The 223137-nt window shown below is 68.7% G+C and carries 214 protein-coding genes, 7 tRNA genes, 1 pseudogene and 2 riboswitches (2 of these 224 cut by a window edge); of the genes and pseudogenes, 127 read left to right on the forward strand and 95 right to left on the reverse strand.

The features are described from left to right. On the reverse strand, window positions 1–671 hold the 5' portion of the coding sequence (locus QTI17_RS04835) for an MFS transporter (protein WP_286531527.1). It extends 637 nt beyond the left edge of the window; 671 of the gene's 1308 nt are visible here — the first part of the coding sequence; the start codon lies at window positions 669–671; its stop codon lies off the left edge, out of view. Window positions 672–966: 295 nt separating this feature from the next. Here QTI17_RS04835 and QTI17_RS04840 point away from each other — a divergent pair, with 295 nt between their 5' ends. The 17 genes from QTI17_RS04840 to QTI17_RS04920 all read left to right on the forward strand — a co-directional run bounded on the left by QTI17_RS04840 (window position 967) and on the right by QTI17_RS04920 (window position 18110). Beyond that, entirely contained in the window at window positions 967–1950 is a 984-nt protein-coding gene (locus tag QTI17_RS04840) for a Bug family tripartite tricarboxylate transporter substrate binding protein (protein ID WP_286532141.1), read from the forward strand. A gap of 162 nt (window positions 1951–2112) precedes the next feature. After that, window positions 2113–2928, forward strand: a complete 816-nt coding sequence (locus tag QTI17_RS04845; RefSeq protein ID WP_286531529.1) for an SDR family oxidoreductase — start codon at window positions 2113–2115, stop codon at window positions 2926–2928. A 25-nt stretch (window positions 2929–2953) separates the two neighbouring features. Then, window positions 2954–3499, forward strand: a complete 546-nt coding sequence (locus QTI17_RS04850) for a cupin domain-containing protein (protein ID WP_286522628.1) — start codon at window positions 2954–2956, stop codon at window positions 3497–3499. 23 nt (window positions 3500–3522) lie between these two features. Beyond that, window positions 3523–4392: an alpha/beta fold hydrolase gene (locus QTI17_RS04855; protein ID WP_286531531.1), complete on the forward strand. Its 870-nt coding sequence runs from the start codon at window positions 3523–3525 to the stop codon at window positions 4390–4392. A 28-nt stretch (window positions 4393–4420) separates the two neighbouring features. Next, the gene (locus QTI17_RS04860) at window positions 4421–5269 is read left to right on the forward strand and encodes an IclR family transcriptional regulator (protein ID WP_286522624.1); all 849 of its coding nucleotides are present in this window, start codon (window positions 4421–4423) and stop codon (window positions 5267–5269) included. Between the two features lie 10 nt (window positions 5270–5279). Next, on the forward strand, window positions 5280–6119 hold the full coding sequence (locus tag QTI17_RS04865) for an SDR family oxidoreductase (RefSeq protein ID WP_286531532.1): 840 nt from the start codon (window positions 5280–5282) through the stop codon (window positions 6117–6119). After that, window positions 6112–7809, forward strand: a complete 1698-nt coding sequence (locus QTI17_RS04870) for a thiamine pyrophosphate-binding protein (protein WP_286531533.1) — start codon at window positions 6112–6114, stop codon at window positions 7807–7809. Before QTI17_RS04865 ends, QTI17_RS04870 begins: the two co-directional genes overlap by 8 nt. 14 nt (window positions 7810–7823) lie before the next feature. Next, window positions 7824–8633, forward strand: a complete 810-nt coding sequence (locus tag QTI17_RS04875) for an aspartate dehydrogenase (RefSeq protein WP_286531534.1) — start codon at window positions 7824–7826, stop codon at window positions 8631–8633. Window positions 8634–8647: 14 nt separating this feature from the next. Then, window positions 8648–10123, forward strand: coding sequence for an aldehyde dehydrogenase (locus tag QTI17_RS04880; RefSeq protein WP_286531535.1), 1476 nt, complete (start codon window positions 8648–8650; stop codon window positions 10121–10123). A gap of 13 nt (window positions 10124–10136) precedes the next feature. Beyond that, window positions 10137–11108, forward strand: coding sequence for a VOC family protein (locus QTI17_RS04885; RefSeq protein WP_286531536.1), 972 nt, complete (start codon window positions 10137–10139; stop codon window positions 11106–11108). Between the two features lie 11 nt (window positions 11109–11119). Beyond that, on the forward strand, window positions 11120–12115 hold the full coding sequence (locus tag QTI17_RS04890; protein ID WP_286531537.1) for a Bug family tripartite tricarboxylate transporter substrate binding protein: 996 nt from the start codon (window positions 11120–11122) through the stop codon (window positions 12113–12115). Between the two features lie 21 nt (window positions 12116–12136). After that, complete coding sequence (locus tag QTI17_RS04895; protein WP_286531538.1) at window positions 12137–13282, forward strand: FAD-dependent monooxygenase; 1146 nt, start codon at window positions 12137–12139, stop codon at window positions 13280–13282. Between the two features lie 57 nt (window positions 13283–13339). Then, on the forward strand, window positions 13340–13558 hold the full coding sequence (locus QTI17_RS04900) for a recombinase-like helix-turn-helix domain-containing protein (protein ID WP_286531539.1): 219 nt from the start codon (window positions 13340–13342) through the stop codon (window positions 13556–13558). Between the two features lie 41 nt (window positions 13559–13599). Next, on the forward strand, window positions 13600–14622 hold the full coding sequence (locus QTI17_RS04905; RefSeq protein WP_286522609.1) for a Rieske 2Fe-2S domain-containing protein: 1023 nt from the start codon (window positions 13600–13602) through the stop codon (window positions 14620–14622). Window positions 14623–14686: 64 nt separating this feature from the next. After that, window positions 14687–15655 (forward strand): PDR/VanB family oxidoreductase, encoded by a 969-nt coding sequence (locus QTI17_RS04910; protein ID WP_286531540.1) that lies wholly within the window; start codon window positions 14687–14689, stop codon window positions 15653–15655. 35 nt (window positions 15656–15690) lie between these two features. Next, window positions 15691–16797, forward strand: a complete 1107-nt coding sequence (locus tag QTI17_RS04915; protein WP_286531541.1) for a porin — start codon at window positions 15691–15693, stop codon at window positions 16795–16797. Window positions 16798–16820: 23 nt separating this feature from the next. Further along, the gene (locus tag QTI17_RS04920; RefSeq protein WP_286531542.1) at window positions 16821–18110 is read left to right on the forward strand and encodes an MFS transporter; all 1290 of its coding nucleotides are present in this window, start codon (window positions 16821–16823) and stop codon (window positions 18108–18110) included. A 290-nt stretch (window positions 18111–18400) separates the two neighbouring features. Here QTI17_RS04920 and QTI17_RS04925 read toward each other — a convergent pair whose 3' ends face one another. Then, window positions 18401–19168: a class II aldolase/adducin family protein gene (locus QTI17_RS04925; protein ID WP_286531543.1), complete on the reverse strand. Its 768-nt coding sequence runs from the start codon at window positions 19166–19168 to the stop codon at window positions 18401–18403. Window positions 19169–19195: 27 nt separating this feature from the next. After that, window positions 19196–19789, reverse strand: a complete 594-nt coding sequence (locus tag QTI17_RS04930; RefSeq protein WP_286531544.1) for an HD domain-containing protein — start codon at window positions 19787–19789, stop codon at window positions 19196–19198. 110 nt (window positions 19790–19899) lie between these two features. Here QTI17_RS04930 and QTI17_RS04935 point away from each other — a divergent pair, with 110 nt between their 5' ends. Beyond that, window positions 19900–20622, forward strand: coding sequence for a Crp/Fnr family transcriptional regulator (locus tag QTI17_RS04935; RefSeq protein WP_286531546.1), 723 nt, complete (start codon window positions 19900–19902; stop codon window positions 20620–20622). 20 nt (window positions 20623–20642) lie between these two features. Here QTI17_RS04935 and QTI17_RS04940 read toward each other — a convergent pair whose 3' ends face one another. Beyond that, complete coding sequence (locus QTI17_RS04940) at window positions 20643–21221, reverse strand: hypothetical protein (protein WP_286531547.1); 579 nt, start codon at window positions 21219–21221, stop codon at window positions 20643–20645. 4 nt (window positions 21222–21225) lie between these two features. Here QTI17_RS04940 and QTI17_RS04945 point away from each other — a divergent pair, with 4 nt between their 5' ends. Beyond that, window positions 21226–21465, forward strand: coding sequence for a hypothetical protein (locus tag QTI17_RS04945; RefSeq protein ID WP_286531548.1), 240 nt, complete (start codon window positions 21226–21228; stop codon window positions 21463–21465). On the opposite strand, the gene QTI17_RS04950 is transcribed toward QTI17_RS04945, so the two are convergent. Further along, window positions 21437–22612, reverse strand: a complete 1176-nt coding sequence (locus tag QTI17_RS04950; protein ID WP_478139678.1) for an ABC transporter substrate-binding protein — start codon at window positions 22610–22612, stop codon at window positions 21437–21439. The genes QTI17_RS04945 and QTI17_RS04950 overlap by 29 nt on opposite strands. Window positions 22613–22839: 227 nt before the next feature. Here QTI17_RS04950 and QTI17_RS04955 point away from each other — a divergent pair, with 227 nt between their 5' ends. Beyond that, window positions 22840–23277: a hypothetical protein gene (locus QTI17_RS04955; RefSeq protein WP_286531550.1), complete on the forward strand. Its 438-nt coding sequence runs from the start codon at window positions 22840–22842 to the stop codon at window positions 23275–23277. Between the two features lie 14 nt (window positions 23278–23291). On the opposite strand, the gene trmB is transcribed toward QTI17_RS04955, so the two are convergent. Genes trmB through QTI17_RS04975 form a run of 4 tightly spaced genes read right to left on the reverse strand, consistent with a single transcriptional unit; the run spans window position 23292 to window position 27038 of the window. After that, window positions 23292–24083, reverse strand: a complete 792-nt coding sequence (gene trmB / locus QTI17_RS04960; RefSeq protein ID WP_286531551.1) for a tRNA (guanosine(46)-N7)-methyltransferase TrmB — start codon at window positions 24081–24083, stop codon at window positions 23292–23294. Beyond that, entirely contained in the window at window positions 24041–24955 is a 915-nt protein-coding gene (gluQRS, locus tag QTI17_RS04965) for a tRNA glutamyl-Q(34) synthetase GluQRS (RefSeq protein WP_286531552.1), read from the reverse strand. Before gluQRS ends, trmB begins: the two co-directional genes overlap by 43 nt. A gap of 16 nt (window positions 24956–24971) precedes the next feature. After that, window positions 24972–26042, reverse strand: a complete 1071-nt coding sequence (locus QTI17_RS04970; RefSeq protein ID WP_286531553.1) for an NAD(P)/FAD-dependent oxidoreductase — start codon at window positions 26040–26042, stop codon at window positions 24972–24974. Window positions 26043–26084: 42 nt separating this feature from the next. Continuing rightward, window positions 26085–27038 (reverse strand): LysR family transcriptional regulator, encoded by a 954-nt coding sequence (locus QTI17_RS04975; protein ID WP_286531554.1) that lies wholly within the window; start codon window positions 27036–27038, stop codon window positions 26085–26087. A gap of 145 nt (window positions 27039–27183) precedes the next feature. Here QTI17_RS04975 and QTI17_RS04980 point away from each other — a divergent pair, with 145 nt between their 5' ends. The 4 genes from QTI17_RS04980 to QTI17_RS04995 all read left to right on the forward strand — a co-directional run bounded on the left by QTI17_RS04980 (window position 27184) and on the right by QTI17_RS04995 (window position 29929). Beyond that, a complete protein-coding gene (locus tag QTI17_RS04980; RefSeq protein WP_286531555.1) occupies window positions 27184–27885 on the forward strand; it encodes a pirin family protein in 702 nt (233 codons plus the stop codon). Window positions 27886–27921: 36 nt separating this feature from the next. After that, window positions 27922–28359 (forward strand): DoxX family protein, encoded by a 438-nt coding sequence (locus QTI17_RS04985; protein WP_286531556.1) that lies wholly within the window; start codon window positions 27922–27924, stop codon window positions 28357–28359. A gap of 75 nt (window positions 28360–28434) precedes the next feature. Beyond that, window positions 28435–28986 (forward strand): flavodoxin family protein, encoded by a 552-nt coding sequence (locus QTI17_RS04990; RefSeq protein ID WP_286531557.1) that lies wholly within the window; start codon window positions 28435–28437, stop codon window positions 28984–28986. Between the two features lie 28 nt (window positions 28987–29014). Further along, window positions 29015–29929, forward strand: coding sequence for a pirin family protein (locus QTI17_RS04995; protein ID WP_286531558.1), 915 nt, complete (start codon window positions 29015–29017; stop codon window positions 29927–29929). Between the two features lie 3 nt (window positions 29930–29932). On the opposite strand, the gene QTI17_RS05000 is transcribed toward QTI17_RS04995, so the two are convergent. Continuing rightward, complete coding sequence (locus QTI17_RS05000) at window positions 29933–30721, reverse strand: sulfurtransferase (protein ID WP_286531559.1); 789 nt, start codon at window positions 30719–30721, stop codon at window positions 29933–29935. A 62-nt stretch (window positions 30722–30783) separates the two neighbouring features. Between QTI17_RS05000 and dnaE the strand changes: the two genes are divergently transcribed. Next, window positions 30784–34284 (forward strand): DNA polymerase III subunit alpha, encoded by a 3501-nt coding sequence (gene dnaE, locus QTI17_RS05005; RefSeq protein ID WP_286531560.1) that lies wholly within the window; start codon window positions 30784–30786, stop codon window positions 34282–34284. Window positions 34285–34373: 89 nt separating this feature from the next. Here the strand turns inward: dnaE and tolA are convergent, their stop codons facing one another. The 19 genes from tolA to QTI17_RS05100 all read right to left on the reverse strand — a co-directional run bounded on the left by tolA (window position 34374) and on the right by QTI17_RS05100 (window position 50155). Continuing rightward, entirely contained in the window at window positions 34374–35342 is a 969-nt protein-coding gene (gene tolA, locus QTI17_RS05010; protein WP_286531561.1) for a cell envelope integrity protein TolA, read from the reverse strand. Beyond that, window positions 35343–35780, reverse strand: coding sequence for an ExbD/TolR family protein (locus tag QTI17_RS05015; protein ID WP_286522577.1), 438 nt, complete (start codon window positions 35778–35780; stop codon window positions 35343–35345). Between the two features lie 14 nt (window positions 35781–35794). Next, window positions 35795–36508 carry a protein TolQ gene (gene tolQ / locus QTI17_RS05020; protein WP_286522575.1) on the reverse strand — a complete coding sequence of 238 codons (714 nt, stop codon included), beginning with the start codon at window positions 36506–36508 and terminating at the stop codon, window positions 35795–35797. Next, a complete protein-coding gene (gene ybgC, locus QTI17_RS05025; RefSeq protein WP_286531562.1) occupies window positions 36505–36957 on the reverse strand; it encodes a tol-pal system-associated acyl-CoA thioesterase in 453 nt (150 codons plus the stop codon). The genes tolQ and ybgC overlap by 4 nt, the downstream gene beginning before the upstream one ends. 4 nt (window positions 36958–36961) lie before the next feature. Continuing rightward, window positions 36962–38161, reverse strand: coding sequence for a pyridoxal phosphate-dependent aminotransferase (locus QTI17_RS05030; RefSeq protein ID WP_286531563.1), 1200 nt, complete (start codon window positions 38159–38161; stop codon window positions 36962–36964). Continuing rightward, entirely contained in the window at window positions 38158–38691 is a 534-nt protein-coding gene (nusB, locus tag QTI17_RS05035; RefSeq protein WP_286531564.1) for a transcription antitermination factor NusB, read from the reverse strand. The genes QTI17_RS05030 and nusB overlap by 4 nt, the downstream gene beginning before the upstream one ends. Further along, window positions 38688–39152, reverse strand: a complete 465-nt coding sequence (gene ribH / locus QTI17_RS05040) for a 6,7-dimethyl-8-ribityllumazine synthase (protein ID WP_286504149.1) — start codon at window positions 39150–39152, stop codon at window positions 38688–38690. Before ribH ends, nusB begins: the two co-directional genes overlap by 4 nt. After that, window positions 39152–40312 (reverse strand): bifunctional 3,4-dihydroxy-2-butanone-4-phosphate synthase/GTP cyclohydrolase II, encoded by a 1161-nt coding sequence (gene ribBA / locus QTI17_RS05045; protein ID WP_286531565.1) that lies wholly within the window; start codon window positions 40310–40312, stop codon window positions 39152–39154. The genes ribH and ribBA overlap by 1 nt, the downstream gene beginning before the upstream one ends. Further along, the gene (locus QTI17_RS05050) at window positions 40309–40962 is read right to left on the reverse strand and encodes a riboflavin synthase (RefSeq protein ID WP_286531566.1); all 654 of its coding nucleotides are present in this window, start codon (window positions 40960–40962) and stop codon (window positions 40309–40311) included. The genes ribBA and QTI17_RS05050 overlap by 4 nt, the downstream gene beginning before the upstream one ends. 43 nt (window positions 40963–41005) lie before the next feature. Beyond that, window positions 41006–42151, reverse strand: a complete 1146-nt coding sequence (gene ribD, locus QTI17_RS05055; protein ID WP_503011020.1) for a bifunctional diaminohydroxyphosphoribosylaminopyrimidine deaminase/5-amino-6-(5-phosphoribosylamino)uracil reductase RibD — start codon at window positions 42149–42151, stop codon at window positions 41006–41008. A 17-nt stretch (window positions 42152–42168) separates the two neighbouring features. Beyond that, window positions 42169–42597, reverse strand: coding sequence for a type IV pilin protein (locus QTI17_RS05060; protein ID WP_286531567.1), 429 nt, complete (start codon window positions 42595–42597; stop codon window positions 42169–42171). Continuing rightward, on the reverse strand, window positions 42594–44759 hold the full coding sequence (locus tag QTI17_RS05065; RefSeq protein ID WP_286531568.1) for a pilus assembly protein: 2166 nt from the start codon (window positions 44757–44759) through the stop codon (window positions 42594–42596). The genes QTI17_RS05060 and QTI17_RS05065 overlap by 4 nt, the downstream gene beginning before the upstream one ends. 3 nt (window positions 44760–44762) lie before the next feature. Further along, on the reverse strand, window positions 44763–45368 hold the full coding sequence (locus tag QTI17_RS05070) for a pilus assembly PilX family protein (protein WP_286531569.1): 606 nt from the start codon (window positions 45366–45368) through the stop codon (window positions 44763–44765). Between the two features lie 9 nt (window positions 45369–45377). After that, complete coding sequence (locus QTI17_RS05075) at window positions 45378–46262, reverse strand: prepilin-type N-terminal cleavage/methylation domain-containing protein (protein ID WP_353506690.1); 885 nt, start codon at window positions 46260–46262, stop codon at window positions 45378–45380. Continuing rightward, the gene (locus QTI17_RS05080; protein ID WP_286531571.1) at window positions 46153–46707 is read right to left on the reverse strand and encodes a type IV pilus modification PilV family protein; all 555 of its coding nucleotides are present in this window, start codon (window positions 46705–46707) and stop codon (window positions 46153–46155) included. Before QTI17_RS05080 ends, QTI17_RS05075 begins: the two co-directional genes overlap by 110 nt. After that, window positions 46701–47258 carry a GspH/FimT family pseudopilin gene (locus tag QTI17_RS05085; RefSeq protein WP_286531572.1) on the reverse strand — a complete coding sequence of 186 codons (558 nt, stop codon included), beginning with the start codon at window positions 47256–47258 and terminating at the stop codon, window positions 46701–46703. The genes QTI17_RS05080 and QTI17_RS05085 overlap by 7 nt, the downstream gene beginning before the upstream one ends. A gap of 140 nt (window positions 47259–47398) precedes the next feature. Continuing rightward, window positions 47399–47842 carry a transcriptional regulator NrdR gene (gene nrdR / locus QTI17_RS05090; RefSeq protein WP_286531573.1) on the reverse strand — a complete coding sequence of 148 codons (444 nt, stop codon included), beginning with the start codon at window positions 47840–47842 and terminating at the stop codon, window positions 47399–47401. Window positions 47843–47857: 15 nt separating this feature from the next. Continuing rightward, window positions 47858–49102 carry a serine hydroxymethyltransferase gene (gene glyA / locus QTI17_RS05095; RefSeq protein ID WP_286531574.1) on the reverse strand — a complete coding sequence of 415 codons (1245 nt, stop codon included), beginning with the start codon at window positions 49100–49102 and terminating at the stop codon, window positions 47858–47860. Window positions 49103–49143: 41 nt separating this feature from the next. Continuing rightward, a riboswitch (ZMP/ZTP riboswitch) is annotated at window positions 49144–49271 on the reverse strand. A gap of 38 nt (window positions 49272–49309) precedes the next feature. After that, on the reverse strand, window positions 49310–50155 hold the full coding sequence (locus tag QTI17_RS05100) for a lytic transglycosylase domain-containing protein (RefSeq protein ID WP_286531575.1): 846 nt from the start codon (window positions 50153–50155) through the stop codon (window positions 49310–49312). 595 nt (window positions 50156–50750) lie between these two features. Between QTI17_RS05100 and QTI17_RS05105 the strand changes: the two genes are divergently transcribed. Together QTI17_RS05105 and QTI17_RS05110 are read left to right on the forward strand one after the other, a co-directional pair. Beyond that, window positions 50751–54566: a DUF748 domain-containing protein gene (locus QTI17_RS05105; RefSeq protein WP_286531576.1), complete on the forward strand. Its 3816-nt coding sequence runs from the start codon at window positions 50751–50753 to the stop codon at window positions 54564–54566. 90 nt (window positions 54567–54656) lie between these two features. Beyond that, window positions 54657–57467 carry a DUF349 domain-containing protein gene (locus QTI17_RS05110; protein WP_286531577.1) on the forward strand — a complete coding sequence of 937 codons (2811 nt, stop codon included), beginning with the start codon at window positions 54657–54659 and terminating at the stop codon, window positions 57465–57467. 40 nt (window positions 57468–57507) lie between these two features. On the opposite strand, the gene QTI17_RS05115 is transcribed toward QTI17_RS05110, so the two are convergent. From QTI17_RS05115 to QTI17_RS05135, 5 genes are read right to left on the reverse strand one after another with little or no spacing between them, the layout of a single operon-like run. Beyond that, a complete protein-coding gene (locus QTI17_RS05115; RefSeq protein ID WP_286531578.1) occupies window positions 57508–58302 on the reverse strand; it encodes a M90 family metallopeptidase in 795 nt (264 codons plus the stop codon). Further along, entirely contained in the window at window positions 58302–59060 is a 759-nt protein-coding gene (locus QTI17_RS05120) for a UDP-2,3-diacylglucosamine diphosphatase (RefSeq protein WP_286531579.1), read from the reverse strand. The genes QTI17_RS05115 and QTI17_RS05120 overlap by 1 nt, the downstream gene beginning before the upstream one ends. A gap of 16 nt (window positions 59061–59076) precedes the next feature. Beyond that, the gene (locus QTI17_RS05125; RefSeq protein ID WP_286367485.1) at window positions 59077–59586 is read right to left on the reverse strand and encodes a peptidylprolyl isomerase; all 510 of its coding nucleotides are present in this window, start codon (window positions 59584–59586) and stop codon (window positions 59077–59079) included. Window positions 59587–59602: 16 nt separating this feature from the next. Beyond that, window positions 59603–60187 (reverse strand): peptidylprolyl isomerase, encoded by a 585-nt coding sequence (locus tag QTI17_RS05130; RefSeq protein WP_478139687.1) that lies wholly within the window; start codon window positions 60185–60187, stop codon window positions 59603–59605. Between the two features lie 58 nt (window positions 60188–60245). Further along, complete coding sequence (locus tag QTI17_RS05135) at window positions 60246–60836, reverse strand: tetratricopeptide repeat protein (protein WP_286522539.1); 591 nt, start codon at window positions 60834–60836, stop codon at window positions 60246–60248. Between the two features lie 190 nt (window positions 60837–61026). Here QTI17_RS05135 and cysS point away from each other — a divergent pair, with 190 nt between their 5' ends. The 8 genes from cysS to QTI17_RS05175 all read left to right on the forward strand — a co-directional run bounded on the left by cysS (window position 61027) and on the right by QTI17_RS05175 (window position 67116). Next, window positions 61027–62403, forward strand: a complete 1377-nt coding sequence (gene cysS / locus QTI17_RS05140) for a cysteine--tRNA ligase (protein ID WP_286531581.1) — start codon at window positions 61027–61029, stop codon at window positions 62401–62403. A gap of 17 nt (window positions 62404–62420) precedes the next feature. Then, window positions 62421–63071: a DNA-3-methyladenine glycosylase family protein gene (locus tag QTI17_RS05145; RefSeq protein WP_286523179.1), complete on the forward strand. Its 651-nt coding sequence runs from the start codon at window positions 62421–62423 to the stop codon at window positions 63069–63071. 16 nt (window positions 63072–63087) lie between these two features. After that, window positions 63088–64068, forward strand: a complete 981-nt coding sequence (locus QTI17_RS05150; protein ID WP_286531582.1) for an acetyl-CoA carboxylase carboxyltransferase subunit alpha — start codon at window positions 63088–63090, stop codon at window positions 64066–64068. Window positions 64069–64117: 49 nt separating this feature from the next. After that, complete coding sequence (tilS, locus tag QTI17_RS05155; protein WP_286531583.1) at window positions 64118–65098, forward strand: tRNA lysidine(34) synthetase TilS; 981 nt, start codon at window positions 64118–64120, stop codon at window positions 65096–65098. Window positions 65099–65236: 138 nt separating this feature from the next. Then, complete coding sequence (locus tag QTI17_RS05160; protein WP_286531584.1) at window positions 65237–66505, forward strand: aspartate kinase; 1269 nt, start codon at window positions 65237–65239, stop codon at window positions 66503–66505. 22 nt (window positions 66506–66527) lie between these two features. Then, window positions 66528–66620 (forward strand) — tRNA-Ser (locus QTI17_RS05165). Window positions 66621–66692: 72 nt separating this feature from the next. After that, the gene (locus QTI17_RS05170) at window positions 66693–66917 is read left to right on the forward strand and encodes a hypothetical protein (protein ID WP_286531585.1); all 225 of its coding nucleotides are present in this window, start codon (window positions 66693–66695) and stop codon (window positions 66915–66917) included. A 31-nt stretch (window positions 66918–66948) separates the two neighbouring features. Next, the gene (locus QTI17_RS05175; protein WP_286531586.1) at window positions 66949–67116 is read left to right on the forward strand and encodes a hypothetical protein; all 168 of its coding nucleotides are present in this window, start codon (window positions 66949–66951) and stop codon (window positions 67114–67116) included. Here QTI17_RS05175 and QTI17_RS05180 read toward each other — a convergent pair whose 3' ends face one another. The 4 genes from QTI17_RS05180 to QTI17_RS05195 are packed head-to-tail and all read right to left on the reverse strand — an operon-like array spanning window position 67117 to window position 70454. Then, window positions 67117–67923 carry a PPK2 family polyphosphate kinase gene (locus QTI17_RS05180; RefSeq protein ID WP_286531587.1) on the reverse strand — a complete coding sequence of 269 codons (807 nt, stop codon included), beginning with the start codon at window positions 67921–67923 and terminating at the stop codon, window positions 67117–67119. A gap of 11 nt (window positions 67924–67934) precedes the next feature. Continuing rightward, window positions 67935–68363, reverse strand: coding sequence for an RNA-binding S4 domain-containing protein (locus QTI17_RS05185; protein WP_286522528.1), 429 nt, complete (start codon window positions 68361–68363; stop codon window positions 67935–67937). A 4-nt stretch (window positions 68364–68367) separates the two neighbouring features. Further along, window positions 68368–69783 (reverse strand): sensor histidine kinase, encoded by a 1416-nt coding sequence (locus QTI17_RS05190; RefSeq protein WP_286531588.1) that lies wholly within the window; start codon window positions 69781–69783, stop codon window positions 68368–68370. Further along, a complete protein-coding gene (locus QTI17_RS05195; RefSeq protein WP_286531589.1) occupies window positions 69780–70454 on the reverse strand; it encodes a response regulator transcription factor in 675 nt (224 codons plus the stop codon). Before QTI17_RS05195 ends, QTI17_RS05190 begins: the two co-directional genes overlap by 4 nt. 112 nt (window positions 70455–70566) lie before the next feature. Here QTI17_RS05195 and QTI17_RS05200 point away from each other — a divergent pair, with 112 nt between their 5' ends. The 3 genes from QTI17_RS05200 to QTI17_RS05210 all read left to right on the forward strand — a co-directional run bounded on the left by QTI17_RS05200 (window position 70567) and on the right by QTI17_RS05210 (window position 73748). Then, window positions 70567–71526, forward strand: a complete 960-nt coding sequence (locus QTI17_RS05200) for a Bug family tripartite tricarboxylate transporter substrate binding protein (RefSeq protein ID WP_286531590.1) — start codon at window positions 70567–70569, stop codon at window positions 71524–71526. Between the two features lie 78 nt (window positions 71527–71604). Further along, window positions 71605–72138, forward strand: coding sequence for a tripartite tricarboxylate transporter TctB family protein (locus QTI17_RS05205; RefSeq protein ID WP_286531591.1), 534 nt, complete (start codon window positions 71605–71607; stop codon window positions 72136–72138). 92 nt (window positions 72139–72230) lie between these two features. Next, window positions 72231–73748 carry a tripartite tricarboxylate transporter permease gene (locus QTI17_RS05210; protein ID WP_286531592.1) on the forward strand — a complete coding sequence of 506 codons (1518 nt, stop codon included), beginning with the start codon at window positions 72231–72233 and terminating at the stop codon, window positions 73746–73748. Window positions 73749–73764: 16 nt separating this feature from the next. Here the strand turns inward: QTI17_RS05210 and QTI17_RS05215 are convergent, their stop codons facing one another. After that, window positions 73765–74220: a hypothetical protein gene (locus tag QTI17_RS05215; RefSeq protein ID WP_286531593.1), complete on the reverse strand. Its 456-nt coding sequence runs from the start codon at window positions 74218–74220 to the stop codon at window positions 73765–73767. Between the two features lie 143 nt (window positions 74221–74363). Between QTI17_RS05215 and QTI17_RS05220 the strand changes: the two genes are divergently transcribed. Further along, on the forward strand, window positions 74364–75068 hold the full coding sequence (locus tag QTI17_RS05220) for a Crp/Fnr family transcriptional regulator (protein ID WP_286531594.1): 705 nt from the start codon (window positions 74364–74366) through the stop codon (window positions 75066–75068). A gap of 19 nt (window positions 75069–75087) precedes the next feature. Here QTI17_RS05220 and QTI17_RS05225 read toward each other — a convergent pair whose 3' ends face one another. The 8 genes from QTI17_RS05225 to QTI17_RS05260 all read right to left on the reverse strand — a co-directional run bounded on the left by QTI17_RS05225 (window position 75088) and on the right by QTI17_RS05260 (window position 85697). Continuing rightward, window positions 75088–75744: a trimeric intracellular cation channel family protein gene (locus QTI17_RS05225; RefSeq protein WP_286531595.1), complete on the reverse strand. Its 657-nt coding sequence runs from the start codon at window positions 75742–75744 to the stop codon at window positions 75088–75090. A 6-nt stretch (window positions 75745–75750) separates the two neighbouring features. Beyond that, on the reverse strand, window positions 75751–76635 hold the full coding sequence (locus QTI17_RS05230; RefSeq protein WP_286531596.1) for a copper chaperone PCu(A)C domain-containing protein: 885 nt from the start codon (window positions 76633–76635) through the stop codon (window positions 75751–75753). Window positions 76636–76708: 73 nt separating this feature from the next. Then, window positions 76709–79033: a TonB-dependent receptor gene (locus QTI17_RS05235; RefSeq protein WP_286531598.1), complete on the reverse strand. Its 2325-nt coding sequence runs from the start codon at window positions 79031–79033 to the stop codon at window positions 76709–76711. 97 nt (window positions 79034–79130) lie between these two features. Next, a complete protein-coding gene (locus QTI17_RS05240) occupies window positions 79131–79487 on the reverse strand; it encodes a DUF2946 family protein (protein ID WP_286531599.1) in 357 nt (118 codons plus the stop codon). Window positions 79488–79544: 57 nt separating this feature from the next. Then, window positions 79545–79898: a hypothetical protein gene (locus QTI17_RS05245; RefSeq protein ID WP_286531600.1), complete on the reverse strand. Its 354-nt coding sequence runs from the start codon at window positions 79896–79898 to the stop codon at window positions 79545–79547. A gap of 30 nt (window positions 79899–79928) precedes the next feature. Further along, window positions 79929–83036, reverse strand: a complete 3108-nt coding sequence (locus QTI17_RS05250; RefSeq protein ID WP_286531601.1) for an efflux RND transporter permease subunit — start codon at window positions 83034–83036, stop codon at window positions 79929–79931. A 13-nt stretch (window positions 83037–83049) separates the two neighbouring features. Next, on the reverse strand, window positions 83050–84210 hold the full coding sequence (locus QTI17_RS05255; RefSeq protein WP_286531602.1) for an efflux RND transporter periplasmic adaptor subunit: 1161 nt from the start codon (window positions 84208–84210) through the stop codon (window positions 83050–83052). After that, entirely contained in the window at window positions 84207–85697 is a 1491-nt protein-coding gene (locus tag QTI17_RS05260; protein ID WP_286531603.1) for an efflux transporter outer membrane subunit, read from the reverse strand. Before QTI17_RS05260 ends, QTI17_RS05255 begins: the two co-directional genes overlap by 4 nt. A 224-nt stretch (window positions 85698–85921) precedes the next feature. On the opposite strand from QTI17_RS05260, the gene QTI17_RS05265 reads away from it, so the two are divergent. The 8 genes from QTI17_RS05265 (at window position 85922) to QTI17_RS05300 (ending at window position 93919) form a co-directional block, all read left to right on the forward strand. Continuing rightward, entirely contained in the window at window positions 85922–87457 is a 1536-nt protein-coding gene (locus QTI17_RS05265) for a sigma-54 interaction domain-containing protein (protein WP_286531604.1), read from the forward strand. A 150-nt stretch (window positions 87458–87607) separates the two neighbouring features. Beyond that, complete coding sequence (locus QTI17_RS05270; protein ID WP_286504189.1) at window positions 87608–88798, forward strand: substrate-binding domain-containing protein; 1191 nt, start codon at window positions 87608–87610, stop codon at window positions 88796–88798. Window positions 88799–88936: 138 nt separating this feature from the next. Continuing rightward, the gene (locus QTI17_RS05275; RefSeq protein ID WP_286531605.1) at window positions 88937–89704 is read left to right on the forward strand and encodes an ABC transporter ATP-binding protein; all 768 of its coding nucleotides are present in this window, start codon (window positions 88937–88939) and stop codon (window positions 89702–89704) included. Further along, window positions 89701–90435, forward strand: coding sequence for an ABC transporter ATP-binding protein (locus QTI17_RS05280; protein ID WP_286531606.1), 735 nt, complete (start codon window positions 89701–89703; stop codon window positions 90433–90435). Before QTI17_RS05275 ends, QTI17_RS05280 begins: the two co-directional genes overlap by 4 nt. Then, entirely contained in the window at window positions 90432–91415 is a 984-nt protein-coding gene (locus QTI17_RS05285; RefSeq protein WP_286531607.1) for a branched-chain amino acid ABC transporter permease, read from the forward strand. Before QTI17_RS05280 ends, QTI17_RS05285 begins: the two co-directional genes overlap by 4 nt. Window positions 91416–91425: 10 nt before the next feature. Further along, on the forward strand, window positions 91426–92490 hold the full coding sequence (locus QTI17_RS05290) for a branched-chain amino acid ABC transporter permease (protein ID WP_286531608.1): 1065 nt from the start codon (window positions 91426–91428) through the stop codon (window positions 92488–92490). Further along, on the forward strand, window positions 92487–93362 hold the full coding sequence (locus tag QTI17_RS05295; RefSeq protein ID WP_286531609.1) for an alpha/beta fold hydrolase: 876 nt from the start codon (window positions 92487–92489) through the stop codon (window positions 93360–93362). Before QTI17_RS05290 ends, QTI17_RS05295 begins: the two co-directional genes overlap by 4 nt. Before the next feature lie 50 nt (window positions 93363–93412). Beyond that, window positions 93413–93919 (forward strand): DUF1993 domain-containing protein, encoded by a 507-nt coding sequence (locus tag QTI17_RS05300; protein ID WP_286531610.1) that lies wholly within the window; start codon window positions 93413–93415, stop codon window positions 93917–93919. Window positions 93920–93925: 6 nt separating this feature from the next. On the opposite strand, the gene QTI17_RS05305 is transcribed toward QTI17_RS05300, so the two are convergent. Further along, on the reverse strand, window positions 93926–94924 hold the full coding sequence (locus QTI17_RS05305; protein ID WP_286531611.1) for an AraC family transcriptional regulator: 999 nt from the start codon (window positions 94922–94924) through the stop codon (window positions 93926–93928). 74 nt (window positions 94925–94998) lie between these two features. On the opposite strand from QTI17_RS05305, the gene QTI17_RS05310 reads away from it, so the two are divergent. Beyond that, window positions 94999–95388: a nuclear transport factor 2 family protein gene (locus QTI17_RS05310; RefSeq protein ID WP_286531612.1), complete on the forward strand. Its 390-nt coding sequence runs from the start codon at window positions 94999–95001 to the stop codon at window positions 95386–95388. A 23-nt stretch (window positions 95389–95411) separates the two neighbouring features. On the opposite strand, the gene hemH is transcribed toward QTI17_RS05310, so the two are convergent. Next, window positions 95412–96440 (reverse strand): ferrochelatase, encoded by a 1029-nt coding sequence (gene hemH, locus QTI17_RS05315; protein ID WP_286531613.1) that lies wholly within the window; start codon window positions 96438–96440, stop codon window positions 95412–95414. A 15-nt stretch (window positions 96441–96455) separates the two neighbouring features. On the opposite strand from hemH, the gene QTI17_RS05320 reads away from it, so the two are divergent. Next, window positions 96456–97187 (forward strand): HAD family hydrolase, encoded by a 732-nt coding sequence (locus QTI17_RS05320; protein WP_286522490.1) that lies wholly within the window; start codon window positions 96456–96458, stop codon window positions 97185–97187. A 16-nt stretch (window positions 97188–97203) separates the two neighbouring features. On the opposite strand, the gene QTI17_RS05325 is transcribed toward QTI17_RS05320, so the two are convergent. The 4 genes from QTI17_RS05325 to QTI17_RS05340 form a co-directional block, all read right to left on the reverse strand. Next, window positions 97204–97737 carry a hypothetical protein gene (locus QTI17_RS05325; RefSeq protein ID WP_286531614.1) on the reverse strand — a complete coding sequence of 178 codons (534 nt, stop codon included), beginning with the start codon at window positions 97735–97737 and terminating at the stop codon, window positions 97204–97206. After that, complete coding sequence (locus tag QTI17_RS05330; RefSeq protein ID WP_503011021.1) at window positions 97737–98417, reverse strand: C39 family peptidase; 681 nt, start codon at window positions 98415–98417, stop codon at window positions 97737–97739. The genes QTI17_RS05325 and QTI17_RS05330 overlap by 1 nt, the downstream gene beginning before the upstream one ends. Before the next feature lie 13 nt (window positions 98418–98430). Then, window positions 98431–98802 carry a hypothetical protein gene (locus tag QTI17_RS05335; RefSeq protein WP_286531615.1) on the reverse strand — a complete coding sequence of 124 codons (372 nt, stop codon included), beginning with the start codon at window positions 98800–98802 and terminating at the stop codon, window positions 98431–98433. A 95-nt stretch (window positions 98803–98897) separates the two neighbouring features. Beyond that, window positions 98898–100292 carry a hypothetical protein gene (locus tag QTI17_RS05340; protein WP_286531616.1) on the reverse strand — a complete coding sequence of 465 codons (1395 nt, stop codon included), beginning with the start codon at window positions 100290–100292 and terminating at the stop codon, window positions 98898–98900. Window positions 100293–100859: 567 nt separating this feature from the next. On the opposite strand from QTI17_RS05340, the gene QTI17_RS05345 reads away from it, so the two are divergent. Next, window positions 100860–102179, forward strand: a complete 1320-nt coding sequence (locus QTI17_RS05345; protein ID WP_286531617.1) for a tol-pal system YbgF family protein — start codon at window positions 100860–100862, stop codon at window positions 102177–102179. A gap of 21 nt (window positions 102180–102200) precedes the next feature. Continuing rightward, window positions 102201–103706 (forward strand): sigma-54 interaction domain-containing protein, encoded by a 1506-nt coding sequence (locus tag QTI17_RS05350; RefSeq protein WP_286531618.1) that lies wholly within the window; start codon window positions 102201–102203, stop codon window positions 103704–103706. Window positions 103707–103712: 6 nt separating this feature from the next. Here the strand turns inward: QTI17_RS05350 and hpnE are convergent, their stop codons facing one another. The 3 genes from hpnE to hpnC are packed head-to-tail and all read right to left on the reverse strand — an operon-like array spanning window position 103713 to window position 106750. After that, the gene (gene hpnE / locus QTI17_RS05355) at window positions 103713–104999 is read right to left on the reverse strand and encodes a hydroxysqualene dehydroxylase HpnE (RefSeq protein ID WP_286531619.1); all 1287 of its coding nucleotides are present in this window, start codon (window positions 104997–104999) and stop codon (window positions 103713–103715) included. Between the two features lies 1 nt (window position 105000). Then, window positions 105001–105840 carry a presqualene diphosphate synthase HpnD gene (gene hpnD, locus QTI17_RS05360; RefSeq protein ID WP_286531620.1) on the reverse strand — a complete coding sequence of 280 codons (840 nt, stop codon included), beginning with the start codon at window positions 105838–105840 and terminating at the stop codon, window positions 105001–105003. 13 nt (window positions 105841–105853) lie between these two features. Next, the gene (gene hpnC / locus QTI17_RS05365) at window positions 105854–106750 is read right to left on the reverse strand and encodes a squalene synthase HpnC (protein WP_286531621.1); all 897 of its coding nucleotides are present in this window, start codon (window positions 106748–106750) and stop codon (window positions 105854–105856) included. A gap of 51 nt (window positions 106751–106801) precedes the next feature. Here hpnC and QTI17_RS05370 point away from each other — a divergent pair, with 51 nt between their 5' ends. From QTI17_RS05370 to QTI17_RS05420, 11 genes are all read left to right on the forward strand, one after another. Further along, the gene (locus tag QTI17_RS05370; protein WP_478139642.1) at window positions 106802–108715 is read left to right on the forward strand and encodes a potassium transporter Kup; all 1914 of its coding nucleotides are present in this window, start codon (window positions 106802–106804) and stop codon (window positions 108713–108715) included. A 47-nt stretch (window positions 108716–108762) separates the two neighbouring features. Next, complete coding sequence (gene relB / locus QTI17_RS05375) at window positions 108763–108990, forward strand: type II toxin-antitoxin system RelB family antitoxin (protein ID WP_286531622.1); 228 nt, start codon at window positions 108763–108765, stop codon at window positions 108988–108990. A gap of 224 nt (window positions 108991–109214) precedes the next feature. Continuing rightward, window positions 109215–110333 carry an efflux RND transporter periplasmic adaptor subunit gene (locus QTI17_RS05380; protein ID WP_286531623.1) on the forward strand — a complete coding sequence of 373 codons (1119 nt, stop codon included), beginning with the start codon at window positions 109215–109217 and terminating at the stop codon, window positions 110331–110333. A 10-nt stretch (window positions 110334–110343) separates the two neighbouring features. Next, a complete protein-coding gene (locus tag QTI17_RS05385) occupies window positions 110344–113511 on the forward strand; it encodes an efflux RND transporter permease subunit (RefSeq protein ID WP_286531624.1) in 3168 nt (1055 codons plus the stop codon). Window positions 113512–113628: 117 nt separating this feature from the next. Continuing rightward, window positions 113629–113715 (forward strand) — tRNA-Leu (locus QTI17_RS05390). 31 nt (window positions 113716–113746) lie between these two features. After that, entirely contained in the window at window positions 113747–115060 is a 1314-nt protein-coding gene (gene tig / locus QTI17_RS05395; protein ID WP_286531625.1) for a trigger factor, read from the forward strand. A gap of 91 nt (window positions 115061–115151) precedes the next feature. Next, window positions 115152–115760: an ATP-dependent Clp endopeptidase proteolytic subunit ClpP gene (clpP, locus tag QTI17_RS05400; protein ID WP_286504210.1), complete on the forward strand. Its 609-nt coding sequence runs from the start codon at window positions 115152–115154 to the stop codon at window positions 115758–115760. A gap of 141 nt (window positions 115761–115901) precedes the next feature. Beyond that, the gene (gene clpX, locus QTI17_RS05405) at window positions 115902–117167 is read left to right on the forward strand and encodes an ATP-dependent Clp protease ATP-binding subunit ClpX (protein WP_286531626.1); all 1266 of its coding nucleotides are present in this window, start codon (window positions 115902–115904) and stop codon (window positions 117165–117167) included. A 119-nt stretch (window positions 117168–117286) separates the two neighbouring features. Further along, window positions 117287–119728 carry an endopeptidase La gene (gene lon / locus QTI17_RS05410; RefSeq protein WP_286504212.1) on the forward strand — a complete coding sequence of 814 codons (2442 nt, stop codon included), beginning with the start codon at window positions 117287–117289 and terminating at the stop codon, window positions 119726–119728. A gap of 54 nt (window positions 119729–119782) precedes the next feature. After that, window positions 119783–119858, forward strand: a tRNA-Gly gene (locus QTI17_RS05415). Between the two features lie 228 nt (window positions 119859–120086). Next, window positions 120087–120815, forward strand: a complete 729-nt coding sequence (locus QTI17_RS05420; protein WP_286531627.1) for a Crp/Fnr family transcriptional regulator — start codon at window positions 120087–120089, stop codon at window positions 120813–120815. 42 nt (window positions 120816–120857) lie between these two features. Here the strand turns inward: QTI17_RS05420 and QTI17_RS05425 are convergent, their stop codons facing one another. Both QTI17_RS05425 and QTI17_RS05430 read right to left on the reverse strand, forming a co-directional pair. Further along, window positions 120858–122114 (reverse strand): MFS transporter, encoded by a 1257-nt coding sequence (locus QTI17_RS05425; protein ID WP_353506692.1) that lies wholly within the window; start codon window positions 122112–122114, stop codon window positions 120858–120860. A gap of 119 nt (window positions 122115–122233) precedes the next feature. Then, complete coding sequence (locus QTI17_RS05430; RefSeq protein WP_286531628.1) at window positions 122234–122530, reverse strand: hypothetical protein; 297 nt, start codon at window positions 122528–122530, stop codon at window positions 122234–122236. Between the two features lie 492 nt (window positions 122531–123022). Between QTI17_RS05430 and QTI17_RS05435 the strand changes: the two genes are divergently transcribed. The 4 genes from QTI17_RS05435 (at window position 123023) to QTI17_RS05450 (ending at window position 125313) form a co-directional block, all read left to right on the forward strand. Beyond that, window positions 123023–123096 (forward strand) — tRNA-Cys (locus QTI17_RS05435). 86 nt (window positions 123097–123182) lie between these two features. Continuing rightward, window positions 123183–123275, forward strand: a tRNA-Leu gene (locus tag QTI17_RS05440). Window positions 123276–123297: 22 nt separating this feature from the next. Further along, window positions 123298–123930 carry a DUF6806 family protein gene (locus tag QTI17_RS05445; RefSeq protein WP_286504213.1) on the forward strand — a complete coding sequence of 211 codons (633 nt, stop codon included), beginning with the start codon at window positions 123298–123300 and terminating at the stop codon, window positions 123928–123930. A gap of 84 nt (window positions 123931–124014) precedes the next feature. Then, entirely contained in the window at window positions 124015–125313 is a 1299-nt protein-coding gene (locus QTI17_RS05450) for an MFS transporter (RefSeq protein WP_286531629.1), read from the forward strand. 3 nt (window positions 125314–125316) lie between these two features. Here QTI17_RS05450 and QTI17_RS05455 read toward each other — a convergent pair whose 3' ends face one another. The 6 genes and pseudogenes from QTI17_RS05455 to proV all read right to left on the reverse strand — a co-directional run bounded on the left by QTI17_RS05455 (window position 125317) and on the right by proV (window position 131925). Further along, window positions 125317–126087, reverse strand: a complete 771-nt coding sequence (locus QTI17_RS05455; RefSeq protein ID WP_286531630.1) for a PA3715 family protein — start codon at window positions 126085–126087, stop codon at window positions 125317–125319. After that, a complete protein-coding gene (gene murI / locus QTI17_RS05460; RefSeq protein WP_286531631.1) occupies window positions 126087–126899 on the reverse strand; it encodes a glutamate racemase in 813 nt (270 codons plus the stop codon). The genes QTI17_RS05455 and murI overlap by 1 nt, the downstream gene beginning before the upstream one ends. After that, complete coding sequence (locus tag QTI17_RS05465) at window positions 126896–128446, reverse strand: fumarate hydratase (protein WP_286522458.1); 1551 nt, start codon at window positions 128444–128446, stop codon at window positions 126896–126898. Before QTI17_RS05465 ends, murI begins: the two co-directional genes overlap by 4 nt. Window positions 128447–128516: 70 nt before the next feature. Then, on the reverse strand, window positions 128517–129494 hold the full coding sequence (gene proX, locus QTI17_RS05470) for a glycine betaine/L-proline ABC transporter substrate-binding protein ProX (RefSeq protein WP_286532151.1): 978 nt from the start codon (window positions 129492–129494) through the stop codon (window positions 128517–128519). 57 nt (window positions 129495–129551) lie between these two features. After that, window positions 129552–130658 (reverse strand): annotated as a pseudogene (gene proW, locus QTI17_RS05475) (glycine betaine/L-proline ABC transporter permease ProW); the annotation flags it as partial. Between the two features lie 19 nt (window positions 130659–130677). Next, a complete protein-coding gene (proV, locus tag QTI17_RS05480) occupies window positions 130678–131925 on the reverse strand; it encodes a glycine betaine/L-proline ABC transporter ATP-binding protein ProV (RefSeq protein WP_286531632.1) in 1248 nt (415 codons plus the stop codon). Window positions 131926–132386: 461 nt separating this feature from the next. On the opposite strand from proV, the gene fumC reads away from it, so the two are divergent. Next, window positions 132387–133784, forward strand: a complete 1398-nt coding sequence (fumC, locus tag QTI17_RS05485) for a class II fumarate hydratase (RefSeq protein ID WP_286531633.1) — start codon at window positions 132387–132389, stop codon at window positions 133782–133784. Window positions 133785–133799: 15 nt separating this feature from the next. Here fumC and QTI17_RS05490 read toward each other — a convergent pair whose 3' ends face one another. Then, complete coding sequence (locus QTI17_RS05490; RefSeq protein ID WP_286531634.1) at window positions 133800–134414, reverse strand: YqhA family protein; 615 nt, start codon at window positions 134412–134414, stop codon at window positions 133800–133802. A gap of 165 nt (window positions 134415–134579) precedes the next feature. Here QTI17_RS05490 and acs point away from each other — a divergent pair, with 165 nt between their 5' ends. Together acs and QTI17_RS05500 are read left to right on the forward strand one after the other, a co-directional pair. After that, complete coding sequence (acs, locus tag QTI17_RS05495; RefSeq protein WP_286531635.1) at window positions 134580–136577, forward strand: acetate--CoA ligase; 1998 nt, start codon at window positions 134580–134582, stop codon at window positions 136575–136577. Between the two features lie 56 nt (window positions 136578–136633). Then, window positions 136634–137140, forward strand: a complete 507-nt coding sequence (locus QTI17_RS05500) for a LapA family protein (RefSeq protein ID WP_286531636.1) — start codon at window positions 136634–136636, stop codon at window positions 137138–137140. Window positions 137141–137158: 18 nt separating this feature from the next. On the opposite strand, the gene QTI17_RS05505 is transcribed toward QTI17_RS05500, so the two are convergent. Continuing rightward, the gene (locus QTI17_RS05505; RefSeq protein WP_286531638.1) at window positions 137159–137464 is read right to left on the reverse strand and encodes a c-type cytochrome; all 306 of its coding nucleotides are present in this window, start codon (window positions 137462–137464) and stop codon (window positions 137159–137161) included. A gap of 102 nt (window positions 137465–137566) precedes the next feature. Here QTI17_RS05505 and QTI17_RS05510 point away from each other — a divergent pair, with 102 nt between their 5' ends. Further along, entirely contained in the window at window positions 137567–137821 is a 255-nt protein-coding gene (locus QTI17_RS05510; RefSeq protein ID WP_286522445.1) for a TIGR04438 family Trp-rich protein, read from the forward strand. Window positions 137822–137949: 128 nt separating this feature from the next. Here the strand turns inward: QTI17_RS05510 and ilvD are convergent, their stop codons facing one another. Next, window positions 137950–139644 carry a dihydroxy-acid dehydratase gene (ilvD, locus tag QTI17_RS05515; RefSeq protein WP_286367550.1) on the reverse strand — a complete coding sequence of 565 codons (1695 nt, stop codon included), beginning with the start codon at window positions 139642–139644 and terminating at the stop codon, window positions 137950–137952. A 97-nt stretch (window positions 139645–139741) separates the two neighbouring features. Between ilvD and QTI17_RS05520 the strand changes: the two genes are divergently transcribed. Then, window positions 139742–140680: a LysR family transcriptional regulator gene (locus tag QTI17_RS05520; RefSeq protein ID WP_286531639.1), complete on the forward strand. Its 939-nt coding sequence runs from the start codon at window positions 139742–139744 to the stop codon at window positions 140678–140680. Between the two features lie 6 nt (window positions 140681–140686). Here QTI17_RS05520 and bfr read toward each other — a convergent pair whose 3' ends face one another. Continuing rightward, window positions 140687–141157, reverse strand: coding sequence for a bacterioferritin (bfr, locus tag QTI17_RS05525; RefSeq protein ID WP_286367552.1), 471 nt, complete (start codon window positions 141155–141157; stop codon window positions 140687–140689). Window positions 141158–141560: 403 nt separating this feature from the next. On the opposite strand from bfr, the gene lgt reads away from it, so the two are divergent. The 6 genes from lgt (at window position 141561) to QTI17_RS05555 (ending at window position 147993) form a co-directional block, all read left to right on the forward strand. Continuing rightward, window positions 141561–142388: a prolipoprotein diacylglyceryl transferase gene (gene lgt, locus QTI17_RS05530; RefSeq protein ID WP_286531640.1), complete on the forward strand. Its 828-nt coding sequence runs from the start codon at window positions 141561–141563 to the stop codon at window positions 142386–142388. 95 nt (window positions 142389–142483) lie between these two features. After that, a complete protein-coding gene (locus tag QTI17_RS05535; protein WP_286504229.1) occupies window positions 142484–143152 on the forward strand; it encodes a GntR family transcriptional regulator in 669 nt (222 codons plus the stop codon). Next, window positions 143149–144606 (forward strand): malonyl-CoA decarboxylase, encoded by a 1458-nt coding sequence (locus tag QTI17_RS05540; RefSeq protein ID WP_286531641.1) that lies wholly within the window; start codon window positions 143149–143151, stop codon window positions 144604–144606. The genes QTI17_RS05535 and QTI17_RS05540 overlap by 4 nt, the downstream gene beginning before the upstream one ends. A 78-nt stretch (window positions 144607–144684) precedes the next feature. Next, a complete protein-coding gene (locus QTI17_RS05545) occupies window positions 144685–145674 on the forward strand; it encodes a Bug family tripartite tricarboxylate transporter substrate binding protein (RefSeq protein WP_286531643.1) in 990 nt (329 codons plus the stop codon). Beyond that, window positions 145671–146447, forward strand: coding sequence for an enoyl-CoA hydratase/isomerase family protein (locus QTI17_RS05550; RefSeq protein ID WP_286531644.1), 777 nt, complete (start codon window positions 145671–145673; stop codon window positions 146445–146447). The genes QTI17_RS05545 and QTI17_RS05550 overlap by 4 nt, the downstream gene beginning before the upstream one ends. 7 nt (window positions 146448–146454) lie before the next feature. Continuing rightward, window positions 146455–147993, forward strand: coding sequence for a malonate--CoA ligase (locus tag QTI17_RS05555; RefSeq protein WP_286531645.1), 1539 nt, complete (start codon window positions 146455–146457; stop codon window positions 147991–147993). A 5-nt stretch (window positions 147994–147998) separates the two neighbouring features. On the opposite strand, the gene QTI17_RS05560 is transcribed toward QTI17_RS05555, so the two are convergent. From QTI17_RS05560 to QTI17_RS05575, 4 genes are all read right to left on the reverse strand, one after another. Further along, window positions 147999–148424, reverse strand: a complete 426-nt coding sequence (locus QTI17_RS05560; protein ID WP_286531646.1) for a universal stress protein — start codon at window positions 148422–148424, stop codon at window positions 147999–148001. Between the two features lie 41 nt (window positions 148425–148465). Then, entirely contained in the window at window positions 148466–148909 is a 444-nt protein-coding gene (locus QTI17_RS05565; RefSeq protein ID WP_286531648.1) for a universal stress protein, read from the reverse strand. A gap of 359 nt (window positions 148910–149268) precedes the next feature. Further along, entirely contained in the window at window positions 149269–149601 is a 333-nt protein-coding gene (locus QTI17_RS05570; protein ID WP_286531649.1) for a cell division protein ZapA, read from the reverse strand. Beyond that, the gene (locus tag QTI17_RS05575) at window positions 149601–149819 is read right to left on the reverse strand and encodes a DUF904 domain-containing protein (protein ID WP_286531650.1); all 219 of its coding nucleotides are present in this window, start codon (window positions 149817–149819) and stop codon (window positions 149601–149603) included. The genes QTI17_RS05570 and QTI17_RS05575 overlap by 1 nt, the downstream gene beginning before the upstream one ends. A gap of 68 nt (window positions 149820–149887) precedes the next feature. Next, window positions 149888–150125: riboswitch (cobalamin riboswitch) on the forward strand. Window positions 150126–150206: 81 nt separating this feature from the next. Here QTI17_RS05575 and QTI17_RS05580 point away from each other — a divergent pair. Genes QTI17_RS05580 through QTI17_RS05615 form a run of 8 tightly spaced genes read left to right on the forward strand, consistent with a single transcriptional unit; the run spans window position 150207 to window position 157817 of the window. Continuing rightward, the gene (locus QTI17_RS05580; RefSeq protein ID WP_286531651.1) at window positions 150207–152093 is read left to right on the forward strand and encodes a TonB-dependent receptor domain-containing protein; all 1887 of its coding nucleotides are present in this window, start codon (window positions 150207–150209) and stop codon (window positions 152091–152093) included. Continuing rightward, window positions 152075–152656: a bifunctional adenosylcobinamide kinase/adenosylcobinamide-phosphate guanylyltransferase gene (locus tag QTI17_RS05585; protein ID WP_286531652.1), complete on the forward strand. Its 582-nt coding sequence runs from the start codon at window positions 152075–152077 to the stop codon at window positions 152654–152656. The genes QTI17_RS05580 and QTI17_RS05585 overlap by 19 nt, the downstream gene beginning before the upstream one ends. Then, entirely contained in the window at window positions 152653–153513 is an 861-nt protein-coding gene (locus QTI17_RS05590; protein ID WP_286531653.1) for an ABC transporter substrate-binding protein, read from the forward strand. Before QTI17_RS05585 ends, QTI17_RS05590 begins: the two co-directional genes overlap by 4 nt. Then, window positions 153510–154514 carry a FecCD family ABC transporter permease gene (locus QTI17_RS05595; RefSeq protein WP_286531655.1) on the forward strand — a complete coding sequence of 335 codons (1005 nt, stop codon included), beginning with the start codon at window positions 153510–153512 and terminating at the stop codon, window positions 154512–154514. The genes QTI17_RS05590 and QTI17_RS05595 overlap by 4 nt, the downstream gene beginning before the upstream one ends. Next, complete coding sequence (locus QTI17_RS05600; protein ID WP_286531656.1) at window positions 154511–155287, forward strand: ABC transporter ATP-binding protein; 777 nt, start codon at window positions 154511–154513, stop codon at window positions 155285–155287. Before QTI17_RS05595 ends, QTI17_RS05600 begins: the two co-directional genes overlap by 4 nt. 12 nt (window positions 155288–155299) lie before the next feature. After that, a complete protein-coding gene (gene cobO, locus QTI17_RS05605) occupies window positions 155300–155869 on the forward strand; it encodes a cob(I)yrinic acid a,c-diamide adenosyltransferase (protein WP_286531657.1) in 570 nt (189 codons plus the stop codon). Continuing rightward, entirely contained in the window at window positions 155866–156816 is a 951-nt protein-coding gene (gene cbiB, locus QTI17_RS05610) for an adenosylcobinamide-phosphate synthase CbiB (RefSeq protein WP_286531658.1), read from the forward strand. Before cobO ends, cbiB begins: the two co-directional genes overlap by 4 nt. Next, window positions 156813–157817, forward strand: coding sequence for an aminotransferase class I/II-fold pyridoxal phosphate-dependent enzyme (locus QTI17_RS05615; protein ID WP_286531659.1), 1005 nt, complete (start codon window positions 156813–156815; stop codon window positions 157815–157817). Before cbiB ends, QTI17_RS05615 begins: the two co-directional genes overlap by 4 nt. Before the next feature lies 1 nt (window position 157818). On the opposite strand, the gene QTI17_RS05620 is transcribed toward QTI17_RS05615, so the two are convergent. Beyond that, complete coding sequence (locus QTI17_RS05620; RefSeq protein WP_286531661.1) at window positions 157819–158733, reverse strand: LysR family transcriptional regulator; 915 nt, start codon at window positions 158731–158733, stop codon at window positions 157819–157821. 165 nt (window positions 158734–158898) lie between these two features. On the opposite strand from QTI17_RS05620, the gene QTI17_RS05625 reads away from it, so the two are divergent. The 4 genes from QTI17_RS05625 (at window position 158899) to QTI17_RS05640 (ending at window position 166007) form a co-directional block, all read left to right on the forward strand. Further along, the gene (locus tag QTI17_RS05625) at window positions 158899–159762 is read left to right on the forward strand and encodes an alpha/beta hydrolase (protein ID WP_286531663.1); all 864 of its coding nucleotides are present in this window, start codon (window positions 158899–158901) and stop codon (window positions 159760–159762) included. 205 nt (window positions 159763–159967) lie between these two features. Continuing rightward, entirely contained in the window at window positions 159968–161212 is a 1245-nt protein-coding gene (locus QTI17_RS05630) for an efflux RND transporter periplasmic adaptor subunit (RefSeq protein ID WP_286531665.1), read from the forward strand. A 22-nt stretch (window positions 161213–161234) separates the two neighbouring features. Then, window positions 161235–164492, forward strand: coding sequence for an efflux RND transporter permease subunit (locus QTI17_RS05635; RefSeq protein WP_286531667.1), 3258 nt, complete (start codon window positions 161235–161237; stop codon window positions 164490–164492). Between the two features lie 30 nt (window positions 164493–164522). After that, the gene (locus QTI17_RS05640) at window positions 164523–166007 is read left to right on the forward strand and encodes an efflux transporter outer membrane subunit (RefSeq protein WP_286531669.1); all 1485 of its coding nucleotides are present in this window, start codon (window positions 164523–164525) and stop codon (window positions 166005–166007) included. Between the two features lie 22 nt (window positions 166008–166029). On the opposite strand, the gene QTI17_RS05645 is transcribed toward QTI17_RS05640, so the two are convergent. Then, a complete protein-coding gene (locus QTI17_RS05645; protein ID WP_286531671.1) occupies window positions 166030–166275 on the reverse strand; it encodes a hypothetical protein in 246 nt (81 codons plus the stop codon). Between the two features lie 125 nt (window positions 166276–166400). Here QTI17_RS05645 and QTI17_RS05650 point away from each other — a divergent pair, with 125 nt between their 5' ends. From QTI17_RS05650 to QTI17_RS05665, 4 genes are read left to right on the forward strand one after another with little or no spacing between them, the layout of a single operon-like run. Continuing rightward, window positions 166401–167873 carry a cobyric acid synthase gene (locus QTI17_RS05650; protein ID WP_286531672.1) on the forward strand — a complete coding sequence of 491 codons (1473 nt, stop codon included), beginning with the start codon at window positions 166401–166403 and terminating at the stop codon, window positions 167871–167873. Beyond that, window positions 167870–168916, forward strand: coding sequence for a nicotinate-nucleotide--dimethylbenzimidazole phosphoribosyltransferase (cobT, locus tag QTI17_RS05655; RefSeq protein WP_286531673.1), 1047 nt, complete (start codon window positions 167870–167872; stop codon window positions 168914–168916). Before QTI17_RS05650 ends, cobT begins: the two co-directional genes overlap by 4 nt. Next, a complete protein-coding gene (locus QTI17_RS05660; RefSeq protein ID WP_286531675.1) occupies window positions 168913–169710 on the forward strand; it encodes an adenosylcobinamide-GDP ribazoletransferase in 798 nt (265 codons plus the stop codon). The genes cobT and QTI17_RS05660 overlap by 4 nt, the downstream gene beginning before the upstream one ends. Next, a complete protein-coding gene (locus QTI17_RS05665; RefSeq protein WP_286531676.1) occupies window positions 169707–170258 on the forward strand; it encodes a histidine phosphatase family protein in 552 nt (183 codons plus the stop codon). The genes QTI17_RS05660 and QTI17_RS05665 overlap by 4 nt, the downstream gene beginning before the upstream one ends. A 31-nt stretch (window positions 170259–170289) precedes the next feature. Here the strand turns inward: QTI17_RS05665 and nth are convergent, their stop codons facing one another. Next, entirely contained in the window at window positions 170290–170928 is a 639-nt protein-coding gene (nth, locus tag QTI17_RS05670) for an endonuclease III (protein WP_286531677.1), read from the reverse strand. Between the two features lie 63 nt (window positions 170929–170991). On the opposite strand from nth, the gene QTI17_RS05675 reads away from it, so the two are divergent. Continuing rightward, on the forward strand, window positions 170992–172179 hold the full coding sequence (locus tag QTI17_RS05675) for an aminotransferase-like domain-containing protein (protein ID WP_286531678.1): 1188 nt from the start codon (window positions 170992–170994) through the stop codon (window positions 172177–172179). 74 nt (window positions 172180–172253) lie between these two features. On the opposite strand, the gene QTI17_RS05680 is transcribed toward QTI17_RS05675, so the two are convergent. The 10 genes from QTI17_RS05680 to mfd all read right to left on the reverse strand — a co-directional run bounded on the left by QTI17_RS05680 (window position 172254) and on the right by mfd (window position 182892). Further along, window positions 172254–172565 carry a HigA family addiction module antitoxin gene (locus QTI17_RS05680; protein ID WP_286531680.1) on the reverse strand — a complete coding sequence of 104 codons (312 nt, stop codon included), beginning with the start codon at window positions 172563–172565 and terminating at the stop codon, window positions 172254–172256. A gap of 63 nt (window positions 172566–172628) precedes the next feature. Continuing rightward, window positions 172629–172763, reverse strand: a complete 135-nt coding sequence (locus QTI17_RS05685) for a type II toxin-antitoxin system RelE/ParE family toxin (RefSeq protein ID WP_286531682.1) — start codon at window positions 172761–172763, stop codon at window positions 172629–172631. Window positions 172764–172806: 43 nt separating this feature from the next. Continuing rightward, window positions 172807–173553: a hypothetical protein gene (locus QTI17_RS05690; RefSeq protein ID WP_286531683.1), complete on the reverse strand. Its 747-nt coding sequence runs from the start codon at window positions 173551–173553 to the stop codon at window positions 172807–172809. After that, window positions 173553–175064 (reverse strand): alkaline phosphatase, encoded by a 1512-nt coding sequence (locus QTI17_RS05695; protein WP_286531684.1) that lies wholly within the window; start codon window positions 175062–175064, stop codon window positions 173553–173555. Before QTI17_RS05695 ends, QTI17_RS05690 begins: the two co-directional genes overlap by 1 nt. Window positions 175065–175095: 31 nt before the next feature. Next, a complete protein-coding gene (locus QTI17_RS05700; RefSeq protein WP_286531685.1) occupies window positions 175096–176586 on the reverse strand; it encodes an alkaline phosphatase in 1491 nt (496 codons plus the stop codon). A gap of 120 nt (window positions 176587–176706) precedes the next feature. Further along, on the reverse strand, window positions 176707–177948 hold the full coding sequence (locus tag QTI17_RS05705; RefSeq protein ID WP_286531687.1) for a cystathionine gamma-synthase family protein: 1242 nt from the start codon (window positions 177946–177948) through the stop codon (window positions 176707–176709). A gap of 5 nt (window positions 177949–177953) precedes the next feature. Continuing rightward, entirely contained in the window at window positions 177954–178667 is a 714-nt protein-coding gene (gene serB, locus QTI17_RS05710) for a phosphoserine phosphatase SerB (protein ID WP_286531688.1), read from the reverse strand. A 12-nt stretch (window positions 178668–178679) separates the two neighbouring features. Next, window positions 178680–179114 (reverse strand): type II toxin-antitoxin system VapC family toxin, encoded by a 435-nt coding sequence (locus QTI17_RS05715; protein ID WP_286531689.1) that lies wholly within the window; start codon window positions 179112–179114, stop codon window positions 178680–178682. After that, the gene (locus QTI17_RS05720) at window positions 179111–179380 is read right to left on the reverse strand and encodes an antitoxin (protein WP_286531690.1); all 270 of its coding nucleotides are present in this window, start codon (window positions 179378–179380) and stop codon (window positions 179111–179113) included. The genes QTI17_RS05715 and QTI17_RS05720 overlap by 4 nt, the downstream gene beginning before the upstream one ends. A gap of 14 nt (window positions 179381–179394) precedes the next feature. After that, window positions 179395–182892: a transcription-repair coupling factor gene (gene mfd / locus QTI17_RS05725; RefSeq protein ID WP_286531692.1), complete on the reverse strand. Its 3498-nt coding sequence runs from the start codon at window positions 182890–182892 to the stop codon at window positions 179395–179397. 105 nt (window positions 182893–182997) lie between these two features. On the opposite strand from mfd, the gene ispD reads away from it, so the two are divergent. The 3 genes from ispD to QTI17_RS05740 all read left to right on the forward strand — a co-directional run bounded on the left by ispD (window position 182998) and on the right by QTI17_RS05740 (window position 184960). Beyond that, complete coding sequence (gene ispD / locus QTI17_RS05730) at window positions 182998–183708, forward strand: 2-C-methyl-D-erythritol 4-phosphate cytidylyltransferase (protein WP_286531693.1); 711 nt, start codon at window positions 182998–183000, stop codon at window positions 183706–183708. Further along, window positions 183705–184211 (forward strand): 2-C-methyl-D-erythritol 2,4-cyclodiphosphate synthase, encoded by a 507-nt coding sequence (gene ispF / locus QTI17_RS05735; protein ID WP_286531694.1) that lies wholly within the window; start codon window positions 183705–183707, stop codon window positions 184209–184211. Before ispD ends, ispF begins: the two co-directional genes overlap by 4 nt. Before the next feature lie 89 nt (window positions 184212–184300). After that, a complete protein-coding gene (locus tag QTI17_RS05740; protein ID WP_286531695.1) occupies window positions 184301–184960 on the forward strand; it encodes a hemerythrin domain-containing protein in 660 nt (219 codons plus the stop codon). 18 nt (window positions 184961–184978) lie between these two features. On the opposite strand, the gene QTI17_RS05745 is transcribed toward QTI17_RS05740, so the two are convergent. Together QTI17_RS05745 and ompR are read right to left on the reverse strand one after the other, a co-directional pair. Further along, window positions 184979–186478: a sensor histidine kinase family protein gene (locus QTI17_RS05745; RefSeq protein ID WP_436411608.1), complete on the reverse strand. Its 1500-nt coding sequence runs from the start codon at window positions 186476–186478 to the stop codon at window positions 184979–184981. Between the two features lie 13 nt (window positions 186479–186491). Further along, entirely contained in the window at window positions 186492–187223 is a 732-nt protein-coding gene (gene ompR, locus QTI17_RS05750; protein ID WP_028250078.1) for an osmolarity response regulator transcription factor OmpR, read from the reverse strand. A gap of 172 nt (window positions 187224–187395) precedes the next feature. On the opposite strand from ompR, the gene QTI17_RS05755 reads away from it, so the two are divergent. Together QTI17_RS05755 and QTI17_RS05760 are read left to right on the forward strand one after the other, a co-directional pair. After that, window positions 187396–187692 carry a hypothetical protein gene (locus QTI17_RS05755; protein WP_286531696.1) on the forward strand — a complete coding sequence of 99 codons (297 nt, stop codon included), beginning with the start codon at window positions 187396–187398 and terminating at the stop codon, window positions 187690–187692. Window positions 187693–187755: 63 nt separating this feature from the next. Further along, complete coding sequence (locus QTI17_RS05760; protein ID WP_478139685.1) at window positions 187756–188445, forward strand: SIMPL domain-containing protein; 690 nt, start codon at window positions 187756–187758, stop codon at window positions 188443–188445. 17 nt (window positions 188446–188462) lie between these two features. On the opposite strand, the gene QTI17_RS05765 is transcribed toward QTI17_RS05760, so the two are convergent. Continuing rightward, the gene (locus QTI17_RS05765; RefSeq protein WP_286531697.1) at window positions 188463–189233 is read right to left on the reverse strand and encodes a 3-hydroxybutyrate dehydrogenase; all 771 of its coding nucleotides are present in this window, start codon (window positions 189231–189233) and stop codon (window positions 188463–188465) included. A gap of 252 nt (window positions 189234–189485) precedes the next feature. On the opposite strand from QTI17_RS05765, the gene QTI17_RS05770 reads away from it, so the two are divergent. Further along, window positions 189486–191627 (forward strand): RelA/SpoT family protein, encoded by a 2142-nt coding sequence (locus QTI17_RS05770; protein ID WP_286532153.1) that lies wholly within the window; start codon window positions 189486–189488, stop codon window positions 191625–191627. 50 nt (window positions 191628–191677) lie between these two features. After that, window positions 191678–191754 (forward strand) — tRNA-Val (locus tag QTI17_RS05775). A gap of 133 nt (window positions 191755–191887) precedes the next feature. Here the strand turns inward: QTI17_RS05775 and gdhA are convergent. Continuing rightward, window positions 191888–193231: an NADP-specific glutamate dehydrogenase gene (gdhA, locus tag QTI17_RS05780; RefSeq protein WP_286531698.1), complete on the reverse strand. Its 1344-nt coding sequence runs from the start codon at window positions 193229–193231 to the stop codon at window positions 191888–191890. Between the two features lie 230 nt (window positions 193232–193461). Here gdhA and QTI17_RS05785 point away from each other — a divergent pair, with 230 nt between their 5' ends. The 3 genes from QTI17_RS05785 (at window position 193462) to rimO (ending at window position 195934) form a co-directional block, all read left to right on the forward strand. Then, on the forward strand, window positions 193462–193830 hold the full coding sequence (locus QTI17_RS05785) for a hypothetical protein (protein WP_286522379.1): 369 nt from the start codon (window positions 193462–193464) through the stop codon (window positions 193828–193830). Window positions 193831–193954: 124 nt separating this feature from the next. Then, window positions 193955–194488 carry a polyhydroxyalkanoate synthesis repressor PhaR gene (phaR, locus tag QTI17_RS05790; protein WP_478139604.1) on the forward strand — a complete coding sequence of 178 codons (534 nt, stop codon included), beginning with the start codon at window positions 193955–193957 and terminating at the stop codon, window positions 194486–194488. 39 nt (window positions 194489–194527) lie between these two features. After that, window positions 194528–195934, forward strand: coding sequence for a 30S ribosomal protein S12 methylthiotransferase RimO (rimO, locus tag QTI17_RS05795; protein WP_286531699.1), 1407 nt, complete (start codon window positions 194528–194530; stop codon window positions 195932–195934). A 21-nt stretch (window positions 195935–195955) separates the two neighbouring features. Here the strand turns inward: rimO and QTI17_RS05800 are convergent, their stop codons facing one another. Beyond that, entirely contained in the window at window positions 195956–196294 is a 339-nt protein-coding gene (locus tag QTI17_RS05800) for a DUF1090 family protein (RefSeq protein WP_286531700.1), read from the reverse strand. 77 nt (window positions 196295–196371) lie between these two features. Beyond that, a complete protein-coding gene (locus QTI17_RS05805; protein ID WP_286531701.1) occupies window positions 196372–196623 on the reverse strand; it encodes a hypothetical protein in 252 nt (83 codons plus the stop codon). 73 nt (window positions 196624–196696) lie between these two features. Between QTI17_RS05805 and QTI17_RS05810 the strand changes: the two genes are divergently transcribed. From QTI17_RS05810 to QTI17_RS05820, 3 genes are read left to right on the forward strand one after another with little or no spacing between them, the layout of a single operon-like run. Continuing rightward, entirely contained in the window at window positions 196697–196915 is a 219-nt protein-coding gene (locus QTI17_RS05810) for a hypothetical protein (protein WP_286531702.1), read from the forward strand. A gap of 20 nt (window positions 196916–196935) precedes the next feature. Further along, complete coding sequence (locus QTI17_RS05815; RefSeq protein ID WP_286531703.1) at window positions 196936–197139, forward strand: hypothetical protein; 204 nt, start codon at window positions 196936–196938, stop codon at window positions 197137–197139. Window positions 197140–197175: 36 nt separating this feature from the next. Then, complete coding sequence (locus tag QTI17_RS05820) at window positions 197176–197934, forward strand: SOS response-associated peptidase (protein ID WP_286531704.1); 759 nt, start codon at window positions 197176–197178, stop codon at window positions 197932–197934. Window positions 197935–198487: 553 nt separating this feature from the next. On the opposite strand, the gene QTI17_RS05825 is transcribed toward QTI17_RS05820, so the two are convergent. Further along, window positions 198488–198572 (reverse strand) — tRNA-Leu (locus QTI17_RS05825). A gap of 90 nt (window positions 198573–198662) precedes the next feature. On the opposite strand from QTI17_RS05825, the gene rnr reads away from it, so the two are divergent. Both rnr and QTI17_RS05835 read left to right on the forward strand, forming a co-directional pair. Next, on the forward strand, window positions 198663–200948 hold the full coding sequence (gene rnr, locus QTI17_RS05830) for a ribonuclease R (RefSeq protein ID WP_286531705.1): 2286 nt from the start codon (window positions 198663–198665) through the stop codon (window positions 200946–200948). Between the two features lie 16 nt (window positions 200949–200964). Continuing rightward, window positions 200965–201726, forward strand: coding sequence for an SDR family oxidoreductase (locus QTI17_RS05835; RefSeq protein ID WP_286531708.1), 762 nt, complete (start codon window positions 200965–200967; stop codon window positions 201724–201726). On the opposite strand, the gene QTI17_RS05840 is transcribed toward QTI17_RS05835, so the two are convergent. The 3 genes from QTI17_RS05840 to QTI17_RS05850 all read right to left on the reverse strand — a co-directional run bounded on the left by QTI17_RS05840 (window position 201723) and on the right by QTI17_RS05850 (window position 205846). After that, window positions 201723–203195, reverse strand: coding sequence for an NAD(P)H-hydrate dehydratase (locus QTI17_RS05840; RefSeq protein WP_286531709.1), 1473 nt, complete (start codon window positions 203193–203195; stop codon window positions 201723–201725). The two genes, QTI17_RS05835 and QTI17_RS05840, sit on opposite strands and share 4 nt — an antisense overlap. An 8-nt stretch (window positions 203196–203203) precedes the next feature. Continuing rightward, window positions 203204–204460, reverse strand: a complete 1257-nt coding sequence (locus QTI17_RS05845; RefSeq protein WP_286531710.1) for a D-amino acid dehydrogenase — start codon at window positions 204458–204460, stop codon at window positions 203204–203206. Window positions 204461–204526: 66 nt separating this feature from the next. Continuing rightward, a complete protein-coding gene (locus QTI17_RS05850) occupies window positions 204527–205846 on the reverse strand; it encodes an amidase (protein WP_286531711.1) in 1320 nt (439 codons plus the stop codon). Window positions 205847–206061: 215 nt separating this feature from the next. On the opposite strand from QTI17_RS05850, the gene rpsB reads away from it, so the two are divergent. The 18 genes from rpsB to carB all read left to right on the forward strand — a co-directional run. Next, window positions 206062–206817 carry a 30S ribosomal protein S2 gene (gene rpsB, locus QTI17_RS05855; RefSeq protein WP_286522365.1) on the forward strand — a complete coding sequence of 252 codons (756 nt, stop codon included), beginning with the start codon at window positions 206062–206064 and terminating at the stop codon, window positions 206815–206817. A 110-nt stretch (window positions 206818–206927) separates the two neighbouring features. Continuing rightward, complete coding sequence (gene tsf / locus QTI17_RS05860) at window positions 206928–207851, forward strand: translation elongation factor Ts (protein WP_286522364.1); 924 nt, start codon at window positions 206928–206930, stop codon at window positions 207849–207851. A gap of 93 nt (window positions 207852–207944) precedes the next feature. Beyond that, complete coding sequence (gene pyrH / locus QTI17_RS05865) at window positions 207945–208667, forward strand: UMP kinase (RefSeq protein WP_286522363.1); 723 nt, start codon at window positions 207945–207947, stop codon at window positions 208665–208667. 13 nt (window positions 208668–208680) lie between these two features. After that, on the forward strand, window positions 208681–209247 hold the full coding sequence (frr, locus tag QTI17_RS05870) for a ribosome recycling factor (protein WP_286531712.1): 567 nt from the start codon (window positions 208681–208683) through the stop codon (window positions 209245–209247). 87 nt (window positions 209248–209334) lie between these two features. Beyond that, window positions 209335–210072 carry a polyprenyl diphosphate synthase gene (gene uppS / locus QTI17_RS05875; RefSeq protein WP_286531713.1) on the forward strand — a complete coding sequence of 246 codons (738 nt, stop codon included), beginning with the start codon at window positions 209335–209337 and terminating at the stop codon, window positions 210070–210072. Window positions 210073–210076: 4 nt separating this feature from the next. Further along, entirely contained in the window at window positions 210077–210922 is an 846-nt protein-coding gene (locus QTI17_RS05880; RefSeq protein ID WP_286522360.1) for a phosphatidate cytidylyltransferase, read from the forward strand. After that, the gene (gene ispC / locus QTI17_RS05885; protein WP_286531715.1) at window positions 210919–212106 is read left to right on the forward strand and encodes a 1-deoxy-D-xylulose-5-phosphate reductoisomerase; all 1188 of its coding nucleotides are present in this window, start codon (window positions 210919–210921) and stop codon (window positions 212104–212106) included. Before QTI17_RS05880 ends, ispC begins: the two co-directional genes overlap by 4 nt. 21 nt (window positions 212107–212127) lie before the next feature. Beyond that, on the forward strand, window positions 212128–213498 hold the full coding sequence (gene rseP / locus QTI17_RS05890; RefSeq protein WP_286531716.1) for an RIP metalloprotease RseP: 1371 nt from the start codon (window positions 212128–212130) through the stop codon (window positions 213496–213498). A gap of 40 nt (window positions 213499–213538) precedes the next feature. Next, window positions 213539–215950 carry an outer membrane protein assembly factor BamA gene (gene bamA / locus QTI17_RS05895; protein WP_286531717.1) on the forward strand — a complete coding sequence of 804 codons (2412 nt, stop codon included), beginning with the start codon at window positions 213539–213541 and terminating at the stop codon, window positions 215948–215950. Further along, entirely contained in the window at window positions 215950–216519 is a 570-nt protein-coding gene (locus tag QTI17_RS05900; RefSeq protein WP_286522356.1) for an OmpH/Skp family outer membrane protein, read from the forward strand. The genes bamA and QTI17_RS05900 overlap by 1 nt, the downstream gene beginning before the upstream one ends. A 15-nt stretch (window positions 216520–216534) precedes the next feature. Continuing rightward, a complete protein-coding gene (lpxD, locus tag QTI17_RS05905) occupies window positions 216535–217521 on the forward strand; it encodes a UDP-3-O-(3-hydroxymyristoyl)glucosamine N-acyltransferase (protein WP_286531718.1) in 987 nt (328 codons plus the stop codon). Further along, window positions 217518–217964: a 3-hydroxyacyl-ACP dehydratase FabZ gene (gene fabZ, locus QTI17_RS05910; RefSeq protein WP_286522354.1), complete on the forward strand. Its 447-nt coding sequence runs from the start codon at window positions 217518–217520 to the stop codon at window positions 217962–217964. Before lpxD ends, fabZ begins: the two co-directional genes overlap by 4 nt. Window positions 217965–217974: 10 nt before the next feature. Continuing rightward, window positions 217975–218763: an acyl-ACP--UDP-N-acetylglucosamine O-acyltransferase gene (gene lpxA, locus QTI17_RS05915; RefSeq protein WP_286531719.1), complete on the forward strand. Its 789-nt coding sequence runs from the start codon at window positions 217975–217977 to the stop codon at window positions 218761–218763. Between the two features lie 8 nt (window positions 218764–218771). Further along, window positions 218772–219920 (forward strand): lipid-A-disaccharide synthase, encoded by a 1149-nt coding sequence (gene lpxB / locus QTI17_RS05920; protein ID WP_286531720.1) that lies wholly within the window; start codon window positions 218772–218774, stop codon window positions 219918–219920. Next, a complete protein-coding gene (rnhB, locus tag QTI17_RS05925; protein WP_286531721.1) occupies window positions 219892–220560 on the forward strand; it encodes a ribonuclease HII in 669 nt (222 codons plus the stop codon). Before lpxB ends, rnhB begins: the two co-directional genes overlap by 29 nt. Further along, window positions 220557–221354, forward strand: coding sequence for a TrmH family RNA methyltransferase (locus QTI17_RS05930; protein WP_286531722.1), 798 nt, complete (start codon window positions 220557–220559; stop codon window positions 221352–221354). Before rnhB ends, QTI17_RS05930 begins: the two co-directional genes overlap by 4 nt. Window positions 221355–221472: 118 nt before the next feature. Then, window positions 221473–222657 (forward strand): glutamine-hydrolyzing carbamoyl-phosphate synthase small subunit, encoded by a 1185-nt coding sequence (gene carA, locus QTI17_RS05935; RefSeq protein WP_286531723.1) that lies wholly within the window; start codon window positions 221473–221475, stop codon window positions 222655–222657. Continuing rightward, a protein-coding gene (carB, locus tag QTI17_RS05940) for a carbamoyl-phosphate synthase large subunit (protein WP_286531724.1) crosses the window boundary here: on the forward strand, window positions 222650–223137 show its 5' end (the start). 2734 nt of this gene lie beyond the right edge of the window; the window shows 488 of its 3222 coding nt (coding positions 1–488); it begins with the start codon at window positions 222650–222652; its stop codon lies beyond the right edge, outside the window. Before carA ends, carB begins: the two co-directional genes overlap by 8 nt.

Here is a 223137-nt window from a genome sequence, read left to right on the forward strand (position 1 = left end):
TGGAAGGCCTCGGTCTCCTGGAGCGAGCGGCGCAGCACGAAGATGCACGGAATGATCATGCAGCCAACGAAGAAGGGGATCCGCCAGCCCCAATCGGCCAGCACGGTTGGCGACAGCATCTCGTTGAGCCCGAAGCCGAGCGCTGCGGCCAGCACGATCGCGACCTGCTGGCTGGCCGACTGCCACGCCGTGTAGAAGCCCTTGTGGCCAGGCGTCGCCATCTCCGACAGGTAGACCGAGACGCCACCGAGTTCGGCGCCGGCGGAGAAGCCCTGCAGCAGCCTGCCGATCAGCACCAGCACCGGCGCCACCACCCCGATGGTCGCGTAGCCCGGCACGAAGGCGATCAGCACCGTGCCGCTGGCCATGATCCCCAGCGTGACGATCAGGCCCTTGCGCCGGCCGACCTCGTCGATGTAGGCGCCCAGCACGATGGCGCCCAGCGGCCGCATCAGGAAGCCGGCGCCGAACACCGCGAAGGTCAGCATCAGCGAGGCGAAATCGCTGCTGGCAGGGAAGAAGGCTTTCGAGATGTAGGTGGCATAGAAGCCGAACAGGAAGAAGTCGAACTGCTCGAGGAAATTGCCGCTCGTGACGCGCAGCACGGCGCCGAGCTTGGAACTGCTGGCCGGCGGCGCCGAAGGGGCGTTGGCGAGGGTGGCGGTGCTCATGGGATGTCTCCTGCGGGTCTGCAGCGCGGTGGCCGCACGGTCCGTCCATCGTAGGAGGCCAAGCTGTCGATCAGCCGTCGGCGCGCTCGGGGTATGTCCCGCCCCATGAGGTCAGGTCGCGCTCAGCGCCGCCGAGGTAGCGCCGGAATCTGCCCAATGAAGCATAGGGTTTTTACCTATATTTCATCGGCGTCCCACGGACTATTCTTCGTCCATCGTTTCATTACTAAATCAGTGATTCATTAGTGAAACAGAGCGAGTTTTCCCCAACGCCAAGGAATCGCCTCCCATGATGATCAAGAACTCCCGCCGCCAGATGCTGTCTCTCGCGCTCTGCGCCGCCGCTGCCGGCGCCGCCGGTCCGGGCTGGGCCCAGGCGTGGCCGACCAAGCCGATCACGCTCGTCGTGGCCTATCCGGCCGGTGGCGACACCGATGCGCTGGCCCGGTTGTTCGCCGAGAAACTCTCGGCACGGGTCGGCCAGCCGGTGGTGGTGGACAACCGCCCCGGCGCCAGCGGCGTTATCGGCAGCAGCTTCGTTGCCAAGGCGCCCGCGGACGGCTACACGCTGCTGGTCGCGCCGAGCACCTTCTCGATCGCGCAGATCGTGCTCAAGACCGGCGCCGGCGCCGGCTACGACGTGGTGAACGGCTTCACGCCCATCATCCAGACCGCGATGATGCCGCTGTTCCTGGTCTCCGGGCCCGGCAGCGGCGCCAAGAACCTGAAGGACATGGTGGCCGCCGCCAAGCGCAGCCCCGACCTGTCCTATGCCAGTCCCGGCAGCGGCTCGCCGATGCACATCCTCGGCGAGATGTTCAACAAGTCTGCCGGCCTGAACATCAAGCACGTGCCGTACAAGGGCGTCGCGCCGGCGATCAACGACGTGCTCGGCGGCCACGTGCCGCTGACCGTGGTCACCTACGGCCCGATCGCGCCCTACCTGCCAAGCGGCAAGGTCACGCCGCTGGCGGTGGCCGACAAGGCCCGTTCGCCACTCGCGCCCAACGTGCCGACGCTGGCGGAGCTGGGCTACAAGGACATCGAGGTGATGGCCTGGAACGGCATCTTCGGTCCCAAGGGGCTGTCGCCCGAGATCGTGAAGACGCTCAACGGCCACTTCAACGAGATCCTCAAGATGCCCGACGTCGCCGCCAAGATGGCGGTGTTCGGCGCGCTGCCGCTGGGCGGCACGCCCGAGACCCTGGGCAAGACCAACGCCGCCGACTTCGAGCGCTTCGGCCGCGTGATCAAGGAACTCGGCATCCAGGCCGATTAGTCATGGACCACCCCCGAAGCGCCTGCGGCGCCTCCCCCTCCAGGGGGCGATACCAGCGGCCTGGCAAAGCCAGATCCACGGTATCCCTGGCTTCGGCAGGCGCCAGTTTCATGCATCGCGGGTCCCACGATGCGCGGTGAACCCACTGACAAAGAAGATCCCATGACCCAGCCCAGCGGCACCCCCGACCAGCAGAGCCTGCAAACCCTTCTTGCGGAACTGCCCGCCAACCTGCTGGCCGGCCGCAAGGTGCTGGTCACGGGCGCGGCACGCGGCCTCGGCCTGGCCTTCGCCAAGTGCATCGCCGCCGCCGGTGGCGCCGTCGTGATGGCCGACATCCTGTCCGACCTGGTGCAGACCGAGGCCGCGGCGCTGCGGGCGGCCGGCTCCACCGCCCACGGACTGGCGGTCGACCTGTCGGACCCGGCCTCGATCGACGCCTGCGCCGAAGCGGCCGTCGCCGCGCTCGGCGGCCTCGACGGCTTGGTCAACAACGCGGCCATCACCAACTCCGGCGGCCGCGATGCGCATGCGCTCGAGATCGACATGTGGGACCGCGTGATGGCGGTCAATGTGCGCGGCACCTGGCTGATGAGCCGCGCCTGCCAGCCGGCGTTGGCCGCGAGCGGCCGCGGCGCGATCGTCAACCTGGCGTCGGACACCGCGCTGTGGGGCGCACCCAACCTGCTGGCCTATGCGTCGAGCAAGGGCGCCGTGGTCTCGATGACGCGCTCGCTGGCGCGCGAGTGGGGCGGCGAAGGCATCACGGTCAACGCCGTGGCACCCGGCCTGACCCTGGTCGAGGCGACCGAATACGTGCCGATGGCACGCCACCAGAAATACCTCGAAGGCCGCGCGATCCCGCGCGAGCAGCAGGCCGCCGACGTCTGCGGCGCGATGCTCTTTGCCCTCTCGGGCCTGTCGCGCTTCGTGACCGGCCAGCTGCTCGCCGTCAACGGCGGCTTCGTGATGCACTGATTTTTTCGACCAAGGAGTAAACCCGATGAGCGATTTGTCCGAACAACAGAAGATCGACGGCGCCGCCGACACCCTGGCGCAGCCCGAAGGCAGCAGCCTCCAGCAATGGATGGAAACGCGCATCGCGCGCTATGCCACCCGCAAGTACGACTGGGACGCGCTCAAGTTCCAGGCCGACCTCGATCCCAAGTTCCGCCGCGCGCAGATGCGCTACGTGGGCACCGGCGGCACGGGCGTCGCCAAGGACGTGAACACCGTGCCCGCCGAGAACTTCACCTTCTCGACCATGGTGATCCCGGCCGGCCACGAAGGCCCGCCGCACCTGCACACCGACGTCGAAGAAGTGTTCTTTCTGATCCGCGGCAAGCTCAAGGTCGTCATCGAGAAGGACGGCGAGCGCTTCGAGACCATCATGACCGACCGCGACCTGATCTCGGTGCCGCCGGGCGTCTACCGCGAAGAAATCAACATCGGCGACGAAGACGCGCTGATGTGCGTGATGCTCGGCGCCAAGAAGCCGGTGACGCCGACCTACCCGGCGGACCATCCGCTGGCCAAGATCAAGCGCTGATCCCCGGCATCGAGCACCAGCCCATGAGCGCCGCCATGAACCCCGCCGCGACCCTGCCGCCCTCCGAAGTGGCGCGCCTCGAAGCGCGCTTCCCCGCGCGCGCCGTGACGCTGCGCGGCGGCGGCGTGATGTCGGTGCGCGAATGCGGCAGCGGACCGGCGCTGGTCTGCCTCCATGGCATCGGGTCGGGCGCCGCGTCCTGGCTCGACACGGCCTTGCTGCTGGCGCCGCAGGCGCGCGTGCTGGCCTGGGATGCCCCCGGCTACGGCGCGTCGACGCCGCTCGCGCCCGCGCAGCCCACGGCCGCCGACTATGCCGAGCGGCTGGGCGCGATGCTCGACGCCCTCGACATCGACCGCTGCACGCTGGTCGGCCATTCGCTCGGCGCGCTGACCGCGGCGTCGGCGGCGCGGCCGGGCTCGGCGCTGGCTGAGCGGATCGCCCGGCTGGTGCTGATCAGCCCGGCCGCCGGCTACGGCGCGCCCGAACGTGCCGAAGAGCGCCGCCGCGTCCACGCCCAGCGCATCGAGGCCTTGTCCGGGGCCGGCATCGCCGGCATGGCGGCACGCGCCGACACCCGGCTGCTGTCTGCGGGCGCCGGCGAACAGGCACGGCAATGGGTGCGCTGGAACATGTCGCGCCTGAACGACGGAGGCTATCGGCAGGCGATCGAACTGCTGTGCGGCGGCGATCTGCTGGCCGACCTGCCGCCGGCCATGCCGGTTCGGGTGGCGTGCGGCGCGCTCGACGTCGTCACGCCGCCGGCCGGTTGCGCCGAGGCGGCTCGCAAGTGCGGCGTCCCGCTCGAAACGATCGCCGACGCCGGGCATGCCAGCTACGTCGAGCGGCCGGAAGCCGTGGCGGCGCTGCTGCGCGACGTTCTTGCCGCCTGACCGATCCCCAATTCAACGAAGAGAGACCATGGCAACCAACGACATCGAATCGATCGAAGAGGGCGCGGACCGCTACAACGTGCCGGCGCTCGAGCGCGGCCTGCGCCTGCTGTGCGAGTTCAGCCGCGAGCACCGTTCGCTGTCGGCGCCCGAACTCGCGCGCCGCTTCGACCTGCCGCGCTCGACCGTGTTCCGGCTCCTGACCACGCTCGAGAACATGGGCTTCCTCGAGCGCGCCGAAGGCGGCCGCGACTACCGCCTCGGCCTCGCTGTGCTGCGGCTCGGCTTCGAGTACCTGGCCTCGCTCGAACTGACCCAGCTCGGCACACCGCTGCTGCAGCGCCTGTGCGACGAGCTGCGCACGCCCTGCAACCTGGTGGTGCGCGACGGCCGCTCGATCGTCTATGTCGCCAAGGTCGCGCCGCCCACGCCCTTCGCCAGCTCGGTGACGGTGGGCACGCGGCTGCCGGCGCACGCCACCGTGCTGGGCCGCATCCTGCTCGAGGACCTGACCCTGGTGCAGCTGCGCGCGCTCTACCCGGAAGACAAGCTCGAGGCTTTCTCGCCGCGCACCCCGGTCACGGTCGACCAGCTGTTCGACATGGTCCAGGCCGACCGCCAGCGCGGCTACGTGCTGGGCGAGGGCTTCTTCGAATCCAACATCTCGACCATCGCCGCACCGGTGCGCGACCACAGCGGCCACATCGTGGCGGCGCTGGGCGCGACCATCACCTCGGGCCATATCGACGAAAGCCGCATGGACGAGATGGTGCAGCGCGTGCGCCAGACCGCCGACGAAATCTCCGGCCTGCTGAACTACGCGCCGGCCGCCAAGGGCCAGGTGATCCCGCTGCGCGGCGGCGACCTCGCAGCCTGAGTTGCGCACCATGACGACACCCCAGCTTTCACCCAACCTCTTCGCTGCCGACGCGCTGGCCGGCCGCGTGGCCGTGGTCACGGGCGGTTCTTCCGGCATCGGCCTGGCGACCGTCGAGCTGCTGCTCGACAGCGGCGCCGCCGTGGCGCTGTGCGGCCGCGATGCCGAGCGCCTCGACCGCGCGGTGGCCGGCCTGCGCGCGACGCGCCCCGGGGCGCGCCTCTTCGCCCGCACCTGCGACGTGCTCGACGCGGCATCGGTGCAGCGTTTCGCCGCCGACAGCGAAGCCGCGCTGGGCCCGGCCTCGATGCTGGTCAACAACGCGGGGCAGGGCCGCGTCTCCACCTTCGCCGACACCGACGACAAGGCCTGGAGCGACGAGCTGCACCTGAAGTTCTTCTCGGTCATCCATCCGACCCGTGCCTTCCTGCCGCAGCTGGTGGCGCAGCGCGCCGCCCTGGGCGATGCCGCGATCGTCTGCGCCAACTCGCTGCTGGCGCGCCAGCCCGAGCCGCACATGGTCGCGACCTCGGCCGCGCGGGCCGGCCTGCTGAGCCTGGTGCGTTCGATGGCGACCGAGTTCGCGCCGCAGGGCGTGCGTGTCAACGGCATCCTGATCGGCCTGGTCGAGTCGGGCCAGTGGCGCCGGCGCTTCGAGGCCCGCGCGCAGACCGAACTCGACTGGGACGCCTGGAGCGGCCAGCTCGCCCGCGACAAGCACATCCCGCTGGGCCGCCTGGGGCTTCCGATCGAAGCCGCGCGCGCCATCCTCTTTCTCGCTTCACCGCTCGCGTCCTATACGACGGGCAGCCACATCGACATTTCCGGAGGCCATTCCCGCCATGCATAACCCCAACCCCACCGTCACGGCCGGCGCAGTCGTCGCCGCCTTCCTCGAGCAATGCGGCGTCAAGGCGGCATTCGGCGTCATCTCGATCCACAACATGCCGATCCTCGATGCCTTCGCGCAGCGGGGCGCGATCCGCTTCATCTCGGCCCGCGGCGAGGCCGGCGCGGGCAACATGGCCGACGCCTATGCACGCTCCACGGCCAGCCTGGGCGTGTGCATCACCAGCACCGGCCCGGCCGCCGGCAACATCGCCGGCAGCATGGTCGAGGCACTGACCGCCGGCGCTCCCGTGCTGCACATCACGGGCCAGATCGAGACCCCCTACATCGACAAGGGGATGTCGTACATCCACGAGGCGCCCGACCAGCTCACGATGCTCAAGGCGATCTCCAAGGCGGCCTTCCGCGTGCGCAGCGTCGACAACCTGCTGGGCACCCTGAAGCGCGCGGTGCAGGTCGCGCTGACCGCGCCCACCGGCCCGGTCAGCGTCGAGATCCCGATCGACATCCAGTCCGCGCTGGTCGCGATGCCGGCCGACCTGTCGCCGCTGCCGATCGAGGCCGCCGTGCCGTCGAAGGCCGGCCTCGACGCGCTGGCCGCGGACCTCGCCAAGGCCAGGCGTCCGCTGCTGTGGGTCGGCGGCGGTGCCCGCCACGCCCGCGCGGCCATCCAGCGCCTGCAGAAGCTCGGCTTCGGCGTGGTCACCACCACGCAGGGCCGCGGCACGGTGCCCGAGGACGATGCCGGCTCGCTCGGCGCCTACAACATCCAGAAGCCGGTCGAGGCCCTCTACCAGACCTGCGATGCGATGCTGGTGGTCGGCTCGCGCCTGCGCGGCAACGAGACGCTGAAGTACGAGCTGAAGCTGCCGCGCCCGCTCTACCGCATCGACGCCGATGCGGCCGCCGAAGGGCGCTGCTACGCCACCGATGCCTTTGTCTGCGGCGATTCCGCGCTGGCGCTCGAAGGCCTGGCCGACCGCCTCGAAGCGGCCAGGTACAAGGCCGACCCCCAGTTGCTGGTCGACCTGCGCACCGCCCACGACCAGGCGGTCGCGACCTTGCGCGACGGCCTCGGCCCGTATGCCGAGCTGGTGCGCCGGATCCAGTCGGTGGCCGGACGCAACTTCAACTGGGTGCGCGACGTGACCGTCTCCAACAGCACCTGGGGCAATCGCGAACTGCGCATCTTCGAACCCAGCGCCGGCGTGCACGCCACGGGCGGCGGCATCGGCCAGGGGATGCCGATGGCGATCGGCGCGGCGATCGGCGCGGCGGTGACCGGTTCGGGCCGCCGGACCTTCTGCCTGGCCGGCGACGGCGGCTTCATCCTGAACCTCGGCGAACTGGCCTGCATGGTGCAGGAGAAGGCGCCCATGGTGATCGTGCTCATGAACGACAAGAGCTACGGCGTCATCAAGAACATCCAGGACGCGCAGTACGGCGGCCGCCAGTGCTACGCCGAACTGCACACGCCCGACTACGACCTGCTGTGCAAGTCGATCGCGCTGCCGCACGCCCGCGTGCAGAAGCTGGACGACCTGCCGGCGCGGCTCGACCAGGCCCTGGCCGGCGACGGTCCCTTCCTGCTCGAGATCGACATGCTCTCCATCGGCGGCTTCAAGAGCACCTTCGCCGGTCCGCCGACCAACACGATCACGCAGATTCCTGCGCTCGGCACGGCCAAGTGAGCGGAGCCCTTCGCATGTCCACCCCCACGCGCATTGCGCTCATCGGCTGCGGTGCCATCGGCAGCGCGATGCTCGAGCTGCTCCAGGCCGATGCGGCACTGGAGATCCAGGCGATCGTCGTGCCGGCCGATGCCTTCGCAGCGGCCCAGGCCACGGCAGAGCGGCTCGCACCCGGCGCGCAGGTCGTGTCTTGCGTTCCGCCCGAAGGCATCGACCTGGTGGTCGAGGCCGCGGGCCATGCGGCGATCGAGGCCCACGTGCTGCCGGCCCTGCAGCGCGGCACGCCCTGCGTCGTCGCCTCGGTGGGCGCGCTCTCGGCCCCGGGCCTCGCCGAGAAGCTCGAAGCCGCCGCGCTCGCCGGCGGCACCCAGGTGCAGTTGATCGCCGGTGCGATCGGCGCCATCGACGCGCTGGCCGCGGCGCGTGTCGGCGGGCTCGACGAAGTCCGCTACATCGGCCGCAAGCCGCCGCAGGCCTGGAAGGGCACACCGGCCGAGCAGGGCCGCGATCTCGCATCGCTGGCGCGCGAGACCGTGATCTTCGAAGGCAGCGCGCGCGAAGCGGCCACGCTGTACCCCAAGAACGCCAACGTGGCGGCCACCGTGTCTCTCGCCGGCCTGGGCCTGGACCGCACGCTGGTGCGGCTGATCGCCGATCCGGCGGTGGCCGACAACGTCCACGTGGTCGAGGCCCGGGGCGCCTTCGGCAGCTTCGAACTCACGATGCGCAACAAGCCGCTGGCCGCCAACCCCAAGACCTCCGCGCTGACGGTCTACAGCGCCGTGCGGGCGCTGCGCAACCGCGTCGCGGCGCTGGCGATCTGAACCGAGGAACCCCGATGATTTCTTCCGAACTCCTTCCCCTCAATGTCGCGGGCGAGTGGCGCCTGGGCGGCGGCGACGTCTACGAGAGCCTGTACCCGGCCACCGGCGAGCCGATCGCGCGCCTCCGGGCCGCCAGCCTGGCCGACGTCGACGAGGCCATCGAACGCGCGCACCACGCCTTCCTCACCAGCGGCTGGGCCCAGATGCTGCCGCACCAGCGCGCGAGCGTGCTGCACCGCGTGGCGCAGCTGATCCGCGAGCAGTCCGAAGCCCTGGCCCAGAAGCAGCGTCTCGACAACGGCAAGCCGATCAGCGAGACCCGCAACCTGGTGGCCAGCGCCGCCGGCACCTTCCAGTTCTTCGCGGCCGCGCTCGAGACCCTCGAAGACACGATCACGCCCTCGCGCGGCCCCTTCGTGACGATGAGCGTGCACGAGCCGATGGGCGTTGTCGCGGCGATCACGCCGTGGAACTCGCCGATCGCGAGCGAAGCGCAAAAGCTGGCGCCGGCGCTGGCCGCGGGCAATGCGGTGGTGGTCAAGCCGGCCGAGGTCACGCCGCTGATGGCGCTCGAACTGGCGCGCATCTGCGAAGAAGCCGGCGTGCCCAAGGGCATCGTCAGCGTGCTTCCGGGCAAGGGCTCGTTGATCGGCGACGCCATCACCAAGCATCCGCTGGTCAAGCGCGTGTCCTTCACGGGCGGCACCACCACGGGCAAGCACATCGCCCACATCGCGGCCGACAAGATGATGCCGGTGTCGCTCGAACTCGGCGGCAAGTCGCCGACCATGGTGCTCGAAGACGCCGACCTCGACCACGCGGTCGCCGGCGTGCTCTACGGCATCTTCAGCTCCTCGGGCGAATCGTGCATCGCGGGCTCGCGCCTGTTCGTCGCCCGTTCGATCTACGACGAATTCCTGACCCGGCTGGCCGAAGGCGCCAACGCGCTGCGCGTCGGCGACCCGGCGGCCGAGAACACCCAGATGGGCCCGCTGATCACGGCGAAGCACCGCGAGGGCATCGAGCGCTACGTCGAGCTCGGCGTGTCCGAAGGCGGCCGCATCCGCACCGGCGGCGTGCGCCCCCACGGCAACGGCCTCGACCGCGGCTACTTCTACACGCCGACGATCCTCGAAGGCCTGACCAACAACGCCCGCATCAGCCAGGAGGAGATCTTCGGCCCGGTGCTGGTCGCGATGCCTTTCGACGACGAGGAACGACTGATCCAGCAGGCCAACGACAGCGTCTACGCGCTGGCAGCCGGCGTCTGGAGCCGCGACTTCAAGCGCGCCTGGCGCCTCGGCCGCGCGGTGCAGGCCGGCACGGTCTGGGTCAACACCTACAAGCAGTTCTCGGTCTCGACCCCGTTCGGCGGCTGGCGCGACAGCGGCCTGGGCCGCGAGAAGGGCCGCGAGGGCATCTTCCAGTACATGGAGCAGAAGAGCATGTACTGGGGCACCAACGAGCAGCCGCTGCCGTGGGCCAACTGAAAGGACAACGATCATGAGCGTACTGGGCATCGACCAGATCACCTATGCGGCCGACGACCTCGCGGTCTGCCGCACCTTCTTCCAGGATTGGGGCCTCGTGCTCAAGTCCGAGGCCACCGACCAGCTCGTCTTCGAATGCCTCAACGGCTGCAAGGTGGTGGTCGCGGCGTTGGACAAGCCGGGCCTGCCGGCCGGCATGGAAGAGGGCCCGACCCTGCGTGAAGTGGTGTGGGGCGTCGAGAGCGACGCCGACCTCGCGCGCTATGCCGCGGCGATCGCCAAGGACCCGGGCTTCGTCGACGGCGAGGCCGATGGTGCCCGCCGCATCGGCTGCATCGACCCGAACGGCCTGGCCGTGCGGCTGCAGGTCAGCCGCAAGCATGCGGTCGAGGTCGACTGCGGCGCGATGAACACCTGGAACGCCAAGCCGCGCATCAACCAGGCCGCGCCGGTGTATGACCACGCGACGCCGATCGAGGTCGGCCACGTCGTGTTCTTCGTCAGCGACGTCAAGGTCACCAGCGCCTTCTACAGCGACCGTTTCGGCTTCGTCGCGTCCGACAGCTACCCGAACCGCGGCGCCTTCATGCGCTGCGCGCCCGAGGGTGGCCACCACGACCTGTTCCTGCTGCAGCTGCCTTCGGGCAAGCGCGGACTGAACCACGTGGCCTTCACCGTGCGCGACATCCACGAGGTGTTCGGCGGCGGGCTGCATTTCTCGCGCAAGGGGTGGGAGACGCAGCTCGGCCCGGGCCGCCATCCGGTGTCCTCGGCCTACTTCTGGTACTTCAAGAACCCGGCCGGCGGCCTGATCGAGTACTACGCCGACGAAGACCAGCTGACCGCCGAGTGGCAGCCGCGCGAGTTCGAACCGGGTCCGACGGTGTTCGCCGAATGGGCGGTCGACGGCGGCCTCGACGGCCACACGCGCCGTCAAAAAAATGCCGAAGGACCGAAGGGCGCCTTCCTGACCGAAAAGAAATGATCGAAATGCCAATGACACGACGCATCCCCCTTTGTCGACTGCTCGGCGCCGCCGTGCTGGCGCTGGCGGCCACCACCGCCGTGCAGGCGCAGAGCGAGGCCCAGAAGCAGCTGGCGGGCGACCGCTTCACGATCGTCTCGCCGTTCCCGCCCGGCGGGCCGGTCGACACGCTGGCGCGGGTGCTTTCCGACGGCCTCGCCAAGCGCTACGGCCAGCCGGCCGTGGTCGAGAACCTCGCGGGCGCGGCCGGCAACATCGGCATCGACAAGGTCAAGCGCGCCAAGGGCGACGGCCACACGCTGCTGGTGGTGCCGGCCGGCAACCTGACGATCAACCCGACCCTGATGCCGAACTTCCCGTTCGACATCCAGAAGGACTTCGTGCCGGTCACCATGCTGGCGACCGCGCCCAACGTGCTGGTCGCGACGCCGGGCTCGGGCTTCAAGAACGCGAAGGAAGTCGTGGCCCAGGCCAAGGCCAAGCCCGGCACCCTGTCCTATGCATCGCCCGGCGTCGGCAGCGGCCTGCACCTGGCGGGCGAGCTGTTCAAGCAGCAGGCGGCGGTCGACCTGCTGCACGTGCCCTACAAGGGCACGGCGCCGGCGCTCAACGATGTGCTCGGCGGTGTGGTGCCGCTGATGTTCAGCAACCTGCCGGCGACGCTGCCCTTCATCAAGAGCGGCAAGCTGGTCGCGCTCGGCGTCACCGAAGCCAAGCGCAGTCCGGTCGCGCCCGAGATCCCGACCTTGGCGGAGCAGGGCATCCAGGGCGTCAACGTGACCTCCTGGTACGGCCTGCTTGCACCGGCCGGAACCTCGCCGGCCGTTGCCGAGCAACTCGCCAAGGACGCCGCCGAGATCCTCGCCGCGCCGGCCGTGCGCGAGCGCCTGATGGCGCAGGGCATGACCGATGCCTCGATGAAGCCGGCCGAGTTCGCCGCCGCGATCCGCGACGAAACCGCCGTGTGGGCCAAGATCATCAAGGCCCGCAACATCGTCGCCGAATAACAAGAACCCGAGGAGACACCCATGCAATGCAATGAATCCACCATCGGCATCGTCGGTGCCGGCATCGGCGGGCTGGTGGCCGGCATCGCGCTGCAGCGCGCCGGCCACGACGTGGTCGTGTTCGAGCAGGCGAAGCAGTTCGCCCGCGTCGGCGCCGACATCAACCTGACGCCCAATGCGGTGCGCGCCCTCGACGGCCTCGGCGTCGGCGAGGCAGCCCGCACGACCGCCGCCCGGCCCAGCCATCGCATCAGCCGCACCTACGACAGCGGCGAGGAAACCTCGCGCCTCGAGATGGCCGACTCGGCCGAAGCGAAGTACGGCGCGCCGCAGCTCACGATCCACCGCGCCGACCTGCTGGCCGCGCTGGCCGACATGTTCCCGGCCGAACGCGTGGCGCTCGGCAAGCGGGCGCAGTCGATCACGCCGGACGCCGAAGGCGTCGACCTGCGCTTCGAGGACGGCAGCAGCGCGCGCGTCGGCCTGCTGATCGGCGCCGATGGCATCCACTCGGCGGTGCGCACCGCGATGTTCGGCGCCGAGAGCCCGCGCTTCACGGGCATCGTGGCCTACCGCGCGGTGGTCCCGGCCGAGCGCGTCGCCAGCGTGCCGAACCTCGGCGCCTTCACCAAGTGGTGGGGGCCGAACCCGCAGAGCCAGATCGTCACCTTTCCGCTGAACCGCGGGCGCGACATCTTCATCTTCGCCACCACGCCGCAGGACACCTGGCATCTCGAATCGTGGACCGCGCCCGGCAGCGTCGACGAACTGCGCGAGCAGTACGTGGCCTACCACCCCGACGCCCGCGCGCTGCTCGATGCCTGCGACACGGTGCTCAAGACGGCGCTGTACGAGCGCGATCCGATGCCCGCCTGGGCCCAGGGCCGGATGGCGCTGCTGGGCGACGCCGCCCACCCGATGCTGCCCTTCATGGCGCAGGGCGCCGGCATGGCGATCGAGGATGCCGTGGTGCTGGCCCGCCATCTCGAGGGCGTGCCGATGAGCGACGCGGCGGCCGCGCTGAAATGCTATGAGCAGGCTCGCATCGAGCGCGCCAGCCAGGTGCAGCTCGGATCGCGTGGCAACAACTGGCTGCGCGAAGGCGGCAACGCCGACTGGGTCTACGGCTACGACGCCTGGGCGGTGCCCGTGGCGCTCGCGGCGTAGGCAGAGGCCTCCCACGGCCACCCCCCGACAACCTCTTTTTTTCCGATGGAGCGACCCATGACCGACCGTTATCTCGATCCCCACCAGGCGCGTCAGCGCACCCCTACCACCTACGAGGACCTGCTCGGCGACGCCATCGAGCGCGCCTTCGCAGCCGGCGTGCACGACCTCGCCGGGCTGGTCGAACGGCTCAACGACAGCGGTCTCGCGAGCCCCAGCGGCAAGGCCTGGACCGAGGCCATCTACCGCGAAGAGATGGCGACCCTCGGCGCCTGAGCCCCGGGCCGCCGATTTTTTCCCACAAGAGGAACCCCACCATGACCCCCTCCCGCGAAGACCCCGTCGACCAGTTGCTCGAGATCGGCCTGAAGGATCTCTGGTATCCGATCTGCCCCACCGGCTTCATCAAGGAATCGCCCGTGTCGCTGCGCCGCCTGGGCCGCAAGTTCGCCCTCTGGCGCGACCACGGCGGCAAGCTGCACGCGCTCGAAGACCGCTGCCCGCACCGCGGCGCGCCGCTGTCGCAGGGCGTGATCCTCGGCGACCGGCTTTCATGTCCGTACCATGGCGTCGAGGTCCGCTGCGACGGCGTCGCCGTGCGCGTGCCCGGCAGCCCCGGCTGCAAGCTCGAAGGCTCGCAGGCTACGCGCTTCTTCCACGTCGAGGAGCGCGCCGGTGCGGTCTGGCTCTACAACTCGAAGGAGTCGGTCGAGACGCCGCCGCCGCTGGTGCTGCCCGAGCAGTTGACCGACGACGAGCAGTACTCGAGCTTCCTCTGCTATGCCGAGTGGAAGGGCGACTACCGCTACGTGCTCGACAACGTCATGGACCCGATGCACGGCACCTTCCTGCACAAGCAGTCGCATTCGATGGCCGAGGGCGATTCGACCGCCAAGTTCGGAATCCGCGCGACCGACACCGGCTTCGTGTTCGAGAAGGAAGGCCAGCGCAACGTCAACTTCGACTGGACCGAGTGGGCCGACACCGGCATGCACTGGATGCGCCTGGAGATCCCCTACCCGAAGACCGGCGGCCCCGGCGGCAACTTCATCATCGTCGGCAGCTACACGCCGATCTCGCCGACGCTCTCGTGCGCCTTCCACTGGCGCGTGCGCAAGCTGGCCAAGGGCTGGGAGCGCGACACCTGGCGCTTCCTCTACAAGAACCGCCTCGAGGCGCGCCACTGGCACGTGCTCGAACAGGACCGCGTCCTGATCGAGAACATGGAGCCCGACGCCAACCAGCACGAACAGCTCTACCAGCACGACCTCGGCATCGTGCGCCTGCGCCGCCACCTGCGCGGCCTGGCCCAGCAGCAGCTCGAAGGCGCGAGCGCCTGATCAACGCGCGGGCCGCGTCACCGAGGCGCGCGGCCCACCGACCCACCCATCGTCGAGGTTTCCCATGTCTTCCCCCACGCTGAACGCCCTGGTTCACACGATGCGCTACGAAGCCGACGGCATCGTGAGCGTCGAGTTCCGCCCGGCTTCGCCCGAGGTGGATTTCCCCGCCTTCGAGGCCGGCTCCCACATCGACCTGCACTTGCCCAACGGGCTGGTGCGCAGCTATTCGCTGTGCAATCCGTCGACCGACCGCCAGCGCTACGTGGTCGGCGTGCTGAACGATCGCAAGAGCCGCGGCGGCTCGCGCTACGTGCACCAGCAGCTGCGCGTGGGCATGACACTCGCGATCTCGCATCCGCGCAACAACTTCAAGCTGGAAGAGGGCGCCGGGCGCTCGGTGCTGGTGGCGGGCGGCATCGGCGTGACGCCGATCTGGTGCATGCTGCAGCGGCTGGCCGCGATCGGCAAGCCGGCCGAGCTGATCTATTGCGCGCGCTCGCGCAAGGAATCGGCCTTCGGCGAGGCGATCGCCGCGCTGGCGGCCGAGAAGGCCATTCCGCTGACCTGGCACTTCGACGAAGAGAAGGGCGGCCCGCCCGACCTCGCCGCGCTGCTGGGCGGCAAGGGCGCCGACAGCCACTACTACTGCTGCGGCCCGACGCCGATGCTCGACAACTTCGAGAAGACCTGCGAGCAGCTCGGGCTCCCGAACGCCCACATCGAACGCTTCGCCGCCGTGCACGTCGAGGCGCCGAGCGCCACCCAGAGCTACGTGGTCGAGTGCGCGAAGAGCGGCAAGACGGTCGAGGTCCCGCCCGGCAAGTCGATCCTAGACAGCCTGATCGACGCCGGCCTCAACCCCGACCACAGCTGCAAGGAAGGCGTCTGCGGCGCCTGCGAGACCAAGGTGCTCGACGGCGAGGTCGACCACCACGACGGCATCCTGACCAAGCTCGAACGGGCGTCGAACAAGACCATGATGATCTGCGTCTCGGGCTGCAAGCGCGGCCCGCTGGTGCTCGACATCTAGGGCAAAGAAGAGTTCATCAACAGAGGGAGGAAGACATGAAGAGATTTTCGGTGGCCGCGGCCGCCTGCGCAGCCGCGTCCGGGGCCGGCGCGCAATCGAGCGTGACAGTGTTCGGCGTCGTCGACGCGGCACTCACCTACACCACCGGGTCGGGCCCGGTGTCGTCGAGCAAATGGCAGCTCACCAACAGCGCCAACACCTTCAGCCGGCTCGGCTTCCGGGGGACAGAAGACCTCGGCGGCGGTCTGGCGGCGAGCTTCTGGCTCGAGTCCGGCCTGCAGAACGACACCGGCACCAGCTTCGGCACCAACATCAACAACCAGCGCAACGGCAACGTCGGCGACGGCGGGTTGATCTATGGGCGCCGTTCGACCGTGAGCCTGTCGGGCCCCTTCGGCGAAGTGCGGCTGGGCCGCGACTACACGCCGACGTTCTGGAACACGGCGTTGTTCGACCCCTTCGGGACCGGCGGCGGCATCGGTGCCAACCAGATCTACTTCAGCAGCCTGGGCGGCCTGAGCGCACCCACCGGCACGCGGGCCTCGAACAGCGTCGGCTACTTCCTGCCGCCCACGCTCGGCGGCTTCTACGGACAGCTGATGGTGGCGCTGGGCGAGAACCCCTCGAACGCCGTGCTGCCCGGACCCGTGCCGCTGTCGATCGAGGACGACGGCGACTACACCGGGATGCGCGTCGGCTATCTCAACGGCCCGTTCAACGTGGCCCTCTCGACCGGACGCACAAAGTATGCGGTGGGCGACCTGAGGGTCACGAATCTCGGCGCTTCCTACACCTTCGCCTCCTTCATGGGCCTCAGGGTGATGGGCGAGTACTACACCGACTCGCTCGGCGAGGTCGACGGCAAGGGCGCACTGCTGGGCTTCAACCTGCCGGTCGGCACCGGCGAGATCAAGGCTTCGTATGCGTGGTACCGCCGGGAACCGGGCTTCGACCTGCCGCGGCCTACCGTGGGCAAGTTCGCACTCGGCTATGTCTACAACCTGTCCAAGCGCAGCGCGGTCTATGCGACCGCCGCCTGGCTGACCAACAGCGACGGCGCCGCGCAAGCCCTCGGTGGCGTCCTGACCTCTCCCGACCACGGCTCGCGTGGCACAGAGTTCGGATTGCGCCACGCCTTCTAGTCCCTTACTGCAGGAGCGTTGCCATGCATCCCAGAGCATTCCGCTGGTACGGCGTCATCACGCTGTTCGTGATCGTCGCCATCTCGTACATCGACCGGATCAACATCGCGGTGCTGATCACCGATGCCTCGTTCCTGCAGCACATCGGCATCGCGCCGTCGGACCGGGTCAGCCAGGGCTTGCTGGCGACGGCCTTCATGGTCGGCTACGGCGTCTCGGCCTTCGTGCTGACGCCCTTTTGCGCGGCCTTGTTCGGGGTCCGCAAGAGCCTGGTGATCGGCTTGATCGTGTGGGGCGTGGTCACCTTCATCACGCCCTGGTTCAACGGCTACGGCATGTTGCTGGCTTCGCGGATCCTGCTCGGGGTGTCCGAAGGGCCCTTGTTCTCGCTGGCCTCGTCCTACATCAAGGCGCATTTCGAGAACCACGAGAACGGCAAGCCGAACTCCTTCGTCAACATGGGCACCGGGCTCGGCCTGGCGCTCGGCTATCCGCTGATCGGCTTCCTGCTGGCGAGCTTCGACTGGCAGACTTCGTTCCATGTGCTCGGCGTGCTGAACATCGCGCTCGGCATTCCGCTGGTGGTGGCTTTCGTGAAGATGCCGAAGTCCTACGCCGGGATGGCGAAGCCCGAGTCCTTCGGCGATGCGATGCACAAGGTCGGCTACATCGTGAAAGGCGCGCTCCACACGCGCTACCTGGTGCTGGTCACGGTGCTGACCTCGGCCGCGCTGGCCTACCTCTGGGGTGCCAGCAACTGGCTGCCGGCCTATCTGAAGGAAGTGCGCGGCTTCTCGCTGCGCGAGATGGGCTGGCTCGCGTCCCTGCCGCAGTACGCCACCGTGCTCGCGGTGCTGCTGGGCGGCGTCCTGATCGACCGGATCGAGCGCCAGCGCGTGCCTTTCATCTTCATGGCGGCGAGCGCGGGCGTGGCGCTGTCGGTGCTGCTGGCGATCAACGTGCACGACCCCTATGCGGCGGCCTACTGCCTGATCGCGGCCAATTTCTGCTGGGGACTGCAGAGCCCGGCGATCCCGAGCACGGTGCAGTACTGCGCCCGGCCCGAGCACGTGGCCAGCGCCTTCGGCGTCGTCAACGGCACCGGCAGCCTGGTCGCGGGCTTCATGCCTGCACTGATGGGCGGCGTGATCAGCGCGGTGTCGGCCGGCCCCGGCGCATCAGGCGGTGCGGCCCACGGCTTCTTCGCCGGCTTCGCGCTGCTGATCGGGACCCAGGCGGTGGTGTTCGTCTGCGGCTTCGTGCTGTGGTGGCGCGAGCGTCCCTCGGGGATGCGCGGCGCGATTGCTGCCTGAGCTTCGGATTCGCCCGATCGGCCATCCGGGGCGGGTGCGGAGGGCAGTGGGTAGCCCCCTCCGCGAATGTCCCCCGCCTTCGGCTCCTCCTTTATTTCGCTGCGGGGGCTACCCACCGCCCTCCGCACAGGACAAGCCGTGTCGTGCGGCCGATCAACGACCGCCGTGACGGATCACGTCGATGGTGTGCTCTGCGCAGCGAAATAAAGGAGGAGGCCGAAGGCCGGGGGACATTCGCGGAGCAGAGTACGCCGTCGGCGGGAGCCCGCCCCGAACCAATCCGACAGCGATCAATCCTTGTAACTGCCGTCCACGCGGTCCAGCTTGCGGATCAGCGAGGGCCAGACAAAAGCCCCGCCCATGCCGCCCGTCTGCACCTTCATGGCATGGCCGACGCCCTCGACGATGCGCGGATCGACCTGCGTCAGTTCGCCGCCGCCGGCCTGCGCCGCGATCTGGATCTGGCAGGTGTTCTCGAAGGTGTACATGCTCAGGAAGGCGTCGGCCACGGTCTTGCCGACGGTCAGCAGGCCATGGTTGCGCAGCATCAGGAAGTTGGCGTTGCCCATGTCGGCCTGCAACCGCGGCTTCTCGTCGTCGCGGAAGGCGACGCCCTCGTAGTCGTGATAGGCCAGCGAGGCCAGCACGAAGGTCGACTGCTGGCTGATCGGCAGCACGCCGTTCTTCTGCGCGCTGACCGCGATGCCGGCGCGGGTGTGGGTGTGCAGCACGCATTGCACGTCTTCCCGCGCCGCATGCACCGCACTGTGGATCACGAAGCCGGCCGGGTTCACGGGGTAGGGCGAATCGATGACCTTGTTGCAGTCCTGGTCGACCTTGATCAGGCTGGACGCCGTGATCTCGTCGAACATCAGGCCGTAGGGGTTGATCAGGAAGTGGTGCTCGGGGCCCGGCACGCGGGCGCTGATGTGCGTGAAGACGAGGTCGCTCCAGCCGTACAGCGCGACCAGCCGGTAGCAGGCGGCGAGGTCGACGCGCAGCTGCCATTCTTCGGCGCTGACGAGCTTCTGGATTTCGGTCGGGGTGCTGGCGTTCATGGGGGTCTCCTGGGAAAAGGAAAAGGGTCAGGCGGCAGCGGCGGCGGGTTGCTGCGCGGCCTTGTAGATGCTCTGCTTCGGCTGGGCCATCAGGCGCCGAAGCATGGGCTCGAACTCGCTGATCGGCAAGGTCTCGGCCATCGGGTCGAAGGCCGGGTTGTCGTAGAGCTCGCAGAACTCGGCCGTGCGGTCGAAGCAGGGATGGCTGCGGAAGTTCTCGCGCAGGTCGCGGTCGAGTCCGATGTGATGGAAGAAGTAGTGGCCCTGGAAGATGCCGTGGTGCGCCACCATCCAGTGGTTCTCCTCGCTCACGAAGGGCTTCAGGATCGCCGCCGCGATGTCGGGGTGGTTCATGGTGCCGAGCGTGTCGCCGATGTCGTGCAGCAGGGCGCAGACCACGTACTCCTCGTCGCGGCCGTCGCGAAGCGCGCGGGTCGCCGTCTGCAGCGAATGGCTGTAGCGGTCGATCGGGAAACCGCCGTAGTCGCCCTTGAGGATCTGCAGGTGCTTGATCACGCGCGCCGGCAGGCCCTGCGCGAACTGCATGAATTCGCCGCCGATCAGTTGCCAGTCCTGCTGCGTGCTGTCTTGCATGCGGACGAAATTCGCTCTTGCATTCATCGTGTGTCTCCGTGGATTCGCGGCCCACTGTAGACCCCCACTTGACGTTCAACTGTCAAGAATTTGACAATGGAGCGCTCTGGTAAACCCCCGGACCCGATCCGAATTCCATGCCGCAGCCTCCCGGGCGCCCGCTGTCGGCCGCCCACCGTGCCTCGATGGAGGCCAACCCCTGGTTCGCCTCGATGCCTCGCGCGCAGCGTGAAGGCCTGCTGGCGGCGGCCGAACTGATCCACCTGCGCCGGGGCGCGATGGTGTTCCGCCAGGGCGATCCGGTGCATGCGGCCGGCGGCGGCTTCTACGGCCTGGCGGCCGGCATGATCAAGATCTCGACCCTGCGCCACGATGGCCGCGAAGCCATCCTGGCGGTGCTCGAGCCCGGCAACTGGTTCGGAGAGATCAGCCTGATCGACGGCTCGCCGCGCACCCACGATGCCACGGCGCTCAGCGCGCTCGACCTGCTGGTGGTGCCGCACCAGGCCTTCGCGCAGCAGATGCAGGGCGCCCCCTTCGGGCGGGCGATCGCAGCCCTGCTCGCGGCCCGCGTGCGGGGGCTGTACGGCCTGATGGAAGACGCCACGCTGCGCGGGCTGCGTGCCCGGGTGGCCCGCCGCCTGCTGGCGCTGGCCCGCGGCGATGCGACCCAGTCGCCCGAGCCGAGGGTTTCGGTGGCGCTGCCGCAGGAAGCGCTGGCGATGATGCTGGGCGTGACGCGCCAGACCCTGTCGAAGGAACTCAACGCGCTGGCGAGGGAAGGTGCGATCGGGCTGGGCTATGGCCGCATCGAGCTGCTGTCGCCCGCGGCGCTGCAGCGGATGGGCAACACGGGCTAGGGGGAACGCGCCCCGGCGCTTCAGAACACCGTCTTGTCGCCGAACGCGATCCGCCGGATCCAGGCCTTCTTGCCGGTGATCGTTCGCGAGTCGCCCAGGTTGAAGTCCACCGCGGGTGTCGGCGTGATGCCGCCGGCGGTCGGGTTGGGGAAGTTGTAGATGCCGGCCTTCGGATAGGCGGCGATCAGGGCATCGAGGCTCAGCGGTCCGCCGGTGGAATTGATCGCGGCGTTCAGCAGCACGGGCAGGCCGGTGGTTGGGAAGGGCTTGCTGCCGGACCGGGCCCACTTCACCTCGTCCGGCGCGGCGCCGTAGCTGGTGTAGCCATCGGCGTCGGTGGTCGAAGGCCCCATGTCGGTGGCTGTCGTGACCAGGTTCAGCCAGTCGTTGCCATCGCACTGCAGGCTCACCGTGTAGGTCACGTAGACGTCCTGGAGCAAGGTCGTGTCGCCGGTATTGAACTTCATCGCGAAGCGGATGCCTGGAAATTCAGACAGCTTGACCCCATGCAGCAGGTTGATGCCGTAGACGGACTTGTTGCCGGTGACCGCGTTGTTCTTGCTGGGCACGCTGGCCAGCCCGTGGGCGGTGGTCTGCATCTCGATGACCTTCAGGCCGTGGTCGTCGGCGATCGCGACCGAAGCCTGGTTGTCCGAGAAGTCGGTGGTGCAGGCCGGCAGCGTGGAGGCGCTCTGGGTGCAGTCGGTGTCCTTCCAGGTCTTGGGCGCGGGAACAGGCTCGGGGGCGGGTGCGGGCGCCGGCGCCGCTTCGATCGAGGAGAGCGCCGGGGCTGAACAACGGGCAGGCCACCCGCTCAGCGCAGGATCCGGCCTTCCTTGGTGATGCTGATCAGGTCGATGCTGCGCCCCGGGTCGCGCAGGCCCGGGCGCAGGTTGATGCGGAAGCCGCCGACGTCGTAGTCCGTCATGCCGGCCATCGCGCGCTGCAAGGTGGCGGGCGTGTAGGCCTTGCCGGCGCGGCGCACCGCCTCGGCCGCGGCCTTGGTGGCAATGAAACCCTCGAGGCCCTCGTACGAAGGCGCCTGGTCCGAGTTCTCGATCGCCGCCAGGTATTCCTTGACGATCGGGATCGCCGAGGGGCGCGGCGACGGCACGACCTGCGAAATCACGATGCCGCCGATGTCCTTGCCGAGTTCCGCATAGAGCGGATCGATGCCGACGATCGAGAACGCCGTGAAGCTGCCGGCGTAGCCGGTCTTTCGGAGCCGGCGGATGACGTCGGCCGTGGTGCTCGAGAGCGACACCAGCACGATGGCCTGCGGCGACTGCTTCTGGACTGCAGCCAGTGCCGATTCGAGCTTGTCGCTGCTGCCCGGCACCAGGGCGCTCGCCACCAGCGGCGCCAGCTTGAGATCGGTCATCGCCTGCTGCACGGCGGCCAGGCCGGCGCGGCCCATCGCGTCGTCGTCGCCGATCAGCGCGATGCGGGTCTGGCCGACCGTTTCGCACTGGCGCACGATCTTGAAGGCCTCGTCCGCCATGCTGGGCCGGACGTGGAACACGTTGGGATGCGCGGCGGCGCGCAGGTTGTCGGCCGCCGCGAAAGGCGCGAACAGGATGCTGCCCTGCTTCGCCGCGACCGCCGCGCCGGCGTCGCTGCTGGCGGTGCCGACGAAGCCGAACAGCATGTCGGCCTTGTGCGTATCGAGCAGCGTGCGCGCGTTGGCCGCGGCGCGGGTCGCGTCGTAGCCGTCGTCCAGCTGCACCAGCTTCAGCTGGATTCCGCTGGCGGCGCTGCTCTCGTTGAACTCGGTCGCGTAGAGCCGAGCGCCGGCTGCGAAGGCCAGTCCGATCTCGCTGGCTGCGCCGGTCAGGGGCACCGATTGGCCGAGGACGACGGTGCGCGCTGCTACAGCGGCAGGGCGCGGCGCAGTCTGGGCGTGGCTGGGGCCGGCCAGGCCGCCGAGGCCCGCGCCCAGCAGCAGCGCGGCGCCGGAGTTCGCCAGCCAGATCCTGCGATTCAGCATCATTGGAAGCCTTTCACTACATTTATTAAAAAATGTAGCAACTTTGGTGCCTCCAACGAAGGCATTAAGTCACGTGAGGTGGCCATGGAAACCCGACAGGCGGCTGGCGGCGCCAACGTCGTTTCCAAATTTGTTAACTTTTGTATTTGAGTTGTGGCTTTTTGCACAGGGGCCAAGGGGTGTCCGCTGGCAACATCCTGGCTGTGCCGGAATGGCTCCGGATGGATGAAATGAAGCAAACGTCAACTGAAATCGCACTGCTGGAAAGCGCGCTGCTGGCCATCGAGAAAGTGCTGGCCCACGCCGACAGCGAACTCCAGGGCACCCTCTACCTGGGGCCGACCGCCAACCTGCCGCTGGAAGCGCTGCGCGCCGCCTCGCAGACCGACGAGCAGCGCTTCCGCGCCAGTGCGGCCCAGACCGCGGCCAACATCTGCCTCAGCTCGGCCGCTGCCCTGGTCGATGTCAGCCAGGCGCTGCTGAACCGCCGCAGCGACCGCCCCGACCCGGAACTCGAGCGCGAGTGGCAGGCGCTCATCACGCACACCAAGATCGCAAGCCGCTCGGCCTATCGTGCCGCGCTCATCATGGCGGCGCAGAAGAACCTGCTGCAGGCGCAGGGCGTGGAGCCCACGCCGGCCGGCCAGCTGCCCAGCCTCGCGCACTGAAGGCCGAGCGCCGTTCAGCGGCGCTCGAACACGACGTCCCAGACGCCGTGGCCCAGCTTGAGGCCCCGGTTCTCGAACTTGGTCAGCGGCCGGTAGTCCGGCTTCGGCGCATAGCCGTCTGCGGTATTGCGCAGCAGCGGCTCGCCCGACAGCACCTCGAGCATCTGCTCGGCGTAGGGCTGCCAGTCCGTGGCGCAGTGCAGGTAGCCGCCGGGCGCCAGCCGATCGGCCAGCTTGCGCACGAAGGGCGGCTGGATCAGCCGGCGCTTGTTGTGCCGGGTCTTGTGCCAGGGGTCCGGAAAGAACACGTGCACGCCCGCCAGCGACGCCGGCGGCAGCATGTGGTCGAGCACGTCGACCGCGTCGTGGGCGCAGATGCGAATGTTCTGCAGCTGCTGTTCGCCGATGCGCTTGAGCAGCGCGCCGACACCGGGTTCATGCACCTCGCAGCAAAGGAAGTTCTTCTCGGGCATCAGGGCCGCGATGTGCGCCGTCGCCTCGCCCATGCCGAAGCCGATTTCGAGAACGGTCGGGGCCTGGCGGCCGAAAGCGGCCGCGAAGTCCAGCGCTTCGGCACGGTAGGGAAGCAGGAAGCGGGGCCCGAACTGCTCGTAGGCCCGGGCCTGGCCTTCGGTGGTGCGGCCGCCGCGCTTGACGAAGCTCTTCAGCCGGCGGTGCAGCGGATGCGCCTCGCCGGTGGGTTTGTCGCCCGCGGGCGCATCGGCCGGCGGGTCGGAGGGGAGGTCGGTGGGGGAACTGGGAGTCACGGCGGCGGATTGTAGAGACCGCGCCATTCGACTACCCATGAGGCGAGCGCTTCGGCCGGCGCGGCGGCGGCCGCCGGCCGCAGCCCGAGCACCTGTGCTGCGCTCTGCAGCGCCGCCAGCGCCTCTGCCGGCGTCGCCGTGGCGAGCGCCTGGGCGCCGTTCTGCTTGGACAGCTTGTTGCCGTCGGCGGCGAGCACCAGCGGCGTATGGAGGTAGCTCGGCGTCGGCAGTCCGAGGGCCTGCTGCAGCAGGATCTGGCGTGCCGTGTTGTCCGCCAGGTCTTCACCGCGCACCACGTCGGTCACGCCCTGGTCGGCGTCGTCGACCACCACCGCGAGCTGGTAGGCCCACGGCCCGTCGGCGCGCTTGAGAACGAAGTCGCCGACCTCCCGGCCGACCGCCTGTTGCCGGGCGCCGAGACGGCGGTCGTTCCATTGCAGCAGGCCGGCGCCTCGAGCGGCTTCGAACTTCGAGGTCGCGAAGCGCCAGGCCCGTGGCGGCTTGCCGTGCAGGCCGTCGCGGCAGGTCCCGGGGTAGACCCGTTCGCCATGGCGTGCATGCGCGATGCCGCGGGCGGCCAGTGCCTGCTCGATGTCCTTGCGTGAACAGCCGCAGGGGTAGGCCCATTGCGCGGCCACGAGGCGATCGAGCGCGTCCTGGTAGAGGCCCGTGCGGCGGGTCTGCCACTCGGGCGCTTCGTCCGGGAGCAGCCCGCAGGCGGCCAGCTGCGCGAGGATGCGCTGGTCCATGCCGGGCAGGCAGCGTTCTGTGTCGGCATCCTCGATGCGCACCAGCCAGCGTGCCTGCGGGCCGCGGGCCCGGACGTCGAGCCAGCTGGCCAGCGCCGCGACCAGCGAGCCGGCATGCAGCGGCCCGGTTGGCGAAGGCGCGAAACGGCCGATCCGGCGCATCGGTCCGGCGAGCGGATCAGGCCAGCTTGAGCGCCAGCGTCAGGCCGGAGAGGAAGGCGTCCTCGACCCGATGGCCGGTGCACCAGTCGCCGGCGATGCCGATGCGGGCCTTGGCGTCCCACAGGTGCGGCTTGCCCACCGGCACCTGGGTCTGTGCCTCGGGCCAGCAGCGGGCCTGCGCGTGCGAAGGCTCGGCGCGGATGCCGGTGATCTCGGCGAAGGCGCGCAGCAGTTTGGCCTCGACCCGCGCGGCGTCGTCGCGCAGGTGCTCCTGCGACCAGGCGGCGCTGGCCTGCAGGGTCCAGCGCTCGATCGGATCGCGCCCGGGCTTGGAAGATTCGCGCGCCAGCCAGGCCACGCGATGGTGGGTGCTGCGGGCGGCATTCCATTGCGGCCCCAGGTGCGACAGCGTCGGCTGGTTGGCCTGTGGAAAGGCGATCATCAGCGTCCAGCAGGGCGCGATGCGAACCGGCTCGATCCGGCGGCTGAGGTCGGCGGACAGTCCGCCGTCGCCCAGCAGCGCGCGGGCGCGCGCCGGCGGGACCGCCAGCAGCACCGCGTCGAACCCGGAATAGACATGCTGCGAGTCGTCGGCACCGGCCGTGCGCAGCTGCCAGCGCCGGCCGTCGAGGGCGTCGCGCTCGATCTGCGTCACGTGGGTGCCGGTCAGCAGCGCGTCGCCGAGGGGCTGGGCCCAATGCGCGACCAGCGCATCCATGCCGGGCTGGGCGACGAAATGCGGTTCGCGCGCCGGCAGGGCGGCCTCGGCGACCCGGCCGTGGGCGTCGAGCACGCGCACCAGGTTGGCGCTCCAGGGCTTGCAGATCTGGGGGGTGGTTTCCAGCACCCGTGCGAAGCGCGGATCGCGCACCGTGAAGTACTGGGCGCCGCTGTCGAAGCGGCCGAAGGGGGTGGACTCGCTGGCCATGCGGCCGCCGGCGGCGGCTTCGCGTTCGAACACCGTCACGCGGTGGCCGGCCTGCAGCAGCGTTCGGGCACAGGCCACGCCGGCGATGCCGGCGCCGATGACGGCGTAGTGGCGGGAGGCGGGGGATCGGTGGCGGTCGGCGTCGGGGCGCAGTGTCATGGCAGTCTCTCGGTTGTTGCCATGTGACTCTAACCGGGTTGGCTAGCGCCCACGGTGGCGTTCGAGCAAGGCGCGGCGCGTGCCTTCGTTGTCGAAGCGCTCCAGCCACCACTGCATCGCGCGGCCCGGGCTGCCGGCGCTGCGCACCCGCCAGGCGCAGTGCATGGTCGCGATCGGCAGCACCCGCTCGGTCTTGCGTTCGACCAGGTGGCCGGCCTCGATGTACGGGCGCGCCATCGGCTCCGGCAGGAAGCCGCCGCCCAGCCCGTGCAGCTGGGCCGCCAGCTTGGCCTGCATGGTCGGCACCGTGAGCACGTCCTGGCCGCCGACCAGGTTGACCGTCATGCTCGGCCCCGAGCGCGACGAATCGGCCGCGGCCACCGCGCGATGCTGGCGCAGCACGTCGTCGCTGAGCGGCTCCGGGAGCCGGGCCAGCGGATGGTGCGGCGCCACCGCATAGACGAAGAGCAGCTGGCCCAGCGGCCGGCTGCGGATCCCGGTGGCGGTGAAGGCCAGGCTGGCGGCATCGAGCACCGCGCCGACCGCCAGATCTGCCTCGCCGCTGGTCAGGGCCTCGATCGTGCCGAGCAGGGTTTCGTCGCGCAGCTTGAGCCGCGTCGGCGGCTCCAGGGCGTAGAAGGCGCTGACCAGGTCGAGCAGCGGGTCGCGCGCGATCACGCTGTCGACCGCGATCGTCAGCATCGGTTCCCAGCCGGTGGCGATGCGCTTGACCCGGTTGGCGACCGAATCGATCTCGCCCAGCAGGCGGGACGATTCGCGCAGCAGCTCGACGCCGGCCTCCGTCACTCGCGCCTGGCGTCCGCTGCGGTCGAACAGCAGCACGTCGAGCGCGTCCTCGATCAGCCGCACCCGGTAGCTCAGGGCGCTCGGCACCAGGTTCAGCGAGCGGGCGGCAGCGGCGAAGCTGCCGGTGCTGGCCACGGTCTGCAGCATGGCCAGGGCATCGGGCGTCAGCACGTCACGGGCAGTAGGCATGGGGCTCGATCATTCAAAAAAATTGAATGATGCCATCAAAGCCGAGCGCTTTCAGGGCCTGCCCCGGACCCTAAAGTTGAGGCATCCGCTGCGCACAGGGCGCGGCATTTCGGAAGGCCCTCCATGAGAGGGCAGGAGTTCGACGATGTTGCAGGTTCGCAAATCCCAGGAACGCGGTTATGCCGATCACGGCTGGCTGCGCTCCTTTCACAGCTTCTCTTTCGCAGGCTACTACGATCCGGCCCACATGGGCTTCGGCAATCTGCGCGTGATCAACGAGGACCGGGTCGCCGCCGGCGCCGGCTTCGGGACCCATGGCCACAAGGACATGGAGATCATCAGCTATGTCCTTTCCGGCGAGCTGGCGCACAAGGACAGCATGGGCAACGTGGAGTCGATCCCGCCCGGCGACGTCCAGCGCATGAGCGCGGGCCGCGGCGTGATGCACAGCGAGTTCAACCACAAGGCCGACGAGACCACGCACTTCCTGCAGATCTGGATCGAGCCGAACGTGCGCGGCATCGCGCCGGGCTACGAGCAGAAGACCTTCCCAGCCGAACAGAAGCGCGGCAGGCTGCGCCTGGTCGCGTCGCCCGACGGTGCCGACGGCTCGGTGCTGCTGCATGCCGACGCCCGCCTGTTCGCGGGCCTGCTCGACGGCGACGAACAAGCCAGCCTGGCGCTGGACCCGAAGCGCAAGAGCTACGTGCACCTGGTGCGCGGCGAACTCGAAGCGAATGGCACGAAGCTCGCTACCGGTGACGCTGCGCTGATCGAAGGCGAAAGCCGGCTGACGCTCGGTGCCGCCAAGGATGCCGAAGTGCTCGTATTCGATCTCGCAGCCTGAGATCCAACTTTTTTTCAACCTAGAGGAGTCCATCCCATGTCCACCACCACCGCCCCCTACGCCGCCGCGCCCAGCGCCGGCGCCTCGCAAGACGCGCTCGCGCTGCTCGGCCGCGTGCTGATCGCCTTGCTCTTCGTGCCGGCCGGCTTCGGCAAGATCGGCGGCTTCGCCGGCGTCGTCGGCTACATCGGCGCCGTCGGCCTGCCGATGCCGCAGCTCGGCGCTGTCATCGCGATCGCCGTGGAACTCGGTCTCGGCCTGCTGCTGCTGGTCGGCTACAAGACGCGCATCGTGTCGATCGTGCTGGCCGTGTTCACGGTCGCGACGGCGGTGTTCTTCCACAACTACTGGGCCATGCCCGCCGACAAGGCGTACGTGAACCAGCTGATGTTCTTCAAGAACATCGCCATCGCCGGTGGTCTGCTCGCGATCGCCGCCCTCGGCGCCGGTCGGTTCTCGATCGACCGGAAGTAGTCCTCGCCCCAGCCCGGCCGCGCCGGCCGGGCTATTGCGTACGATGCGCGATTGTTTTCTTCCAGGAAGTATTCGATGGCGGACATCGTCGTGGTTTTTCATTCGGGCTATGGCCATACGCAGCGCATCGCGCAGGCGGTGGCCGACGGCGCCGAGGCCCACCTGCTGGCGATCGACGCCGACGGCAATCTCCCGGCCCACGGCTGGGAGCTGCTGGCGGCGGCCGATGCGATCATCATGGGCGCGCCCACCTACATGGGCGGGCCGAGCTGGCAGTTCAAGAAGTTCGCCGACGCCTCCTCGAAGGTCTGGTACGTGCAGGGCTGGAAGAACAAGCTCTTCGCCGGCTTCAGCAACAGCGCCGCCATGAACGGCGACAAGGACGCCACGCTGACCTATCTCTGGCACCTGGCGATGCAGCACAGCGGGCTGTGGGTCAGCCTCGGGATCATGCCGAGCAACGACAAGGCGGCGACGCGCGACTCGCTCAACTACGTCGGCGGCTACAACGGCCTGCTGACGACATCACCCACCGACGCGAGCCCGGCCGAAATGGCCCGTGGCGACTTCGACACCGCACGCGCGTTTGGCGAGCGGGTCGCCGAGGTGGCAAGATCGCGGGCCTGACCCCGCAACCGCCCCACGGAGAACCCCGATGACCGCACCGCTTCTGCTTCAACCCCACGACAAGGACCTCGGCGGCGGCTTCAAGGTGCGGCGATTGCTGCCGGCGGCGAAGCAGCGCTCGGTCGGCCCGTTCGTCTTCTTCGACCATTTCGGGCCGGCCACCGAGACGCCCGGCTCCGAGCACGACGTGCGCCCGCATCCGCACATCGGCCTGGCGACCGTCACCTATCTCTTCGAGGGCGCGATGATGCACCGCGACAGCCTCGGCAGCGTGCAGGAGATCCGCCCCGGCGCGATCAACTGGATGACCGCCGGGCGCGGCATCGTGCACTCCGAGCGCAAGCCCGACACGCTGCGCGATGCCACGTACGTCAACCATGGCCTGCAGCTGTGGGTCGCCTTGCCCCAGGCCCACGAAGAAGTCGAGCCGAGCTTCGTCCACACGGCGGCGGCGGACATTCCGGCGCTGGAGGTGCAGGGTGTGCCGGTGCGGGTGCTGGTCGGCGAAGCGTTCGGCGTTCGTTCGCCGGTGGCGACGCTGTCGCAGACCGTCTACCTCGACGTGGCATTGCCGGCCGGCGGGCGATTCGAACTGCCGGCGCTGGCGCGCGAGCTCGCGGTCTATCCGGTCGATGGCGACATCACGCTCGACGGCGAGCCGGTGGCGCAGCACCAGATGGCGATGCTGGCCGAAGGCCAGGGCGGCGTGCTTGCCGCGCAGGGCGCGGTGCGGCTGGTGGTGATCGGCGGCGAGCCGCTCGACGGGCCGCGCTTCATCACCTGGAACTTCGTCTCGAGCCGGCGCGAGCGCATTCTCGAGGCCGGCGCCGACTGGGCCGCCCAGCGCATGGGCCAGGTGCCCGGCGAAACCGAATTCATCCCGCTGCCGGGGCATCCGTTCCAGGTGCAGCAGGCGGCGGATTCCGGCACGACGCCGGTCTGAGCCTCAGTTCTTTTTGAGCGCCAGGTCCGGGTCTTCCGAGGCCCGGGCGCTGGCGCGGTTCGAACGCGCGCTCAGGTCCGGCGCCAGCGATTCGCGGCCGTCGAACACGAAGCACTCGCCGTGGTAGTGCGCACCGCCGACCTGTTCGAAATACTTGAGGATGCCGCCTTCGAGCTGCAGCACATCGGCCAGGCCGGCCTCGCGCATCAGGATCGCGGCCTTCTCGCAGCGGATGCCCCCGGTGCAGAAGCTGACCACGGTCTTGCCGGCCAGGTCGCCGGCGTGCTGGCTCAGCGCCTTCGGGAATTCGGTGAATTTGCCGATCCGCCAGTCGATCGCGCCGTCGAAGGTGCCGTGGTCGACCTCGAAGGCATTGCGGGTGTCGAGCAGCGCGACCGGCTTGCCGGCGTCGTCGTGCCCCTGGTCGAGCCAGCGCTTGAGTGTCGGGGCGTCGACGCCCGGCGCCCGGCCTGCGGCCGGCTGGATCGCCGGATGGTCCATCCGGATGATCTCGCGCTTCAGCTTGACCAGCATGCGCCGGAACGGCTGCGCCTGCGACCAGCTCTCCTTGGCCTCGAGGTCGGCAAAACGAGGATCGGCGCGCAGTTCCGCGAGGAAGGTGTGGACCTTCTCTTTTTCCCCGGCGAGGAACAGGTTGATGCCTTCAGGCGCCAGCAGGATGGTGCCCTTGAGCGCCAGCGCATGGGTGCGGGCACGCAAGTGCTCGCGCAGATCGGCGCTGTCGGCGATGCCGACGAATTTGTAAGCGGCGATGTTCAGTATTTCTTGCACGGGGCGCGATTGTAGGGATGCCCGCATCACATCGTGGAGGCGGCGTTTTCTACAATGGCCGGATGTTCGTTCACCTGCGCCTGCACACCGAGTTTTCCGTCGTCGACGGCACCAACCGCATCGATGAAGTCGTCAAGGCCGCGGCCGCCGACGGCCAGCCTTCGCTGGCGATCACCGACCTCAACAACCTGTTCGGCGCCGTCAAGTTCTACAAGGAGGCGCGCGGCAAGGGCGTCAAGCCGGTGCTGGGCGCCGAAATCCATGTCGAAGGCCTGGGCGCCGAGCCGGGCGCGCTGACCCGCATCGTCCTTCTGGTGCAAAACAAGGAAGGCTACCTGCACCTGTCCGAGCTGCTGGCGCGCGCCTGGACCCAGAACGTGGGCCGCGGCCAGGCCCAGGCGGCCTGCAAGGTGGCCTGGCTCGAGGAACTGCAGGGCGGGCTGATCGCGCTGTCGGGCGCGCAGGCCGGACCGCTCGGCGCGGCGCTGCTGCAGGGCCACGAAGAGCGCGCCGCCGAGATCGCACTGCAGCTCGCCGGCCTGTTCCCGCACCGCTTCTACATCGAACTGCAGCGGGCCGGCCGGCCCGACGACGAGCCGCACGTGGTCGCCGCCGTCAAGCTCGCCGCGCGCCTCAGGCTGCCGGTGGTCGCGACCCATCCCGTGCAGTTCGCCACCGCCGACGACTACGAGGCGCACGAGGCACGGGTCTGCATCTCCGAGGGCGAGATCCTCGGCAACCCGCGCCGGGTGCGCAAGTTCACGCGCGAGCAGTATTTCAAGTCCTCGGCCGAGATGGCGGCGCTGTTCGCCGACGTGCCGAGCGCGTTGGCCAACACGGTCGAGATCGCCAAGCGCTGCAACCTCACGCTGGTTCTCGGCAAGCCGCAGCTGCCGAACTTCCCGACGCCCAATGGCATGCCGATCGAGGAGTACTTCCGCGTCGCCTCGTTCGAAGGGCTCGAAGAGCGCCTGGCGCACCTGTACCCCGACGCCGCCAAGCGCGATGCCGAGCGGCCGCGCTACGTCGAGCGGCTCGAGTTCGAGATCAACACGATCCTGAAGATGGGCTTTCCGGGCTACTTCCTGATCGTCGGCGACTTCATCAACTGGGCCAAGAAGAACGGCTGTCCGGTCGGTCCGGGCCGGGGCTCGGGCGCCGGCTCGCTGGTGGCCTACGCGCTCAAGATCACCGACCTCGACCCGCTCGAATACAAGCTGCTGTTCGAACGCTTCCTGAACCCCGAGCGGGTCTCGATGCCCGACTTCGACATCGACTTCTGCCAGGGCAACCGCGACCGCGTGATCGACTACGTCAAGGACAAGTACGGGCGCGACGCGGTGAGCCAGATCGCCACCTTCGGCACCATGGCCGCGCGGGCCGCGATCCGCGACGTCGGCCGGGTGCTCGACATGAGCTACATGTTCTGCGACGGCGTCAGCAAGCTGATCCCGAACAAGCCCGGCAAGCCGGTCACGATCCAGTACCCGCCCGCGGACCTGTCGGAAGCCGACCGGGAAAAGTACGCGATCGCTGCCGAGCCGCAGCTCGCCGCCCGCATCGAGAAGGAAGAAGAAGTCCGCATGCTGGTCGAGCTGGCGCAGAAGCTCGAAGGCATGACCCGCAACATCGGCATGCACGCGGGCGGCGTGCTGATCGCGCCGGGCAAGCTCACCGACTTCTGCCCGCTCTACCAGCAGCCGGGCAGCGATTCGGCCGTGAGCCAGTACGACAAGGACGACGTCGAGGCCGTGGGCCTGGTCAAGTTCGACTTCCTGGGCCTGGCCACGCTGACCATCCTGGAGATCGCCAAGGACTTCATCGTCGCGCGCCACAAGGGCCAGGAGAACTTCGCCTTCGAGAACATCCCGCTCAACGACGTGCCCACCTACAAGCTCTTTTCCGAGGGCAAGACCGAGGCCGTGTTCCAGTTCGAATCGCGCGGCATGCAGGGCATGCTGAAGGACGCGCGGCCGACCCGGCTCGAGGACCTGATCGCGCTGAACGCGCTCTACCGTCCGGGCCCGATGGACCTGATCCCCAGCTTCGTGGCGCGCAAGCACGGGCGCGAGCCGGTCGAGTATCCGCACCCGCTGGTGGCCGAGATGCTGTCCGAGACCTACGGGATCATGGTCTATCAAGAGCAGGTGATGCAGACGGCGCAGATCCTGGGCGGCTACTCGCTCGGCGGCGCCGACCTCTTGCGCCGCGCGATGGGCAAGAAGAAGGCCGAGGAAATGGCCGAGCACCGCGAGATCTTCCGCAAGGGCGCGGCCAAGAACGACATCGACCAGAAGAAGGCCGACGAGATCTTCGACCTGATGGAGAAGTTCGCGGGCTACGGCTTCAACAAGTCGCACGCGGCCGCCTACTCGCTGCTGGCGTACCACACGGGCTGGCTCAAGGTCCACTACACGGCCGAGTTCTTCTGCGCCAACATGACGGTGGAAATGGACGACACCGACAAGCTCAAGGTGCTGTTCGAGGACGCCCAAAAGAACTTCGGCATCAGCTTCGAGCCGCCGGACGTGAACCGCGGCAACTACCGCTTCGAGCCGGTGACCGACCGCGTGATCCGCTACGGACTGGGCGCGGTCAAGGGCACGGGCCAGCTCGCGGTCGAGGCCATCGTGAAGGCGCGCGAGGAGGGCGGCGCGTTCACGAGCCTGTTCGACTTCTGCGTGCGCGTCGACCGCCAGCGCATCAACAAGCGCACCGTCGAGGCCCTGATCAAGGCCGGCGCCTTCGACGCGATCCAGCAGAACCGGGCCTCGCTGATCGCCTCGGTCGATCGCGCCTTCGAATTCGCCAACGCGACCCAGGCCAACGTGGCGCAGGCCGACATCTTCGGCGACTGCGAGCACGGCTCGGCGGCCCAGGAGCCCGGCCTGGTCGACGCCACGCCCTGGGGCGTCAAGGAGCGGCTCACCTACGAGAAGACGGCCGTTGGCTTCTACCTGTCGGGCCACCTGTTCGACGAGGTCGAGCACGAGGTGCGGCGCTTCTGCAAGCGCGAGATCGACGAGCTTCTCGACAGCCGTGAGCCCCAGGTGATCGCCGGCATCGTGAGCGACTTCCGGGTCATCAACGGCCAGCGCGGCCGGCTCGCGATCTTCAAGCTCGACGACAAGTCGGGCGCGATCGACGGCACCGCCGACGAAGCGCTCTTCAATGCCAACCGCAACGTGCTCAAGGACGACGAGCTGGTGATCGTCAGCGGTCGCCTGCAGCCCGGCCGCGGCGGTTTCGAGGCCCGCTTCCAGGTCCAGCAGGTCTGGGACCTGGCCACGGCGCGCTGCCGCTTCGGCAAGTTCCTGCGCGTGGCGGTGAACGGCAAGGCGCCCGACATCGCGCGGCTGGTCAAGGACTTCCCGCCCCGCACCGAGCAGAGCGAACACGGCGAGCTGCGGCAGGGGCTGGGTGTGCGCCTGTCGATGGCGCGCGGCGGCGCGCAGGTCGAACTGCAGCTGGGCGAGCGGGCCAAGTTCTTCCCCACCGATGCGGCGTTGGCCAGCTGGACGGCGCAGGCCGATGCGGGCAAGGCGGCGGTGGTCTACGAGTAGACCTGCGCATGTTCAGGCTCGACCGTGCGCTGTTCCTGCTGCTCAACGCAGGTTGAGCGCAGGGCATAAGGCATAGAACTCGGGCCGGCTCAGCGCTTCGGCCGCAGCGTCACGATCAACCGCGCGGGCACGGTGCCGTCGATGTCGCGCGGCAGCTTCTCGGTTTTCTGCAAGGCGCGCAGGGCGGCGTCGTCCCAGTTCGGCAGGCCGCTGGTCTTGACCAGCTGCGGTGTGCCGACGATGGTGCCGTCGGGTGCCAGCCGGACGTCGAACTCGGCGCCCGGATTACCGCTCACCAGATCGGCGTCGGGGAACACGACGTTCGGCCGCACCGCGGCGGCGACCTTGCCGCCGTAGCTGCCCGACGGGCCCGACGACTTCGCGGCAGCGCCTTCTCCGCCCGAACCGGCCATCGCCTGCATCCGCTTGAGCGTGGCCGCCCGATCGGCGGCCGCCTGCGCAGTCTGCTTGGCCTCGGCTTCCTTTTTCTTCGCGGCTTCGGCCTGCTTGGCGGCCTCGGCCTCCTTGCGCTTCTGCTCGGCGAGCTTCTTCTGCTCTTCCTTCTTGCGCTCGGCCTCGTCCTCGGCGCGCTCGCGTGCCTCGGCCTCGCGCTTTTCCTGCGCCGCCTTCTTCTGGGCCTCGAGCTTCTTCTGCTGCTGGGCCTGCTGCTCGAGTTCGCGCTCCTTCTGCTCCTTCAGTTCCTTCTGCTTCTTCTCGCGTTCGAGGGCGATGTCGGGCGCCTTCGGCGCGGGCGTCGGCTCGGGCGGTCGAACCGCCTGGGGCGGTGGCGGCGGAGGAGGGGGCGGCGGTGGGGCCGGGGTCGGCGTCGGGGCCGGCGGCACCGGCACCGGTGCCACGGCGCGCGGCGCGGCCTGCTGCACCGTCGTCGACCACAGTTCGGCCTCGACGGCGTCGTTCTCGGCCTCGCGGCGCCAGTTCACGCCCCAGGTCAGGGCGGCGATCAGCAGCGCATGGGCGACCAGGGCCAGCGCCACCGCGCGCGGCGTGCCGCGCTGCGGCGGCGGCGCGAATTCGGGGCGGTCGGCGGCGAGCGACACTTACCTGGCGCCCGTGGTTTGGACCGACAGCCCGACCCGCTCGATGCCGCTGCGCTTGAGCTGGTTCATGGCCTTCACGACGGTCTCGTACTTGACGGTCTTGTCGGCGCTGATCACCACCGGCCGCTCGGCATCGCCGCCTTGGGCCTGCTTGGCGGCCGCGCCGATCTGCGTCATCGGGATCGAGCTGCCGCCGCTGCCGGTCGACGGGTCCTTCTTGATCTGCACCTCGTCGTCGCTCTTGATCACGATCTCGATCGGGCGGTCGGGTTGCTTGTTGGCCTTGTCGACGCTCGGCAGGTTGATCACGCTCGGCGTGATCAGCGGCGCCGTGACCATGAAGATGATCAGCAGCACCAGCATCACGTCGATGAACGGGACCATGTTGATCTCGTTGATCGTGCGGCGGCCGCGGCCGCGGGAGGACATGGCGGGCATGGTGCGGGCTCCGTTCAGCGGCCGGCCGGGGTCACCGACGCCGGATTCACGTGGGCCGTGAGGTTGCGCTGCAGGATGTTCGAGAACTCTTCGATGAAGGTCTCGAGCGCGATCGCGATCTTGTCGATCTCGCGGGCGAAGCGGTTGTAGGCGACCACGGCGGGAATCGCGGCGAACAGGCCGATCGCGGTGGCGACCAGCGCCTCGGCGATGCCGGGCGCAACGGTGGAAAGTGTCACCTGGGCCAGCGCGGCCAGGCCGGTGAAGGCATGCATGATCCCCCAGACCGTACCGAACAGGCCGACATAGGGCGAGACCGAACCGACCGTGGCCAGGAAGGACAGGTTCTGCTCGACCGCGTCGAGTTCGCGCTGGTAGCTGGCCCGCATGGCGCGGCGCGAGCCGTCGAGCAGGGTGCCGGTGTCGGACACGTGGCGTTCGCGCAGCTTTTGATATTCGCGCATGCCGGAGGCGAAGATGCGCTCCATCGGGCCGGCGAACTTGGCGTTCTGGGCCGCCGACGAGAACAGCTCGTTGAGGCTGGTGCCGGACCAGAAGTCGCGCTCGAAGTCTTCGTTGAGCGAGCGGGTGCGCTTGAGCGCGAAGTACTTGCGGAAGATCGCCGCCCAGCTGGCGACGGACACCACGATCAGCAGCAGCACCACGAGCTGCACCGGCAGGCTGGCGTGGAGCAGGAGGGAGAGTATCGACAGGTCTTGTTGATTCATGGCTTGAGAGGTTGAGACATGGAGCCGGCGAAGCGCTCGAGGGTTCCCGAAACTTGGCGCGGGATGCGTGCGGGTCGCAGGCTGGCCGCATCGACCCAGCCGATGCGGATCGTGCCTTCGCACAGCAGGGCCGGGCCCGATGCTGCGCTTTGCTCTGAATTTGATAGCACGCGCTGGGCGATTATCAGGGACGCCGAGCCGATCTGGCGCAGCTCGGCTGTAACCAGCAGTTCATCGTCGAGCCGGGCCGGGCGGTGGTACTTCAGCTGGGTTTCGCTGACCACGAAGATGCCGCCCGTGTCCTCGCGCAACTGGCGCTGGGCGATGCCCATGGAGCGCAGCCACTCGGTGCGGGCGCGCTCCATGAACTTCAGGTAGTTGGCATAGAACACGATGCCGCCGGCATCGGTGTCCTCCCAGTAGACGCGAATGGGCAGCGCAAAGCTCATTCGGTCAGGCGGCAACGGCGGCGCCGGCCCAGGCGCGCAGGCGGGCCACCGACTCCTCGAGGTGCGCCATCGAGCTGGCGGTCGAGAAGCGGATGAAGCGTCCGGTCTCGGCACTGCCGAAGTCGCGTCCGGGCGTGACCGCGACGTGGGCTTGCTTCATCGCCTCGAAGGCGAAATCCCAGCTGCCGTCGATGCCGAGCTTCTCGGCCAACGAGGAGCAGTCGGCCCAGGCGTAGAAGGCGCCGTCGGGCATCACCGGCACCTTGAGCCCCAGCGCATTCAGCTGCGGGATGAACCAGTCACGACGGGCCTTGAACTCGGCCCGGCGGCGCTCGTACTCGGCGATGCTGTCGGCCTCGAAGCAGGCCAGCGCCGCGTATTGCGACACCGTGCTGGCGCAGATGAACAGGTTTTGCGCCAGGCGTTCGACCGCCGGCACCAGGGCATCGGGCACCACCAGCCAGCCGAGCCGCCAGCCGGTCATGTTGAAGTACTTGCTGAAGCTGTTGATGCTGATGACCTGGTCGTCGATCGCCAGCGCGGTCTGTCCGAACTGGTCGTCGTACGACAGGCCGAGATAGATCTCGTCGATCAGCGTGATCCCGCCGCGCGCGCTCACGACCTCGTGGATGCGGCGCAGTTCGCCGGGCGCGATCGAGGTGCCGGTCGGGTTCGACGGCGAGGCCAGCAGCACGCCGCGGGTGCGCTCGGTCCAGGCCGCCTCGACCTTGGCGGCGCTGAGCTGGAAGCGCTCGGCCGCGGTGGTCGGCACCAGCACGGCGCGGCCGTCGGCCGCGGTCACGAAGTGGCGGTTGCAGGGATAGCTGGGGTCGGGCAGCAGCATCTCGTCGCCGGCCTCGATGAGTGCCAGGCAAGCCAGTTGCAGCGCGGCCGAGGCACCGGCCGTGATGACGATGCGGCGGGCCGGCACGTCGACCTTGAAGCGCTCGGCGTACCAGCCGCTGATGCGTTCGCGCAGGTGATCGAGGCCGGTGGCCTGGGTGTACTGCGTGGCGCCGGCACGCACGGCGCGAGAGGCGGCTTCCTGCACCAGCGGCGGCGCCGTGAAGTCGGGCTCGCCGATGTTCAGGAAGATCATCGGCCGGTCGGTGTGGGCGACTTCCCGCGCCAGCTTCGACGCCGCCTTCGCGACCTCCATGACGTAGAACGGCTCGATCCGTTCGGCCCGCTGCGAAATCCTCATGGCTTGGCCTTGCCGCTCAACCGGTCGGCCTCGACCTCGTCCGGGCGCAGCTTCGGTGCCAGGCCATTGAGCACCGCGTTGACGTACTTGTGGCCGTCGGTGCCGCCGAATTCCTTGGCCAGCTCGATGCACTCGTTGAGCACCACGCGCCAGGGCACGTCGAGGCAATGCTGGAACTCGTAGACGCCGATCCACATCACGCCATGCTCGATCGGCGAGATCTCCTCCAGCTTGCGGTCGAGCAAGGGCACGATCAGGGCGTCGAGCTCGTCGGCGTTTTCGATCGATCCATGCAGCAGCGCGTCGTAGTGCGCCGCGTCGGCCTTGTGGAAGCCGGCCAGGTCACGTGTGAACTGGTCGATGGAGGCGGCGTCGTTGCGCCCCACGAGGTGCTGGTAGAGGGCCTGCAAGGCGAACTCGCGGGCCCGGCTGCGGTTCGACTTGGCGGCGGCCTTGCGCGCCCCGGTGCTGGTGAGCCCGGTGCGGGTCTGGCGCGGCTTGCCGCTGGATGATTTGGTGTCTTCGGTCATGAAAGGGTGGCGAGCAGCTGCGCCATCTCGACCGCCACGCGTGCGGCGTCGCGGCCCTTGTCGGTCTGTCGCGCCACGGCTTGTTCGAGGTTCTCGGTGGTCAGGATCGCGTTGGCGATCGGGATTCGGTAGTCGAGCGCCAGCCGGCTCACGCTGGCGCCGGACTCGTTGGCCACCAGTTCGAAGTGGTAGGTCTCGCCGCGAATGATGCAGCCCAGCGCCACCAGGGCGTCGTAGCGCTCGCGCTCGGCCAGCGCCTGCAGCGCCACCGGGACTTCGAGCGCGCCAGGCACGCTCACGTGCTCGATGTCGTCGTCGGCGACGCCGAGCGCCGCGAGTTCATCGCGGCAGGCCTTGGCCAATGCGTCCGTGATGTCTTCGTTGAATCGCGCCTGCACGATCCCGATGCGGAGGCCCTTGCCGTCGAGCGCGACGTCGGCGCCCTTGTTCGCGTGTTGCATCAGTGTTCGTCTTTCGTGATGTAGCCGGCGATCTCTAGCCCATAGCCTGCGGCCATGCTCGGCATGCGGCGCGGCGTGCCGAGCAGGTTCATCTTGTGGACGCCGCACTCGCGCAGGATCTGGGCGCCGATGCCGTAGCTGCGCAGGTCCATGCGGCCGCGCTCGGGCGCCTGCGCCGGCCGCGCCGTGCCGTCGAACTGCGACAGCAGCTCGGCGCCGGTCTCGCCGCAGTTCAGCAGCACCGCCACGCCCTTGCCCTGGGCCGCGAGATGCGCCAGGCTGGCGTCGAGGCTCCAGGAATGCAGTGCGCGGTTGAGTTCGAGCGCATCGAGCACCGACAGCGGCTCGTGCACGCGCACGTCGACCGTGTCGCCGGCATCCCACTTGCCGCGCACCAGCGCCAGGTGCACGCCGTTGCTGGGCTTGTCCTTGAAGGCGTGGGCGGTGAACGGGCCCCAGGCGGTCTGGATCTCGCGGCAGCCGACCTTCTCGACCAGGGTCTCGGTGCGGCTGCGGTGCTCGATCAGGGCGGCGATGGTGCCGATCTTGATGTCGTGTTCGGCCGCGAACAGCTGCAGGTCGGGCAGGCGCGCCATCGTGCCGTCTTCGTTCATCACCTCGCAGATCACCGAGGCCGGCGAGCAGCCGGCCATGGCCGCCAGGTCGCAGCCGGCTTCGGTATGGCCGGCGCGCATCAGCACGCCGCCGTCGACCGCCTGTAGCGGGAAGATGTGGCCGGGCTGGACCAGGTCGGCGGCAACGGCGTTGGGTGCCACCGCGGCCTGAACGGTGCGCGAACGGTCGGCGGCCGAGATGCCGGTGGTGACGCCCTCGGCGGCCTCGATCGAGACCGTGAACGCTGTCGAGTGCTTGGCGCCGTTGCGCGCCACCATCGGCGGCAGCTGCAGCCGCTCGCACATTTCGCGCGAGAGAGTGAGGCAGATCAGGCCGCGCGCATGACGGGCCATGAAATTGATCGCCTCGGGCGTGACGTGGTCGGCGGCCAGCACGATGTCGCCTTCGTTCTCGCGGTCTTCCTCGTCGACCAGGATCACCATGCGGCCGGCGCGCAGCTCGGCCACGATGTCTTCGACCGGGGAGATCGGTGCGGGCGCACGGCCGCTGCGCGGGGCGCCGATCGGCGTGACGGATGCATTCATGGGAGCTTGTCTTGGGTGGGTGGTTGGATGGCGCCGGCCTGGAGCATGCGCTCCACGTAGCGGGCGACGGTGTCGATCTCGAGGTTGACCTGGCTGCCTGCCGTGAGGCCGCCGAGCGCGGTGTTCTCGACCGTGTGCGGGATCAGGTTGATGCTGACCTCGCTGCCGTCGGTGACGTCGTTCACGCTGTTGACGGTGAGGCTGACGCCGTTGATCGTGATCGAGCCCTTGTAGGCCAGGAAGCGGGCCAGCGCCGGCGGCGCCAGCACGCGCAGCTCCCAGCTTTCGCCGACGGGTTCGAAACGGCGCACCGTGCCGATGCCGTCGACATGGCCGGAAACGATGTGGCCGCCCAGCCGGTCGCTGGCACGCAGCGCCTTCTCGAGGTTGACCCGTGTCTGCGCTTCCGACAGGCCTGCGGTCTTGGCCAGCGATTCGGCCGAGATGTCGATGGTGAACAGCTTTTGCGCCGGGTCGAGGGTGGTGACGGTCATGCAGGCGCCGTTGAGCGCGATGCTGTCGCCGAGCCCCACGTCGTCAAGATAGCCGTCGGGCACCGCAATGCTGAGACGCTTGCCGTGGGAGGAAGAACTGCCGAGGTCGTGGACGGCGGCGATGCGCCCCACGCCGGTGATGATTCCGGTGAACATCGCCGCATTTTCGCAGAGATGCGGGGGCTGCCCGGCCCGCAGCCTAAAACTTGTCCCGGCCGGCGACGCGGGCGACGATCCGCAGGTCGGGCCCGATCGCCTCGAACGACCGGAATTCGAGCGCCAGGGCCTCGCCCAGCGCCGTCAGCGGGCCGCCCGCATGGGGCCGGCTGGCGATGCCCAGGCCGTCGCCGATGAACTTCGGCGCCAGGTACAGCAGGATCTCGTCGACCAGGCCTTCGCGCATCAGCGAACCGTTGAGCTTGTGGCCGGCCTCGACATGCAGTTCGTTGACTTCGCGCCGGGCCAGGTCGGCGAGCAGGGCGGCCAGGTCGACCTTGCCGTCCGCATTGGCCAGGCAACCGATGGTGGCGCCGCGGGCTTCGAGCGCCAGGGCCTTGGCCTCGTCGCGCGCGGCGGCGTAGATCCAGACCGGGCGCCCGACTTCGAACAGCCGGGCGTCGGGCGGGGTCTGCAGGCGGCTGTCGACGATCACCAGCGGCGGCTGGCGCACGGTCTCGACCAGCCGGACGTCGAGTCGCGGGTCGTCCTCGATCACGGTGCCGACGCCGGTCAGGATGGCGCCGGCGCGGGCGCGCCAGGCGTGGCCGTCGGCGCGGGCCCGCTCGCCCGTGATCCACTGGCTGGTGCCGTTCTCGAGCGCGGTCTTGCCGTCGATCGAGGCCGCGGCCTTGAGCCGGACCCAGGGGCTCTGGCGGACCATCCGGCTGAAGAAGCCGAGGTTGAGTTCGCGCGCCTCCATCGCCAGCGGCCCGACTTCGACCTCGACGCCGGCAGCGCGCAGGCGCTCGAAGCCCTGGCCAGCGACCAGCGGATTCGGGTCGGCGAGCGAGGCGACGACCTTGCCGATGCCGGCCTGCGCCAGCGCATCGCAGCAGGGGCCGGTGCGCCCGTGGTGGGCGCAGGGTTCGAGTGTGACGAACGCGGTCGCGCCGGCCGTCGAGGCGCCGCGCGCCGCGGCATCGCGCAGGGCCATCACTTCGGCGTGCGGGCCGCCGGTGCGCTGGGTGTGTCCGCTGCCGATCGTCCGGCCGTCGGGCGCGACGATGACGCAGCCGACCGCCGGATTCGGAGGCGCCGTGGTGCTGGCCGCACGGGCCAGCGACAGGGCCAGCCGCATCGCTTCGTCGGCGGTCAATGGCGAGCTCGGGGCAGGCGTCGGGGTCATGCGAAGGAGAGGTGTTTTCAGCGGTTCCAGCATTCCGCCTGGAGTTCGTCCGCAGCGCCGACGGCGGCGAGCCCGCGCACACCGGCATGGTCGAGTGTGTAGCCGCCGCACCGGTCGCCGGCTTGGGTGCCCAGGGGAAGTGCGGTCAAAGTGTAGCCGCTGCCCTGGGCGTCGGCGGGCTCGAAGACGATCCGGTAGTTGCCCGAAGGGACGGCCCGCAGGCCTTCGGGAAACTCCGCGGGGTCGCCTGGGTAGTGGCCGGTGGCGGTCGCGGCGCGCTCGAGCCAGTGTGCCGCCTGCAGCAGCCCGGCGCGGGCCTCCGCGCGCAGAGCGCGCTGCACATGGGCCTGGTAGCTGGGCAGTGCCAGCGCCGTCAGGATGGCGACCAGCGCCACCACCACCAGCAATTCGATCAGCGTGAAGCCGGGCTGGCAGCGGCGCGTCATTGCAGTTGCCGCCAACCCGGGCGAAGCAGGATGCTCCCCAGGCGCTGCATCGGCGGCGCCACCGGCTGGCCGGGCGCGGAGATCGATTTCTCGAGCCGGTCGCCCCGGATCCCGATGCCGAGGCCGGCTTCCAGCCGCGAAGGCTGGCCGCCGATGGCGGCCGGCAGGTGGGCGTAGAGCGTCGACCGGGGCGCCGAGCCGTTGAGGATGTCGAGCGTGGTGCGAAAGCGCCTGGCGGGCGTTGGCGGCAGGTCGAGGCGGCTGCCGGGCGCAGGCAGCTGGCTCCAGACATCGATCAGGTCGCCCTCGAACCAGCCCGGGTTCTGCAGCACGCGCTCGCCCGGCAGCGGCAGGTCGAGGAACCAGCCACGCCGCGCTTCGCTGCCGGCGTACGGCACCGGCTGCGATGACACGGTGCCGGCGCCGTGGGCGCCGTCCAGCTGCACGCTCTGGGCGACCAGGCCCGTGCGACCGTTGGCGACGGGCCCCCGGCCGGCGCCGAAGCGCGGTGTCGGCTCGCCGGCCGGGCCGGCCGTGCCCTGGCGCAGGATCGGCGTGTCGTCGTGGACCCCGTAGATCGTCTGTCCCTGGAGGCCCGGCCCGTCGGCGGGCGCGTTTCGACGGCCGGTGCCGAAGGCCACGATCAGACCGCCCTGCGGATGGGCCTTCCAGACCGGCGCTGCGGTGATCGGCTGGCGCATGGCTGCCGCGGACGCGTCGCGCGCCACGAACAGCGGAGCGCCGTCGAACGCGGTCTTCCAGCTTCCCGCGCTTGCCGCGCGGAGGTCGAACTTCCACAGGTTGCCGAGCAGGTCGCCCGCGTAGGCGACATCGGCCGTGCCGTTGCCATCGAGATCGATCAGCCGCGGCACGCCGAGCCCGTTGCCGGGGCCGGGGGCGGCAGTGATGCCGAGCAGTTCGCGCTTGCGGTCGAGGTACTGGACCAGCAGCACCGCGGTGCCGCTGGCGCTGCGCTCGCCATTGCCGATCACCAGCGCCCAGCGGCCGTCGTTCATCGGGGTGATCTGGCGGCTGATCGAAGGATCGCCGGCTTCGGTCGCTGGCTCGCCCATGATCTCGCCGATGTCGTCGTCCAGGCTCGCGGGCGCGCTGCGATCCAGCACGACCATGCGTTCGGCGCTGGCTCGATCGAACGCGGCCGGGTCGGTGACGTCGAGCACGAAGTAGCCCCTGCCGCCGGCGCCGAGGAAGCCGGCGAGGTAGCTTCGCCAGCCGCCGGGATCGCGCGTGCCCGGCGCGCCCAGATACAGGTCGCCGACCAGGGGCGAGCCGTCGACCAAAGGCGCCGGCCGCCAGTCCGGACGGGTGAGTCGGGCCAGCCGGGCGTGCAGGCCTTCGGGGACGTAGGCGATTCTTTCCTCGCCGGTGCTGGCGTCGAAGCCGTGCAGCATGCCGTCGCCGGCGCCCACGTAGAGCATCGGCGGGCGCGCGGCGAGGGCGCGGCGGAAGCCGGCGTGGTCTTCGGCCGAGTACGCCGCGGCCGGCGCCGGCTGGTGCCAGAGCCTGGAATTCACGATCTCGCCATGGCGGGAGGTGCGGCGCCGCAGCGGCCCGCCCGGATTGCCGCCTTGCTCCTTGGCGCGGTCGCCGCGCAGGTAGGCCAGGCGGTCCTTGGCGTTCGCCTCCGCAGCGGCACGGTCCGATGCGCCATCTTCTGGGTCCATGAGCGCCGACTGCTGCGCCGGGGACAGCGAAGTCCATTCCCAGGGAATGCCGACGGCGGGCGCGCCGCTGCCGGTGCTGCGGGCCGAAAGCACGACGCGGGCCGCCGGCCAGTCGTCGCCGTGGGCGTCCATGACGGAGGCGGTCGAGCGGGGCCGCGCGGGGCGGGCGGGCTCGGCTTCGGTGGCGACGGTCGCGGGCAGATCACCCCACAGTCCGCGCGCATCCGGTGTGGGTCTGCCGTGCCGGAGCGCGTAGCCGGTGACCGATCCGGTCCAGCCGGCGGTGTCGTAGCCGGCCGCGAACAGCGCAGCCGCATGGCGGTCCGAGCGCGCACTGGCGGCCAGCGAGCTCAGGTGCGCCGTGGTCCGCTGCGTTGGCGGCGAGCCCGGTGGCGCGTCGAGTACCTCTGCGGTCGCGGCGGCGGCCCCGATGGCCGTGGCGAGGGCCGAGGCCCGCTTCACAAGTACCCGTCTCATGGCTCAGGACCTCGTCTTCTTGCGCACCAGCGTGCTCTGGATCACGGCTTGCGTCGCTGGCTTGCGTCCCCTGCCCACCGCAGTGACCCGGTAGATGTACGGCTGGTCTGCATCGGGGGCCAGCCGCTCGGCCTCGCCGCCCGCCGTCGCCGCCGAGGTGTCGTAGTGCAGCAGTTCGACCCAGTACCAGCCCTGAGTCCGTGAAACCGCGACCTTCTTCATGGCCTCGAGCGCCGCCCGATCGCCCCAGAAGCGCGGCGGAATCCGGTCGGGGATGCAAAGGCCTGCGGCGCACGAAGGGGTGGACGTGCCGAGCCGGGCCTGCAGGGCGATCAGTTCGGCACGGCTTCGAGGGTAGGCGTGCCGGTCCTTCGAAGCCGCCGCGGGCAAGCTCGAATCCTCGCGCTGGATCTCGGATTCGGCCTCGCGAAGGAGCGCCTGCGCCCCCTCGAGCGCGCGCTGGTAGTCGCTCTCGTTGCCGGTCGCCGCCTCGTCCAGCAGCGCCGTGCGCGAGGCCGTGAGCACCAGCAGCGTGGCCAGCAGGGCCGTGACCATCACGACTGGCAGCGAGAAGCCGGCTTGCGATCGTGCGATGGGCGTGGCGATCATGCGTCGGCCCTACCGGGTCCGCAGGTGGAAGAGGTTGCGAAAGACCAGGTGCGTTCGGCCGCTGTGCGGTCTGTCGTCGCCGGCGCAGCCGCGGTAGGACCCGGTGGCCTCCGGGCCCTGCTCGTCGCCCGCCAAGTCGAGGCAGATCTCGATCGCCGTCACGGAGGGCCACAGATTCGCAGCCTGGACGGCGCTGGCGTCCATGTGCCGGATGCCGGCGCCGCTGTCGACCCGGTAGTCGACCTGGAAATCGGCGACGTTGCCGATCACGGGCTGCGAGGTCTTCATGCCGCGGCACATCAATTGTCCCTTGGCGTCGAGCGAAAAGGCGGCGCGGACCTGCTCCTGTTCCTGGTTGTCGACATTGGTCCCGTTGCAGTCGTATTGGGCCCAGTTCCTTGGCGAGCCGCTGCCCGCGGGCCAGCGGCCTCGCGCGTAGCCGATCGATACGCTGTCGGGCCGGCCACCCGCGCCTTCGGTGCCGGCGACGGAAGGCGCGGCTTCGTCAGGCCCCGCGGGCTCGGCTCCGAAGGTGTGAAGCCCAGTGGCTTCGTCGCGCCAGGGCTCCAGCGTGCTCGCCTGGCGCAAATGCTGGCCGATGACCTGCAGCGCATGCGAGCCCTGCTGCTGCAGCTGGCTCAGGTCGCCGATGCTGGCGGCCGCGCTGCGCGTCAGCAGCAGCGTGGAGAACGCCGTGGCGATCACGAGCAGGCCGACCGCCATGCCGGCCAGTAGTTCGACCAGGCTCAAGCCGCATTGCCGGCGGCGCGGGCCTGCATGGGGATCAGGGAGTGACATGGGCCAGATGACAAAGAAGCCCGGCGGGGCAGCGCACGCCCGCCACAAGGGGACCGACCTCGAACGGGGCGTCGAGCGCCGCTTCGGACCCCGCATGCGCGCTGGCGCGCCAAGCGACCATCACGCCCAGCGTCCGCGCCTGCATGGGCGGCGGATCGGCGGTCGTCTCGAACGCCATGCCGCGGCCCTGGGGCAGGGTGGCCGCAATGGCCTGTTTCCAGCTGAGGATGTCTCGGCGCGCGAGCGTGGCGGCGTCGCATGCGGTGTCGCGGCAGGCTGGCGACGGCGCCGGCAGTTCCCACTGGGTGGCCTCGGCGGGCAAGGGGCTCATTCCGACGGGGTGGGCGCGGATGCGCTCGCCCAGGTCCTCGATCAGGCGGATCGCCTGGGCGCGATGAGCGGTGGTTCGGGCATCGGCCAGGGCGCGAAGCTGCACGCCGAGCAGGCCGAAGGCGACTAAGGCCAGCAGGGTCAGCGAGACCAGCGATTCGAGCAGTGTGATGCCCTGCTGCAGGTGCGGGCGGCCGGCGCGGTTCAGCATCTGTCGGTACCGTGAAGGGTCTGCAGCCGGCCGGCGGAAGACATGCACATGACGCGCGCGGCCTTGTCGTCGCTGCTGCGCTCGGGCCTCAGCGTGAAGCGAAAGGCGCCCAGGTTGTGAAAGCGGCCCGAGCGGTTGAGGTTCAGGTAGGTCGAAGGGGCGGCCACGCTGACCGTCGCCTCGACGCCGCGGGGCGCCGGCCAGGCCTGGATCAAGGCCTCGCCGGGGTCGTGTCGCCCGTTGCCGTCGGTGTCGGCGAACAGCGTCCAGCCGCAGCTCCAGTCCTGCTCGCTCGCCGGTGTGCAGCCGCCGCCCGAAGCCCGCCGCAGCGTGACACCGCCGCCGCGCCGGATGGCCTCCGAGCGCGCCGTGTAGAGGGCGGCGCGCAGGCCTTCCTCGGCAGCCCGCAGGCGGTAGCGTTCGAGGGTCCGGCCGAAGGCCGGCATTGCGAGCCCGACCAGGATCGCGACGATCGCGAGCACCGCCAGCACTTCGACCAGCGTGAAGCCGGACATCGGTGCGAAACGGGACAGCGGGGCGGAGGTAGGCATGACGGCCCGGATGCTAGAAGCCAAAGCACCGTCCGTGGCGTCGAGGCGCCTGCCGGGCCGCTCCCACGCGCAAGCGGTCGCTGGCTGCGCCGCCGTGACGATTCAGGAGGAAGTTGCCGGCAAGCTGACCCGCCGCGAACTCAGATGTCCCTGAGCAACTGCCTGAACTCGTCCACGTCCTCGAAGCTGCGGTAGACCGAGGCGAAGCGCACGTAGGCCACCTTGTCGAGCCGCTTGAGCTCGCGCATGACCAGTTCGCCGACCTTGGTCGATTCGATCTCCCGCAAGCCGCTGGACAGCAGCTCTTGTTCGATGCGCAGCAGCGCGATGTCGATCTGTTCGATGCCGACCGGCCGCTTGCGCAGCGCCAGCATCATCGAGGCCCGCACCTTGGCGGTGTCGAAGTCGGCCCGGCTGCCGTCCTTCTTGACCACCACCGGAAAGTTGACGTCCGGCCGCTCGTAGGTGGTGAAGCGCTTGTCGCAGCCTCCGCACTGGCGCCGGCGGCGCACGAAGTCGCCGTCTTCCGAGACCCGGGTCTCCATGACCTGGGTCTCCAGATGACCGCAGAAGGGGCACTTCATGCGCTGTCGTGCCGGTTATTTGTAGACCGGGAAGCGGCTGGTGAGCGCGTGCACCTTGGCCCGCACCGCATCGATGTTCGCTGCGTCGCGCGGGTTCTCGAGCACGTCGGCGATCAGGTTGGCGGTGGCGCGCGCTTCCTCGTCCTTGAAGCCGCGGGTGGTCATCGCCGGCGTGCCGATGCGCACGCCGCTGGTGACCATCGGCTTTTCGGGGTCGTTCGGGATCGCGTTCTTGTTGATCGTCATGTGGGCCGCGCCCAGCACGGCTTCGGCTTCCTTGCCGGTGATGCCCTTGGCGCGCAGGTCGACCAGCATCACGTGGCTTTCGGTACGGCCGCTGACGATGCGCAGGCCGCGCTCGGTCAGCGTCTCGGCGACGATCCGTGCATTGGTCACGACTTGCTGCTGGTAGGCCTTGAACTCGGGCGACAGCGCTTCCTTGAAGGCCACCGCCTTGGCCGCGATCACGTGCATCAGCGGGCCCCCCTGCAGGCCGGGGAAGATGGCGCTGTTGATCGCCTTCTCGTGCTGCGACTTCATCAGGATGATGCCGCCGCGCGGGCCGCGCAGGCTCTTGTGGGTGGTCGAGGTGACGACGTCCGCGTGCGGCACCGGGTTCGGGTACACGCCTGCTGCCACCAGGCCGGCGTAGTGGGCGATGTCGACCATGAAGATGGCGCCGACATCCTTGGCGACCTTGGCGAAGCGCTCGAAGTCGATCCGCAGCGAATAGGCCGAGGCGCCGGCGATGATCAGCTTGGGCAGGTGCTCGTGCGCCTTGCGTTCCATGGCGTCGTAGTCGATGGCTTCGTCGGCGTTCAGGCCGTAGCTCACGACATTGAACCACTTGCCGCTCATGTTGAGGGGCATGCCGTGGGTCAGGTGGCCGCCTTCGGCCAGGCTCATGCCCATGATGGTGTCGCCGGGCTTCAGGAAGGCCAGCATCACGGCCTCGTTGGCCGAGGCGCCGCAATGCGGCTGCACGTTGGCGGCGTCGGCGCCGAAGATCTGCTTGATGCGGTCGATGGCCAGCTGCTCGGCCACGTCGACGTGCTCGCAGCCGCCGTAATAGCGCTTGCCCGGATAGCCCTCGGCGTACTTGTTGGTGAGCTGCGAGCCCTGGGCGGCCATGACGGCCGGCGAGGCGTAGTTTTCGCTCGCGATCAGCTCGATGTGGTGCTCCTGGCGGGCGTTCTCGGCCTGGATGGCAGCCCAGATTTCAGGATCGGTCTGTTCGACCAGGATGTTGCGGTGGTACATGGCAGTCCTTCAAGACGATGGTCCTTGTTCTTCAACCAAACAAGGGCTGCCCAGGCGAACGGCTGATCACCCGCAAACGAACCGCGGGCGGCACGCTTCCCAGTGGTAGTCCACGTCAGCGCAATGCACCTGAAAAGGGTTGCGCCTATCGCCAGTCGCGTGCCGGCCGAGTGTAGCCGACAGCGGGCGCCGGCGCGGCCCGAAGGGCTAGGAATCGCCGAGCAGGGCGACTTGCTGCGGATCGGGCTGGGCCGGCTTGGCCGCTGCCGGCGGCGCCACGACCTGGACGGGATTGGCGCGCGGCGCCGGCGTCGTCGTGGGCGGCGCGCGGCCGGCGACCACCTGGCGCAGCCGCTCGTGCTCGGCCAGCACCTTGCCGGCATAGCCGCCGTCCTCGGTCAGATTGGCGGCGCCGACGTAGTAGCGCAGGCCGCCCTCGAGGGAGCCGGCGCGGGCGATGCATTCCTGCAGCACCTTGACGCCGACGCGCATGTTGGTCACCGGGTCGAAGGCGGTAAGGGTTCCGCCGGCGCTTTCGTACTTCTCGCCGTGGACCCGGGTCATGACCTGCATCAGGCCCTGGGCGCCGACCTGGCTCTGGGCGAAGGGATTGAAGCTGGACTCGACCGCCATGATCGCCAGGATCAGGGTCGGGTCGAGCTTGGTTTTCTTGCCGAGGTCGAAAGCCTCGGCGACCAGCACGCTCAACGGCTCGGCCGCCACCCGGTACTTCTTGCTGAGCCAGTAGGCCACCGCGGCCTGCTGCTTGGGCAGTTCGTGAGGGCTGGCGGCGGTGGTCCGCTCGATCGCAGTGGGCTCCAGGTCGCTGACCTCGACGGCCTCGGGCACGGGCTTGCGCGATTGCAGCCAGCCCATCAGCTGCTCTTCGCCGGTCTGCCGCAGGTCCGGGCGGGCGGCCAGCGCCAGCACGGCGAACACGGTCGCCAGCCCGAGCAGGGCGAAGCTGTTGTGGGTGATCTCGAAGAAGCCGTCGACCACGTCGGACACGAAGGTCCGTAGCCCGCGGGCTGTGGCATCTAACGCCTGTTTCATCGCTCTTCCTTTCTGTGCGGCACCCGTTCGCAGCGCCACGGGGGCGGAGCAGAAAGGAAGCGGCGCTTGGATTGGTACGAATCAGGACCGCGCGAAAAATAGGGAGAGAGCGCGGCCGCCTGATCAAGCCGGCAGATGCCGGCAGCGGATTTGGGAGAGTCCGGCCACTCGGGGGCTCGGGAAAGATTGGCATTCTAGGGACCGCTAAATATCTGGTCAAGAATATAAGATAGGTCTGATATTCTAATTTCGATGTAAAGAAATGTATGAAATAGTGCACGAATCGGCTGCACGAGATCCATTGAAAACGCGATTTGCAATCCATCCGCATAGCGCATAGGCTCTACTTGCCTGAGCTATCAGGCGTCTACCAAGGTCCAGTGGCCCGACGAGCAAAATCCGACGGCCCAGCGGCTGAGGCCCAACGGTGGCAATCCCTTGCTGCCAGCATGACCGGAACGATTGAACTTCCGGTCGAGCGAAAAGATGGCATGGGCGTTTCGCCCGCCATCGAGCCCGGAGGCCTGACTTCGCGTCGAGCCGCCGGGCTTTCTCACTTTGGGGCCGCCATGGGTTTGGGGCACACTCCCCATCGATGAATGCTGCTTTGCTGAAACAGAACAAATGGGTGCGGCGCGGGCTCTGGACGCTGCTGATCCTGCTGGCGGTCTGGGTGATCGCATGGCTGGCGGTACCGCCGATCGTCAAGGGCCAGGTGCAGAAGATCGCCAGCGACAAGCTGGGCCGCCAGGTCACGGTGGGCAAGATCGAGTTCAAGCCCTGGACGCTCGAGCTCGCGGTGAACGACCTGCGCATCGCCACTGCCGACGGCAGCCAGCCGCAGGTCGCCGTCAAGCGCATCTATGTCGACGCCGAGCTGCAGTCCATCCTGCGCCTCGCACCGGTGATCGACGCGGTCCGGATCGAGGCGCCTGCGATCCAGCTCACGCACCTCGCCGATGGCCGCTACGACATCGACGACATCCTGGCCCGGCTGACTCCCGCGCCGGAGCCCCCCGATGCGCCCAAGAAGGACCCGCCGCGGTTCGCCGTCTACAACATTGCCATCACCGACGGCGCCGTCGACTTCAGCGACGAAACCGTCAAGCGCCGCCACGAGCTGCGCGAATTCGCACTCAGCGTGCCCTTTCTGAGCAACCTGGCCTCCAAGCGCGAGATCAAGACCGAGCCGAAGCTGGCCTTCGTCCTCAACGGCAGCAAGTTCGATTCGGCGGCCGAGTCGACGCCGTTCGCCGCCAACCGCAAGACCGACGCCCGCATCAACTTCCAGGGGCTCGACCTGGTGCCCTACCTGGGCTACATCCCGGGCGGGCTGCCGGCGGCGCTGAAGGCCGGCAAGCTGGATGCCGACCTGAAGATCGATTTCGAGCAGGCGGCGACGGCCGGGCTCAAGATCACCGGGAGCATCGCGGCCAACGGCATCAAGGTGGTGGACGCGAAGGGGCACGACCTGCTCGCCTTCGATGCGCTCAAGGTCGCGCTGGCCGACGTCCGTCCCCTGGAGCGCGTGATTCATCTGAGCGAAGTGGCGCTGGCCGGGCCCGATCTGGTCGTGGCCCGCGATGCCGCGGGGCGCCTCAATCTGCTGGCGACCGACCCGAGCACCGGCGCGGCCGACAAGCCGGCGGCCGCGCCGGCGCCGGCCGCCGACGGCGCGGCCCCGCCGGCCGAGCCGCAGCCCTGGCGGATCCAGGTCGACAAGGTGGCCCTGAGCGACGGCCAGATCGGCTGGCGCGACCAGACCACCCGGCCCGCAGCGGCGATCGACGTCAAGCAACTGGCGCTCGAGGTCCAGGCCGTGACCTGGCCGATGGAGAAGCCGGCCACCTTCAGCGGCTCGACTTCAGTGGGCGGCGCGCCCATCAAGTTCAGCGGCGAGGCGACCGACAAACGGGCCCGGGTCGCCACCGAGATCGACGCGCTGCCGCTGTCGCTGGCCGCGCCGTATCTGGCGCAGAGCCTCGAACCCTCGCTCGACGGCAAGCTGAGCGGCAAGGTCGATGTCGAGTGGACGCAGCCTGAGCTGAAGTTCAAGGCCCGCAGCGTGGTCGCCGACGGGCTGGCCCTGACGCAGGAAAAGACGGCGCTGGTCAGCGTCGGCCGCTTCGAACTGGTCGACGCCGAGGCCGACATGACGAAGCACACCCTGACCGTGGCTTCCTTCACCGCCTCGAATCCGAAGCTGCGGGTCGCGCGCGACAACGAGAAGCGCTGGATGTTCGAGCGCTGGCTGAAGGCGCCCGCCGACAGCAGCCAGGCCGGCACGGCCGACGCCAAGGTGGCGGCGCCCAAGGATCCGAAGGCGGCCGAGGGCGCGCCGGCGGGCGCCAACACCACGCCGTGGTCGCTCGCCATCGGCAAGCTGGCGATCGACAACGGCGCGCTGAGCTACGAGGACAACGCCGGAGCCACGCCGGTGGCCTTCGAGATCAGCGCCTTCACGCTGAACGCGCAGAAGCTGGCGCCGAACACGGCCACCGTGTCGCCGCTCAAGCTATCGGGCCGCATCGCTGCCGGGCGGGCCGAGGCGGGGCGCTTCGAGTACGACGGCAATCTGGTGCTGAAGCCGATCGCGGCCGAAGGCCGGCTGGTGGTGGGCTCGCTGCCGGCCCATGCCTTCAAGGCCTACTACGCGGACGCACTCAATATCGACATCCGCCGCGCCTTCGCCAGCTACCGCGGCACGGTCAAGGTCGCGACCCTGCCGGCGGGCCTGAGCGTCAACCTGGCCGGCGACACCGCGGTCGACGAATTTCGCGCCAACAGCGTCGTGCTGACGCAGGCGCCCGGCCTGTCGAGCAACCGGCAGCTGCTGAGCTGGAAGACGCTGGGCCTGCGTGGCCTGCAGGTGGCGATGGTGCCCGGCGCGCCGCTCAAGGTCGACGTCCGGGAGACCTCGCTGACCGATTTCTACGCCCGCGTGATCATCGACCCGACCGGCAAGCTCAACCTGCTGTACCTGGTCAAGCAGCCCGGCGAGCCGGCGGCCGGCGAGGCTCCGGCGGTCGAGGTCGAAAGCAAGCGCAGCCTGGGCGGCACCACCACGACCACTGCCCGGCCGCGCTCGGCAAGGCCCCGCGCGCCGGCGCCGCAGCAGGCGCCGCCGCAGGAGCTGGTGGTCGGCGGCGGCCCCGACACACCGGCCGCGGCACCGGTGGCGGCCGCGCCGGCGCCGGTCGACAACGCGATGGCGCCGGTGATCAATTTCGGCCCCATGAGCCTGGTCAACGGCAAGATCGACTTTTCCGACCTGTTCATCAAGCCCAACTACTCGGCCGACCTGACCGAGCTGACCGGCAAGCTGAGCGCGTTCTCGTCGAAGCCCCAGGGCGACAAGCCCGCGCTGGCCGACCTCGAACTGCGCGGCAAGGCACAGCAGACCGCCTCGCTGGAGATCACCGGCAAGCTCAATCCGCTGGTCAAGCCGCTCGAGCTCGACATCACGGCGCGGATGAAGGAGCTCGACCTGCCGCCGTTGTCGCCCTACACGATCCGCTTTGCCGGCCACGGCATCGAGCGCGGCAAGCTCAGCATGGATGTCAACTACAAGATCGCCCCCGACGGCACGTTGACCGCGAGCAACAAGCTGGTGCTGAACCAACTGCAGTTCGGCGAGCAGGTCGAGGGGGCCCCAGCCAGCCTGCCGGTGCGGCTGGCGGTGGCGCTGCTGGCCGACCGCAACGGGGTGATCGACATCGACCTGCCGCTGCGCGGATCGATCAACGACCCGCAGTTCAGCGTCGGCCCGCTGATCCTGAAGGCGATAGTGAACCTGCTCGCCAAGGCCGTCACCGCGCCCTTCGCGCTGCTGACCGGCGGCTTCGGCGGCGGCGGCGGGGACTCCAGCACGATCGCTTTCGCGCCCGGCAGCGCCGAGCTGTCCAAGGAGGCGAAGGAAAACCTCGACAAGGTGGCCAAGGCGCTGAACGACCGGCCGGGCTTGCAGATGACCGTGGTCGGCACCGCCAGCCTCGATAAGGAGCGCGACGCCTACCAGCGCCAGCGGCTGCGCGAGATGACGCAGGCCGAGAAGCGCCGAGTCGCGATCCGCGCCGGCAAGGACGCGGCCGAGGTGGCACCGGTCACCGACGCCGAATACCCGGAATTGCTGACCGCCGTCTACAAGCGGTCGGAGGTCACCAAGCCGCGCAACGTGGTCGGCCTGGCCAAGGACCTGCCGGTCAAGGACATGGAAGACCTGCTGCTGGCCAGCATTCCGGTCGACGAGGAGTCGATGCGGCAGCTGGCCGTGGCGCGGGGCGCCGCGGCCCGGGACTACCTGCTCGAGCAGAAGCTGCCGACCGAACGGCTGTTCCTCGGCGCGGTCCGCACCAAGGCCGAAGGAGCCGACTGGAAACCCGGCGCCGAACTGAAACTGGCGACCCGTTGACCCGCAGCACCGCAAGTCGGTGAAAATGGAGCCATGCGCCGGCCAAATGCCGGCGCCTCGCTTTTTCCTCAAGATAACGACATTCGCTCAGTGACTTCAACTTCCTCCAAGCCTCACGACCTCCAGTCCCTCGACACCTTGACCGGGGGTGCCTTCACCGCGCCGACCTCTGGCGAGCGCGCCCAGCGCATCCGGGATTGGCTCGCGGCCAACCCGACGCCCGAGCAGATGCAGGACGTCTTCAAGGAGCTGAGCGGGCGCGACAAGGGCGCCGCCCGGCTGCTGCGCGAAAAGCTCGACGAGCTCAAGCGCGCCAAGAGCCAGGAGGCGATCGCGGTCGAATGGGCCCACAAGGCCGAGGCCCTTCTGGCCCAGCCGAAGCTCAACATCGCCGATGCGCTGGCCTGGCAACGCGACGCCGCCAAGGCCGGCGCGCCGTTGTCGCGCGAGCCCCTGGCCGGTTTCAAGGCCCGGCTGGCCGAGCGCGTGAAGGGCATCGAGGACCTGCAGCACCGGGCCCAGGTCCATCGCGAGGCGGCGGTGCTGCTGGCGCAGCGCTTCGAGGTGCTCTCGACCAAGAGCTGGCGCGATGCCCAGGGCGTCGAAGAGGCCCTGCGGGCTGACGTGGCGCACTGGCAGCAGCAGGCAGCCGAAATCGTGGCCGACCCCAACTGGAGCAGCCTCGATGCCCGATTCGCGCCTCAGCTCGAGTCTTCCAAGGCGCAGCTGCTGGTGGTGTCCGACGCCTTCCACGGCGCCCTGACCCTGGCCGTTGCCGCCGCCGCGGACGCCGCGGCGCCGTTGCCGCCGGTGCCGGTCTGGGCCGACGAGCTGCGGGTGGCCCGTGGCGGCACGCCCGAGGCCGCGCCGGCGCCAGCCAAGCCCCCCGCGCCCAAGGTCGACCCCGAGAAACGCGCCGCCGCGCAGGATGCGGTCCAGGCCGCGCTCGCCAAGCTCGAACAGGAAACCGCCGAGGGCCACGGCAAGGCCAGCGCCGGGGCGGCGGCCGCGCTGCGTGCGGTGCTCAAGGACCAAGGCAAGCTGGTCGAGCCGCCGCTGGAGGCCCGCGTCCATGCGGCGCTGGTGGCCGCAGGCGAGCTCGAAGGCTGGCAGCGCTGGAGCGCCGACAAGGTGCGCGAAGACCTGGTCGCCAAGGCCGAAGGGCTGCTCAAGCGGCCCGAAGGCCAGGCGCTGGGCGGCCGCAAGATGCAGGAAACCCTGCGCGCACTGCGCGACCAATGGAAGCAGGCCGACCAGGGCGGCGTGCCCAACCATGCGCTCTGGAAGCGTTTCGACGAAGCCTGCAACGAAGCCCACAAGGTGGTCGAGGCCTGGCTCGAGAAGGTCCGTGCCGACGCCGCCGAGCATCGGGCGCTGCGCACCGCGCTGATCGAGGAAGTCAAGGCCTGGGCCGCTGAGCACGCCCAGGCGTCCGACCTGAAGGCGCACAACCGGGCCCTGCACCAGTTCGCCGATCGCTGGCGCGATGCCGGGCATGTCGGCGAAAAGGTGTTCGCCGAGCTGCAGGCCCAGTGGAACGAGGCCTTCGGTGCCGCCCGTGCGCCATTCGAATCGGCCCAGAAGGCCAGCGTCGAGCGTCGCCAGGCGATGATTGCCGAGGCGGCCGAACTCGGCGCGGCGCCGATGCTGCGCATCGACGCGGTCAAGGCGCTGCAGCAGCGCTGGCAGCATGAGGCGCAATCGGTGCCGCTCGAGCGCCGCCACGAACAAAAACTCTGGGACGCCTTCCGGGCCCCGATCGACGAAGCCTTCAACCGCAAGACGGCCGAGCGCGAGAAGGCTTCGGCCGCGATGAGCGAGCACGACCGCAACGTGCTGAATGCCTCCAAGGCGCTCGAGGCCGCCAACAGCACCGGCGATGCCCAGAAGATCCGCGCCGCGGTGGCGCAGCTCGAGGCCGCCCTGCGCGGAGAGGCGCCGCCGCCCGCGCCCGCGGCAGCGCCGGCCAGCGCGCCGAGCGATGGTCCCGCGGTCGGGGCGACCGAAGTGGTTGCCCCGGGGCAGGCGGCGGCCGAATTCGGCGAGAGCGCCGGCCAGGCGCCGGCGCCCGAGGATGCGGATGCGCTGCCGACGGCCGCGCCGGCCGACGCCCCCGCGGCGCCCGACCTGGTGGCGCCGGCCGATGGCGCCGACCCTTCGGCGCGTGCCGATGCCGAAGCCGCACCGGCGCCCGTGGCACCCCCGAAGCCGGCACCGAAGCCGGTGATCGCCGTGCGCGGCGACGACCGTCCCGGCAACAAGAAGGCCGAGGCCATGCCCGCCGGCCGCGGCGGCAAGTTCGGCGATCGCCGCGATGCGCGTGGCGGCCCGGGCGGCCGCACCGGCGATCGCCCGGCACGGCCGGGCGAGCGTGGCGCACCCGCCGGCGGCGGCCGCTTCGGTGATCGCCCGCCGCGCTTCGAAGACCGCGGTCCCCGCCTCGGCGACGCGGCTTTCCGGGCCCAGCGCGAAGCGCTCGAGCGGGCCGAATTCGCACTGCGCAAGCTGGCGTCGCAGGCCCATGGCGAAGCGCTCACGCAGGTGCTCGGCGCCTGGGAGAAGCGCGACGCCGCGCAGTTGCCCAGCGTCCAGGAGCTGGGCCGCGCGGTGACGCCGGCGGTGCGCAGCAGCTGGTCGCAGGCGATCGGCGCTGCGCCGTCGGCCCAGGCCGCCGACGCCGCCGAAGCGCTGCTGCGGCTCGAGATGGCGGCCGAAGTGCCGACGCCGGCCGAGCAGCTCGATGCCCGCCGGGCCCTTCAGCTCAAGCTGTTGACCCGGCGCGGCGACCCGACCCCGGAACAGACCTGGGGCCAGGACGCCGGCAAGGTGCTGGCTGCCAGCCACGACGCTGCTTCGGCGCGCCGGCTGCAGAACGCACTCAAGGCACTGCTGCGCAAGTAAGGGGTAAGGGCGGCGGCCGTCCCGCAAGGGGCGGTCGTGCTCAGCGGCTTGGCGGCGCCTTGAAGAAGGCGTCGAACAGCCCCACCAATCCGGCAAACTCGGCTTCCAGCGCCGAGCGGTTGACGAAATACGCCTCGCAGGCGACGGCGAAGAACTCGGCTGGCGACTGCGCGCCGTAGGGATCGAGCCAGGGCGCCTCGCCGCCGAAGCGCTCGGCCACGATCGCCTTCTCGCGCAGCGCCTCGTAGGCCGGCTGCAGGGTCGCGAACCAGGCGGCGCGGGCTTCACGCGCGCTGCGCGTGCCAAGAAAACCGGGCGGCAGCGGCGGGCAGCCGTCGGCTTCTCCGCTGCGCATGTCGATCTTGTGGGCAAATTCGTGGATCACCACGTTGTAGCCCTCGGCCCGCGTGACGCTGCTCGCGAGCACGTCCTGCCAGCTCAGCATCACCGGCCCGCGGTCCATGGCCTCGCCGGCCACGATCTCGTCGTACTGGTGGACCACGCCGCTGGCGTCGGTGGTCGTGCGGTGCGCCACCACTTCGGACGGGTGCACGACGATGCCGACGAAATCGTCGTACCAGGCCAGGCCGCCTTTCAGGTGCAGCACCGGCAGCACCGCCTGGGCGGCGATCGCCAGCGCCACCTCGTCGGTGATGACGAAGCCGTGCGCGCCATGGAACTCCTTGTTGCGCAGGAACGCTGCCGCCAGCGCGCGCAGCCGTTCGAGGTCGGCCGCCGGGCGTTCACCCAGGAAGCGATAGCGCGCCAGCGTGGCCTGCCAGAGGGCGTCGGGCAGGCCGGGAGGCGGGCGCAGCTTGCGCAGCCAGCCGAACATCAGCGCAGATCGACCCGCTGGACACCCGCGCTCGACAGGCACAGCAACTGGGCGCGCGGCGGATGCGCCGCCGCGTCCCAGTCGCTCAGCACGATGCGCCGCATGCCGTCGCCGAGGTCGTGGGCCGCCGGCCGGTGGGTGTGGCCGTGCACCAGCGTCCCGGCGCCGGCCTGCCGCAGCCAGTCGCGTGCGGCATCGGCGTCGACATCGGCCCAGACCATGTCGGGACTGCGCTTGCGGTCCTCGCTCTGGGCCCGGACCGAGCGCGCGAGCGTGCGCCGCTCCTCGAGCGGACGGGCCAGCAGCGCCTGCTGCCACTCGGGCGTGCGCACCTGGGCCCGAAAACGCAGGTAGTCGGTGTCTTCGAGGCACAGGGCGTCGCCATGGCTGAGCAGCCAGCGCTCGCCGTGCAGCACCAGCACCGTCGGGTCGGCGAGCAGCGTCATGCCGCAGCGCGCCGCAAACTCGGCGCCGACCAGGAAGTCGCGGTTGCCGTGCATGAAGAACAGCGGCAGGCGCGCGGACGCGGCCCGCAGCACCTCGGCGCACTGGGCTTCGAAGCCGGGCAGTGCGGCGGCGTCGTCGCCGACCCAGACCTCGAACAGGTCGCCGAGGATGAAGATCGCGTCGGCCGGCGTCGTCTCCAGGTAGCCCTGCCAGGCTGCGACGGTGGCAGGCTCCGACGGCTGCAGGTGCAGGTCGGAGATCAGGTCGACCGTGCGCCACGCGGGCGGCGCGACGATCTCGGGAAATGCCATGGGCGGCTCGTCAGGCTCAAGCCTTGACGACGGCCTTTTCGATCACCACGTCTTCGAGCGGCACGTCGTCGTGGAAGCCCTTGCGGCCGGTCTTGACGGCCTTGATGCCGTCGACCACTTCCTTGCCGCCGACCACCTTGCCGAACACCGCGTAGCCCCAGCCCTGGGCCGAGGGTGCGGTGTGGTTCAGGAAGCCGTTGTCGGCGACGTTGATGAAGAACTGCGCGGTGGCCGAGTGGGGCGCGTTGGTGCGCGCCATGGCGACCGTGTAGTTGTCGTTCTTGAGGCCGTTGTTGGCTTCGTTCTGGATCTCGGCGCCGGTCGGCTTCTGGCTCATGCCGGGCTCGAAGCCGCCGCCCTGCACCATGAAGCCGGGAATGACGCGGTGGAACACGGTGTTGTCGTAGTGGCCCTTGGTCACGTACTCGAGGAAGTTGGCGACGGTCTTGGGCGCCTTGGCCTCGTCGAGTTCGAGCGTGATGATGCCCTTGTCCTTGATGTGCAGTTCGACTTGGGGGTTGCTCATGGCTGTGGTCCTTTGCTTATTTCGCCAGGGTGGCGGACTGGATGGTGATGGTTTCGAGCGGCACGTCCTGCATGCCGCCCTTGTTGCCGGTGCGCGCGGCGCGGATCTTGTCGACCACCTCGGTGCCCGAGACCACCTTGCCGAACACCGCGTAGCCGTGGCCGTCGGGGTTGGGAGCGTCGAGCATGGTGTTGTCCTTCACGTTGATGAAGAACTGCGCGGTGGCCGAATTCGGATCGGAGGTGCGCGCCATGGCGATCGTGTATTTGTCGTTCTTGAGGCCGTTCCTGGCCTCGAGCGGGATCGGCGCGCGGGTCGGCTTCTGCTTCAGGTCGGGCGTGAAGCCGCCGCCCTGGATCATGAAGCCGTCGATGACGCGGTGGAACACCGTGCCGTCGTACTGCTTGTCCTTGACGTATTGCAGGAAGTTGTCGACCGTCTTGGGGGCCTTGTCGGGTGCCAGCTCGATCACGATGTCGCCGGCCGAGGTGGCGAGCTTGACGCGCGGGGCGCCCTGCGCCCAGCTGGACACGGCGGTCGTGGCGATGGCCAGCGTGGCGGCCAGGGCCAGGGCCCGGCGGCGCGAAAAGGCTTGAAGAATCACGGGTGGATCGCTTTCGAAGGAGTGCGCCGCGGCGCGTTCAGGAAAGAAGAAGGCTTCAGTTGCGCACCGGCTTGCGCACCGCCGGCGTGGCCGGCGGCAGGGTGTCGGGCGCCGGCGCGCCGAACATCTGGCGCACCAGGGCCAGCTTGGGCGGCGCGGTCGTGTTGCCGGCCTCCAGCTTGAGCGCCCGTCCATAGGACTGGGCCGCCAGCCGCGCATACACGTCGCCGAGGTTCTCGTGCGCTGTCGCGTAGTCGGGGTTGAGCTTGATCGCCATCTCGAGGGCGGCGCGCGCCTTGTCGAACTGGCTCTGGGCCGCATAGAGGGCGGCCAGGTTGTTGTAGGGCTCGGGCAGTTCGGGAAAGTCCTGCGTCAGCGCCGTGAAGACCACGATCGCGTCGGCCTGCTTGCCCTGCTCGGTCAGGATCACGCCGCGCAGGAAGCGCATCTGCGGGTCGCGGGGCTTGCCTGCGATGTAGGCGTCGGCCTTGGCCAGCGCCTGGTCGGCCTTGCCCTGGCGCAGCAGGGTGTTGACGTCGGAATAGTCGTCGGCGTGGGCGATGCCGACCGTCAGGGCGACCAGCAGCGCCGCGACGGCCTGGACGATGCGCAGACGGGAGGAGGGGGCGAAAGCGGCGTGCGGCATGGTGTCTCGAGAGTTGGAGGGAATGGGCCTCGTAAACACGCGGAAAACATCCGGCGGTGGCCGTTTATACTTGGAAGATTGTAGCCGAGGGGTCTTTTCCAACCGCTCGTCGCCACACCCCCGTCACCCCTGAAAAACCCCATCGTTCGCCCGTTCCCTGCACGTGCGCGAATCGACGTTTCCGAGCCTCATGAGTCTTCGCATCTACAACACGCTCTCGCGTGAACTGGAGGAATTTACGCCTCTGCAACCCGGCAGGGTGCGCATGTACGTCTGCGGCATGACGGTCTACGATTACTGCCATCTGGGCCATGCGCGCTCGATGATCGCCTTCGACGTGGTGCAGCGCTGGCTCCGGATTTCGGGGCTGGACGTGGACTACGTGCGCAACATCACCGACATCGACGACAAGATCATCCGCCGGGCGGTCGAGAACGGCGAGAGCATCCGGGCCCTGACCGACCGCATGATCGACGCCCTGCACGAGGACGCCGACGCGCTGGGCATCGAACGGCCTACACACGAGCCGCGGGCGACGGAGTTCATTCCGCAGATGCTGTCGATGATCTCCACGCTGGAGCACAAGGGCCTGGCGTATCGCTCGCCCAACGGCGACGTCAACTACGCGGTGCGCAAATTTCCAGGCTACGGCAAGCTGAGCGGCAAGACCCTCGACGAGCTCCATGCCGGCGAGCGCGTTGCGGTGCTCGACGGCAAGGACGATCCGCTCGACCCGGTGCTCTGGAAGAGCGCCAAGGCCAGCGAACCCGACGAGGTCAAGTGGGCAAGCGAATTCGGCCCCGGCCGGCCCGGCTGGCACATCGAGTGCTCGGCCATGGCCTGCCAGCTGCTGGGCGAGACGCTGGACATCCACGGCGGCGGCGCCGACCTGCAGTTCCCGCATCACGAGAACGAGATCGCCCAGAGCGAAGGCGCCACCGGCAAGCCGCTGGCACGCACCTGGATGCACAACGGCTTCATCAACATCGACGACGAGAAGATGTCCAAGAGCCTGGGCAACTTCTTCCTCATCCGCGACGTGCTGAAGAAGTTCGACGCCGAGACCATCCGTTTCTTCGTCGTCCGGGCCCACTACCGCAGCCCGCTCAACTACAGCGACGTGCACCTCAACGACGCCCGCAATTCGCTGCGCCGGCTCTACAACGCGCTGGCGCTGGTGCCGCCGGCGCCGGTCGCCATCGACTGGACCCAGGCCCATGCGGCGCGCTTCAAGGCCGCCCTGGACGAGGACTTCGGCACGCCCGAGGCCGTGGCGGTGCTGTTCGACCTCGCCGGTGAGGTCAACCGCACGCAGTCCGCCGAATCCGCCGGCCTGCTGAAGGCGCTGGCCGGCTGCCTGAACCTGCTGCAAGCCGACCCGCAAGCCTTCCTGCAGGCCGGCAGCACGCTCGACGACGCCACCATCCAGGGCCTGATCCTGCAGCGCGCGCAAGCCAAGGCGGCGAAAGATTTCGCCGAGGCCGACCGCATCCGCAACGAACTGCTGGCCCAGGGCATCGTGCTCAAGGACTCGGCGAGCGGCACCACCTGGACCTCGGCGCAGTGAGCGCCGCCGCCCGAACCATGGCTGCCGCCAAGGAGCCGATCGTCCAGGTCTTCACGCCCGATTACTGGGAAGAAGCCTGCAAGCACCTGGGCAAGAAGGACCGCGTCATGAAGCGGCTGATCCCGCGTTTCGGCGACGTCCGCCTGGAGTCGCGCGGCGATGCCTTCACGACGCTCGCCCGCAGCATCGTCGGCCAGCAGATCTCGGTGCCGGCGGCCCAGACGGTCTGGCGCCGCTTCGTCGAACTGCCGCGCAAGCTCACGCCGGCCAGCGTGCTGAAGCTCAAGGTCGACGACATGCGCGGCGCCGGGCTGTCGGCGCGCAAGGTCGAATACCTGGTCGACCTGGCGATCCATTTCGACTCGGGCGCGGTGCACGTCGACGCCTGGGAAAACATGTCCGACGAGATGATCATCGCGGAACTGGTTGCGATCCGCGGCATCTCACGCTGGACCGCCGAGATGTTCCTGATCTTCCACCTGATGCGGCCCAACGTGCTGCCGCTGGACGACCCCGGCCTTATCAGCGGCATCAGCCAGAATTACTTTTCGGGCGATCCGGTCAGCCGCAGCGATGCCCGCGAGGTCGCCGTGGCCTGGGCCCCGTATTGCAGCGTGGCGACTTGGTATATTTGGCGATCGCTCGACCCGCTACCGGTCGCAATTTGAAAAACAGGAGAAGACGTTGGCGAAACGAACCTTTCTCGACTTCGAGCAGCCCGTGGCCGAGCTCGAAAGCAAGATCGAAGAACTGCGTTATGTCCAGACCGAATCCGCGGTCGACATCTCGGAAGAAATCGATCAGCTGGGCAAGAAAAGCCTGCAGCTCACCAAGGATATCTACAGCGACCTGACGCCCTGGCAGATCACCAAGATCGCCCGCCATCCGGAACGCCCCTACACGCTCGACTACGTGAACGAGATCTTCACCGATTTCGTCGAACTGCACGGCGACCGGCATTTCTCGGACGACCTGTCGATCGTCGGTGGCCTGGCGCGCTTCAACGGCACGCCCTGCATGGTGCTGGGCCACCAGAAGGGCCGCGACACCCGCGAGCGCACGACGCGCAACTTCGGCATGAGCAAGCCCGAGGGCTATCGCAAGGCGCTGCGCCTCATGAAGACGGCCGAGAAGTTCAAGCTGCCGGTCTTCACCTTCGTCGACACGCCGGGCGCCTACCCGGGCATCGACGCCGAGGAGCGCGGCCAGTCCGAGGCCATCGGCCGCAACATCTTCGAGATGGCGCAGCTCGAGGTGCCGATCATCGTCACCATCATCGGCGAGGGCGGCTCCGGCGGCGCGCTGGCGATCTCGGTCGGCGACCAGCTGGTGATGCTGCAGTATTCGATCTATTCGGTGATCAGTCCCGAAGGCTGCGCCTCGATCCTCTGGAAGACCAGCGACAAGGCGCAGGAAGCGGCCGATGCGCTCGGCATCACCGCGCACCGGCTGAAGGCGCTCGGGCTGGTCGACAAGATCGTCAACGAGCCGGTCGGCGGCGCGCACCGCGACCATCGCCAGATGGCCGCCTTCCTCAAGCGGGCGCTCAACGATGCCTTCCGCCAGGTCGGCGACCTGTCGACCAAGGACCTGCTCAACCGCCGCTACGAGCGGCTCCAGAGCTACGGCCGCTTCGCCGATACCAAGGCCGACAGCAGCAAGTGAGGCGCTGAGCACCGGGCAGGCCCGGCGCTCCACCGCCCGCTCGGTTTCCATGGAAAATCCGGCCGCCCAAGCTCTCGCGTCCTGGGCGGCGGCGCCGTTGCCGCTGGCGATCGCCTACAGCGGCGGCGCCGATTCGACCGCGCTGCTGCACGCGGCCGCGGCCCGCTGGCCCGGGCAGGTGCATGCCCTGCACGTGCACCATGGCCTGCAGCAGGCGGCCGATGATTTCGAGGCGCACTGCGCCACTGCCTGCGCGACGCTGGGCGTTCCGCTCCATTCGGCGCGCATCGACGCCCGCCACGCACCCGGCGAGAGCCCGGAGGACGCGGCCCGCCGGGCCCGCTACGCCACGCTGGCGGCGTTGGCGCTGGCCCGGGGATTGCGCCACGTGGCGCTGGCCCAGCATGCGGACGACCAGGTCGAGACGATGCTGATCGCGCTCGGCCGCGGCGCCGGCCTCGACGGCCTGGCGGGCATGCCGCGCTGCATGGAGCGCCACGGCGTGAGCTTCCACCGGCCGCTGCTCGACCTGCCTGCCGACGCGCTGCGCGCCTGGCTCGCCGCCGGCGGCGTCGCCCATGTCGTCGACCCCACCAACGCCGACCTGCGCTACACCCGCAACCGGCTCCGGCAACTGGTGCTTCCGGCTCTGGAGGCCGCGCTGCCGCAGTTCCGCGAGACCTTCGCCCGCTCGGCGCGCAACGCGGCGCGGGGCTCGGCGCTGCTGGCCGAACTGGCGGCCCTGGACCTGGCGGAGGCCGGCGCGCCGCCGGCGCTGGCCGTCCTGCGGGCGCTGCCGCGGGAACGCCTGGCCAATGCGCTGCGCCACTGGCTGCGGCGCGACCACGGCGTGGTGCCGAGCGAGGCGCAGCTGGAGCAGCTGCAGGACCAGATCGCGGCCTGCAGCACGCGCGGGCACCAGATCCGCCTCAAGATCGCCTCCGGGCGGGTCGAGCGGGAGGGTGCTCTGCTGCATTGGTACAATGCTTCGCCCTTGTCGCAGTCCGCCGCCCCGGCGCGGAAGCGCTGAAGCTTCCGCAGGCGCGGAAGCGTTGAAGCGCTGAATCCGGTCCGGCGGGCGCATGAGTGCCTGCAGAGGCCAGCGCAGCCAGTCAGCCAGCGATGGCCGGCGATGCGGCATCCGAATCCTTCTCTTTGACTTTCACCCATGGCATTGATCGTTCATAAATACGGCGGCACGTCGATGGGCTCGACCGAGCGCATCCGGAATGTCGCCAAGCGCGTTGCCAAGTGGGCACGCGCCGGCCACCAGATGGTGGTGGTCCCGAGCGCCATGAGCGGCGAGACCAACCGCCTGCTCGGCCTCGCCAAGGAACTGGCGCCCGCCACCCCCGGTGCCGGCCACTACCGCGAACTCGACATGCTCGCCTCCACCGGCGAGCAGGCCTCGTCGGCGCTGCTGGCGATCGCGCTGCAGGCCGAGGGCCTGGAGGCCGTGAGCTACGCCGGCTGGCAGGTCCAGGTGAAGACCGACAGCGCCTACACCAAGGCGCGCATCGAGAGCATCGACGACGAGCGCGTGCGCGCTGACCTCGATGCCGGCCGCGTGGTCGTCATCACCGGCTTCCAGGGCGTCGACGAAGGCGGCAACATCACGACCCTCGGGCGCGGCGGCAGCGACACCTCGGCGGTGGCGATCGCCGCGGCGCTGAAGGCCCACGAGTGCCTGACCTTCACCGACGTCGACGGCGTCTACACCACCGACCCGCGGGTCGAACCCGACGCCCGCCGGCTCAAGACGGTGAGCTTCGAGGAGATGCTCGAGATGGCGAGCCTGGGCTCCAAGGTGCTGCAGATCCGCTCGGTCGAGTTTGCGGGCAAGTACAAGGTGCCGCTGCGCGTGCTGTCGAGCTTCACGCCCTGGGACATCGACATCGAGGAAGAAGCCAAGTCCGGCACCCTGATCACTTTCGAGGAAGACGAAAACATGGAAAAAGCCGTCGTATCCGGCATTGCCTTCAACCGCGACGAGGCGAAGATCTCGGTGCTCGGCGTGCCCGACAAGCCGGGCATCGCGTACCACATCTTGGGCGCGGTGGCCGACGCCAACATCGAAGTCGACGTCATCATCCAGAACCTGAGCAAGGACGGCCGCACCGACTTCAGCTTCACGGTGCACCGCAACGACTACGCTCGCGCGGTCGACCTGCTCAAGGACAAGGTGCTGCCGACCCTGGGCGCCGCCGACATCGTCGGCGACACCAAGATCTGCAAGGTCAGCATCGTCGGCATCGGCATGCGCAGCCACGTCGGCGTCGCGTCCAAGATGTTCCGCGTGCTGAGCGAAGAGGGCATCAACATCCAGATGATCTCGACCAGCGAGATCAAGACCTCGGTCGTGATCGACGAAAAATACATGGAATTGGCGGTCCGCGCGTTGCATAAAGCCTTCGATCTGGACCAACCGACGGCCTGAAGATGGCATAATCCAAGGCTCAGGAACTGTGACCGAGTGGCCGAAGGTGCTCCCCTGCTAAGGGAGTATGGGGTGTAGAGCCTCATCGAGGGTTCGAATCCCTCCGGTTCCGCCAAATTGATCTTCAATGATCTTTGAAAGCCCCGACGCTGATCCAGCGCCGGGGCTTTTTCATTGGAACAGGCGAATGCAGATTCAGTACAGAGGGCCTTTTGCCCTGAGGGGCTACGGCAAGGCGCTCGACGACGGGCGATTCGAGGCCGTCTTCGTGGTCACCGAGCCGACGGCGGCGGGCGAGATGGATTCGCATCTCGCGACCCACCTGTTCTTCGATACGGAGCCCGCAGCCGTCGCGGCTGCCGATGCCGCCGCTGCACAGTGGCTGGAGCGGCTCGTGACCGCCGCTGCCTGATTCCGCGCGCGGCGCGCGCTACCATTCCGCGATGCCTGAATTCACCCTGGAAGTCGCATCCGTCGTCGCCGTGACCTTCGCCGCCATCATGACCGTCGGCTTTGCCTGGCGCGAGCGCAAGTGGGGCCCGGCGCTGATGATGGTCGGCATCGTGGGCTTCCTGGCCATCATCGCCTACGGCATCGTGCCGAAGTTCTGACTACTCGACGACCAGCCCCTTCAGGGCCGGATCGGCGGGCGGCACGCGCAGCTTCATGTCCTTGAGCGTCTTCACCAGCAGCCCGGCGATCATCAGGTTGCGGTGATGCTTGCTGTCGGCCGGGACGACGTACCACGGCGCGTCGTCGGTCGACGTGGCGGTCAGCGCCTTCTCGTAGGCCGCCTGGTAGGCCTCCCACTTCTTGCGCACCGCCAGGTCGTCGAACGAGAACTTCCAGTGTTTGTCGGGATCGTCGACCCGCGCCTGCAGGCGCACGCGCTGCTCCTGATTGCTGATGTGGAGCATGCACTTGACGATGACGGTGCCGGTCTGGGTCAGGAGGCGCTCGAAGTCGTTGATCTGGTCATAGCGCTGCCGGGTCTGGCCCTTGTCGATCCAGCCTTCGACCACCGGCACCAGCACGTCTTCGTAGTGGCTGCGGTTCCAGACCGTGATCTCGCCGGTGCGCGGCACCACGGCATGGCAGCGCCACAGGAAGTCGCGCGCGCGCTCTTCCTCGGTCGGCGCCTTGAAGGCCGTCACCTTGACGCCCAGCGGCGAGGTGCGCGAAAACACCCAGCGGATGGTGCCGTCCTTGCCGCTGGTGTCCAGTCCCTGCAGCACCAGCAGCAGCTTGCGCCGGCCTTCGGCGTGCAGCAGGTTCTGCAGCCGGTCGAGCTCGATGGCCAGTGCGTCGAGCTGCTCGCGCTGGGCGTCGTCGCCGCCGGAAGAGAACGGCGTGGCGGCCGGATCGACGCCGGACAGCTTGAACTTGGAACCGACACGGAATTTCTTGAAACTGGCCATGGCGGGGTCTTTCAGGTCTCGTCGTCGGGATCGATGGAGGCGCTCCAGCGGCTGTCCCAGTCGGCGCGCCGGGCGCCGTCGAGGTCACGCCGGTCGCGCTTGGTGGGGCGGCCCTGCTCGATGCTCAACGCCGGTTCGCTGCCGAGCCGGCGCTGCTCGCGTGCCGCCGCCTGGGCCGCCAGGCTCTCGGGCGTTTCTTCGTAGAGCTGCTGGGCGACCGGGGCCGGGCCGCGCTGGCCGCTGATGCCGCGCACCCAGACCACCCGCGACAGGCTGCCGAGACGCAAGCTGACCGTGTCGCCCACCTTGACCTCGCGCGAGGCCTTGGCGACATCGCCGTTGACCTGCACGCGGTTCTTGCCGATCTCGTCGGCGGCCAGCGAGCGCGTCTTGAAGAAGCGCGCCGCCCAGAGCCATTTGTCGATTCGAAGTCGGTCCATGAGTTCAGCGATTGTCGCGCGCCAGCGGGATTCGCACGACAGCGTCCAGCCCGACGGTGCGGCCGCCGGCCTCGCGGTTGTCCAGCGCGATGCTGCCGCCCAGGGCCAGCACGATCTCGCGGCAGATCGCCAGCCCCAGGCCGGAGCCGCTGCCCACGTCGCCGGCCGCGAACGGCGCGAACAGCCGCTGGCGCAGCTCGTCGGAGATGCCGCGGCCCTGGTCGCTGACCTGCAGCAGCGCCAGCTCGCCTTCGGCATGCACCCGCACCGTCAGCGCCGCGGCGCGCGGGCTGTGCTTGATGGCGTTGTGCAGCAGGTTGCGCGTGAGCTCCTGCAGCATCCAGAGATGGGCGCGCACCGGCACCGGCGCCGGATCCGTCGAGAGCTCGAAGTCGAGCGCCTTGTCGGCGACCAGCGGCGACAGGTCGAGCGCCACCGCGCGCACCGCGTCGGCCAGGTCCAGCATGACCGACTCGGGCTGCTGGCGCAGCTGCTCGACCTTCGCCAGCGACAGCATCTGGTTGGCGAGGGCGGTCGCGCGCTCGACGGTCTCGCTGATCTCGCCCAGCGCCTGGTCGGGCGGGACGTCGCCGCGGCGGGCAGACTGCACCTGCGCCTTGAGCACCGCGAGCGGCGTGCGCAGCTGGTGCGCGCTGTCGCGCACGAAGCGTTTCTGGTGGTCGAGCAGGCGCTGCAGCCGGCCCATCACCTGGGTCGTGGCGTCGATCAGCGGGCGCAGTTCGCGCGGCGCGTCGGGGGCGTCGATCGGTGACAGGTCGTCGGCGGCGCGGGCCTGGATCGCCTCGCCCAGCGCGCGAACCGGGCGGGTGGCGCGCTGCACCACGACGACCGTGACCGCGGCGATCACCCCCATCAGCACCAGCTGGCGCCACAACATGTCGACCAGCAGCTTGCGCGCCAGCGTCTCGCGCAGCTCCAGCGTCTCCGCCACCTGCACCACGGCCATCGCGCGTCCGCGGCCGCTGGCGATGGGCTGCAGCAGCACGGCCACGCGCACCGGCATGGCGCGGAACTCGGCGTCGTAGAAGTCGACCAGCGCGGCATAGGGCGGGCGGTTCGGCAGCTTGCCGCGCCAGAAGGGCAGTTCCTCGAAGCCCGAGACCAGCTGGCCGTCAAGCGCCGACACCCGGTAGTACATCCGGCTCTGGTTGTCGGCCTCGAAGGCCTCGAGGGCGGAGTAGGGGACGATGGCGCGCAGGGTGGCCGCCTCGTCGTAACCCTCGACGTCGAGTTGCTCGCCGATGGTCTTGGCCGAGGCCAGCAGCGTCCGGTCGTAGGCGGTCGTGGCGGCGGCCAGGCTCTGCCGGTACAGGCTCACGCTGTTGATCACGATGAACACGGCGATCGGCCCCAGGATGCCCATGAGCAGCCGGGCGCGCAGCGAGGTGGCCCGCATCACGCGTCTTCGCGCAGCAGGTAGCCCAGGCCGCGCAGCGTCATCAGCGTCGCGCCGGTGGCGGCGAGCTTCTTGCGCAGCCGGTAGACCACGACCTCGATGGCTTCGTACTGCACGTCGGCCTCGCCCGGAAACACCAGCTCGAACAGGCGCTCCTTGCTGACCGCGTGGCCGGGCTTGGCCATCAGCGCCTTCAGCAGCGCCAGTTCGCGCGGCGTCAGTTCGAGCACCTCGGCGCGGTGGTAGATGGCGCCGCTGTCGGGTTCGTAGCGCAGGCCCCCGACTTCCGGCAGGCGCGCCGTCGCCTCGGCGCCCTGGTGGCGCCGCTTGAGCGCCCGGATGCGAGCCTCGAGTTCGTCGAGGTCGAAGGGCTTGGGCAAGTAGTCGTCGGCGCCGGCGTTGAGGCCGACGATGCGGTCGCCGACCGTGCCGCGGGCGGTGAGCAGCAGCACCGGCGTGCGCAGCCCGGCGGCGCGCGCCTGGGCCAGCACCTGCAGGCCGTCGAGCCCGGGCAGGCTGAGGTCGAGCGCCACCACGTCGGGTTCGAGCGCCTGCCACTGGGCCAGCGCCTGGGCGCCGTCGCCGCAGATCCGGACGTCGATCTGGCGCCGTCCGAGCGTGCGCTGCAAGGTGGTTTGCATCGACGGATCGTCTTCGACTAGCAGCAGCTTCATGGCGCGATTTTCGGTGTTTACCCCAGTCCGAAGGACAGCCAACTGACAGCAGGGCGGCGCATCATAGCGGCGTCAGCTTCTACTCAGCTTGCCAAAATCCAAGGAGACCTGCATGCGTCGCGATACCTTTCTGAAGTCCCTGGCCGCCCTGGCCGCCACCGGTGCCCTGCCGTTGTCGGCCTGGGCCGCTCCCAATGTCAAGATGATGATCCCCGCCAATCCGGGCGGCGGCTGGGACACCACCGGGCGGGCGCTGGGCAAGGCCCTGACCGACGCCAAGCTGGCCGACACCGTGACCTTCGACAACAAGGGCGGCGCCGCCGGCGCGCTCGGCCTGGCCCAGTTCGTCAACGGCTCCAAGGGCGATCCGAACGCGATGATGATCATGGGCGCCGTGATGCTGGGCGGCATCATCACCGGCAAGCCGCCGGTGAGCCTGTCGCAGGCGACGCCGATCGCCCGCATCACGAGCGAATACAACGTCTTCGTGCTGCCCGCCAGCTCGCCCCTGAAGACCATGAAGGACGTGGTCGAGCAGCTCAAGAAGGACCCGGGCAGCGTCAAGTGGGGCGGCGGCTCGCGCGGCTCCACCGAGCACATCGCCGCGGCCATGATCGCGCAGAAGGTCGGCGTCGATCCCTCGAAGATCAACTACGTCGCCTTCCGTGGCGGCGGCGAGGCCACGGCGGCGATCCTGGGCGGCAACGTCACGGTCGGCGGCAGCGGCTACAGCGAGTTCGCCGAATACATCAGCGCCGGCAAGATGCGCGCGATCGCGGTCACCTCCGCCCAGCGCCTGCAAGGCATCAACGTGCCGACGCTCAAGGAGCAGGGAATCGACGTCGAGATCGGCAACTGGCGCGGCGTCTACGGCGCGCCCGGCATCACGCCCGAGCAGCGCAAGGCGCTGACCGACATGGTGCTGGCGGCGCTCAAGACGCCGGCCTGGGGCGAGGCGCTCAAGAAGAACGACTGGACGCCGGCGGTGCTGTCCGGCGAGGCCTTCGCCAAGTTCGTCGACGACGAGTTCGCGAGCCTGCGCGCGACCATGGTCAAGTCGGGCATGGTCTAACGCCTGATCGGCACGGCAACGGGCGCAGGCCGTCGATCGGCCTGCGCCCTTTTTCCGCCCCCAGCGAGGTCCAGAAGAATGTCCAACATCGACTCACTCCCCCATTCACCCCCGGCCTTGTGGCCGCAGACGCTGGTCGGCGCCGGGGTTCTCGTCACCGGGCTGGCGCTCGCCTTCGGTGCCATCGGCATTTCGTCCGAGGCCGGCTATGGCGGTGTCGGGCCCAACTTCCTGCCCTGGCTGGTGTCGATCGCGCTGACCATTTGCGGCGGCTGGATCCTCTGGGAGTCGCGCACCGGCGGCTTCCGCGAAATGGACGAGCCTTCGGGCGCCTCCAAGGCCTATTGGGCCGGTTTCATCTGGGTCTCGGCGGGCTTGCTGCTCAACGCGGCGCTGATCACCAGCATCGGCTTCATCCTGAGCTGCACCCTGTGCTACCTGCTCGCGGTGCAGGGCCTGCGCCGCGCCAGCGGGCAGGGCGGCGTCAACACGCCGCGCACCTGGATCATCGACCTCGTGACCGGCCTGCTGATCGCGGCGCCGGTGTTCTGGACCTTCACCAAGTTCCTGGCGATCAACCTGCCGGGCCTGACCGCCACGGGCTGGATCTGAAATGAACGACCCCCACGCTCATCACTTCGTGTATTCGCTGCCCCCCGAGGGGGCGCAAGCCTCCCTTGGGGCGGCCCGGCGGGAGGCCTGACATGGAAATCTTCAACGCATTGATGCACGGTTTCGCGCTGGCGATCACGCCCGCGAACCTTCTCTGGTGCCTGGTCGGCTGCGCCCTGGGCACGGCGGTCGGCGTGCTGCCCGGCATCGGCCCGGCGGTCGCCGTCGCGATGCTGCTGCCGATCACCGGCAAGGTCGACGTCACGGCCTCGATGATCTTCTTCTCGGGGATCTACTACGGGGCGATGTACGGCGGCTCGACCACCTCGATCCTGCTCAACACCCCCGGCGAGACGGCCAGCATGGTGACCGCGATGGAGGGCAACAAGATGGCCAAGAGCGGGCGCGCCGGGGCGGCGCTCGCCACGGCGGCGATCGGCTCCTTCGTCGCCGGCACCATCGCCACCGTGATCGTCACGCTGTTCGCGCCCTTCGTGGCCGACTTCGCGGTCAAGCTCGGTCCGCCCGAGTATTTCCTGCTGATGCTGCTGGCCTTCACCACCGTGAGCGCGGTGCTCGGCAAGAGCACGCTGCGCGGCATGACGGCGCTGTTCATCGGCCTGGCGGCGGGCTGCATCGGGCTCGACCAGATCTCGGGCCAGGGCCGCTACACCGGCGGCATTCCCGAACTGCTCGACGGCATCGAGATCGTGCTGGTCGCGGTCGGCCTGTTCGCGGTCGCCGAAGTGCTGTACGCCGTGCTGTACGAGGGCAAGGTGGTCGAAGGGCAGAACAAGCTGAGCCGCGTCCACATGACGGCGCGCGACTGGAAGCGCTCGATCCCGGCCTGGCTGCGCGGCACCGCGATCGGCACTCCCTTCGGCTGCATCCCGGCCGGTGGCACCGAGATCCCGACCTTCCTGAGCTACGCGACCGAAAAGAAGCTGGCCAAGGATTCGGATGCCAAGGCCGAGTTCGGCACCAGCGGCGCGATCGAAGGCGTGGCCGGCCCCGAGGCCGCCAACAACGCCACCGTGACGGCGGCGCTGATTCCGCTGCTGACGCTCGGCATCCCGACCTCGAACACCACCGCCATCCTGCTCGGCGCCTTCCAGAACTACGGCATCCAGCCGGGGCCGCAGTTGTTCACGACTTCGGCCGCGCTGGTCTGGGCGCTGATCGCCTCGCTCTACATCGGCAACGTGATGCTGCTGGTGCTGAACCTGCCGATGGTCGGGCTGTGGGTCAAGCTGCTCAAGATCCCGAAGCCGCAGCTCTATGCGGGCATCCTGATCTTCGCCACGGTCGGTGCCTACGGCATGCGCCAGAGCGCCTTCGACCTGGTGCTGCTGTATGTCATCGGCGTGCTCGGCGTCGTGATGCGGCGCTACGACTTCCCGACCGCGCCGGTGGTCGTCGGCATGATTCTCGGGCCGCTGGCCGAAGCGCAGCTGCGCAACGCGATGTCGATCGGCGAGGGCAGCGCGACGGTGTTCTTCCAGCGCCCGATGTCGATCGTGCTGGTGATCATCGTGCTGGCAGTGATGATCCTGCCGCGTGTGGCCAAGCGAATGAGCGAGCGGCGCGCCGCCGCCGCAGCCGCCGCCTGAGGCCGCGGCGCGACGCTCAGTTCGCGGCCGAGCCCGTGTCGGACGGGGCGGTCGCGGTCTGCTGCATCCTGGCGCCCTGCAGGCGCTGCACTTCGGCCATGAATTCCGGGCCGCTGCGCATGCGCTGATAGGCCGCCATCTGGGCCCGGTAGGCCGGGCTCGACGGGTCGAAGCTGTCCCGGTTGGCGACCTGGCTCATGCCGGAGCGGATCCAGAGATTCGTATCGGCGGCGACCTCGACCCGGCTCATGGCGCCGGTGGCGGGGTCGGCGGGGCCGACGCGAAACTCCTGCGGCGCACTCATCATCGACCGGCTCGCCGCCATGTCGGCCGTGACGGCCGAACGGCTGTAGGCGCCGCCCGTGGTGGCGATGGGCGCTCCGACCCACTGCTCGGCCGGGACCGTCTGGGCAAAGGCGGTCGCACCGGCCAGCGCGAGGACGGAGACACCGAGAACTTGCTTGGCATTCATGATGAAATCTCCCGAAGGCTTGGACGTGCAGTCGCGGACATCGCGGCCATCACAGGGCGTGACTGTGACGATTCCGGGCCTTGGGGGCTGTGCGTTTTGGCACCTCGTTTCTCAATCCGCCCGATGCCGCTGGGAGGCCCGCCATGGCGCTCCAACGTTCCACTCTCGGCCTGCAGCACATCGCGCTGCTGCAAGGCCTGTCGGCCGAACGGCTGGAGCAGCTGGCCGAGCGCTGCCAATGGAAGAGCCTGCCGGCCGCGACACCGGTGCTGCTGCGTTCCGAGCAGAAGAGCGAGGTCTACTTCGTGGTCTCGGGCGCCCTGCGCGTGACCTCCTACGCGGCCAATGGCCGGCAGGTCACTTTTCGCGATCCGCAGGCGGGCGAGCATTTCGGCGACATCGCGGCGATCGACGGCCAGCCGCGGTCGGCGGACGTCGTGACGCTCACGCCCGCCGTGGTGGCCAGCCTGGACCGCGGTGCCTTCCTCGAGCTGCTGCGCGACGAGCCGATGGTCGCCGAACGCGTGATGCGCGGTCTGGCGGCGCTGGTGCGGCAGCTGTCCGACCGGGTCATCGACCTGAGCACGCTCGGAGTGCAGAACCGGGTGCACGCCGAACTGCTGCGGCTCGCCCAGCAGGCCGGTGTGGTCGACAACCGCGCGCGGCTGGATCCGATGCCGACCCATGCCGAACTGGCCGGGCGGATCAGCACCAACCGCGAACAGGTCACGCGGGAGCTCAACGCGCTGCGCCGCGAGGGCGTGCTCGCCAAGGACGGCAAGGCGCTGGTGGTGCCTGACGTGGCGCGGCTGGCGGGATTGGTGGCCGAAGTCCGGGGCTTCGACTGACCTGCGCGGGAAGGCGGTCCTAGTCGTTCGAGCGCCAGGCCGGCAGCTTCCAGCCGGTCCAGAGCGCCCCGAGACGCAAGACGATCGCGGTCGTGGCACCGGCGGTCAGTCCGACCCAATCGGGCGCCTGCAGGGCGTCGGCGCCGACGATGACCCAAGCGCCCGCGAAAGAGCAGATCGCATACGGCTGATGGTCGCTGAAGGCGCGCGGGATCTCGTTGCAGACGATGTCGCGCAGCACGCCGCCGAACACCGCGGTCATCATGCCCATCAGCACGGCCACGATCGGCGGCATCGAGGCGCCCAGCGCGATCTGCGTGCCGGTGGCGGTGAAGAGGCCCAGGCCGAGCGCGTCGGGCCACTGCATCGCGCGCTCGGTGAGCGCGAAATGGCGGTCGCGCAGGAACAGCATCGCCGCCACGCACAGCGCCAGCAGCAGCCACAGCCAGCCCGCATGCTCGACCCAGAAGAAAGGCCGGCGGTCGAGCAGCACATCGCGCAGGGTGCCGCCGCCGAAGGCCGCGAGGCCGGCCACCATGACCACGCCGACCGCGTCGAGCCGCTTGCGCGCGGCCTCGATCAGGCCCGATATCGCAAATGCCAGCGTCGCCGCCGCCTCGATCGCGATCTGTGCATTGGAGAGCGACAGGACGGTGGAGAGCGGCAGGCTTTGCATGGGAAGTCAGTTGTGCATGTGGCCGTGCGATTCTGTCGCAGCGCCGGCCGGTGCACCGACCGGGACGTCGACCTGGAGCGAACTCTTGACACCCTTGGCGTCCTCGAAGCGCAAGGTGAACGGGATGGTGCCGCCCTTGGTGATCGGCTGCTTCAGGTCCATCAGCATCACGTGCAGGCCGCTGGGCTTGAGCTCCACGGTCTGCCGCGGCGGCAGTTCGAGCCCGCCGGTGACTTCGCGCATCTTCATGGTGTCGCCTTCCATCTTCATCTCGTGCACTTCGGCCACGCCGGCCGCCGGCGTCGAGGCGCCGACCAGCCGGGCCCCCGAGGGCGCCATGAGCTTCATGAAGGCGCCGGTGCCGCTCTGGCCGGGCACCGTCTGGCGGACCCAGGCGTCGCGCACGTCGACCGCGGCCACGCCGGCCGGCAGCACGTCGAGGCGGGCCGCCGGCAGGGCCGGCTTCTCGGTCGAACCGGCGGCCGGCACCTGGGCCCAGTCGGCGCTGCCGACGTCGCAGCTCTGCAGGACCTTGAAGTAAAGCGGGCCGGACTTGTCGGTGAGCTTGCCGCGGACGATGAATTCGGCCCGCTCGGCGCCCGGCAATGCGGTCTGCGCCGAGTCGGCCTTCCAGGACACCTCGCCCGGCGTGGCGGCCAGGGTCCAGCCCTGGCGCGGCTGGGCCTGGATCAACGTGAAGCCCTGGGGCAGCTGGACCCGCAGGCCGGTGGTGGCCTTGGCGTCGGCGCAGGCATGGCCGACGCGGAAGGCAGCGTCGTATTCGCTGCCGGCCGCGGCGCCGCCGGGGGGCAGGGTGACGTGGGCCATGGCGGCGGTGCTGCAGAGTGCGGCGCAGGCGGCGAGGGTGCGGAGGGGGGTGGTGTGGGTCATTGGGTGGCTCCTTTAGTCAGTTGAGGACAGAGCAAAAACTGCTTCGCAGTTTCTTGGTCTGTCCCGCAAGGTCTCAGTAATCCCAGCGCAACTCGGCAGAATACGTGCGCTGCGGGTAGGGGTGGAAGTTCCAGTACTGGTAGTTGTTGGCATTGTCGACACCGAAGGCGGCCGACCATTGCCTGTCGATCTGAAAGCGTGCCCGCAGATCGACCGTGAAGTACTTGCTGGCGCCGAAGTAGGCGAAGCCGTTGACGTCGCTGTTGTCGAGGGTCGAGTACTGCTTGCCGCTGTAGCGCGCGGCCGCGGTGAAGGCCCAGCGGGCGTCGGGCCTGTAGGTCGCGTAGACGGTGGAGCGCCATTGCGGAACCCGCGGCTGCCACTTGCCGACGCTGGCCGGGAACAACGGGTTCGAGACGATCTTCGAGTCGGCATAGGTGAGGCTCGCGCCCATGTCGAGGCCGCGCATCCAGACGTTTTGCCCGGTGTAGGACAGCTCGAAGCCGGTGGTGCGTACCTTGGCGATGTTCTCCACCCGCGAGATGCTCGTGTTCGGGATCAGCTGGCTGTAGAGCGCGTCGTCGGTGGTCTCGTGGAACAGCGTGGCGCGGGCCAGCCCGTTGCCGAGGTCCTTCTCGGCACTCAGCTCGCTGGTCCACGATTTCTCGGGCTTGAGGAATGGGTTGTTGATGAAAGACAGCGCGCCGCCGGTGGTGGCGCCATACAGCTCGCCCACGGTCGGGTAGCGCACCGCCCGGCCGAGCGAGGCCTTGAGCACCGTGTCGTCGGCCCACTGGTAGGCCAGCGCCGCTTTCGGCGAGGCGTCCGATTCGCTGCGCGACGGGTAGGACAGGGCGTTGGTCGCGGTGGCGGTGAACCCGTTGCTGGCTTGCCAGTCTTCCCATCGCAAGCCCAGCACGGCCTTCCACTTCGGCGCGAAGGACCAGCTGTCCTGCGCCCATCCGGCAATGGTCTCGGTGTTGCCGCCGACGTTGCTGACCAGCGTGCCGGAAGGGCCGTAGAGCCAGTTGCCGATCGTGTTGGTCTTGAGGATGCCGAGCTTGTAGGCATCGCGCTCGACGCCGAAGTCGACGATGTGGGCACCGCCCACCCCCTGCGGCCGCCAGGTGCCCTTGGCCGTCAGCGTGTTCCAGCCCGTGGCGCCACCCTGGTCCTGCAAGGTGCCGGCGCCGCCGATGGCCGCCAGCGGCAGCGCCACCGTGGGCGCGCGCTGCTGATCCTTCGAATAGTCGTAGAGGCTGGCGGCCACCTCCCAGTCCCACTCGCCCTGGGTGTTGCTCTTGACCGAGAGGCCGTGCATGTAGTGGGTCTGCTCGTCGTTGGTGAGTGGAAACGCCGTCGGCCCGAGCGTGAAGCTGCGTCCGAGGATGTTGACCAGCCCGGCGTAGACCGGCTGGCCCTGGGCATTGCTCAGGTAGCTCTCCGGCCGGCCTTCGGCGCTGTTCTGCCACCAGCCCAGCGTGTAGGTGGCGGTCACGGTGGGCGAGAAGTCGTAGGCCAGCTTGAGCTTGGCGTGGTCCTGGAGCGTGTGGTACTGGGTGCCGGTGCCCAGGATGTACCACGGCGTGTTGGTGGTGTTGAGGCCCGGCACGAAGCCCACCACCGGGGTGCCGGCGCGCCCGGGCGTGCCCGAGGCCACGGTCGCGGTCGTGAAGGTCAGCGGCTGGCCCTGGCTGTCGCCCCGGCTCAGGTCGATGAACCACGACCAATCGCCGCTGCGGCTGCCGAGCGAGGCGCTGGTCTGCCAGCTGTTGAAGGTCTGGCGCGTGTTGTAGAGGTCGTTGGGCTGCGACTGGTAGCCCATCTTGACGTGGGCCTCGAGCTGCGAGGGCATGCGGGTCACGTAGTCGACCACCGCGCCGGCCGAGTTGCCGGGGTAGGCGGCCGAGAAGGGACCGTACATCACGTCGACCCGCTCGATCTCCTCGGGCGTGACGAGGCCCCAGCGCGGCGCATAGTTGCTGCCGTTGGCGATGCCGTTGCCGAGGTAGTTCGACAGCAGGATGCCGTCGGCATAGACCGCCGAGCGGGCGCTGTTGCCGGTGCCCGAGGCGCGGGTAGACAAGATGGCGTGGTTGTAGTCGCCGATGTAGCGCTTGCGCACCAGCAGGCTGGGCAGGTACTTGAGCGCGTCCTCGCTGTCGGTGGCGTTGATGCGGGTCTCTATCTCCTCGCGGGTGATGCCCTCGATGGTGGTCGGGATCTGGGTCGGCAGCGAGGTCGGCTGGCCGCCGGTCACGGTGACGACGCCGAGCGAGCGCGTGCGCTCGGGGGCCTCGTCGGCGGCACGCGATGCCGGCCGTTCCTGGGCCGACGCCGGCAGCGCCCACCAGGGGGATGCTGCGCTCAACGCGAGCGACAGCAGGGTCTTGTTCATGGAAGGATCTCCTCGGCAGCCTTCGGCTGCCTACGCATTGCTGGAACGCGCAGCGCGGCGCCTTCCATGCGCCGCGTGCGTCAGGGCTGAAGCAAGCTCAGGAGAGAGGGGGTCCGCGCGCCGGCAGCGGGGCGGCGGTGGCCGCGGCGATGCGCGCGGCCGGAATCGACTGGACCGCATGGCCCAGGGGCTGCACCGTCGGCAATTGCGCCAGTGGCAAGGCAGGCGGCGGTGCACCGGCCGGCAGGCACAGCGGGCATTCGAGGTGGCCGGCGGCGGGCGCCTGTGCGCCGTCGTCGGTCATGACCACCAGCATGGTGGCGCCGGCGGCCGAGCAGACGATTTCCATCGGCTTCGGCTGGACCAGCGGAGAGGCCACGGCGACACCGAGCGACAGCGCGAACCACGCCAGCACGAAGCTGACGAGGAGGCGGGCGCGGCGGAGTGCGGGCATGGGCGCGATTATGCGGCTTGGCGTGGGGCGGGCGGACCGGCGTCGTGCGGGCGGGGTTCAGCGCGCCGGGGCGTCGGCCGGCACCACGGTGGTGGAACGGCGCGAGCGGACGGTTTCGGTCGCGCCCGGCACCGGCTGGCCGGCCGGCGTGACCACCGTGGCGCGCCGGTCGGGCGTGCGCGTCGTGACCTTGGCCGGCGGTCCGCCGCGCGCGCGGTCCAGTGCCGCGCCGGCGTCGCGAACGCAGGCTTCGCGCTCGGGCGCCGGCAGCTTGCCGCTGTTGCAGACGGCCAGCTGGCGTTGGTGGCGCTCCTGGGCATGCTGCAGATCGGTCGCGGTCTGCGCGTGGGCGCCGAAGGCGCTGGCCAGCAGGACGCCGCACAGTGCGGCACGGGAAACGGGTCGAGTCATGGTGTGGCTCCGTCGAGTGACGGGGCTAGTCTATCCGGCGCCGTGGGCCGTGTCCGGGCTTGCCTCGGCCACCGGCGGCTGGCCGCGCAGGCGCCGCGCGGTGCGCTTGATCCAGCCCTCGACGTCGTCGACGTAGGTGAACACCGCCGGCACCACCAGCAAGCTCAGCACGGTGGAAGTGATCAGCCCGCCGATCACGGCCATCGCCATCGGCGAGCGGAAACTGGAATCGGCGGCGCCGAGGCCGATCGCGATCGGCAGCATGCCCGCGCCCATCGCCAGCGTGGTCATGATGATCGGCCGGGCCCGCTTGTGGCAGGCGTCGCGCAGCGCGTCCCAGCGGCTCATGCAGTGGTCGCGGCGCGCCACGATCGCGTACTCGACCAGCAGGATCGAGTTCTTGGTCGCGATGCCCATCAGCATGATGAGACCGATCAGCGAAGGCATCGACAGCGCCTTCTGGCCGATCAGCAGGCCGACGAAGGCGCCGCCTAGCGCCAGCGGCAGCGCGCAAAGGATCGTGATCGGATGCAGGAAGTCCTTGAACAGCAGCACCAGCACGATGTAGATGCACAGCACGCCGGTCAGCATGGCCAGGCCGAAGCTCGCGAACAGCTCGGTCATCACCTCGGCGTCGCCGACCTCGGCCACCCGCACGCCGGGCGGCAGGCTGCGGATCGAGGGCAGCTTCATCGCCGCGTCCTTGGCGTCGCCGAGGCCGACGCCCGACAGCTCGATCTCGAAATTGACGTTGCGCGAGCGGTCGTAGCGATCGATCACGGCCGGGCCGCCCTCCATCGTGAGCGCCGCCACCTGGCCCAGCATGACCGGGCCGCGCGTGCCGGGAACCGCGAGCCGTTCGAGCAGCGCCAGGTTCTGCCGCGCCGAATCTTCCAGCTTGACCACGATCGGCACCTGCCGCTGCGCCAGGTTGAGCTTGGGCAGGTTCTGGTCGTAGTCGCCGAGCGTGGCGACCCGCAGCGTCTCGGCGATCGCCGAACTCGTGACGCCGAGGTCGGCGGCGCGCGCGAAGTCGGGCCTGACCGCGATCTCGGGCCGGATCAGGCTGGCGGTCGAGGTGATGTTGCCGAGGCCGGGAATGGTGCGCAGGTCGCGTTCCACCGCGCGCGCGGCGGTGGTCAGTGCGTTCGGGTCGTCGCCGCTGAGCGCCAGGATGTATTTCTCGCCCGAGCCGCCGAGGCCCACGGTGCTGCGCACGCCGGGCAGGGTCTCGAGCGTGGTCCGGATGCGGTTCTCGATCACCTGCTTGCGCGGCCGGTCGCCGCGCGGGTCGAGCTGGATCGTGAGCGTCGCCTTGCGGGTCTCGGGCGTGCCGAAGTTGGCGAAGGGGTCGCCGCCGGCGCTGCCGCCGCCGACCGTGGTGTAGACGCTGCGCACATGGTCGATCGCCATCAGGCGCCGGCGCGTTTCCTCGGCGGTGGCGGTGGTCTGGGCCAAGGTGGCGCCGGGCGCGAGCGAAAGGTAGACCTGGGTCTGCGAGTTGTCGTCGGGCGGGATGAAGCCGGTCTTGAGCAGCGGGATCATCGCCACCGAGCCGAAGAAGAAGAGGGTGGCCAGCACCATCGTCGTGAAGCGGTGCTTCAGGCACCACTCGGCCATCCGCATGTAGATCCTGAGCCAGCGCGGCTCTTTCTCGGCGTGGACGATCGGCTTCAGGATGTAGGCCGCCATCATCGGCGTCAGCACCCGGGCCACCACCAGTGATGCGAACACCGCGAGCGAGGCGGTCCAGCCGAACTGCTTGAAGAACTTGCCGGCCACGCCGCTCATGAAGGCGGTCGGAAGGAACACCGCGATCAGGGTGAAGGTGGTGGCGATCACGGCCAGGCCGATCTCGTCGGCGGCTTCCATCGCGGCCTGGTAGGGCGACTTGCCCATCCGCAGGTGACGCACGATGTTCTCGACCTCGACGATCGCATCGTCGACCAGGATCCCGACCACCAGCGACAGCGCCAGCAGCGACACCACGTTGATCGAGAAGCCCAGCAGGTACATGCCCACGAAGGCCGGGATCACCGACATCGGGAGTGCCACCGCGGAAATGAAGGTCGCGCGCCAGTCGCGCAGGAACAGCCAGACCACGATCACGGCCAGGATCGCGCCTTCGTAGAGCAGATGCAGCGAGCCTTCGTATTCCTCCTCGACCGGGGCGACGAAGTTGAAGGCCTCGGTGAGCTGGATGTCGGGGTGCTGCAGGCGCATCTCGGCCAGCGCCTTCTGGATCGCGGCGCCGACCTCGACCTCGCTGGCGCCGCGGCTGCGCGCCACCTCGAAGCCGACCACCGGCCGGCCGTCGAGCAGCGCCGCGGCGCGCGGCTCGGCGATGGTGTCGCTGATGCGGGCCACCTCGTCGAGCCGGATGCGGCGGCCGTCGGTCAGCGCGATCTGCATGTCGGCCAGCTGGTCGGCCGACTGCACCGTGGCCAGCGTGCGCACCGGCTGCTCGCTGCCGCCGACGTCGGTGCGCCCACCCGCGCTCTCTGTCTGTACCAGCCGCAGCTGGCGCGAGATGTCGGCCGCGGTGGCGCCCAGCGCCTGCAGCTTGGCCGGATCGAGGTCGACATGCACCTGGCGGGTGACGCCGCCGACCCGGTTCACCGCGCCGACGCCGGGCAGCGCCAGCAGCTTCTTGGTGACGTCGTTGTCGACGAACCAGGACAGCGCCTCGTCGTCCATCTTCGATGACGCGATCGTGAAGGCCAGCACCGGCTGGGCCGCGAAGTCGAGCTTGGTGACCACCGGGTCGCGGACGTCGGCCGGGAGGTCGGCGCGCACCCGCTGCACCGCCGAGCGCACGTCGTCGACCGCTTCCTGGACCGGCTTCTCGAGCCGGAACTCGACGATCAGCGTGGCCGCGCCGTCCTGCACCTTGGTCGTGATGTGCTTCAGGCCCTGGATGGTGGCGATCGAGTTCTCGAGCTTGCGCGCGACATCGTTCTCGAGCTGCGAGGGCGCGGCGCCCGGCAGCGCGGCCGACACCGTGACGGTCGGCAGGTCGATGTCCGGGAAGTTCTGGACCTTCATGGCGTTGAAGGACAGCAGACCCGCGAAGGTCAGCAGCACGAACAGCATCACCGCCGGGATCGGGTTGCGGATGGACCAGGCCGAGACGTTCAAGATCGCTGCTCCTTCACTTGGCTGCGGCTTCGGCCGCGGGCTTGGCGGCGGCCGCGGGCGTCTCGACCACGCGCACCAGGTCGCCGTCGTTCAGGAAGCCGGCACCCTGGACCACCACGCGGGCGTCGCCCGGCAGCGCCGTCGTGATCTCGACCCGGTCGCCGACCCGGCGGCCGGTCTCGACCTTGAGCTGGGCGACCCGGTTGTCGGGCTGCAGCAGCAACAGGTAGTTGAAGCCGTCGCGCGGCACCACCGAGGCCTGCGGCACCGTCAGCGCGCTGGTGCGGCCGAGCTGGAAATCGCCGCGCGCGAACATGCCGGCCTTGAGGCCGGTGTTCTGCAGCACGTTCGGGATGTCGACGTAGACCAGCGCATTGCGGGTCTGCGGATCGACCGTCGGCGCGATGCTGCGGACCTTGCCGCTGACGGTGGCGCCGCTGGCGCTGGTGATCACGGCCGGCGTGCCGACCGCGATCCGGCCGAGTTCGGAGGAGGTGACCTCGGCGCGCCATTCGAGCCGGCCCTGGCGCACCATGCGGAACAGCTCGGTGCCGGCACTGACCACGCTGCCGACCGTGGCGGTGCGCGCCGAGATCACGCCGTCGTCGGGCGCCAGCACCTGCGTGTTGCGCCCGCGCACCTGCTGGGCGGCGAGCACCGCCTCGGCGGCCTCGACCCGCGCCTTGGCGGTCTGCTCGGCGGTCTGGTATTGGTTGATCTGCTGCTGGCTCATGGCGCCGGTGGCCTGCAGCGTGCGCGCCCGCGCCGCGGTGCCGGTGGCGTCGGCGGCGGTGGCGCGGGCCTCGGCCAGCGAGGCCTTGGCCTGTGCCACGTCGGCCTGCACCGACTCGGCCGAGAAGGTGGCGAGCACCTGGCCTTTCTTGACCACGTCGCCGACATTGACCCGCACCTCGGCGAGCTTGAGGCCGGTCGATTCGGAGCCGATGCTGGCCTCCTGCCAGGCGGCGACGTTGCCGTTGGCCGCCAGTGTGACGCTGAGTTCGCTGTTCTCGGGCTTGGCGACCGTGACGGTCAGCGACGGCCGGGCCGCGGCCTCGGGTTTTTTCTCGGGCGCGGCGGCGGGCTTGCCGCGCATCAGCAAGAAGGCGCCGGCGACGAGGACCAGCGCGGCGGCCAGCACGGCGAGGAGGGTGGAACGCTTCATTCTTTTCATGGCGACGGGGCGGAGGCGGGGGCCGTGGAGGCGAGGGCTTCGGGTCGTGTCCAGCCGCCGCCCATGGCGCGGTAGAGCGAGACCCAGGCTTCGGCGCGTTCGCGCTGCAGCGCGACGCGGGCGGTCTGCGAGACGAACAGGGTGCGCCGCGCATCCTCCAGGTCGAACAGGCTGGCCAGTCCGGTGTTGAAGCGGGCCTGCGTGGCGTCGAAGGAGATCTGGTAGTTCTGTACCGCGGTGTCGGCGTCGGCCGCGCGGTCGCTGGTGCTCTGCAGGTTGATCAGCGCCTGCTCGACCTCGCTCACGGCGCGCCGCACGTTGGCGCGGTAGAGCGACACGGATTCTTCGTAGCGGCCCTTGGCGGCGTCATAGTTGGCGGCCAGGGTGCCGCCGTCGAAGATCGGTACGGTGAGCGCCAGGGGGCCCAGGGTCCAGGTGTCCAGCGTTTCGCTGAACCCTCCGCCGCGCACCTTCAGCACGCCGATCGAGCCCTGCAGCGTCAGGCTCGGAAAGCGCTGGGCCAGCGCCGCGCCGGCCTCGGCGCTTGCCACGGCGACGTCGAGCTCGGCCGCGTAGACGTCCGGCCGCTGCGCCAGCGCCTCGGCCGGCACGCTGTAGACCGCCTGAACAGCGGGCAGCGTGACGTCGATCGGGGCGGCGGCGAGCTTGGCCGCCAGCAGCGGGCCTTCGATGCCGGTCAGTGCGATCAGCGCCTGCTGCTGCACGCTGCACAGGGCGCGCTGCTGCGTCAGCCTGCCCGCGGCTTCGGCCGCGCTGGCGCGCGCCAGGGCGGCATCGGCGGGCGCCGTGAAGCCGGCTCGCGCCGACAGCTCGGTCAGCCGCGCGGTCTCGGCGCGCGACTGCGCATCCGAGGTCGACACCACGAGCTGGCGCCGGCAGGCACGCTCGCCCAGGTAGGCGTTCGCGGTCTCGGCGGCGACCGACACGCGGGCGTCGTGCCAGCGGGCGTCGGCGCCCGCATAGCGCGACTGGCTGGCGTCGCGGCTGGCGCGCAGGCCGCCGAACAGGTCGATCTCCCAGCTCGACTGCAGGGCGGCCTGCTGGGTGGTGATCGGAGGGATGTCGGTGCTGGTTCCGCCCGTGGCGCCGGTCGAGAAGCCGGAAGTCGGCGAATTGCCGCGGCTGGCCGACAGCGAGCCGTTGAGATTGGGCACCAGCGCTGCGCCGGCCGCGACGCGCGCGGCGCGGGCTTCGCCGATGCGCGCCTGGGCGCTGGCCACGGTCGGGCTGGCGGCCTCGGCGGCGACGATCAGCTCGACCAGCAGCGGGTCGTCGAGCTGCCGCCACCACTCGGCCAGCGACGGCATCGAGCCGCCATGCGGCAGGGCCGCGGTGCCGGTCGGCAGCGGCGTCTGCCACTGCGCCGGCGTCGGCGCCGCGACCTGCTGGGGCGGCCGTGGAACGGCGCAGGCGGCGAGCAGCAGGGGAGCGACGAGACAAAGCGCGGGGAGCCGGGAGTTCCTCATGAGATTCCGCAAGAAAGGGGGTGACGTGCGCTGGCGAACGGGGGGTGCGCCAGGGCGTCGGCAGGCGGCCGGTGGACCGTGCATGCAAGGGGCGCAGCATAGCAAGGCCCCTCGAGCGCTTCTGTAGTCGCGCACCGCGTTTTCAAAGGGCTATCGATGGTAGCGATTCGGCGAGTCGGCATCGTCCGATTCGCCGTCGGAAGGATGCACGCTACGATTCCGCCATGCCACCCGCCGCCGCCGCACCTCCCGCCCTGCCGCTCGATGCCGAAGGCATCCTCGCGCTTGCCGCGCGCTCGATGTTCCATCTGTTTTCCAGCATCAGCCAGGGCATGTTCCTGGTCGACCGGGGCGGGCGCATCGTCTGGGTCAACGAGGGCTACCGGCGCTTCCTGCCGGCGCTGGGTTTCTCGTCGATCGACCAGTTCCTCGGCCATCTGGTCGAGGACGTGATCCCGAACACGCAGATGCGCCGCGTGCTCGACACCGGCGAGCCGATCCTGATCGACCTGCTGACCAACAAGGCCGGCACCTTCGTGGTCAGCCGCATCCCCTTGCGCGAGGAGCGCGAGGGCGATGCCGGCGCCACGCCCGGCGAGGTGATCGGCGCCATCGGCATCGTGCTCTTCGACCATCCCGAGACCACGCTGCAGCCGCTGATCAGCAAGTTCGCGCTGCTGCAGCGCGACCTCGACGATGCCCGGCGCGAGCTCGCGAGCCAGCGCGCCAATCCGCTCTACCAGCAGTCGGCCGACGGCCAGCGGCGCTCCAAGTACACCTTCGCCAGCTTCATCGGCAGCAGCCCGGCCGCGGTCGAGGTCAAGCGCCACGCGCGGCGCGCGGCGCAGTCGTCGAGCCCGGTGCTGCTGCTCGGCGAAACCGGCACCGGCAAGGAACTGCTGGCCCACGCGATCCATGCCGCCTCGGCGCGGGCCGGCGGAATGTTCGTCAGCGTCAACATCGCAGCCGTGCCCGACACCCTGCTCGAAGCCGAGTTCTTCGGCGTCGCGCCCGGCGCCTTCACCGGCGCCGACCGCAAGGCGCGCGAGGGCAAGTTCAAGCTGGCCGACGGCGGCACGCTGTTCCTCGACGAGATCGGCGACATGCCGCTGGGCCTGCAGGCCAAGCTGCTGCGCGCCCTGCAAGAGGGCGAGATCGAGCCGCTGGGCTCGAACAAGCTGGTGCCCTTCGATGCCCGCGTGATCGCCGCCACCTCGCGCGATCTGGCGGCGCTGGTGCGCGAAGGTCGCTTCCGCGAAGACCTGTACTACCGCCTCAACGTGCTGCCGGTGCGCGTGCCGCCGCTGCGCGAACGGCGCGCCGACATCCCGGCGCTGGTCGAGGCGCTCGGCGAGGACATGGCGCTGCGCAGCGGCGAAGCGCCGCCCGAGCTCACGCCCGACGCGCTGGCGCTGCTGGCCGCGCAGCACTGGCGCGGCAACATCCGCGAACTGCGCAACGTGCTGGAGCAGGTGACCATGCGCAGCGACTCGCAGCGCATCGACGCCGCGCAGCTCGAGCGCATCCTGCGTGAGGCCGGGCAGGAAAAGATCGCGGCGCCCGAGCCGCTGCCGAGCGCCGCCGCCGATACGGCCGAAGGCGCGGCGCTGCTGCGGCCGCTGGCACAGCAGGTGGCCGAACTCGAACGCCGCGCGATCGCCGCCGCCATGGCCGCGACCGGCGGCAACAAGCTCGCGACCTCGCGGCTGCTCGGCATCTCACGCGCGACGCTCTATGAACGTCTGGAAAACCCTGAATAGAAAACATGCAATTGCCTGAAATTCAGTCAATGCATTTGTCCTGATTCCGGGCGCTTCAGACGAAAACCAAGGGAAAGTCCTTTGTTTTCAAGGCGATGGAGGCTGGCACGAACTGTGCAATATTCAGCCATCACCTTCAGGAGACAAAGAATGCAACGTCGCTACCTCGTCGCGCTGGCCACCCTGGCTGCCGCAGGTGCCCTGGCCGCTCCGGCCTGGGCCCAGTCCAACGAGATCAAGATCGCCCACGTCTACAGCAAGACCGGTCCGCTGGAAGCCTACGGCAAGCAGACCCAGACCGGCCTGATGATGGGCCTGGACTACGCGACCGGCGGCACCATGACCGTCAACGGCAAGAAGATCGTCGTCATCGAGAAGGACGACCAGGGCAAGCCCGACCTCGGCAAGTCGCTGCTGGCCGCGGCCTACGCCGACGACAAGGCGGCGCTGGCAGTCGGCCCGACCTCTTCGGGCGTGGCGCTGGCGATGCTGCCGGTGGCCGAGGAATACAAGAAGATCCTGCTGGTCGAGCCGGCGGTGGCCGACTCGATCACCGGCGACAAGTGGAACAAGTACATCTTCCGCACCGGCCGAAACAGCTCGCAGGACGCGATCTCGAACGCGGTCGCGATCGACAAGCCCGGCGTCACGGTCGCCACGCTGGCGCAGGACAACGCCTTCGGCCGCGACGGCGTGAAGGCTTTCGGCAGCGCGCTGAAGAAGGCCAAGCTGGTCCATGAGGAATACCTGCCACCGGCCACCACCGACTTCACGGCCGGCGCCCAGCGCCTGATCGACAAGCTCAAGGACCAGCCGGGCCGCAAGGTCATCTGGATCGTCTGGGCCGGGGCCGGCAACCCCTTCAAGATCGTCGACCTCGACCTGAAGCGCTACGGCATCGAGATCGCCACCGGCGGCAACATCCTGCCCGCCATGGCGGCCTACAAGGCGCTGCCGGGCATGGAAGGCGCGGCCTACTACTACTTCGGAATTCCGAAGAACCCGGTGAACGAGGCCATGGTCTCGATGCACTACAAGGAATTCAAGACGCCGCCGGACTTCTTCACGGCCGGCGGCTTCTCGGCCGCGATGGCGATCGTGACGGCGCTCAAGAAGACCGGCGGCGACACCGGCACCAACAAGCTGATCACGGCGATGGAAGGCATGAGCTTCGACACGCCCAAGGGCAAGATGACCTTCCGCAAGGAAGACCACCAGGCGATGCAGTCGATGTACCACTTCAAGATCAAGGTCGACCCGGCCTTCGCCTGGGGCGTGCCTGAACTGGTCCATGAGATCAAGCCCGAAGAGATGGATATCCCCATCAAAAACAAGCGCTGAGCAAGCGATCGCGGCCGGCGAAGCCCGGCCCATTCGGGAAATGCCGCGGAACCGGCTTTGCCGGGCCGCAGGCGTTGCCCCCGGCAGGGGGTGGGCGGCTACACGAAGTGAGCCAACCTGGGGGGGAGCCCCATTTTCATGCTCGAAACCAAAGATCTCACCATCCGCTTCGGCGGACACGTGGCGGTGAATGCTGTCTCTTGCGCGTTCGCGCCGGGCACGCTGACCGCGATCGTCGGCCCCAACGGAGCCGGCAAGACCACGTACTTCAACCTGATCTCGGGGCAGCTCAAGGCGTCCGCGGGCACGGTGTCGCTCGACGGCCAGCTGCTGTCGGGCCTGCCGGCCTCGGCGCGCACGCGGGCCGGGCTCGGCCGGGCGTTCCAGCTCACGAACCTGTTCCCGAATCTCTCGGTGCTGGAGAACGTGCGCCTCGCGGTGCAGGCCACGCGTGAAGGCGCGCATCGGCGCGGCCTCAACCTGTGGAGCATCTGGAGCGACCACCGCGCCTTGACCGAGCGCGCCGACCAGATCCTGGCCGACGTCGCGCTGAAGTCGAAGGAGCACGCGACCGTGGCCAGCCTGCCGCACGGCGACCAGCGCAAGCTCGAGGTGGCGCTGCTGATGGCGCTCGAACCCAAGGTCTTCATGTTCGACGAACCGACGGCCGGCATGAACGCCGCCGAGGCGCCGGTGATCCTCGACCTGATCCGCAAGCTCAAGCAGGACAAGAGCAAGACCATCCTGCTGGTCGAACACAAGATGGACGTGGTGCGCGAACTCGCCGACCGCATCATCGTGCTGCACAACGGGCAGCTGGTGGCCGACGGCGAACCGGCCGAGGTGATCGCCTCGCCGATCGTCCAGGAAGCCTATCTGGGCGTTGCGAAGGAGGCCGCCGCATGAGCAGCATGAACACGAATCTTCTCGAGATGAAGGGCGTGCACACGCACATCGGGGCGTATCACATCCTGCACGGCGTCGACCTGGCCGTGCCGCGCGGCCAGCTCACGATGCTGCTGGGCCGCAACGGCGCCGGCAAGACCACCACGCTGCGCACGCTGATGGGCCTCTGGCATGCCTCGCAAGGCAGCGTGCGCTTCGGCGACAAGGACATCACCGCCCTGCATACGCCGCAGATCGCCGAACTCGGCATCGCCTACGTGCCCGAGAACATGGGCATCTTCTCGGACCTCACGGTCAAGGAGAACATGCTGCTGGCGGCCCGCAAGGCGAAGAACGCCGAGCAGATGGACGACGCGCGGCTGAAGTGGATCTTCCAGCTGTTCCCGGCGGTCGAGAAGTTCTGGAACCACCCGGCGGGCAAGCTCTCGGGCGGACAGAAGCAGATGCTGGCGGTGTCGCGCGCGATCGTCGAGCCGCGCGAGCTGCTGGTCGTCGACGAGCCCAGCAAGGGCCTGGCGCCGGCCATCATCAACAACATGATCGATGCCTTCGGCGAACTCAAGCGCAGCGGCGTGACGATCCTGCTGGTCGAGCAGAACATCAGCTTCGCCCAGCGCCTGGGCGACCAGGTGGCCGTGATGGACAACGGCCGCGTCGTGCACAGCGGCAGCATGGCCGCGTTCTCCGCCGACGAACGACTGCAGCAATCCCTGCTGGGACTCGCGCTATGAAAAACTCCGACTTCGACTGGAAGCCGCTCCTGCTGGTGCCGGTGCTCGCGCTGGTGGCGCTGCCGCTCACGGGCTCGGTCTCGACCTGGCTCACGCTCACGGTGGCCGGCCTCGCGATGGGCATGATCATCTTCATCATCGCCTCCGGCCTGACATTGATCTTCGGCCTGATGGACGTGCTGAACTTCGGCCACGGCGTGTTCATCGCGCTCGGCGCCTTCGTCGCCAGCAGCGTGCTCGGCCTGATGGGCGACTGGACCGGCTCGGGCGAGCTGTGGCGCAATCTGGTGGCCGTGTTCCCCGCGATGCTGGTCGCCATGGGGGTGGCCGGCGCGGTCGGCCTGGCCTTCGAGCGCTTCATCGTGCGGCCGGTGTACGGCCAGCACCTGAAGCAGATCCTGATCACGATGGGCGGCATGATCATCGGCGAGGAGCTGATCAAGGTCATCTGGGGGCCGGCGCAGATCCCGCTGCCGCTGCCCGAAGCCCTGCGCGGCTCGCTGCTGCTCGGCGACGCGGCGATCAGCAAGTACCGCATCCTCGCGGTGGTGATCGGCGCCTTCGTCTTCGGCCTGCTGGCCTGGACCCTCGGCCGCACCAAGATCGGCCTCCTGATCCGCGCCGGCGTGCAGGACCGCGAGATGGTCGAGTCGCTGGGCTATCGCATCGGGCGCCTCTTCGTCGGCGTCTTCGTGGTCGGCAGCGCGCTGGCCGGCCTGGGCGGCGTGATGTGGGGGCTGTTCCAGCAGAATCTGATCCCGCAGATGGGTGCGCAGGTCAACGTGCTGATCTTCATCGTGATCATCATCGGCGGGCTCGGCTCCACGGCCGGCGCGCTGATCGGCGCCTTGCTGGTCGGCCTGATGACCAACTACATCGGCTTCATCGTGCCGACGCTGACCCAGTTCGCGAGCATCTTCCTGATGGTGGCGGTGCTGCTGTGGCGTCCGCAGGGCGTGTACCCCGTGGCCAATCGTTGAAGAGAAACCCATGCTGTCCCGACTGCTTTCCAACGACCTGCCGCGCAGCCGCCTGCTGGCCTTGCTGCTCGCGGCCCTGGTGCTGGCGCTGGCCTTCGCACCCTTCCTGTTCCCGGGTGTCAAGGCGCTCAGCGTGGCGGCCAAGATCCTGGTCTTCATCGTGCTGGTCGCGAGCTTCGACCTGCTGCTGGGCTACACCGGCATCGTGAGCTTCGCGCACACGATGTTCTTCGGCATCGGCGCCTATGGCATCGCGATCTCGGCCAGCCGACTGGGCGCGAACTGGGGCGCGGTGGCGGTGGGCCTCGGCGCCGCGCTCGCGATCTCGCTCGCGCTGTCGCTCGCGATCGGCCTGTTCTCGCTGCGCGTGCGGGCGATCTTCTTCGCCATGATCACGCTGGCCGTGGCCTCGGCCTTCCAGACCCTGGCCTCGCAGATGTCGGATTTCACGGGCGGCGAGGATGGCCTGACGTTCAAGCTGCCCGAGCTGATCTCGCCGAGCTTCGAGTTCGCGGAAGAACCCTTCCTCGGCGTCTCGCTCGACGGCCGGCTGCTGTGCTACTACCTGCTCTTCGTCGCCACCGTGGTGCTGGTGCTGGCGCTGCTGCGGATCGTGAATTCGCCTTTCGGCCGCGTGCTGCAGGCGATCCGCGAGAACGAGTTCCGCGCCGAGGCGATCGGCTACCGCGTGGTGGTCTATCGGACCACGGCCTCGGTGCTGTCGGCGCTGTTCGCGACGCTGGCCGGCGCGATGCTCGCCATCTGGCTGCGCTACAACGGACCCGACACCTCGCTCAGCTTCGAGATCATGGTCGACGTGCTGCTGATCGTCGTGATCGGCGGCATGGGCACGATCTATGGCGCGGTGGTCGGCGCGGTGCTGTTCGTGATCGCGCAGAGCTACCTGCAGGATCTGCTGCGCATCGCCAGCGAGGCGGCGAGCGGCATCGGCTGGCTCGCGGCGCTGTTGTCGCCCGACCGCTGGCTGCTGTGGCTCGGCGTGCTGTTCGTTCTCTCCGTCTACTACTTTCCCACCGGCATCGTCGGCCGCCTGCGCGCGAGGGCCATGAAATGAACGCTCCAAGCTCGAACTACCTACAGATCGCCGGACGCGAGGTCCACTGGCTCGACTGGGGCCCGCGCGATGGCCCGGTGGTGGTGGCCTGGCACGGGCTGGCGCGCACCTGCCGCGACATGGACGAGCTGGCCCGGCACTTCGCCGAGCGCGGCTTCCGCGTGATCTGCCCCGACACCATCGGCCGTGGACTGAGCCAGTGGAGCCCGGCGCCGGACGAGGAGTACCAGCTGTCCTTCTACGGCCGGCTTGCGCTCGGGCTGTTCGATGCGCTGAAGCTCACGCGCGTCCACTGGGTCGGCACCTCGATGGGCGGCGCGATCGGCATGGTCTGCGCGTCGGGCCTGCTCGAGCCGACGATGAAGCCGCGCATCGCGAGCCTGGTGCTCAACGACAACGCGCCGCAGATCGCGGCGGCAGCGGTCGAGCGCATCCGTTCGTATGCCGGCCGGCCGCCGGCCTTCGACACGGTGGTCGAGCTGGAGCAGTTCTTCCGCACGGTCTACAAGCCGTACGGCCGGCTCAGCGACGCGCAGTGGCGCCGCCTGACCGAGAGCTCGACCCGGCGCCTGCCCGACGGCCGCGTGACGCCGCACTACGATCCGGCCATGGTGCGGCAGTTCGAGGCCCACCCGGACGACTACCTGCTGTGGCCGCACTACGACGCGATCGAGGCGCCGGTGCTGTGCCTGCGCGGCGTCGACTCCGACCTGGTGCTGCCCGAGATCCTGGCCGAAATGCGCACCCGGGGCCCCGGTGCCACCGGCCGACTGCAGATCATCGAGGTGCCGGGCTGCGGCCACGCGCCGGCGCTCAACGTGCCCGGGCACCTGGCGCCGATCGAGGCCTTTGTGCGCGCCGCCGGCACGTGAATCGAGACGGGCAGACAATCGGCCCGCTCATTCACTCGGAGACTTCATTCATGGCGCTTTCGTTCTACGACATCTCGGTCCCGGTTTTCGTCCGCGGACTCGGCCAACTCTCGCACGTGCTCGACAAGGGACTGGCCCATGCGCAGGCCAGCGGCACCGACCCGGCCGCCTTGTTCAATGCGCGCCTCGCGCCCGACATGTTCACGCTGGCCGGCCAGGTGCAGAGCGCCAGCGATGCGTCCAAGCTCGGCACGGCCCGCATCGCCGGCATCACGGCGCCCAGCTTTCCCGACACCGAGACCAGCTACGCCGAGCTGCAGGCGCGGGTCGCGAAGACGATCGAATTCCTCAACGGCGTCGACCGTGCGGGCGTCGACGGCGCCGAGGCGCGCGAGGTCGTGATGAAGGTGCGCGGCAACGAACTCAAGTTCACGGCCGAGCGCTACCTGCTGCAGTTCGCGTTGCCGAACTTCTTCTTCCACGTGACGACGGCCTACGACGTGCTGCGGCACAGCGGCGTGCCGCTGAGCAAGCTCGACTACCTGGGACGCTTCTAGGCTCGATCACAAAGGCCGGCGAGGAACCCTTTGCCGGCGTCGGAACGCCATCGGCGTGCAGCCGACTTCCCGTTTGAAGAACTTGCTGAAGTTGGTGGCCTCGTCGAAGCCCAGCTTGTCCGCAATGGCGGCGGCGGGCATGTCGGTATGCACCAGCAGACGCTTCGCTTCCAGGTTGATGCGCGCAGCGATGAAGGCCTTGGCTGTCATGCCCAGCGCCGCCGTCACTGCCCGCCCCAGGCTCTTTTCGGTGTCGCCGAGCTGGGTGGCGTAGTCGGCCACCTGATGCCACTCGGCGAAGCGTTCGTCCACGAGCCGCTGGAATCGCTTGAAGCGTTGCGATGCAGCGGAGATCACCGGCTCCTGCGATTGTTGTCGGCCGTGCAGGATGCTCAGTCGCGTCAGGAGCGCATGCAGCTGGTGGCGCAGCAGGGCATGCACGTCTTCCAGTGGCGCGTCGATCAGCGTGTCGTCGCGCATCCGCTGGATCGCGTCCGTCACCTTTTGCAGTTCATCGATGTTCAGGAGCAGATGTTCCGGCAATCTCTCCAGGTCCACCGCGAGCCTGGGGTCGCCGGGCGTCCTTGAAACCGGCAAGACGAATTCCGGACGGAACAGAACGTTCCAGCCATCCCAGTCCTGGTCATCTCCGTAGTTGTGCGCTTGCCCTGGCCGCAACACGAGCAGCGACCCCGGCTGGCAGGTGAGCGACCTGAAGTCGACCATCTGCGTGCAGTCGCCGCGCGTGACGCAGACCAAAGTGTGGAACTCGTACCGATGCGTCGTTCGCACCTTCTCCTGACCCCGGTGCCTCAAGTCGGCGACGGTGAAGATTTCGAGATCGAGCGGGTAGGGTGCCCGCGGGCGATAGCCCAGTCGCTGGATAACGCCGTTCGCCTTCGAGCCACCCGGCGTGGACCGAGCCGGTTTCAGTGAAGCGTAGGGCCCTCTTCTTGCACTTGGTGTCTTGAAAGTATCACTCATTGTCCAGAACGAACCGTTCAATTGGGCCTATTTTGTCTAAAAATAACCAACATTGACAACCGATATCCACAACCGCATCAACACGGGAGCGCATCATGAACAACATCGACATCACCAAGACCTACATCAAGGCCGTGCAGACGGGCGACCAAGCCACGCTGGGCAGCCTCATTTCGCCTGACGTGGTCTGGCACCAGCCGGGCAGCAACCAGTTCTCGGGCACGCATCGGGGCATGGCTGCGGTCGGCGCCCTGCTCGGCAAGATGATGGAAGTTTCCAGGGGAACCTTCGCGATCACCCGCGCCGACCACCACATGGCCAATGGCGACTGGGTGGCCGTCACGCTGGAATTTGCCGGCCAGGCCAATGGCATCGAGCTCAAGCAGCCGGGCGTCGACTTGATCCGGATCGAGGGCGGCAAGATCGTGGAAGTCCGGCTGTTCTCCAGTGACCAGAATCAGGAAGACCTGTTCTGGGGACAATGATCCGTCGCCCGCGTAGGCCCAGGTCAGGGCCGCGTCGGCCAGCCCGCCAGATGGCGCTCGGCGATGCCGCTGAGCGCGGTGATCCATGCCGGGCTGTCGTTGAGGCAGGGGATGTAGTTGAACTCCTTGCCGCCCGACGCGACGAAGGCTTCGCGGCCTTCCATCGCGATCTCTTCCAGGGTCTCCAGGCAGTCGGCCGGAAAGCCCGGGCACATCACGTCGACCCTTGAAACCCCCGCTGCGCCGAGTTCGCGCAGCGTGGGCTCGGTGTAGGGCTCGAGCCACTTCGCGCGGCCGAAGCGCGACTGGAAAGTCACGCGGTACTGGGCCGGCGCGAGCGCGAGCCGCTCGGCCAGCAGGCGCGCCGTCGCGAGGCACTGCGCCTGGTACGGATCACCGAGCCGGATGTTGCGCTCGGGAATGCCATGGAAGCTCATCACGAGCAGCTCGCCGCGGCCGTTGCGCTGCCAGTGCCGCTGCACGCTCTGCGCCAGCGCGTCGATGTAGAGCGGGTCGTCGTGGTAGTCGTTGACGAAGCGCAGCTCCGGCAGCCGGCGCACCCGTGCGCTCCATGCGTTGACCGCATCGATCACGCTGGCGGTGGTGGTGGCGGAGTACTGGGGGTAGGCCTGCAGCACCAGCACCCGGGTCGCGCCCTCGGCCTTGAGTTCGTCCAGCCGCGCCGCGATCGAGGGCTGGCCGTAGCGCATGGCATCGAGCACCGTCAGGCGATGGCCGCGCTCCCCGAGCCAGCCGGCCAGCAGCACGGCCTGCTTGCGGGTAAAGACCTTGAGCGGCGATCCCTCGGGCGTCCAGATGCTGGCGTACTTGGCGGCCGACTTGGCCGGCCGGGTCCGCAGGATGATGCCGTGCAGGATCAGCGCCCACAGCAGGCGTGGAATTTCGACCACGCGCGGATCGCCGAGGAAGTCCGCGAGGTACGGCCGCACGGCCCGGGCGGTGGGCTCGTCGGGCGAGCCGAGGTTGCACCAGAGCACCGCGGTGCGCTCCGGGGTCTTGGGGGCGGCGGGCGGTTCGTCTCTGAAGGGCATGCGATATTCTCGGTCATGGCTTTTGCGACCCCCGATTCACTCGCGCTCGACGTCAAGCGCATCGCCGCGATATCGCTCGACCTCGACGACACGCTGTGGCCGATCTGGCCCACCATCGAGCGCGCCGAGCGCGTGCTGCACGACTGGCTGCTGCGCGAGGCGCCCAGGACCGCCGACCTGCTGGTGACGCCCGGCATCCTGCGCGAGCTGCGCGAGGCGGCCGCCAAGGAGCGCTCCGACCTTGCGCATGACCTGAGCGCGCTGCGCCGCGAGTCGATCCGCGGCGCGCTGCGGCGCGCCGGCGAAGACCCGGCGCTGGCCGAGCCGGCTTTCGATGTCTTCTTCGAAGAGCGGCAGCGCGTCACCCTCTATGACGACGCACTGCCGGCGCTCAAGTGGCTCAGCGAACGCTATCCGCTGGTGGCGGTCTCTAACGGCAACGCCGACATCCACCGCACCGGCGTCGGGCGCTGGTTCCGCACCGCTTTCAATGCGCGCGATTTCGGCAGCGGCAAGCCGCACGCGCCGATCTTCCGCGCCGCCGCGGCCTCGGTCGGGCTGCTGCCCAAGGACGTGCTGCATGTCGGCGACGATGCGGCGCTCGATGTGGTGGGCGCGCTCGATGCCGGCATGCAGGCCGCATGGCTGGTGCGCGAGGAGCGGCCCTGGGAGCACGGCGCGCGGCCGCAGCTGATCGTGCCGAACCTGCACGCGCTGTGCATGGCCCTGGACACGGCCCGCGATTGAACTGATCCTCTGCGTTTCAGCGCGGCCCGGTGATCGCGCGCATCAGGCCGTCGCTCACGGGGGCCAGGGTGTTGTGGTTCTTGATCATGCCCAGCGCGTTGCTGCTGGCATCGATCACGGTCTGGTTCACGATGTGCTGGTTGTCCAGCGTGTTCTGGATGACCGTGCCCGAGGTCCCGGCCTGTTGGGGCAGGAAGCTGTTCCCGGGGCCGATCTGGATCAGGTTGATGGCCGCCATCTGCTTGCTGAGCTGCGCCGCCTGGGCCGCGCTCAGGTTGTTCAGCTGCCCGAAGTTGAGGGTGGTCTGCGTCACCAGGTCCCCGTTGACATAGGTGGCGCGCGAGATGCCGAAAGTCACCATCAGTCCGTTGCCGGTGTCGAAGCCGCCCCGCAGGCTGTCGAGGGTGTCGTCGCCCACCGCCATCCAGGTCTCGCTGTGCCGCTGCACCGGGTCGGCCAGGTCATCGGCCCAGGCCGGGGCGGCGCAGGCGCCCGCCAGCAACGACAGGCCGAGGACCGATCGCATCGACAGGGCGCGAACGCGGCGCATCAGAAGTCTCCCGGTCCCAGCTTGGGCAGCGCGATGTCGTTCATGCCGTCGCGGCTGATGCCCGTGCCCACCGGTGCCCGCGGCGCGGCGCGCCAGTCGGCCGCGACGTTGAAGCGCGCGGAATTCATGCGGTTGTGGATCACGAACAGCAGGCCGTTCTGCCACTTGCTCTCGAACACCTTGCGCGGCATGGCGCGCGTACCCAGCGCCGGGTCGCCGAGCAGCACCCGGTCGTCCTGCAGGCCCTTGACGACCACGAAGTGGTGATAGCCGTCGGAGTTGATCAGCACGATGGCCGGGACGCGGGCCTCGTTGAGCTTGTCGAGCGGCTGCTTGAAGCCGTCGGCCTCGAAGCCCTGGGCCTCGAGGAAGCGCTTCATGTCGAGCAGCGAAAATCCTTCGGTGCGAATCTTGGCCTGGTCGCCGTGCTCGTACATCTGCTGGAACACGGTCTGCTCGGTGACCGGAAAGCCGTAGTGGTGGGTCAGCAGCGTGGCCAGCGCGGCCGAGCCGCAACTGAAGTCGTATTTCTGAATGAGCGTGCGTCCCGTGCGGGACTGCTTCAGCGAGGTGAGCGGAATGACGACGTCGCCCATGGCAATCGACGGCATGTAGGCGCCGTCGGCGACGGCCAAGTCGGCCGTCGCCAACAACGCGATGCAGAGCAACAACCGACGCATGGTGGAACGCCCTTCAGTTCATCTGGAGATTGAGGATCGTGGCGTTCTGTATCAGCACGTTGGCGCCGCTGTTCTGGATCACCGTCGGCAGCCCGCTCATGTTGGCGAACGATCCGGCGCTGATCGTGTTGTCGCCCGTCGTGACGTTGCGTGCCGAGTTGTTGGCCGTGACGCCGCGCAGGGTCATGTCGTTGTTCACGACTTCGGCGCCGCCGCGGGTCTGCGCCAGAGTGTCTGCGTCCACCGGTTGGGCGACGAATGCCACGCTCCGGGACTCGGCGCCGGCGGCGTCGCGTTCCGGCTGCGCACTCTGCGCCGCCACCGTCACCGGCAGCATGATCCCGAGCGCCAGGCAAATGGGCCCGAGGCGGGTGATGGATGTCATCGTGTCTCCCTTCGGCCTGTGTGGAGGGCAGGCCGATCCACGCCGTGCACCCCGGTCACCCGGAACGCACGGCGGCGATCGGTCCCGCGCTTCGATCAGCGACCCACGGACAGGTTGGCCTGCACGTTCACGCTTTGCTGAACCAGCGAGGACAAGCCACTGTTCTGGTTGGCGAGCATGATGCCGGCGGCGCTCTGGCCGACGCTGGTCATCGTGTTCGACATGTTGAACGTGCCTGCATCGACGGTGTTCGTCCCGCCGCCACCGCCGGAGCCGCCTTGGCCCACGCCACCGGTACCGCCTGCCGCGGTGTTGGTTCCACCGTTGCCGCCGCTGCCAGCGCCGCCGGTGCCATTGCCGCCGTTGCCGCCATTGCCGGCGGTGTTGTTGCCGTTGCTGGCGCTGCCGTTGGTGGCGCTGCCGTTGGTGCTCGAGCCGCCATTGCCGCCGGTGCCGTTGCCGGCCGTGCGGGTGCCGCCGGAGGTGCTGGTGGCTGCGCCGCCAGCGCCGCCTGCGCCGCCTGCGCCGCCAGCGCCCGTGGCGCCGCTCCCGCCGCCTGCGCCTGCGGTGCTCGTTCCGGAGCCCGCGCCGCCTGTGCCGCTCGCGCCGCCCGCACCGGCCGTGCCGCTGGTGCCGCCTGCGCCACCTGCGCCGCCAGCGCCGCCGGCACCCAGGGTGCCGTTGCCGCCGTCGCCGCCCGAGCCGCCGGAGGTGCTGCCGGTGCTGCCACCACCACCACCACCGCCGGTCCGGCCGCCAAGGCCTGCCGCCAGGCTGCCGCTGCCGCCGCCGCGACCGCTGTCGCCGCTCGAGCCGCCGCGTCCGCCGTCGCCGCCACTCGAGACGGCCCTGCCGCTTTCGCTCGAACCGCTGGCGCTGCCACCGGAGCCGCGACCGCCGTTGCCCGCGTCACCGGCACCGCCATTGGTGGCGCTGCCATGGGTGATGGAGCCGTTCGAGGCGGTGCCGCCCAATGCGCCGACCGCGCCGTTGCCGACGCCGCCGTTGCCGCCCGTGCCGCTTCCGGAGGCGGTGCCGCCAGCGCCACGACCACCGGTGCCGCCGTAGCCCTTGCCGCCCGCGGCCGAGCCGTTATTGGTGGCCTGATTTCCAATGCCCCAGATGCCGTTGTTCGACACCGTGCCATTCAGCTCACTGCTCGCCGTGGCGGTGGTCTTGTTGAAGTTGAAGGCGTTGTCGAAGGTGCCCGTGGAACCGTTGTTCAGCGCAGCTGAACGCGCCGCGCTGGTCACCGCGTCGCCCGAGTCCTTGTTGGTACTGCTGTCAGTACGCGTGCTCGAATGCGTGCTGCTGTCAGTGCGGGTGCGCTGGCTGCTGTCGGTGCGCGAATAGGTACTGCTGTCGCTGTAGTTGACGTTGACATTGGTGTCGGCACCGGCGCCCGATGGGCCGGCCGTCTGCTGCGCGAACGCGGCGCCACCAAAACCGAACGCCACCGCAATGGCTGAAGCCAGAAGTGACTTTTTCATGAACCCTCCAGTAAGTTGAACGGACAAGGCTTGACTTGATATGCGGCCGCAAATCGGTGGGGCATGTGCAACTTCGGTGCCAGCAATTTACGGCTTGTTTCGCGAGGGCTTCGCTACAGAGGCAAGAGCCCGCTTCGACCGCGCTTCGCAGACCCGACGCGGGACGGTCGAAGGGCTGTGGGGCCGTCGAATGAGCACTCGTTTTGTCACACTGCCTTGACGGCCGTTCGATGTAGCGGCACGGCGGTGCGCCGAAGGGTCCGACACCCCCCGGACCGGCTCCAGCCTTATGCCGGCGTGCTTTTCGTCACGTGGGTGTGACAGTCGATCGCGTCGAAGCTAGGCCTTGCTCGGGGGCCGCTCCTTTGGCTGCGAGGCCAGGCTTGGCGCCGCGCGCCGCGAAGCCGCCGGCAGTCGTCCGGATCGAAGTGCAACAAATCTGAGACAGCCACTGAATTCGCTACAAATCGCTTACCTTTGTTTGCAATTTGTAGCTTGGTGCACTTGTTCTTTACGATTAGGCTGGCACGCGAAAACGCTCGTACCAAGAAGCAAGAGAGGGACACCATGGAGACCTTCGGTCCGCACAGGGCGCTGGCATTGCTGGCCTGTTCGTCACTGGCATGGTCGGGTGCCCTTGCTCAGAGCCAGGGTGCTTCCTCGACGCGCAATGCAGCCAAGCGGCTGGAGGCGCTGCAGCAGCAGGTGAAGGACCAGGGGCGGCAGATCGATGCACTCAAGGAGCAGGCCGACCAGCAAGAGGCCCGCTACCGCGAACTGCAGCAGCGCCTCGAGACGCAGGAGGCGCGCGGCGCGCCGGCGCCCGATGCAACCCGGACCGCGACCCGCAAGCCGGCCCCGGAGGGCGAGGCGGCCGATGCCGGCGCGAGGCCGGTGCAGGTCGGCGTCGCGCCCAGCGACGAGACGCCGCAGCCGCCGCAGTATGCGCAGCTGTTCGACGAACCCGGCGTCCTCACGCCCAAGGGCAAGTTCGTCTTCGAGCCTTCGCTCTTCTACGGCTACTCGTCCAGCAACCGCGCCGCGCTGGTGGGCTACACGGTGATCCCGGCCCTGCTGATCGGGCTGATCGACGTGCGCGAGTTCAAGCGCAACACCTTCATCGGCACCCTGACCGGCCGCTGGGGCGCCACCAACCGGCTCGAGTTCGAAGCCAAGCTGCCCTACGTCTCGCGTTCGGACGACACGATCAGCCGCGAGATCTTCACTGGTTCGGCGTTCGACAACGTCTTCAACACCACGGGCAGAGGGATCGGCGATGCCGAATTCGCGGCCCGCTACCAGATCACCGACGGCAAGGACGGCATGCCTTACGTGATCGGCGGCTTGCGCTTCAAGTCGCGCACCGGCACGGACCCGTTCGAGGTGGTCACCGACTGCGTGACGCGCTGCATCGGCAACACCACCGGCACCGGCCTGCCGCTCGACCTGGCCACCGGCTCGGGCTTCTATTCGCTGCAGCCGGGCGTCACCTGGCTGCTGCCTTCGGACCCCGCGGTGTTCTTCGGCGGTCTCAACTTCACCTACAACTTTCCCCGCAGCGGCATCAGCCGGCTGGTGCTCAACGGCGAGCGCGAGTTCATCGGCGACGTCAAGCCCGGCAACGTATGGGGCCTGAACTTCGGCATGGGCCTGTCCATCAATGACCGTTCGTCCTTCAGCCTCGGCATGGAGCTGTATTCGATCGGGCCTACCGAGCAGAACGGCCAGCGCGTGATCGGCTCGGTGCGCACGCAACTGGCTTCGCTGCTGCTGGGCTACTCGTACCGCTACAGCCCCAAGACCACCTTGAACGTGACCGTGGGCGCGGGGCTGACGCGCGACACGCCCGATCTCCAGATGACAGTCCGGGTGCCGATGTCGTTCTAGCCGCGGCTGGGATTGGTCACCATGCAGCAACCAGGCAGCATTCTTTGCGTGACGCTAGGCGGCCATTCGATGCGGGTGGCCGAGCAGCTGCTCGGGCGCGGCTGGGACCTGGCCCAGGCGAACGACCTGGCCGCCGCCGGCCGCCTGCAGGCGCACCGCAGCTTCATGCTCGGCCTGTTGGTGGTTGGCGCCGAGTCGACCGTGCCCGAGACGGCGGTCGAGGCCTGCATCGGCGCCTCGGGCGGCAGCGAGTGGGTGGCGGTGTGCGAGCCCCAGGCGCTGGAGTCACCGGCCTTCCGCGACCTCGTCCTGGGGAGCTTCTTCGATCACCTGCTGATGCCCTTCCACCTGGACGAGCTGGAACTGGTGCTCGGCCACGCAACCCAGCGCGCCATCCTGCGGCAGCGCCACGACGCGGCCCGCCGGCATGCGGTGGATGCGCTCGGCATGGTCGGCCAGGGGCCCGCGATCACCCGCTTGCGCGAGCAGATCCGCAAGGTCGCCGCGACCGAGGCGCCGGTGCTGATCGGAGGCGAGAGCGGCAGCGGCAAGGAACTGGCGGCGCGCGCGATCCATCAGTGCTCGCACCGCTCGGCGGGGTCCTTCGTGGCCGTCAACTGCGGCGCGATATCGCCGTCGCTGATCCAGTCCGAACTGTTCGGCCACGAGCGCGGCGCCTTCACCGGCGCATCGTCCGAACGCCGAGGGCTGATCGAAGCAGCCAGCGGCGGCACCATCTTCCTCGACGAGATCGGCGACCTGCCGATCGAACTGCAGACCAACCTGCTGCGCTTTCTGCAGGAAAAGACGATCAGCCGCGTGGGCGGCGTGCGCAACATCCATGTCGATGTGCGGGTGGTGGCGGCATCCCATGTGGACCTGGCCGAGGCGGTTGCTGTCGGGCAGTTCCGGGAAGACCTGTTCTATCGGCTGAACGTGCTGTCGATCGACGTCGCGCCGCTGCGCCGGCGGATGGAAGACGTGCCGATCCTGGCCGAGTATTTCTTCCAGCGCTGCGTCGCCAAGAGCCGCACGCGGGTGCGCGGATTCAGCCGCCAGGCGCTGGCCGCGATGCTCGCCCACGCCTGGCCCGGCAACGTGCGTGAGCTGTTCAACCGCGTGCAGCGCGCGGTCGTCATGACCGACCGGCGCCTGATCGGGCCCACCGACCTGGGCCTGCAGGCAGTCGAGAACGTGGCCGGCATGGGGCTGGACTTGGCGCGCACGGCGGCCGAGCGTGACGTGATCTGCCTGACCCTGACGCGGGTGGGACGCAACATCACGCATGCCGCGCGCGAACTCGGGGTCTCGCGCATGACCCTGTATCGGCTGATGGAAAAGCACGGCATCGCGCTCGAATCGGAGTCGCGGCTTCACGTGGCCCCGGTCTGGCCGGAGCCGGCGCCGGTGATTCGACCGACGCCCTCGCCGCGGGTCGGCGATCCGCTCGAGGCCATGATGAAGGCGCCGTCCGCGGGCTTCCACGCCGATTGGGCGGGTGCCGGCAAGCCGGCGGGGCGGGCTTAGGCGGGCCTAGGCGAGCGCACGTGCGGCGTCGATGGCGCTGCGCACCGCGCCTTCGAGCGTGGCCGGATAGGCGCCATCCACATAGTCGCCGCAGGCCAGCAGGCCCGGCGCCACCGCCTGCCGCGGGCGAACCAGCCTGGGCACGCAGGCGAAGGTGGCGCGCCGCTCGACCACCGTCAGCACCGCCCGCAGGTCGGGCTGGCCGAGTTGCTCCCGGGCCTGTGCCAGCACCTGGCGCTGCAACTGTTCGCGGTCGTCTCCGCTGGCACTGATCACGCAGGCCAGCAGGCCATGCGGACCGCCGAGCTGGCCGCGATCGAAGACGAACTGCGCCGGCGCGTCGTCCCGGCTGCGCAGTGCGAGCATCGGTGCCGGCAGCACGGCGTCGCCATGCAGGTAGACGGTGGCGATGGCTTCGTGCGCCAGCGCCTCGGCCGCGGCCGCCCAGTGCGGCGCCGCGTCGGCCGCCAGCCGTGCCGCTTCCCAGGGCGGGCAGGCCAGCACCACCCGATCGAAGGGCTCGCCGTCGACCTGCCAACCGGTGCCATGGCGCGCCAGCGTGCGCACCCGGCGGCCCGTTTCGGTCCGGGCGCCGTGCTGCCGCAGCCATCGATCGGCCGCGTCGGGGAACAGCGCACCGAGGTCGACCCGCGGCAGCAGCAGCTGTGATCCGCCGGGCGTCTTGAACAGCGCATCGGCCAGTACCCGCAGGAACACCTGGCCGCTGGCTTCGGCTGGCGGCGTGTTCAAGGCCGACAGGCACAGCGGCTCGGTGAGCTCGGCCTGCACGCGCGGCGTCAGGGTGCCGCACAGGTCGGCCACCGTGGCCGTGTCGGCGCAGGCGAAGCCTTGCCGCTGCCAGCGTGTCGACGTCTGCAGCAGCGACAGCTTGTCCCGCCACGACCAGCCGCGCGCCGCCAGCACCCCGGCCAGCACGTCGAGTGGTGCCAACCGGCGCGTCGCCCGGTCGAGCCAGTGCGGCAGCTGCGGCAGCGACAGTCCGCCGCCGTCCGGAAAGCGCAGCACCAGCGGAATGCGCTGGAGGGCCGCACCGGCATCGACGCCCACCCGCGCCATCAGCGCCAGGGTCTCGGTGTAGGCGCCGATCAGGATGTGCTGCCCGTTGTCGAGCAGGAGCGGGCTTCCGTCGGGCAGCGTCGCCGACAGCGCCCGCGCCCGCCCACCCCATTGCCGCGCGGCCTCGAAGACCGTGACCGCATGCCCGGCCCGCACCGCCTCGACCGCGCAGGCCATGCCGGCCCAGCCGCCACCGACGACCGCAACAGTGCTCAAGTCAGAGCTTCCCGAGTGCCTGGACACGCCACGCCAGCCACAGCTTGCGAACCGGCGTCAGGCTCACGCGCTGGTCGAGCACCTTGAAGTCGTCGCGCGCGATCTCCTCGAGCAGCGTGCGATAGATGCTGGCCATCATCAGTCCGGGCTTCTGGGTCCGCCGGTCGGCCGCGGGCAGCAGCGCGAGGGCCTCGTCATAGGCCTCCAGCGCCCGCCCGGCCTGGAACTTCATGAGCGCCACGAAGCGCTCGGAATGGACCCGGTTCAGGATCTCGTGGGCCTTGACGTCGAACTGCTGCAGTTCGTTGACCGGCAGGTAGATGCGGCCCCGCAGGGCATCTTCGCCGACGTCGCGGATGATGTTGGTCAGCTGCAGCGCCAGGCCCAGCTTGTGCGCGTACTCGGTGGTCTTCGAATCGGTCTGGCCGAAGATGCGTGCCGCGCCTTCGCCCACCACGCCCGCCACCAGGTGGCAATAGCGGCGCAGCGCCGGGAAGTCGAGGTAGCGCGTCTGGTCGAGGTCCATCTGGCAACCCTCGATCACCTGCTGCAACTGCCGCTCCTCGATGCCGTAGGCGGCCGCGTGCGGCATCAGGGCCTGCATGACCGGGTGGTGCGGCTGGCCGGCGAAGGACTGCGCGACCTCGCTGCGCCACCAGGCGAGCTTGGTCGCCGCGACGCCGGGGTCGCTGACTTCGTCGACCACGTCGTCGACCTCGCGGCAGAAGGCATAGAAAGCCGTGATCGCCGCGCGGCGCGGTTTCGGGAGAAACAGGAAAGCGTAGTAAAAGCTGCTGCCCGACGCAGCGGCCTTGTCCTGGACGTACTGCTCGGGGGTCATCGTGCGGGACTCTTCATGCGGCCGATTGTCTCCGCATCCGCATGGCCCGCCAGGCCAGCAGCGCCGCATCGCCGCGCCCGAGGGTCGGGCGGGCCGAGAAGCTGTCGCAGCCCTGGGCCTCGATCTTGTCGAGGATCCGGCTGCCGCCCTGGACCACGAAGCGCAGTTCCCAGCCGGCACGCCCGGGCAGACGGTGCACCAGCGGTGCGCCTTCCTGCATCAGCCCGCGGGCCCACGCCACTTCGCTCGCCACCAGCGCAATGGCGGCGGACGGCGGCGCGGTGGTCGCCAGCGGCGCGAAGCGGTCGAAATCGCCTTCGGCGAGGCCATGTACGCGACAGTCCTCGCGCGGCAGGTAGCGGCGCCCGCGCGGCAGGTCGACGCTCAGGTCCTGCCAGAAGTTGATCAGCTGCAGCGCGCTGCAGACGGCGTCGCTCTGCGCCAGCGAGCGCGCGTCGGTGACGCCGTACAGGTGCAGCAGCAGGCGCCCGATCGGGTTGGCCGAGCGGCGGCAGTAGTCCAGCAGCTCTGCGCGGTCGGCATAGCCGGCGCGATCGCGGGTTTTCTCGATGTCCTGCACGAAGGCCGACAGCAGATCCGCCAACAGCTTCTCGGGCAGCGCGAATTCGCGCATCGAAAAGGCCAGCGGCCCGAACACCTCGGGCCAGCGGCTGGCGGGCGCCCTGCCTCCTGCGGCGGCGGCGAGGTCGGCACGGAAGTCGCGCAGGGCCTCCAGCCGTTCGGCCGGACCGGCATCGCCTTCGTCGGCGATGTCGTCCGCGGTTCGGGCGAAAGCGTAGATGGCCGCGATCGGCGGGCGAAGCCGCGGCGGGCACAGCCACGAGGCGACGGGGAAGTTCTCGTAGTGCGTGGGCGCGGCTGCGAGCGGGGGAGGGGAGAGGGATGACACGCAGTCGATTGTCCCGCACGCTACGATCGGAGCCGCCACGGACCACCCACCATGCCCACCTCGACGCCGCAGACGAATCTTTCTCACCCTGCACTGCATCGGCCGCGGCTGCCGCTCGTCATGGTCGCCGCGCTCGGCGTGGTCTTCGGCGACATCGGGACCTCGCCGCTGTATGCCTTCAAGGAGACGCTGAACCCGGAACACGGCGTGCCGTTCACGCCCGACTCGGTCCTCGGGCTCCTGTCGCTGATCTTCTGGGGGCTGATGTTCGTCGTGACGCTGAAGTACGTTGTGTTCGTGCTGCGCGCCGACCACGACGGCGAAGGCGGCATCCTGGCGCTGCAGGCGCTGGCCGCGGGCGCGGTGTCGAAGCCTCCGGCCGGACGCTGGCTCGTTCAGGGCGTCGGCTGGCTGGGCCTGGTGGGTGCCGCCACCTTCTATGGCGACAGCCTGATCACGCCCGCCATCTCGGTCCTGTCGGCGGTCGAGGGCCTCGAAGTCGAAGCGCCGGGGCTGCAGCCCTTCGTGATCCCGATCACGGTCTCGATCCTGATCGCCTTCTTCGCGGTCCAGCGCAAGGGCACCGGGGTGGTCGGCAACATCTTCGGGCCGGTGATGCTGCTGTGGTTCGTCCTGATCGGGCTGTCGGGCCTGTGGCAGGTGCTGCAGCAGCCGCAGGTGTTGGCGGCGCTCGACCCGCGGCATGCAATCGGCTTCCTGCTGCACCACCGGGCCCAGTCGCTGGCGGTGCTGGGCGCGGTGTTCCTGGCCTTTACCGGCGGCGAGGCGCTCTATGCCGACATGGGGCATTTCGGCGCCCGGCCGATCCGGCTGGCCTGGCTGTTCATCGCCTTGCCCGCGCTGGCCCTGAACTATTTCGGCCAGGGTGCGCTGGTGCTGGGCAATCCGGCCGCCATCGACAACCCGTTCTTCCGCCTCTTCCCGTCCTGGGGCGTGCTGCCGATGGTGGTGCTGGCCGCCATGGCCACCGTGATCGCCTCGCAGGCGGTGATTTCCGGCGCCTTCTCGATCACGGCGCAGGCCATGCGCATGGGCTACCTGCCGCGCATGCAGGTCGTCCAGACCAGCGGGCACTCCATCGGTCAGATCTACGTGCCGACCATCAACTGGCTGCTGATGGTGGGCGTGCTGCTGCTGGTGATCGGCTTTCGCAGTTCGAGCGCGCTGTCGGCCGCCTACGGGATCGCGGTGTCGATCACGATGGTGACAACCACGCTGCTGACCGGGGTGGTGGCCTGGCGCCTGTGGCGCTGGAACCGGCTGGCGGTGCTGGCCGGGGTGCTGCTTTTCGCCCTGGTCGACGTCACCTTCGTGACCGCCAACAGCCTGAAGATCCTGCAGGGCGGCTGGCTCACGCTGGCCGTGGCGGTGGGTGTGATGCTGCTGTTCACGACCTGGGGCAAGGGCCGCCGGCTCGGGCTGGCCGCGGCGGAGGCCGAGCGGCTGCCGCTCGAGCCCTTCGTGCGCTCGCTGGAGGCCCACATGCCCTACAGGGTCCGCGGCACGGCGGTGTTCCTCAATGCCGATGCCGATTCGGTCCCGCACGCGCTGCTGCACAACCTCAAGCACAACCAGGTGCTGCACGAACAGGCGATCGTGCTGCGGGTACTGCCCTGCAATACGCCGCGGGTCGACGCCCGCGAGCGGATCGAGGCCGCGTCGCTCGGCAGCGGCGTCTGGGTCGTCACCGCCCGCCACGGCTACATGGAACGCCCCGACGTGCCCGAGTTCATCCGCATCCTGGCCTACCAGAGGGGCCTGGCCTGCGACTCGATGACGACCTCGTACTTCGTCTCGCGGGCCTCCGTCGTCGATGCCCACCTGCCTGGCATGAACCCCTTGCGCCGGGCCCTGTTCCGCTGGCTGCAGCGCAACGCGGGCCGGGCTTCCGACTATTTCGAGCTGCCGGGGAACCGGTTGGTGGAGATGGGGCAGCGGGGATAGCGGAGACTTGCTGGAATCAAATACTTGTATTGCAACAGGGACTCTCCATGCCGATTTCCATTCGCTTGCCTGCGGACGTGGAAGCGCGTCTCACGAATCTGGCGCTGCTAACGGGGCGCAGCAAGACTTCCCACGTCACTGAAGCTGTCGTCGACCACCTGGAAAGCCTGGAAGACTTGTACTTGGCAGAGCGCGAACTCGAGGCGATCCGGTCTGGCCAATCGGCCGCGACCCCGCTGGCCGACGTGATGAAGCAATTTGGTCTGGGGGATTGAGCTTTCGACTCGGCCGGAGAGAACCAGGCCGATCTTGACGGCTTCGCGTGGTCAGGATCGGGAATTGGCGCGACGTACACCGACAGAGGGTCGGGGGCGCCTGAAGCACGGCGTGCTTCGGAGCGACGGCGCCCCCCGATTCCGTTTGACACCGATTCGCGTTTACCCTAGATTACTAACCGGCGGGTCATTAATGACCCCATCCGCAATCTCAAGGGTGCTCCATGACCGCGTCGACCTCCAACCTATTTCCTGGCCGCGCCTGGCTGTTGCTGGCCGTGCTCGCGCTGGCCGGCTGCTCGCGCCCGCCGGCGGCCGAGGAACCCTTGCGTGCGGTCAAGGTGGTCCAGGTCGGGACCAGCGCCTACGACACCGAGCCCGAGTTCTCGGCCGAGGTGAAGGCCCGGGTCGAGTCGCGGCTCGGCTTCCGGGTTGCCGGCAAGATCGCCCGGCGCCAGGCTGAACTGGGCCAGCACGTCCAGGCCGGCCAGGTGCTGGCCCAGCTCGATCCGCAGGACTTCCGGCTGGCCGCCGAAGGTGCGCGCGCCGCGCATGCCGCGGCCCTGACCAACCGCGACCTCTCGCTGGCCGACCTGAAGCGCTATCGCGAACTGCGCGAGCAGAACTTCATCAGCGGTGCCGATCTCGAGCGCCGGGAAAGCACCTACAAGGCCGCCCAGGCGCAGCTCGAGCAGGCGCAGGCGCAGCTGTCGGCGCAGGGCAACCAGACCAGCTACACCTCGCTGGTGGCCGACGTGCCCGGCATCGTGACGGCGATCGAGGCCGAGCCCGGCCAGGTGGTCGCGGCCGGTGCGCCGGTGGTGCGGATCGCCCAGGACGGCGCCCGCGACGTGGTCTTCGCGGTGCCCGAGGACCGCGCGGCGCTGGTCAAGCCGGGCTCGCCGGTGGCGGTGCGCGGCTGGTCCGGCGGCGGCGAACTCGAGGGCAAGGTGCGCGAGGTCGCGGCCAGCGCCGATGCCGTCACCCGCACCTATTCCGTCAAGGTGGCGATCGATGCCGCCACGGCGCCGGCGCTCGGCGCCACCGTCTACGCGCGGCCCAAGGCCCTGTCGCACAGCGGCACGCCGGTGCTCAAGCTGCCGACCAGCGCCCTGCGCCAGGAGGGCAGCGGCAGCGCCGTCTGGGTGCTCGATCCGGCCAGCCTGACGGTGCGCTCGCAGCCGGTGCAGGTGGCGACCGCCGACGGCAACGAGGCGGTCATCGCCTCCGGCCTGGCGCCCGGCATGCTGGTGGTGGCGGCCGGCGTGCACGTGCTGTCGCCGGGGCAGAAGGTGTCGATCTACCGCGACAAGTCCGCGGCGGCGCCGGTGGCGGTGCGTTGAGGGCACCGCGATGAGCGCGCAGCAGAACGCCGACACCGGCAAGGCCGGTTTCAACCTTTCGAAGTGGGCCCTCGAGCACGCGGCCCTCACCCGCTACCTGATGCTGGTGCTGATGCTGCTGGGCTTCGCGTCCTATTTCCAGCTCGGCCAGGACGAAGACCCGCCGTTCACCTTCCGGGCGATGGTGGTGCGCACCTACTGGCCCGGCGCCACCGCGCAGCAGGTCGCCGAGCAGGTCACCGACAAGCTCGAACGCACGCTGCAGGAGGCGCCCTACGCCGACAAGATCCGCAGCTATTCCAAGCCCGGCGAGTCGCAGATCATCTTCGAGATCAAAGATTCGTCGAAGGCCGGCGACGTCGCCAACGTCTGGTACACGGTGCGCAAGAAGATTTCCGACATGCGCCAGACGCTGCCCGCGGGCGTCCAGGGCCCGTTTTTCAACGACGATTTCGGCGATGTCTACGGCGTGATCTACGCGCTCGAGAGCGACGGCTTCAGCTATGCCGAGCTCAAGACCTTCGCCGACGACGTGCGCCAGCGGCTGCTGCGGGTCAAGGACGTGGCCAAGGTCGAGCAGTTCGGCGTCCAGGACGAGAAGATCTTCATCGAGGTCTCGCAGAAGCGCATCGCCCAGCTGGGCCTGGATTTCAATGCGGTGCTGGCCCAGATCGGGTCGCAGAACGCGGTCGAGAGCGCCGGCACGATCCAGGCGCCGCAGGACGTGGTGCAGGTCCGGGTGGCGGGCCAGTTCACCAGCGTCGACCAGCTGCGCGCGATGCCGATCCGCGGCAGCTCCGGCAACCACCTGCGGCTGGGCGACATCGCCGAGATCCACCGCGGCTACATCGACCCGCCGGCGATCAAGGTGCGCCACGAGGGCCGCGAGGTGATCGCGCTCGGCGTCTCGATGGCCAAGGGCGGCGACATCATCGCGCTCGGCAAGGCGCTGCGCGGCGCCACCGCGGAGATCGACAAGCGGCTGCCGCTGGGCGTCAAGCTGGTGCAGGTGCAGGACCAGCCGGTGTCGGTGTCGCGCTCGGTCAACGAATTCGTGCACGTGCTGATCGAGGCGGTGGCGATCGTGCTGGCGGTGAGCTTCGTCGCCCTCGGCCTGCACAAGGGCGGGCGCTTCGGCTGGTATATCGACATCCGGCCCGGGCTGGTGGTGGCGATCACGATCCCGCTGGTGCTGGCCGTCACCTTCCTGGCGATGAATTACTTCGGCATCGGGCTGCACAAGATATCGCTGGGCTCGCTGATCATCGCGCTCGGCCTCTTGGTCGACGACGCGATCATCGCGGTCGAGATGATGGTGCGCAAGATGGAGGAGGGCTACGACAAGGTCCGCGCCGCCACCTTCGCCTACGACGTCACGGCCAAGCCGATGCTGACCGGCACGCTGATCACCGCGGCCGGCTTCCTGCCGATCGGCCTGGCGAAATCGGTCACCGGCGAATACACCTTCGCGATCTTCGCGGTCACCGTGATCGCGCTGGTCCTGAGCTGGTTCGTCTCGGTGTATTTCGTGCCCTACCTGGGCACCTTGCTGCTCAAGGTCAAGCCGCACGACCCCGACGCGCCGCCGCACGAGCTGTTCGACACGCCGTTCTACAACGCCTTCCGCAAGTCGGTGAACTGGTGCGTCGAGCACCGCTGGCTCACCATCGGCGCCACCGTGCTCATGTTCGCGCTGGGCATCGTCGGCATGGGCAAGGTCCAGCAGCAGTTCTTCCCCGATTCCAGCCGGCCCGAGATCCTGGTCGAGCTCTGGTTCCCCGAGGGCACGTCGTTCGCCGCCAACGAGGAAGTGGTCAAGCGGGTCGAGCAGCGGATGAAGGAAGAGGAGGGCGTCGACACCGTCACCAGCTGGATCGGCTCGGGCGTGCCGCGCTTCTACCTGCCGCTCGACCAGGTGTTCCAGCAGACCAACGTGTCGCAGCTGCTGCTGTTGTCCAAGGACCTGCATTGGCGCGAGAAGCTGCGGCTCAAGCTGCCGGCGGTGCTGGCGCAGGAGTTTCCCGAGGCCCGCGGCCGCGTCAAGCTGCTGCCCAACGGCCCGCCGGTGCCCTATCCGGTGCAGTTCCGCGTCGTCGGCGCCGACCCGGCCCAGCTGCGGGTGCGGGCCGACGAGGTCAAGGCCGTGATGCGCGAGAACGCCCACATGCGCGGCGTCAACGACAACTGGAACGAATCGGTCAAGGTGATCCGCCTCGAGGTCGACCAGGACAAGGCGCGCGCGCTCGGCGTCACCAGCCAAGCGATCGCGCAGGCGTCGCGCACCATGTTCAGCGGCACCACGGTCGGCCAGTTCCGCGAGAACGACCTGCTGATCGACATCGTGCTGCGCCAGTCGCCGGACGAGCGCGAGGCGATCTCGGACATCGGCAACGCCTACCTGCCGACCAGTTCGGGCCGCTCGATCCCGCTGACCCAGATCGCCAAGCCGGTGTTCAGCTGGGAGCCGGGCGTGATGTGGCGCTGGAACCGCGACTACGCGATCACCGTCCAGGGCGACATCGTCGAAGGCATGCAGGGCGCGACCGTCACCAACGAATTGCTGCCCCAGCTGCGCGCGCTGGAGGCGAAATGGGCCGCCGACGGCCAGGGCGCCTACCGCATCGACGTCGCGGGCGCGGTCGAGGAGAGCAGCAAGGGCTCGGCTTCGATCGTCGCCGGCGTGCCGATCATGCTGTTCCTGGTGTTCACCCTGCTGATGCTGCAGCTGCACAGCTTCAGCCGCTCGCTGCTGGTGTTCATCACCGGGCCGCTCGGCATCGTCGGCGTGGCCGGCGCGCTGCTGGCCCTGAACCGGCCCTTCGGCTTCGTGGCGCTGCTGGGCGTGATCGCGCTGATGGGCATGATCCAGCGCAATGCGGTGATCCTGATCGACCAGATCGAGAGCGACCGCGCCGCCGGCGTGCCGGCCTGGGACGCGATCGTCGAATCGGCGGTGCGGCGGCTGCGGCCGATCGTGCTGACCGCCGCGGCGGCGGTGCTGGCCATGATCCCGCTGTCGCGCAGCGTGTTCTGGGGCCCGATGGCGGTCGCGATCATGGGCGGCCTGATCGTCGCCACCGTGCTGACGCTGCTGGCGTTGCCGGCGATGTACGCAGCCTGCTTCCGCGTCAAGCGCGAGACGCCGGTGGCGTCAGGAATCGCTCCGGTTAGCGTTTAAAATACGCGGTTGACCGATTTCAGGCGGGTGGCGCGCAAGCCCACCCGCCGCCATTTACCGGAAGCGCGGCACGTCTGAGCTGAGCCTTTCTCGGTATTCACCTGAAAAACTGGAATTGCGCGGGTGGCGAAATTGGTAGACGCACCAGGTTTAGGTCCTGACGTTCGCAAGAACGTGCCGGTTCGAGTCCGGCCCCGCGCACCAGCAAAAAAGACCCCTCAAAAGGAAGACTGAAATGACCGTGAACGTTGAAACCCTCGAGAAGCTCGAACGCAAGATCACGCTGACCTTGCCGGTCGGCACCATCCAGTCCGAGGTCGATTCGCGCCTCAAGAAGCTGGCCCGCACCGTCAAGATGGACGGTTTCCGTCCCGGCAAGGTGCCGATGAACGTCGTCGCCCAGCGTTACGGCTATTCGGTCCACTACGAAGTCATGAACGACAAGGTCGGCGAGGCCTTCTCGCAGGCCGCCAACGAAGCCAAGCTGCGCGTCGCCGGCCAGCCGCGCATCACCGAAAAAGAAGAGTCGCCCGAAGGCCAGCTCGCCTTCGACGCGGTGTTCGAAGTCTTCCCCGACGTCAAGATCAACGACCTGTCGGGCGCCGAAGTCGAGAAACTCGACGCCGAAGTGGGCGACGAAGCGATCGACAAGACCCTCGACATCCTGCGCAAGCAGCGCCGCACCTTCGCCCAGCGCGCGCAGGACGCCACGGTGGCCGATGGCGACCGCGTGACGGTCGACTTCGAAGGCAAGATCGACGGCGAGACCTTCCAGGGCGGCAAGGCCGAGGACTTCCAGTTCATCGTCGGCGAAGGCCAGATGCTGAAGGAATTCGAAGACGCGGTGCGCGGCCTCAAGTCCGGCGACAGCCGCACCTTCCCGCTCTCGTTCCCGGCCGACTACCACGGCAAGGACGTGGCCGGCAAGCAGGCCGACTTCATGGTCACCGTGAAGAAGATCGAAGCCTCGCACCTGCCCGAAGTCAACGAACAGCTGGCCAAGTCGCTCGGCATCGCCGACGCCACGGTCGAGGGCCTGCGCGCCGACATCAAGCGCAACCTCGAGCGCGAGGTCAAGTTCCGCCTGCTGGCGCGCAACAAGAACGCCGTCATGGACGCCCTGATCGCCAACGCCGAACTCGACCTGCCGAACTCCAGCGTGCAGGCCGAAGTCGACCGCATGGTCGAAGGCGCCCGCGCCGAGCTCAAGCAGCGCGGCATCAAGGACGCCGACAAGGCGCCGATCCCCGACGACGTGTTCCGCCCGCAAGCCGAACGCCGCGTGCGCCTGGGCCTGGTGGTGGCCGAACTGGTTCGCGCCAACAACCTCCAGGCCAAGCCCGAGCAGATCAAGGCCCACATCGACGAGCTGGCCGCCAGCTACGAGAAGCCGGCCGACGTGGTGCGCTGGTACTTCAGCGACAACCGCCGCCTGGCCGAAGTCGAAGCGGTGGTCATCGAGAACAACGTCACGGACTTCGTGCTCGGCAAGGCCAAGGTCAATGCCAAGTCGGTGTCCTTCGACGAACTGATGGCCCAGCAGGGTTGATCCTGCCCGCCGCCGCGCCCTGGGGCTTGTGCTTTTCGGCACGGGCCCCATGTCGTCTGGGTACCGAATAAAACCCCTCTGGAGAGCACACATGAGCGCACAGGACATTCAAGGCCTCGGCATGGTTCCGATGGTCATCGAGCAATCGGGCCGCGGCGAGCGTTCCTACGACATCTATTCGCGCCTGCTCAAGGAGCGCGTGATCTTCCTGGTCGGGGAAGTCAACGACCAGACCGCCAACCTGGTGGTGGCGCAGCTGCTGTTCCTCGAGAGCGAGAACCCTGACAAGGACATCTCGTTCTACATCAACTCCCCGGGCGGCAGCGTCAGCGCCGGCATGGCGATCTACGACACCATGCAGTTCATCAAGCCGGACGTCTCGACCCTGTGCATCGGCTTCGCGGCCAGCATGGGCGCCTTCCTGCTGGCGGCCGGCGAGAAGGGCAAGCGTTTTTCGCTGCCCAACTCCAAGATCATGATCCACCAGGTCCTCGGCGGCGCCCGCGGCCAGGCGACGGACATCGAGATCCATGCCCGCGACATCCTCAAGACCCGCGAGCAGATGAACCGCATCCTGGCCGACCGTACCGGCCAGTCGTTCGAGAAGATCGCCCGCGACACCGAGCGCGACTACTTCCTGACGGCCGACGAGTCCAAGGAATACGGCCTGATCGACCAGGTCATCGCCAAGCGCAGCTAAAAAAAGCCCCCGCGCCGAGGCGCGCGAGCAACAACGGCGTTTTCCATAGGGGAAAGCGCCGTTTTTCTTCAGGTCACCGACGGGCTTGTGGGCTTTCATCTTCGCTATCATTGTTAAACCCCTGTTACGAGGCATCTGCCCATGGCCGAGAAAAAAGGCTCCTCCAGCGAAAAAACGCTTTACTGCTCGTTCTGCGGGAAGAGTCAGCACGAGGTCAAGAAGCTGATCGCCGGTCCGTCGGTCTTCATCTGCGACGAGTGCATCGATCTGTGCAACGAGATCATCCGCGACGAACTGCCTGCGGGTGACGAGTCGCGCGAGGCGCGCAACGACCTGCCGACGCCGCTCGAGATCAAGGCCAACCTCGACAACTACGTGATCGGCCAGGAGCCCGCCAAGCGGATGCTCGCGGTGGCGGTCTACAACCACTACAAGCGGCTGCGCCACAAGGAGAAATCCAAGGGCGACGACGTCGAGCTCAGCAAGAGCAACATCCTGCTGATCGGGCCGACCGGCTCGGGCAAGACGCTGCTGGCCCAGACCCTGGCGCGGATGCTCGACGTGCCCTTCGTGATGGCCGACGCCACCACGCTGACCGAGGCCGGCTATGTCGGCGAGGATGTCGAGAACATCATCCAGAAGCTGCTTCAGAGCTGCAACTACGAGGTCGAGCGGGCCCAGCGCGGCATCGTCTACATCGACGAGATCGACAAGATCTCGCGCAAGTCGGACAACCCCTCGATCACCCGCGACGTTTCGGGCGAGGGCGTGCAGCAGGCGCTGCTGAAGCTGATCGAAGGCACCATGGCCAGCGTGCCGCCGCAGGGCGGGCGCAAGCACCCGAACCAGGACTTCCTGCAGATCGACACGACCAACATCCTGTTCATCTGCGGCGGCGCCTTCGCCGGCCTCGAGAAAGTCATCGAGAACCGCACCGAGGCCTCGGGCATCGGCTTCGGCGCCTCGGTCAAGAGCAAGCAGCAGCGCAGCCTCACCGAGGTGTTCCGCGAGGTCGAGCCCGAGGACCTGATCAAATTCGGCCTGATTCCGGAACTGGTCGGCCGGATGCCGGTCGTCGCGTCGCTGGCCGAGCTCAGCGAGGACGCGCTGGTGCAGATCCTGACCGAGCCCAAGAATGCGGTCGTCAAGCAGTTCACCAAGCTGCTGCAGATGGAGGGCGTCGACCTCGAGATCCGTCCCGCGGCGCTGAAGGCGATCGCCCGCAAGGCGCTGGCTCGCAAGACCGGTGCCCGCGGCCTGCGCTCGATCCTCGAGCAGTCGCTGATCGACACCATGTTCGAGCTGCCGAACGCGACCAATGTCGACAAGGTGGTGGTCGAAGAGTCGACAATCGACGAGAACAAGCCCCCGCTGCTGGTCTACCGCGAGGCGGCCAAGAAGGCCTGAATGCAGCTCCGGACGTCCGCTCTCGGCCAGGCGTCCGGCGTCTTCGACGAAGACCGTGCCCGCGCACTTGAAAAGTGCGCGCGGCCAACCATCTCTCCATGATCAAGTAAAGGATTCCCATGTCCGGTCATACCCCCCTGCCTGCCACCGAGCTCGACCTCCCGCTGCTGCCGCTGCGCGACGTGGTCGTGTTCCCCCACATGGTCATCCCGCTGTTCGTCGGCCGGCCCAAGAGCATCAAGGCGCTCGAGCTGGCGATGGAGGCCGAGCGCCGCATCATGCTGGTGGCGCAAAAGGCCGCCGCCAAGGACGAGCCCTCGGTCGAGGACATGTTCGAGGTCGGTTGCATCTCGACCATCCTCCAAATGCTCAAGCTGCCCGACGGCACGGTGAAAGTGCTGGTCGAGGGCCAGCAGCGCGCCCGCGTGAACCGCATCGACGACGGCGAGACCCATTTCTCGGCCAACGTGACCCCGGTCGAAGTGGCCGAGGCCGCGACCCAGAAGGGCACCGAGATCGAGGCGCTGCGCCGCGCGGTGATGCAGCAGTTCGACCAGTACGTGAAGCTCAACAAGAAGATCCCGCCCGAGATCCTGACCTCGATCTCGAGCATCGACGATCCGGGCCGGCTGGCCGACACCATCGCCGCCCACCTGCCGCTCAAGCTCGACAACAAGCAGGCGGTGCTCGACCTGGACGACATCAAGGCCCGGCTCGAGAACCTGTTCGGCCAGCTCGAGCGCGAAGTCGACATCCTCAACGTCGACAAGAAGATCCGTGGCCGCGTGAAGCGCCAGATGGAGAAGAACCAGCGCGACTTCTACCTCAACGAGCAGGTCAAGGCGATCCAGAAGGAGCTCGGCGAAGGCGAGGAGGGCGCGGACATCGAGGAGATCGAGAAGAAGATCAAGCTCGCCAAGATGCCCAAGGAAGCGCTCAAGAAGGCCGAGAGCGAACTCAAGAAGCTCAAGCTGATGTCGCCGATGTCGGCCGAGGCCACGGTGGTGCGCAACTACATCGACGTGCTGATCGGCCTGCCCTGGAGCAAGAAGACCAAGATCAAGCACGACCTCGCCAATGCCGAGGCGGTGCTCAACGAAGACCACTACGGGCTGGAGAAGGTCAAGGACCGCATCCTGGAATATCTCGCGGTGCAGCAGCGCGTCGACAAGGTGAAGGCGCCGATCCTGTGCCTGGTCGGCCCTCCGGGGGTCGGCAAGACCTCGCTCGGGCAGTCGATCGCCAAGGCGACCGGCCGCAAGTACACCCGCATGGCGCTGGGCGGCATGCGTGACGAGGCCGAGATCCGCGGCCATCGCCGCACCTACATCGGCGCCCTGCCGGGCAAGGTGCTGCAGAGCCTCAACAAGGTCGGCACCCGCAACCCGCTGTTCCTGCTCGACGAGATCGACAAGCTCGGCACCGACTTCCGCGGCGATCCGTCGAGCGCGCTGCTCGAAGTGCTCGACCCGGAGCAGAACCACACCTTCGGCGACCACTACGTCGAGGTCGACTTCGACCTCTCCGACGTGATGTTCGTCGCCACTTCGAACTCGATGAACATCCCGCCGGCGCTGCTGGACCGGATGGAAGTGATCCGCCTGGCGGGCTACACCGAGGACGAGAAGACCCACATCGCGCTGAAGTACCTGCTGCCCAAGCAGATGAAGAACAACGGCGTCAAGGAAGACGAGCTGCTGATCAACGAGGAAGCGGTGCGCGACATCGTGCGCTACTACACCCGCGAGGCTGGCGTGCGTTCGCTCGAGCGCGAGCTGTCGAAGATCTGCCGCAAGGTGGTCAAGGGCCTGCTGCTCAAGAAGATGGAGCCCAAGGTGCTGGTCACCGGCGCCAACCTCAACGACTTCCTGGGCGTGCGCAAGTACAGCTTCGGCCTGGCCGAGAAGCAGAACCAGGTGGGGCAGGTGGTCGGCCTGGCCTGGACCGAGGTCGGCGGCGACCTGCTGACGATCGAGGCGGTGACGATGCCCGGCAAGGGCGTGATCAGCCGCACCGGATCGCTGGGCGACGTGATGAAGGAATCGGTGGAAGCGGCGCGTACCGTGGTGCGCAGCCGTGCCCGCCGGCTCGGCATCAAGGACGAGGTGTTCGAGAAGCGCGACATCCACATCCACGTGCCCGATGGCGCGACGCCGAAGGACGGCCCGAGTGCGGGTGCAGCGATGACCACCGCCTTCGTGTCGGCGCTGACCGGCATTCCGGTGCGCGGCGACGTCGCGATGACCGGCGAGATCACCTTGCGCGGCGAGGTCACTGCGATCGGCGGCCTGAAGGAAAAGCTGCTGGCCGCCCTGCGCGGCGGCATCAAGACCGTGCTGATCCCCGAGGAGAACGCCAAGGACCTGCAGGACATTCCCGAGAACGTGAAGAACGGCCTCGAGATCGTGCCCGTCAAGTGGATCGACAAGGTGCTCGAGATCGCGCTCGAGAAGATGCCGACGCCGCTGTCCGACGAAGAGGTCGCAGCGTCCGCGGCGGCGGTGGCCGAGCTCGCCAAGCAGCGCGCGGCGGCGCCGGCCGAAGGATCGGTGAAGCACTGAGCTTCGGGAGTTGTGGAGCCCCGAAAAAATGCTATATAATTCGAGGCTCGAAACGCGGGAATAGCTCAGTTGGTAGAGCGCAACCTTGCCAAGGTTGAGGTCGAGAGTTCGAGACTCTTTTCCCGCTCCAATTCAAGTTTCATGGTGCATGCACTGCGCGCCATGAGTCAACAAAAAAAGAGGCTTCGGCCTCTTTTTTCATTTGTGTGCCGCCAGCCCGAGGCGGCCACGGCTCTGTCTCCCCACCGCCACGGCACGAAGCGTCTCCAACGGATGCTTCTTCGCGAAATCGAGACTGCTCCTATGGATAGTGCGAGGTGTTTTACGTAGCTTCGCCTCTTCACAGGAGTATCCGGCGATGAAGCTCGCGCACACCATCGGTCTCATCGAGAATCTGCCGCTTTTTCAAGGCCTGGATGCCCCGCTGGTCGAGAAGATCGCGAAGGCGGCGCGCGTGATGCGCGTCTTGAAGCGAGACATCGTCTATCGCAAGGGCGACGTTTGCGATGGGTTCTATCTGGTGTCCTATGGTCGCATCCGGTTGTCCCTGTTTTCGAGCCAAGGCCTCGAGAAGCCGATCCAGATTGCCGGCATGGGAAACAGCTTTGGCGACGCCACCATGCTGCAGGAATTGGCGCACTACACCACCGGCATCGCGGTGGAGGACTCAGGCCTCGTCTTTGTCCCCAAAGATGTCGTGACCGAGCTTTTGCAATCCGATGGCCGACTGGCCATGCGCATGCTGGCCAATCTGGCCTACCGCCTGCATCTGATGGTGGATGACATTGACGACTTCCTTTTGCAGCCGCCTGCCGCGAGATTGGCGACCTATCTGTTGCGCCTCATCCCGTCACGGAGCATCGAGAACCGAAACGTGCAATTGTTCTTGCACAAACACCTGATGGCCGCACAGTTGAACTTGAAGCCCGAAACACTGTCTCGGTACTTTCGGGAGTTCTGCAACCAGGGATTGATCGAACTCGATGGCAGCAGGATCACGATCTTCAGCGTGGATCGGCTCTGCCAATATGGTTCGAGCGAAAACATGAAGGGCGCCGCTGGCAAGCGCAAGCACAAACTGCTGTGAGGCGGCTCGTGCTTGGGTGTAGCGGTCGACCCGTTCGGCCCGTCAAGCCCGGATGGCCGCTGCCTGGAAGAACGTGCGCTCGCGCAGCCAGATGACCGTGCTGCACGCAACGATCACGACTTGCGTCCCGATCAATAGCGCGAACCCGACGAAGAATCCGGCCTTGGCGTCGCCGCCTTCGGACGCCAGGGCGATGGCCCATCCCATCAAGAGCGGCATCAGGCCCGAAACCAGGCCTGCGCAGCCCAGGGCCACGCCGCAGGAGCTTGCGGTGTACTCGGGCTTGGAAAAGTACTGGATCAGCGCCAGGACGCCGGGGTAGCTCAGGCCCCAGAAGAAATTGGCCGCGGTAAGAAAGCCGACCGCCACGAGTCTGTCCTCGGCGTTGATGGCGAGATAGATCGAGAGCGCCACCAGCAGCGCCGATGCGCTGAACAGCAATGGCACGTTGCGCCGCTCGATGCGATCCAGCAACACGCCGCTCAGCAGGATCGAGACGACCGATGCCCACTGCGGCAAGGATGCCAGCGGTCCCATCTCGCTGAACGAGAACCCGCGCGCCTCCTTGAGGTAGGAGGGCAGCCAGCTGCCGCTCCCCCACAGATAGGCCAGCGTCATGGTGGCGATCGCGGCCATCAACAGGATGTTGCGGGTCTGGAGCGCGCCATGGATCATGGTGGGCACCTTCGCGCAGGCCTGGGTGAAAGTGGGCTTGGCCGGCGCCCCATCCGGCGCGACCGGCATGCGGATGAATGCCAATACCAGGGGAACGCCGATGAGGATGTTGACCAGGCCGAGCACCACGAACGAGGCTTGCCAGTGGATGCCGACCACCAGCGCGCTGATCAATGGATAGCCGAGTGCCAGGCCAATGCCGGTGCCTGTGTTCAGGATCGCGTTCGGTTTTCCGTTTTCCTGGGCGTCGTAGTACGACTTGATGTATGACGATGCCAAGGCGAACAAGGGTCCTTCACTGAGCCCCAGGAAGACTCGCGACAGCAGGAGGGCGCCGTAGCTGTCGAAAAATGGCGTTGCCAGAGTGACGGATCCCCAGAGCAGGAGGCCGTAGATCAGGCTGCGTCGCACGCCGAACAAGGCCTCGCAGAACGGCGTGAGGAAGAATGCTGCCGAACCATAGCCGATCATGAAAGCGGTCGCCAGGAGACCCTGGGCTGCGCGATCGGAGGCCACGATCCCATGTGCGAAAGAAAGTCCCTGTCGGCGATGAGAATGGAAATATTGATTCTGTCGATGTAAGCGATGATGACGATCGCAAATAGGGTGAATACGCCGTGCCACCTCGACTTGTTCGATTTCATTCTTGCCTCCCTTCTGCCTGTTGGTAAAAAAATCGGCAGCTCAAAAAATATCGAGCTGCCGAAAAAATACCGAGTGTTCTGGTTGTCTATCGCATCGCGTCAAACTGTCATCCAGGCGTGCTCTTCAACGGTCTGAAAAACGCCCGGCGGAGCCATCGGGATCTTGTTGTCGATGGAATCCCGGATCGCCGCGGTCTTCATTTTTTCGACTTCCGCCAGGCTTTCGAAGCTCTCCACCATGACGATCTGGCCCACCGGGCCGCCAAAGCGGACGTAGACTTCTGCATTCAGGGAGTAGAGCTTGTTGACTGCTTCCTTGCGGGCTTTGGCGAATTTCAGGGCTTCCGTTTGCTGGCCGGGATGGGGGATTCCGATGCGGGTGAAAAGAACAGGCATATTGACTCCTTGATGTAGGCCGCCGGATGAATGGTTGTGACAGATCGCTGCTCCGGGTTTTTCAACGACCCGGATGTCATGCTAACCATTCATTTGATCTTTACGGGCTGCTGAATTTTCCCGACCAGAAATTCTTGATTTAAATCAAGGAATAATTTTTCCAATTGAATTAAAGGGTATTCCCGACTTCATCGGCGTGATCGAGTCGTTGAATCTGGCGGGTGCTCGCCTCCCCCGACCCCGACACTCCGCCGGTGCCTCGTACATCACCTCGTGCGCGACCTGATGGCGGCGACGAGCCATGGCTCTTCCGGCGGCCGGAGCCGTTTCGCCAAGAGTGTCCCCGAGGCGGGTCTGGCGTGTTGTAGAATCGTAGGCTTTCCGGGAGAAAAAGCCCTGCGGCAGGTTCGCAGGCTGGACTCACGAAAAGCTGGCCCCTCGCGGCTTCGGCGCGTTCGACGCGTTCAGAGCGGCAAGACTGGAAAAAAGCGTGGCGCGATAGCAAAGCGGTTATGCAACGGATTGCAAATCCGTCTAGCCCGGTTCGACTCCGGGTCGCGCCTCCACCGACATCGGTACCCAAAGTGCAGCCCCGCCAACCCACGTTGCCGGGGCTGTGTTCGTTTGCGGTATCGTCGTCGTTCGACCGGAAGCCCGGATGGTGAAATTGGTAGACACATCGGACTTAAAATCCGCCGCTTCCTGAATAAGGGGCATACCGGTTCGACCCCGGTTCCGGGCACCACCACACTACAAGGGAGCAAGACATGCCTCGCTACAACGCTCCGTTCGAAATCCATGTGCACGGCGACGTGCCGCTGCGTTCCGACGTGAGCTTCGAGCAGATCCAGGAAGCGCTCGCGCCGCTCTGGAAGTACGCCGGCGCCAAGTCGCTGGCCGATGGCGCCACCAGCGTCTACGAAGAAGAACCGGGCATCCGCTTCGAGCAGAAGGAGCACATGCTCCAGATCTGCTGGACCGTGGCCGGCGACGAAGACTTCCGCCAGGCGCTCGACGAGATGTGCATGGCGCTCAACGAGCTGTCCGAGCAGGGCGCCGCGCTCGAGGTCACCTTCTACGACACCGACTTCGACGAGGAAGAGGGCGATCCCGACGAAGAGTCGCGCGACGACTTCCTGATGCTGTTCGTCGGCCCGAACCCGGCCGCGATCATGCAGGTGCAGCGCGACCTGCTGGTCGAAGACGTGGTGAACCTCATGGAGCGCCACTTCGACGGTGCCGAACTCGGCGGCGTGGTGGCCGAGATCGACAAGCTCTTCGGCGAGCGCTTCGACGCGCTGGTCAATTCGCTCGAGATCGGCAAGCGCCCGCGCGGCGGCACCGGGGGCGCCGGCAGCGGCGGCCACGGCGGCGGCCGCCGTCCGCGGCACCTGCACTAGCCCACTAGCCCACTAGCGCCTCGGGTCACGGGCCGGCCACGCCGGTCCGCTATGCTCTGCGACCATCGTTTCGCGGAGTCTCGCTTGGCCCTGTTTCCCCAGTCCGCCCTCCAGCCCGGCGTGCGCAAGCGCGAGGTGTTCGGATGGGCGATGTACGACTTCGCCAATTCGGGCTACACCACGGTGGTCATCACCGCCGTGTTCGCCGCCTATTTCGTCGGCGGCATCGCCAAGGGCGCGCCCTGGGGGGCCTTCGCCTGGACCGTGGCGCTCAGCATCTCCTATGCGATCGTGATGCTGACGATGCCGGCGATCGGCGCCTGGGCCGACCTGCGCGCGGCCAAGAAGCGGGTGCTGGTCATCGTGACCGTCGCCTGCGTGGCCGGCACCGCGGCGCTGGCGCTGACGCCGCGCCTGGTCGGGCCCTTCGCGGTGGCGCTGGCGATGGCGCTGGTGATCGTCTCCAACACCTTCTACTCCTACGGCGAGTCGCTCACCGGCGCCTTCCTGCCGGAACTGGCCACGGCCGACGGCATGGGCAAGGTGAGCGGCTGGGGTTGGGGCTTCGGCTACCTCGGCGGCATGCTGGCCCTCGGCCTGTGCCTGGCCTACGTGCTCTGGTCCCAGGCCCGGGGCCTGCCGGCCTCGCATTTCGTGCCGGTCACGATGTTGATCACGGCCGCGCTGTATGGCGCGGCCGCCTGCGTCACCTTCGCGCTGCTGCCCGAGCGGGCCCTGCCGCAGCAGCGCGGCGCCGAGCAGGGCGCCTGGCAGCAGCTGCGCGACACCTTCCGCGAGGCCCGCGCCTACCGCGACTTCATGTGGCTGCTGGCCTGCACCGTCTGCTACCAGGGCGGCGTCGCGGTGGCGATCACGCTGGCGGCGATCTACGCCGAGCAGGTGATCGGCTTCGTGCCCAGCGAGACGATGGTGCTGATCTTCGTGCTCAACATCGCAGCCGCGCTCGGCGCCTTCGGCTTCGGCTACCTGCAGGACCGGATCGGCCATCGGCGTTCGCTCGCGGGCACGCTGGTGGCCTGGATCGCGGTGTGCCTGATCGCGGCCTCCGTCAGCACCAAGGGCGGCTTCTGGTGGGCCGCCACGATCGCCGGGCTGGCGATGGGGTCCAGCCAGTCGGCCGGGCGCGCCATGACCGGCATCCTGGCGCCGCCGCGGCAGCTGGCCGAGTTCTTCGGCCTCTGGACCTTCGCCACCCGGCTGGCGAGCATCGTCGGCCCGTTGAGCTACGGCGCGATCACCTGGGCCACCGGCGGCAACCAGCGGATCGCGATCCTCTCGACCACGGTGCTGTTCGTCGCCGGCCTGCTGCTGCTGCTGCCGATCGACATGCGGCGCGGACGAGAGGCGGCGCTGCGCGCCTGAGCCTCAGTCGGCCGCGGCGCCCTTCGACAGCCGGTAGCGCGTGCCGTCGTAGCGCAGCAGGCGCGACTTGAAGGTCTGCCGCTGCTCCTGGGTCACGCATTCGTCGCCGAGCGGGCTCGAGCGGCTTTCGGAGCGCGCCTGGCGCAACACCAGGTCGGCGTAGCCGCCGGTGCCGCTGCGGGCCACGGAGAGGCTGCCGCGCACGGTCTCGAAGCTGCCGGTGCAGTTGGTGTCCCACTCGCCTTGTTCCAGCGTGAGTTCGAGTCCGTCGAGCACCTTGGCGAGCTTCGGGCCCTGGGGCACGTAGAGCGCCAGGCTCTCGTTCGAATAGGGATTGGCCCGCGAGGAGCCCTGGCGCAGGATGCGCAGGCCGAAGGCGCGAACATCGGGCGCCAACGCGTAGCGGGCGCCGTCGACCCGGATCTCGCTGATGCGCACGGCGTCCTCGGTCAGCACGTCTTCGTCGAACAGCCGGCTCACGATCTTCGCGCGCTCGGTGTTGCCGTTGTCGGCTTGCTGCACCACCAGCACGTCGAGATCGAACTGCGTCGTGCCCGGCTCGGTCGACGGGCGCGGGAGCGGCAGCACGACGATGAAACGGCCCGGCACGCCGCGCCAGGGCTCGCACACGGCGCGCTCGTGGTCGAGCGCGCGCTTGGGGTGCAGCTTGGCGTGCATGCGCTCGGCCAGCCCTGTGTCGCAGGCGGCGTGGGCGGCGATGCCGGAGCCGGCCAGCAGCCAGGCGGCGAACAGGATGCGGGGCAGGCGGTGCATCAGGCGGTCGCCGTGAGCCAGCGGGCGGCGGCGGCGTCCAGCGACCCGGCGGCGCCGCTGCCAAGCAGCCGGAGTTCGCCGCGGCCCTCGGTGCGCAGGGTGCCGGCCTGCTGGAGCAGCCGCCGGGTCTGCTGCGCCACGGGGGCGCCGGTGTCGATGAAGCGCACCGCATCGCCCGTGTGGCGGCGCAGTTCGTCGGCGATGAAGGGGTAGTGGGTGCAGCCCAGCACCAGGGTGTCGAGTTCGCCGGCGCCGTTGCCGAAGCGCCCGGCGGCCGACAGGTACTGCGCGCAGAGCGCCGAGATGCGGGCGTCATCGGAGCGCTCGATCGCGCCGGCCAGTCCGTCGCAGGCCACGATGCTGAAGGTCGCCTGTCCGGCCAGCGAGTCATGCAGGGCCCGGAACTTGCCGCTTTCGACGGTGACCCGGGTCGCCAGCACCGCGATGCGCCCGGTGCGGCTCAGTGCCACGGCAGGCTTCAATGCCGGTTCGACGCCGACCATCGGCAGGGCCGGGTGCCCGGCCCGCAGGCGGTGGATGGCGGCCGCGGTCGCGGTGTTGCAGGCGACCACCAGGGCCTTGATCCGATGCGCCTCGATGAGCTGGCGGGCGACCGTGTCGCTGCGTTCGGCGACGAAGGCGTCGCCGCGCTCGCCGTAGGGGGCATGCCCGGTGTCGGCGAAGTAGACGAAGCGCTCGTGCGGCAACGCCTCGCGCAGCGCGTTGAGGACGCTCAGGCCCCCGACACCGCTGTCGAACACGCCGATCGGATCATCGGCGCGCGAGGAACCGTCGACGTGCGCCAGGCTCAAGCCGCTTCCAGCGTGATGGTCTTGAACTCGCCGCTGGCGATGCGCTTCTGCCATTCGGCCGGGCCCGTGATGTGGGCGCTGGTGCCGCCGGCGTCGACCGCCACCGTCACCGGCATGTCGACGACGTCGAACTCGTAGATGGCTTCCATGCCGAGGTCGGCGAAGCCGACCACACGGGCGGTCTTGATCGCCTTGCTCACGAGGTAGGCGGCGCCGCCCACCGCCATCAGGTAGGCGCTCTGGTGCTTCTTGATGGCCTCGATCGCGACCGGGCCGCGCTCGGCCTTGCCGATCATCGCGATCAGGCCCGTCTGGGCCAGCATCATCTCGGTGAAGCCGTCCATGCGCGTGGCGGTGGTCGGGCCGGCCGGGCCCACGGCTTCGTTGCCGACCGGGTCGACCGGGCCGACGTAGTAGATCACGCGGTTGGTGAAGTCCACCGGCAGCTTCTCGCCCTTGGCGAGCATGTCCGAGATGCGCTTGTGGGCGGCGTCGCGGCCGGTCAGCATCTTGCCGTTGAGCAGCAGGGTCTCGCCGGGCTTCCAGCTCGCGACCTCGGCCGGCGTGAGCTTGTCGAGGTCGACCCGCTTGCTCTTGTTGTAGTCGGGCGCCCAGTCGATCTTCGGCCAGAGGTCGAGCGAGGGTGCCTCGAGGTAGACCGGGCCCGAGCCGTCGAGCACGAAGTGGGCGTGGCGGGTGGCGGCGCAATTCGGGATCATCGCCACCGGCTTGCTGGCGGCATGCGTCGGGTACATCTGGATCTTGACGTCGAGCACGGTCGCGAGGCCGCCCAGGCCCTGGGCGCCGATGCCCAGCGCGTTGACCTTCTCGTACAGCTCGATGCGCAGCGCCTCGACCTTGGTCAGCTCGGCGCCGGAGGCCTTCTTGGCCTGCAGCTCGTGCATGTCGAGGTCGTCCATCAGGCTCTGCTTGGCCATCAGCGCGGCCTTCTCGGCGGTGCCGCCGATGCCGATGCCCAGCATGCCGGGCGGGCACCAGCCGGCGCCCATCGTGGGCACGGTCTTGAGCACCCAGTCGACGATGCTGTCGCCGGGGTTGAGCATCGCGAGCTTGCTCTTGTTTTCGCTGCCGCCGCCCTTGGCCGCGACCGTGACCTCGACCGTGTTGCCGGGGACGATCTCGGTGAAGATCACGGCCGGCGTGTTGTCCTTGGTGTTCTTGCGGTCGAACTGCGGGTCGGCCACGACCGAGGCGCGCAGCGTGTTGTCCGGGTGGTTGTAGCCGCGGCGCACGCCTTCGTTGATGGCGTCGTCGAGGCTGCCCGTGAAACCGCCCCAGCGCACGTCCATGCCCACCTTGAGGAAGACGTTGACGATGCCGGTGTCCTGGCAGATCGGCCGGTGGCCGGTCGCGCTCATCTTGCTGTTGGTCAGGATCTGCGCCATCGCATCCTTGGCCGCCGGGCTCTGCTCGCGCTCGTAGGCGCGGGCCAGGTGGGCGATGTAGTCGGCCGGGTGGTAGTAGCTGATGTATTGCAGCGCGGCGGAAACCGACTCGATCAGGTCGGCTTGCTGAATGGTGGTCATGGTGGGGGAGATTCTTTGAGTGGGGGACGCCCCCCGATTATCTCAGCCCGAAAAAACCCGCGCCGGTCCTCTAGCTCGCGGCCAGCGCCTGCGCGACCCAGCCGTCGAACAGCTGCCGGTGGACCCGGATCCAGCCGTCCACGTGGCGCTCGATGTCGCGCTGCGAGCCGGCGCCCTGGCTCATGCGAAGGTTCTGCGCGTTGATGTCGGCGATCGGCAGCTGCATGACCTCGAACAGCTTGCCGGCGGCCGGATTCTTCTCGACGAAGGCCCGGTTCGCAACGATCTGCTCCTGGTTGGCCTGGAAGCCGTAGTTCCTGCCGTTGGCTAGCGCGGTATCGGCATCACCGGCGGGCGACGACGAGAACGGCACCTGCAGCCAGACCACGTCGGTGCCCGGCCGCAGCACGGCGCTGACCCAATAAGGGGTCCAGGCGTAGTAGAGGACCGGCCGGCCCTGCTTGTAGCGGGCGATGGTGTCGGCCATCAGCGCGGCATAGCTGCCCTGCTTGTGGGTCACGCTGTCGCGCAGCCGGTAGGCCGTGAGGTGGTTCTCGATCGCCCCTTCGCAGCCCCAGCCCGGGTTGCAGCCGGTGAGGTCGGCCTTGCCGTCGCCGTCGGTGTCGAACAGCTTCGCGATCGCGGGCTCCTTCAACTGCGCGATGTTGGTGATGTCGTACTGTTCGGCCGTCTTCTTGTCGATCAGGTAGCCCTGGACCGCGCCGTCGGCGTAGACCCCGCGGCGCCACAGCTTGGCGTCGCCGCCGCTGTTCTTGTAGAAGTCGGCATGCAGCAGGCTCCAGTGGCTGGCCATGAAGGTGGCATCGCCGTTGGCGATCGCCAGGTGCTCGGTGGCCGGCTCGAGGTCCTTCATCGGCTGCACGTCGTAACCGAGCCGCTCCAGCGCCCGCGACACCAGCAGCGTCTGGAACGCCTCTTCGGCGAGCGAGCTCTTGAGCGGCTGCACGGTGACGCCCTTGCCCGGCAACTCGGCCGCGTCGGCCTGGACGGAAAGACCCAGGCCCAGGCCCAGTCCGAGCCCGAGCACGGCCGTGGCCAGCACGCCGTGCGCGGCGGCGGGCTCGCGCCCGCTGTGCGACGGGCGCACAAGGCGATGCAGCAGGCGCAGCGCGAGGCCGGCCGGTCCGGTGTGCCACCAGCGGCGCCCGGCGCTGCGGCGCGAGCGGCCCATGGCCTGCGTCAGGCGGTCGAGCGAGATCGCCAGCAGCACGATGCCCAGGCCGCCCACGGTCGCCAGGCCCATGTCGAGCCGGCCGATGCCGCGCAGCACCATCTGGCCGAGGCCGCCGACGGCGATCATCGAGGCGATCACCACCATCGACAGCGACAGCATCAGCGCCTGGTTGATGCCCGCCATGATCGAGGGCATCGCCAGCGGCAGCTTGACCTTCACCAGCATCTGCCAGGGCGACGCGCCGTAGGCGCGGGCGGCCTCGACCAGGTCGGGCCGCACCTGGCGCAGGCCCAGGTTGGTGAGGCGCACCAGCGGCGCCAGCGCGAAGATGATGGTCACGATCACGCCCGGCACGTTGCCGATGCCGAACAGCATCACCACCGGCACCAGGTAGACGAAGGCCGGCGTGGTCTGCATCGCATCGAGCAGCGGCCGCATCAGGCGTTGGGCCCGGTCGCTGCTGGCCAGCAGCACGCCCAGCGGCAGGCCGACCGCCAGGCAGAAGACCAGCGATGTCAGCACCAGCGACAGCGTGACCATGGCTTCGGACCAGATGCCCAGCAGCGCCACGAGCAGCAGCGACACCGTGGTCCCGATGGCCAGCTTGCGGCCGGCGAACTGCCAGGCCAGCAGGCCGATCAGCGCGACCATGGCCAGTGGGGGCAGGCCGTTGAGCAGGCCCTCGACCCGTGTCAGCGTGCCATCGATCGGCAGCCGCACGGTCTGGAAGAAGGGGCGGAAGTTCTCGACCACCCAGCCGAGCCCCTGGTTGATCCAGGATTCGACGGGCAGGGAGCCGTCAAAGAGGCGGTGCAACTGGAAGCCGGTCGCCGCGGGGTCGGCCGATCCGGCCAGTTGGCCGGCGGTGTCGGCCGGGGCGTCCAGCCAGGCGCTGGCCGATGCCGTGTCGGGCGTGGCGGACAGGGCCGCCCAGGGGTCGCTGACCGCGGGCGGGGGCAGTGCGGTCACGGGATCGTTCAAGGTGGCCAGTTCGGAAGGCAGTGCGGTGTCGTTCATCGGGAGGTCCTTCGGAAAGTCAGTGCGCTTCAGTGGTTTCGCGCGGCCGCGAGGCCGCGGCCTCGATCGGCGGCGTGTCGCGGTCGAGGAACTTCAGCAGCGTGGTCTTGCTGATCGCGCCGCAGAAGCGGCCGTCGCCGGCCACCACCGGAACGGCGCAGGGCGCCTGCGCCACCTGGCCGAACAAACCGGCCACCGGAGCGTCCGCGGCGATCGGCGCCAGTCCGTCCAGGAACGCGCGCTGCAGGCCGAGCGGACCCGAATGACCGTCGAGCGCCGCGCGCAGCGTGTCGGCCGACACCGTGCCCAGGTAGCGCCGGGCCGGGCTCACGACGTAGGCGAATTCGCGGTCCTGGTCCTCGAGCATCTTCAGCGCGGCGCGGGCGCCCCGGTCGCTGTGCTCGCAGACCACGGTGAGCGACTGGCGGGCGATGTCCGCGGCCTTGAAGACCGCCGCGGCATCGACGCCGCGCACGAAGCTGCGCACGTAGTCGTCAGCCGGACTGCGCAGGATCTCGTCGGGCGTGCCGACCTGGATCACCTGGCCGTCCTTCATGATCGCGATGCGGTCGCCGATGCGCATCGCCTCGTCGAGGTCGTGCGAGATGAAGACGATGGTGCGGCGCTGCTGCTGCTGCAGCCGAAGCAGTTCCGACTGCATCTCGGTGCGGATGATCGGGTCGAGCGCCGAGAAGGCCTCGTCCATCAGCAGGATCGACGGATCGGCGGCCAGCGCGCGCGCCAGTCCGACGCGCTGCTGCATGCCGCCGGAGAGCTCGTCGGGGTAGCTGTCGCCCCAGCCGGCCAGGCCCACCTGGGCCAGCGCCTGGTCGGCCTGCTCGAGCCGCTGCTTCCTGCCGGCGCCGGCCAGATCCAGCCCGAAGGCGGTGTTCTCGCGCACCGTCATGTGCGGCATCAGCGCGAAGGACTGGAACACCATGCTGATGTCCTTGCGGCGCAGCGCCCGCAGCCTGGCATCCGAATGCTGGTTGATGTCGGCGCCGTCGATCACGATGCGCCCGGCGGTCGGCTCGATCAGCCGGTTGAGCAGGCGCACCAGGGTCGACTTGCCGGAGCCCGAGAGGCCCATGATGACGAAGATTTCGCCGGCCTGGATCTCGAAGGTGGCGTCGAACACGCCGATCGACTGGCCGGTGCGGGCCAGGATCTCTTTCTTCGAAAAGCCTTGCCGGACCAGGTCCAGGGCCTGCTCCGGCGCGTCGCCGAAGACCTTGAAGACGTGGTCGATCAGAATTCCTTTGGCCATGGGCCGGGCTCCTTTTGTGCGGGCCACGCCGTCGGCCGATCGGGTCGCGCGGACGCGCATGCGGCAGTCCGGCGAGCCCCGAGGGCTGCCGACAGGCACTGAAGACGACTTGGCGACGAAACCAGTGCCCGCCGGAGGCTTCATTCGCAGGGCAGCGGGCCTGGTCGAGGGGCGCTGACTGGATGAGCGAGACGTGGCAGTGGGGCCGGAACGGTCCGGCCGATTTGCCGGGCGGGGGGCCCGGCGGCGAGAACCTGCACCGCGACGGGATTCGGGATCCGCGAGTAGTGCAGGGCGATCAACATGACTTGTTGATCGTCTGAGGGGCTGAATTATAACTTTCCGGCATGACGTCGTCAAGGCGGACACGGACAAATGCGACCCATTCTTGTTTGCGACGATACTCGGTGCAGATCCCGGTCTGCCGGGCGTACCCTCCCATCCGAACTCCGGAGCCCTCCATGACGACATCTCCCAAGACCCGTGTCGAACGCGACACTTTCGGCCCGATCGAAGTTCCGGCCGACAAGCTGTGGGGCGCGCAGACGCAGCGCTCGCTGCAGAACTTCGACATCTCCGGCGAACGGCAGCCGCGGGAAATCATCCGTGCCCTGGCGCAGGTCAAGCGCGCCTCTGCCGTCGTGAACCATGCGCTGGGCCTCCAGGACGAGGCCAAGACGCAGGCCATCGCCGCCGCCGCCGACGAGGTGATCGCCGACCGGCATGCGGACGAATTCCCGCTGGTGGTCTGGCAGACCGGCTCCGGCACCCAGACCAACATGAACGTCAACGAGGTGCTGGCCAACCGGGCCAGCGAGTTGCTCGGCGGCGAGCGCGGGGAAGGGCGGCGGGTGCACCCGAACGACGACGTCAACCGCAGCCAGTCGTCCAACGACGTCTTCCCGACTGCGATGCACGTGGCGGCGGTCGAGGCGATCACGCACCGGCTGCTGCCGGCGATCGCCAAGCTGCGCGGCACGCTCGAGCAGAAGTCGAGGGACTTCGCCGACATCGTCAAGATCGGCCGCACCCATCTGCAGGACGCGACGCCGCTGACCTTGGGCCAGGAGTTCTCGGGCTATGCGGCCCAGCTGGCCCACGGCGAGGCCCATGTGCGGGCGTCGCTGCCGCACCTGTGCGAACTGGCGCTCGGCGGCACCGCGGTCGGCACCGGCCTCAACGCCCCCAAGGGCTATGCGGAGCAGGTGGCGGCCGAACTCGCGAAGCTCACCGGGCTGCCGTTCGTCACGGCGCCGAACAAGTTCGAGGCCATGGCCTCTGTGGATGCGCTGGTGCATGCGCACGGCGCGCTCAAGACGCTGGCCGCCAGCATGACGAAGATCGCCAACGACGTGCGCTGGCTCGCCAGCGGGCCGCGCAGCGGCATCGGCGAGTTGAGCATTCCCGAGAACGAGCCGGGTTCATCGATCATGCCTGGCAAGGTCAATCCGACCCAGAGCGAGGCCGTCACGATGCTGGCGGCGCAGGTGTTCGGCAACGACGTCGCGATCAACATCGGCGGCGCCTCGGGCAACTTCGAGCTCAACGTCTTCCGCCCGATGGTGGCGCACAACTTCCTGCAGAGCGTGCGGCTGCTGGCCGACGGCATGGTGAGCTTCAACGACCACTGCGCGGTCGGCATCGAGCCCAACCGCGAGCGCATCACCGAGCTGGTGCAGCGTTCGCTGATGCTGGTGACGGCGCTCAACACCCACATCGGCTACGACAAGGCGGCCTTCATCGCCAAGAAGGCGCACAAGGAAGGCAGCAGCCTGCGCGAGGCGGCGATCGCCTCGGGGCACCTGACGGCCGAGCAGTTCGACCAGTGGGTAGTGCCCGAGAACATGACGGGGCGCTGAACGGCCCCGCCCGCGTCAATGGTCGGCGGGCGCGCGGGCCATCAGCCGGTCGGTCGCCGCGATCGCCATCGCCGACAGCAGGAAGGTGATGTGGATCGCGGTCTGCGCGATCAGCACCCGGTCGGTGTAGTTGTCGGCGTTGATGAAGGTCTTGAGCAGGTGGATCGAGCTGATGCCGATGATCGCGGTCGCCAGCTTGACCTTCAGCACCGAGGCGTTGACGTGGCTCAGCCATTCGGGCTGGTCGCGATGGCCTTCGAGGTTCATGCGGCTCACGAAGGTCTCGTAGCCGCCGACGATCACCATGATCAGCAGGTTGGAGATCATGACGACGTCGATCAGCGCCAGCACCACCAGCATGATCACGGTCTCGTTGAGCGAGGTCACCGGCGCGGTGGTCTTGTAGCCGATGCTGGTGACCAGCGCCTCCAGCGCATCCTTGCTGCCGAACGCGGCCTCGACCAGGTGGGTCAGCTCGACCAGGAAATGCAGCACGTAGACGGCCTGCGCCACGATCAGGCCGAGGTACAGCGGCAGCTGCAGCCAACGGCTGGCGAAGATCAGGTTGGGGAGCGGCCGCAGCGGCGAGACCTTGCCGGTCCGGGGAAGGAGAGGATCGTCGTTTGACATCGAAAGGTTTCGGCGAACTTGCGAACAGCTGTAAAACGGCGATTCTAGGGGCGGCCTGTGACCGAACTGCGCAATGCCCCGTGTAGTTAACATGGCCCGTCAGTCGTCCGTAAGTGCGGAATCCGACATTACGACCCGTCATCACGTTTGGTACAGGAGACAAGAATGAGCAGCGCATCGACGATCGAATCCGTCCTGGTCGAAAACCGTGTCTTTCCGCCCGACGAGCGGGCCAGCAAGGGGGCGCGCATCGCCAGCATGGCCGCCTACGACGCGCTCTGCAAAGAGGCCGCGGACGACTTCGACGGCTTCTGGGCCCGCCAGGCGAAAGCCAACGTGACCTGGACCAAGCCCTTCACGCGCACGCTCGACGAGTCGAACGCGCCGTTCTACAAGTGGTTCGAGGACGGCGAGCTCAACGCCTCCGCCAACTGCCTCGACAAGCACATCGGCACCCCGGTCGAGAACAAGACCGCGATCATCTTCGAGGCCGATGACGGCGCGGTCACCAAGGTCACTTACAAGGAACTGCTGGCACGTGTCTCGCAGTTCGCCAACGCGCTCAAGGCCGAGGGCATCCGCAAGGGCGACCGGGTCATCATCTACATGCCGATGACCATCGAAGGCGTGATCGCGATGCAGGCCTGCGCCCGCATCGGCGCCACCCACAGCGTGGTCTTCGGCGGCTTCTCGGCCAAGGCGCTGCAGGAACGCATCATCGACGCCGGCGCGGTCGCCGTCATCACCGCCAACTATCAGCTGCGCGGGGGCAAGGAACTGCCGCTGAAGGCGATCGTCGACGACGGCATCGCGCTCGGCGGCTGCGAGTCGATCAAGAGCGTGCTGGTCTACCAGCGCACCGCGACCGCCTGCGCGATGGTGGCCGGGCGCGACAAGACCTTCGCCGATGCGCTGAAAGGCCAGGCCAGCGAATGCCCGCCGGTGCCGGTCGGCGCCGAGCATCCGCTGTTCATCCTCTACACCTCGGGCTCGACCGGCAAACCCAAGGGCGTTCAGCATGCCACCGGCGGCTACCTGCTGTGGGCCAAGCTCACGATGGACTGGACCTTCGACGTCCGTCCCGAGGACGTCTTCTGGTGCACCGCAGACATCGGCTGGATCACCGGCCACACCTACGTCGCCTACGGCCCACTGGCCGCCGGTGCGACCCAGGTGGTGTTCGAAGGGATCCCGACCTTCCCGCACGCCGGGCGCTTCTGGCAGATGATCGAGAAGCACAAGGTCACGATCTTCTACACCGCGCCGACCGCGATCCGCTCGCTGATCAAGGCGGCCGACAGCGACGAGAAGGTGCACCCGAAGAACTGGGACCTGTCGACCTTGCGCATCCTCGGCACCGTGGGCGAGCCGATCAATCCGGAAGCCTGGATGTGGTACCACCGGAACATCGGCGCCGAGAAGTGCCCGATCGTCGACACCTTCTGGCAGACCGAGACCGGCGGCCACGTCATCACGCCGCTGCCGGGCGCCACGCCGCTGGTGCCGGGGTCGTGCACGCTGCCGCTGCCGGGCATCATGGCCGCGATCGTCGACGAGACCGGCAAGGACATCCCCAACGGGGCCGGCGGCATGCTGGTCATCAAGCGCCCCTGGCCGTCGATGATCCGCACCATCTGGAACGACCCCGAGCGTTTCAAGAAGAGCTATTTCCCCGAGGAGATGGGCGGCACGATCTACCTCGCCGGCGACGGCGCGGTGCGCAGCGCCGACCGCGGCTACTTCCGCATCACGGGACGCATCGACGACGTGCTCAACGTCTCGGGCCACCGGCTCGGCACGATGGAGATCGAATCGGCGCTGGTGGCCAAGACCGACCTGGTGGCCGAGGCGGCCGTGGTGGGGCGGCCCGACGACGTGACGGGCGAAGCGGTCTGCGCCTTCGTGGTGCTCAAGCGCGGCCGACCGGCGAGCGAAGAGGAAGCGCGCAAGATCGCGACCGAACTGCGCAACTGGGTGGCGAAGGAGATCGGTCCGATCGCAAAACCGAAAGACATCCGCTTCGGAGAGAATCTTCCGAAGACGCGCAGCGGTAAGATCATGCGGCGCCTGCTTCGCAGCCTCGCCAAGGGCGAGGCCATCACCCAGGACACCTCGACTCTGGAGAACCCGGCCATCCTCGAACAGCTGGGCCAGGCGTACTGAGCGAGGGCGCTGGCGGCGCGTCGCCGCCAGCGGTTCAACTTCAGGGAAAAACAAAAATGGGATTGAGAACCGCCGTCTTGCTGATCGTCGTGCTGCTGATCGCAGCGCTGGCCGCGTTGAACTGGGGCACGATCGCAACACCCACCTTGATCTCGATCGGCTTCATGCAGGTCACGGCGCCGCTGGGGCTGATCATGCTGGGCCTGACGGCACTGCTCGGCATCTTCTTCGTGGCCTACGTGGTCTACCTGCAAAGCTCGATCCTGATGGAGACGCGCCGGCACACCAAGGAAATGCAAGCCCAGCGCGACCTCGCCGACAAGGCCGAGGCCTCGCGCTTCACCGAGCTGCGCAGCTTTCTCGAAACCCAGGAAAACGTCCACATGGCGCGCAATGCCGAGCGGCACGCAGCCTTGCTGGCGCGCATCGAACAGGTGGAGGCCGCTGCCAGGCAGCGCGCCGAGCAATCCGAGAACTCGATCGCGGCTCACATCGGACAGCTGGAAGATCGCCTCGAACGGCGCCCGGTGGCGACACCGTCCGCCATGCCGCCGGCGGTCTGAGCCGGCGTGCTGCCGTGCCTACTTGGTCGACAGCACCCAGGCCGCGAGCTTCTTGGCGTCCGCCTCGCTGACCTGGTTGTTGGCGGGCATCGGCACGGGGCCCCAGACGCCCGCACCGCCCTTGATGATCTTGGTCGCCAGCATGTCGACGGCGCCTTTGTCGTCCTTGTACTTCGCGGCCACGTCCTTGAACGAGGGGCCCAGCACCTTGCGATCGACCGCGTGGCAGCTCATGCAGTTCTTCGACGTCGCCAGCGCCAGGTCGGCGAAGGCGGGCGCGGCGCAGGCCAGGGTGGCCACGGCGAGCAAGAGCGCTTTTTTCATGAGTGACATGCGTGGGTGCGTTAAAGTCGTATCAACGCGATTGTAGGCAGGGCGGTGGACCGTCTTGGCCGGCGTGTCCCTGACTCAACGGAGAAGTTCGCGATGTGGTTCCTGATGCTGGGCCTGCTGGGTGTGGCGCTCAAGTTTTTCGAGATCGGCTTCGTCGCCACCTGGAGCTGGTGGGTCGTGCTGATTCCGTTCGCGCTCGCGATCGCGTGGTGGGCCTGGGCCGATGCCTCGGGCTACACCAAGCGCAAGGTGGTCGAAAAAGAGAACCAGCGGCGCCAGGACCGCATCGACCGCCAGCGCAGCAATCTCGGCATGCTCACCAGCCGCTCGAATCGCAAGCGGCGCTGAGGGGCCAGGCGCCTCTAGCGCGCTCTTCACCAGAAACACCGCGGAACCGGCTTTGCCGGGCCGCTGGTGTTGCCCCCGGTAGGGGGTGGGCGCCCGGACACGCAGTGCCCGGCAACCTGGGGGCGAGCTCAATACTTGTCGAGCACCGCGCCTGAGCTCGCGCTCGAGGCATTGAAGGCGAACTTCGCCTGCACGCCCCGCGTGTAGCGCGGCGCCGGTGCCTTCCAGCCTTCGCGCCGCTTGGCGATCTCGGCTTCCGGCACATTGAGTTCGAGCTTCAGTTCATGGGCGTCGATGGTGATCGAGTCGCCTTCGTTGACGAAGGCGATGGTGCCGCCGGCCGCCGCTTCGGGCGCCACGTGACCGACCACCATGCCCCAGGTGCCGCCCGAGAAGCGGCCGTCGGTGATGAGGCCGACGCTTTCGCCCAGGCCGGCGCCGATCAGAGCGCCCGTGGGCGCCAGCATCTCGGGCATGCCCGGACCGCCCTTGGGACCCAGGTAGCGCAGCACCATGACGTCGCCGGCCTTGATCTTGCCGTCGAGGATCGCCTGCAGGGCCGACTGCTCGTCGTCGAAGACCCGCGCCGGGCCGGTGATGACCGGGTTCTTGAGCCCGGTGATCTTGGCCACCGCGCCTTCGGGCGACAGGTTGCCCTTCAGGATCGCGAGGTGGCCCTCGGCGTACATCGGGTTGCCGATCGGGCGGATCACGTCCTGGTCGGCGCGCGGCTGGTCGGGCACGTCCTTCAGCACTTCGGCGATGGTCTGGCCGCTGATCGTCAGGCAGTCGCCGTGCAGCAGGCCGGCGTTCAGCAGCACCTTCATCACTTGCGGGATGCCGCCGGCCTGGTGCAGGTCGACCGCCAGGTACTTGCCGCTGGGCTTCAGGTCGCAGAGCACCGGCACCTTCTTGCGCATGCGCTCGAAGTCGTCGATCGACCAGTCGACGCCGGCCGCGTGGGCGATCGCCAGGAAGTGCAGCACCGCGTTGGTCGAGCCGCCGGTGGCCATGATGACGGCCACCGCGTTCTCGATCGCCTTCTTGGTCACGATGTCGCGCGGCTTGATGTCCTTCTTGATCGCCTCGATCAGGACCTTGGCCGATTCCTTGGCCGAGTTGGCCTTTTCATCGTGCGGATTGGCCATGGTCGACGAATAGGGCAGCGAGATGCCCAGCGCCTCGAAGGCCGAGCTCATGGTGTTGGCCGTGTACATGCCGCCGCAGGAGCCGGTGCCGGGGATCGCGCGCATCTCGATCTCGCGCAGGTCCTCGTCGCTCAGGTTGCCGGCGGCGTTCTGGCCGACCGCCTCGAACACGCTCACGATGTTGAGGTCCTGGCCCTTGTACCGGCCGGGCAGGATGGTGCCGCCGTAGACATAGATCGCCGGCACGTTGGCGCGCAGCATGCCCATCAGGCCGCCGGGCATGTTCTTGTCGCAGCCGCCGACCACCAGCACGCCGTCCATCCACTGGCCGCCGACGCAGGTCTCGATGCAGTCGGAAATCACTTCGCGGCTGACCAGCGAGTACTTCATGCCCTCGGTGCCCATCGCCATGCCGTCGGAGATGGTCGGGGTGCCGAACACCTGCGCGTTGCCGCCGGCTTCCTCGATGCCCTCGATGGCCGCATCGGCCAGCTTCTGCAAGCCCGAGTTGCAGGGCGTGATGGTGCTGTGGCCGTTGGCGACGCCGACCATCGGCTTCTTGAAGTCGCCTTCCTGGTAGCCCATGGCGTAGAACATCGAGCGGTTCGGCGCCCGGCTCTTGCCTTCGACGATGTTGGCGCTGCGGCGGTTGATCTGGATCGGTTTCGTGTCCATCGTGGTTCTCGCGTTCGTGATCGGGGGATGCCAAGTATCGGACGATTGATTGATTGCTTCCAATCCTATTTGTCAGTGCTATTGATATGCTTGGCATATGAAAGAAGCACCGATCGACTTGCGAGCCTGGCGCCAGTTCGTGGCCGTTGCCGAGGAACTGCACTTCGGCCGGGCCGCGCTGCGGCTGCACATGACCCAGCCGCCGGTCACCCAGGCCATCGCCCAGCTCGAGCGCACGCTCGGGGTGCTGATGTTCGACCGCACCCGGCGCCGGGTGGCGCTGACGCCGGCCGGCGAGGCGCTGCTGCCGGAGGTGCGCGAGCTGCTGGCGCGCGCCCAGGCCCTGCCGTCGCGGGCCCGCGCGGCGGCGGCCGGAGAGGTCGGGCGGGTCCGGCTGGCCTTCGTCTCGACCATCGGCTTCGACCAGCTGCCGGGCTGGGTGCGCGCCTTTCGCGAACGCAGTCCGCAGGTGGTGCTCGAACTGGTCGAGGCCACCGGCGACGTGCAGCTGCGGGACCTGCAGCGCGGCGACATCGATGCCGGCCTGATGCTGCACTCGCCGGGCTTCGCGCCGCCGGGGCTCAGCCACCTGCGGGTGGCTGTCGAGCCACTGGTGCTGGCGCTGCCCGAGCACCATCCGCTGGCGAGCGCGCAGCCGCTGCCTTGGGAGGCGGTACTCGGCGAGCCGCTGGTGATCTTTCCGCGCCGCATCGCGCCTTCGCTGCATGACGCGGTCTTCGGGCTCTACCACGCGGCCGGCCGGCTGCCCGTGGTGGCGCAGGAAGCGATCCAGATGCAGACCATCGTCAACCTGGTGTCGGCCGGGCTCGGTCTGGCCTGGGTGCCCGAGAGCGTGATGCAGTTCCGCCGCACCGGGGTGGTCTACCGCACGCCCGACAGGACCGGTGCGCGCGGCAGGAAACAGCCGGCGGTCCCGCTGTGCGAGACCAGCCTGGTGTGGCTGGAAGGCGACGCGCACCCGGCGCTGGACCGTTTCGTCGGCTTCGTGCGCGAGCGGATGGAGGAGGGCGGCTGAGCGCCCTCAGGCTTGCGACTGGGTCTGGAGGTAGTTCTCGAGTCCGACCTTGTCGATCAGGCCGAGCTGCTTCTCGAGCCAGTAGGCGTGGTCTTCCTCGGTGTCTTTGAGCTGGGCGAGCAGCAGGTCGCGGCTGACGTAGTCGCCGACGCTTTCGCACAGCGCCATGCCCTGCTTGAGCGCCTCGCGCACTTCATATTCGGTGTCCAGGTCTTTCTGCAGCATCTCGGGCACGGTCAGGCCAGGCGTGAATTCCTTCGGACGCATGTCGGGCAGCCCGCCGAGCAGCAGGATGCGGCGGATCAGCGCGTCGGCGTGCTGGGTTTCCTCCTGCATCTCGTGGTCGAGGCGGGTGTAGAGCCTCACGAAGCCCTGGTCTTCGTAGATGCGGGAATGGATGAAGTACTGGTCGCGGGCGGCGAGTTCGCCGCGGACCAGTTGCTTGAAGTAATCGATGACCTGTGGGTTTCCCTGCATGGGGCTTGCCTTGTTGTTTGGGGGCCTGTTCACCCTATTTCCGGGGTCGCGAAGGTATGCCAGGGCGGGCCAATCAAGGCGTGCGACGCCGCATGTGCGTTGGCACATGCAAGGAGCGCAACGCGGAGTGGCCCGCCCTGGCATACCTTCCCTTCGGGTTGCCGAGCAAAGGGGCCGTCTGCCGCGTTGCCCGCGCTTGCAAGGCGCAAGCCTTGCTGCGCGCGGGCGCCTTGCATCCAGCCCCTTTGCTCGACAACGCGACCCGGAAATAGGGTGAACAGGCCCTAGGTGAAGACCCGAGTATCGGTCGAACCGGGGACGGCGGGGAAGATGTCCCCCTTTGCGCGGTCTGCATGGGCCTGTGTCTCAGAAGCGTTCGCATCGGGACGGCACAATCTGTCCCATGCTCATGTACCCGCAGATCAACCCCATCGCCCTGCAGCTCGGACCGGTCGCCATCCACTGGTATGGCCTGACCTACCTGGCTGCCTTCGCGCTGTTCTATTTCCTCGGCACGCGCCGGCTCGGGCACGAACCCTTCTGCTCGATCACCGGCCCCGGCGCCTGGACCCGCAAGGATGTCGAGGACATCCTGTTCCTCGGCGTGATGGGCGTGATCGTCGGTGGCCGGCTCGGCTACTGCCTGTTCTACAAGCCGGGCTACTACCTCACCCATCCGCTCGAGATCTTCTTCGTCTGGCAGGGCGGCATGAGCTTTCACGGCGGGCTGCTCGGCGTGATCGCCTCGATGGTCTGGTTCTCGCGCTCGCGCGCCCGGCCGTTCTGGCAGGTGATGGACTTCGTGGCGCCCTGCGTGCCCACGGGTCTGGCGGCGGGGCGGGTGGGCAACTTCATCAACGGCGAGCTCTGGGGCCGCTTCAGCAACCCCGAATTGCCTTGGGGCATGGTGTTTCCGCAGAGCGGCTCGATGCTGCCGCGCCACCCCTCGCAGGTCTACCAGTTCCTGCTCGAGGGCCTGCTGCTGTTCGTGCTGCTGTGGCTCTACGCCCGCAAGGACCGCGGCGAGCGGCGGGTGTCGGCGGTGTTCCTGATCGGCTACGGCCTGATGCGCTTCATCGCCGAATACTTCCGCGAGCCCGACGACTTCCTCGGCCTGCTGGCGCTCAACATGAGCATGGGGCAGTGGCTTTGCGTGCCGATGATCGCCTTCGGCCTCTGGCTCTATGCCAGCGCCCGTCCGGCGCCGGTGGCCGGAGCCCTCAGGGGCTGAGCGGCGCCGCCGGGGCCGGGTATCTCCCGAGGCCCCGGGGCGTTGCGCGTTGGCGGCTGCATTCTCATAATTACGCGTAATTACGAGAGCCGCCCATGCGCCTGGTCCAGAACTCCCTGCACGACGAAGTCGCCGCCACCTTGCGCGAAGAGATCTTCGGCGGCGTGCTGGTGCCGGGCGCTTTCATCGACGAGGCGTCGGTGTGCGAGCGCCTGCAGATCTCGCGCACGCCCTTGCGCGAGGCGCTCAAGGTGCTGACCGCCGAAGGGCTGCTGCGGCACGAGCCGCGCCGGGGCTGCTTCGTCGCCGAGGTCACGCAGCGCGACCTCGACGAGATCTTCCCGGTGATCGCGCTGCTCGAAGGCCGCTGTGCCTGGGAGGCCGCGCGCCATGCCAGCGACGACGATCTCGCCGCGCTCGAAGCGCTGCACGACCGGCTCGCGAAGCACGCGCGGGCACGCCGCATCAACGACTACTACGCGACCAATTTCGCGATCCACGAGGCGATCATCATGCTGGCCGACAACCGCTGGCTGGCGCAGGTGATCGGCGACCTGCGCAAGATCCTCAAGCTGGCGCGGCAGCAGCAGCTGCATGCGCCGGGACGGCTCGAGCAGAGCCTGTCCGAACATCTCGCGGTGTTCGCCGCCCTCAAGGCCCGCGACAGCGACGGCGCCGAGGCCGCGATGCGGACCCACCTGAACCGCCAGCGCGAGGCCCTGCGGGCGGTCGCGCTGCAACAGAAAGCGAAGCTCATCTCATGAATGCCGGCGACTGGATCACACGCGGGGTTTCCCTGCTGCGCCCGGGCCATGCGCCCGATGGCACCAAGGCGGCCACCGATTCGACCAGGGGGAAGCGGGCCGTGGGGCCGCGCCCGCTCGGCGAGCGGCTCGAGGCGACCTTGCGCCGTCCCGGCGAGGCGCTGGGGCCGCGGGCCCTGCGCAACGCGCTGGTCGAACTGCAGTCGGTGGTCGACCCGCAGATCAGCGAGGTCGAGGCCGGTCGCCGCGCCCATGCCGTGGTGCAGTGGTATGGCGCCCGCGAGCTCGACGAGCGGCGCGACATCTGGCTGCTGATGAGCGAGCGCTTCGCGCCCGATGTGCAGAAGCTCAGCACGGCGCGCGACCGGCACGAGGCCGCGGTCGGCACGCCGGACGAAGGCCAGGCCGAGATCGGACTGCGGCGCGCCCTGGCGTCGCCGCGCGCGCGGCTGCTGCAGCGCTTCGCGATCGATCCCGACGGCATGCGCTTCCTGGTCGACCTGCGCGCCGAGCTGCTGCCGCACCTGAAGGGCGACCGCCGGCTGCTGCCGCTCGAGGCCGAGCTCGAGCACCTGTTCTCGACCTGGTTCGACATGGCTTTCCTCGACCTGCGGCGCATCAGCTGGGACTCGCCGGCCTCGCTGATCGAAAAGCTCATCCAGTACGAGGCGGTGCACGACATCAAGAGCTGGGCCGACGTCAAGAACCGGCTCGACAGCGATCGTCGCTGCTACGGATTCTTCCATCCGCGGCTGCCCAACACGCCGCTGATCTTCGTCGAGGTGGCGCTGGTCGACCACATCAGCGAGGGCATCGTGCCGCTGCTCGACGAGGCGGCCGCGGTGGTCAGGCCGGACAAGGCGACGACCGCGATCTTCTATTCGATCAGCAACACGCAAGCCGGGCTCAAGGGCGTGAGTTTCGGCGATTCGCTGATCAAGCGCGTGGTCGAGACGCTGCAGGACGAACTGCCGCGGCTGAAGGTCTTCGCGACCTTGTCGCCGATCCCCGGCTTTCGCGGCTGGCTGCCGAAGAAGGCCGACGAGATCGTCGCGCGGCTGGACGAGAAGCGGGCCGCCGAACTGGGGCGTGCCGTGGGCTCGCTGCCGCCGACCGGCGAGCGTTTCCTCGCCGCGGCCGACGAGGCGCTGGCGCTCGATGCCCGCTCACCGGTGCGGCAGCTGCTGCTGCAGGCGGCGGCCGAATACCTCGGAAGGGCCACGGCCGACGGCAAGCCGGTCGATCCGGTGGCGCGCTTCCATCTCGGCAACGGGGCGCGGGTGGAGCGGCTCAATTGGGGCGGCGACCCGTCGCCCAAAGGCCTCAGGCAGTCCTACGGCCTGATGGTCAATTACCTCTACGATCTCAAGCGGCTCGACAAGCACCGCGCCTGGCTCGCCCAGGGCAAGGTGGCTGTCTCGGGCGGCATCGACGACTTGTTCCTCAAGGGTTGAGAGAGCATTGGGGTCCTTCCAACCCGACGCGCCTCGGGCCCCGGCGCAAGACAGCCAAACCACAACAGGAGACAACCGATGACCTCAGGCTTTCAACGGCGGGACGTGCTGCGCCTGGCGGCGGCGGCGAGCGCCGCGATGGCGGCGGCCGGCGTACGCGCCCAGTCGCACTGGCCGACCCGGCCGGTGACGATGATCGTGCCGTTCCCGGCCGGCGGCGGCACCGACGCCTTCGCGCGGCCGCTGTCGGCGCAGTTCACCAAGCTCACCGGCCAGACGCTGGTGATCGACAACCGCGGCGGCGCCGGCGGCACGGTGGGGGCCAGCATCGCGGCCAAGGCGGCGCCGGACGGCTACACGCTCTTCATGGGCGCGGTGCATCACGCGATCGCGCCGTCGATCTACCCCAAGCTCGACTACGACCTCGAAAAGGATTTCGTGCCGCTGCTGCTGCTGGCCAACGTGCCGCAGGTGGTGGTGGTGAATCCGAAGCGGGTCACCGAGACCACGCTCAAGGCCTTCGTCGCCAATGCCAAGCAGAACCCGGGCAAGCTCAACTACGCCTCGGCCGGCGCCGGCACCTCGCACCACCTGGCGGGCGAGCTGTTCAAGCTGCAGACCGGCACTTTCATCACGCACATTCCCTATCGAGGCGCCGGACCGGCACTGCAGGACCTGATCGCCGGCAACGTCGACGTGATGTTCGACGGCCTCGGCTCGTCGGCCCAGCACATCAAGGCCGGCCGGATCAAGGCGCTGATGGTGGCCGGCAGCAAGCGCAATCCGGCCTTCCCCGACGTGCCCTGCGCCGCCGAGGTGGGCTTGCCCGACTACACCGTGACGACCTGGTACGGACTCTGGGCGCCCAAGGGCACGCCGGCGGAGGTGCAGGCCCGGATCGTCGACGACATGAAGAAGGCGCTCGCCAGTGACGAACTGAAGACGATCTGGGCCAGCAACGGTTCGGAGATCCCGAACGTCACCAACGCCGCCTACGCCGCTTTCGTGAATGCGGAGATCAAGCGCTGGGCGGCGGTGGTCAAGGCTTCGGGGGCGAAGCTGGAATGACGTCTTCGGTAGGGCTGCGCACGGAGGGCCCGCTGGCCTTCGTGACCCTGGCGAACAGCGGCCGCCTGAATGCCATGACGCGTGCCATGTGGCGCGAGCTGCGCGAGGTGTTCGAGCGTCTTGCGCACCAGCCAGCGCTTCGCTGCGTGGTCGTCGGCGGGGAGGGCGGCGCCTTCTGCGCCGGCGGCGACATCTCCGAATACCCCTCGTTCCGCTTCGAGGTCGAGCAGCTGCGCGCCTTCCACGAGGACGAGGTCTGGGCGGCGCTGGCCGCCATGCTGGCCTGCGAACTGCCGCTGGTCGCGTGCATCGAGGGCGCCTGCATGGGCGCCGGGCTCGAGATCGCGAGCTGCTGCGACATCCGGCTGGCCGGCGAATCGGCGAAGTTTGGCGCCCCCATCGCCAAGCTCGGTTTTCCGATGGCGCCGCGCGAGGCGGCGCTGGTGCAGGGCGCGATCGGCGACGTGCTGGCGCGCGACATGCTGCTGGCGGCCAGCGTGCACGGCGCCGAGCGCCTGCGTGACGCCGGCTTCCTGCTGCGCGTGCTGCCCGATGCCGAGCTCCGGGCCGAGGTGCTGGCCCACGCGAATCGCATTGCCGCGCTGGCGCCCGCGGCGGCGCGCCTCAACAAGGCCACCTTCGCCGCCCTGCGGCAAGCCGGCGCCCAGGCGGGTGTCGCGCCGCTGCTGGCGAGCGCCTACGATTACGCCGACAGCGCCGAGCATCGCGAAGGCATCGCCGCCTTCCTTGCCAAGCGGCCTCCCGTCTTTTGAGATCGACATGACCGACATTTCCAACGCCAATCTGTTCGCCGTGCTGAGCGCGGCCTTTCCCTCCGACCTCGACGCGATCGCGATCGAGACCGACGACGGCCTGTGCTATTCGTGGCGCGACCTGGACCGCGCCAGCGCCATGATCGCCAACCTGCTGGAGGCGCTGGACCTCGAGCCCGGCGCCCGCATCGCGGTCCAGGTCGAGAAGTCGGTCGAAGCGATGATGCTGTACCTGGCGACCCTGCGCGCCGGCTATGTCTTCCTGCCGCTCAACACCGCCTACCGGGGCGCCGAGATCGAGTATTTCATCGGCAATGCCGAGCCGGCCGTCGTGGTCTGCAGCAGCGCCAACGCGTCCTGGGTGGCGCCGATCGCCACCGCGGCGGGCACCCGCCATGTCTTCACGCTCGACGACGACCGCAGCGGCACATTGCTCGAAGTGGCGGCGCAATGCAGCGACCGCCACGCGATCGCCCCGAAGCAGGAAGACGATCTCGCCGCCATCCTCTACACCAGCGGCACCACCGGCCGCAGCAAGGGCGCGATGCTCACGCATCGCAACCTGTCGTCGAACGCCGAGGTGCTGAAGGACTACTGGGGCTGGCGCGGCGACGACGTGCTGATCCACGCGCTGCCGATCTTCCATGTGCATGGGCTCTTCGTCGCGATCCATGGCGCACTGATCAGCGGCAGCCGGATGATCTGGTTCAACCGCTTCGACGCCGCGCGCGTGGTGGCCCGACTGCCCGAGGCGACGGTCTTCATGGGCGTGCCCACGCTGTACGTCCGGATGCTGGCCGAGCGCGGGCTGACGAAGAAGGCCTGCCGCCGCATGCGGGTCTTCATCTCCGGCTCGGCGCCGCTCCTGATCGACACCTTCGACGCCTGGCGCGAACGCACCGGCCACACCATCCTCGAGCGCTACGGCATGAGCGAGACCGCGATGCTGACCTCCAACCCCTACAGCCCGGTGCAGGGCGAGCGGCGCGGCGGCACGGTCGGCTTTCCGCTCCCCGGCGTGCAGCTGCGGGTGCGCGACGATGCCGGCGCGCCGTGTCCGACCGGCGAGATCGGCCATATCGAGGTCGACGGGCCCAACGTGTTCGCGGGCTACTGGCGCATGCCCGAGAAGACCCGGGAAGAGTTCACCGCCGACGGCTACTTCAAGACCGGCGACGTCGGCAAGTTCGATGAACTGGGCTACGTCACGATCGTCGGACGCAGCAAGGACCTGATCATCAGCGGCGGCTACAACGTCTATCCGGCCGAGATCGAAGGCTTCATCAACGAGCTGGCCGGCGTCGCCGAGAGCGCGATCGTCGGCGTGCCGCATGCCGACTTCGGCGAGGTCGGCGTGGCCATCGTGACGGCACGGGCCGGTGCCGCGATCGACGGCGAGGCGATCATTGCCGAGCTCAAGGAAAAGCTCGCCAACTTCAAGATCCCCAAGCGTTGCTTCGTGGTCGACGAACTGCCGCGCAACGCGATGGGCAAGGTGCAGAAGGCCCTGCTGCGGGAGCAGCACAAGGCCTTGTTCAAGGCCTGAGGGCCTTACTGGACCAGCAGCACCGAGATGTCGGTCTCGGCCACCACCTTGGTCGCGACCGAGCCCATCAGCGCCCGGCCGAACAGGCCGTGGCCGTGCGTGCCCATCACGATCAGTTCGGCGCCGCAGTCGGCGGCGGCCTTGAGGATTTCCTCGGCGGCATGGCCGTGGCGCTGGTCGACCTTGTAGCTGGTGATGCCGGCGCGGGCCAACGTGGCCTTGAGCGGATCGAGCACCTTGGCGGTCTCTTCGGCGTAGTAGTCGCGCACGATCTCCTTGCTGAGGTGGCGGGTCACATGGCCGGGCACGCCGATGCACACGTGCACCACGACGAGTTCATTGCCGTCGATGAACATGGCGCGGTTCTTCGCCAGGTAGTCGATGGCTTTCTGGGTGTGCGCGCTGCCGTCGACGGCGATCAGGATCTTCATGCAAGGCCTCTCGTTGTTCTGGATGGGATGACGGGCCGGACTCAGCGCAGGACCAGCACCGGCAGGTCGGAATGGGTGAGCACATGCTGGGTCTCGCTGCCCAGCAGCAGTCGCTTGATGCCCTTGCGGCCATGCGAGGCCATGACGATCGTGTCGCTGTCGTGCTTCTTCGCGGCGGCGATGATGGCGTCGCCGACAAGGTCGGCGCTGACCGTCGAGGTCTTGACCTTGACGCCGCTGGCCTCGGCCTGCTTGGCGATCTCGTCGAGCGACGCTTGAGCCGCCTCGGACCATTGCTTCTCGATGCGGCCGATGTCCTCGGGCGTGAACACGGCGGCGCCGTCGAAGTAGTTGGTCGGGTAGCGTGGCACCACGGTCACGGCGACCAGCTCGGCGCCGTTCTGCGAGGCCAGCGCGATGGCGCTTGCCACGGCCTTCTTGGCGAGGGGGGAGCCGTCGGTGGCGACCAGGATTCGCTTGAACATGAATGCTCCTGTGGTTGGACCGCCAAGAGCTTAATACAAGGGTCGCCGGGACGGACTTGATTCACGTCATGCCGACGGGGGAAAGCGCCGGTGCAAAAAAAAAGCCACGGCGCCTGTTGCGGGGCCGTGGCTTTCGATGAAAGGTGTCTGCGAGTGTGAGCCGAACCCGCATCCTGAACCAGGGTTCAGGTGGGCGAGGTCAGCAAGGCTTCGGGTTCATCTGACGCGAGATGATCACACCCGCCAAGCGATGTTCCAAGCCCTGCTCCGGAGAGCATTGGTACAAGGAAATATAGAGCCCAGCTTCGCACCGCAGACGAAACGTATTTTACGCCCGCCGTGACCTGCGCGCCCACGCTTCAGAGTAAATGTCCGTCGCCGGCGAGGGCCTGGTCGAGGCGCTGGACCAATTGCGCGGCGCGTGCGTCGTCTTCGGCACTGCCGGCGGCCGCAGCGGCCGGCGCGGGGGGCGGCGCTGGCGCGGGCGCGGCTTCGCGCTGCACGAGGTCGAAAGCGAGGTTCAGCGAGGCCAGCACCGCGATCCGGTCGCGCGCCTTGACCTTGCCGGCGTCGCGGATCTTGCACATGGCGGCGTCGACTCGCTCGACCGCTTCGCGCAGTTGCGGCTCGCCGCCTTCGGGGCAGCCGAGCAGGTAGCTCTGGCCCATGATCTGGACTTCGATTTGTTTCATCAGGGAGCGTCTTGGCCGGGATCGGCGGGCAGGTGGTCGAGCAGGGCATCGAGCCGCGTGCGCGCCGCGGCGAGCCGCGATTTGAGGGTGTCGCGTTCGCGCGTGAGCGCGTCGACCTGGTCCTGGAGCAGCGCATTGGTGCGCTGTACTTCCTCATGGCGCACGAGCAGGCGTTCGACGCGCTCGGCGATCTGGTCAATACGGCTCGGTGCAGGCATGGAGGACGATTGTAGTTACCGGCGCCGGCGTGTTTGCATCGCCGCACGAAAGGCGGATGCCAAGAAACCCTACAATTCCACGCGTTGGTGCTCGCGCCGCGGTTCACGCGGCGCAGTTCAACGGGAAGCAGGAGGCGGAGCCCATCGGGCCGAGCCAACCTGCGCTGCCCCCGCAACGGTCAAGCAGACGGCATCTTCGGATGCCACCCTCGTCAATCAGCCACTGGGCGCTCTGAAACAGGCGCCTGGGAAGGCGGCGAGGGCCGCGCTGCCAGCCCGGATACCGGCCAACGAGGCGGCTGCCGCATGGAGAGAAGCATGTCGGCGGCCATGACGTCCAAACGCCGGCGGGGAAGCCGGCGACGGGCATTGATCTTTGTCGCTTCCATGAAATCTGTCGTCTCGTCCGCCTGCGCCATCCGCAGCGCTTCGCCGTGCCCGCTTCCGCGCGCCCATGCCATCGCGCTGGCCATCGTTTCCCTGACCTCGCTGCCGAACCTGGCCTCGGCCCAGGAGGCCGCCGCGGCGACCCTGGCCGAAACCGTCGTGACGGCAACGCGCGCGCCAGCCCGCATCGACGAACTGGTGTCGGACACCGTGGTGATCGAACGGGCCCAGATCGAGCAGCAGGCCAGCCGTACCTTGCCCGAAATCCTGGCCCGCATGGCGGGGGTGCAGATCTCGGCCAACGGCGGCCTGGGCAAGGGCAGCAGCGTGTACATCCGCGGCGCCGAGGCGCGCCACACCATCCTCCTGATCGACGGCGTGCGCTACGGCTCGGCGACGCTCGGCACGCCGGTCTGGGACAACATCCCGGTCGAGCTGATCGACCGCATCGAAGTGGTCAAGGGGCCCGGCTCGGCGCTCTACGGCAGCGACGGCGTCGGCGGCGTGGTGCAGATCTTCACGCGCAAGGCGGCGCCGGGCGAGACGGTGTTCAACCCGCGCGCCTCCACCACCATCGGCAGCGACAGCTACAAGCAGATCACCGGCGGCTTCAGTGGCGGCGCGGGCGCGGCGACCTACTCGCTCGACGTCACCCGCACGCTGGTCAACAGCGTCTCGGCCACCAACCGCAACGTGCAGTTCGGCAACTTCAACCCTGACCGCGATCCGTTCTCGCAGACCGGCGCCAACGCTTCCTTCGGCTACCAGTTCACGCCGGACTGGAAGTTCGACGCCGGCATGCTGTACGCCGATGGCCTGAACCACTACGACGACGGCCCCGGCCGCGACACCCGCGGCACCTTGCGGACCCAGACCGGCTATGCCGGCGTCAATGGCCGGGTGCTGTCCAACTGGACCACCCAGCTGCGCTATTCGCGCAGCGACGACGACACGCGCGCGATCGTGGCCGCGCCGTTCAACCTGCCGGGCCTTTTCAACACGACGCAGGACCAGTACCTCTGGCAAAACGACATCGCGACCCCGATCGGCACCGTGGTGGCCGGTCTCGAGCGCTTGGAGCAGAAGGTCAAGAGCGACACCGCGTACACGGTGACCGAGCGCACGATCGATGCCGGCTTCGTCGGCCTGAACGGCAATTCCGGTCCCCACAGCTGGCAGCTCAACGCGCGTCACGACAGCAACTCGCAGTTCGGCGACGACGACACCTGGTATGCCGGCTACGCCTACCGCATCACGCCGAACTGGCGCGTCAGCATCTCGCAGGGCACCAGCTTCGTGGCGCCGTCGTTCAACCAGCTCTACTACCCGGGCTTCGGCAATCCGGCGCTCAAGCCGGAGGAGGGCAAGAACACGGATATCGGCATCACCTGGACCGAGGGCGCCCACACGGTGAAGCTGGTCGGCTACGACAACAAGATCCAGGGCTTCATCACCAACACGACGCTGCCGCAGAACATTCCCGAGGCGCGCATCACCGGCGGCACGCTGAGCTACGACGGCCAGTTCGACGCCGTGGGCCTGCATGCCAGCTACGACTCGCTCGATCCGCGCAACGAGATCAGCGGCAAGCAGCTGCCGCGCCGGGCCCAGAACCAGGCGACGCTGGCGATCGACTACACCACCGGCCCCTGGAAGCTGGGCGCTTCGGCCCTGAGCGTCGGCAGCCGCTTTGACGACACGGCCAACACGCGCAAACTCGGCGCCTACACCACGATCGACCTCTATGTGGATTACCGCTTCGCCAAGGACTGGTCGGTGCAGGGCCGCATCACCAACCTGACCGATGAACACTACGAGACCGCCTATGGCTACAACCAGGCCGGAATCGGCGCCTACCTGACCGTGCGGTGGCAGCCGAAGCAGTGAGCATCGCGCGCCGCGAACTGATCCTCGGGGGTCAGAAGAGCGGCAAGTCGCGCCGCGGCGAGCAGATCGCCGCGGCGTGGCTGGCGCGCTCGCCCTCGCATCGCGCGGTGCTGGTGGCCACCGCGCGGGCGCTCGACGAGGAGATGCTGGCGCGCGTGACGCGGCATCGCGAGGATCGCGCGGCCCGCCTGCCGGCCATGGAAACGGTCGAGGAGCCGCTGGCGCTGGCGCAGGCGATCCGCGAGAACGCCGGCCCCCGCACGCTGGTGCTGGTCGATTGCCTGACGCTCTGGCTGACCAACCTGATGGTGCCTTTCGGGGCGCCGCGCACGTCGATGGCGGCCGATCGCGCGGTCGCCGAGCTGCTGCAGGCGATCGGCGAATCGCCTGGTCCGCTGGTCCTGGTCGGCAACGAGATCGGCCTCGGCGTGATTCCGCTCGGCCGCGAGGTGCGTGCCTTCGTCGACGCCCTGGGCCTCCTGAACCAGCAGGTCGCCGCCGCCTGCGAGCGCGTCACGCTGATGGCCGCCGGGCTGCCGCTGACCCTGAAGGATGCGCCATGAAGCGGATCGCCCGGCTGTGGTTCGCCGGCTGGCTGTGTGCGCTGGGGCTGGCGGTCCAGGCGACCGTGGTGGTCGACGAGCGCGGCGTGGGCGTCGAGCTGACGAGGCCGCCGCAGCGCATCGTGACCGTGCTGCCGTCGCTCACCGAATCGGTCTGCGCGCTGGGCGCCTGCGACCGGCTGGTGGGTGTCGACCGCTATTCGAACTGGCCGGCGTCGGTGCGGGCGCTGCCGCAGGTCGGCGGCGGCATCGATCCGAACGTCGAGGCGATCGTCGCGCTCAAGCCCGACGTGGTGCTGCTGGCGAAGTCCTCGCGGGTCACCGATCGGCTCGAGGCACTGGGACTCAAGGTGGTGGTGCTCGAGCCGAAGAACCATGCCGACGTCCGGCGGGTGCTCGACGCGCTCGCCCGGGTGCTCGGCACCGGCGATGCGACAGCGGTCTGGCGCGCCATCGATGCCAGCGTGTCGGCGGCGGCCCAGTCGCTGCCCGAGCGCGTGAAGCGCACGCGCGTGTACTTCGAAGTCAACAGCGCCCCGTATGCGGCCGGCGAAGCCTCCTTCATCGGCGAGACCCTGGCGCGGCTCGGCGCCAGGAACATCGTGCCGGCTGCGCTGGGGCCATTTCCGAAGCTCAACCCCGAGTTCGTGGTCCGCGCCGATCCCGACCTGATCATGGTCGGCGAGCGCAGCGCCCAGGGGCTGGAGCAGCGGCCGGGCTGGGGCCGCATCAAGGCCGTGCGCGAAGGCCGCATCTGCCGCTTCACGGCCGAGCAATCCGACGTGCTGGTCCGGCCCGGGCCGCGCATGGGCGAGGCGGCGCGCCTGATGGCCGAGTGCCTGCAGGAGCACGGGTGAAGGGGCAGCAGCGCCGCGCCTGGGGGCTGGGCATCCTGCTGGTGGCGCTGGCCGGCGCGCTGCTGGTGCTGGGCGCGGGCATCGGCAGCACCGGTTTCGAGAACCTGCTGGCGGCCGGCGACGACCCGGTGGCGCTGCAGATCGTGCGCGACATCCGGCTGCCGCGCACGCTCGGCGCCTGGCTCGCGGGCGCGCTGCTGGGACTGGCGGGCGCGGTCGCCCAAGGGCTGTTCCGCAATCCGCTGGCCGATCCGTACCTGCTGGGCAGCGCCTCGGGCGCGTCGCTCGGCGTCGCGCTGGCGCTCTGGCTGTTCGGCCTGTCGCCGACCAGCACGCAATGGGTGGTGCGCCTGGGGCTGACCGGCGCGGCCTTCCTCGGTGCGGTGCTGGCGGTGCTGCTGACCTTGCTGCTGGCGCGCGGCGTCCAGCAGACCTTGCGACTGCTGTTGGCGGGCGTGATCGTCGGCGTGGTGCTGGGGGCGGCCAAGGACCTGCTGACCATCGCCTCGGCCGACATCCTGCAGGCCATCCAGGGCTTCATGCTCGGCAGCACCGCGCTGGTGGGCTGGAGCGCTTGCGCCGTGATGGGCGGGCTCGGCGTCGCATGCCTTCTGCTGGGCTGGGCGTTGGCGCCGGTGCTCGACGGCCTGGCGCTCGGCGAGGCCACGGCGGCCAGCCTCGGGCTGCCGCTCGGCGCCATGCGCGCCGCGCTGGTGGCGGTGCTGGCGCTGGCGACCGGCACCGCGGTGGCGCAGACCGGGCTGATCGCCTTCGTCGGCCTGGCGGCGCCGCACCTGGTGCGCTCGGTGGTCAAGACCACGCATGGGCGGCTGATCGTGCTGTCCACCGCGATGGGCGGACTGCTGCTGATGGCGGCCGACCTGCTGGCGCGCTGGATGGTCGCGCCGCAGGAACTGCCGGTCGGCGTGCTGACCGCGGTGCTCGGCGGCAGCTACCTGCTGTGGCTGATGCACCGGCGCAGCGCGCGGGGTGGCCTGTGAGCACGCCGGCCGCGCTCGAAGCCCGCGGCGTGTCGGCCAGGCTCGGCCTGGCCGAGGTGCTGCACGGCATCGACCTGTCGCTGGCGTCGGGGCGCTGGACCAGCATCGTCGGTCCCAACGGCGCGGGCAAGTCGACCTTGCTCAAGGTGCTCGCCGGCCTGCTGGCCCATGGCGGAGAGGTGCGCCTCCATGGGCAAGCGTTGAGCACGCTCCCGGGCCGGGCTCGGGCCCGGCGCCTGTCGTGGCTGGGCCAGGGCGTGGCCGGCGAGGGCAGCGCCGACGACCTGACGGTCTACGACGTCGCGATGCTCGGGCGCCTGCCGCACCAGCGCTGGCTGGCTGCCCCGAGCGCGGCCGACCGGGCGGCGGTCGAGCGCGCACTGCGCAGCACCCAGGCCTGGGACTGGCGCGAGCGGCCGCTTGGCCAGCTGTCGGGCGGCGAACGCCAGCGGGTGCTGCTGGCGCGGGCGCTGGCGGTCGAGGCCGAGCTGCTGCTGATGGACGAGCCGCTCGCCAACCTCGACCCGCCGCACCAGGCCGACTGGATGCGGACCGTGCAGGCGCTGGTGGCCGAAGGCAAGACCGTGGTCAGCGTGCTGCACGAACTCAATGCCGCGCTCGCCGCCGACGCGATGGTCGTGATGGCGGCAGGCCGCGTGACCCATCACGGCGGCTGCGGCGATGCCGCGACCCATCGGGCGCTCGAAGCGGTGTTCGACCACCGGGTCGCCTTTCACCACGTGGCGGGCCAATGGCTGGCCCTGCCGCGCTGACAACCGAAGCACATGCAGATCGAAACTCCTCCCAGCGAAAAACCCTATGAGAAGCCCGAAGGCGAGCGCCGCGGGCTGGTGATCGTCAACACCGGCGACGGCAAGGGCAAGAGCACCGCCGCCTTCGGGCTCGCCCTGCGCGCCCACGGCCGCGGCAAGGCGGTGAAGATCTACCAGTTCATGAAGGTGCCGAGCGCGCGCTTCGGCGAGCACCGGATGTTCGAGCAGCTCGGCATCCCGATCGAAGGCCTCGGCGACGGCTTCAGCTGGAAGAGCCAGGATCTCGAGCACTCGGCGCAGCTGGCGCGCGATGGCTGGGAGCGGGCCCGCGCCGCGATCCTGTCGGGCGCGCACTTCCTGGTCGTGCTCGACGAGATCACCTACCCGCTGATCTACGGCTGGCTGCCGCTCGACGGCGTGCTGGAGACGCTGCGCACGCGGCCGAAGGAGGTGCACGTGGTGCTGACCGGTCGCCGCTGCCCGCCCGAGATCGTCGAACTGGCCGACACCGTGACCGAGATGCAGATGGTCAAGCACGCGTTCAAGGCCGGCATCCCCGCCCAGCGCGGCATCGAGGATTGAGCGCGATCGCGGCCCTCTGGCTGGCGCTGGCCATCGACCGATGGTTCGGTGAGCCGCCGGCGCGCTGGCATCCTGTGGTGTGGATCGGCCGCTGTCTGGGCTGGGCCGGTCGGCGCATCGCACCGCCGGCCGGTGCGCCGGCGCGCGCGCGGGCGGCCTTCGCCGGTGGCGCGCTCGCCTGGTGCGCCGGCGCCGCGCTGGTCGCCGCCGCCGCCTGCGCGGTCGCCGAAGTTGCGAGCCGCCTGCCGGCCTGGGCCGGGCCGCTGCTGACCGGCATCGCCCTCAAGCCGCTGCTCGCCTGGCGCATGCTGCGCGACGAGGTGCTGGCGGTCGAGGCCGCGCTCGGCCGCTCGCTCGATGAAGGCCGCGGCCGGCTGGCGCGGCTGGTGAGCCGCGACGTGGGCGCGCTGGACGCGGTCGGGGTGCGCGAAAGCGCGATCGAATCGCTGGCCGAGAACCTCAACGATTCGCTGGTGGCGCCGCTGTTCTGGTTTGCGCTGTTCGGCCTGCCGGGTGCGGCGCTCTACCGCTTCGCCAACACCGCGGATGCGATGTGGGGCTACCGCGGCGAGCGCGAAGGCCGGCAGTGGACCTGGGCCGGCAAATGGGCCGCCCGCGCCGACGACCTGCTGTCGTGGCTGCCCGCCCGCCTGACGGCCCTGTTCCTGTGGGGCGCTTCGGCGGCGGCGGGCGCAGGACTCGGGACCCTGCGCCGCGAAGCCGGCCGGACGCCGTCGCCCAACAGCGGCTGGCCGATGGCCGCGATGGCGCTGCAGCTGGGGATCCGGCTGGGAAAACCCGGGGTCTATGTGCTCAACGAAGCCGGCCGAAGCGCCGCTGCCGCCGACACCCCGCAGGCAGCGCGGCTCGCCGCCCGCGGGGTCGCGCTGGCCGGCGCCTGCGCCTCGGCCGCGATCGGCTGCATCGCGCTGCGGGGTGCGGCATGAGGGCCTCCGAGATGTTCGAACTGATGCACGGCGGACCCGACGCCCAGGGCGCGGTCCCGCACGATTTCTCGACCAACGGCAATGCCTGCGGGCCCTGTCCCGCCGCGCTGCAGGCACTGCAGGCAGCGGACGCGAGCCGCTACCCCGATCCGCACTACCTCGAACTGCGCGATCGGCTGGCCGGCTTCCATGGCGTCGAGGCCCATCGGGTCGTGATCGCCGCCAGCGCCAGCGAGTTCATCGGCCGTGTCACGGCCGCCGTGTCCCAGGGCGGCGGCGGGCGGGTCCGGCTGCCGCCGCACGGCTACGGCGACTACGCGCGGGCCGCCAAGGCCTGGCACTTCCAGCCGGCGACGGCCGATGGCGCGGCCGACCTGGTCTGGTGCTGCGACCCGGGCAGCCCGCTGGGCCTGCCGCAGGAGGACCTGGCGCGCCGGGTGGGTCAACTGGGTCCCCATGCGACCTGCGTTCTCGACCTGGCCTACGAACCGCTTCGTCTCGAAGGGGCGTTGGCGCTGGACGCGACGCAGCGCGACCGCGTCTGGCAGCTCTGGACGCCCAACAAGGCGCTCGGGCTGACCGGCGTGCGGGCCGCCTACGCGATTGCGCCGGTGGCGGCGCAGGACCTGGGCGCGCGGCTGGCCCGGCTGGCGCCTTCCTGGCCGCTCGGCGCCCATGGCGTGGCCCTGCTCGAGGCCTGGACCGGCGGAGCGGCGCGGCAGTGGCTCGACGACAGCCTGGCCACCCTCCGGGCCTGGAAGGCGGCGCAGCGCGGTGCTTGCGAATCGCTGGGGTGGCGCCTGCTGCCGGGCGACGCCAACTTCTTCTGCGCCGAGCCGGACGTCGCGCTCACGCCGGCCCGCAGCGCGGCGCTGCGGCAGGCTGGCATCAAGCTGCGCGACACGGCTTCGTTCGGGCTTCCGGGGCTGGTGCGGCTCGGCGTCCTGCCGCCCGCCAGCCAGGAAGCGCTGCGGCAGGCCTGGCGCGCGGCGCGGCGCTGAGTCAGGTCCGCTGCAGCTGCGGGTGCTTGGCGAACAGCTCCGCCGCCCAGTCGACGAAGGCGCGCACCTTCGCGCTCAGGTGGCGGTTGGGCGGATACACCACGTGCACCGGCAGCGGCGGCCGCGTCCAGTCCGGCAGGATCTGCACCAGCTCGCCGCTCGCGATGAAGGGCTCGGCCATGTAGGTGATGACCTGCGACAGCCCGAAGCCGCCGAGCACCGCCGTCATGTGGGCATTGCTGTCGTTGACCGAGACCCGGTAGGGCCCCGTGATCTCGAACTTCTCGTCGCCCCGGTGGAACTCTTCCGGAAACATGCGCCGCGTGCTGCCCGAGAAGAAGCCCACCACCAGGTGGCGCTTCTCGATGTCCGTGGGGTGCTGGGGGGCGCCGTAGCGCTTCAGGTAGGCCGGCGAGGCGACCGTCATCCAGGGCAGGTTGCCGATCCGCCGCGCCACCAGCGACTGGTCGGTCAGGTCGCCGCCGCGGATCACGCAATCGACGTTGTCGGAGATCAGGTCCACCGCCCGGTCGCTGACGCCGACGTCGACCTGGATGTCGGGATAGCGGTCGCAGAAGGTCGACAGGGCCGGCAGGATCACCAAGCGGGCCATCGACGAGCCGACGTCGATCCGCAGCCGGCCGGTCGGGTTGGCCTGGGCGTTGGTCATGCTGGCCTCGATGTCGTCGAAGTCGTTCAGCAGCCGGGCGGTTCGTTCGTAGTAGGCCGCGCCGTCGGGCGTGACGGTGACGCGCCGGGTGGTGCGGTTGAGCAGCTTGACGTGCAGCCGCGATTCCAGCGCCTGGATCTGCTTGGTGACCGTGCCCTTGGGCAGGCCGAGCGAGTCCGCGGCGCGGGTGAACGTGCCGGCTTCGACGACGCGGACGAAAATCCGCATGCCCTGGATCTGGTCCATCTATGCTGCTCCTGGGGGTGGCGGAATGCCTCGGGGGAGCGGATTCTCACACGGGCATCGGATGCGATTGTTAGTCGGATGGAAACAGAGTGGGGCCCGGTGTCTGTTTGAACCCACCCCGCCCCGCCTTATATTTCGTTCATCGTCCATCCACCGAGGCCGTCCATGTCCAGCCGTTCCATTGAGCAACCCGTTGCCGCCGCCTCCACGGCCGCTGCACGGGACGCCGAGACCGATATCCGCATCGAATTGCCGGATCGGGAACCGGTGCAGGCCCGCCTGTACGGTGTTCGGCCGCGCGGAGCGACCGTGCCGCTGGTGCTGCATTTCCATGGCGGCACCTTCGTCTGCGGCGACCTCGACAACGGCCGCAGCGTGGCCCGGCTGCTGGCCGGCGCCGGCGCCGTGGTGGTTTCGCTGGACTACCCGCTGGCGCCCAAGGCCCCGTTCCCGGAGCCGATCGAGGTCGGCTTCGCCGCGCTCGAATGGCTCTACAAGCAACGCGTCAAGCTGGCCGGCAAGGGCGCCGAGGTGTTCCTGGCGGGCGAGGAGGCCGGCGGCAACCTCGCAGCCGCGGTGGCGCTGATGGCGCGCGACCGGGCCCACCCGCCGCTGGCCGGCCAGATCCTGCTGTCGCCGATGCTGGACCCCTGCGCTGGGACCGCATCGCTGCGCAAGGCCACCGGCGACGCAACCCAGTGCAAGTGGGCGTCGGGCTGGCAGGAATACCTCAAGCGGCCGGTCAACGCGACCCATCCCTATGCGGTGCCTGGCGGCTCGCTGCGGCTGGCGCAGGTGGCGCGGACCCTGGTGCTGGTCGGCAAGGACGATCCGATGCGCGACGAGGCGCTGAACTTCGCGCGCCGGCTCGCCGATGCCGGCATCGAGGTCACGAGCAGCGTGCTGCCGGGCGCGGCGAACTGGCCCGAGGCGCTCTACGAACCCGAGGGTTCGGGCTGCGCGGCCTGCGAGGCGGCGGTGCAGAAGCACTTCCGCGACTTCTTCAGCGCGACGCCACCGCCGCACTGAGCGACGGCGCACGGCAGGCCGTGCGCCGCTGGTTCCGGTGACCCGGAACTCCCAGACCAGACCGAGGTGAAGGCACCTCGAAGCCAACGGCGCCAACCCGCCGTGGGGCGGCGTTCGCCCCGCAGATTTTCTTTCTACCGCTGTCCTGCGCCACCCGTGCGGGAGGGCGGCGTGTTTTCCAAGCGTCACCAAAAGGACCTTCATCATGTCGAACCCTCAACCTTCCTCCCCGGCCCGGCGCCGCCTCTGGCCCGCCGTGACGGGCGTCACGGCGCTGGTGGCGATCGCCTGCGCCGCGCTTGGCTTCCACAGCCTGCACGCCCAGGCCAACGACGTCACGGCGGTGGCGGCGCCGCGCGCCACGCCGGTGTCGGTGGCGACCGTGGCGGCGACCGAAATCAACACCTGGGACGAGTTCTCGGGCCGGCTCGAAGCGGTCGAACGGGTCGACGTGCGATCGCGGGTGGCCGGCGCCGTGCAGGCGGTGCACTTCCGCGAAGGGACACTGGTCAAGCAGGGCGAACTGCTGATCACCATCGACCCGGCGCCCTACGCGGCCGAGGTGGACCGTGCCGAAGCCCAGGTCGCCTCGGCCCAGGCCCGCGTTTCGTTCACGCGCAGCGAGCAGGAGCGGGCCCGCCGCCTGTGGGACGAGAAGGCGATCGCCCAGCGCGAACTCGACGAGCGCACCAATGCCGGCCGCGAGGCCGAGGCCAATCTGCGCGCCGCCCAGGCCTCGCTGCAGAGCGCACGGCTGAACCTGGGCTACACCCAGGTCCGGGCTCCGGTCGCCGGGCGCACCGGCAGGCTGGAGGTCACGGTCGGCAACCTGGTCGCGGCCGGTCCCGGCGCGCCGGTTCTGACCACGCTGGTGTCGGTCAGTCCGATCTATGCAAGCTTCGACGCCGACGAGCAGGTCGTGGTGCGGGCCCTGAAGGACATGCCCGGCGGCGCCAGCGCCCGTGGGCGGATCGAAGGCATCCCGGTGCAGATGGGCACCGCGGCCAGCGAAGGCACGCCGTTCCAGGGCCGGCTCCAGCTGATCGACAACCAGGTCGACGCCAAGAGCGGCACGGTGCGGGTGCGCGCCGCCTTCGACAACGCCGACGGCGCCTTGATTCCCGGCCAGTTCGCGCGCATCCGTATGGGCCAGGCGCGCAACGACACCGCCCTGCTGGTCAACGAACGCGCGGTCGGCACCGACCAGAACAAGAAGTTCGTGCTGGTGGTCGGCGCCGACAACAAGGCCGAATACCGCGAGGTCGCGCTGGGCGCGCCGGTGGACGGACTGCGCGTGGTCACCAAGGGCCTGAAGGCGGGCGAGCGGGTGGTCGTCAACGGCCTGCAGCACGTGCGCCCGGGCGCACTGGTGGCGCCGCAGGCCGTCGGCATGGATGCCAAGGCCGAATTGGCGCCGCCGGCCCAGCGCGTGGCGGACGCGAAATCCTGATCCCGCTGGCGGGGGAAACATCATGAATCTATCCAAGTTCTTCATCGACCGGCCGATCTTTGCCGGCGTGCTGTCGCTGCTGATGCTGATCGCCGGCCTGATCGCGCTGCGCGGGCTGCCGATCTCCGAATACCCCGAAGTGGCACCGCCGTCGGTGGTGGTGCGGGCCCAGTACCCGGGCGCCAATCCGAAGGTGATCGCCGAGACCGTGGCGACACCGCTGGAGGAGTCGATCAACGGCGTCGAGGGCATGCTCTACATGGGCAGCCAGGCGACCACCGACGGCGTGATGACGCTGACCGTCACCTTCAAGCTCGGCACCGACCCCGACAAGGCGCAGCAGCTGGTGCAGAACCGCGTCTCGCAGGCCGAGCCGCGCCTGCCCGAGGAAGTGCGCCGGCTCGGCATCACGACCGTGAAGAGCGCCCCCGACCTGACGATGGTGGTGCACCTGGTGTCGCCCAACGACCGCTACGACATCAACTACCTGCGCAACTACGCGGTGCTGAATGTCAAGGACCGGCTGGCGCGCATCCCCGGTGTCGGCCAGGTGCAGATCTTCGGCGGCGGCGAGTACTCGATGCGGGTCTGGCTCGATCCGCAGAAGGTGGCGCAGCGCGGCCTCTCGGCCAGCGACGTGGTGGCCGCGATCCGCGGCCAAAACGTGCAGGCCGCGGCCGGCGTGGTCGGCGCCTCGCCGGGCCTGTCGGGCGTCGACATGCAGTTGTCGATCAACGCCCAGGGCCGCCTGCAGAGCGAGGAAGAGTTCGGCGACATCATCGTCAAGACCGGCGGCGACGGCGCCGTGACGCGGCTGCGCGACATCGGCCGCCTCGAGATGGGCGCGGCCGACTACTCGCTGCGCTCGCTGCTGAACAACGACGCCGCGGTCGGCATCGGCGTGTTCCAGGCACCGGGCTCGAACGCGCTGGACATCTCGCGCGACGTCCGCAAGACCATGGACGAGATCGCGAAGAACATGCCCGAGGGCGTGGAGTTCCGCATCGCGTACGACCCGACCCAGTTCGTGCGGGCCTCGATCGAATCGGTGATCCACACCTTGCTGGAAGCGATCGCGCTGGTGGTGCTGGTGGTGATCCTGTTCCTGCAGACCTGGCGCGCCTCGATCATCCCGCTGCTGGCGGTGCCGGTGTCGGTGATCGGCACCTTCGCCGTGCTGCACGTGCTGGGCTTCTCGATCAATGCGCTGAGCCTGTTCGGGCTGGTGCTGGCGATCGGCATCGTGGTCGACGACGCGATCGTGGTGGTGGAGAACGTCGAGCGCAACATCGAGGCCGGCCTGACGCCGCGCGAAGCCACCTACCGGGCGATGCGCGAGGTGTCGGGGCCGATCATCGCGATCGCGCTGGTGCTGGTCGCGGTGTTCGTGCCGCTGGCCTTCATCAGCGGGCTCACCGGCCAGTTCTATCGCCAGTTCGCGGTCACGATCGCGATCTCGACGGTGATCTCGGCGATCAATTCGCTGACCTTGTCACCGGCGCTCGCGGCGCTGCTGCTGCGCAGCCACGATGCGCCCAGGGACGCGCTGACGCGCGGCATGGACCGGTTGTTCGGCGGTGTCTTCCGGGGTTTCAACAAGCTCTTCCATCGCGGCGCCGAGGCCTACAGCGGCGGCGTCCGGCGGGTGATATCGCGCAAGACGCTGATGCTGGTGATCTACTTGGCGCTGGTCGGCGTCACCTTCGGCCTCTTCAAGGCGGTGCCCAGCGGCTTCGTGCCGGCGCAGGACAAGCAGTATCTGATCGGCTTCGCGCAGCTGCCCGACGGCGCCACGCTGGACCGCACCGAGGACGTGATCCAGCGAATGGGCGAGATCATGAAGAAGAACCCGAACGTCGAGGACGCGATCGCATTCCCGGGCCTGTCGATCAACGGTTTCACCAACAGCTCGAACTCCGGCATCGTGTTCGCGACGCTCAAGCCCTTCGCCGAGCGCAAGCGGGGCGACCAGAGCGGCGGCGCCATCGCGGGCCAGCTGAACCAGAAGTTCGCCGGCATCCAGGAGGCCTTCATCGTGATGTTCCCGCCGCCGCCGGTGGCGGGGCTCGGCACCACCGGCGGCTTCAAGCTGCAGCTGGAGGATCGCGGGTCGGTCGGCTATGAGGCGATGGACGGCGCGGTCAAGGCCTTCATGGCCAAGGCCTCGCAGGCGCCGGAGCTCGCGGGCCTGTTCACCAGCTGGCAGGTCAATGTGCCGCAGCTCTATGCCGACATCGACCGCACCAAGGCGCGGCAGCTCGGCGTGCCGGTGACCGACATCTTCGACACCATGCAGATCTACCTCGGCAGCCTCTATGCGAACGACTTCAACAAGTTCGGCCGCACCTACAGCGTGCGGGTGCAGGCCGATGCGCCGTACCGCGCCCGCGCCGAGGACGTGGGCCTGCTGAAGGTGCGCTCGACCTCGGGCGAGATGGTGCCGCTGTCGGCGCTCATGAAGGTCAATTCGAGCTTCGGGCCGGAGCGCGCCATGCGCTACAACGGCTACCTGGCCGCCGACGTCAACGGCGGGCCGGCACCGGGTTATTCCTCGGGCCAGGCGCAGGACGCGATCGAGCGCATCGCGGCCGAGACGCTGCCCAAGGGCGTGAGCTACGAATGGACCGAGCTCACCTACCAGGAGATCCTGGCCGGCAACTCGGCGCTGCTGGTGTTCCCGCTGGCGATCCTGCTGGTGTTCCTGGTGCTGGCGGCGCAGTACGAGAGCCTGACCCTGCCGCTGGCGATCATCCTGATCGTGCCGATGGGCATCCTGGCGGCGATGACCGGCGTCTGGCTGTCCCATGGCGACAACAACGTGTTCACGCAGATCGGGCTGATCGTGCTGGTCGGGCTGAGTGCCAAGAACGCGATCCTGATCGTGGAGTTCGCGCGCGAGCTCGAGTTCGCCGGGCGCACGCCGATCCAGGCCGCGATCGAGGCCAGCCGCCTGCGGCTGCGTCCGATCCTGATGACCTCGCTGGCCTTCGTGATGGGCGTGCTGCCGCTGGTGCTCGCCACCGGCGCCGGCGCCGAGATGCGCTCGGCGATGGGTGTGGCGGTGTTCGCCGGGATGATCGGCGTGACTGCCTTCGGCCTGTTCCTGACGCCGGTGTTCTATGTCGCGGTGCGCAGGATGGCCGGCAACCGCCCGCTCAAGCTGCATGGCGAAGTGCCGCACATCGATGCCTTCGTGTCGGCCGACCATCCGGCCGGCGGCGGCGGCGCGGGCGGCGGACTGCAGCCCGCGCCTGCCGCACCGCTGCATCACGACGCCTAGGCCACTCCGCCTTCCCAAAGAAAGCTGATCATGAATTCAAGACTTGAAACCCGAGGCGGGCGCTGGGGCGCCGCGCTGCTGCCGCTGTTCGCCGCGCTGGTGCTGGCCGGCTGCGCGACCGCACCGGCCGAACTGCCGACCTTCAACCTGCCGGCCCAGTTCAAGGAGCAGGCCGCCGACACGCAGGGCAGCTGGACCCGGGCCCAGCCTGCCGAGGCGCAGCCGCGCGGCGATTGGTGGCGCAGCTTCAACGACCCGGTGCTCGACCAGCTGATCGAGCGCGCGGACGCCCGCAACACCAGCATCCAGGCGGCGGCGGCGCGGCTGGCCGAGGCGCGGGCCCTGGCCCGCAGCACGGATGCCGACCTCGCGCCGCAGATCGGCGTGGGCGCCGGTGCCGCGCGCAGTGCCGGACTCGACCGCAACCAGAGCCCGCGGCCCTCGACCCTGGCGCGGGCCGGTTTCGATTTCTCCTATGAGCTCGATCTGTTCGGCAAGCTCTCCGGCGCCAGCGATGCCGCGCGCCTCGACGCCGATTCGCGCGCCGGCCTGCTGCAGAGCACGCGCCTGCTGATCCAGGCCGAAGTGGCCCAGACCTACCTGGCGCTGCGCGCGGTCGATGCCGAGCGGGTGCTGGTGCGCGACACGGTCGAGGCCTATCGCGACACGCTGCGCCTCACGCAGAGCCGCGAGCGGGCGGGCGACGTGGCCGAGCTCGATGTGGCGCGGGTCGAGACCGAGGTCGCTTCCAACGAGTCCGACGCGATGACGCTGGACCGCCGCCGTGCCGAACTGGAGCACGCCCTGGCGGTGCTGGTCGGCGACCTGGCGTCCGACTTCGACGTCGGCGCGGGCGAGTGGTCCACCGCCTTGCCGACGATCCCGCCGGGCGTGCCCGCCACCGTGCTGTCGCGCCGGCCCGACATCTCGGCGGCCCAGAAGTCGGTGCTGGCGGCGCAGGCGCGGGTCGGCGTCGCGCAGGCGGCCTGGTTTCCCGACATCACGCTGACGGGCGCCGGCGGCTATGCCTCCAACGACGTCGGCGACCTGCTGAAGTGGTCGGCGCGCTCCTGGGGCATCGGGGCCTTGCTCGCGCTTCCGTTGTTCGACGGCGGCCGGCGCGAGGCCGGCGTGCAGGGCGCGTCGGCGCTGCTCGACGGCGCACTGGCCAACTACCGGACGCAGGTGCTGGTCGCCTTCAAGGAAGTGGAGGACCAGCTGTCGTCGCTGCGCATCCTGGCCCAGCAATCGGGCGTGCAGGCCAAGGCCGTCGCGTCGGCCGAGCGTGCCACCCTGCTTTCGAACTCGCGCTACCGCAACGGCATGATCAGCCAGCTCGACCTGCTCGACGCGCGTCGCAGCGAACTGCAGAACCGGCGGCAGGCGCTGCAGGTGAAGGCGGCGCAGTACCAGGCGACCGTGGGGCTGATCCGGGCGCTGGGGGGCAGTTGGGATGCGCAGGTGGCGTCGCTCGCGCCGACGGGTGGTCAGCAGGCGCAGGTGGCGGCTCGCTGAGCGGCTTCGGTTGCTCAGCCGTTCACCGCATGGGCAGACCGTGGAACGCGCTGTGCGCCCAGCCGTCGGGATCGGCCAGCTTGCGCAGTTGGTGGGCGCCCATCACGAGCGCGTTCGCGTAGGTCGTCTGCGGGTTGGCGGCGCAGTAGATGCCGCTGTAGTGGATCGCCTCGGCGGCGTCGCTTGGGAGGGCTTCCAGGATCACCCAGAAGAACTGATTTTTTTCGCGCTCCTCGACCGTGAGCGCTATGTCGCGTAAGCCTGGCATTCGCCGTGGTTCCCTTTTTTCTTCATGGCGTCGAAGGTAAGGGTGAAATGCATGAATGCTTTAGGATTCATTTCAAGCCGGTTGCGGGGATCGTGAGGAAGATCACGTAAAGGACAATCGCGCTCATGAATTCCAATGTGCTAGGCGGCCGGGCCCGCTGTGTCATGGTCCTCGGCACCACCAGCGGCGCCGGCAAGAGCTGGCTGGCGACCGCGCTGTGCCGCTGGTTCGCGCGCCAGGGCCTGCGGGTGGCGCCGTTCAAGGCGCAGAACATGAGCAACAACGCCCGCGTGGTGGCGGGCGGGGAGATCGGCAGCGCGCAGTATTTCCAGGCGCTGGCGGCGCGCGCCGAGCCCGATGTCCGCATGAACCCGCTGCTGCTCAAGCCCGAGCGCGACACCCACAGCCAGGTGGTGCTGATGGGGCAGGTGAGTCTCGAGCTCACGGCCTTGCCCTGGCGCGGGCGCAGCGAGCGCGTCTGGCCGCAGATCGCGCAGGCGCTCGACGCCCTGCGCGCCGAGAACGACGTGGTGGTCATCGAGGGTGCCGGGTCGCCCGCCGAGATCAACCTGATGGCCAGCGACATCGTCAACCTGCGGGTGGCGCGGCACGCCGATGCCCGTTGCCTGCTGGTCACCGACATCGATCGGGGCGGGGCCTTCGCGCATCTCTACGGCACCTGGGCGCTGATGCCCGCAGCCGACCGCGCGCTGATCGCCGGCTTCGTGCTCAACAAGTTCAGGGGCGATGCCTCGCTGCTCGCGCCCGCGCCGCAGCAGTTGCAGGCGCTGACCGGCGTGCCGACGGTGGCGACGCTGCCCATGTGGTGGCAACACGGCCTGCCGGAGGAGGACGGCGTCTTCGACGACCGCAGCGTGGCGGCGGGCGGCGAGGTCACGCGCACCATCGCCGTGGTCGCCTATCCGCGCATCAGCAACCTGGACGAATTCCAGCCGCTCAAGAACATCGCCGGGGTGCGCCTGCGCTGGGCCCGCAGCCCGGCCGACGTGGCCGGCGCCGACTGGATCATCCTGCCCGGCTCCAAGAATACGAGCGGCGATCTCGCCTGGCTGCGCGCGCAGGGCCTCGACCGCGCGGTGGCTGCGCATGCGGCACGCGGCGGCGCCGTGCTGGGCATCTGCGGCGGTCTGCAGATGCTCGGCGAGGCGCTGATCGATCCGCATGGCGTCGACGGCAACGGGCCGGGGCTCGGGCTGCTGCCGTTGGTCACCGTCTTCGCCGCCGACAAGACCGTTCGCCACCGCGAGGTGAAATTCTCGTCGGTGGCGGGCCCGTGGGCCGCCTTGTCCGGGCTCAGCGTGCGCGGCTACGAAATCCATCATGGCCAGACGGCCGAACACACCGCCATGGCGGCCGCCGGCGACCGCGCCACGGCGGTCATGGCGGACGATCTCGCGTGGCAGAACAGCGCCGGCCATGTGCTCGGCCTCTACCTGCACGGCCTCTTCGAGGACCCCGGCGCGCTCCAGGCGCTGTTCGGCGTCGAGGCGCGAACGCTCGATGCCGTGTTCGACGGCCTGGCCGACCACATCGATTCCCACTTTGAACCGGGCGTGCTGCGCTCCCTGATCGAATGACCTCGCTACAACTTCCCCCGATCGACAGCATCGACGACGCCGCCTTCGCGGCACGGCTGCAACAACTGCTCGACAACAAGACCAAACCCGTCGGCGCGCTCGGGCGGCTGGAGGCGCTGGCGATGCGCGTCGCATGCATCCTGGGCAGCACGGCGCCGGTGCTCGACGCGCCGCAGATGCTGGTCTGCGCCGGGGACCACGGCCTCGCGGCGCGCGGCGTGTCGGCGTACCCCAGCGACGTGACCTGGCAGATGGTCGAAAACTTCCTGGCCGGCGGCGCAGCCGTGAGCGTGCTGGCCCGGCAGCACCGCCTGAACCTGACCGTCGTCGATTGCGGCGTGCGGCACGACTTCGCGCCGCGAGAAGGCCTGCTCGTGCGCAAGGTCGCGCCGGGCACCGCCGATGCCTCCCTGGGGCCGGCGATGAGCATGGCGCAGTGCGAGCAGGCCATCGCGAACGGCATGGCGCTGATGCGCGATCTGCCCGGCAACGCCGTACTGCTGGGCGAGATGGGCATCGGCAACTCGTCCGCGGCGGCGCTGCTGCTGGCCCGGATTTCCGGGCAGGACATCGATGCCTGCACCGGCGCCGGGACCGGCCTCGATGCCGCCGGGCGGGCCCACAAGCGCAAGGTGCTGCGCGGCGTGCTCGAGCTGCACGCGGCGGCCACCGACCCGCTGGCCGCGCTGACCGCGTTGGGAGGTTTCGAGATCGCGACGCTGGTGGGCGCGGTGCTGCAGGCGGCGCAAGAGCGGCGGGTGATCGTGCTCGACGGCTTCATCGCGAGTGCCGCGGTGCTGGTGGCGAACGCGCTGCGCCCGCATGTCGTGCAACGCTGCATCGCCGCGCACGAGTCGGCCGAACCGGGTCACCGGCTGCTGTTGAACTACCTGGAGCTGCAGCCGCTGCTGCAGCTGGACCTGCGTCTTGGCGAAGGGTCCGGTGCGGCGCTGGCATGGCCGCTGCTCGAATCCGCCTGCTGCATCCTGCGCGACATGGCGAGCTTCGAGTCGGCCGGCGTTTCGAGGCAGGAGCCGGCATGAACGGCGTGCGCCACTTCCTGCTGGCGCTGCAGTTCTTCACGCGGGTTCCGGTCACGGGGCCGCTCGCGGGCTGGGTCGGCTTCAGCCCGGCGATGCTGCGCGCGAGCGCGGCGCATTTCCCGGGCGTCGGCTGGCTGGTGGGTGCGGTCGCCGCCGGCGTGTTCTGCAGCGCGCAGGCCGGGCTTCCGGGCTTCGCCGGTGCGCTGGCTGCGGCGGCGCTGTCGACGATCGCCACCGTTCTCATGACCGGCGCGTTTCACGAGGATGGCCTGGCCGACGTCGCGGATGGCCTCGGCGGATCGGCCGATCGCGCGCGCGCGCTCGAGATCATGAAAGATTCGCGGATCGGCGCCTTCGGCGCGATCGCGCTGGTGCTGGCGCTGGGCCTGAAGGTGCTGCTGCTGGGTGCGCTGGCGGGGCAGGGCGCGCCGACCGTGGTTCTCGCGCTCGTGAGCGCCCATGTGCTGTCGCGCCTCGCGCCGCTGTTCCTGATCCGCTGGCTGCCCTACGTCGGGGACGAGAACGCGGCGAGCAAATCGAAGCCGCTGGCCGACGCGATCGGCAATGGCGCCTTGCTGGTCGGCGTTGCGTGGTCGCTGCCGGCGGTGGGCTGGCTGGTGATGACGCAGGGCGCGATGCGGGGAATGGCGCCGGTGCTGCTGTGCGCGCTGGCCGCGTGGCTGGTCGCGCGGCTGCTGCGGCGCCGGCTGCGCGGGTTCACCGGGGACGGCCTGGGTGCGACGCAGCAAGTGTGCGAACTGGCGATCTACCTCGCGCTGGCGTGGCGGGCATGAAGCTGCTGCTCGTGCGCCATGCGCGGACCACTGCCGTCGATGGCTTCTGCTACGGGCGAACGGATGTTCCCGTGCTGCCCGAAGTGACCCGTGCCGTGGCCGAGCGCGTGGCGCCGGTGTTGCCTGAAGGGGTTTCGCTGACCTGTTCGCCCTTGTCGCGCTGTTCGGAACTCGCGCAAGCCATCGTCGCGCTGCGTCCCGATCTGGCCGTGGCCGGCGCCGACCCGCGCATCGCCGAGATGGATCTGGGCGACTGGGAAGAGCAGCTCTGGTCGGCCATCGACCGCGCCGAGATCGACGCCTGGACGCGGGATTTCGCGGATGTGCGGGCGGGGCGCAGCGGCGAATGCACGCGGCAGTTCATGCGGCGGGTGGGCGAGGCCTTCGATGCCTGGCGTGCCGGCGGCCGCGATGCGGTCTGGATCACCCATGCCGGCGTGATTCGTTGCGCCTGGCTGCTGCGCGACGGCATCCGCGCCATCGAACGGTCCGATCAGTGGCCGGGCCGGCCGATCGCTTTCGGCGAGTGCATCACGATCGAGATCTGAACGACGCGCCCGGCGTTTCGCGCTGCCCGCTTCAGGGCGCCGGCGTCTTGGGCTTGTAGTCGCAGTAAGGTGACACGGCGCACTTCCAGCACAGGGGCTTGCGGGCCACGCAGGTGTAGCGTCCGTGCAGGATCAGCCAGTGGTGGGCGTGCAGCCGGTAGGCCTCGGGCACCCGCTTCTCGAGCTTGAGCTCGACCTCGAGCGGCGTCTTGCCGGGGGCCAGCCCGGTGCGGTTGCCGACCCGGAAGATGTGGGTGTCGACCGCGATGGTCGGCTCGCCGAAGGCGACGTTGAGCACCACGTTGGCGGTCTTGCGGCCGACGCCGGGCAGGGCTTCCAGTTCGGCCCGCGTGCGCGGCACTTCGCCTCGGTGCTGTTCGACCAGCATCCGGCAGGCCTCGATCAGGTGTTTCGCCTTGCTCCGATACAGGCCGATGGTCTTGATGTAGCGCTCGAGCCCCTCGACGCCCAGGTCCAGGATCGCCTGCGGCGTATTGGCGACCGGAAACAGCAGGCGGGTGGCCTTGTTGACACCGACGTCGGTGGCCTGGGCGGACAGCAGCACGGCCGCGAGCAGCTCGAAGGGCGTCTTGTATTCGAGTTCGGTCTCGGGGCTCGGATTGGCCGCCTGCAGGGTGGCGAAGAACGGCTCTATGTCTGATTTCTTCATCGTGGCGGGGAGTTTAGGGGGCTGCGACAATCGCTTCCTGCAACTCCTCCCAAGAAGGCTCTCATGCAATTCGCTTCCCGACTCGACAACGTCGAAACCTCCGCCATCCGCGAACTCTTCAAGCTGCTGGGCACGCCCGGCATCATCAGCTTTGCGGGCGGCTTTCCCGACAGCGCGATGTTCGACGTCGAGGGGCTGAAGGAGGCCAGCGCCAAGGCGCTCGCCGAAGAGCCCGGCGGGGCGCTGCAGTATGGCGCCACCGAGGGCTACGAGCCGCTGCGCACGCAGCTGTCGGCCTTCATGAAGACCAAGGGCGTCGAGGTCGACCCGAGCGGCCTGATCGTGACCACCGGCAGCCAGCAGGCGCTCGACCTGCTCGGCAAGACGCTGATCTCGCCCGGCGACAAGGTGATCGTCGAAGGCCCCACCTTTCTCGCGACGATCCAGTGCTTCCGCCTCTACGGCGCGCAGCTCATCAGCGCGCCGGTCGACGCCGACGGCGTGCGCACCGACGAGCTCGAGAAGCTCATCGCCGAACACAAGCCGAAGTTCGTCTACCTGATCCCCACCTTCGGCAATCCCAGCGGCGCGATGCTGAGCCTGGAGCGCCGCCGCAAGGTGATCGAGATGGCGGTGCGCTACCAGACGCTGATCGTCGAGGACGACCCCTATGGCGACCTCTACTTCGACCAGGCGCCGCCGCCCTCGATCATGGCGCTGACCCAGGACGTCCCGGGCAGCCGCGCGCTGGTGGCGCATTGCGGCAGCCTCAGCAAGGTGCTGAGCCCCGGCCTGCGCATCGGCTGGATGATCGGCCCGGCCGAGCTGCTCGCCAAGGCGACCATGTGCAAGCAGTTCAGCGACGCCCACACCAGCACCTTCGCCCAGGCGACCGCCGCGCAGTATCTCAAGAGCGGCCGGATGCCGGCCACGCTGGCCCATGTGCGCGAGGTCTACGCCGAACGTGCACGGGCGATGGGCGAGGCGCTGCGGCGCGAGCTGGGCGACGCCATCACTTTCACGCAGCCGGGCGGCGGGCTGTTCTTCTGGGCCCGCCTGACCGGTGCCGGCGGCAAGGTCGCGGACGCCAACGTGCTCGCCAAGCGGGCGATCGAGAAACTCGTGGCCTTCGTGCCCGGCGCACCCTTCTTCGCCGAGAAGCCGGATGTCGCCACGCTGCGCCTGAGTTTCGCGACCGCCAACGTGGACAAGATCCGCGAGGGCATCGCGCGGCTGGGCAGCGCGCTGTAGATCGACCCGGGCGGGCCTCATTGCAACGGGCGAAAAAAAAGCCCGCTGCTTCGGGGGCGGGCTTTTGGGGGCTCTCAGCCGGCGACCGCGTGCTCGCGCGGGCGGACCTCTTTCTCGATTTGCTTCGCGGCCGCTTTCTCGGCCATCTTGAGGTCGTAGACGCTCTGCATGTTGAGCCACCATTGCGCCGAGCCGCCAAAGTAGCGGGACAGGCGCAGCGCCATCAGGGGGGACACGCCGCGCTTCTCGCGCACGATGTCGTTCACGGTCGGCGCTGCGACGTGCAGTTCCTTTGCGAGCGCGCTGGCGCTCATCTTCAGGGGCTCCAGAAAGTCCTCCCGGAGCGTTTCGCCGGGATGTACCGGACGCATTCCATTCTTGACCATGGCTTCTTGCCTTTCTGCCACACAGGGCGTTCGCATCTTGCGGAATTGCTTTTGCCGCGCGCTTCAATGAGGGTCGTAAATCTTCACTTCTTCGGGACTGTCGCCGTTCCACTTCCAGGCCAGACGCCACTGGTCGTTGATCCTGATGTGCGAGAAGCCATCGTAGTGCTTCAGATCGTTGCCGGGCGGCGAGCCCATGTCGTCGTTGGTGACAGCCGCATCACCCCGTGCGAGTTGGCGGTTAGTCCAGCAAGTCCGAGTAGTCCCCGCGGTCGTAGCCCTTGCTCGCGGCCCAGGGCTCCGGCTTCGGCGCCGGCAGGCGGGTCGCGGTCAGCAGGTAGAACGAGGTGCCGTGCGCATCGCTGCGCTCGATGCGGCGCGGAAACTGGCTCGCCACGTCCCAGTCCACCACGGTCGTGGTCTCGCTCTGCACGCCGCGCCAGCGCTGCACGCCGTCGCGGACCACCCCGACGCGCGTCATGCGCTGCAGCTGGGCCGGCGCGATCAGCCAGTAGGCCGCATCCCACGAGCCGCCGTAGCCGACGTTGCCGTGGTGCGCGCGGTCGACCTCGATGACCCGGTGGGTCTGGTCGAGCACCACCTCCACCAGCTCGCTGCCATCCGACCGGCGCGTGATGCGCAGGGGCGCGCCCTGCGCTTCGTCGTGGGCATGGCCGGCGTGCGGGCCGTGCGCATGCGGATGGCCGTGTCCGAGGCTCGCGCGCAGGCCCTCGGGGAGCTCGCGCTCGGTCCACACGGTGCCGGTGCGCCGGAACATGCGGTTGGTGTAGCGGGTCTCGCGCGTCACGCCGTCGACGCCGACCGAGCGGCTGACATGCGTCACGCGCAGATCGACCGGGGGCGCGGCCTCCACCGCGGCCGTGGTGACGGCGACCGGCGGTGCCGCGGCGGGCTGCGCGGCGGCGCCGCCGGCCAGCAGCGTCGCCAGCAGCGCCAGGGCGCCCAGGGGGTTCGAGTGCCTTGCCATCAGAGACCGGCCGCTTCCTTGACCTTGGAAAACACCCGAGTGTTGTCCATCGTGCCCTTGAAGATCCTGGCGCCGGCGCCGCCCGCGAACAGCATCACGTCGCCGCCGCCATGGGTCTCGGAGCCCGGCGTGCCCAGGTTGATGCCCACTTCCTGCAGGAAGTTGTCCTGCGTGGTATCGACGTTGGTCAGGTCGTCGCGCGTGGCACCGCGCGGCGGCGCAACCCACGGCTTGTTGCCGTCCTCGGCATTGACGTCGCTGCCGACGGTGGCGTTCGGACGCCCGCCGTTGCCGAACACCAGTGTGGTGTAGGGCTTGCCGTCGGAGGCCTTGGCCAGGTCGCCGGTCTGGTAGTCGCGCACCTTGCCCAGGATCGGGTTGTTGATCTTGCTGTAGCCGTTGAAGGCGATCGCGTGGTCGTGGTCGGCCGTGACGACCACCAGCGTGTTCTTCAGGCCCGGGTCCTTCTTCTCCATGAAGGCCAGCGCGGTGTCGATGGCGCGGTCCAGCGCCAGCGTGTCCTCCAGCGCCCGCTTGGCGTTGCTGCCGTGCAGTGCATGGTCGATGCGGCCGCCTTCGACCATCAGGAAGAAGCCCTTGTCGTTGCGGCTGAGCACCTGCAGCGCCTTCTCTGTCATCTGCGACAGGCTGGGCTGGTCGAGGTTCTGGTTCACGCGGTCGAGTTCGTAGGCCATCTCGCTGGCCGAGAACAGGCCCAGCAGCTTGGTCGTCGCAGTGGTGTCGAGCGCGGCCAGCTTGCTGCCGGTGTCGACGTAGGTGTAGCCCTTGACCTCCATCGCCGTCACCAGGTTGACGTTGTCGGTGCGCTTGCTGGCCGCGTAGGTCGACTTCGGCAGGTAGTTGCGCTGGCCGCCGCCCAGCAGCACGTCGACGCCGTCCTTCAGCGCCGCGTTGTAGCGCGCATGACCTGGCACCGACTGCTCGGCGATCGTGTTGTAGGCGTTGCGGTTGCAGATGTGCGCATAGGTGGCGGCCGGCGTCGCGTGCCCGACGCGGGTGGTGGAGACCGCCCCGACAGAGCGCCCCTGGGCCTTCGCCATTTCCAGCAGCGTGGCGGCGGGCTTGCCGTTGGTCGCGCTGCAGGTGGTGTCTTCGCCGCTGATGTACTGCGAGCCATCGGGTGCGTAGGCCGCGGTGTCTTCCGACATCGAGATGACTTCGTTGTTCATCTTCACGCCGGTCATGTAGGCGGCCATCGAGGGCGCGCTGTCGGTGGTCTGGCCGTCCTTCGAGAAGGTCTTGACGCGGGCAGCGTAGCCGAGCGACTGCATCGTCAGCTTGGCGCGTTCGGCCGAGACCAGCGAGCCGGGCTGGGCCGCCAGCTGCTTCTCGCCCTTGTAGATGCGCGCGGCGGTCACGGTCACGGGGCCCATGCCGTCGCCGAGGAAGAAGATCACGTTCTTCGCCTCTCCGGCGGCGTGGGCGCTGCCGCCCAGGCCCGTGAGCGCGAGGGAAACGGCGAGGCTGATGCTTCGAATGGTGGGAGTCATCGATGGATTCCTGATCTGGATGGGTGTGGGCTCAGAGACCGGTGGCGGTCTTGATGAGGCCGAACACGTCGTTGTTGGTGAGCGCGCCCTTGAACGCGTCGGCGCCGACGCCCTTGGCGCCGAGGAAGACGTCGCCGCCGCCATGCGTCTCGCTGGCCAGCGGGACCACGGCTTCCTGCAGGTAGTCCGGGCTCTCGAGCGTGGCGTCGTCGATCGGCCCGCGGGTCGGCAGGCGATTGGGGCCGTTGCCGAAGCCGAGGATCGTGTAGGGGTTGCCGTCGACGTCGGTGGTCGACGCGCCGTTGACATAGCTCTTCACCAGGCCGAGCACGCCGGGCTTGCCGGGCTCGGTCTTGCCGGTGCGCTTGGCATAGCCGTTCATCTGCAGCGAATGGTCGTGGTCGGCCGTGACCACGATCAGCGTGTTCGCGAGGCCCGGGTCGAGCGCTTCCATCTTTTCGAGGGCGGCCTTGATCGCATCGTCGAAAGCCACCGTGTCCTGCAGCGCTCGCCGCGCGTTGGTCGCGTGCAGCGCATGGTCGATGCGCCCGCCCTCGACCATCAGGAAGAAACCCGACTTCTTGGTCGCCAGCGCGTCGATGGCCTTGCCGGTCATTTCCGACAGGCTCGGTTCCTTGGCCGGGTCGCGGTCGAGGTCGTAGCTCATGTGGCTCTTGGTGAACAGGCCGGCGATTCGCGTGCCGTCGACCGGCAGCTTGTCGAACTCGGACTTGTTCGAGGCGAAGCTGTACTTCGCGGCCTGCAGTTCCTTCACCAGGTTGCGCTTGTCGTTGCGAGTGCCGCCGTCTTCCTTGGGCGTGAAGTAGCTGCTGCCGCCGCCGAGGATCACGTCGATGCCCTGGCCCAGCCTGGCGTTGTAGCCGGCGCCGCCGGGCACCAGCGCCGCTGCGATGGTGTTCTCGGCATCGCGGTGGCAGACGTGCGAATAGGTGGTGGCCGGCGTGGCGTGCGTGATGCGGGCCGTGCTGACCACGCCCGTGCCGTAGCCCGCGGCCCCCATCCGCTCGAGCAGGGTCTCGACCGCGACGCCGTTGCCGGTGCCCGGGCAGGTGCTGTCGAAGTTGAGGTGGTAGGCCTTGCCGGCAGCGTCGACGGCCCGGGTCTCGGGCGACATCGAGATGACCTCGTTGTTCATCTTCACGCCGGTCATGTAGGCGGCCATCGAGGGCGCGCTGTCGGTCACCTGGCCATCGTTGGAATAGGTGTGGACGAAGGCCGTCTCGGGCAGCTTGTCCATGGTGAGCTCGCCGTCCTCGCCGACCTGGTAGATGCGCGCGGCGGTCATGGTCGTGATGCCCATGCCGTCGCCCAGGAAGAAGATCACGTTCTTGGCCCGCGGGGCGGGTGCCGGGGCGGCCGGCGCCGGGGTCGTCGTGCCGCCGCCCGTGCCGCCGACTGCGACCGGCAGGCTGCCGCCGTTGCTGCTCCCGCCCCCGCATGCCGTCACCAGCAGGCTCAGGCCCATGCCCAGCAGCGACGGATAGATCACCTTCTTCTTCATTGATGCTCCTCAGATTCGAAAGCACCGGACCCCATGTCCGGCGCCGTGAATGCAGGGGACTCTAGAAAAAGGATGTGACTCGGCCGTGAAACTGACCAATGCCTGACCGGATCGAGGTGATCAGGCCAGCGCCTGTCCGAAATCTGCGATGAGTTCGTCTGCGGCTTCGAGCCCGACCGAGACCCGGACCAGTCCGTCTGCGATCCCCATCTCGGCGCGCACCACGGGGCCTGCTTCCCAGTAGATCGTCGGCGCCACCGGGATCACCAGCGTCCGGTTGTCGCCGAGGCCGGTGGCCTTGATGGCGAGCTGCAGGCGGTCGAGCGCGGCCGGCATGCGGCTGCTGTCGCGCAGTTCGAAAGCCAGCAGCCAGGACCCGGCCTGGAAGTGTTTCGTCGCCAGCGCATGCTGCGGATGGCTTGCGAGCATCGGGTAGTGCACCCTGGCGACCGCCGCATGGACTTCGAGAAAGCGCGCCAGCGCCAGCGCGGTCGCGCTGGTCTGCGCCACCCGCAGCGCCAGCGTCTCGGCACCCAGGCTGATGCGGTGGGCCTGCTCGGGTGCCAGGGTGCCGCCCATGTCGCGCAACCCCTTCTTGCGGATCTGCTGCAGTCCCCATTGCCGGGGGTCGAGCCCGCGGTAGCTGGCGGCGATGTTGGGATAGGCCTGCCAGTCGAACTCGCCCGTGTCCGTGACCGCGCCGCCCAGCGCCGCCCCGTGGCCGGCGATGGTCTTGGTCAGCGAGTTCACGACCAGCCCGGCGCCGACGCTGCGCGGCTGGAACAGGGCGGGGGAGGTGATCGTGTTGTCCACCACGTAGAGCAGTCCGCGCTCGCGGCACAAGGCGCCGATCGCCTCGAGGTCGGGGACCTGGGTGCCGGGGTTGGCGATGGTCTCGACGAACACCATGCGCGTCTGCGGCCGCAGGGCGTCGCGCACGCGGTCGACCGAGCCCGCATCGACCTTGTCGACCGCCACGCCCAGTCCGGCCAGCGTGCCGAACAGGCTGTTGGTGTTGCCGAACACGAAATGGCTCGAGACGACGTGGTCGCCGGCGCGCAGCAAGGTGAGGAAGACCGCGCTCAGCGCCGCCATGCCGCTGGAGAAGCAGATGCTGCCGAGCCCTTGCTCGAGCTGCGTCAGCTTGGCTTCGAGCGCGGCGGTGGTCGGTGTGCCCTGGCGGGCATAGCTGAAGCTGTTCTTGAGCGTGCCCTGGAAGACGCCGATCAGGTCTTCGGTGCGCTCGTAGCCGTACTGCACCGAGGTGTGGATCGGCTTGTGGATCGCGCCGTGCTCGACACCGCCGCGGCGGTCGCTGTGCAGGGTCGCGGAGACGGGCGGCGGGCGCTTGTCGTCGGCCATGGGGCTCACCGGAGCACTTCGAGCAGGCGGTCGAGCCCGCCTTCGTTGATCGCCACCATCGCCTGTTCGCGCACCAGCGGCTTCGCATGGAAGGCCACCGAGAGGCCGGCTTCGCCCATCATCGGCAGGTCGTTGGCGCCGTCGCCGACGGCGATCGTCTCGGCCGCCGAGATGCCCAGCAGCGAGGCCACCTCGAGCAGGGTGCGGCGCTTCTCGGCGCCATCGCAGATGTCGCCCCAGGACTGCTGCACGACCTCGCCCGTGAGCAGGCCGTCGGCTTCGTCGAGCAAGTTGGAGCGTGCGAAATCGATGCCCAGACTATCCTTCACGCGGTTGGCGAAGAAGGTGAAGCCGCCTGACACCAGCAGCACCTTGAGCCCCGCAGCCTTGCAGGCCAGAACGAGTTGCTCCGCCCCCGGATTGAGCTGCAGGCGCTGGTCGTAGACCTGCTGCAGGGCCGCCACCGGAACGCCCTTCAGCAGCGCCACGCGCCGCCGCAGGCTTTCCTTGAAGTCCTTGATCTCGCCGCGCATCGTGGCCTCGGTGATGGCCGCGACCTCGGCCTTCTTGCCGACCGCATCGGCGATTTCGTCGATGCATTCGATGTTGATCAGGGTCGAATCCATGTCGAACGCGATCAGCTTGAAGTCGGCGAGCGCGAGCGGCGGCGTGAAGCGCTGCACGACGAGGCCGGGGGAGAGTTTTTGGGGGAAGTACATGGAGCAGGTCGCTCAGCGGAGCCAGTTGTCGATTTTCAGATGGGGAACGCGCCGGAACTCGTCTTCGTTGTCGGTAATGAGCGTCGCGTCGAGCGCCAGGGCGTGGGCCGCGATCAGCATGTCGTTGGGGCCGATCGGCATGCCGCGCAGTTCGAGGTGCGTCCGGACATCGGCGTAGAGCTGCGCCGCCGAAGCCGGAAGATCGCGCACCTCGATCATCGACATCGTCCGCGCGTAGGCCTCGTTCAGGCGGGGCGAGGCTTTGCGCGCCAAGCCGAAGCGCAGTTCGCCATCGACCACCATGCTGGTGCAAACCTCGCCGTCGGGCCGTTCGGCGGCCAGTGCCCGGATCCTGTCGGCCACCTTGCCGGCCGGATGGCGCATCAGGTCGGAGATGATGTTGGTGTCGAGCAGATGCAGCGGCGCAGTGCCGCCCAGCGCGGTCATGGGTCGATGTCGTCCAGCGGCCGCAGCCCGAGGTCCACGTCCGGAAAGTCCTCGTCGAGCGTGTCCATGGTGGCGAGCACGGAGGCCAGGCCGGCCAGCGTGCCTTTCTGCGGCGGACTCACGGCCTCGATCACCAGCGTGTTGCCTTCGCGACGCATCAGGGCCTCGTTGCCCGGCAACTCGAACTCGCGCGGAATCCGTACGGCCTGGTTCGCGCCATTGCGAAACAGCCGGACGTGGCGGGGCGGAGGCAGTGTCGACGACATCCGCTCAGTTTAGCCTATGCCTTTGCATATGCCAACGCGGCATCCTCGCTGCGCGGTTGGCCCAGGCTGCGCAGCACGTCGCGCACCATCTGCGCCCGCTCCTTGGGCTCCTTCAGCTCGCGCTCGATGCGCAGCTTCTCGTTGCCCGCGAGCTTGATGTGCTTGTTCTTCTGGATCAGGTGGATGATGTTCATCGAGTCGATCGGCGGGTCTTTCTTGAAGGTGATGTGGATCACCCCCGGCGCCGCATCGACCTTGATCACGCCGTAGGGCCGCGCCAGCACGCGCAGCCGGTGCACGTCGATCAGCGTCTGCGCCTGCGGCGGCAGCTTGCCGAAGCGGTCGACGATCTCCTCGAGCAAGGTGTCGATCTGGTCCGGCGTCTTGGCGGTCGCCAGCTTCTTGTAGAAGGACAGCCGCAGGTGGACGTCGCCGCAATAGTCGTCGGGCAGCAGGGCCGGCGCATGCAGGTTGATCTCGGTCGTGACCGACAGCGGCGCCAGCAGGTCGGGCTCCTGCCCGGCCTTCAGCGAGCGCACCGCCTCGGCCAGCATCTCGTTGTAGAGCTGGAAGCCGATCTCCATCATGTTGCCGCTCTGGTTCTCGCCCAGCACCTCGCCGGCGCCGCGGATCTCCAGGTCGTGCATCGCGAGGTAGAAGCCCGAGCCCAGCTCTTCCATCTGCTGGATCGCGTCGAGCCGCTGCGCCGCCTGCTTGGTCAGGCCCTCGATGTCCGGCACCATCAGGTAGGCATAGGCCTGGTGATGGCTGCGGCCGACCCGGCCGCGCAGCTGGTGCAGCTGCGCCAGGCCGAACTTGTCGGCGCGGCTCATCACGATGGTGTTGGCGGTCGGCACGTCGATGCCGGTCTCGATGATGGTCGAGCACAGGAGGAGGTTGTAGCGCTGGGCCACGAAGTCGCGCATGACGCGCTCGAGCTCGCGCTCGGGCATCTGGCCATGGGCCACCGCGATCCGCGCCTCGGGCAGGATCTGCTCCAGCTTCTGGCGCCGGTTCTCGATCGTCTCGACCTCGTTGTGCAGGAAGTAGACCTGGCCGCCGCGCTTCAACTCGCGCAGCACCGCCTCGCGGATCACGCCAGTGCCCTCGTTGCGGACGAAGGTCTTGATCGCCAGCCGCCGCTGCGGCGCGGTGGCGATCACGCTCAGGTCGCGCAGGCCTTCGAGCGCCATGCCCAGCGTGCGCGGGATCGGCGTGGCGGTCAGCGTCAGCACGTCGACCTCGGCCCGCATCGCCTTCATCGCCTCCTTGTGGCGGACGCCGAAGCGGTGCTCCTCGTCGATGATCAACAGCCCCAGGTTCTTGAACTTGACCGACTGCGACAGCAGCTTGTGCGTGCCCACCACGATGTCCACGCTGCCGTCGGCGAGTCCCTTCGCAGCCGCGGTGATCTCCTTGGGGGAGCGGAAGCGGCTCATCTCGGCGACCTTGACCGGCCACTTGGCGAAGCGGTCGACCAGCGTCTGGTAGTGCTGCTCGGCCAGGAGGGTGGTCGGCGCCAGGAAGGCGACCTGCTTGCCGCCGGTCACGGCCACGAAGGCGGCCCGCAGGGCGACCTCGGTCTTGCCGAAGCCGACGTCGCCGCAGACCAGACGGTCCATCGGCTGCGGCGAGATCATGTCCTGGATCACCGCATGGATCGCGGCCTTCTGGTCGGCGGTCTCGTCGAAGCCGAAGTCGTTGGCGAAGACCTCGTAGTCGGCGGCCGAGAAGCGGAAGGCGTAGCCCTCGCGCGCGGCGCGCCGGGCATAGATGTTGAGCAGTTCGGCGGCCGAGTCGCGCACCTGCTCGGCGGCGCGGCGCTTGGCTTTCTCCCACTGGCCCGAGCCCAGCTTGTGCAGCGGCGCCTCGTCGGCGCTGACGCCGGTGTAGCGGCTCACCAGGTGCAGCTGCGACACCGGGACGTAGAGCGTGGCCTTGTCGGCGTACTCCAGGTGCAGCATCTCCTGCAGCAGCGGCTTGCCCTCGGCGTCCTTGCCCTGGCCCAGGTCCATGTTGACCAGTCCGCGGTAGCGGCCGATGCCGTGGGCCGAATGCACCACCGGGTCGCCGATCGCGAGCTCGCTCAAGTCCTTGATCAGCGCCTCGACGTCGCTGACCTGCTCCTGCTTCTTGTTGCGCCGGCGGGTGGCCGGCGCGGTCGCGAAGAGCTCGGTCTCGGTGACGAAGTCGATGCCCTGTTCGCGCCAGGCGAAGCCGGCCACCAGGGCCGCGGTGGCGATGCCGATCTTCTCGTCGGGCTGGGCCTCGAACTCGGCCAGCGAGTCGAAGGCCGGCGGCCCGACGCCGCTGGCGCGCAGGAAATCGAGCAGGCTCTCGCGCCGCCCGTCGCTCTCGGCGATCACCAGCACGCGGTGCGGCGTGCTGCGGATGTGTTCCTTGAGCTTGACCAGCGGGTCGTCCGCGCCGCGCACGACGGCGAAGGGCGGCAGGACATCGAACTCGGCGTAGGGCGGTGCATCGGCGTCGGCTTCGCCGCGGATCGCCAGCTGCGGGTGCGGCTTGGCCCGCTGGTAGAACTGCTCGGCGTTCAGGAACAGCGCCTGGGGCGGCAGCGCAGGCCGTTCGGGATCGCCTTGCACCAGGCGGTAGCGCTCGCCCGTGTCCTGCCAGAAATGCTGGAAGGCCGGCTCCAGGTCGCCGTGCAGCACCACCGTGGCGTCGGGCCCCAGGTAGTCGAAGACGGTCGCGGTCTCTTCGAAGAAGAGCGGCAGGTAGTACTCGATGCCGGCGGTGGCGACGCCGTTGCCCATGTCCTTGTAGATCCGGCTGCGGGTCGGATCGCCTTCGAGCAACTCGCGCCAGCGGCTGCGAAAGCGCGCCCGGGCGTCGTCGTCCATCGGGAATTCGCGGCCCGGCAGCAGCCGCACTTCGGGCACCGGGTAGAGGCTTCGCTGGGTGTCGGGGTCGAAGGTGCGGATCGAGTCGATCTCGTCGTCGAACAGGTCGACCCGGAATGGCACCGGCGAGCCCATCGGGAACAGGTCGATCAGGCCGCCGCGCACCGCGTACTCGCCCGGGCTCACGACCTGCGTCACGTGGGTGTAGCCGGCGAGGGTGAGCTGGGCCTTGAGCTTCGAGTCCTGCAGCTTCTGCCCGCTCTTGAACTGGAAGGTGTAGCCGGCGAGAAAGGCCGGCGGCGCCAGCCGGTAGAGCGCGGTGGTGGCGGGCACCAGCACGACGTCGGCTTCTTTCTGGCTGATGCGCCAGAGCGTCGCGAGCCGTTCGCTGATCAGGTCCTGGTGCGGCGAGAAGCTGTCGTAGGGCAGGGTCTCCCAGTCGGGGAACAGGGCGCAGCGCAGTTCGGGCGCGAAGAAGGCGATCTCGTCGATCAGGCGCTGGGCGTCGTTGGCATCGGCGGTGAAGACGGCGGTGGCCCGGCCGGCCGCTTTTTCGCGCTCGGCCAGTTGCGCCAGCATCAGCGCATCGGCCGACAGCGGAGGGCGCGGCAGCGTGAAGCGCTTGCCCGCGGTGAGATGGGGTAGGTCCATGAAGTGCCCGGGAAATGCACAACACCCCGCGCCGGCCGGCGAGGGGTGTGCAGGGGGTCGATTCTAGAATGGCTGTCCTTTTGCCGCTGGCCGCCCTTGCTCTCCATGTCCGCCTCCCGCTTTTTCGTCCTGATTCCCTGCGCCGGTTCCGGCAGCCGTGCCGGCAGCGCCGGCCCCAAGCAGTACCGGCGGATCGCCGGCCGGCCGATGGTCGAGCACACGCTGGAGGCGTTTCGCGCGCTGGCCGGGACATTCGCCGGCCTGGCGCTGGTGGTGGCGCCCGACGATGCCGATGTCGGCAGCGCACTGCCGCGCTTCCCGGCCGCCGGCGAGCACCTGCTGCGGGTCGGCGGCGCCAGCCGCGCCGCCACCGTGCGCAACGGCCTGCGCGCGCTGCGGCAGCTGGGCGCAGGCCCGCACGACTGGGCGCTGGTGCACGACGCCGCGCGCTGCCTGGTCACGCCCAGCCAGATCGAGGCCCTGATCGCGGCCTGCGAGCATGACGCGGTCGGCGGCCTGCTGGCCCATCGGCTGGCGGACACGCTCAAGGTCGCCACCCCCGAGGGCCGGGTCGCGAGCACGCCGACCCGGGCCGACAAGTGGCTGGCCCAGACGCCGCAGATGTTCCGCATCGGGATGCTGCTCGACGCGCTGGAGCGCAGCGGCGACGCGGTCACCGACGAGGCCAGCGCGATCGAGGCCGTGGGCCTGGCGCCATTGCTGGTGCCGGGGAGCGCGCAGAACTTCAAGCTCACCTATGCCGAGGACTTCGCGCTGGCCGAGGCGATCCTGCAGAGCCGCAGGAGCCGCCCATGAGCGGGTGCGACATCCGCGTCGGCGAAGGCTGGGACGTGCACCAGCTGGTGGCCGGCCGCAAGCTGATCCTCGGCGGTGTCGAGGTGCCCCATGCCACGGGGCTGCTGGGCCATTCCGACGCCGATGTGCTGCTGCATGCGATCACCGATGCGCTGCTCGGTGCGGCCGGCCTCGGCGACATCGGGCGCCATTTCCCCGACACCGATCCGCAGTTCAGGGGCGCCGACTCGTCGGTGCTGCTGGCCGAGGCGGCGCGCCGCGTCCGGGCCGCCGGCTGGCAGATCGGCAACGTCGACAGCACTGTGATCGCCCAGGCGCCGAAGCTGGCGCCGCACATCCCGGCGATGTGCCAGCGCATCGCGGCGACGCTCGGCCTGGCGGTCGAGCAGGTCAACGTCAAGGCCAAGACGGCCGAGAAGCTCGGTCCGGTGGGCGAGGGCAGGGCGATGGAAGCGCGCGCCGTGGCGCTGCTGCGTCGAGGGGTCGGCAGCGCAGCGCCTTGACATGGCGCAAGGCAGGCGGCGGGCTTTGCAGCGAACATGTCATCGGGGCCAAGGCCCCGGCTGCACCGCAGCGTGTGGAGGAGCCCCTCATGACGCATGTCACCGTCGACATCATCCTGCGTGAACACAGAGCGCTCTCGGCGATGCTGCGGGCGATTCTCCTGCTGCTCGGGGAGCATCGGCGCCGGAACACGGTCCCCGACCTCGCCGCCTTGGAGGCCATGGTCTTCTACATCGGCGAATTTCCCGAGAAGCTCCACCACCCCAAGGAAAGCCGGCTGTTGTTCCCCAGGCTGCGCGGGCGCGACGACAAGCTGGACGCCGTCCTCGATCGCCTCGATCGAGACCATGCGAGCGGCGGACATGCGTTGCGCGAGATCGAGCACGCGCTGCTCGGCATCCAGGTCCTGGGCGATCCCGCGGGGCGCAACGCCGGCTGGGAGGCGTTCGAAGCTGCCATGCGCCAGTACGCCCTCGCCTACCTGGAGCACATGCATGTCGAGGAGACGGAGGTCCTGCCGCTGGCGGAGGCCGTACTCGGCGCGGCAGACTGGGCCGAACTCGACGCGGCGTTCGGCGCGAACCGCGACCCGATGACCGGCTACGAGGCCGACGAGGCCTACCGGCCGCTCTTCAGGAGGATCGTCGGCGCGCTGGAAAAATCGGGCGGCATCGGTTCGGCGCTCGAAGCTTTCGCCGGCACCGCGCAGCCGAAGTTTTCCGAAGAACATCGCCCGCACGGGGGCTGAGCGAGCCTGGCGCCCTCGCTAGGCCTTGTTCGACGGTCCCGCCGCGGGCGCCGGCTTGTCCTTGGCTGCCAGGGGATCGATCTTGATCGATGCCGCGCGCGGCATCCGGATGTGGGCCGCCAGCCCGCGCCCCGGCGTGCTGGTCAGTGCGAAGGTCCCGCCCATGCGCTCGATGTTCTTGGTCACGATCGACAGCCCCAGCCCGGCCCCGGCCGCCGAGGTGCGGGCCACGTCGCCGCGGAAGAAGGGCTTGCTGAGCTGAGACAGCATCGAGGCCGCGACCCCGGCCCCATGGTCGCGCACCTTGATCAGGACCGCGTCGTTGTGGGCCTGGGCCTGGATCGTGATGTCGGCCACGCCGGTGGAGGGCGTCTTGCCATAGCGGCGCGCGTTCTCCACCAGGTTGGAGATCACCCGCTGCAGTTCGACCTCGTCGGCCATCACCCGCAGGTCGGCCGGCACGTCGACCGTGATCTTGATGTCCTCGTGGTCCTGGACCGCGTAGGTGCAGGCGTCGATCACGTCGCGCAGCAGCACCGGGCGGAAATCGACGTGGTCGGGCCGGGCGTAGTCGAGGAACTTGTCGATGATGGCGTCGAGCTGGGCGATGTCCGCCGCCATGTGGTCGCGCGCGTCCTCGTCGGCCACGCTCATCTCGGTTTCGAGGCGCAGGCGCGCCAGCGGCGTGCGCAGGTCGTGCGAGATGCCGGCCAGCATCACGGCGCGGTCCTGCTCGATCTTGGCCAGCTGGTCGGCCATCCGGTTGAAGCCCACGTTGACCGCCCGGATCTCGTTGGTGCGGGCTCGCTCGTCCAGCCGGTGGGCCTCGTACTCGCCCTCGCGCACCTGCAGCGTGGCCTGCGACAGCTGCTTCAGCGGCCGATTGATCAGCCGCGTGATCAGCGCCGCGCCGGCCAGCGACAGCGCCATCGTGGTGGCCAGCCAGATCATCCAGGTGCGCCGGTCGAGACGGCTGAAACGGGTCGGGTCGACCAGCAGCCAGTAGGTGTCGCTCTCGATCGTGAAGCCGACCCAGAGGCCCGGCTCGTCGTTGACCCGGCTCGCGACCGTGGTGCCCTCGCCCAGCCGCGCGATCAGCTCTTCGGTCACGCGCTGGTCGAGCGCGCCGCTGGTGTAGGGCAGGAAGCGGTCGCCCGGCTCGCGCGGGAGGATGCGCACGCCCTCCTGGTCGGCCAGCGTCTTGATCAGCGAGACCCGGGTGATGGCATCGGAATAGACCAGCGCCGCCCGCGTCAGATTGACAAGGGAAGCGATCTGGTGCGCCGTCTGGATCGCGCGCGGCTCGTATTCGAGCGCCCGGAAGGTCTGCAGCCAGGCCACCGTGCAGCCGACCAGCAGCAGCACCAGCAGGAAGAAAGTGCGCCAGAAAAGGCTGAGGCCCAGGTGCAGCCGTTTCCGGCGGCGGCGCGAGCCGATGCTTCCCAGCGGGCTCGGCAGCGTGCCCTGGGTGCTGTCCTCGAGCGGGCTGGGCTGGGTGGTCTGAGGCCCGATGGCCACGTCCGTCAGCGCTTCAGGTCGTGCCGTCCGGCACGAACACGTAGCCGACGCCCCAGACGGTCTGGATGTAGCGCGGCGCCGCGGCGTCGGACTCGACCAGCTTGCGCAGCCGCGAGATCTGCACGTCCAGGCTGCGGTCGAAGGGCTCGAATTCGCGGCCACGCGCCAGCTGGGCCAGTTTTTCGCGCGACAGGGGCTGCCGCGGATGACGCACCAGCGCCTTCAGCATCGCGAACTCGCCGGTGGTCAGCGACAGCTCTTCGCCATCCTTCTTGAGGGTGCGCGAGCCGAGGTCGAAGCTGAAAGGCCCGAAGTTGACGGTCTCGTTGTCGGTCGACGGCGCGCCGGGCGCCTCCAGCGGGGGCCGCCGACGCAGCACCGCATGGACCCGGGCCAGCAACTCGCGCGGGTTGAAGGGCTTGCCGAGGTAGTCGTCGGCGCCGACCTCGAGGCCGACGATGCGGTCGACGTCCTCGCCCTTGGCCGTCAGCATGATGATCGGGGTGCGGTCATTGGCCGCGCGCAGGCGGCGGCACACCGAGAGGCCGTCTTCACCCGGCATCATGAGGTCGAGCACGATCAGGTCGACCGTGTCGCGCAGCAGGATGCGGTTGAGCGCCTTGCCGTCCTCGGCAACGATGACCTCGAATCCTTCCTGGGTGAGGTAGCGGCGGAGCAGGTCGCGGATGCGTGCGTCGTCGTCGACGATCACGATCTTGTCTGTGCGGGCGGGAGCTTGATTCATTTTCACAACGCCGAATTTGTAACAACGCCAATTCTGAAGCCGTTGCGGGCTCATTGGCCCGCTTTAGGGTAGGTGTTGACACTAAGTTACAAAACTTGCGGCCGCTAGCGCGTGAGACGTCTGCGCCTTGCAAGGCGATGGCACAGTGACCTTGTCGTCACAATTTGCCGCCATGAAATCCACGCTTGTCATGTTGTCGTTGTTGGTTGCCACGTCGGGCTTGCCGGCCTGGGCCGGGCCGCCGGGTTTGCTGGCGGTGGGCGGTGCGACCGGCGGGGAAGGGCGCGGCGCCGGCGCCGGTCGGCGTCTGACGCCCGCCGAGCTCGCCCAGTTGAGGCAGCAGGTGCGCCAGCAATGGGCGCCGAAGCAGAATCTCGCGCAGTCGGCTGGAGCGCCTTCGGGCGGGCGCATGATGCCGGACGCGCCGTCTCCCGGCGCGTTGCCCGCTCCGCGCAGCCAGCAGCCCTGAGCCGCGGCCCGCGCGGGCCTTTTCGTTTTCCAAGGAATTGCCGACTTGAACAATCTCAAATCGATGGCGGCCTGTGCCGTCTGGATGGCTGCCGGCGTTGCCGCGGCCCAGACCGTGTCGATCGCACCGCCGCAGAACGTGCTCCAGCTGTCCGCCAACTCGACGGTCGAGGTCCAGCAGGACCTGCTCTCGATGACGCTCAGCACCACCCGCGAAGCCGCTGACGCGGCGACCGTCCAGACGCAGTTGCGCACCGCGCTCGATGCCGCGCTGGTCGAGGCGCGCAAGAGCGCCCAGCCCGGCCAGCTCGACGTCCGGACCGGCAACTTCAACCTGGCGCCGCGCTACAGCCGCGAAGGCAAGATGACCGGCTGGCGGGGTACCGCGTCGCTGGTGCTCGAAGGGCGCGACTTCCCGCGCATCACCCAGACCGCCGGCCGCATCAGCACGCTGTCGATCGCCAACGTCGGCTTCGGCCTGAGCCGCGAACAGCAGGCCAAGACCGAGACCGAGGCCCAGTCCGTGGCGATCGACAACTTCAAGCAGCGCGCCGACGAACTCGCCAAGGGCTTCGGCTTCAGCGGCTACACGCTGCGCGAAGTGTCGGTCAACGCCCATCTGGGCGGACCGGTGCAGCCGCGCATGATGGCGATGGAGGCGATGGCCAAGGCCGCCTCCGATGCGCCGGTCCCGATCGAAGCGGGCAAGGCCAACGTGGTGGTCAACGTCTCGGGCTCGGTGCAGCTCAAGTAGGCCGCAAGCAGGCCGCCTTACTGCGCGGTCCAGCCGCCGTCCACCTGCCAGGCGACGCCGCGCACCTGGTCGGCGGCCGGCGAGCACATGAACACCGCCAGCCCGGCCAGCTGTTCGACCGTGGTGAATTGCAGCGAGGGCTGCTTCTCGCCCAGCAGATCGTTCTGCGCCTGGGCCAGTGAAATGCCTTCGCGGGCCGAGCGGTCGTCGATCTGTTTCTGGACCAGCGCGGTCAGCACCCAGCCGGGGCAGATCGCGTTGCAGGTGACGCCGGTGGTGGCGGTCTCGAGCGCCACCGACTTGGTGAAGCCGACGATGCCGTGCTTGGCCGCCACATAGGCCGATTTCTGCGCCGACGCCACCAGCCCGTGCGCCGAGGCGATGTTGATGATGCGGCCCCAGTTGGCCTCGCGCATCGCCGGCACCGCGAGCCGGGTGGTGTGGAAGGCGCTGCTGAGGTTGATCGCGATCACCGCGTCCCAGCGTTCCGCCGGGAAGTCCTCGACCTTCGCGACATGCTGGATGCCGGCATTGTTGACGAGCACGTCGACGCGGCCGAAGCGGCTGGCGGCGAACTTCATCATGTCCTCGATGTCGCCCGCGCGGCTCATGTCGGCGCCGTGATGTTCGACCTTCACGCCCAGCGCGGCGATCTCGGCCTTCGGGCCTTCCGAGTCGCCGAATCCGTTGAGAACGATGTTCGCGCCTTGGCCGGCCAGGGCTTTCGCGATGCCGAGCCCGATGCCACTGGTGGACCCCGTGACAAGCGCGGTTTTGCCTTTGAGCATGATGACAATCTCCGAATGAATTAGGATGCAACGAGCCCATTATCTTCATCGCGATTTAGCCTTTTCCTACATGACCGCGCCCGCCATTTCTCACGTGTCTCGTGAAGCTCGCGGGCCCTTCGTGCGGCCCTTGCTTTCCAGGCGGGGCGCCCCGTGAAGCGCGAGCAATCCAATCTGCACGTGCCGGCGCCGTCGGAATCGCTGGTGGTCGACTACCCGCTGTCGGCCGCCACCGCCGAACGCACGCCGGTGATGGCCAACATGCTGGCGCGTGCGCGCGCCTTCGCCGAGCCCCTGATCGCCGACGAGACGCTGGACACCGGCGAGAACACGCTGGCGCATGCCGATGCCGTGGCTGCGATCGTGCGTGCCATGGGCGGTTCCGAGGCCATGCAGGCGGCCAGCTACCTGGTCTATTCGTGCCAGCACCTGAACCGGCCGCAGGAGGTCATCGCCAAGGTGTTCGGCGAGAACTTCGCTGCGCTGGCGGTCGAGACCACCAAGCTCGTGCATGTGCAGAAGCAGGCCCGCTCGGCGACGGCGAACGCGCAGCCGGAGGCCGCCGGCACCCAGACCGAGAACGTGCGCAAGATGCTGCTGGCGTTCTCGCGCGACCTGCGCGTCGTCATGCTGCGGCTGGCCTCGCGCCTGCAGACCCTGCGCCATGCGGCGGCCAGCAGGCAGCCGCTGCCCGAGAACGTCGCGCGCGAATCGCTGCAGGTGTTCGCGCCGCTGGCCAACCGGCTCGGCATCTGGCAGGTCAAGTGGGAGATCGAGGACCTGTCGTTCCGCTTCCTCGAGCCCGAGACCTACAAGCTGATCGCGCGCCTGCTCGACGAGAAGCGTATCGAGCGCGAAGGCTACGTGGAGCAACTGCGCGCCCGCCTCGAGCGCGACCTGGCGGCCGAGGGCGTCAAGGCCACGGTGCAGGGACGGCCCAAGAACATCTACAGCATCGTCAAGAAGATGCGCGGCAAGTCGCTCGACTTCGCGCAGGTGTTCGACATCATGGCGTTGCGCGTGGTGGTGGCCGACGTCAAGGACTGCTATGCGGCGCTGGCCTGGGTGCACTCCCACTTCCAGCCGATCGACGAAGAGTTCGACGACTACATCGCGCGGCCCAAGCCCAACGGCTACCAGTCGCTGCACACCGTGGTGCGCGAGGTCGTCGGCGGCCATGTGGGCAAGCCGATCGAGATCCAGATCCGCACCGAGCAGATGCACGATCATGCCGAGCATGGCGTGGCCGCGCACTGGGCCTACAAGGAGGCTGGCCACAAGGGCTACGCGGGCGTCTGGGCCAGCGGCGAATACGACGCCAAGATCGCGGTGCTGCGGCAGCTGCTGGCCTGGGAGCGCGATCTCTCGGGAGGCCAGCGCGGCCAGGGCCTGTTCGACGACCGCATCTACGTGCTCACGCCCGACGCCGCGATCGTCGAGCTGCCGCAGGGCGCGACCGCGGTCGATTTCGCCTACACCGTGCACACCAGCCTCGGCCATCGCTGCCGCGGCGCGCGCGTCGACGGCGCGATGGTGCCGCTCAACACGCCGCTGCAGAACGGCCAGACGGTCGAGATCATCGCCGCCAAGGAAGGCGGGCCGTCGCGCGACTGGCTCAATGCCGACCTCGGCTACCTCGTCAGTCATCGGGCGCGCGCCAAGGTGCGCGCCTGGTTCAACGCACAAATCACGCACGAGACCGTCGCGCGCGGCCGCGAGGCGGTCGAGAAGCTGCTGCAGCGCGAGGGCAAGACCGCACTGAAGCTCGACGACCTCGCGTCGCAGCTGGGCTTCAAGTCGGCCGACAACCTGTTCGAGGTCGTCGGCAAGGACGAGTTCTCGTTGCGCAACATCGAGATGCTGCTGCGTCCGCCCGAGCCGCCGCCGGGGCCGGACGACGGCGTCGTCATCAAGAAGGCGCGCGGCAGCGAGCAGTCGGGGCGCGGCGGCGTGCTGGTGGTCGGTGTCTCGTCGCTGATGACGCAGCTCGCCAAGTGCTGCAAGCCGGCGCCGCCGGATGCGATCCGCGGCTTCGTGACCAAGGGCCACGGCGTCAGCGTGCACCGTGCCGATTGCAGCAACTTCCGCACGATGGCGGGGCAGAACAGCGAGCGTGTGATCGATGTGGAGTGGGGCGCGCAGAAGGGCGGCGATGCGGGTTCGGTCTACGCGGTCGACGTGGCGGTCGAGGCGGCCGACCGGCAGGGCCTGCTGCGCGACATCTCGGACGTGCTGGCGCGCGAGAAGATGAACGTCATCGGCGTGCAGACGCAGTCGGTGAAGGGCACGGCGTGGATGACCTTCACGGTCGAGATCGCCGACGTCACGCGGCTCAAGCAGGTGCTCGCGGTGGTCGCCGCGGTGCCCGGTGTGCGTTCTGCGCGACGCCGCTGAAAAAGTGCCTTCAGAAGCCTGCTATACTTCGGCCTCTCGAATACAACCTCAGGCGCGTAGCTCAGCTGGTTAGAGCACCACCTTGACATGGTGGGGGTCGTTGGTTCGAGTCCAATCGCGCCTACCAAATTTCCCCTCTGAGAGTGACCAGCTCTCAGGCCTACGGGGAAATTTCTTTCCTTCCTTTCGACGCCGGTCGGGCTCCATCGATGCGTTTCGCATCGGCCGCATGGGAGCGACCGAGGGCGAGCCTTTGGCTTCTAGATCACGCCTTGCGCCAGCATGGCATCCGCCACCTTCACGAAGCCCGCCACGTTGGCGCCATCGACATAGCTCACCGTGCCATCTTCCCTGCGGCCGTGGCGCAGGCAGTCCTCGTGGATGCTGCGCATGATCGAGCGCAGCCGGCCATCGACTTCCTCGCGCGGCCACGACATGCGCATGGCGTTCTGGCTCATCTCCAGGCCCGAGGTCGCCACGCCGCCGGCGTTGCTCGCCTTGCCGGGCGCGAACAGCACGCCATGGTGCTCGAACAGCGCGATCGCCTCCATCGTGGAGGGCATGTTCGCGCCCTCGGCGACGCAGGTCACGCCGTTCTTCACCAGCATGGCGGCGTCTTCGGCATCGAGCTCGTTCTGCGTCGCGCAGGGCAGCGCGACATCGACCGGCACATGCCACGGGCTGCGACCGGGCAGGAACTGCGCGCCGACCTGCTCGGCATAGTCGCCGACGCGTCCGTAGTGCCGGTTCTTCACCTCCATCAACTGGGCCAGCTTGGCCGGCGTGAAGCCGGCTTCGTCGAAGACGGTGCCGCTCGAATCGGACACCGTGACCACCTTGGCGCCCAGCGCCATCGCCTTCTCGACCGCGAACTGCGCCACGTTGCCCGAGCCGGAAACGCCCACCCGCAGGCCTTCCAGCCCGAGCCCCTTCTGGCGCAGCATTTCCTCGGCGAAGTAGACCGTGCCATAGCCCGTGGCTTCGGGACGCATGAGCGATCCGCCAAAGCTCAGGCCCTTGCCGGTGAAGACGCAGTCGGCGGCGTTGCTGAGCTTCTTCATCATGCCGGCCATGAAGCCGATCTCGCGTGCGCCGACGCCGATGTCGCCGGCCGGAACGTCCCGGTCGGCCCCGATGTGGCGGAACAGCTCGGTCACGAAGGCCTGGCAGAAACGCATGATCTCGCCGGGGCTCTTGCCTTTGGGATCGAAGTCGGAGCCGCCCTTGCCACCGCCCATCGGCAAGGTGGTGAGCGCGTTCTTCAGGGTCTGCTCGAAGGCCAGGAATTTCAGGATCGAGAGATTGACCGAGGGATGGAAGCGCAGCCCGCCCTTGTAGGGGCCGATCGCCGAGCTGTGCTGCACGCGGTAGCCGCGCTGCACCTGGACGTCGCCGCGGTCGTCGACCCAGGACACCCGGAAGATGATGATCCGCTCCGGCTCGACCAGCCGGTCGAGCAGGCCGTGCTCGGCGTAGCCGGGGTGCTTCTCGATGTAGGGCCACAGGCTTTTCATCACTTCGGCGATGGCCTGCAGGTATTCGGGCTGGTCGGGATTGCGCGCCTGGGCGCAGTGCAGGAATTCTTCCAGCGTCTTGTATTTCATTCTCGTGCGCCATTCGGCCTTGGTCAGGGAGCGGCGATTCTGGAGAGGAAGCGCACAGGCGTCTGTGCGATATGCCCTCAAGGATGAAGGGAATTGTCCGGGGAGGGAAATGTCCCGACCCGGACACCGTTGGAGAAGGGGCCTATGGCATTCGGCAACTGGCAGCGCCGACTTCAGTTGTGGTACCTTGGACTCCCGTCACCTCCTACAGCATCTGATCCAGGGCACCGATGAACACCCCCGCGGCCGAGACTGACTCCACGCTCGAAGAACTCCGCATCGCGGCACTGGTGCGCCAGGCGCCGCTCGAATTTGCGCGGGTGGTGTATGGACTGAACGACCGGGCCAACGGTCGGGCGGGCACCATGGCCGCCGAAGACGTGGCGCGCACCGTCCGCCAGGGTGTGCCCGTCACGCGTGAACGCGCCGAGCAGCGGGCGCGTGCCTTCCTTCCGCTGGCCGGGCAGGAGCACTGCCCACGCTGCTGGGTGTTCCACGGCATCAAGAGCCCGCTGCACTACCGCGAGGCCACCGATGACCGCCCGGAGTCCGGCGGCTGCAAGGTCTGCGGCGCCGAATACGCCACCACGCTCGACTAGCCGAACCGGGCGCCCCCGGGCGGCCTCCGGGATTTTCCGGTCAGGGTAAACCTCGGCGCGAGACGGCAAAGCCGCTCCCTAGAATGGCTCGCGCGCCGTGGCGCCCAACCAGAAGGAGTTCCTAGTGCAGAGCAAGAAGTCCGGCGCCAAGCCGGCCCAGCGGGTGATCAAGAAGTATCCGAACCGAAGGCTCTACGACACAGAAACCTCCAGCTACATCACGCTCGCAGAGGTCAAGCAGCTGGTCATGAACAAGGCCTCGTTCGTGGTCCGCGACGCCAAGAGCGGCGACGACCTCACGCGCAGCATCCTGTTGCAGGTCATCCTCGAGGAAGAGGCCGGCGGGGCGCCGATGTTCACCGAGCAGGTGCTGGCCAGCATCATCCGCTTCTACGGCCAGGCGATGCAGAGCTACATGGGACCCTACCTCGAGAAGAACATCCAGGCGATGTCCGAGGTCCAGGCGCAGCTGAGCGAGAAGGCGGAAAGCCTGAGCCCCGAGATGTGGACCAAGTTCATGGCGGTCCAGTCCCCGATGCTCCAGGGCCTGATGGGGAATTACGTCGAGCAGTCCAAGAGCGTCTTCCTCCAGATGCAGGAGCAGATGCAGAAGAACACCGAGCAGGTGCTGGGCGCTTTCGGCCTGAAACGCCCTTGATCGCGCTGCGGCGCCCGATAGCTGGGACAATAGGGGGATATGAGCGAAGTTGCCTCCCCTGAACGTACAGCCGCGCCAGCGGCCCCCAAAGTCGGCTTCGTGAGCCTGGGTTGCCCCAAGGCCCTGACCGATTCCGAGCTGATCCTGACCCAATTGAGTGCCGAGGGCTATCAGACCTCCAAGACCTTCGAGGGCGCCGACCTCGTCATCGTCAACACCTGCGGCTTCATCGACGACGCGGTCAAGGAAAGCCTCGACACCATCGGCGAGGCGCTGGCCGAGAACGGCCGCGTCATCGTCACCGGCTGCCTGGGCGCCAAGACCGGGGAGCAGGGCGGCAACCTGGTGCGCCAGATGCACCCCAGCGTGCTGGCCGTGACCGGCCCCCATGCCACCCAGGAGGTGATGGACGCGGTGCACGCCAACCTGCCCAAGCCGCACGACCCCTTCATCGACCTGGTACCGCAGGCTTTCGGCATCGCCGGCCTCAAGCTCACGCCGCGCCACTATGCCTACCTGAAGATCAGCGAAGGCTGCAACCACCGATGCACCTTCTGCATCATCCCGTCAATGCGCGGCGACCTGGTGTCGCGGCCCGTCGGCGACGTCCTGTCCGAGGCCAGGGCCCTGTTCGAAGGCGGCGTGCGCGAACTGCTGGTGATCAGCCAGGACACCTCGGCCTACGGGGTCGACGTCAAGTACCGCACCGGGTTCTGGGACGGCAAGCCGGTCAAGACCCGGATGCTCGAACTGGTTCGCACGCTGGGCGAGATCGCCGAGCCCTATGGCGCCTGGGTGCGCCTGCACTACGTCTACCCCTACCCGAGCGTCGACGAGGTCATCCCGCTGATGGCCAGCGGCCAGGTGCTGCCCTACCTCGACGTGCCGCTGCAGCACAGCCATCCGGACGTGCTCAAGCGCATGAAGCGGCCGGCCAGCGGCGAGAAGAACCTCGAACGCATCGCGCGCTGGCGCGAGGTCTGCCCCGAGCTTGTGATCCGCAGCACCTTCATCGCCGGCTTCCCCGGCGAGACCGAGGCCGAATTCGAGCACCTGCTCGACTTCATCCGCGAGGCCGGCATCGACCGTGCCGGCTGCTTCGCCTACAGCCCGGTCCAGGGTGCGGCCGCCAACGAGATCCCGGGCATGCTGCCCGAAGCCGAGCGCGAGGCGCGCCGGGCGCGCTTCATGGAGGTCGCCGAAGCGGTCTCTATCGCCAAGCTGCGCCAGCGCATCGGCGCCACCATGCAGGTGCTTGTCGATTCCGCGCCGGCCATGGGGCGCAAGGGCGGCGTCGGCCGCAGCTACGCCGATGCGCCCGAGATCGACGGCATCGTCCGGCTGCTGCCGCCCGAGAAGATCAGCAAGACGCTCAAGGTGGGCGAATTCACCCGGGCCCGGATCGTCGGCGCCGAGGGCCACGACCTGATCGCGCTGCCCATCTGACCGAATGTGCGCCGAGGGCGCTCAGGACTTCTGAGCCGCCTTGAGCTTGCGCAGCTGCGCTTCGGCGCGTTCGAGCTCGAGGCGCAGCTGCTGCACTTCCTGCTCCTGGCGCTTGATCTGCGTCGCCGGATCCTTGGCCGCCATCATCGCATCGCAGTGAGCCTGCAAGGCGACCAGGGCGTCGCTGAGCTGGCGGCGCCGAAGCATCTGTCCGCGGGCGCGCGCCTGCGCGATGTCCTGGTCGAGGCTGGCTTCCTCGGCCTTGCAGCTGGCGGCGTCGGTGGGTTCTGCCGCCTGGGCGAACGACGCGTTGGCCAGAAAGAGGAGCGTGATGGCCAGGAGGCCGGTTTTCAAGCGCATGGCGGGACTGCCTGACAGAAAAGGGTTGAACGAAGAGCCTGCCGATTCTGCACCCGACCCGGGGCGGCGGCCATGGCTCAGCGGATCTCGACGCCGGCGCCGTCCGTCACGTCGATGCCGCTGCGCACGAGGCCGCTGCGGCTGCGATAGGCCAGGATTCCGCGGCCGCGCGCGTCCGAGTTGACGCCGAAGACCGTCGAACGCTCGCCGTTCGCCAGTTCGAACGGGTTGCCCTCGACCGGACGCGTGCCGCCGTTGAGCGTGTCGAAGACATGCACCAGCTGGGGTTGGCCTGTGAGGTTGACGACGGTGATCTTGAGTTGGGGCATCCCGGGAATTCTGCCCGAGGCGATGCGGCGTCAAAGACTGGATAAAAAAACAGTACTTTGTTATTCTGGGCGCATGGAACGAGATGACTGGATTGCAGTCTGTGCCCACCAGCTGCAGCGCCAATGGCGCACCGTGGACCCTGATCAGCTCGACGAGGTGGCGGCCGATCTGTGGCGCGACCCGCGCCTGCGCGCCATGGCGCCAGCGGAGGCCGCCGTGGCGTGGCTCGCGCCTGTCGCGCACCCGCCGCGCCGGCCCGAGGTCGCCGAACGGCGTATGGGCGAGCGCTGAGCCCGATGGGAGAATTCCTCATGGACAAGCTCAGTGACGATCAACTGGCTGCGTTGGCCTTCGCGTGGCGGCGGCGGTCGCTGCAGGGCGAGCCGCGCGCCGGCGCGGTCGCGCACCGGATGGAAAAGGAACTCCAGCGGCGCTTCGGCGCGCCGTCCACCGTGGCGGCCGGGCTGGACGCCGTGCCGTGCTCGCGGGCGCGGCCCTGGTGGCGGCTCTGGTAGCGCCGGACCGCGGGCGTCGGGCGGTACATTGCGGACATGTGCAGCCACTACCAAGCAGAAAAGCGCCGCAAGCAGATCGAGAAGCACTTCGGCATCCGACTGCCGCCGAGTTGGGAGCCGCCGCCCGGCGGCCTGCACATCTACCCGACCCAGCTGGCGCCCTTCATCCGGCGGCCGCGCGAGCGCGATTCGGGCGACGACGCGGTGCCGGCGATGGAGATCGTCGAAGGCCATTTCGGCTTGCTCCCGGGCTTCGCGAAAGACGTGAAATACGGCGTGCGAACCTACAACGCCCGCGTCGAGACCGTCGACCAGCTCGCCAGCTTCAAGCACGCCTGGGCCCAGGCGAGGCATTGCATCGTGCCCTGCGAGGCGATCTACGAGCCCGACTGGCGCACTGGGACCCATGTCCCGACCCGTTTCACGGCCGCCAACGACGAAACCCTGGGCGTCGCCGGCCTCTGGGCGCCATGGAAGGACCCGGCCACGGGAAAGTGGGCCGACAGCTTCACGATGCTGACGATCAATGCCGACACGCACCCGATGTTCAAGGAGATGCACCGGCCCGATCCGGCGCGGCCGCTGCACGCGCAGGACAAGCGCATGGTGGTGATCCTGCCGGAAGCCCAGTACGAGGCCTGGCTGGACGCACCGGCGCAGCGCTCGATGGATTTCATGAACCAGTTCCCGGCCGAGCGGTTGGCGATGGTCGCCGAAGCACTGCCGCCGGCGCAGGCGAAGCCGAGGCCGGCGCGAGCGGCTCCGGAGCCGCCGCCGCAGTCGTCGCTCTTTTGAGTCGGCCATGGGCGCGCGACTGCCCGGGCAATCGACGTGTTAAGGTGCAGGTCGGCGTCACGGCCGGTGGAGATGCGCAAACCGCGCGTCTCTTGAGTCGTACGCAGCGGGCCTCTTGCGAGCCCGCCCGCGCTTCGGGCCTTACGGCCGGGGCCCACTTCCATCCACTTCCGATCCTTGACCGCATGGTTGAACGCCGCGCGCATCAGGCCGAGCGCCAGGTTCACCGTTGCGCGAACCCGGATGTTCAGGCTGCGCGCGATCCATTCATTGATATCGTGCGTCAGAATGTCGGAATGCCTCTCGCTCGCGGGAGGCGCCTTGCATCACTTCATGAGACGAAGCCCGTTCCACTTGCCTGAATCCGTGTCCTTGGCCACCGCCACCCCGTGCGGCGCGCGAACCATGGCGTGGAGCGAAGGGCTGCGGGTTTCGAAAGGCGTCGTCGGATGTGGTGCTGCGGGCGAAGAGGGCCGTTTTTTGGCCGTGCGTGCGCTGGAAACAAAAAACCCCGGCGAGTCGAAGACTGGCCGGGGTTCTTGTGCTATCGCTATGGTGCCCAGAAGAGGACTCGAACCTCCACGATGTTACTCGCTAGTACCTGAAACTAGTGCGTCTACCAATTCCGCCATCTGGGCCCACATGCTGCTTGGAATGAATCCTTGCAGCAGGTTTTGAATTTCAGGAACGAAGGAGATCATATCAAAAATATTGGCCATTCCGGCGCCTTGCTGGATGAAATTGAAGGAACCGTCCAAGGACATCGCGACGGGCACGGTTTCGTACAACGCGATGACGGCGATGCCGACATCTATCTGCCCCCCAACGAAATGCGCGCGGTGCTGCACAAGGACCGCGTCAAGGCGCGGATCGTGCGTCAGGACCGGCGCGGCCGTCCCGAGGGGCGCGTGGTCGAAATCATCGAACGGCCCGAGCAGCCGATCATCGGGCGCCTGTTGCATGAAGGCGGCGTCTGGCTGGTCGCGCCAGAAGACAAGCGCTACGGTCAGGACGTCCTGATTCCGAAGGGCGCGACCGGCACCGCGAAGGTCGGTCAAGTGGTCGTGGTGCAGCTCACCGAGCCGCCCGCGCTGTTCGGCCAGCCGGTCGGCAGAGTCAAGGAAGTGCTCGGCGAGATCGACGACCCGGGCATGGAGATCGAGATCGCGGTGCGCAAGTACGGCGTGCCGCATGAGTTCTCCGAGGCCTGCCTGGCCGAAGCGAAGGCGATTCCCGACAAGGTGCGCCCGGCCGACAAGCACGGCCGCATCGACCTCACCGACGTGCCGCTGGTCACCATCGACGGCGAGGACGCGCGCGACTTCGACGATGCCGTGTATTGCGAGCCGGCCAAGGTCGGCCGCGGCAAGGGCTGGCGCCTGCTGGTCGCGATCGCCGACGTCAGCGCCTATGTGCAGACCGGATCGGCGATCGACATCGATGCCTACGACCGCGCGACCAGCGTCTACTTCCCGCGCCGCGTGATTCCGATGCTGCCCGAGAAGCTGTCGAACGGCCTGTGCTCGCTCAACCCCGAAGTCGAGCGTCTTTGCATGGTGTGCGACATGCTCGTGGCGGCCGACGGCGAGATCTATGCCTACCAGTTCTACCCGGCCGTGATGTGGAGCCATGCGCGCTTCACCTACACCGAGGTGGCGGCAATCCTCGGCAACACGCGCGGGCCGGAGGCCCTGAAGCGCAAGGAGCGCGTCAAGGACCTGCTGAACCTGCACGACGTCTATCGCGCGCTGCTGAAGCAGCGCGGCAAGCGTGGCGCGGTCGACTTCGAGACCACCGAGACGCAGATCATCTGCGACGACGCCGGCCGCATCGAGAAGATCGTGCCGCGCACGCGCAACGAGGCGCACCGGCTGATCGAGGAAGCCATGCTGGCTGCCAACGTCTGCAGCGCCGACTTCATCGCCGAGGGCAAGCATCCGGGCCTCTACCGCGTGCACGAGGGCCCGACGCCCGAGAAGAAGGAAATCCTGCGCGGCTACCTGAAGGCCATGGGCGTGGGCCTGTCGATCACCGACGACCCGAAGCCGGGCGAGTTCCAGGCGATCGCCGAGGCGACCAAGGACCGGCCCGACTCGCAGCAGATCCACACGATGCTGCTGCGCTCGATGCAGCAGGCCATCTACACGCCGATCAACAGCGGCCACTTCGGCCTGGCCTACGAGGCCTACACCCACTTCACGAGCCCGATCCGCCGCTATCCCGACCTGCTGGTGCATCGCGTGATCAAGGCGATCCTCGGCAAGACCAAGTACCAGCTGCCGATGCTGCCGACGCCGGGCGAGGCGCATGCCAAGCTGGCGAAGCGGCTGGCCTCGCGCGTGAAGGCGCCCACCAGCAAGCCGCAGAAGGCGACCGTCGCACCGACCAAGGAGACGCTGGCCTGGGAGGCCGCGGGCCTGCATTGCAGCGCCAACGAACGGCGCGCCGACGAAGCCAGCCGCGACGTCGAGGCCTGGCTCAAGTGCAAGTACATGCGCGAGCACCTGGGCGAGGAGTACGGCGGCGTGGTCACGGCCGCGACCACCTTCGGCATCTTCGTCACGCTCGACGCCATGTATGTCGAAGGCCTGGTGCACATCACCGAGCTCGGCGGCGAATACTTCAAGTTCGACGAGCACCGCCAGGAACTGCGCGGCGAGCGCACCGGCATCCGCTATGCGATCGGCACCCGGGTGCGGGTGCAGGTGAGCCGGGTCGACCTCGATGGCCGCAAGATCGATTTCCGCCTGATGCGCGAAGGCGAGGAGCTGACCGCGCGCGCCATGAAGGACAAGGGCGCATCCACCGGCGGCGTGCCGGCCAAGGCCTCGACCAAGCGCTCGCGCAGCAAGGCCGAGGCACCCTCCGAGCGGGGTGAACGCGCGGAGCGCGGCGATCGGTCCGAGCGGGTGGAGCACGTCGCTGCGGCGGCGCCACAATCCGCGATGCAGGCATTCAGAACCGCCGTCAAGAAGGCGGCCAACAAGATGAAGGGGCGCAAGCCGCGCCGCTGAAACAAGGAGCACACGAATGAGTGGAGACAAGACAAGCCGCATCGCGGTCGTCACGGGCGCCGGCAGCGGCATCGGGCGGGCGGCCGCGCTGGCCCTGCTGGCCGATGGCTGGAGCGTGGTGCTGGCCGGCCGCCGGCCGGAGCCGCTGGAGCAGGTCGCCAAGGAATCGGGCGCCGGCGACAGGGCCCTTGCGGTGCCCACCGACGTCGCCGATGCGGCTTCGGTCAAGGCGCTGTTCGACGCGGCCGTCGAACGCTTCGGGCGCGTCGACCTGCTGTTCAACAACGCCGGCGTCGGCAACCCGCCGGGGCCGTTCGAGGACTGGACGCCCGAGCAGTGGCAGGGCGTGGTCGACATCAACCTGACAGGCATGTTCTTCTGCATCCAGCAGGCCTTCCGCACCATGAAGGCGCAGACGCCGCGCGGCGGCCGCATCATCAACAACGGCTCGATCTCGGCCACCACGCCGCGGCCCAACTCGATCGCCTACACGGCGACCAAGCACGCCGTGAAGGGGCTGACCAAGACCGCTTCGCTGGACGGTCGCAAGTACGACATCGCGGTCGGCCAGGTCGACGTCGGCAACGCGATGACCGAACTGGCCGCCCGGATGACCAAGGGCGTGCCGCAAGCCAGCGGCGAGATCGCGATCGAGCCCGTGATCGATGTCGCCATCGTCGGGCAATCGGTGCTCTACATGGCCAACCTGCCGCTGGAAGCCAACGTGTTGTTCCACACCATCATGGCGACCAAGATGCCTTTCGTCGGGCGAGGCTAGCGCGAGGGCAGGCCACCGGCCGCCAGCGCCCCGGCGGTGAGCGGGATGCCGGCGGGCCAGCGGTCGGCCAGATCGCCGTGCGTCCAGACGGCTTCGCAGGCCGCGGCCTGCGCCGGCCGGCCGGCCGCCAGCCGGGCGCCGACCATGCCCGCCAGCACGTCGCCGGTGCCGGCCGTGGCGAGCCGCGCGTTGCCGCTGTGATTGATCACCGGCAGTTCGCCGGCTGCGGCGACGACCGTGCCGGAGCCTTTCAGTACCACCACCGCGCCGAAGCGCGCCGTCAGCTGCGAGGCCGCGCCGAGGCGGTCGGCCTGGACCTTCGCGGTGCTCGTGCCGAGCAGGCGCGCCGCCTCGAGCGGATGCGGGGTCATGACCGTCGCCCGGCCGGCCTGTTGCCGGGCCAGCAGCTGCGCCTGCAGGCCGGCGTCGCCGGCCACGGCGTTGAGGGCGTCCGCATCGAGCACCAGCGTGCCCGCCTCGGCGAGCACGCGCGGCAGCACGGCGGCGACCGGGCTGCCGCCGCCGCAGCCGCAGACCACCGTCATCGGACCCAGGTCCAGCGCTTCGGGGCGGCGGAACATCAGCTCGGGCCGCAGCGGGTCGATCGGCGCGATGCTGCCGTCCAGGGCGGCGACGAAGACCCGCCCGGCGCCGGCCGAGAGCGCGGCCGTGGCCGCCAGCAGGGCGGCGCCGGCCATGCCGGGCGCACCGCCGACGATCGCGACATCGCCGTAGCTGCCCTTGTGAGAGGACTGCCGCCGGACGGTGGCCTGCGTCGCCCCGGGCAGCCGCGCCACCGGCGCTTCGGCACCCGGGGGCAGCCCCAGGTCGTCGAACCAGACCTCGCCAGCGGCATCGCGCCCTTGCGCGGTGAAGAGGCCGGGCTTCAAGGTCAACAGGCTCAGGCAGAGTCGACGAGGTGACATCGACGCTGGCGCCGGGGGCGGAAATTCGAACGACAGGACGCCGGAGTCGGTGTCCAGGCCCGAGGGCGTGTCCACGCACAGCACCGGCACGGGGCCGGCGTGCATGCGCTGCAGCCATTCGAGCATCCGGCCTTCGGGCGCCCGGGCGGCGCCGATGCCCAGCAGGGCGTCGATCGCCAGCTCGCAGTGCGGCGGCGGCGTTTCGGCGAAGACGACACCGGCGTTGCGCGCGCGCTGCAGCGACGCGCGGGCATCGGCCGGCCGCCGCGCGTCGTCGCCGATGCAGCTGACGACCGGCGCGAAACCGCGCGCGCGCAGTTGCGCCGCGGCCTCGAAGCCGTCGCCGCCGTTGTTGCCCGGGCCGCAGGCGATCCAGATCGTGCGTGCCTGCGGCGCAATGGCCATGGCGAGGCGCGCCACCGCCAGGCCGGCGCGCTGCATCAAGGTGTGGGGCGGCAGGGCGGCCGCGGCCGCCTGCTCGATCCGCCGCGTGGCGGCGATGTCGAACAGGTCGGCGACGCTGGCGGAGTCGATGCGGTGCATGGCGAGCCTCAGTGTTGCAGCAAACGCTCGATGCCGAGCCCTTCGAGGTCGATGCCGGGATCCTGGCCGGCGATGAGGTCGGCCAGCACCCGCGCACTGCCGCAGGACAGCGCCCAGCCGCTCGAGCCATGGCCGAGGTTGAGCCAGACGCCGGGCACTCCGCTGGCGCCGAGGATCGGCGGGCCGTCCGGCAGCATCGGGCGTGCACCTTTCCACTGCTGGACGCCGGAGCGCAGCGTCACCGCGCCCGGGAACCAGTCCTGCAGTACCTTGTAGAGCGTCTGGAGCGAGGCCGGATTCAGCTTGGCCCTGGAACCGCCGAGCTCGGCGCTCCCGGCCACCCGCACGCGCAGTCCGAGCCGCGAGATCGCCACCTTGTAGCGCTCGTCCATCACGGCGCTGCGCGGCGCGTTGAGCGGCTCGCGGATCTGGGCACTGACCGAATGGCCGTACACCGGCGCCAGCGGGATGCGCAAGCCCAGCGGCTTCAGCAGCGCGGCCGAGTCGACCCCGGCGCAGACCACCACGGCGTCGAAGCGATGCGCCTCGGAACCCGCCGCCAGCGACAGCGAGGTCGGGGCCGACCGGTTCATCGGCGCCAGGTCGCAATTGAAATGGAACTGGGCGCCGAGCGCCTCGGCCTCCCACTTGAGCAGCAGGGCGAACTGCCGGCAGTTGGCGACTTCGTCGTCCGGCAGGTGGATCGCGCCGGCCAGCGCAGTGTCCGTGCTGAGCGCCGGCTCGATCTTGCGGGCCTCGTCGGCGTCGAGCTCGCGGAAGCTGGTGCCCGCGGCCCGCAGCACGTCGAGTCCGGCCTGCACCAGTTTTTTCTCGCGCTTGGAGCGCAGCAGCACCATGTAGCCGTCGCTGCGCTCGTACTCGAGTTCGCAGGCCTCGGTGATCGCGTGCAGGCGATTGCGGCTGTAGAAGGCCAGGCGCTGCATCCGCGAGCGGTTGGCCAGGTAGGTCTCGAGCTTGCAGGCGCGCTGCCAGCGCGCCATGAAGCCGAGGTCCCGGGACGACAGGGGCCAGCGCAGCTTGATCGCGCCATGCGTGGACAGCAGCGAGCGCAGCACCTTGCCGCGCATGCCCGGGCCGGCCCAGGGGGTGACATAGCCGGGCGCCACCACGCCCGCGTTGGCGAAGCTCGATTCCTCGGCGGCGGCGCCGCGGCGCTCGAAGACGGCCACCTCGTGGCCGTCCGAGGCCAGCTCCCATGCTGTGGTGACGCCGATGATCCCGGCTCCCACGATCGCGATTTTCATTCGTTTCTTTGGCGGTGAAATTGTGGGTCGGCGCTTCCTCCAGAAGCCACGCCGACCCTGCCGACTTTATAGCGCCCGCTCGACCTGCCGGGCGACGGCGAGCACGGCGTCGTCGTGCAGGGCCGCATGCCACAGCATCAGGCCCACCGGCAACTCGTCCGCGGCCTGGCAAGGCAGCGAAATGGCGCAGCCGTCGAGCATGTTGACCACCGAGGGGTTGCGCAGCAGCAAGGCGTTCAGGCGGAAGAACGCGTCGTCGCGCGCCTCGCCGGGCGCGACCTCGGCGATCGGCGGCGCCGTGACCGGCACGGTGGGCGACAGCACGGCGTCAAAAGGCGAGAGCGCGCGCTCCATGCGGCCGATCCATTCGTGCCGGGCCCGGACCAGGTCGAGGTACTCGTAGGCCTTCATCGTCGCGCCCTGCAGGATCCGCCGCGCCACGCGCGGGTCGTAGCCGGCGCCGCTGCGCTCCAGCAGCAGGCGGTGCCAGGCGTAGGCCTCTGCGGGCGAGAAGCCGCCGGTGGCATTGATCGCCGGCAGGTCGGCCAGCGCCGGAAGGTCGATCTCCTCGATTCGGGCGCCGGCCGTGGCGAGGCGGCCCAGGCTTCGTTCGAAGGCCTTGGCGACCACGGGGTCGAGGCCGTCCTGGAACAGGGAACGTGACACGGCCAGGCGGTAGGCGGCCAGCGGCGCGGCGCCCGGCGTCACGCGGCGTGCTGCGAGGATTTCGTGCGCCGTGACCGCATCCCGCACCGAGCGCGTCATGGCGCAGACGGTGTCGAGCGTGGTCGACAGGGGCAGGGCGCCCTGCGTCGGCACCAGCCGGGCGGTGCTCTTGAAGCCGACAATGCCGTTGAGCGCCGCCGGGATCCGGATCGAGCCCCCGGTATCGGAACCGAGTCCGACGAAGGCCGCGCCGCTGGCCACCGAGATTGCGGCGCCGGACGAGGAGCCACCCGGGATCCGCGCCGTGGCGGGATCGCAGACGTTGGCTGGCGTGCCGTGGTGCGGGTTGATGCCGACGCCCGAGAAGGCGAACTCGGTCATGTTGGTGCGGCCCAGCAGGGCGCCGCCGGCGGCCCGCAGGCGCGCCACGGCGACCGCGTCGGCGCGGGCGGCCGGCGAATGGGCCAGCACCACCGACCCGGCCGGCGTGGGCTGCCCGGCAACGTCGAACAGGTCCTTGACCGAGAAAGCCAGCCCGGCGAGCGGTTGGCTCGGACGGGCCGCCACGGCTTCCCGGGCGGCTTCCTCCGACAGGAGGCGCGTGAAGGCATGAGCGCAGGCCGGAGCGGCGGCGGCGGCCAGGCTGTGCGCCATTTCGGTGCGTGCGTCCGAAGAGTTCGTCAGCAGGGCGAGGCGGGTGGCGTGCAGGTCTGGGCGCATGGAGAGAGGGCGGGAAAGGGTTGGAAGAGGGGGGTGCGAGGGGCGCGGCGTGCTATACTCCTTGGGTTTCGCCCACTGGCCGCTAAGGTTTGCCAAGGCTTGCCCAAGCGAGACGTATCCGCAAACCAGCCCAATCAAGGTGTTGTGAGGCTTTCCCGAATGGAAAGACGCGCAAAACGGGCTGGATTTTAGACCCAACCTTTGGAGTTATTCCTATGTCGACCACCATGCGCGAAATGCTGGAAGCCGGTGTCCATTTCGGTCACCAGACCCGCTTCTGGAACCCCAAGATGGCCCCGTACATCTTCGGCCATCGCAACAAGATCCACATCATCAACCTGGAAAAGTCGCTTCCGATGTTCCAGGATGCGATGAAGTACGCCAAGCAGCTCACCGCCAACCGCGGCACCATCCTGATGGTCGGCACCAAGCGCCAGGCCCGCGAAATCGTGGCTGCCGAAGCCCGTCGCGCCGGCGTGCCCTTCGTCGACACCCGCTGGCTCGGCGGCATGCTGACCAACTTCAAGACCGTCAAGACCTCGATCAAGCGCCTGAAGGACATGAAGGCCCAGCAGGAAGCCGGCCTCGACAGCCTGAGCAAGAAAGAGCAGCTGACCTTCTCGCGCGAGATCGCCAAGCTCGAAAAGGACATCGGCGGCATCCAGGACATGACCGCGCTGCCCGACGCCATCTTCGTGATCGACGTGGGCTTCCACAAGATCGCCGTCGCCGAAGCCAAGAAGCTCGGCATCCCGCTGATCGGCGTGGTCGACTCGAACCACTCGCCTGAAGGCATCGACTACGTGATCCCGGGCAACGACGACTCGTCGAAGGCCGTCACGCTGTACGCCCGCGGCATCGCCGACGCCATCATCGAAGGCCGCAACAGCGGCGTGAACGACGTGGTCAAGGCCGTGGCTGAAGGCAGCGGCGACGAATTCGTCGAAGTCGAAGAGGGCGCTTCGGCCTGATTCGAGCTCGCTCGAGCCTGAAGAAGGGGCTTGTCGCCCCTTTTTTTTAATCTGATTTTCGCGGCCGCCCCCGGGGCGCCCGCCACTGACAAACCGAACGGAGAACACTCATGGCAACGATCACCGCAAGCATGGTTGGCGAACTGCGCGCAAAAACCGACGCCCCGATGATGGAGTGCAAGAAGGCCCTGACCGAGGCCGACGGCAACATGGACAAGGCCGAAGAGCTGCTGCGCATCAAGCTCGGCAACAAGGCTGGCAAGGCCTCGGGCCGCATCACGGCCGAAGGCGTGGTCACGGCCTTCGTCGACGGCGACGCCGGCGCGATGATCGAGATCAACTGCGAGACCGACTTCGTCACCAAGAACGACAGCTTCCTCGCGATGGCCAACGCCGCCGCCATGCTGGTCGCCAAGAACAACCCGGCCGACCTGGCCGCGCTGGGCGCCCTGGCCTACGAGCAGGACGGCTTCGGCCCCACGCTCGAAGACGTGCGCAAGGGCCTGATCGGCAAGATCGGCGAGAACATGAGCTTCCGCCGCTTCAAGCGCTTCGCCGGCAACGGCAAGCTCGCGTCTTACCTGCACGGCACGCGCATCGGCGTGATGGTCGAGTTCGAAGGCGACGACACCTCGGCCAAGGACGTCGCGATGCACATCGCCGCCATGAAGCCGGTCGCGATCTCGGCCTCGGACGTGCCCGCCGACCTGATCGAAAAGGAACGCGCGGTTGCCGCCGGCAAGGCCGAGGAAGACCGCAAGGTCGCCGAAGCCGCCGGCAAGCAGCCGCAGCCGGCCGACATCGTCGCCAAGCGCATCGAAGGCGGCGTGCAGAAGTACCTCAAGGAGGTCTCGCTGCACAACCAGCCTTTCGTCAAGAACGACAAGCAGACCGTCGAGCAGATGCTCAAGGCCGCCAGCACCTCGATCAAGGGCTTCACGCTCTACGTCGTCGGCGAAGGCATCGAGAAGAAGGTCGACGACTTCGCGGCCGAAGTGGCTGCGCAGGTCGCGGCCGCCAAGGCTGCGGCCTGAGTCACGCCGCAGGGCGGCAGCGCCCGTGACGCGCTGCCGCTTTTTCACAGTCACGTCTTACACTCGCCCCCGCCAACTCCAAAGGATCCATCCATGTCAGAAGCTCGCCCGGCCCACAAGCGAATCTTGTTGAAGCTGTCGGGCGAGGCGCTGATGGGTGACGACGCCTTCGGCATCAACCGCGCGACCATCGTGCGCATGGTGGGCGAGGTGGCCGAGGTCGTGAACATGGGCGTCGAGGTGGCGGTCGTGATCGGCGGTGGCAACATCTTCCGCGGCGTCGCCGGCGGCTCCGTGGGCATGGACCGCGCCACGGCCGACTACATGGGCATGCTGGCCACGGTCATGAACGCGCTGGCGCTGGCCGACGCCATGAACAAGCAGGGCCTGATCGCCCGCGTGATGTCGGCCATCGCGATCGAGCAGGTGGTCGAGCCCTACGTGCGTCCCAAGGCCTTGCAGTACCTCGAAGAGGGCAAGGTCGTGATCTTCGCGGCCGGCACCGGCAACCCCTTCTTCACGACCGACACCGCCGCTGCGCTGCGCGGCGCCGAGATCGGCGCCGAGCTGGTGCTGAAGGCGACCAAGGTCGACGGCGTCTACACCGCCGACCCCAAGAAGGACCCGGAAGCGACGCGCTACACCAACCTGAGCTTCGACGAAGCCATCGCACAAAACCTCGGCATCATGGACGCTACGGCTTTCGCGCTGTGCCGCGACCAGAACCTGCCGATCAAGGTGTTCTCGATCTTCAAGAACGGCGCCCTCAAGCGCGTCGTGATGGGCGAGGACGAAGGTACCCTCGTGCACGCTTGAGGAAAATGAATCCATGACCACCACCATTGCAGAAATCCGCAGCGCGACCGACGCCAAGATGAACCAGTCGCTCGCCGCCTTCCAGAACAACCTGACCAAGATCCGCACCGGCCGTGCCAACCCGGCGCTGCTGGACTCGATCCATGTCGACTACTACGGCTCCGCCGTGCCGCTGTCGCAGGTGGCGAACGTGTCGCTGCTCGATTCCCGCACGATCAGCGTCCAGCCCTGGGAGAAGGGCATGGGCGCCAAGATCGAGAAGGCCATCCGCGAAAGCGACCTGGGCCTGAACCCGGCGTCGATGGGCGACCTGATCCGCGTGCCGCTGCCGCCGATGAGCGAAGAGCGCCGCAAGGAAATGACCAAGCTGGTTCGCAACGAAGGCGAGGGCGCCAAGATCGCGACCCGCAATCTGCGCCGCGACGCCAACGACGCGATCAAGAAGCTGGTCAAGGACAAGCTGGCCTCGGAAGACGACCAGAAACGCGCCGAGACCGAGATCCAGAAGGTCACCGACCGCCACATCGCGGAAATCGACCGCCTGGTAACGGCCAAAGAAGCCGAGATCATGGCCGTCTAGGATGATGCCCCCACGCTCATCACTTCGTGTATCGCTGCCCCCCGAGGGGGCGCTCAGAGCCCTTCGGGCGGCCGGGCGGGCTCTGACATGAAAAAGATCGCACCAGCGGTTCCCCATCACATCGCCATCGTCATGGATGGCAATGGCCGCTGGGCGACGCGCCGCTTCCTGCCCCGGGTGGCGGGGCACAAGCAGGGTGTCGAGTCCCTGCGGCGCTGCGTCAAGGCCTGCGTGGCACGCGACGTCCGGGTGCTGACCGTGTTCGCCTTCTCGTCCGAGAACTGGAACCGGCCGGTCGAGGAGGTGTCGGGCCTGATGGACCTCATGGTCGGCGCCCTGGGCCGCGAGGTGCCGAAGCTGAGCCAGGACGGGGTGCGGCTGCACTTCATCGGCGAGCGCGGCGGGCTGTCCGACAAGATGATCGCGGGCCTGGTCCAGGCCGAGACGGCGACCGCACACAACACCCGGCTGGTGCTCAACGTCTGCTTCAACTATGGCGGCCGCTGGGATATCGCCCGCGCCGCGGCCCAGTTGGCGGCCCGCGGCGAGCCTCTGACCGAGGCCAACCTCGACGCCGCCATGGCGCTCGCCCACGTGCCCGACCCCGACCTGTTCATCCGCACCGGCGGCGAGCAGCGGCTGTCGAACTTCCTGCTCTGGCAGAGCGCCTACGCCGAGCTGTACTTCAGCGACAAGCTGTGGCCCGAGTTCGACGAGGCGGCGCTGGACGACGCCATCGCCGCCTTCCAGCGCCGGGAGCGCCGCTACGGACAGACCTCCGAGCAGCTCGGCGCGGCCGGCTCGCGCGACCAGCAGGCCGCCTGAGCGCATGCTCAAACAACGCATCATCACGGCGATCGTCCTGCTGGCGATCCTGCTGCCCGCGCTCTTCTACCCCTCGTACGTGCCCTTCGCCTGCGTGATGCTGGTGCTGATCGGCGCCGCCGCCTGGGAGTGGGGCCGCCTCAACGACTACGGCCCGCGCATGTCGCTGTTCCTCGGTGCCGAGATGGTGCTGCTGTGCGGGCTGTCCTGGTGGCTGGGCCTGCTGCAGGGCTCGCTCCTCGGCGTCTGGATCGTCGCCAGCGCGGCCTGGGTGCTCGGCGGCGCCGCGCTGCTGCGCGTGGCGGTGCCGGGATGGCCGCGGGTGCCCCGGGGCTTGCGCCTGGTCGGCGGATTGCTGGCGCTCTGGGTCGCCTGGCTGGCCGCGGTGCAGGCCCGCATGGTCGGCATCAACTTCCTGCTCTCGATCCTGGTGCTGGTCTGGGTCGCCGACGTCTTCGCCTATTTCACCGGCCGCGCCTTCGGACTCAAGTTCACCCGCAGCAAGCTGGCCCCGACCATCAGTCCAGGCAAGAGCTGGGAGGGTGTCTGGGGCGGCATGGCCGGCGTGGTCGTGCTCGCGCTGGCCTGGGCCTGGAGCGACTCCGCCGCCCAGGCCGGCGTCGCCAGCCTCTACACCAGGCTGGCCGAGCGCGGCTGGTGGCTGCTGCTGATCGGGGCCGTCTTCATGGCGGCCATGAGCGTGGTCGGCGACCTGGTCGAGTCGCTGATCAAGCGCAGCGCGGGCGCCAAGGACAGCAGCGCCTTGCTGCCCGGCCACGGCGGCGTCCTCGACCGGATCGACGCGTTGTTGCCGACGCTGCCGATCGCCATGATGTTGGCCTTCCTATGAATTCAGTCAAACAACGCGTCACGGTGCTCGGTTCGACCGGCTCCGTCGGCGTCAGCACGCTCGACGTGATCGCGCGCCATCCCGGGCGCTTCGAGGTCTTCGCCTTGTCGGCGGCCACCAAGGTGGACGAACTGCTGGCCCAGTGCGTGCGCTTCTCGCCGCAGTTCGCGGTGATGGCGAGCGCGCCGCACGCCGCGCTGCTGGCCGAGAAGATCCGCCACAGCGGCTTGCCGACCCGGGTGCTGAGCGGCGCGGCCGCGATCGAGGAGATCGCCGCGCACCCGCAGACCGATGCCGTCATGGCCGCCATCGTCGGCGCCGCGGGACTCGGGCCCTGCCTGGCGGCCGCGCGGGCCGGCAAGCGGCTGCTGCTCGCCAACAAGGAGGCGCTGGTGGTCGGCGGCGAGCTGTTCATGCGCACGGTGCACGAGGGCGGCGCCACGCTGCTGCCGATCGACAGCGAGCATTCGGCGATCTTCCAGTGCCTGCCCGAGGACCGCGCCACCTGGGCCGAACGGGTCGACCACGTGCTGCTGACCGCATCGGGCGGACCGTTCCGGCAGCGCGATCCGCGCACGCTGGCCGAGATCACGCCCGAGCAGGCCTGCGCGCATCCGAATTTCTCGATGGGTCGCAAGATCTCGGTCGACTCGGCCACCATGATGAACAAGGCGCTCGAGGTGATCGAGGCCCGCTGGCTGTTCGACCTGACGCCCGAGCAGGTCAAGGTGGTCATCCACCCGCAGCAGATCATCCACTCGATGGTGCAGTTTCAGGATTCGTCGGTGATCGCGCAACTCGGCACGCCCGACATGCGGGTCCCGATCGCCTGCGGCCTGGCGTGGCCGGAGCGCATCGAGAGCGGTGCCGGCAAGCTGGACTTCGCGTCGCTGGCGGCCCTGACCTTCGAAGCCGCCGACGAGGCGCGCTTTCCCGGGCTGCACCTGGCATGGCATGCACTTCGCGCCGCCCCGGGCACCACGGCGGTGCTGAACGCCGCCAATGAAATCGCGGTCGAGGCCTTTCTCGAGCGCCGGCTGCGCTTCGACCGGATTCATGCGGTCAACCTGGAAACTTTGGAGCGCGTGCGGCCCTCCAAGCTCTCGTCGCTCGGGGATCTGCTGGCCCTCGACGCCAGTGCCCGGGACGCAGCCCGTGCCACGGCGCTTCGTTTCGCGACCTGACCCACCAACCCGGGGAACCCGATGCTCACAGTCGTTGCCTTCATCGTCGCCCTCGGCCTGCTCATCGCCGTGCACGAGTACGGCCACTATCGGGTCGCGGTGGCCTGCGGCGTCAAGGTGCTGCGCTTCTCGGTCGGGTTCGGCAAGACGCTTTATCGCTGGCAGCCCAAGCGCCAGCATCCGGGCCAGACCACCGAGTTCGTCATCGGCGCCTTCCCCCTGGGCGGCTACGTGAAGATGCTCGACGAACGCGAGGGCCCGGTGCCGGCCGAGGAGCGCCACCGCGCCTTCAACACCCAGCCATTGCGCTCGCGGGCCGCCATCGTGGCGGCCGGACCGATCGCCAACCTGCTGCTGGCGGTCGTGCTCTACACGCTGGTCAACTGGATCGGCGTTCAGGAACCGGCCGCGACCCTGGCCCGGCCGGTCGCCGCATCGCTGGCCGAACAGGCCGGGCTGAAAGGCGGCGAACACATCGCGCGGGCGGGCTTCGACGGCGAGCTCGACGCCGTCCAGTCCTTCGAAGACCTGCGCTGGCGCATGACTCGCGGCGCCCTCGATGGCCGCGACCTGACGCTCGAGATCGCGGGCGAGGGCGGGCGCCCGGCGCGCGAACTGGTGCTGCCTCTGAGCCGCATCGAGGCCAAGGATGCGGACGCCCAGATGTTCCGCAAGATCGGCCTCCTCACGCCGATGACACGCCCCGAGATCGGCGAGGTGATGCCCGGCAGCGCCGCCGAGCGCGCGGGACTGCGCAACGGCGACCTGGTGCGCCTGGTCGGCACGACGCCGATCGTCGATGGCCAGCAGCTGCGCGAGATCATTCGGACCTCGGTCGATGGCGGCCAGCCCCGCATGCAGACCTGGCAGGTCGAGCGCGGCGGGCAGTCGCTGCGCATCGATGTCACGCCCGAGCTGCGCGACGAACCCAGCGGCAAGATCGGCCGCATCGGTGCCTATGTCGGCGCGCCGCCCGCGATGGTGCTGGTGCGCCAGGGCGTGGTCGACGGCGTCTGGCGCGGCGTGGTCCGCACCTGGGAGGTGTCGGCGCTGACCGTGCGCATGATGGGCAAGATGGTCATCGGCGAGGCCTCGCTCAGGAATCTCAGCGGACCGCTCACGATCGCCGACTACGCCGGCAAGTCCGCCAGCCTCGGCTTGACGCAGTACATGGTGTTCCTGGCCCTGATCAGCGTGAGCCTGGGGGTGCTGAACCTCATGCCGCTGCCGGTCCTCGATGGTGGACACCTGATGTATTATCTTTGGGAGGGCCTGACCGGCAAGAGCGTCTCCGACGCCTGGATGGAAAGGTTTCAGCGCGGCGGTGTCGCGCTGCTGCTGGTCATGATGTCGATCGCACTCTTCAACGACGTCACGCGGCTCTTTGGTTAACTTTTCTGCCAGCCCTTTCCGGCCCTGGCGCAATTCACAGATGAACACAACAATCAGTCGCTTTCGCCTGCGCAGCGTTGCCGCGGTGGTGGCCAGCGCCCTGGCGGCCACGGCAGCCTGGGCGGTCGAGCCTTTCACCGTGCGCGACATTCGGGTCGAAGGCCTGCAGCGCGTCGAGCCGGGAACCATCTTCGCCTCGATGCCCTTGCGCGTGGGCGATACCTACAACGACGACCGCGGCTCGGCCGCGATCCGGGCGCTGTTCGACCTCGGGCTGTTCAAGGATGTGCGCATCGACATCAACGGCAACGTGCTGGTGGTGATCGTCGAGGAGCGGCCGACCATCGCCGACGTCGACTTCGTCGGCACCAAGGAATTCGACAAGGCGAACCTGCAGAAGGCCCTGCGCGAAGTCGGCCTGGCCGACGGCCGTCCCTACGACAAGGCGCTGGCCGACCGGGCCGAGCAGGAACTCAAGCGCCAGTACGTGAGCCGCAGCCTCTACAACGCCCAGGTCGTGACCACGGTCACGCCGATCGAGCGCAACCGCGTCAACCTGACCTTCACCGTGACCGAAGGCGAGCCCGCGCGAATCCGCGAAGTGCACATCGCCGGCAACAAGGACTTCAGCGAATCGACCCTGCTGAGCCTGTTCGACCAGGACAGCGGCGGCTGGCTCAGCTGGTACACCAAGTCGAACCAGTATTCGCGCGCCAAGCTCAATGCCGACCTCGAGACGCTGCGTTCGTACTACCTGTCGCGCGGCTACCTCGAGTTCCGCATCGACTCGACGCAGGTCGCGATCTCGCCCGACCGGCAAGACCTCTCGGTCACGGTCAACATCAGCGAAGGCGAGAAGTTCGTGGTCTCCGGCGTGAAGCTCGACGGCAACTACCTCGGCCGCGAGGAAGAGTTCAAGACCCTGGTCGCGATCAAGCCCGGCGAGCCGTACAACGCCGAGCAGGTCGCCCAGACCACGAAGGCCTTCTCCGACTACTTCGGCTCTTTCGGCTATGCCTTCGCCCGCGTGCAGGCCACGCCCGAGATCGATCGCACCACCAACCGGGTGGCCCTGACGCTCAAGGCCGAGCCCGAGCGCCGGGTCTACGTGCGCCGCGTGGCCGTGGGCGGCAACAACCGCACCCGCGACGAAGTGATCCGGCGCGAGTTCCGCCAATACGAGGCCTCCTGGTACGACGGCGACAAGATCAAGCTGTCGCGCGACCGGGTCGACCGGCTCGGCTACTTCACCGAAGTCACGGTCGACACCCAGGAAGTTCCGGGCGTGCCCGACCAGGTCGACCTGACGGTCAACGTGACCGAGAAGCCGACCGGCTCGCTGCAGCTGGGCGCCGGTTTCTCGAGTGCCGACAAGATCAGCCTGACCTTCGGCATTTCGCAGGAAAACGTGTTCGGCTCGGGCAACTATCTCGGTGTGCAGATCAACACCAGCAAGTACAACCGCACGCTGTCCCTGGTGACGACCGATCCCTACTTCACCAAGGAAGGGATCTCGCGCACCATCAGTCTCTACACCGCGACCACGCAGCCTTACTACGGCAACATCGACGGCAACTACAGGCTGACCACCGAGGGCGGGAACATCCGCTTCGGCGTGCCGTTCAGCGAACGCGACACGGTGTTCTTCGGCGCCGGCGTGGAGCGCTACCGCTTCGACCCGGGCACCTCGTTCGCCGGCTACGTGCCCTTTTCGTACCAGCAGTACTTCGGCTGCATCGCGCCGAACGGCCAGCTGGGCGTGCTGTATTGCGGCAACCCGACGGTCTCGGGGGTCCCGTTGTCGATCGGCTGGGCCCGCGACAATCGCGACAGCGCGCTGGTCCCGACCACCGGTGTGCTGCAGAGCGCCAACCTCGAGGTCGGCGTCGGGTCCGACATGAAGTACTACAAGGCCGGCTACAAGTACCAGCAGTACTTCCCGCTGAACAAGCAGTACACCTTCGCGATCAACGGCGACTTCGGCTACGCCGGCGCCTTCAGCGGCCAGCAGTTCCCGATCTTCAAGAACTACTACGCCGGTGGCCTGGGTTCGGTGCGCGGCTTCGAGCAGAACTCGCTCGGCCCGCGCGACATTCCGCTGTACGGCCAGACCGTGGGCGCGGCGCTGGGCGGCATCAAGAAGGCGATCTTCAATGCCGAACTGAGCACGCCGTTCCCGGGCGCCGGCAACGACCGCACCCTGCGCCTGTACGGCTTCATGGATGCCGGCAACGTGTTCGGCGACCGCACCCCCTGGTCGACCAACGCCCAATGGGATTCGATCAACAAGATCCGGGCCTCGGTGGGTCTGGGCATCAGCTGGATTTCGCCGCTCGGGCCGCTGCGCATCGCCTATGCCTTCCCGGTCGTCTACGAGAAGGGGGATGTCGCCCAGCAGATCCCGGAGGATAGAATTCAACGCCTGCAATTCCAGATCGGAACGACTTTCTAATGACTCCACTGCTTCGTGCCGCCGGTGCGCTGCTTGTTCCTGTCTTCATGGCGGCGGGGCTGCCGGCTGCCCATGCGCAGGAAACCTTCCGCATCGGATTCGTCAATCCTGACCGGGTGCTGCGCGAGGCGCAGCCGGCGAAAGCCGCCCAGGCCAAGCTCGAGGCCGAGTTCCTCAAGCGCGAAAAGGATCTGACGGCGCAGGGTGCGGCATTGAAGGCGGCCTCCGAGCAGTTCGAGCGCGAGGCTTCGACCTTGTCCGAGAGCCAGCGCGTGACCCGCCAGCGGCAGCTGGTCGACCAGGACCGCGACTTCCAGCGTCGCCGTCGCGAATTCCAGGAAGATCTGAACGCACGCAAGAACGAAGAGCTGCAGCAGGTCTACGAGCGCGCCAACCGTGTGGTCAAGCAGGTGGCCGAGGCCGAGAAGTACGACGCCATCCTCCAGGAGGCGATCTACATCAACCCCAAGCACGACATCACCGAAAAGGTGATCAAGGCGCTCAACGCCTCGAGCAACACGCCCACCAACACGTCGGCCAATGGGTCGACCCCGGCCGGCGGCAAGTAGCGCCGCGAAAACGGCGTGGCACTGCGGCTAGGCGCAATCGTCGAGGCCCTCGGAGGCGATCTCCAGGGCGATCCCGGGCTGCCGATCGAGCGGCTGTCGCCGCTGGCGACGGCCGAGGGCGATGCGATCGCCTTCCTGAGCCATCCCAAGTACCAGAAGGAACTCGCAGCCTCCCGGGCCGCCTGCGTGATCGTGGCCCCGGCGATGCGCGAAGCCGCCGCCGCGCGCGGCGCATTCATCGAGACGCCCGATCCCTATCTCTATTTCGCCCGCCTGACCCAGCTCTGGAAGAAGGCCCATGCCCGGCCCGAGGCCCAGCGCATCCACCCCAGTGCGGTGATCGACCCCGAAGCCGTCATCGACCCCAGCGCCCGGGTCGGCGCGCTGTGCGTGGTCGAGCGCGGGGCCCGCATCGGGGCCGATACGGTGCTCAAGTCCGGTGTCACCGTGAGCGAGGACTGCGTCATCGGCGCCCGCTGCCTGCTGCATCCGGGCGTGGTGATCGGCGCCGACGGCTTCGGACTCGCGCCCCATGAAGGGGCCTGGGTCAAGATCGAGCAACTGGGCGCAGTGCGCATCGGCGACGACGTCGAGATCGGCGCCAACACCTGCATCGATCGCGGCGCCCTCGGGGACACCGTGATCGAGGACGGCGTCAAGCTCGACAACCTGATCCAGATCGGCCACAACGTGCGCATCGGCAAGCACACCGCGATGGCCGGCTGCGCCGCGGTGGCGGGCAGCGCCACCATCGGCGCCCACTGCACCTTCGGCGGCCGGGCCGGCGTGCTCGGGCACCTGACGATCGCCGACCACGTGAACATCTCGTCGAACTCGCTGGTGACGCGCTCCATCCACAAGCCCGGCCACTACACCGGCGTGTTTCCCATCGACGACAATGCGACCTGGGAGAAAAACGCTGCCACGCTCAAGCAACTGCACAGTCTGCGGGAGCGCCTCAAGGCGCTGGAAAAAATGACGATGCAGGACAAGAAATCATGACGACGCTCGATATCCATCAAATCCTCAAGCTGCTGCCTCACCGATACCCGTTCCTCCTGGTGGACCGCGTGCTCGAGATGGAAAAGGGCAAGCGCATCACGGCACTCAAGAACGTGACCATGAACGAGCCCTTCTTCAACGGCCACTTCCCGCATCGCCCGGTGATGCCGGGGGTGCTGATGCTCGAGGCCATGGCACAGGCGGCGGCGCTGCTGTCCTTCCATTCGCTGGACATCGTGCCCGACGACAACACGGTCTACTACTTCGCCGCCATCGACGGCGCCCGTTTCAAGCGGCCGGTCGAGCCCGGCGACCAGCTCACGCTGGAGGTCGAGATCGAGCGCATGAAGGCCGGCATCTCCAAGTTCAAGGGGCGCGCGCTGGTCGGTGCCGAACTGGCCTGCGAAGCGACACTGATGTGCGCGATGCGCCAGATCAACTGATCCTGCCGGCATGACCCTGATTCATTCGACGGCGATCGTCGACCCGCAGGCCGAACTCGACCCGACGGTCAGTGTCGGTCCCTACGCCGTGATCGGCCCGCACGTTCGGGTCGACGCCGGCACCACGATCGGCGCGCACTGCGTGATCGAGGGCAGGACCACCATCGGCCGCGACAACCGGATCTTCCAGTTCGCATCGCTGGGCGCGGTGCCGCAAGACAAGAAATACGCCGGCGAACCCACGCGACTGGTCATCGGCGATCGCAACGTGATCCGCGAGTTCTGCACCTTCAACATCGGCGTGCCGGGGGCAGGCGGCGTCACGCGGGTGGGCAACGACAACTGGATCATGGCCTACACGCACATCGCGCATGACTGCCGTGTCGATGACCACACCACGCTCGCCAACAACACGACCCTGGCCGGCCACGTGCACCTCGCCGACTGGGTGACGGTGGGCGGGCTGACCGGCATCCACCAGTTCGTGTCGGTCGGTGCCCATGCGATGCTCGGTTTTGCCAGCGCGGTCACGCAGGACGTGCCGCCCTTCATGCTGGTCGACGGCAATCCGCTCGCCGTGCGCGGGTTCAACGTGGTCGGCTTGCGCCGCCGGGAGTTCTCGCCGGCCCGGATCGCGGCGGTCAAGCAGATGCACCGCCTGTTGTACCGGCAGGGCAAGACGCTCGACGAGGCGCGCGCCGCGATCGAGGCGCTGGCTGCCGAAACGCCCGAAGCGGCGCCCGACGTCGCGGTGATGAGCGAATTTCTCGCCGGCGCCACGCGCGGCATCGCGCGCTGAGCCGTCGCATGCCTGAAACGCAGCGGCAGTTTTCGCTGGTCGCCGGCGAGGCTTCGGGCGACCTGCTGGCGGGCCTGATGCTCGATGGCCTGCAGGCGCGCTGGCCCGCGATGAAGGCCGTCGGCATCGGCGGACCCCAGATGCTCTCGCGCGGTTTCGAAAGCTGGTGGCCGCAGGAGAAGCTCGCCGTCAGCGGCTACGTCGAAGTGCTGCGGCACTACGCCGAGATCGCCGGCATCCGGCGCCAGTTGCGGGGCCGGCTGCTGCGCGAGCGGCCCGAGATCTTCATCGGTGTCGACGCGCCCGATTTCAACCTCGATCTCGAAGCCGGCCTGCGCGAGCGCGGCATCAAGACCGCGCATTTCGTCTGTCCTTCGATCTGGGCCTGGCGGCCGGAGCGGGTCGTCAAGCTGCGCGCGGCCGCCGACCACGTGCTGTGCATCTTCCCGTTCGAGCCGGCCTTGCTCGAGCAGCACGGGATTGCCGCCACCTACGTGGGCCATCCGCTGGCCAAGGTGATCCCGATGACGCCCGATCGCGAGGCCGCGCGCAAGGCGCTCGGGCTCGACCCGGACGCCGAGGTGGTCGCCATCCTGCCCGGGAGCCGGCGCTCGGAAGTGCGCCAGCTGGCGCCCATGTTCTTCGCCGCCGCCGCCCTCATGCTGAAAGCGCGGCCCGGGCTGCGCTTCATCTGCCCGGTGTTGCCGAACCTGCGCCCGGAGATGGAGCAGATCCTGGCCGCCAGCGAACTGGCCGGCCGCGTGGCCCTGCTCGACCGCCAGTCCCATGCCGCGCTGGCGGCTTGCGACGCCACGCTGATCGCCAGCGGCACGGCGACCCTCGAGGCGGCGCTGTTCAAGCGCCCCATGGTGATCTCCTACCGCGTGAACTCGCTGACCTGGCGGCTGGTGATGCAGCGCAAGCAGCTGCAGCCGTGGGTCGGCCTGCCCAACATCCTCAGCGGCGAGTTCGTGGTGCCCGAGATTCTCCAGGACGCCGCCACGCCCGAGGCGCTGGCCGAGGCGACGCTGGACTGGCTGGCTTCACCGGACAAGGTTCACGCCTTGCAACAACGTTTTTGCGCGATGCATGCCGAATTGCTGCGCGATACGCCGACACTGTGCGCCGATGCGATCCAGAAAGTTCTTGCAGGCTGAGCAGGCGACGCTGGTCTGGGACGGTCCCGGCCTCATGGCCGGGGTCGACGAGGCCGGCCGAGGGCCGCTGGCCGGGCCGGTGGTGGCGGCGGCCGTCATCCTCGACGACCTGCGCCCGATCCGTGGCCTGGCCGATTCCAAGACGCTGACCGCCCGGCAGCGCGAGCGCCTGCACGACCAGATTCTGGCCAAGGCGCTGTGCTGCTCGGTCGCCCAGGCCAGCGTCGAGGAGATCGACACCCACAACATCCTGCAGGCGACGATGCTGGCGATGCGGCGCGCGGTCGAGGGGCTGCGGCTGAAGCCGGTCAAGGTGCTGGTCGACGGCAACCGGCTGCCGACGCTCAACGTGCTGGCCGAAGCCATCGTGAAGGGCGACGCCCGGGTCAAGGCGATCTCGGCCGCCTCGATCCTGGCCAAGGTGCACCGCGACCGGCTGTGCGAGGACCTGCACGCCGAATTTCCGCACTACGGCTTTGCCGGCCACAAGGGCTACGGCACGCCCGAGCACCTCGAGGCGCTGCTGCGCCATGGCGCCTGCGTCCACCACCGCAAGTCGTTCAGCCCGGTCGCCGCGGCGCTGGCGCGGGTCTCCGCGCCGGCCGAAGATATGGCCAATTTCGGTGAAGAACTTCGATGAGCGTCGACGAGGTCAGCCACGTCACGTCGAAGGACAACCCGCTGCTCAAGGAATTGCGCAAGCTGGCGCACGACCCCGGCGCCTACCGCAAGGCCGGCCGGATCTGGCTCGAAGGCGACCACCTGTGCCGGGCGGCCCGCGAGCGCGGCGTGCGGCCGGCGGTGGCCGTGTTTGCCGAATCGCTCTGGCCCGCGGCGCGCCACGAATGGGCCGGCGCCGCGCCGAAGACGGTGGTGCTGGCCGATGCCTTGCTGGCGGGCGTCAGCGGGCTCGAATCGCCGGCGCCGATGGGTTTCGTGCTCGACCTGCCGGCCCGGCCCGCGGTCGCGCCGAGGTCGCCCACCGTGGTGCTCGATCGGTTGCAGGATGCCGGCAACGTGGGCTCGATCCTGCGCAGCGCCGCCGCCTTCGGCTTTGCGCAGGTCATCGCGCTCAAGGGCACGGCGGCGCTGTGGGCGCCCAAGGTGCTGCGCGCCGGCATGGGGGCGCATTTCGGCCTGCGGCTGATCGAAGGGGTCGAGACCGAGGTTCTCGATGCGCTCGAAGTGCCGATGATCGCCACCAGCTCGCACCGCGGCGACTGGCTGCACCGGGCCGAACTGCCATTTCCCTGCGCCTGGCTGATGGGGCATGAAGGGCAGGGCGTGTCGGCTGCCCTGGAGGCGAGGGCGGCGCGCCATGTCCGCATCGCCCAGCCGGGTGGCGAAGAGTCGCTCAACGTCGCCGCTGCGGCGGCGATCTGCTTGTATGCAAGTGCTGCCGGAGCAGATTCCAGGGCCGCGGGCCGGCTATAATCAAGGGCTTTCCCGCTCACACCCCGCCCACAGCGCACGCAAGCCAACTCCTCGACGAAGGTCGCAGCCCAAAGTCTTTCTTGGGTTCGCTTTGGGCGTCATCCATCCGGAGATCCCAGTGCTTTTGTCTCTCAAGGGAAAATTCCCGCCCGCCATCCTGGCGCTTGCAGACGGCACGGTCTTTCTCGGCAACTCGATCGGCGCCACCGGCGCCACGACCGGCGAAGTGGTGTTCAACACCGCCATGACCGGTTACCAGGAAATCCTGACCGACCCGAGCTATTGCCAGCAGATCGTGACCCTCACGTATCCGCACATCGGCAACTACGGCGTCAACGAGGAAGACATCGAGTCCGACAAGATCCATGCCGCCGGCCTGATCATCAAGGACCTGCCGCTGGTCGCGTCCAACTTCCGCAAGACCGCGACGCTGAGCGACTACCTGGTGCGCGGCAAGACGGTCGCCATCGCTGACATCGACACCCGCAAGCTGACCCGCCACCTGCGCACGAACGGGGCCCAGAACGGCTGCATCCTGGGGCTGGCCGAAGGCGAGCAGGTCACGCAGGCCTTGATCGACAAGGCCGTGGCCGCCGCCAAGGCCGCGCCGAGCATGGCCGGCCTCGACCTCGCCAAAGTGGTGTCGGTCAAGGAAACCTACGAGTGGACTCAGACCGAGTGGAAGCTGGGCTCGGGCTACGGCGTGCAGATCACGCCCAAGTTCCACGTCGTGGCCTTCGACTACGGCGTCAAGAAGAACATCCTGCGCATGATCGCGCAGCGCGGCGCGCGCATCACCGTGGTGCCGGCCCAGACCCCCGCGGCCGACGTGCTCAAGCTGCGCCCCGACGGCATCTTCCTGGCCAACGGCCCGGGCGACCCGGAGCCCTGCGACTACGCGATCTCGGCGGTCAAGGAACTGATCGAGACCGGCATCCCGACCTTCGGCATCTGCCTGGGCCACCAGATCATGGCGCTGGCCTCGGGTGCCAAGACCTTCAAGATGAAGTTCGGCCACCATGGCGCCAACCATCCCGTGAAGGACCTGGACAACGGCCGCGTCAGCATCACCAGCCAGAACCACGGCTTCGCGGTCGACGAGAAGACCCTGCCGTCCAACCTGCGTCCGACCCACATCAGCCTGTTCGACAACACGCTGCAGGGCCTGGCGCGCACCGACCGCCCGGCCTTCTGCTTCCAGGGCCACCCCGAGGCCTCGCCCGGCCCGCATGACATCGGCTACCTGTTCGACCGCTTCACGGCACTCATGCAAAGTCACAAAGAAGGACAGAAGAATGCCTAAGCGCACAGACCTGAAGAGCATCCTCATCATCGGCGCCGGCCCGATCATCATCGGCCAGGCCTGCGAATTCGACTACTCCGGCGTGCAAGCCTGCAAGGCGCTGCGCGAGGAGGGCTACAAAGTCATCCTGATCAACAGCAACCCGGCGACGATCATGACCGACCCGGCCACGGCCGACGTCATCTACATCGAGCCGATCAGCTGGCAGACGGTCGAGAAGATCATCGCCAAGGAGCGTCCCGACGCGATCCTGCCGACCATGGGCGGCCAGACCGCGCTCAACTGCGCGCTCGACCTGTGGCGCAACGGCGTGCTCGACAAGTACAAGGTCGAGCTGATCGGCGCCACGCCCGAGGCCATCGACAAGGCCGAGGACCGGCTGAAGTTCAAGGACGCGATGACCAAGATCGGTCTCGGTTCGGCCCGTTCGGGCATCGCGCACTCGATGGACGAGGCCTGGGCCGTCCAGAAGAGCGTTGG

This window comes from Variovorax sp. J31P179 (assembly GCF_030316985.1).
GTDB lineage: Bacteria > Pseudomonadota > Gammaproteobacteria > Burkholderiales > Burkholderiaceae_C > Variovorax > Variovorax ginsengisoli_B.

What these genes read in the sequence shown, in the direction of transcription:
- QTI17_RS04845 (WP_286531529.1), top strand. Translation starts at nt 2,113, where the DNA reads ATGACCCAGCCCAGCGGCACCCCCGACCAGCAGAGCCTGCAAACCCTT.
- QTI17_RS04850 (WP_286522628.1), top strand. Translation starts at nt 2,954, where the DNA reads ATGAGCGATTTGTCCGAACAACAGAAGATCGACGGCGCCGCCGACACC.
- QTI17_RS04855 (WP_286531531.1), top strand. Translation starts at nt 3,523, where the DNA reads ATGAGCGCCGCCATGAACCCCGCCGCGACCCTGCCGCCCTCCGAAGTG.
- QTI17_RS04860 (WP_286522624.1), top strand. Translation starts at nt 4,421, where the DNA reads ATGGCAACCAACGACATCGAATCGATCGAAGAGGGCGCGGACCGCTAC.
- QTI17_RS04865 (WP_286531532.1), top strand. Translation starts at nt 5,280, where the DNA reads ATGACGACACCCCAGCTTTCACCCAACCTCTTCGCTGCCGACGCGCTG.
- QTI17_RS04870 (WP_286531533.1), top strand. Translation starts at nt 6,112, where the DNA reads ATGCATAACCCCAACCCCACCGTCACGGCCGGCGCAGTCGTCGCCGCC.
- QTI17_RS04875 (WP_286531534.1), top strand. Translation starts at nt 7,824, where the DNA reads ATGTCCACCCCCACGCGCATTGCGCTCATCGGCTGCGGTGCCATCGGC.
- QTI17_RS04880 (WP_286531535.1), top strand. Translation starts at nt 8,648, where the DNA reads ATGATTTCTTCCGAACTCCTTCCCCTCAATGTCGCGGGCGAGTGGCGC.
- QTI17_RS04885 (WP_286531536.1), top strand. Translation starts at nt 10,137, where the DNA reads ATGAGCGTACTGGGCATCGACCAGATCACCTATGCGGCCGACGACCTC.
- QTI17_RS04890 (WP_286531537.1), top strand. Translation starts at nt 11,120, where the DNA reads ATGACACGACGCATCCCCCTTTGTCGACTGCTCGGCGCCGCCGTGCTG.
- QTI17_RS04895 (WP_286531538.1), top strand. Translation starts at nt 12,137, where the DNA reads ATGCAATGCAATGAATCCACCATCGGCATCGTCGGTGCCGGCATCGGC.
- QTI17_RS04900 (WP_286531539.1), top strand. Translation starts at nt 13,340, where the DNA reads ATGACCGACCGTTATCTCGATCCCCACCAGGCGCGTCAGCGCACCCCT.
- QTI17_RS04905 (WP_286522609.1), top strand. Translation starts at nt 13,600, where the DNA reads ATGACCCCCTCCCGCGAAGACCCCGTCGACCAGTTGCTCGAGATCGGC.
- QTI17_RS04910 (WP_286531540.1), top strand. Translation starts at nt 14,687, where the DNA reads ATGTCTTCCCCCACGCTGAACGCCCTGGTTCACACGATGCGCTACGAA.
- QTI17_RS04915 (WP_286531541.1), top strand. Translation starts at nt 15,691, where the DNA reads ATGAAGAGATTTTCGGTGGCCGCGGCCGCCTGCGCAGCCGCGTCCGGG.
- QTI17_RS04920 (WP_286531542.1), top strand. Translation starts at nt 16,821, where the DNA reads ATGCATCCCAGAGCATTCCGCTGGTACGGCGTCATCACGCTGTTCGTG.
- QTI17_RS04925 (WP_286531543.1), bottom strand. Translation starts at nt 19,168, where the DNA reads ATGAACGCCAGCACCCCGACCGAAATCCAGAAGCTCGTCAGCGCCGAA.
- QTI17_RS04930 (WP_286531544.1), bottom strand. Translation starts at nt 19,789, where the DNA reads ATGAATGCAAGAGCGAATTTCGTCCGCATGCAAGACAGCACGCAGCAG.
- QTI17_RS04935 (WP_286531546.1), top strand. Translation starts at nt 19,900, where the DNA reads ATGCCGCAGCCTCCCGGGCGCCCGCTGTCGGCCGCCCACCGTGCCTCG.
- QTI17_RS04940 (WP_286531547.1), bottom strand. Translation starts at nt 21,221, where the DNA reads ATGCAGACCACCGCCCACGGGCTGGCCAGCGTGCCCAGCAAGAACAAC.
- QTI17_RS04945 (WP_286531548.1), top strand. Translation starts at nt 21,226, where the DNA reads ATGACCTTCAGGCCGTGGTCGTCGGCGATCGCGACCGAAGCCTGGTTG.
- QTI17_RS04950 (WP_478139678.1), bottom strand. Translation starts at nt 22,612, where the DNA reads ATGATGCTGAATCGCAGGATCTGGCTGGCGAACTCCGGCGCCGCGCTG.
- QTI17_RS04955 (WP_286531550.1), top strand. Translation starts at nt 22,840, where the DNA reads ATGAAGCAAACGTCAACTGAAATCGCACTGCTGGAAAGCGCGCTGCTG.
- trmB (WP_286531551.1), bottom strand. Translation starts at nt 24,083, where the DNA reads ATGGGTAGTCGAATGGCGCGGTCTCTACAATCCGCCGCCGTGACTCCC.
- gluQRS (WP_286531552.1), bottom strand. Translation starts at nt 24,955, where the DNA reads ATGCGCCGGATCGGCCGTTTCGCGCCTTCGCCAACCGGGCCGCTGCAT.
- QTI17_RS04970 (WP_286531553.1), bottom strand. Translation starts at nt 26,042, where the DNA reads ATGACACTGCGCCCCGACGCCGACCGCCACCGATCCCCCGCCTCCCGC.
- QTI17_RS04975 (WP_286531554.1), bottom strand. Translation starts at nt 27,038, where the DNA reads ATGCCTACTGCCCGTGACGTGCTGACGCCCGATGCCCTGGCCATGCTG.
- QTI17_RS04980 (WP_286531555.1), top strand. Translation starts at nt 27,184, where the DNA reads ATGTTGCAGGTTCGCAAATCCCAGGAACGCGGTTATGCCGATCACGGC.
- QTI17_RS04985 (WP_286531556.1), top strand. Translation starts at nt 27,922, where the DNA reads ATGTCCACCACCACCGCCCCCTACGCCGCCGCGCCCAGCGCCGGCGCC.
- QTI17_RS04990 (WP_286531557.1), top strand. Translation starts at nt 28,435, where the DNA reads ATGGCGGACATCGTCGTGGTTTTTCATTCGGGCTATGGCCATACGCAG.
- QTI17_RS04995 (WP_286531558.1), top strand. Translation starts at nt 29,015, where the DNA reads ATGACCGCACCGCTTCTGCTTCAACCCCACGACAAGGACCTCGGCGGC.
- dnaE (WP_286531560.1), top strand. Translation starts at nt 30,784, where the DNA reads ATGTTCGTTCACCTGCGCCTGCACACCGAGTTTTCCGTCGTCGACGGC.
- QTI17_RS05015 (WP_286522577.1), bottom strand. Translation starts at nt 35,780, where the DNA reads ATGCCCGCCATGTCCTCCCGCGGCCGCGGCCGCCGCACGATCAACGAG.
- tolQ (WP_286522575.1), bottom strand. Translation starts at nt 36,508, where the DNA reads ATGAATCAACAAGACCTGTCGATACTCTCCCTCCTGCTCCACGCCAGC.
- ybgC (WP_286531562.1), bottom strand. Translation starts at nt 36,957, where the DNA reads ATGAGCTTTGCGCTGCCCATTCGCGTCTACTGGGAGGACACCGATGCC.
- QTI17_RS05030 (WP_286531563.1), bottom strand. Translation starts at nt 38,161, where the DNA reads ATGAGGATTTCGCAGCGGGCCGAACGGATCGAGCCGTTCTACGTCATG.
- nusB (WP_286531564.1), bottom strand. Translation starts at nt 38,691, where the DNA reads ATGACCGAAGACACCAAATCATCCAGCGGCAAGCCGCGCCAGACCCGC.
- ribH (WP_286504149.1), bottom strand. Translation starts at nt 39,152, where the DNA reads ATGCAACACGCGAACAAGGGCGCCGACGTCGCGCTCGACGGCAAGGGC.
- ribBA (WP_286531565.1), bottom strand. Translation starts at nt 40,312, where the DNA reads ATGAATGCATCCGTCACGCCGATCGGCGCCCCGCGCAGCGGCCGTGCG.
- QTI17_RS05050 (WP_286531566.1), bottom strand. Translation starts at nt 40,962, where the DNA reads ATGTTCACCGGAATCATCACCGGCGTGGGGCGCATCGCCGCCGTCCAC.
- ribD (WP_503011020.1), bottom strand. Translation starts at nt 42,151, where the DNA reads ATGACCCCGACGCCTGCCCCGAGCTCGCCATTGACCGCCGACGAAGCG.
- QTI17_RS05060 (WP_286531567.1), bottom strand. Translation starts at nt 42,597, where the DNA reads ATGACGCGCCGCTGCCAGCCCGGCTTCACGCTGATCGAATTGCTGGTG.
- QTI17_RS05065 (WP_286531568.1), bottom strand. Translation starts at nt 44,759, where the DNA reads ATGAGACGGGTACTTGTGAAGCGGGCCTCGGCCCTCGCCACGGCCATC.
- QTI17_RS05070 (WP_286531569.1), bottom strand. Translation starts at nt 45,368, where the DNA reads ATGATCGCCACGCCCATCGCACGATCGCAAGCCGGCTTCTCGCTGCCA.
- QTI17_RS05075 (WP_353506690.1), bottom strand. Translation starts at nt 46,262, where the DNA reads ATGCGGGGTCCGAAGCGGCGCTCGACGCCCCGTTCGAGGTCGGTCCCC.
- QTI17_RS05080 (WP_286531571.1), bottom strand. Translation starts at nt 46,707, where the DNA reads ATGCTGAACCGCGCCGGCCGCCCGCACCTGCAGCAGGGCATCACACTG.
- QTI17_RS05085 (WP_286531572.1), bottom strand. Translation starts at nt 47,258, where the DNA reads ATGCCTACCTCCGCCCCGCTGTCCCGTTTCGCACCGATGTCCGGCTTC.
- nrdR (WP_286531573.1), bottom strand. Translation starts at nt 47,842, where the DNA reads ATGAAGTGCCCCTTCTGCGGTCATCTGGAGACCCAGGTCATGGAGACC.
- glyA (WP_286531574.1), bottom strand. Translation starts at nt 49,102, where the DNA reads ATGTACCACCGCAACATCCTGGTCGAACAGACCGATCCTGAAATCTGG.
- QTI17_RS05100 (WP_286531575.1), bottom strand. Translation starts at nt 50,155, where the DNA reads ATGAAACAGGCGTTAGATGCCACAGCCCGCGGGCTACGGACCTTCGTG.
- QTI17_RS05105 (WP_286531576.1), top strand. Translation starts at nt 50,751, where the DNA reads ATGAATGCTGCTTTGCTGAAACAGAACAAATGGGTGCGGCGCGGGCTC.
- QTI17_RS05115 (WP_286531578.1), bottom strand. Translation starts at nt 58,302, where the DNA reads ATGTTCGGCTGGCTGCGCAAGCTGCGCCCGCCTCCCGGCCTGCCCGAC.
- QTI17_RS05120 (WP_286531579.1), bottom strand. Translation starts at nt 59,060, where the DNA reads ATGGCATTTCCCGAGATCGTCGCGCCGCCCGCGTGGCGCACGGTCGAC.
- QTI17_RS05125 (WP_286367485.1), bottom strand. Translation starts at nt 59,586, where the DNA reads ATGAGCAACCCCCAAGTCGAACTGCACATCAAGGACAAGGGCATCATC.
- QTI17_RS05135 (WP_286522539.1), bottom strand. Translation starts at nt 60,836, where the DNA reads ATGCCGCACGCCGCTTTCGCCCCCTCCTCCCGTCTGCGCATCGTCCAG.
- cysS (WP_286531581.1), top strand. Translation starts at nt 61,027, where the DNA reads ATGAGTCTTCGCATCTACAACACGCTCTCGCGTGAACTGGAGGAATTT.
- QTI17_RS05145 (WP_286523179.1), top strand. Translation starts at nt 62,421, where the DNA reads ATGGCTGCCGCCAAGGAGCCGATCGTCCAGGTCTTCACGCCCGATTAC.
- tilS (WP_286531583.1), top strand. Translation starts at nt 64,118, where the DNA reads ATGGAAAATCCGGCCGCCCAAGCTCTCGCGTCCTGGGCGGCGGCGCCG.
- QTI17_RS05160 (WP_286531584.1), top strand. Translation starts at nt 65,237, where the DNA reads ATGGCATTGATCGTTCATAAATACGGCGGCACGTCGATGGGCTCGACC.
- QTI17_RS05170 (WP_286531585.1), top strand. Translation starts at nt 66,693, where the DNA reads ATGCAGATTCAGTACAGAGGGCCTTTTGCCCTGAGGGGCTACGGCAAG.
- QTI17_RS05175 (WP_286531586.1), top strand. Translation starts at nt 66,949, where the DNA reads ATGCCTGAATTCACCCTGGAAGTCGCATCCGTCGTCGCCGTGACCTTC.
- QTI17_RS05180 (WP_286531587.1), bottom strand. Translation starts at nt 67,923, where the DNA reads ATGGCCAGTTTCAAGAAATTCCGTGTCGGTTCCAAGTTCAAGCTGTCC.
- QTI17_RS05185 (WP_286522528.1), bottom strand. Translation starts at nt 68,363, where the DNA reads ATGGACCGACTTCGAATCGACAAATGGCTCTGGGCGGCGCGCTTCTTC.
- QTI17_RS05195 (WP_286531589.1), bottom strand. Translation starts at nt 70,454, where the DNA reads ATGAAGCTGCTGCTAGTCGAAGACGATCCGTCGATGCAAACCACCTTG.
- QTI17_RS05200 (WP_286531590.1), top strand. Translation starts at nt 70,567, where the DNA reads ATGCGTCGCGATACCTTTCTGAAGTCCCTGGCCGCCCTGGCCGCCACC.
- QTI17_RS05205 (WP_286531591.1), top strand. Translation starts at nt 71,605, where the DNA reads ATGTCCAACATCGACTCACTCCCCCATTCACCCCCGGCCTTGTGGCCG.
- QTI17_RS05210 (WP_286531592.1), top strand. Translation starts at nt 72,231, where the DNA reads ATGGAAATCTTCAACGCATTGATGCACGGTTTCGCGCTGGCGATCACG.
- QTI17_RS05215 (WP_286531593.1), bottom strand. Translation starts at nt 74,220, where the DNA reads ATGAATGCCAAGCAAGTTCTCGGTGTCTCCGTCCTCGCGCTGGCCGGT.
- QTI17_RS05220 (WP_286531594.1), top strand. Translation starts at nt 74,364, where the DNA reads ATGGCGCTCCAACGTTCCACTCTCGGCCTGCAGCACATCGCGCTGCTG.
- QTI17_RS05225 (WP_286531595.1), bottom strand. Translation starts at nt 75,744, where the DNA reads ATGCAAAGCCTGCCGCTCTCCACCGTCCTGTCGCTCTCCAATGCACAG.
- QTI17_RS05230 (WP_286531596.1), bottom strand. Translation starts at nt 76,635, where the DNA reads ATGACCCACACCACCCCCCTCCGCACCCTCGCCGCCTGCGCCGCACTC.
- QTI17_RS05235 (WP_286531598.1), bottom strand. Translation starts at nt 79,033, where the DNA reads ATGAACAAGACCCTGCTGTCGCTCGCGTTGAGCGCAGCATCCCCCTGG.
- QTI17_RS05240 (WP_286531599.1), bottom strand. Translation starts at nt 79,487, where the DNA reads ATGCCCGCACTCCGCCGCGCCCGCCTCCTCGTCAGCTTCGTGCTGGCG.
- QTI17_RS05245 (WP_286531600.1), bottom strand. Translation starts at nt 79,898, where the DNA reads ATGACTCGACCCGTTTCCCGTGCCGCACTGTGCGGCGTCCTGCTGGCC.
- QTI17_RS05255 (WP_286531602.1), bottom strand. Translation starts at nt 84,210, where the DNA reads ATGAAAAGAATGAAGCGTTCCACCCTCCTCGCCGTGCTGGCCGCCGCG.
- QTI17_RS05260 (WP_286531603.1), bottom strand. Translation starts at nt 85,697, where the DNA reads ATGAGGAACTCCCGGCTCCCCGCGCTTTGTCTCGTCGCTCCCCTGCTG.
- QTI17_RS05265 (WP_286531604.1), top strand. Translation starts at nt 85,922, where the DNA reads ATGCCACCCGCCGCCGCCGCACCTCCCGCCCTGCCGCTCGATGCCGAA.
- QTI17_RS05270 (WP_286504189.1), top strand. Translation starts at nt 87,608, where the DNA reads ATGCAACGTCGCTACCTCGTCGCGCTGGCCACCCTGGCTGCCGCAGGT.
- QTI17_RS05275 (WP_286531605.1), top strand. Translation starts at nt 88,937, where the DNA reads ATGCTCGAAACCAAAGATCTCACCATCCGCTTCGGCGGACACGTGGCG.
- QTI17_RS05280 (WP_286531606.1), top strand. Translation starts at nt 89,701, where the DNA reads ATGAGCAGCATGAACACGAATCTTCTCGAGATGAAGGGCGTGCACACG.
- QTI17_RS05285 (WP_286531607.1), top strand. Translation starts at nt 90,432, where the DNA reads ATGAAAAACTCCGACTTCGACTGGAAGCCGCTCCTGCTGGTGCCGGTG.
- QTI17_RS05290 (WP_286531608.1), top strand. Translation starts at nt 91,426, where the DNA reads ATGCTGTCCCGACTGCTTTCCAACGACCTGCCGCGCAGCCGCCTGCTG.
- QTI17_RS05295 (WP_286531609.1), top strand. Translation starts at nt 92,487, where the DNA reads ATGAACGCTCCAAGCTCGAACTACCTACAGATCGCCGGACGCGAGGTC.
- QTI17_RS05300 (WP_286531610.1), top strand. Translation starts at nt 93,413, where the DNA reads ATGGCGCTTTCGTTCTACGACATCTCGGTCCCGGTTTTCGTCCGCGGA.
- QTI17_RS05310 (WP_286531612.1), top strand. Translation starts at nt 94,999, where the DNA reads ATGAACAACATCGACATCACCAAGACCTACATCAAGGCCGTGCAGACG.
- hemH (WP_286531613.1), bottom strand. Translation starts at nt 96,440, where the DNA reads ATGCCCTTCAGAGACGAACCGCCCGCCGCCCCCAAGACCCCGGAGCGC.
- QTI17_RS05320 (WP_286522490.1), top strand. Translation starts at nt 96,456, where the DNA reads ATGGCTTTTGCGACCCCCGATTCACTCGCGCTCGACGTCAAGCGCATC.
- QTI17_RS05325 (WP_286531614.1), bottom strand. Translation starts at nt 97,737, where the DNA reads ATGCGCCGCGTTCGCGCCCTGTCGATGCGATCGGTCCTCGGCCTGTCG.
- QTI17_RS05330 (WP_503011021.1), bottom strand. Translation starts at nt 98,417, where the DNA reads ATGCGTCGGTTGTTGCTCTGCATCGCGTTGTTGGCGACGGCCGACTTG.
- QTI17_RS05335 (WP_286531615.1), bottom strand. Translation starts at nt 98,802, where the DNA reads ATGACATCCATCACCCGCCTCGGGCCCATTTGCCTGGCGCTCGGGATC.
- QTI17_RS05340 (WP_286531616.1), bottom strand. Translation starts at nt 100,292, where the DNA reads ATGAAAAAGTCACTTCTGGCTTCAGCCATTGCGGTGGCGTTCGGTTTT.
- QTI17_RS05345 (WP_286531617.1), top strand. Translation starts at nt 100,860, where the DNA reads ATGGAGACCTTCGGTCCGCACAGGGCGCTGGCATTGCTGGCCTGTTCG.
- QTI17_RS05350 (WP_286531618.1), top strand. Translation starts at nt 102,201, where the DNA reads ATGCAGCAACCAGGCAGCATTCTTTGCGTGACGCTAGGCGGCCATTCG.
- hpnD (WP_286531620.1), bottom strand. Translation starts at nt 105,840, where the DNA reads ATGACCCCCGAGCAGTACGTCCAGGACAAGGCCGCTGCGTCGGGCAGC.
- QTI17_RS05370 (WP_478139642.1), top strand. Translation starts at nt 106,802, where the DNA reads ATGCCCACCTCGACGCCGCAGACGAATCTTTCTCACCCTGCACTGCAT.
- relB (WP_286531622.1), top strand. Translation starts at nt 108,763, where the DNA reads ATGCCGATTTCCATTCGCTTGCCTGCGGACGTGGAAGCGCGTCTCACG.
- QTI17_RS05380 (WP_286531623.1), top strand. Translation starts at nt 109,215, where the DNA reads ATGACCGCGTCGACCTCCAACCTATTTCCTGGCCGCGCCTGGCTGTTG.
- QTI17_RS05385 (WP_286531624.1), top strand. Translation starts at nt 110,344, where the DNA reads ATGAGCGCGCAGCAGAACGCCGACACCGGCAAGGCCGGTTTCAACCTT.
- tig (WP_286531625.1), top strand. Translation starts at nt 113,747, where the DNA reads ATGACCGTGAACGTTGAAACCCTCGAGAAGCTCGAACGCAAGATCACG.
- clpP (WP_286504210.1), top strand. Translation starts at nt 115,152, where the DNA reads ATGAGCGCACAGGACATTCAAGGCCTCGGCATGGTTCCGATGGTCATC.
- clpX (WP_286531626.1), top strand. Translation starts at nt 115,902, where the DNA reads ATGGCCGAGAAAAAAGGCTCCTCCAGCGAAAAAACGCTTTACTGCTCG.
- lon (WP_286504212.1), top strand. Translation starts at nt 117,287, where the DNA reads ATGTCCGGTCATACCCCCCTGCCTGCCACCGAGCTCGACCTCCCGCTG.
- QTI17_RS05420 (WP_286531627.1), top strand. Translation starts at nt 120,087, where the DNA reads ATGAAGCTCGCGCACACCATCGGTCTCATCGAGAATCTGCCGCTTTTT.
- QTI17_RS05430 (WP_286531628.1), bottom strand. Translation starts at nt 122,530, where the DNA reads ATGCCTGTTCTTTTCACCCGCATCGGAATCCCCCATCCCGGCCAGCAA.
- QTI17_RS05445 (WP_286504213.1), top strand. Translation starts at nt 123,298, where the DNA reads ATGCCTCGCTACAACGCTCCGTTCGAAATCCATGTGCACGGCGACGTG.
- QTI17_RS05455 (WP_286531630.1), bottom strand. Translation starts at nt 126,087, where the DNA reads ATGCACCGCCTGCCCCGCATCCTGTTCGCCGCCTGGCTGCTGGCCGGC.
- QTI17_RS05465 (WP_286522458.1), bottom strand. Translation starts at nt 128,446, where the DNA reads ATGACCACCATTCAGCAAGCCGACCTGATCGAGTCGGTTTCCGCCGCG.
- proV (WP_286531632.1), bottom strand. Translation starts at nt 131,925, where the DNA reads ATGGCCAAAGGAATTCTGATCGACCACGTCTTCAAGGTCTTCGGCGAC.
- fumC (WP_286531633.1), top strand. Translation starts at nt 132,387, where the DNA reads ATGACGACATCTCCCAAGACCCGTGTCGAACGCGACACTTTCGGCCCG.
- QTI17_RS05490 (WP_286531634.1), bottom strand. Translation starts at nt 134,414, where the DNA reads ATGTCAAACGACGATCCTCTCCTTCCCCGGACCGGCAAGGTCTCGCCG.
- acs (WP_286531635.1), top strand. Translation starts at nt 134,580, where the DNA reads ATGAGCAGCGCATCGACGATCGAATCCGTCCTGGTCGAAAACCGTGTC.
- QTI17_RS05500 (WP_286531636.1), top strand. Translation starts at nt 136,634, where the DNA reads ATGGGATTGAGAACCGCCGTCTTGCTGATCGTCGTGCTGCTGATCGCA.
- QTI17_RS05505 (WP_286531638.1), bottom strand. Translation starts at nt 137,464, where the DNA reads ATGAAAAAAGCGCTCTTGCTCGCCGTGGCCACCCTGGCCTGCGCCGCG.
- QTI17_RS05510 (WP_286522445.1), top strand. Translation starts at nt 137,567, where the DNA reads ATGTGGTTCCTGATGCTGGGCCTGCTGGGTGTGGCGCTCAAGTTTTTC.
- ilvD (WP_286367550.1), bottom strand. Translation starts at nt 139,644, where the DNA reads ATGGACACGAAACCGATCCAGATCAACCGCCGCAGCGCCAACATCGTC.
- QTI17_RS05520 (WP_286531639.1), top strand. Translation starts at nt 139,742, where the DNA reads ATGAAAGAAGCACCGATCGACTTGCGAGCCTGGCGCCAGTTCGTGGCC.
- bfr (WP_286367552.1), bottom strand. Translation starts at nt 141,157, where the DNA reads ATGCAGGGAAACCCACAGGTCATCGATTACTTCAAGCAACTGGTCCGC.
- lgt (WP_286531640.1), top strand. Translation starts at nt 141,561, where the DNA reads ATGCTCATGTACCCGCAGATCAACCCCATCGCCCTGCAGCTCGGACCG.
- QTI17_RS05535 (WP_286504229.1), top strand. Translation starts at nt 142,484, where the DNA reads ATGCGCCTGGTCCAGAACTCCCTGCACGACGAAGTCGCCGCCACCTTG.
- QTI17_RS05540 (WP_286531641.1), top strand. Translation starts at nt 143,149, where the DNA reads ATGAATGCCGGCGACTGGATCACACGCGGGGTTTCCCTGCTGCGCCCG.
- QTI17_RS05545 (WP_286531643.1), top strand. Translation starts at nt 144,685, where the DNA reads ATGACCTCAGGCTTTCAACGGCGGGACGTGCTGCGCCTGGCGGCGGCG.
- QTI17_RS05550 (WP_286531644.1), top strand. Translation starts at nt 145,671, where the DNA reads ATGACGTCTTCGGTAGGGCTGCGCACGGAGGGCCCGCTGGCCTTCGTG.
- QTI17_RS05555 (WP_286531645.1), top strand. Translation starts at nt 146,455, where the DNA reads ATGACCGACATTTCCAACGCCAATCTGTTCGCCGTGCTGAGCGCGGCC.
- QTI17_RS05560 (WP_286531646.1), bottom strand. Translation starts at nt 148,424, where the DNA reads ATGAAGATCCTGATCGCCGTCGACGGCAGCGCGCACACCCAGAAAGCC.
- QTI17_RS05565 (WP_286531648.1), bottom strand. Translation starts at nt 148,909, where the DNA reads ATGTTCAAGCGAATCCTGGTCGCCACCGACGGCTCCCCCCTCGCCAAG.
- QTI17_RS05570 (WP_286531649.1), bottom strand. Translation starts at nt 149,601, where the DNA reads ATGAAACAAATCGAAGTCCAGATCATGGGCCAGAGCTACCTGCTCGGC.
- QTI17_RS05575 (WP_286531650.1), bottom strand. Translation starts at nt 149,819, where the DNA reads ATGCCTGCACCGAGCCGTATTGACCAGATCGCCGAGCGCGTCGAACGC.
- QTI17_RS05580 (WP_286531651.1), top strand. Translation starts at nt 150,207, where the DNA reads ATGAAATCTGTCGTCTCGTCCGCCTGCGCCATCCGCAGCGCTTCGCCG.
- QTI17_RS05590 (WP_286531653.1), top strand. Translation starts at nt 152,653, where the DNA reads ATGAAGCGGATCGCCCGGCTGTGGTTCGCCGGCTGGCTGTGTGCGCTG.
- cobO (WP_286531657.1), top strand. Translation starts at nt 155,300, where the DNA reads ATGCAGATCGAAACTCCTCCCAGCGAAAAACCCTATGAGAAGCCCGAA.
- QTI17_RS05615 (WP_286531659.1), top strand. Translation starts at nt 156,813, where the DNA reads ATGAGGGCCTCCGAGATGTTCGAACTGATGCACGGCGGACCCGACGCC.
- QTI17_RS05620 (WP_286531661.1), bottom strand. Translation starts at nt 158,733, where the DNA reads ATGGACCAGATCCAGGGCATGCGGATTTTCGTCCGCGTCGTCGAAGCC.
- QTI17_RS05625 (WP_286531663.1), top strand. Translation starts at nt 158,899, where the DNA reads ATGTCCAGCCGTTCCATTGAGCAACCCGTTGCCGCCGCCTCCACGGCC.
- QTI17_RS05630 (WP_286531665.1), top strand. Translation starts at nt 159,968, where the DNA reads ATGTCGAACCCTCAACCTTCCTCCCCGGCCCGGCGCCGCCTCTGGCCC.
- QTI17_RS05635 (WP_286531667.1), top strand. Translation starts at nt 161,235, where the DNA reads ATGAATCTATCCAAGTTCTTCATCGACCGGCCGATCTTTGCCGGCGTG.
- QTI17_RS05640 (WP_286531669.1), top strand. Translation starts at nt 164,523, where the DNA reads ATGAATTCAAGACTTGAAACCCGAGGCGGGCGCTGGGGCGCCGCGCTG.
- QTI17_RS05645 (WP_286531671.1), bottom strand. Translation starts at nt 166,275, where the DNA reads ATGCCAGGCTTACGCGACATAGCGCTCACGGTCGAGGAGCGCGAAAAA.
- QTI17_RS05650 (WP_286531672.1), top strand. Translation starts at nt 166,401, where the DNA reads ATGAATTCCAATGTGCTAGGCGGCCGGGCCCGCTGTGTCATGGTCCTC.
- cobT (WP_286531673.1), top strand. Translation starts at nt 167,870, where the DNA reads ATGACCTCGCTACAACTTCCCCCGATCGACAGCATCGACGACGCCGCC.
- QTI17_RS05660 (WP_286531675.1), top strand. Translation starts at nt 168,913, where the DNA reads ATGAACGGCGTGCGCCACTTCCTGCTGGCGCTGCAGTTCTTCACGCGG.
- QTI17_RS05665 (WP_286531676.1), top strand. Translation starts at nt 169,707, where the DNA reads ATGAAGCTGCTGCTCGTGCGCCATGCGCGGACCACTGCCGTCGATGGC.
- nth (WP_286531677.1), bottom strand. Translation starts at nt 170,928, where the DNA reads ATGAAGAAATCAGACATAGAGCCGTTCTTCGCCACCCTGCAGGCGGCC.
- QTI17_RS05675 (WP_286531678.1), top strand. Translation starts at nt 170,992, where the DNA reads ATGCAATTCGCTTCCCGACTCGACAACGTCGAAACCTCCGCCATCCGC.
- QTI17_RS05680 (WP_286531680.1), bottom strand. Translation starts at nt 172,565, where the DNA reads ATGGTCAAGAATGGAATGCGTCCGGTACATCCCGGCGAAACGCTCCGG.
- QTI17_RS05685 (WP_286531682.1), bottom strand. Translation starts at nt 172,763, where the DNA reads ATGGGCTCGCCGCCCGGCAACGATCTGAAGCACTACGATGGCTTCTCG.
- QTI17_RS05690 (WP_286531683.1), bottom strand. Translation starts at nt 173,553, where the DNA reads ATGGCAAGGCACTCGAACCCCCTGGGCGCCCTGGCGCTGCTGGCGACG.
- QTI17_RS05695 (WP_286531684.1), bottom strand. Translation starts at nt 175,064, where the DNA reads ATGACTCCCACCATTCGAAGCATCAGCCTCGCCGTTTCCCTCGCGCTC.
- QTI17_RS05700 (WP_286531685.1), bottom strand. Translation starts at nt 176,586, where the DNA reads ATGAAGAAGAAGGTGATCTATCCGTCGCTGCTGGGCATGGGCCTGAGC.
- QTI17_RS05705 (WP_286531687.1), bottom strand. Translation starts at nt 177,948, where the DNA reads ATGGCCGACGACAAGCGCCCGCCGCCCGTCTCCGCGACCCTGCACAGC.
- serB (WP_286531688.1), bottom strand. Translation starts at nt 178,667, where the DNA reads ATGTACTTCCCCCAAAAACTCTCCCCCGGCCTCGTCGTGCAGCGCTTC.
- QTI17_RS05715 (WP_286531689.1), bottom strand. Translation starts at nt 179,114, where the DNA reads ATGACCGCGCTGGGCGGCACTGCGCCGCTGCATCTGCTCGACACCAAC.
- QTI17_RS05720 (WP_286531690.1), bottom strand. Translation starts at nt 179,380, where the DNA reads ATGTCGTCGACACTGCCTCCGCCCCGCCACGTCCGGCTGTTTCGCAAT.
- mfd (WP_286531692.1), bottom strand. Translation starts at nt 182,892, where the DNA reads ATGGACCTACCCCATCTCACCGCGGGCAAGCGCTTCACGCTGCCGCGC.
- ispD (WP_286531693.1), top strand. Translation starts at nt 182,998, where the DNA reads ATGTCCGCCTCCCGCTTTTTCGTCCTGATTCCCTGCGCCGGTTCCGGC.
- ispF (WP_286531694.1), top strand. Translation starts at nt 183,705, where the DNA reads ATGAGCGGGTGCGACATCCGCGTCGGCGAAGGCTGGGACGTGCACCAG.
- QTI17_RS05740 (WP_286531695.1), top strand. Translation starts at nt 184,301, where the DNA reads ATGACGCATGTCACCGTCGACATCATCCTGCGTGAACACAGAGCGCTC.
- ompR (WP_028250078.1), bottom strand. Translation starts at nt 187,223, where the DNA reads ATGAATCAAGCTCCCGCCCGCACAGACAAGATCGTGATCGTCGACGAC.
- QTI17_RS05755 (WP_286531696.1), top strand. Translation starts at nt 187,396, where the DNA reads ATGAAATCCACGCTTGTCATGTTGTCGTTGTTGGTTGCCACGTCGGGC.
- QTI17_RS05760 (WP_478139685.1), top strand. Translation starts at nt 187,756, where the DNA reads ATGGCGGCCTGTGCCGTCTGGATGGCTGCCGGCGTTGCCGCGGCCCAG.
- QTI17_RS05765 (WP_286531697.1), bottom strand. Translation starts at nt 189,233, where the DNA reads ATGCTCAAAGGCAAAACCGCGCTTGTCACGGGGTCCACCAGTGGCATC.
- QTI17_RS05770 (WP_286532153.1), top strand. Translation starts at nt 189,486, where the DNA reads ATGGCCAACATGCTGGCGCGTGCGCGCGCCTTCGCCGAGCCCCTGATC.
- gdhA (WP_286531698.1), bottom strand. Translation starts at nt 193,231, where the DNA reads ATGAAATACAAGACGCTGGAAGAATTCCTGCACTGCGCCCAGGCGCGC.
- QTI17_RS05785 (WP_286522379.1), top strand. Translation starts at nt 193,462, where the DNA reads ATGAACACCCCCGCGGCCGAGACTGACTCCACGCTCGAAGAACTCCGC.
- rimO (WP_286531699.1), top strand. Translation starts at nt 194,528, where the DNA reads ATGAGCGAAGTTGCCTCCCCTGAACGTACAGCCGCGCCAGCGGCCCCC.
- QTI17_RS05800 (WP_286531700.1), bottom strand. Translation starts at nt 196,294, where the DNA reads ATGCGCTTGAAAACCGGCCTCCTGGCCATCACGCTCCTCTTTCTGGCC.
- QTI17_RS05805 (WP_286531701.1), bottom strand. Translation starts at nt 196,623, where the DNA reads ATGCCCCAACTCAAGATCACCGTCGTCAACCTCACAGGCCAACCCCAG.
- QTI17_RS05810 (WP_286531702.1), top strand. Translation starts at nt 196,697, where the DNA reads ATGGAACGAGATGACTGGATTGCAGTCTGTGCCCACCAGCTGCAGCGC.
- QTI17_RS05815 (WP_286531703.1), top strand. Translation starts at nt 196,936, where the DNA reads ATGGACAAGCTCAGTGACGATCAACTGGCTGCGTTGGCCTTCGCGTGG.
- QTI17_RS05820 (WP_286531704.1), top strand. Translation starts at nt 197,176, where the DNA reads ATGTGCAGCCACTACCAAGCAGAAAAGCGCCGCAAGCAGATCGAGAAG.
- QTI17_RS05835 (WP_286531708.1), top strand. Translation starts at nt 200,965, where the DNA reads ATGAGTGGAGACAAGACAAGCCGCATCGCGGTCGTCACGGGCGCCGGC.
- QTI17_RS05840 (WP_286531709.1), bottom strand. Translation starts at nt 203,195, where the DNA reads ATGCACCGCATCGACTCCGCCAGCGTCGCCGACCTGTTCGACATCGCC.
- QTI17_RS05845 (WP_286531710.1), bottom strand. Translation starts at nt 204,460, where the DNA reads ATGAAAATCGCGATCGTGGGAGCCGGGATCATCGGCGTCACCACAGCA.
- QTI17_RS05850 (WP_286531711.1), bottom strand. Translation starts at nt 205,846, where the DNA reads ATGCGCCCAGACCTGCACGCCACCCGCCTCGCCCTGCTGACGAACTCT.
- rpsB (WP_286522365.1), top strand. Translation starts at nt 206,062, where the DNA reads ATGTCGACCACCATGCGCGAAATGCTGGAAGCCGGTGTCCATTTCGGT.
- tsf (WP_286522364.1), top strand. Translation starts at nt 206,928, where the DNA reads ATGGCAACGATCACCGCAAGCATGGTTGGCGAACTGCGCGCAAAAACC.
- pyrH (WP_286522363.1), top strand. Translation starts at nt 207,945, where the DNA reads ATGTCAGAAGCTCGCCCGGCCCACAAGCGAATCTTGTTGAAGCTGTCG.
- frr (WP_286531712.1), top strand. Translation starts at nt 208,681, where the DNA reads ATGACCACCACCATTGCAGAAATCCGCAGCGCGACCGACGCCAAGATG.
- uppS (WP_286531713.1), top strand. Translation starts at nt 209,335, where the DNA reads ATGAAAAAGATCGCACCAGCGGTTCCCCATCACATCGCCATCGTCATG.
- QTI17_RS05880 (WP_286522360.1), top strand. Translation starts at nt 210,077, where the DNA reads ATGCTCAAACAACGCATCATCACGGCGATCGTCCTGCTGGCGATCCTG.
- ispC (WP_286531715.1), top strand. Translation starts at nt 210,919, where the DNA reads ATGAATTCAGTCAAACAACGCGTCACGGTGCTCGGTTCGACCGGCTCC.
- rseP (WP_286531716.1), top strand. Translation starts at nt 212,128, where the DNA reads ATGCTCACAGTCGTTGCCTTCATCGTCGCCCTCGGCCTGCTCATCGCC.
- bamA (WP_286531717.1), top strand. Translation starts at nt 213,539, where the DNA reads ATGAACACAACAATCAGTCGCTTTCGCCTGCGCAGCGTTGCCGCGGTG.
- QTI17_RS05900 (WP_286522356.1), top strand. Translation starts at nt 215,950, where the DNA reads ATGACTCCACTGCTTCGTGCCGCCGGTGCGCTGCTTGTTCCTGTCTTC.
- fabZ (WP_286522354.1), top strand. Translation starts at nt 217,518, where the DNA reads ATGACGACGCTCGATATCCATCAAATCCTCAAGCTGCTGCCTCACCGA.
- lpxA (WP_286531719.1), top strand. Translation starts at nt 217,975, where the DNA reads ATGACCCTGATTCATTCGACGGCGATCGTCGACCCGCAGGCCGAACTC.
- lpxB (WP_286531720.1), top strand. Translation starts at nt 218,772, where the DNA reads ATGCCTGAAACGCAGCGGCAGTTTTCGCTGGTCGCCGGCGAGGCTTCG.
- rnhB (WP_286531721.1), top strand. Translation starts at nt 219,892, where the DNA reads ATGCGATCCAGAAAGTTCTTGCAGGCTGAGCAGGCGACGCTGGTCTGG.
- QTI17_RS05930 (WP_286531722.1), top strand. Translation starts at nt 220,557, where the DNA reads ATGAGCGTCGACGAGGTCAGCCACGTCACGTCGAAGGACAACCCGCTG.